Here is a 227,585-nt window from a genome sequence, read left to right as displayed (position 1 = left end):
TGAGGCCAGCAGCCAGCGTTCCGTGATCGACGTCGCCGACAGCATCATCAGCACGCCGCCACTGACCGGCTGGAGGATCACGGCAGACAGCGTGAAGATCCCGTCCGCGATGACGACGACCGAAGCGGTGCGCGCGATGAATTCCGGATCCTGCGTGCGATGTGCCATCAGCATGAAGAAGGCGATGCCGGTTCCGGTGCCGAGGATGACGATGGCGCCGAGGACGTGAACAAATTTGACCAGGAAATACACCGTCATGGCTTCTTGGTCGTCATGGGCCTGGCCGGGTTCAGCGCCCGCGCGAGCTCGGCGCTGGCGGCTCTGACGCCGGCTTCGGTTTCGATCATCCAATGGCCTTCGCTGCCGACGGCCGGCAGCGGGCGAAGCTCGGCCTTGCCGCCGGTACCGCGAAACGCATCGACGAGTTTCTGCGAGAATGCGGGCGCGAAATAGCTGTCATTGGGCGCAACAAGCCAGGTGACAGGAATGCGCGCGGTCTTGCCGAATTCCGCTGCGGCGGCGAGCAGGGTGTGCGGCGCGCAGATTCGGTTCGGCTCGTCATTGGCATGGCCGCCGCGTCCCGGTGCAAACACGACGATGGCGGAGATCACCTTCGGATCGGCACCGGCGAGCGCCAGCGCACCCCATCCGCCGGCGGAATGGCCGATCACGATCGCGCCATCCTTACGGATGAAATCCTGCTTTTGCAGATGGACCAGAGCCAGCTTGATTGCGTCGGCCGTTGCGCGACCAGAGCGTGCGTAATCGGCCTCGTCGCAGCCGCCCTGATCCTCGAGGTAGCGGCCGCCGGTCGCGCCATGGCCGGGCCGCTCCGGCACCAGCACCGCAAAGCCGCGCGCGACGAGATAGCCGGCGAGCGGGCGGTATTCCGGCTGCGGCATTTGCGCCCGCCGCAGCGTGTTCTGCGTCGAGGCGTGTGCGATCACCGCGAGGGGGAACGGACCTGGACCCGAGGGACGAAACAGCAGGGCATGTGCAGCAAGATCGGTATCCGGCGAGGGTACGCGCCATTCCTGCCGACGAAACGGCTCGCCCTCCTCTCCCGATGGACCGAACCTGACCTGCGCGCACAGAGGCGGCGCGGTCAGCAAGGCCAGCAGAGGCAGGAGCGCGATGGTGTTGAGGAGCCGCATGAATTGCCAAGGGCGAACAAGATCAGCGACAGCCACACTAGTAGGAACGAATCACCATGGGCGGACTTTCTGCGGTGCCCATTGCCGCTCCTTCGTTGCCGCAACAGGAGTTTTGCACCGACGCACGGCACGCCGGTGCCCTCGGAGTCAGGACCCTGTCTTTTTTCGGCACAACATGGGTAAAATACTGATGCAGAAAGTCCACAGGTTAACCGATAATTAACGATAGGTCTTGCCGCCGGCGCGGCGACTTGGTTTGATCGCGTCCATGAGCACAACCCTGATCGAGGTCCGGCCGGCCAAAGCCGCAGATGCAACTGCGGTGGCGTCGACCCATGACGAAGCCTGGCGCTCGGCCTATCAGGGCATCATTCCCGGTGCCGAGCTGGAGAAGCTGATCAACCGCCGCGGACCGCAATGGTGGGACAGCGCGATCCGCAAGGGCAGCCGCGTCAGCGTGCTGGTGTTCGGTGACAAGATCGCCGGCTATGCCAATTACGGCCGCAACCGGGCCCGCAGCCTGCATTTCGACGGCGAGATCTACGAGCTTTATCTGCGGCCCGAATTTCAGGGCCTCGGCTTCGGCCGCCGCCTGTTTGCCGCCGCCCGCCGCGACCTGATGCAGAGCGGGCTGAAGAGCATGGTGGTGTGGGCGCTCTCGGACAACGACCCGGCCACCGAGTTCTACCGCGCCCTGGGTGGTCGCATGGTGGCGCGCTCGTCGGAGCGGTTCGGGCCGAAGGCGCTCGACAAGGTTGCCTTCGCTTGGACCAATTGAGCTGCTGAAACCCTAACCGGGCAGCGTTCCCATCCGTCGATACCGCAGGCCGCTTGCGCCCGTGATCGCCGGATTCATTATTTCACAAGAACGCGATGGATCAGCGGGCCAAGCCCGCGTATGACAGCGCCAAAATCGCTGCCGGGCGCGATTTATCCTCGGCAACAACGGAGCCTTGAATGCGTATCGATGCGGTCTCGATCGGAAAGAACGTTCCCCACGACGTCAACGTCATCATCGAGGTCCCCGTGGGCGGCGAACCGATCAAGTACGAGATGGACAAGGAGGCCGGCACGCTGGTGGTCGACCGCTTCCTCTACACGCCGATGCGTTACCCCGGCAATTACGGCTTCATCCCGCATACGCTGTCGGATGACGGCGACCCCTGCGACGTGCTGATCATCAACACCCGCGCCATCATCCCCGGCGCCGTCATGAGCGTGCGCCCGGTCGGCGTGCTGTTCATGGAGGACGAAGCCGGCGGCGACGAGAAGATCCTTGCGGTGCCGTCGTCCAAGCTGACGCAGCGCTACGACAAGGTGAAATCGTACTCCGATCTGCCCGACATCACGCTGCAGCAGATCCAGCACTTCTTCGAGCACTACAAGGATCTCGAAAAGGGTAAGTGGGTGAAGATCCTGCGCTGGGGCGGCCCGGAGGAAGCGCACAAGCTGATCCAGGAAGGCATCGAACGCGAGAAGAAGAAAAAGGGCTGAGCCCCCGCCGTCATTCCGGGGCGCGCGAAGCGCGAACCCGGAATCCAGATGTTTGTGGCTCGAGATTCCGGCATCGGCTCTGCGAGCCGCCCGGAATGACATTCACTTACACCGCCGGCTTCGGCAGGCCGGCGATGGCACAGGCCGCGCGGAGCGTGTTCACCAACAGGCACGCCACCGTCATCTGGCCGACACCTCCCGGCACCGGCGTGATCGCACCGGCAATTGCAAGCGCTTCCTGATAGGCGACGTCGCCGACGAGACGCGTCTTGCCGTCCTCCTTCGGGATGCGGTTGATGCCGACATCGATCACGGTCGCACCCGGCTTCAGCCAATCGCCGCGCACCATCTCTGGCCGACCCACCGCGGCATAAACGAGATCCGCCTTCTTCACGAGAGCCGGCAGGTCGCGCGAGCGCGAATGCGCGATCGTCACCGTGGCGTTCTCGTTCAGCAGCAATTGCACGAGCGGGCGGCCGACCAGGTTGGAGCGGCCGATGACGATGGCGTTCATGCCTTCGAGCGAGGCATGCACGCTTTTCGTCAGGATGATGCAGCCGAGCGGCGTGCAGGGCGACAGCGCCTCGAAGCCGCCGGCGAGCCGGCCGGCATTGTTCGGATGCAGCCCGTCGACATCCTTGGCGGGATCGATGGCGTTGATGACGGCCTCGGTATTCACCCCCTTCGGCAACGGCAATTGCACGAGAATGCCGTGCACGGCGGGATCGCGGTTGAGCTTTGCGACCAGCGCCAGCAGATCTGCCTGCGAGACGTCGGCCGGCAGCTTGTGCTCGAACGAGGCCATGCCCGCGGCCTGGGTCTGGGTGTGTTTCGAGCGGACATAGACTTCGCTGGCGGGGTCGTTGCCGACCAGGATCACCGCAAGGCCCGGCACCAGATTGCGCTCGCGCTTGACGCGGGCGACCTCTTCGGTGACGCGGCCACGGAGTTCCGCCGCAATGACTTTTCCATCGATGATCTCAGCGGTCATGTCAGTTCCCTCAGTCCTTCGATTTGGCCGATACAAGCTGGCGCAGGGCTTCGCCGAGCCGCACCGGATCGCCGTCGACAGCGATCTGCTTCAGCCGCGAGGTGGCTCCGGAGAGCAATTTTACGCTGGCCTTGGGCACGCCGAGCGATTTCGCCAGCAGCACCAGAACGGCCTTGTTGGCCTCGCCACCATCGGCAATGGCGCGCACACGCACCTTGAGCACGCTGCGGCCATCCGAAAGCTGCTCGATCCCGTCGATGTCGTCGCGGCCGCCGCGCGGCGTCACCCGCAGCGCGATACTGATTCCCGCGGCTGAGTAACGCCAAGGCTCCTTGCGGGAAGGCTCCTTACGGGAAGGCTCCTTACGGGAAGGCTCCTGACAACAAGGCTCCTTGTTGGCAACCAAGGCGCCTCCGTCCGCTCAGACCACGTTCGGGTAGATGTAGTACAGGATCACCCGCTCGATGAACATGATGATCAGGATCAGGATAATCGGCGAGATGTCGAGACCGCCGAGGCTGGGCAGGAAATTGCGAATCGGCGCCAGCAGAGGCTCGGTGATCCGGTACAGGAACTCCGCCACGGCCGAGACGAACTGGTTGCGGGTGTTGACCACGTTGAAGGCGATCAGCCAGGACAGGATCGCTGAGGCGATCAGCAGCCAGACGTAGAGGTCGAGCACGATGATGACGATGTCGAGAACGGCACGCATGATTTTTGACGACTCTGGCTTTTGAAGCTCTGGCTCCGGTCGGGATTGACGCCTGTTGCTAGATATCGGTTCCATCCGGCCCAAACAAGGGAAGTCGGTGCCCGGACAGCTAAAACCGGGTTACACGCGTCCTTGACTTGACCTTGGCGGGGACTTAAATGGCGCCCGGTTGTCGGCCGCGTTCACCAGAGCGGCCAGCAAAGGGGCCATAGCTCAGCTGGGAGAGCGCGTCGTTCGCAATGACGAGGTCGGCGGTTCGATCCCGCCTGGCTCCACCAGCCTTCGCGAGCTACGGCTCGGCAAGCCAACCGTGCTCTTTCGTAGCGAAGTGAGCGAAGGCTGCCTCGCCGAAGCCCACAGGGCGAAGGCGGGCTCCCGCCGTAATCCTCCCTACCTCCCCGTAAACCGCGGCGGCCGCTTCTCCATGAAGCTCGCCACACCCTCCCGGAAATCACTCCCGTTCAGCGCGACCATCATCTCCCGGTTCGCCTCGATCGTCGCCTCGGCCAGCGTCTGGAACGGCACCTCGTAGAGCTGGCGCTTGATCACGGCCATCGCGCTCGGCGAGACGAAATCGGCGAGATCGCGCGCATAGGCATAGGTCTCCTCGCGCAGCATCGAAGGCGAACAGAGCCGGTTGACCAGCCCGATCCGGAGCGCCTCCTCGCTTCCCACGCGCCGGGCCGAAAGCAACAGATCCAGCGCATTGGCATGGCCGACGATGCGCGGCAGCATCCAGCTAATGCCGTGCTCGGCAATCAGGCCGCGCCGCGCGAAAGCCGTGGTGAACACGGTGTTGTCGGCGGCAAAGCGCAGGTCGCAATAGAGTGCATGCACCAGTCCGATACCTGCCGTCGCGCCGTTGAGCATGGCAATCACGGGCTTCTTGATCGAAGGATAATAGCCGTAGCGCGTCTGCCAGTCCGGCCGGCGATTCATGTCGAACGGCGGCAGGTTCGAGGCACGCCCGACGTCGTTGGGATCGAGACCCTTCAGCGCATCCATGTCGGCGCCGGCACAGAAGGCGCGGCCCGCGCCGGTGAGGACGATGACGCGGACATTGTCGTCGGCGTTCGACGCTTCCATGGCGTGACGCACGTCGCGCTCCATGATCGGCGTCCATGCATTCATGCGATCGGGACGGTTGAGCGTGATGGTCGCGATCTTGTCGCTCACCTCATAGAGAATGTGTTCGTAGGCCATGACACTCTCCCTTGTTTGCCGGCACGCGTTCGCACGTGCTCGTTGGAAACGAGCCTAGCATATCCAGGGATGGGAGAAGGACTTGCGCCAAGGACTTGCGCCAAGGACCTGCGAAGACGCGATCACTCGGCGGCTTGCGCCAGCACCGGCCGGCGCTCCAGCCAGCCGTCGAGGAAATGATCGAGCCAGGCGCGTTCGGCGACGTCGTAGACGGCGCGATCCGCGAAATGATGATGACGCTGGCGCGCACCGGGCGCGCTGAATCCGTCGTAGCCGCGCGTGGTCCAGCGGCACATCATCGCGTAGGTCACGTCCGGGTGGAACTGAACGCCGAAAGCATTGCCGGTGCGGAACGCCTGCACCGGGAAATCATCGCCTTCGGCGAGCAAGTCGGCGCCTTCAGGCAGCTCAAAACCCTCGCGGTGCCAATGATAAACCTGCGCCGGCCAGTCCGGGCAAAGCGCGCGGCCGGCGGCGGTCGGCCTGATCGGGTAGTACCCGATCTGCGTCAGCGCCTGCGCATGCGGTGCGACACGAGCCCCGAGCTGCATCGCAAGCATCTGCGCACCCAGGCAAATTCCGAGCAACGGGCGCTGCTCGCGGAGCGGAATTTCGATCCAGTCGATCTCGCGGCGGATGTAGTCATCGGAATCATTGGCGCTCATCGGCCCGCCGAAGATCACGGCGCCGGCATGCTGATCGAGCGTCTCGGGCAGGGGATCGCCGAAGCGCGGACGGCGGATGTCGAGGCGATGGCCGAGCGCGCGCAACGCATTGCCGACGCGGCCGGGTGTCGAGCATTCCTGATGCAGGACGATCAGAACCGGCAGCCGGGTGTCCGCGGCGGCGGCGCTCGTCGCCCTCTGTGGGAAGGCGACCACCTCTGCGCCACCAAACCTGTCCGTCCGGAACGACATGGCCTCTGCGAGTGCTATCGGTTCAGACCGCCAGCATAACTAAGCGACGGTTAACATCGTGTGAGTTTGCGCACACACGCCCTCGTGCTTGAAGCAAGCTCCGGGCCACTACGGACGCGGGCGGCGGCGTTCAGCGCCGCTGCCGCTGGAACCGGCTGGTGGCGGCCAGAATAAAGCCGCGTGGGAAGAAGCGCAGCGCGAACGGCACAATCTTGATGCCGAGACCCGGCAGCACTGCCCGTTTGTTGGCCTTCAGACCGCGATACGCCTCCCGCGCAACTTGGTCGGCTGAGACATGGAGAGCGGCCGTGTCGTGTTGCGATCCAACGCCGGCGCGGGCCTGGAATTCCGTGGGCACCGGGCCCGGGCAAAGTACGGTGACGCGGACGCCGCGGGGCGCGAGCTCCGCCCGCAATGCTTCGGTAAAGGAGATCACATAGGCCTTTGACGCGTAGTACACGGCCATGCCGGGGCCGGGCAGGAAGCCTGCGACCGAGCCGACATTGAGAAGACCGCCCTTGTTCCGGATGAGCTGATCGGCGAAGCGCAGCGACAGATCCGTCAGGGCCCGGACGTTGACGTCGACGATGCCGAGCTGCGCGTCGCGATCGCGCTCGATGGCATCGCCGAACACGCCGAAGCCGGCATTGTTGACGAGATGATCGAGCTCGACGCCTTCGGCGGCAAGTGCTGCTGCGATCCTCTCGCCGGCCTGCGGGTCCTCGAGATCGCAGGCGATCACGATCGGCTTCTTGCCACCCTTGGCGGCGAGCTCGTTCGCGAGCACCTCGAGCCGATCCGCCCGCCTCGCCGTCAGTGCGAGGCGATGTCCATTGGCGGCGAACACACGCGCCAGCTCCATGCCGATGCCCGCCGAGGCACCGGTGATCAACGTTACCCGCTCAGTCACGATCGAAGTCTCTTGAATTGAACTCTGTGGCCCCGGCAATATCAGAACGAGAGCATAAGCCGTGCGCGGCAGGCAAGCGGCGCCGGCGGCATGGCTGCTTGTGAGGGCGACAGGGGAAGCAGGAAAGACCGGTATTTGCAGTCGAATCGGCAAAAGCGCGGAACCGCCGGGCTTATATTAAAGTTTCGTCATGTGGCGCGCAGGCCAGGCAATCCGCCGGGGACCGGCTCGACGGCGCGATCCTTGACCTGGCCACCGGCACGCTCCGCAACTGCGTGCTTCAGCTCGATCCGGTCGCGCTGGGCGATGCCGAGCAGGTCGGACGCGCGCCAGACCACATTGTCCTCGAACTCGCTGACCTCTCCGTCGGCATAGACCAGCTCCCACATCATCTGCACGATCCGCTTGCGACCCGCTTCGTCGAGCGAGCGCATGATGACGCTGGTGAAGTGATAGAGGTCGACGGCCTCGCCCTCGACCTGGGTGGCGTCGGCGATGAGACGGTCGGCGGTGCCGCGGTCGAGCCCGAAATGGCTTTCGATCAGGCTGTGCAGCTTGCGCTGCTCGGCCGCGCTCGGCTGGCCGTCCAGTGAGACCACATGGACCAGCAGCGCGGTCGCGGCCAGCCGATAATCGCTGTCGCCGAAGGCGCGGTCCTGGGCTTGGGGACCGACGATGTCGGCGATGAATTGGCGCAAGCCGTCGAGCATGGGTCCTACCGGGATCGATGACGCCGCAAGGAGCGCGGCCGTTACAAGCACTATATGAGCAGGAAACCCAACCGGCGCAACGTGCGTCAGTTCCGCGCGCGTATTACGTTTCGGCAATATGGTCGTTCAGTCATTCCGGGGCGCGCGCAGCGCGAACCCGGAATGACCGTTCGAAGCTCACGGTATCTCGTACACCACCATCTTGTCGGCGATGCCGCGGAGCGCAGCCTGCTTCTGGATCGGCTTGATGGCGCGCTGCTCGAGCACTTCGGCGACTGCGGGCGCATCCAGCACCGGACCGGTGATGTGAATCTCCTGCGCGGTCGACAGGCTCTGCACGCGGGCGGCGATGTTGACGGTCTGCCCGAAATAATCCTGCCGCTCGTTGAGCATGACCGCGAGACAGGGGCCTTCATGGATGCCGATCTTGACGATGAGGTCCCTCGTGCCGCGCGTCTTGTTGAGCTCGTCCATGGCCGCGCGCATCCGCAAGCCCGCGACGATGGCGTGCTCGGGACGGACGAAGGTCGCCATCACGGCATCGCCGATGGTCTTCACCACCGCACCCCTTTCGGAGGAGATGATCTCGAGCAGCGCGTGGAAATGCGCGCGCACGAGATCGAACGCGGCGAGGTCGCCGACGCGCTCGTAGAGCGCGGTCGAGCCCTTGAGATCGGTGAACAGGAAGGTCAGCGAGGTGATCTGAAGCCGCTGATCGAGGCTGAGATTGTCCGCCTTGAAGACGTCGCGAAAGGTCTGGTTCGACAGCATGCGCTTGGCGGTGAGGAACGGCTTGCGCTTGCCGATGAGATGGTGAAGCGCCTCGGACGCGATGAAGACCGAGGGCAGCACGCGCACGCCGGCCTGGTTCTCCAGCGACAGACGCAGCGGGCCCGGCCGCATCGTCGTGGTCCCCGTCGGGGCCTGCACCTTGTTGTACATGATGGCGAGCTGCTGGCGATCCCTGGTCGGCTCGCCCTGGACGTCGATGAAATGCGCGGCGTGGGTGACAGGCTCGAAGATGATGACGAAGTCGCTCGGCAGCTGCAGTGACATGGTCGCCTTCTCGCCCGCCGGCAGCTCCATCGTGTCGAGCGTCACCTCGTTCGCGAGCGTCGCAAAGGAGTCCTTGTTGAAGTCGACGCCGGAGCTCCAGAACACCTGCTTGAAATAGTCCCAGACCGGAAGCGTGTCGGGGTCATGCGCCGCAATGCGCCGAACGCGCGGGTTCACGGTGAAGGAGACCTCGACCTGGTCGTCGACCGAGGCCTTGTAGCCACAGGCGCAGAGCGCGCAGTGATAATCGTCCGGCTTGAGCGCCTTCAGCGTCGAATGCGCGCCCAATACGCCGCCGCAGCCCGGGCACAGCACGTTCCAGCCGAGGTCGAACAGGCCGAGCCGCGCCGAATGCAGGAAGGCCGAGATCACGCGCTCCTCGTCGAGGCCATTCTGCGTGGAGAAATCGAGCACGTTGACGCGGTTGAGCTCGTGATCCTCGCCATCCTCGATGAGACGCGCAATCGCATCGACCACCTTGGGATCGGCGGTCTGCTTCAAAACGGAGAACTGGGCCTGGATGTCGCTCATGGCGAAACTCTATCTAGCGTGGGTCACGGCAGCGGCCAGACGCACGCCTGTCACCGACGCGTGATGCGGAACAAGGGTGAGTGGTCCGGCTGTGTCGTGACGACGCCGAGCGGGAACACGGGGGTCGCGGGGTCGGCGAGCTCGATGCGGAACGCTCCGATCAGCCGCGCCAGCGCCAGCACGGATTCGGCCTGGGCAAACGGCGCGCCGATGCAGACGCGCGGACCTGCGCCGAACGGCAGGTAGGCAAAACGGTCCGGCGCCTCCTTCGACATGAAGCGTTTTGGAATGAATGCGTTCGGCTGATCCCACAGCTTCTCGTGCCGGTGCAAGAGCCAGGGCGCGATCATGATGATGTCGCCCTTGCCGATCTCGACGCCCGCGGCGTTGTCCTTGTCGCGCGCGGCACGCGCGACCAGGAAGGCCGGCGGATAGAGCCGCATGGTCTCGTCGATCACCGCGCGCGTGAATTTCTGGCGATCGATGTCGGCCATGCTGTCGAGGTGCTCGCCGCGGGTTTCGGACGCCACCTCCTCCTGCGTATCAGGATCGAGCGCGAGCAGGTAGAGCGCCCAGAACAGCGCCGTCGCGGTGGTCTCGTGACCGGCGAGGATCATGGTCGCGACCTCGTCGACGAGCTGCTCGTCCGAGAAGCCCTGGCCGGTTTCAGGATCGCGCGCCTCGTCCATGAGATCGAACAAATCGCGCGGCGGCGCGCCGTCCTTCTTGCCCGCCTTACGCCGCTCGGCGATCAGCATCGCCACGAACTCGGTCCAGCGCTTGCGGAAACGGGCGCGAGCAAAATCCATCGGGCTCGGCCAGGACACCGGCAGCACCATGTCGAGGAAATAGGGACGCCCCAACCGCGCGGCATATTCCATGATGAAGTTCCGCAGGGTCGCGCCGTGCTGGTCCATGCCGAACGAGAACATCGTGCGCCCGGCGATCTCGAGCGTCATACGCTGCATGATCGCGCGCAGGTCGACCGGCTCGCCGGTTTGCGCGTCCAGCTTGATGATGGTCTCGTCGAGCAACGCCGTCATATGCGGAACGAGGTTCGCAGTTGCACGCGGCGTGAAGGCCGGCGCCAGCGTGCGGCGCTGGAACGTCCAGGAATGACCTTCCGCGATCAGAAGGCCGTCGCCGAGCACGGGACGCAGCATGCGGATGCCGGCCGGCGTGCGCGTGTAGTTCTCGTAATTGCTGAGCAACACGTGCCGGATCGCGTCCGGCTGGTTCAGGATGAAGCTGTTGCGGAAGATGAAGCGGCCCGGGATGACCTCTTCCTCATAGGCGCGTTGTCCCCAGGTCGCGATCATGTTCTGCCTGATGACCGCGAGCCGGGCGAAGAACGACATATCGTCAGGCGCTCGCGGGGGAGCCGGAGGGATGATGGGCCGACGCACGCTGGCGATATTCATGGCTCTCTCCCGCAAGATGGGACCCAGGCAAATAGCTAGTAAGTCAGCTCGGCGATGGCAATCCGATTCTCGGACGCAGGCCAGGCGCGTGCCACAATCCGTTCTTCGCCGAATTGGGCCACGATGTTACGTCCAACCTCGTTGGCCGGAAGCCGCAGGGTTGCTGCCGCATCCGTGGGCACGCCCGGCTTGACGTCGGCCGGCTCCTTGCCGTCGAGCAACACCACATCGCGCGGCAGGCCGAAATAGCCGCGCGGGCGCGACATGATCACGACGGCGCCGGCGTCCTTGTCGGCAGGCCCGAGCGGGCGCGCGGGCCGCAGATGCACGACCTCGGACGAGCGCGGGAAGGGCGAGCGATAAATGTGCGTCGTCGGCGCATCCGGCGAGGTCAGCACGAATTCGAGCGACCAGGCGGGATCGACCTGCGCCGGTCCCCAGCGGCCATCGGAGCCCGTCTTCGAGCTGTGCAGCGCACCGCCCTTGCGCTCCCCGGTATCAGGATCGACACGGAAGACATCGACGGTTGCACCCGCGACCGGGCGATTGGTCGGCGCACCTCCGGGCGTGCCGGTGACCAGGCCGCTCAATGCGACGCTGGTCTCCGTCACGATCGCGATGCGCACAGGTTCGCGCCCTGCGATGAACTTGTAGATCTCGCGGAACGCGCGCGGGTGGAACGCCACCTCGCGATGGTCGAGCGCGCCGAGCACGAGATTGGTGGCACCCTTCAGCTCCGGCCCTTCGGCGGTGACATTGGTCGGGGTGCCGGGCTTGCCGATGAAGCGGCCGTCGGGTTGGGCAAATTTGTCCATGCCATCGCTGCGCAGCGTGAGGAAGGCCACGCCCGGCGTCACCTCGCTCTCGCCTTCGTTCAGGCTGCGCAGGAACGTGCCGCGGCCGTTGAATTCGTTGTTGGGCTGGTCGTCGGTCGCGAACACACCGTGATTGGGCGTACCGCACAGCACGGCATGGCTGACATCGCCGGCGCCACCGTTCTTGATGACGTTGCGGATCGCGTTGCCGCCGCGCGAGCTGCCGACCAGCGCCACGCGAGGCGCGCCGGTGCGGCGCTTCAGTTCGGCGATGGCGGCAGCAAGCTCGCGGCGCTGGTCCTCGGTCGAGGAGCGGCCCGCCTGCTCGACCTTGTCGTCGCTGCGCGCCAGCGGATCGGTGAAATTGATCGCCATCATGCGATCGCGCGCAACGCCATTGGACTCCATCCGCCACAAGGTGGTCATCCAGAGCGCGCCGTAATCGCCATTGCCATGGACGAACAGAATCGGCGGCAGCTCCGTGCCGGGCGCGGCGGCGGGCGCTGTCTGGGCCAGCGCGCCCGTCCGTAAGCTCGCAAGTGCGAAAGGCACGCTCGCCGCCCCTTGCAAGATCGTCCGCCGCGACAGCTTCATCTGTTCCTCCCCGGCAAGCCTGCCTCTTTGCACTGCTTATACCGGCCTAAGCACTGGACAGCGAAGGACTTTCGCGGGCATCACTGAATTGGCCGGAATCACCACGACCACTTCTGCCATCCGATATGGAAGGGGATATGACCGAGCAGCCGAACCGCCCGAAAATGGCCGCCGACGGCATCACTGTGCCCCTGCGGTACACCGTGTTCCGGCGGATCTGGCTCGCCAGCCTGCTCTCCAATCTCGGCCTCCTGATCCAGGGCGTGGGCGCGGCCTGGGCGATGACGCAGATGGCGGCCTCGGCGGACAAGGTGGCCCTGGTGCAGACCGCCTTGATGCTGCCGATCATGCTGATCTCGATGCCGGCCGGCGCCATCGCCGACATGTATGATCGCCGCATTGTCAGCGTGATTTCGCTGTCGATCGCGCTGATCGGCGCGAGCGCGCTCACCGTGCTGGCAGGCTTCAACCTGATCACCCCGGAATTGCTGCTCGCCTTCTGCTTCATCGTCGGCAGCGGCAATGCGCTGTTCGGCCCGGCCTGGCAGTCCTCGGTCAGCGAACAGGTGCCGCCCGAGGCATTGGCGTCCGCGGTGGCGCTGAACGGCATCAGCTACAACATCGCGCGCAGCTTCGGCCCGGCGGTCGGCGGCGTCATCGTCGCCGCGCTCGGCGCGGTGGCCGCATTCGCCTGCAATGCGATCCTCTATCTGCCGCTGCTGGTGGTGCTGCTGCTCTGGCGCCGCAACACCGAGGCGTCGCGCCTGCCGCGGGAGAAGCTCAACCGCGCCATGGTTTCGGGCGTGCGCTACATCACGAATTCGCCGCCGATCAAGATCGTGCTGTTGCGCACGCTGGTGATGGGCCTGATCGGCGGCGCCGTGATGGCGCTGATGCCGCTGATCGCGCGCGACCTTTTGCATGGCGGCGCGCAGATGTATGGCATCATGCTTGGCGCCTTTGGCATGGGCGCGGTGATCGGCGCACTCAACATCCACGAATTGCGCAAGCGCATGAGCGGCGAGGCCGCGATCCGCGCCTGCACCATCTCGATGGCCTTCGCGATGGCCGCCCTCGCCCTGAGCACGGAGCCGGTGCTGACGGCGACCGCGCTGGTGCTGGGCGGCGCGGTCTGGATGGCTGCGATCGCGCTATTCAACATCGGCGTGCAGCTCTCGGCGCCGCGCTGGGTCGCGGGTCGCTCGCTCGCGGCGTTCCAGGCCGCGATCGCCGGCGGCATCGCGATTGGCGCCTGGGGCTGGGGTCATCTGACCGACTATGCCGGCGTCGAGATCGCATTGCTGACGGCGGCGGGCCTGATGCTGATCTCGCCGCTGCTCGGCATCTGGCTCACGATGCCGCGCGTCGGTGCCCGCAACGAGGATGCGGACATGCTGGCCGATCCCGAGGTGAAGCTGTCGCTGACCGGACGCAGCGGACCCCTCGTGGTCGAGATCGAATACCGGGTCGCGCAAGAGAATGCGCGCGCGTTCCACAACGTGATGCAGGACGTGCAGCTCTCGCGCCAGCGCAACGGCGCCTATGGCTGGTCGATCGCGCGCGACATCGCCGACCCCGAGCTGTGGACCGAGCGCTATCACTGCCCGACCTGGTTCGATTATCTGCGTCAGCGCAACCGCTCGACCCAGTCCGAACGCGCGCTGCATCAGCAGGCGATCGATTTCCACATCGGTCCCGAGCCGGTGCGGATCCGCCGCATGCTGGAGCGTCCCTTCGGTTCGGTGCGCTGGAAGGACGAGACGCCGGACCGCGCCGATGGCGAAGTGCTGCCGGTGGTGGCGACCGCGGCGGGGAGCAGTACGTAGGTTTTGCTTGGTCATTCCCGGGTTGGCGCCGAACGGCGCGCCCGGAATGACGATCACTGCCCGTGATCCGTCAGCACCTTGTCGCAGCCCTTGCTGAGGCGGGTGCGGTTCTGCTTCAGGCAGGCGAGCACGGCGCCGTCACCATTGTTCATCACGGCGCGGCAGAAGCGGGTGACGTCGCGCGCACAGGCATCATGGCCGGGCTGCTGTTGCGCGGATGCAGCCGAAGCGCACAGGAGCAAGGGAATGATGAAAAGAAATCTGGTCATCGCGGAACGCCTCTTACCCGGAATAATGTGCGGGCGAAGCTAGTGCGACGATCCCAGGGCTGCAACGGCTTTGTTGCTGGCTGCCACGTGGCGCCTGGCCCCGGCTTTGGTGCCGGGGCACTCGCGGAGGAGCTCACTGACGCAACGATCGCGACGTTGCCGCCCGTCTCTTACTGCTTGTCCTGAGCGTCAGCGACCTTGCGCGAGGCGCCCTTGGCAAGGTCCTTGTCCATCACCGCGCGACAGCCGGCGCTCAGGTCCGAGCGATGCTTGATCATGCACGCGGTGATCTTCGGGATATTGGGGATCTCCGCCGAGCAGAGACGGAAGGCATCGCCCGTGCACATCTGCTGCGCCTCGGCTGTGAAGGCGAGGCTCGCACCGGTCGAGGCGATCGAGACGATGGCGGCAAAGCCGAGGGCCAGGCTGGTGTCGCGGATCTTGCTGGTAAACGAGTTGGTCATTTGAAGCTCCCATTGGCGCCGCCGCAGCGGGCCCGTTGTCGATGGGAGCTACGATGCTCCGGCAAAACCGTTTCCACTGTGACGACGCTCACGGGAGACCCACCCTCTGTGATCTCGGTCACTTTGCGCAGCACGCTGAAATTCCTGCGCTACCGCCGTCGTGTTGGTGTCACGTTAACTCTTACTTCGCATTAATGGCTCGTCGCGTGGGAAATTCCGCCGGTTTGGTTGCGTAATTGGAAAGAGTAGCGATGCGTAATGCGTTGGGCCTGATGCTGGCCAGTGTAGTTGCGGCGGTCGTGATCGCCGCCGGCGGTTGGTTTTATTATTCCGCGCGCGCCGACCAGGGCGCTCCCAAGACAGTTGCCGCCCGTGCCGCCGACCCATTGCCGGCACAGGCGAAGCTCGCCGCCAAGGACGACGTCGAGACCACCGCGGCCGTCGCGGCCAAGCCGGCCGCAGCAGCTCCAGCACCTGCCGCCATGCCGGTCATGCCGATGCAGCCGAAGCAGGCCTGCGCCAATCCGAACGCGCTGGGTGTGTCCCGCGTCGTCGAGATCGACACGACGGGTGGCCCCGGCTTCGGCTTCGAGCATTTCAAGCAGTTCGACTTCCTGACCGAGAAGGAGGTCGTGCTGACGTTCGACGACGGTCCGTGGCCGGTCAACACGCCGACGGTGCTGAAGGCGCTCGCGGAAGAATGCACCAAGGGCCTGTTCTTCTCGGTCGGCAAGCACGCGACCTACCATCCGGAGATCCTGAAGCAGGTGCTGGCCCAGGGCCACACGGTGGGCACGCACACCTGGTCGCATGTCAATCTGAACAGCAAGAAGCTGACCGAGCAGCAGGTCAAGGACGAGGTCGAGAAGGGCTTCAGCGCGGTGAAATTCGCGCTCGGCACCAATCCGGCGCCGTTCTTCCGCTTTCCGCAGCTTCAGCACAATCCCGCGATGGTGAGCTATTTCGGCACCCGCAACGTCGCGATGTTCTCGACCGAGATCGACTCCTTCGACTTCAGGAAGGGCGCGACGCCGGAGAAGATCGTCGAGACCGTGATGACAAGGCTGGACAAGCTCGGCAAGGGCATCATCCTGATGCACGACTTCCAGAAGAACACGGGCCTCGCCCTGCCGACGCTGCTCGCGCGGCTCAAGGCCGGCGGCTACAAGGTCGTGCAGATGAAGGCCAAGACGAGCCTCCAGACGCTGCCGGAATATGACGAGGCGCTGATGAAGGACATGAAGGTGCCGACCGCAGGCACGAACACGCGCCCGATCGCGAGTGTCGTGCAGACGATCTCGCAGTAAGCGCCACCATCGCTTCAAACGAATCATGGCCGGGCTCTCGCCCGGCCATTTGCTTTTGAAGCAGAGGAAGTGCCTACCAGTAGATGCCGTGCCGATGCAGCTCGCTGATGATGCGGCGCTCGGTCCAGCTGCGCTTGGGCTTCGGCTTCTCCGCCCTTGCAGTGGTCTTGGCGGCGGGCTTGGTGGTCGCGACCGGCGCGGAGGTCGTCGCCGGTGTGGTCACCGCCGGAGTGGTCGCCGTAGCGGGTGCGGAGAGTGACACTGCCGGCGGACGATCGGAATATTTCGGAGCCTCGGTGGCCGGCGCGGCTTCGCTCACCTGCATCGTCACCGCGCTCGCCGGCGTCGTGGTTTGTGAAGCGACGGCCTGTTCTCCCGCCGCGGCCAGCGACAGACCGCGCGACCCGCCCGCCTGGGCGGAGGCAGAAGCCAGGAGCATCGCGGCAATCAGAATGATCTTGCGCATGTGAAGTCTCCCCGTGTTGGCGTGACAGGACGTTAGGGGAGCCATGTCTGCGATTATGTGATCGCGATCACGCAGCCGAGCGAGCCCTGATGCAGGCTGATGCCTGGTCGATCGGAGCGCTTGGGGATCGGATGATCGGATGAACCGGGGCGCTGGTGCCGCAAGAGGGATTCGAACCCCCGACCCCGTCATTACGAATGACGTGCTCTACCGACTGAGCTATTGCGGCCAACCTGCCGGGACCAAAGCAATGCCGGCCCCGATACGCGCGCTCCTGATATCGGGCATGGCCCGAATTGGCAAGGACAAGCCGGGGGCGAAATGCGGCTCACGCGCCCCAGCGGGACCAGAAGCCGCGCCAGCCGCCCGCCTGGGCCTTTGCATGGGCTTTGGGCGTGCCGATTTGTTCCGCAAATTCATCGTTCGGGCCATCGTCGTCGATCCCGGGATCATCGGGTGCACGGACGATCGGGATGACGGTCTGGATCGGCGCCGAGGCGGGCCTACCGAGGTCAGCCCGGGTTCGGAAGACCGGCGTTGCGGCCGGCGGCGATGATTCGGCAGGCGCCGGAGCCGGATTTGCCGGTTCGGCGGACGCCACGGCCGGCTCGTCGGCCTTCGCAGTTTGCTCCCCAGCGTCCTTGGCAACTTCCTTCGCGGCGTCCTTGGTGGCGTCCTTGACCTGAGGCGGTGAATTGTCCTGCGCGGCCGGGGCCGCTGGGGCCACCTCCGACGGTTCCACCGCGGCTTCGCTGGGAGCCGCCGTCACCCGCTTCGGCGGCGGGGCGGCCAGCATGGCTTCCTCGAAGGCCGAAGATTCGAGCGTGGGGCCCTTGTCCGAGGGCAGGCTCGCGACCGGTGTCTGCCATTGGAACGCATCGAGGCGGCCGGTGACCGGGGAGACCGGACGCCAGCGGTCGCTGACATAGCCGTCCGCGGTCCAGGCGGGATCAAGGCGGGCGCGCACCGCGCGCAAGGTCCAGGCGCGAGCGCGGCCGCCGTCACCATGCTCGGTGCGCTCGAGCTCAGCCATCATCAGCGCGACGCGCTGGGTCGGATCCTTGAGATAAGGCGCGAGCACCTCGCGCGCGCGGGCGAACTCCGAGGCCTCGATCGCAGCGCGCGCGATCGCGAGCTGCCCTTCGACATAACCGGGCTTGTCGGCGGGGGTCTTCGCGGCGAGGGTCTCCACCCGCTGCAAGCGGTGCCATGCGGAATCGCCGAGCTTCACATGCGCATAGGCATCCGCGAGATCCGGATGCGGATTGGCGAGCCAGGCGGCTTCCACCAGCTTCATGGCGCGGCGCACCTGATGCGCCTCGCTCTCGAATTTTGCCGCCAGCACCGCCGCCGGCACCAGGGTCGGCGCGAGCTTGACCGCCTCCATCACGCTCTCGCGCGCGACGTCGCGGTCCATCGTTTCCAGCTCCAGCGCACGCGCGGCGAGCAGCACACCGCGTTGCCGTCGATAGGTCTGCTTGTCGATCAGGCCCGCGGACAGATTTGAATCGAGGATCGCGAGCGCGCCGCTCCAGTCGCCGCGCGCGCAGCGGAAGCCGAGCACCGCGTGCGAGGCCCAGGTCGCAGACGGCGACAGCTTGACCGCTTCCTCCGCGATCATCACGGCACCGACCGCATCGTCGGCGCGCTGCGCCTCGATGAAGAGACCGCGCAGGCCGAGCAGCCGCGTATCCTCGCGCTCGGCCATGCTGCGGAAGACGCGCTGCGCCTCGTCGCGGTTGCCTTCGAGCTGCGCCGACTGCGCGTGCAGAAGCAGCGCGAGCGGATCGTTCGGTGCATGCCGCCGCGCCGCCTCGGCGTGCCGGCGCGCGAGCGCGGAATCGCCGTGGCCGATCGCGAGCAGGCCATGGGTGATGGCATGACGGCCGCGGGCATGGCGCTTGTCATGACGGCGGCGGCGCATGCGCCCTGGCATGCGCCAGATCGTCGTCAGGATGCTCCAGACCAGCACGACCGACGCGGCGAAGAGGCCGAGCAAGAAAACGAACCTCGGCAGCGTCGTCGAGATGCGGAAACTGCCCGCGGTCAGGACGAGATCGCCGGGCTGGTCGGCAACCCAGGCCGCGCCGGCCGCCGCCAGTGCGATCAAGACGAGAAAGAGGATGATGCGAAGCATGGCGATCCCTATACGCGCCGATTGTTGCGCGAATCTTATTGAGTAGATTTGGCGAGATCCGCCATGGCGTCGTCAGCGAATTTGCGCGACGCGGCGAGCGCGGCGTCGCGGGCATCGGCCTTGGCGAGCCAGACCTGCGCCGCGGCGCGATCAGCCTCGGGCAGCGTCTTCAGCTCGCGCCGCGCCTCGGCGAAGTCGTTGCGCAGCGCCGCCGCCGCCACCCGCGCCACGATGGCACCGCGATCGTTGCCGACGCCGTCGGTGCGCTCGATCCGCACCAGCTTCGACGCGCCCGCCTGGAGCCGCTCGACGATGCCGGCCTCGCTCGACGGAGCTTCAGCCGGCGGCGACAGCTTCGGCACGATATTGAGGAGCTCGCGGCTCAGCGCCGCTGCCGTCGGGATGCCGGAAGATGCAAACGCCTCGAGCGGCTTGAGCATGTCGGACTTCGCCGTCAGCGACCGCGCCGCCGCCAGTTGCGATTGATAGGGATCGCCGTGACGAACGGCGACGTCGAGCAGGGACGCCGCCACCACATAGCGGAGCGGCTTGTCGTCCATCGTCTTGGCTTCGATCTTGGCCTCGGCGATCTTCTCGCTTTGCTGCGCAAGCTCGGCCCGCTCGGACTTGCTGGCGCGCTCGAGCTGAGCGATGCGGTCGGTGAGCGCGGCAAGATCGGGCGCGGCACTCGGGGCTGCGGATTTCGCATCGTTCAGCGCGCTCGAGGTCTTGTCGAATTGTGCGCGCAAGTTGGCGATGTCGCCGCGCAGCGCGCTCGCCGCTTTCTCCAATGCATCGATTCTCGCGACCTGGGCCGGATCGGCCGCGGGCCTCGCGGCCCTGGCTTCGACCGCGGCAACGCGTCCGCTCAGCGCATCGACGGTCGCACTGGTGACCTGCGGCGCGGCCGGCGGGTCCTGCACCGCGGGCCAGCCCAGCATCCAGCCGACCGCGATCACGACCGCAGCCGCGGCAGCGCCCGAGAACGGCGCAATGACCCAGGGGGAAATCGGCGCCGATACAGGCGCCGCCGCGGAGGCCTGCTGCTCTGCCGGTTCGGACTGAGGCTCGGCCTTGACCTGTTCCGACCCGGGCTCTTCCACCCTGGCCTGCTCCAGCGCGACATGCTCGGACGCCTCGGGCTCGCCGGCGACCTGCTGCGGCTGGGTCGAGACTGCCGTCGCCTCGAGGTCGATGGTGGGCGGGGTGCGCTTGGCACGACCCGGATCGGGCGCCAATCCAGCGTCTTCAGGCTTGTCGTCGGCCATCGTGACGGTTCCTCACACTTCCATACCAGGGTGGATAAGATTGCGTCGGATTCGGCCCGACCTTTACGCCAAACGGGTGCGCAACGCACGCTCCAAGGTGTCGAACAAGGTAGTTTCGTCCGGCGTTGCGGCCACCAGAACCTGTGACGCGCCGGCATCGCGCAGCACGCCCGCAACGGTCTCGGACAGGCAGCAATGCGGGATCGCCAGCGCCGAAATTTCGACACCTTCGTCCCGCGCCGCATCGAGGAACGCACGTGCGCTACGCCGGGAGTAGTGCAGCACCGCCTCGATCCCATGGGCGACAAAGCCTTCGCAGACCTCGCGCGGCAGATGCTTCACCGGCGCCATGCGGTAGGTCGTCCGCGTCACCACGCGGAAACCTTCCGCACCGAGCTCGCCGCCGAGGTCGCGCGACAGATCCGCGCCGACGAGATACAGCAGCGTGCTGCTTTTCTTCAGCACCTTGGCGCGCGCGCTCTGCATCACCTTGTCGCGCAAGGACGCGGCGTCGCCCCCGGCGACGATCACCTCGGCAAAGCCGGCCTCGCGCGCCGTTGCAGCCGTATGCTCGCCGACCGCGAACAAAGGCAGCTCCAGCAGACCTTGGTCCGGCAATTGCGACGCTATAGCGCGGATCGCATTGGCCGAGGTGACGAGAACGGCATCATAAGAAACTTCGCTCTCGCCTTGGAAGGCGACCGGCTCGAGCTTGAGCGCCGGCGCAAGCAGTACCGCATGCCCGCGCGTGCGCAGCTTGTCCGCCGTCGCCGCATTGTCTGGATGCGGCCGTGTGACAAGAATGGACATCGCTGCTGTTCCCGGACCATTTGGCGGTGACGCATCGACCAGAACGGCTGCGCGTGACGATTGCGCAAGCCGACCCCGGGATGCTACCGGACGTACCAGAACTCTGCTTTATGGATGAGCGCAAGGGCGCAAATTGGATAACAATTCGCCAATGCTGGTGCTGGGCATCGAAACCACCTGCGACGAGACCGCCGCGGCCGTGATCGAACGCGCGGCCGACGGTAGCGGCAAGATCCTGTCCAACATCGTGCGGTCGCAGATCGCCGAGCATGCCCGCTTCGGCGGCGTGGTGCCGGAGATCGCCGCGCGCGCGCATGTCGACGTGCTCGACGGGATCATCGGCCGCGCCATGAACGAGGCGGGCATCGATTATGCCCAGCTCGCCGGCGTCGCGGCGGCCGCGGGGCCCGGGCTGATCGGCGGCGTCATCGTCGGACTCACCACCGCGAAGGCAATCGCGATGGTGCACGACACGCCGCTGGTCGCGGTGAACCATCTCGAAGCGCATGCGCTGACGCCGCGCCTCACCGACGGCATCGAATTTCCCTATTGCCTGTTCCTCGCCTCGGGCGGCCATACCCAGATCGTCGCGGTCACCGGCGTCGGCCAATATGTGCGGCTCGGCACTACGGTCGACGACGCCATCGGCGAGGCCTTCGACAAGGTCGCGAAGATGCTGGGCCTGCCCTATCCCGGCGGCCCGCAGGTCGAACGCGCGGCGGCAGGCGGCGACGCCGCGCGCTTTGCGCTTCCGCGGCCGATGCAGGGACGCCCCGATGCCAATTTCTCGCTGTCGGGATTGAAAACGGCCGTGCGCACCGAAGCGAGCCGGCTGGCCGAGCTCATGCCGCAGGACATCAGCGATCTCTGCGCCAGCTTCCAGGCCGCCGTTCTCGATTCGACGGCCGACCGGCTGAGCGTCGGCCTCAGGCTGTTCCGCGAACAGTTCGGCGCACCGCGCGCGCTCGTGGCTGCCGGCGGCGTCGCCGCCAATCAGGCAATCCGCGGCGCGCTCGACGATGTCGCGAGGCGGGCCGGGACGCAGCTGATCATGCCGCCACCCGCGCTGTGCACCGACAACGGCGCCATGATCGCCTGGGCCGGCGCCGAGCGCCTCGCGCTCGGCCTGACCGACACGATGGACGCGCAGCCGCGCGCACGCTGGCTGCTCGACGCCAGCGCGACGGCGCCCGCGGGCTACGGCAAGACGCGGGCGGGATATTAGCGATGACTGCGCCGCAATCCGTCGCAGTGATCGGCGCGGGCGCCTGGGGTACGGCGCTGGCGACGGTGGCGGCGCGAGCCGGGCGAAACGTGACGCTGTGGGCGCGCAATGCCGAGCATGCCGCGCGGATCGCGTCGACGCGCGACAATCCGCGGCTGCCCGGGTTTCGGATCGCGCCTGAAATCGTCGTGATGAGCGATCTGGCGCTCGCCGCGCGTGCGGACGTGCTGTTGATCGCGACGCCGGCGCAACATTTGCGCAGCGCCGTCAACATGCTGGCCTCGCACATCACGACGCCGGTACCGATCGTCGCCTGCGCCAAGGGCATCGAGCACGGCACCCACAAGTTCATGACCGACGTGATCGCCGAAGCCGCGCCGCACGCGCGGCCGGCGATCCTGTCCGGGCCGAGCTTTGCCGACGACGTCGCACGCGGCCTGCCGACGGCAGTGACCCTGGCCGCAAGCGATGAGGCGCTGGCCAGCAGCCTGGTGCAGGCGCTGGGCTCGCCGACATTCCGCCCCTATCACTCCACCGACATCCGCGGCGTCGAGATCGGCGGCGCCGCCAAGAACGTGCTGGCGATCGCGGTCGGCATCGCGGTCGGGCGCAAGCTTGGCGCCTCCGCGCAGGCGGCGCTCACGACCCGCGGCTTTGCCGAGCTGACGCGCCTCGGCCGCGCGCTCGGCGCACGCAGCGAGACGCTCACCGGCCTGTCGGGCCTCGGTGATCTCATTCTGACCTGCTCGAGCCCGCAATCACGCAATTTCGCGCTCGGCCTCGCGCTCGGGCGCGGCGAGCAGCCTCCCGCCGGCAAGCTCGCCGAGGGCGAGTTCACCGCCCCCGTGCTGATCGAGCTCGCCGCTTCGCAGAACATCGAGTTGCCGGTATCGGAGGCGGTCGCATCGATCCTGAGCGGCCGAAGCACGATCGATGCCGCGATCTCGGCGCTGATGACGCGCCCCTTCAAGGCAGAGGAATGACGTCTTCTCGTCATGCCCGCGCTTGTCGCGGGCATCCACGTCTTGATATTGAACCGGTGACAAAGACGTGGATGGCCGGGACAAGCCCGGCCATGACGAATGGATAGGGCGCGTTGTCATGAACTACTGGCTCGTGAAATCCGAACCGTCGGTGTGGTCCTGGGACCAGCAGGTTGCGAAGGGCGCCAAGGGCGAGGCCTGGACCGGCGTGCGCAATTTCACCGCGCGCCAGAACCTCGTGAACATGAAGAAGGGCGACAAGGCGTTCTTCTATCATTCCAACGAGGGCAAGGAGATCGTCGGCATCGCCGAGATCATCAAGGAGGCCTATCCCGATCCGACCGACAAGACCGGCAAGTTCGTCTGCGTCGACCTCAAGGCCGACAAGCCCCTGAAGACACCGGTGACGATGGCCGCGATCAAGGCGGATAAGAAGCTCGCGGATATGGCGCTGGTGAAATATTCGCGTCTGTCGGTGCAGCCGGTGACGGCGGAGGAGTGGAAGCTCGTCTGCAAGATGGGTGGGATGTAAGCGTTGCCGACTGCCCTCACGTCTCCGGCAATGTGAACACCTCGCACGGCGCGGCGATGCCGCGCAGCTCATGCGTCCCGAGCGCAACCAGCGGCATCTCCGTCTCGGCGGCGAGTGCGCCCGACACCAGCACCGTCCGGCCCAGCTGCTTGCACAATCCCTCCAGCCGGCTGGCGAGGTTGACGGCGGGACCGATCGCGGTGAAGTCGAGGCGGTTAGCGGCGCCGATGTTGCCCCAGAGCATCTCGCCGAGATGAAGCGCGGCGCCGAACGACAGCGTCGGCAGCCCTTGCGCGCGGCGCTCCTTGTTGAGGTACGCCATGCCGGCTTCGGCGGCGCTTGCCGCGCGCAGAGCAGCGTCACAGGCTCGGCGCGGGGATGCCTCGAGCACCGGAAAGATCGCGAGCACGCCGTCGCCGATGAATTTCAGCACCTCGCCGCCGAAGGCGTGAACCGCGCCGGCAATACGATCGAACCAGGCGTCGAGCGCCGCGATGACGTCAGCCGGCGGTGTGGTCTCCGACAGGGTCGTGAAATTGCGCAGGTCCGCATAGAGCAGTGCAGCCTGGATGGTCTCGCCGAGATCGCGGCGCAAAGGCGCGGCGAGCACCCGCTCCGCGCTACGCGTGCCGAGGTAAGCATCGAGCGTTGCCCGCAAGGTGGCGCGCGCGACGAGCAGGGCGAGCGGCGTCGCGGCGAAACGCGCGGCTTGATGCAATTGCGCGATCTCATCCGCCGTGAACGGACGCGGCCCGATCCAGCCCAGCAGCGGCCCATCGGGCCGTCCGGCGACATCTTCATGCACCTCGCCGCCGACAATATCGCGCAGCCAGCGGCGGCCGGCATCGTCGGGTGGATCGGGCGCGAGGCCGCCCGGCGCGAAGCCGAGCGCTTCGATCACCTGGCCGCTATCGGCACGCCACAGCCAGGTCCGCTTCGCGATCAGCGGATGCGGCACCTCCAGCGTCAGGGCGCCCGCCGCGAGTGGAACGCCGTCGGCGGCCAGATGCGCGCCGAGCTCCGCAAGCAGGCGGTCGGCCCCGCGACAATCCGAAGCGGCGTCGAGGAGCCAGGCGAGGGTCGGGGACAGCTGCATGAGGCGATCATGGCGAAACAGGGCCGTCTTTGCCACGGGCAATCCTTGACGGAGCGCAGGGCCGCCGCCATGTCCCAAGATCAGACCAGGGATGATCGCCGATGCCCGAGCCGTTCATAGTGCGACGCGAGACCCAGATCGCGGCCCCGCGCGCCACCGTCTTCGCTTATCTCACCGACCCCGAAAAGATCATGAGCTGGATGGGCTCCGACGCAACCACCGAGCCGTATCCCGGCGGGCTCTACCTGCTCAAGGGCGTCAGCCCGCGCGGCGGCATCGCCCGCGGCGCGTTCCGCGAGGTCGTGCCGGTGCATCGTCTTGCCTACACGTTCGGCTGGGAGGGCGGTCAGGAAGTGCCGCCCGGCTCGAGCCTGATCGAGATCGACCTGATCGAGCAGGACGGCGGCACGCTGCTGCGCATGACCCATAGCGGCCTGCCGAGCGAAACGCAGGCGGCCGCCCATGCAACGGGTTGGGCGCACTATCTGGCGCGGCTCACGATCGCAGCCGCAGGCGGCGATCCCGGACCGGACGTGGGCGTTTCAGGCAAAACATAGCGCGGTGAGGTCAGACCGCCGCGGTCGCCACCACCTGCGCCAGCAGCTGCTCGCGCCTGGCCTGCGAGCGCTGGCCCGTCATGGTCGCGGCGAAGCGCTCGAGGATGCCCTCCTCGAAGGCGGTGACGATGGTGTCGTGGACGTAGCTCTTGCGGCAGATCGCCGGCGTGTTGGAGAGCTGATCGGCGGCGGCGCGGATCGCATCCAGCACCTGCTTCTTGCGGCCGCGCTGGCTGCTCGCCGGCGTGATCCGCGACAGCGATTCCACCACGACGGCGGAGGCCATCAGCGTGCGGAAATCCTTCAGGGAAATCTTGATGCCGGCGATCTCGCGCAGAAACGCGTTCACCTGGGTGGTATTGACCGCGCGCACGATGCCGGAGGCGTCGCGATATTGGAACATGCGCTTGCCGGGAACGCTCTGCAAAATGCCGATGGCGCGCACCAGCTTGGCGGCGTCGCACTCTTTGCGCACCGCCTTGCCGCCCTTGGCCTTGAAGGTCAGCACGAAACAATCGTCTTCCAGCGTGACGTTGGACTTCAGCAGCGTGGTCGCGCCGCGGGTGCCGTTGAGGCGGGCGTAGGATTCATTACCGGGGCGGATCGCGGTGCGCGCGATCAGCTCGATCACGGCCGAGAGCGCGAACTCGCGCGTCGGCTCGTCGCCCGACAGGAACGCCGAGACCTTGCGCCGGATCTTCGGCAGCGCGCCGACGAGCTTTGCCAGGCGATGCGCCTTGCGCTGCTCGCGGACCTTCTCCCAGTCGGCGTGATAGCGATATTGCAGCCGGCCTGCGGCATCGCGGCCCACCGCCTGGAGGTGTAAGTTGGGATCGGCGGAGTAGCGCACCTCGCGATAGGCCGGCGGCACCGCCATGGCGTGCAGCCGCCGGATGGTGCGGGCGTCGCGGATATGGGCGCCGTTGGGACGGACGAAGGAATAGCCCTTGCCGCGCTTGATCCGGCGGATGGTCAGCTCGTTCTGGTCGCCGAGCCGCAAGCCCAGCTCCTTGGCGAGGGCCTCGACCGTCGCCGCAGGCGCCGTGTCGTAGGTCTTCTTGGGGCTCGCGCGCCTGAAACCGCCCGGTTTCGGCCATTGTCCGAGTGCCTTGGCCAAGGCAATGGCCGCAGGATCGGCTGAAGCGGGCCGTATCGTCCCGAGATTCTGCTGATCCATCATGGTCTTACGCCTTAGCCCTGTCTGTTATCGTTCAATGCCGCTGTTCTGATTTTTGTTCCGAGGGGGTCTCTTTGGACCCGGGTTGGCCATTTAGGGTGTTCCGAACACGATTGCGAGTCCCGAATCAGTGAGAAGAGGTTGCTAAATACCTCTCATCCGCGCATGGGGCTCTGCGGCGTCCCTTCTGGCGGTTCGGGCAAAGAGCCGAAAGGCGTCCGTCGGCCCTGTTTCAGATTTGCGACGGCGGGCCTTCGCGACCTTGATCCTCCGCATGGCCGGCTGCCCGTCGAAGGTCCAGCTTGTGCTCCTTGTCGGGTCCGGTTAGCCCGACGCATAATCCATCGAATGATGCTGTCGGCATTGCCTGAGCTTGCCGCATGTGGAGGGAAGCATGTCCGAGAAGATCTACGACGTCCCCGCGGAGTGGGCGAAGCGCGCCTGGGTCGACCAGGCCAAGTACAAGGAGATGTACGCCCGCTCGATCTCGGACCCGAACGGTTTCTGGGCGGAGCAGGCCAAGCGCATCGACTGGATGCACGCGCCGACGAAAATCGAGAACGTCTCGTTCGCACCCGGCAACATCTCGATCAAATGGTTCGAGGACGGCATCCTCAACGTCGCCTACAATTGCATCGACCGGCATCTCGCCAAACGCGCCAACCAGACCGCGATCATCTGGGAGGGCGACGATCCCTCGCAGTCCAAGCATATCACCTACAAGGAGCTGCATGACGAGGTCTGCCGGATGGCAAACATCCTGCGTACCCGCAACGTCGGGAAGGGCGATCGCGTCACCATCTACCTGCCGATGATCCCCGAGGCCGCCTACGCGATGCTGGCCTGCGCGCGGATCGGCGCGATCCACTCCGTGGTGTTCGCGGGTTTCTCACCTGATAGCCTCGCCCAGCGCATCAACGACTGTAAATCCAAGGTCATCATCACCGCGGACGAAGGCCTGCGCGGCGGCAAGAAGGTGCCGCTGAAGGCCAATGTCGATGCCGCGCTCGCCAAGGCCGATGGCGTCGACTGGGTCGTCGTGGTCAAGCGCACCGGCGCCAAGGTCGACATGAACCCGACGCGCGACCTCTGGTACCACGAGGCGGCGGCGATGGTGACCACGGAATGCCCGGTCGAGCACATGCACGCCGAGGACCCGCTGTTCATCCTCTACACATCGGGTTCGACCGGCCAGCCCAAGGGCGTACTGCACACGTCCGGCGGCTATCTCGTGTTCGCCTCGATGACGCATCAATACGTCTTCGACTATCACGACGGCGACATCTACTGGTGCACCGCCGACGTCGGCTGGGTCACCGGCCACAGCTACATCCTTTACGGGCCACTGGCGAACGGGGCGACAACGCTGATGTTCGAGGGCGTGCCGAACTATCCGGATAATTCGCGGTTCTGGAACGTCATCGACAAGCACAAGGTCAACATCTTCTACACCGCGCCGACCGCGATCCGCGCGCTGATGCAGTCCGGCGACGAGCCGGTGAAGAAGACCTCGCGCGCCTCGCTCCGCCTGCTCGGCTCGGTCGGGGAGCCCATCAATCCCGAAGCCTGGGAGTGGTATCACCGCGTCGTCGGCGACGACCGCTGCCCGATCGTCGACACCTGGTGGCAGACCGAGACCGGCGGCATCCTGATCACGCCGCTGCCGGGCGCGACCAAGCTGAAGCCCGGCTCGGCGACACAGCCGTTCTTCGGCGTGGTGCCCGAGATCGTCGATGCCGACGGCAAGGTGCTCGAAGGCGAGACATCAGGCAATCTCTGCCTGACGCGCTCGTGGCCCGGCCAGATGCGCACGGTCTATGGCGACCACGCCCGCTTCGAACAAACTTACTTCTCGACCTACAAAGGCAAGTACTTCACCGGCGACGGCTGCCGCCGCGACGCCGACGGCTATTACTGGATCACCGGCCGCGTCGACGACGTCATCAACGTCTCCGGCCACCGCATGGGCACCGCCGAAGTCGAGAGCGCGTTGGTGGCGCACGAGAAAGTGTCGGAAGCAGCGGTCGTCGGCTTCCCGCACGACATCAAGGGCCAGGGCATCTACGCCTATGTCACCCTGATGGCCGGCGTGCAGCCGAGCGACGAGCTGCGCAAGGAGCTCGTGACCTGGGTGCGCAAGGAGATCGGCCCGATCGCCTCGCCCGACCAGATCCAGTTCGCCCCGGGCCTGCCCAAGACCCGCTCCGGCAAGATCATGCGCCGCATCCTGCGCAAGATCGCCGAGGACGAGCCGGGCAGCCTCGGCGACACCTCGACCCTCGCCGATCCCGCCGTGGTCGATGATCTCGTCAAGAACCGGCAGAACAAGAAGTCGGCGTAAGGATCCGGTCTCGCGCCCCGGACGCAGCGCAGCGCTACTTCAGCGCTACGCTGCTGAGCCGGGTCCAGCGATCGACTGAAAGAAAGAACTGGGTCCCGGATCGCCGCTCTGCTTCGCTGCGCTTTGTCCGGGACACGAGAGCGCGTGCCGCCCCTCTCAACCAACGGCCATTCACACCCTCACTATGTTGTCAGGCGGCGCGGCAGCGCGCCTGCAACTTTCCGGCCGAGTGTTGTTTTCAGGTCATTTACTTTATTTCGAACATTTCCTTTGTTCCCCTGCTGGCCGGCCCTCGGCAGCCGCGCGTGGAAACCATTGGGTTAACGGGCGCGGTTAAGAATGAGCATCGACGAGGGCTTGGTGCGGCGGCGATTGCCGGTTCCGCGTCATTTGGACGATCCGTTTTGGGCAAGGGGAAGCATCGATGTCGATGAGGATTGCGGTGGCGCTGGCCGCCACCATCGCGGCTGGAGTCTTGACGTCGACGGCTGCGCAGGCGCGGCCGGAAATGGTGGGGGCCCACCTGGCCGATTATTCGCCGGGCACCATCGTGGTCAAGACCAGCGAGCGGCGGCTTTATCTCATCCTCGGGAACGGCCACGCGGTGCGCTATCCGGTCGGCGTCGGCAGGGCGGGCAAGCAGTGGGCCGGCACGACGAGGATCGACGGCAAATATCTCAATCCGGCCTGGGCGCCGCCCGCCGAGGTGAAGCGCGACAAGCCGAACATGCCCGACGTCATTCCAGGCGGCTCGCCGCGCAACCCGATGGGCGTTGCGGCGATGACCCTTGCCGGCGGCGAATATGCCATCCACGGCACCAACGTGCCGGGCTCGATCGGCGGCTTCGTCTCCTATGGCTGCATCCGCATGCTCAACGACGACATCACCGATCTCTACGGCCGCGTCTCCGTCGGCACGACGGTGGTCGTGACGCGCTGATCGCTCAGGGGAGAGGACAATCAAAGCCGCGTCGTGCGACGCGCCTTTCTCGTTACCAGAAGCGCCAGCCCCGCGCGCACCAGCCGTCGCGGTGGCCGCCATTGTAGCTGCGCACATAGCCGCCCGCGAGCAGGGCGGCTGCGACGTCGGCGGTGCGTCTGGTCGCGACATCGGCGAGAACGCGCCCGTACTTGTCGGCGCCGAGATTGGTGACCGTGACACCGCCCTGGCCGAGCAGCCCGCGCAGTGCCTCGGCCGCGGCTTCCGCTTTGTTCAATTCCTCCTGACAGGACGCCTTCAGCTCCGGTGCATCGATGCCGCGTAGCCGAACGCGTGCGACGAGATCGCGGCCGCCCTGCTGATGCACCCGTGCGAGAAAGGTGTCGCCATCGACAGTGCGGATGACCTCGACCGGCTGTCGGCCCTGTCCATTGCCGGATTGCCGCAAGATGATCGCGGCATCCAGCGAGCGATCGTCGGTTTCACGCGGGACCAGCCAGCTCGTGCCGTGCCGAAAGCCCAGCACGACCGCCGCCACGACACCAACCACGAACATCCACGCCAGCAGTCCGGAGAAGCGTGGGCTGAACGGCGAGCCGCCGAATTGCGGCCGACGAGAATGAGGTCGATCCCGGTATTGCATTGGCTCACGCTAGGACTGAGTCGGGGAAACCGGCAAGGCTTGCGCGCTCGCGGCCCGTCATCATTGAGCAAGCCGTTCGCGCCGTATCGCCGCGACGGACGATCGTACCTATGCGCCGCACGCTGTTCCAAGCGCTCTCCGTTCGTTACCTCCTGTAGTTGTACGGAGTTTGATGTTCACGCAGAATTCAGTATTAAGACGGCGTACTCGTGTTGCGTGTGGGGGGCGGTAAACATGGCATCGTTCAAGTTTCGCATCGGTACAAAGCTGGGGCTGACCGCGACTGCGGGGGTTCTTCTCGTCGGAGGCATGCTCACCAACCAGCTCATTCGCAACGAGCAGATCGCGGAACTGAGCCGGATGGTGGTCATCAACACCGCCAACAAGGCCAACGCCCAGGGCGCCGAGCTCGCAATGACCCGCGCACGGCTCGCCGTGGCGGAAATCGGATCCGCAGCCACGGCCGAAAGCCTCGCCAAACATCTCGACACGCTGCGCCGCTCCATCGCGAGTGCCACGACCGAGATCGACGCCGCACTGGAGCGGTCCCGGCGCGCCGAAGCCAAACAGCTCTGCCGCGAGGTGAAGGCCCTACTCGAGACGTCCCTGAAGGCGGCCAACGAGCTGGGCGAGGCGCGCGGCTCTGTCGTCGCCGAGTTCACCGCCGCGAACCAGATCGAGGAGGCCTGGAGCAAGGCGCTCGAGAAGCTGCTCGCTTCGCCCGCGATCGCAGCATCGCAGAATCGTCTCAACATCGAGATCGGGCTGCGGGAAGCCGACGCCTTGTTCAAGGCGGTCAGCGCTGCGAACTGGCACTTCACGGCAACGGGCGAGCTCGACCAGAAGGACCGTGTGTCCGGACGCGCGGACGCCATGATCCGTGTGCTGAGACAGGTCCGCCAGATCGCCACCGACAAGGATGTGGCCGACGTCATCGACGCGCTCGCCGCACTCGCCGGGCGCTACAAGTCGGCCACCGGCGCCGCAGCGAAGGCGGAGGAGACCAAGAATCGCATCTTCAAGGAGCAAGTGCTTCCGGCCGCCGCGGAAATCACCACGCGCGTCGACAAGCTGGTCTCCGCCAACAACGAATTCATGGCTCTCCGGCAAAGCCAGCTGGTGGCCGCGCTCGAGCAGACCGCCACGGTCAGCCTCGCCGTCGGTGTGCTCGTGATCCTGGTCCTTGCCGGCTCGGCGCTGTTTTCGGTGCTGACCATCGCTCGCCCGATCCGCCGCATCGGCGACGTGCTGCTGCAGCTGGCAGGCGGCAACAAGGCCGTCGATATTCCCTATACGGCCCGCGGCGACGAGGTCGGCGACAATGCCCGCGCGGCCCGCACCTTCCGGGACAATCTGATCCGCATCGAGCAGATGGAAGCCGAGCAGAAGGACCAGGAGGCCGCAGCCGTCGCGCGGCGCAAGCAGGAGATGATCCGGCTGGCCGGCGCGTTCGAGGATGCTGTCGGCGGCATCGTCAACTCGGTTTCCGTCGCCTCGCAACAACTCGAATCCGCCGCCGGCACGTTGTCGGGGACTGCGGAAGAGACCGAGGCGCTCTCCGGAATGGTGGCCGCGGCCTCCGAGGAAGCCTCCACCAATGTCGGAGCCGTGGCATCCGCCGCCGAGGAAATGAGCGCATCGGTGGTCGAGATCGGCCGTCAGGTCCACGACGCCAGCCGGATCGCCGGCGAAGCCGTGAAGCAGGCGGAACGCACGGATATCAGGATCAATGAATTGCTCAAGGCCGCAGGCCGGATCGGCGACGTCGTCAAGCTGATCACCGCCATCGCTGAGCAGACCAATCTGCTGGCCCTCAACGCCACCATCGAGGCGGCCCGCGCCGGCGAGTCCGGTCGCGGCTTTGCCGTGGTGGCGAGCGAGGTCAAGGCGCTGGCGGCCCAGACCGCGCGGGCCACCGACGAGATCGGTACACAGATCGCCGGGATGCAGTCGGCGACCGAAGATTCGGTCAGCGCCATCAAGGAGATCGGCGCGACGATCTCCAGGATTTCGGACATCTCGACCACCATCGCGGCCACCATCGAGGAGCAGAGCGCCGCGACGGCCGAGATCGCACGCAACGTCAGCGAAGCCGCCAAGGGCACGGTCGAAGTTGCAGACAAGATCGGCCAGGTCAGCCATGGCGCAAGCGCCACCGGCTCGGCTTCGACGCAGGTTCTGGCATCGGCGCGCTCACTCTCGACCGAGAGTGGCCGCCTCAAGAGCGAGGTCGCAAAGTTCCTCGACACGGTGCGGGCCGCCTGAGGTCCCGCACGTCCTGCAGCCGACCTGAGGCCGGCCGCAACTCGACTTTCTGACGCTTCGAACAACCAACGGCTTTGGGAGGCCCCCACGCCGAGCCCCCGCTCGCGCCTGGGTCAAACATGGTGAACAGGGGGATTGAGCGATGATCATCAGCATTGTCGGCGGCGGCGCAACCGGCATCACGATCCTGCGTCATCTGGCGGAGCTCGCCGCTTCGGGACGGGACAAGGGTGCCGTCAGCGGCATCCAGCTCTTCGACAAATCGGGCTTCGACGGCGGCGTAGCGTACCGTACGGAGAGCGACCGCCATCTCCTCAACATGAAGGCGGGGAAGATGTCGATCCGACCCGGCGACGCCGAGGAGTTCTTGCGCTGGGCCCAGGCGTACGGCCTCGACTGCGGCCACAACGATCATCTGCCTCGGATGGTCTATCGCGACTATCTGGACACGGTCCGCAACGCGGCGATCGAGCAATGCCGCAGTGCCGGCGTGCCGGTACACATCGAGCAGGCGGAAATCATCCGCATGCGGCTCTCGCCGGATGGCGCCGTCCTGCTGACCACCGACCGCAACATCACGCACATCTCTTCCGTCATGATACTTTGCACGGGTCACAACGCGCCCGAGGATCATTACGGTCTCGGAGAGCACCCGAACTACATTCGCGACCCCTACGCCCAGTTCAGTTTCACCGACCGCGACGACACCGAGATCGGCATCCTCGGAAGCGGCCTGAGCGCGGTCGACACCGCGATGGCGCTGGCGAAGACGCATGATCATGTCAGGATGGTCTGCTTCTCGCGAAGCGGCCTGTTCCCCACGGTCCAGCCGGTCGCGATGCCAGCAATCACGAGCGATTTCCACGACGCTCTGCATCGCTACGTGGTCGGCCGCAAACGGATCCAGGCGGATGCGTTCGCCCACCGCCTTTCCGACCTGCTGGTCGAGATCACCGGCCTCGATTGCGACCTGTCGTGCCGCGATATCTCCAGTGATGCGCTCGCCGACCTCGAGCGCAATATCGCGGAGGCGGAGACCAGCCAGCCGAACGTCCACTGCTACCTCGCCAGCATCGCCAACGTTGTCTGCGAAGCCTGGAGCAGGATGGACGAGGCCGAGAAGGCACGGTTCATGGAGGTGTACAATTCCGGCTGGCTCCGCAACCGGTCGGCAATGCCGATGGAGAACGCGATCCGGATCCGCGATCTGATGCGGTCGGGACGGCTATCGGCATACGCCCGGCTCCGCAATGTGACTGAGTTCGGCGACCGCTTTCGCGCACATCTCGGCGGCGGCGAACATCGCGACGTCGATTGCATCATCGACGCGACGGGTCCGTCCTATCGGCTGGACACCAGCCCGCTCTATTCGGACCTGCAGCGGCAGGGCCTCGTCACGCTCGATCCGCTCGGCGGCGTTCGCTGCAGCTACGACGACAGTCGCGTCCTCGACCGCCACGGCAATCCCTATCCGAACGTTTACGCCGTCGGTGGTCCGACCAAGGGCGCGCACTTCTTCGCCGGCGCCGTCGACATCAACATGCATCGCGCCGAGGCCGTGGTCGATTCGATCCTCAACCCGAAAGGCTCGCAGATGAGCACCATCCCGACGTCCCTCGAAGAAACCGATCGCCTGGCCGATCTCGTGCGCCGTGACCATCCCTCGCTCGACACGATGGTTCTGGTGCCGGACGGCAAGTTCCAGAACAGGCCGGCGGCGCTCGATGAGCTGATGTGGGAGGTGAGGGACTGCCTCGGCCGGGCGTTCCGGAGCTGGTCGCCTGAGGACTTCCCGACACTCTACTGCGCATGGGGGCGCTGCCGTGTGGGTTCGACCGCGCTCACCAATCTCTTCGGCCTGGCGGGCATGCCCTCATACTTCCAACCAGTGAAGGTCGTACTGCGCCACCGGCTCCTTGGAAACGCGGGCGAGCCCTGGGCCGTGCCGCAGGCCTCCGAGCAGCCGCATATCTTCAGCAAGGAGATGGCCGGGCCCTACGTGCTGGCCGAAAGCCTGTTCCTGCCGCTCCAGCCGCTGATCGAGGCCGGCTGGCCGGCCGAGAAGCTCCACATGATCATGCTCGACCGCGACCCCGCGAGCTCGCTCGCCTCCTGGCTCGAGAAATGGTCGGACCGCGTTCCGGAAGATCGCCTGATCCAGAACTACGTGATCGCGTCGTTGAACGCGCTTCGCGTCGAGAGTTATGCGAGGCGGCACGGCGTGCCGGTCACGCATTACGTTTATGAAGCCAGCAAGGACGCCACCGGATCGGTACGAAAGCTGTTCGACCGGCTCGGCCTCGGCCTCCGCTACACCGAGAGCGCGGTCACCGACTGGCGCGACCGCGGGCAGATCGAATCGAAGGGCTCGGGCGTCACCTTCCTCAGCGAGCCCAAGGTCTACACGGTGTCCGGCCTGCACGGATCCGACACCGCCTATCGCTACCGCAGCCGCAAGACGACCTCGCTGAACGAGGCCCAGCTCGAGCTGATCGGGCGTTATGGCATCGACGACATGTATCGCGCCTCGGTCGCGGCCTGCATCAGCGACCTCTCGCTGGACGTCGACACCGCCGTCCGCCTGTTCGGCGACCGCCTGGGTACAGCCGCATGACCGGACAGACCGATTCCGTCACGATCGACACGCCGGTGCGCATCGTCTCCAGCGAGGCGCTCGTCCCCCGCAGCCCCACCAACCATCTTCGACGGCTGGAGGCGGAAAGCATCCACATCCTGCGAGAGACGGCGGCCGAGTTCCGCAAGCCGGTCATGCTGTATTCCATCGGGAAGGACTCCTCGGTGCTGCTGCATCTGGCGATGAAGGCCTTCGATCCCGGCAAGCCGCCGTTTCCGCTGCTGCATGTCGATACGACCTGGAAGTTTCGCGAGATGATCGCGTTTCGGGACCGCCGTGCGCGCGAGCTCGGCCTCGAGCTGATCGTCCATACCAACAATGACGGATTGAGCCAGGGCATCGACCCTTTTAGCCACGGCTCGGCCCGCTACACCGACATCATGAAGACGCAAGCGCTGCGACAGGCGCTGGACTTCCACGGCTTCGACGCCGCGATCGGAGGGGCGCGGCGCGACGAGGAGAAGTCGCGCGCCAAGGAGCGCGTGTTCTCGCACCGCAGCGCGGCGCATCGCTGGGATCCGAAGAACCAGCGGCCGGAGCTGTGGGGCTTGTACAATACGAGGCTCGCGCCCGGCGAGAGCATGCGGGTGTTTCCGCTGTCGAATTGGACCGAGCTCGACGTGTGGGACTACATCCTGCTCGAGGACATCCCGATCGTTCCGCTCTATCTCGCAGCGTCGCGCCCCGTGGTCGAGCGCGACGGAGCATTGATCATGGTGGACGACGAGCGGATGCCGCTGCAGCCAGGCGAAGCGCCGCAATGGCGCTCCGTCAGGTTCCGCACCCTCGGCTGCTATCCTCTCACCGGCGCAACGAGCTCGACGGCGGCAACCCTGCCCGAGATCGTGCAGGAGATGATGGCATCGCGCAGCTCCGAACGACAGGGACGCATGATCGACCGGGACAGCCCCGCATCGATGGAGCGCAAGAAGGCGGAAGGTTATTTCTGATGTCCTATCACGAGGCACCGACGATCACCGCGGCCGATGCGCCGCGGCTCGAACAGGACGATCGCCCGACGCTGCGTTTCGTCACCTGCGGCAGCGTCGACGACGGCAAGAGCACGCTGGTCGGCCGGCTGCTCTACGATTCGAAGACGCTGCTCGACGATCAGCTCGACGCCCTCGCTTCGGAGAGCAAGACCGCCGGCACCACCGGCGGCGACCTCGATTTCGCGCTGCTCGTCGACGGGTTGCAGGCGGAACGCGAGCAAGGCATCACCATCGACGTAGCCTACCGCTTCTTCGCCACGAAGCTGCGCCGCTTCATCGTCGCGGACACGCCGGGACATACGCAGTACACGCGCAACATGGCGACCGGCGCCTCCAATGCCGATCTTGCCGTGGTGCTGGTCGATGCGCGCAAGGGCGTGATCACGCAGACGCGCCGCCACAGCCACATCCTGTCGCTGCTCGGCATCCGCCACGTCGTGCTCGCCGTGAACAAGATGGACCTGATCGGATTCGACGGCGATCGCTTCGCTTCCATCACGGCCGAATACCTGACTCTGGCCGGCCAGCTCGGGATCTCCCAGGTCCAATGCATCCCGGTCGTGGCGCCCGACGGCGACAACATCGTCGCTGCGAGCACGCGCATGTCCTGGTACACGGGGCCGACCATTGCGGCCTATCTGGAAGCCGTGGACGTCGCCGGCGACGCCTCGCAGCAACCGTTCCGGCTGCCGGTGCAATGGGTGAGCCGGCCGCATGCGGATTTTCGCGGCTTCTGCGGACGGATCGCGAGTGGAACGATCGCAGTGGGCGATGCCGTTCGCGCGCAGCCGTCGGGACACCAGACCCGCATCGCGCGCATTCTCACGCCCACCGGCGAACGCGATCACGCAAGGTCGGGTGAGTCCGTCACCCTCACGCTCGCCGACGAGATCGACGTCAGCCGCGGCGACGTGCTGACCGCCGGAGCTGCAGCGCCGGTGTCGGATCATCTCGCGGCTCATCTCGTCTGGTTCGATGGCGAGGCCATGGCCGCCGGCCGCCGCTATCTGCTCCGGTGCGGCACCGCCTCGACGGGCGCGGTGATCACGACGCTCGAGCACCGGATCGCCATCGACACCATGGCGCGGGAAAGCGCCACCACGCTCGGCGTCAACGAGATCGGCTATGTCCATCTCGATCTCGACCGCCCGCTGGTGTTCGAGGCCTATCGCGATAACCGCGAGATGGGCAGCTTCATCCTGATCGACCCGATCAGCCATCGCACCGCCGCGGCGGGAATGATCGACATGTCGCTCCGCCGCGCCACCAACGTTCACTGGCAGCGGCTTGCGGTCGACAAATCCGTACGGGCCCGGCTGAAGCAGCAACGGCCCTGCGTGCTCTGGTTCACGGGGCTGAGCGGCGCCGGCAAATCGACCATCGCCAATCTCGTCGACAGCCGGCTTGCCGAGCTCGGGCGCCATGCCGCGTTGCTCGACGGCGACAATCTCCGTCACGGCATCAACCGCGACCTCGGCTTTTCCAATGCGGAGAGAACGGAGAACGTCCGGCGCGTCGCTGAAATCGCGGGGCTGTTCGTCGATGCCGGCTTGATCGCGCTGGTGGCGCTGATCTCGCCGTTCCGCAGCGAGCGCGAGCTGGCGCGTCAGCGGCTCGAAGCGGGCGAGTTTATCGAGATCCATGTCGCGACGCCGCTTGCCGAATGCGAGCGCCGCGATCCCAAGGGGCTCTATCGCAAGGCTAGGTCGGGCCAGCTGCCGGCATTCACCGGCATCGACGCCCCCTACGAAGCACCGTTGGCGCCCGACATCACCATCGACACCTCGGAACTGACGAGCGAGGCGGCCTGCGAACGCATCATCCGCTACTTGCGAGAGCACAATTACCTGTGACGACCGGGACGAGTTCTGCCGGCGTTATCCAGCCGCTCCGACTGCAAGCTCAGAAGTCGGAAGCGATGCCCTTGCGCTCCCAATCGCCGTAGCGGGTGGGCTCGGGCCCCTGCGGCCCCTGCAGCTCCTTCGTCTTGGTCTCGGCCTTGGCCTCATCCTTGGCCTTGGCGGCCTGCCGGCGCGCCTCGGCCTCGGCCAGCGCACGCTGGGCGGCCGGCGACAGCGGCTTGCGATCGGGAACGGGAGATTGGTCGCTCATCGCCCGGCTTTCTAGCTCAGGACCGGACGCAATGCGATGCCCAATAGCGCATTCCTGAAATCGGCTCGGGGCGCTGAAAAATCCGCAAGCGATTCTTACATTTGGCATATTCGCGTGTCAGAGATCGCCTTCTCAAGGCATGCGCCCATCGCGGCGGAACTGCCGCTCGTTCAGAACCTTGCTTCCGCATGCCATCTCAACGTTTCGTCCCTCCATCCGAAGTGCCTGGTCTTGCGGCACGGCGGATTGCCGCCGACATCGTCGACGGTGTTCTGCACAAGCACCGCACGCTCGACGACCAGCTCGACGGCAGCGGCGCCCATCCCGGGCTGAAGACGCTGGCCGACCGCGACCGCGCGCTGATGCGGCGCCTGGTCGCCACCGTCCTGCGCCGGCTCGGCACGCTCGGCCATGTGCTGTCCCGTTTGCTCGACAAGGGTGTTCCCTCCGACGCGCCACGCGCACAGAGTGCATTGCTGATCGGCGCCGCGCAGATCCTTTGGATGGACGTGCCGGATCACGCCGCGGTCGATCTCTCCGTCCGCCTCGTGCAATCCGACCGCCGCGCCGCGCGCTATGCCGGGCTCGTCAATGCCGTGCTGCGCCGCTGTGCGCGCGAGGGCAAGGCGCTGGTCGAGGAAGTCGCGACGCAATCGCTGGATCTGCCGCCATGGCTGCTCGCGCGCTGGAGCGCGCATTATGGCGAGGCGACCGCACGGGACATGGCATCGGCGCTCGGCCACGAGCCCTCGCTCGATCTCACGGTGAAATCGGATCCCGCCCAATGGGCGAGCCGCCTGCATGGCGAGACGTTGCCGACGGAAACGGTGCGGATGCTGCTGCACGGGTCGGTGACCATGCTGCCCGGCTTCGCCGAAGGACAATGGTGGGTGCAGGATGCTGCCGCCGCGTTGCCCGCCCGGCTGTTCGGCGACGTCAAAGGCAAGTCGATTGCCGATCTCTGCGCCGCCCCCGGGGGCAAGACCGCGCAGCTGGCGCTATCGGGCGCGCATGTCACGGCGATCGACCGCTCGCCCGCACGGGTGGCGCGGTTGCGCGAAAACCTGGCGCGGCTGTCGCTCCAGGCCGAGACCGTCGTCGCTGACGCCGTCGAATGGGCCGGCCCGGCCGAGGCGTTCGATGGTATTCTGATCGATGCGCCCTGCACCTCCACCGGCACGATCCGCCGTCATCCCGACGTCGCATGGCTGCGGCAGGAGTCCGACATCGCGCCCCTGGCCGCGCTCCAGCAGCGGCTGCTGCGCAAATCGGTGTCGCTGCTCAAGCCGGGGGGGACGCTGGTCTATTGCACCTGTTCGCTGGAACCCGAGGAGGGCGAGCAGGCGGTAGCGGCACTGCTCGCCGCCGAGCCCGCGCTTCGCCGCGCTCCGATCGTGGCATCGGAGGTTGCGGGCCTCGACGAAATCCTCAACCGGGACGGCGACCTGCGCACCCTGCCCTGCCATCTGCCGAACGCCGATCCCAAGCTCGGCGGGCTCGACGGATTTTTCGCGGCCCGGCTCGTTAAATCCTGATTTTGCACTGGATTTTGCGACCGCGGCGCCGATTTGCACCGTTCAAGGTGGTGTCAGGCGTCCGATTTTGGGATTAATAAGGATTCGTCACTGATCCTCTCCCCCATCAAGGCAAGGCGTGTCGGTCGCTCAACGCAGACGTATCTCGACGCTGGTCATGAACCGCTTCGCGCGGAACGTGCTCGCGCGCGCGAGCGGCGGTTCCGTTGTGCTGTCGCGGGTCTGGCCGGGCCGCACCGATCGGCTGATCATCGCGCCGCACGACCTGCGGACCGCGGATGCGACCCGCGCCGCCGAGATCTATGCCGGCCGCTTCGTCTTCGCCGGCAAGATCGTCAATTGCCACGGCCGCTCGATCTTCGATCTCGAGCCGCCGTCGGAGGATTGGGAGGTTGCGCTGCTCGGCTTCGGCTGGTTGCGGCACTTGCGCGCCGCCGATACCGCGCTGACGCGGGCGAATGCGCGCGCGCTCATCGAGGACTGGATCGCCAACCCCGCCAACAAGCGCCGCCCCGTCGCGCGACGTGCCGACGTGCTGGCGCGGCGCGTGATCTCGCTGCTGTCGCAGGCGCCGCTGGTGCTGAGCGAGACCGACAACAAGTTCTACCGCCGTTACTTGCGCGCCCTGGCGCGCGAGATCCGCTTCCTGCGCTACACCATGGTCGACATTCCGGACGGGGTGCCGAAGCTGCAGGTGCTGATCGCGCTGTGCTATGCGTCGCTGTGCCTCGCCAACCAGACGCGTCACATCCGCACCGCCTCGAAGAAGCTGTCCGACGAATTGCAGCGGCAGATCCTGCCCGATGGCGGCCACATCTCGCGCAATCCGGGCGCGCTGATCGAGCTCTTGATCGACCTCTTGCCGCTGCGGCAGACCTTTGCCGCGCGTAATATCGCGCCGCCGCCGGCCCTGCTCAATGCGATCGATCGCATGATGCCGATGCTGCGTTTCTTCCGGCACGGCGACGGCAATTTCGCCCTGTTCAACGGCATGAGCGCGACCTCGTCCGACCTGCTCGCCACGCTGCTCGCCTATGACGACGCCCACGGCGCGCCGATGGCGAACATGCCGCATACCGGCTTCCAGCGCCTCGACGCCGGCCCGACCACCGTGATCATCGACACCGGCCCGCCGCCGCCGGCCGGCGTCAGTCACGACGCCCATGCCGGCTGCCTGTCGTTCGAACTGTCCTCCGGCATCAGCCGTATCGTCACCAATTGCGGCATGCCGACCACCGGCCGCGACAATTGGCGGCCGTTCGCACGCAGCACGGCGGCGCATTCGACGCTGACCTATCACGAGACGTCGTCATGCCAGTTCGTCGAGATGTCGGCGATGAAGCGGCTCCTGCACGGCGCGCCCGTCACCAGCGGCCCCGTCGAGGTCGAGAGCTATCGCGAAATCGTGCAGAACGGCACGCTGCTCACGACCTCGCATGACGGCTATCTCGCCAAGTTCGGCGCGATCCACCGCCGCGTGCTGATGATCGCCAATGACGGCGCGCGCATCGACGGCGAGGACACGCTGTCGCCGCCGCAGGGCGGGCGCTTCAAGGGTGCCGATGCCGATTTCGCGCTGCGCTTCCATCTGCATCCTGCGGTGAAGGCGAGCCGGCTGTCCGATGCGCGCGGCGTCATGCTGGTGCTGCCGAACCGCGACGTCTGGACCTTCGAGGCATTGGACGACAAGGTCGATCTCGAGGACAGCGTATTCCTGGCCGGCAATGACGGCCCGCGCCGCACCGCCCAGATCGTGATCCGTCAGAACGCCCGTCAGGCCCCCTCGATCCGCTGGAGCTTTGTCCGCTCCACCGCCTCGCCAGCGGTGACGAATGCCCGCCGCAACGCCCGGCGCGAGCCGGAACTTCCGTTGTAAACAGGCGCGAGCCGGCCCTATCTCGTCGTTGTGAAAAGCGGCGAAAGCTGCTATCGAGCGCTCGCTCGCGCGACTGGCGACCTTGGATGGAGCACCATCGGGAAGCGCGGGGCATAGTAGCCGCGCGCCTGGGCATAGACACTCCCTGAACAGAGGATCTTGCTCATGACTGACCAACCCCGCCGCGTCACCCGCGCCCTTCTCTCCGTCTCCGACAAGACCGGCCTGATCGAGTTCGCCAAGGCGCTCGCCGCGCACGATGTCGAGCTGGTTTCCACCGGCGGCACCGCGAAAGCGATCGCCGCGGCCGGCCTCAAGGTGAAGGACGTCTCCGACCTCACCGGCTTCCCCGAGATGATGGACGGCCGCGTCAAGACGCTGCATCCGAAGGTGCATGGCGGCTTGCTCGCGATCCGCGACAACAAGGACCATGCGGAGGCGATGAAGGCGCATGGCATCGCGCCGATCGACCTGTTGGTCGTCAATCTCTATCCGTTCGAGGCCACCGTCGACAAAGGCGCTGGCTTCGAGGATTGCATCGAGAACATCGACATCGGCGGCCCCGCGATGATCCGTGCCGCTGCCAAGAACCACGACGATGTCGCCGTCGTCGTCGAGGCACAGGACTATCAGGCCGTGCTCGACGAGCTCGCCGCCAACAAGGGCGCGACCACGCTGAAGCTGCGCCGGCGGCTCGCCGCAAAGGCCTATGCCCGCACTGCGGCCTATGACGCCGCTATCTCGAACTGGTTCAGCCGCCAGCTCGAGATCGACGCGCCCGACTTCCGCGCTTTCGGCGGCCGGCTGATCCAGTCGCTGCGCTACGGCGAGAACCCGCACCAGACCGCCGCGTTCTATGCGACGCCGGACAAGCGCCCCGGCGTCTCCACCGCGCGGCAGCTCCAGGGCAAGGAGCTCTCCTACAACAACATCAACGACACCGATGCGGCCTATGAATGCATCGGCGAGTTCGACGCCAAGCGCACCGCGGCGTGCGTCATCGTCAAGCATGCCAATCCCTGCGGCGTCGCCGAAGGGCCGAACCTCGTCGAGGCCTATCGCAGGGCGCTGGCCTGCGATTCGACGTCCGCGTTCGGCGGCATCATCGCGATGAACCGCGCCCTCGACGCCGATACCGCGCGCGAGATCACCAAGATCTTCACCGAGGTGATCATTGCGCCCGATGCCAGCGAGGAGGCGATCGCCATCATCGGCGGCAAGAAGAACCTGCGCCTGCTGCTCGCCGGCAGCCTGCCCGATCCGCGCGCGCCGGGCCTCACCGCCAAGACCGTTGCCGGCGGCCTGCTCGTGCAGAGCCGCGACAATGCCGTGGTCGATGACATGACCTTCAAGGTCGTGACCAAGCGTGCACCGACCGATGCCGAAATGCGCGACCTGAAGTTTGCATTCCGCGTCGCCAAGCACGTCAAGTCCAACACCATCATCTACGCCAGGGATCTCGCCACCGTCGGTATCGGCGCGGGCCAGATGAGCCGGGTGGATTCAGCGCGGATCGCGGCGCGCAAGGCGCAGGATGCGGCAGCCGAGCTGAAGCTCGCCGAGCCGCTCACCAAGGGGTCGGTCGTGGCCTCGGATGCGTTCTTCCCGTTCGCCGACGGCATGCTCGCCTGCATCGAGGCCGGCGCCACCGCCGTGGTTCAGCCCGGCGGCTCCATGCGCGACGACGAGGTCATCAAGGCCGCCGACGAGCACGGCATCGCCATGGTGTTCACGGGCACGCGGCACTTCAGGCATTGAGATCATCGACTCGTCATTGCGAGCGAAGCGAAGCAATCCAGTCTGTCTCTGCAGGAAAGGTCGGGAATGCTTCGTCGCAAGTGCTCCTCGCAATGACGAGGATAGAGCTGCGTGGTGCAGCTACTCCCGCACCCGCATCAACAGCCCCAGCCCCGCGACGAAGAACACGACGAGCACGGCCATGCCGGCCTTCTGGCTGGCGGTCAGCGCGGTGACCAGGCCGATCAGGAGCGGGCCGATGAAGGACGTCACCTTTCCCGTCAGCGCGAACAGGCCGAAATATTGCGCGATGCGATCCTTCGGCGCGAGATGGATCAGCAGCGTGCGGGAGGCGGCCTGGAGCGGGCCGCCGGCTGCGCCGATCAGGCAGCCCAGCACGAGATAGGCGCGCTCGGCCGCACTCGAGAACAGGGCAGCGCCGGCTTGCGCCGGCGCGGTCTTGACGAACAGGACGCTGTCCTTGTCGACCAGAAGAATTGCGGCCACCGACAGCAGCAGCACCAGCAGGCTGCCGGCGATGACGCGCTTCGGCCCGAGGCGGTCATCCAGCTTGCCACCGAGCCAGGCGCCGAGCGCGCCGGCAATCGCGAGCATGATGCCGAACGTCCCGATCTGGATGGTGTGCCAGCCGAACGTGCCGGCGGCATAGATGCCGCCGAAGGCGAACAGCGACACCAGACCATCGGTATAGATCATGTTGGCGAGCAGGAATGCCGCGAGCGATTTTTGTCGCGGCAGACTCTTGATCGACTGCTTCAGCTCCGACAGACCCTCGCGCAGCGCCTCGCGCAGCGGGCGCTTCGCCGGATAATCCGGCGTGAACAGGAACATCGGCGCCACGAAGATGATGAACCACAGCGCCGTGAGCGGGCCGGCGGCACGGTCGCCCTGACGCGTCGCGGGATCGAGCCCGAACAACGGCGGGAAGCCGAGCAGCGTGCGGCCGGTCTCGGGATTGGCCGCGAGGAAGCCGAGCACGATGATCAGACTGACGATGCCGCCGATGTAGCCCGTGGCCCAGCCGGTGCCGGAAAGCCGTCCGATCCGTTCCGGCGGCACCAGGGTCGGCATCATCGCGTTGTTGAAGAGCGTGGCAAATTCCGCACCAACGCTGGCGAGCGCAACTGCGGTGAGCACCAGCGGAATGACGGCATGATCGCCGGGCTTGCCGATCCAGAGCGTGCAGGACGCCAGCACCAGCACCGTACCGAAACCTGCGATCCACGGTTTCCTGCGGCCCGAAGCGTCGGCGATGGCGCCGAGCACCGGCGACAACAGCGCGATCGCAAGGCCCGCGGCCGCCATCGCAAAGCCCCACAAGGATTGACCGGCGGCGGGATTTGGCGCAATGGCCGTCGCGAAATAGGGCGCGAACACGAAGGTCGTGATCAGCGTGAAATAAGGCTGCGCAGCCCAGTCGAAGAAGATCCAGCTGACGACGGCAGCGCGGGGCGGATAGGACCGCTGCGCGCCGGCCATACGCACATCCGGGGCGATCGTCGTCATCAGGCGGTCCTCATCACGAACAGTTTTGCCTCTCTTCGAGCAAACGGTATAGCATTGCCGCGAGGCGTGTGAACTGGCCCGAGGCCGCGGCGGAAAATTTGACGATGTCATATTCGACACGGCGGACATTCTTCGCCTTCACAGCCATTCTGGCGTTCGCTCCCGCGACCGCTCAGGATGCGCGGCAGGGCTATGTTCCGCCGGCACGCGAAGCGGTGCGCGCCGTCGCCGCCGAGCACGGCATGGTGGTGGCGCAGGAGAAGATCTCCGCGCAGATCGGCGCCGACATCCTGCGGCGCGGCGGCAATGCCATCGACGCTGCGGTCGCGACCGGCTTTGCGATGGCGGTGACCTATCCGCGCGCCGGCAACATCGGCGGCGGCGGCTTCATGGTGATCCATTCCGCCGATCGCAATGAAGACATCACGATCGACTATCGCGAGACCGCGCCGGCCGCCACCACGCCGCAGATCTTCCTCGGCGCCGACGGCAAGCCTGACGCGGCGAAGTCACGGGATTCCGCGCTGGGCATCGGCGTGCCCGGCACCGTCGCCGGCCTCGCGCTCGCGCTCGAGAAATACGGCTCGGGTCAGTTCACGCTGGCGCAACTGCTGGCGCCCGCGATTGGGCTTGCACGCGATGGCTTCATCGTCAGCGACGACATGGCCGATACGCTGCCGAGCTGGCACCGGCGGCTGGCGCGCTGGCCGTCCTCGGCCAAGATCTTCTCGCGTCCGGACGGCACGCCGCTGGGGGAAGGCGATCGGCTGGTGCAGAACGATCTCGCCGAAACGCTGGCGGCGGTCGCCGCACAGGGACCGCGTGGCTTCTACGAGGGTCCGGTCGCCGAGAAGCTCGCCAAGGCCGTGACCGATGCCGGCGGCATCATGACGCCGGCCGACCTCAAGGCCTACCAGCCGGCCGTCCGCACGCCGGTGCGCGGTAGCTACCGCGGCTATGACATCGTCTCGATGCCACTGCCCTCATCCGGCGGCGTCGTGCTGATGGAGACGCTCAATATCCTCGAGGGCTTTCCTCTTGCCGATCTGAAGCAGGGATCGGCGGCATCGCTGCATCTCTTGATCGAAGCCATGAAGCGCGCTTATGCCGACCGCGCCCGCTATCTCGGCGATCCCGCCTTCGTCAACGCTCCGATCGAGACCCTCGTCGCGAAGGACTATGCCGCGAAGCTGCGCGCGAACATTTCCCCGGAACGCGCCACGCCCTCGAAGGAGCTCGTGTCGGCTCCTGCCGCGCCGCGCGAGGGCAGCAACACCACGCATTTTTCCGTCGTCGACGCCCGCGGCAACGCCGTCAGCAACACTTACACGCTGAACTTCAGCTACGGCGTCGGCCTCGTCGCCGACGGCACCGGTGTGCTGCTCAACAACGAGCTCGACGATTTCACCGCGGCAATCGGCGCCTCCAACGCCTATGGCCTCGTCGGCTTCGAAGCGAACCTTCCCGGACCCGGTAAGCGGCCGCTGTCGTCGATGTCGCCGACCATCGTGCTGAGGGACGGCAAGCCGGTGCTGATAACGGGCTCGCCCGGTGGCAGCCGCATCATCTCGACCGTGCTTCAGGTGATCGTGAACGTGCTCGACTACAAGATGGATGTTGCGGCCGCCGTCGCAACGCCGCGGCTGCACCACCAATGGCTGCCGGATGAAGTACGCGTCGAGCGCGGCTTTCCCGAGGGCGTGCTGCTCGAGCTGAAGGCGATGGGGCACCTCGTCGTCGAGCCGATGGGGCAGACATCGGCGAATTCGATTCTGGTGACGCCGAACGGAACGCTGGGCGCAGCCGATCCGCGCACGCGCGGCGCGGAGGCGGCGGGGCAGTAACGTGCTCCCGGAATGTCGGGGTAGAAACTTTACCGTCCGACCTGATACGGCCCGCCCTTCTCCAGTGCGCGCGCATATGCAGGCCGCGCGTGGATACGCTCCAGGAACGCCATCGCCTTGGGATGGCCCTGCTCGAGCCCACCGCGGGCTTGCGCCGCTTCGAGCGGAAAGCTCATCTGGATGTCGCACGCGGTGAACTCGCTGCCGGCGAACCACTCGCTCTTCGCAAGCTCGCCCTCCCAATAATCCATGTGCTGCTTGATCTGCGGATTGACCAGCGCGGTCAGCGCCTGGTTGGAGACCTTGCGCACCAGCGGGCGCAGCAGGGCCGGCGCGCGCTTCGGCATCAACGTGAACAGCAGCTTGAGCAGCAGCGGCTGCATCGCGGATCCTTCGGCATAGTGCAGCCAATAGGTGTAGCGCAGACGCTCCGGCGTGTTCGGCGGGGGGATCAGCCGTCCGTTCCCGTAGGTGGCGATGAGATATTCGATGATCGCGCCTGATTCGGCGATGGTGTTGCCGTTGTCGGTGATGACCGGCGATTTGCCGAGCGGATGGATGGCGCGCAGTTCCTTCGGAGCGCGCATGTCCGGCTGGCGCTGATAGCGCACGATCTCGTAGGGAACGCCCAGCTCCTCGAGCAGCCACAGCACGCGCTGCGAGCGGGAATTGTTGAGGTGGTGAACGGTCAGCATCGCGGGTCCCCGGGGCTAGGCGTGATCGGCCGTTCGTGCCAGCCCGGGGACACAATGTCGAGCCATCGGGATGGGTATTTTCACCCGGGTATATTGACGTCCGGAATTTACCCGGGTATTAAGCTCGCCAACGATACTCAATATGGCAATGATTCCAATGCAGAAGATTTTCACCGCATTCCAGGGACAACGCCGCCTGGTATCCGGCCCGGCAGGAGAGGTCGCGCTGGTCGTCAAGCGGGTGGCGCCACAGCCGGACGAGCCCATCATCATTTTCGAGGATGCCACAGGCCGATCGATCGACTTCGATCTGCGCGGTGGAGATCGCGAGGTGCTGGCGCGCCTGGCGAAGCTTGTCCCGCCGCAATCAACCGAAGTGACCGAACACCCGACGGAGCCGCGCGGGCGTGGCCGGCCGAAGCTCGGCGTGGTCGCGCGCGAGGTGACGTTGCTGCCGCGGCACTGGGAGTGGCTCAACGCACAGGCCGGCGGCGCTTCGGTCGCGCTGCGCAAGCTCGTCGACGAGGCCAGGCGCGCCAGCGGCGACAAGGACCGCGAGCGGCAGGCGCGCGATGCGGCCTACCACTTCATGTCGACCATGGCCGGCGACCTGCCGCAGTTCGAGGAAGCCTCGCGCGCCCTGTTCGCGGATGACCGGCGACGCTTCACCGGCCTGATCGCCGACTGGCCGACTGACATCCGCGACCACGTCGTCAAGCTCGCCTACAGCGACCGCGCTTAAACCGCGCGCCGCTTCTCACGACCCATCGACGGCCGAGCCGCGCATTGCGCGGCAACGGCTTCGCACGCCCTGATGAAAGGCCAATGCCATGTCTTCCGCAAAGCCGCTCTGGACCACATTCCTCCGCTTTCTCGCACCCCTGATGCTGAGCAACGCGCTGCAATCGCTGTTCGGCACCGTCAGCAACGTCTATCTCGGCCAGATGATCGGCGTCGATGCGCTCGCGGCGGTCTCGGCGTTCTTCCCCGTGATGTTCTTCCTGTTCGCCTTCGTCATGGGACTGAGCACCGGCGCCACCGTGCTGATCGGCCAGGCCTTCGGCGCCGGCGAGCATGGCCAGATCAAGATCATCGTCGGCACGACACTCGCCGTAGGCCTGCTGCTCTCGATTGCGATTGCACTCGTTGGCGGGATCTTCAGCCGGCCCTTGATGGTCATGCTCGCCACGCCCGCGGACATTCTCGATGAAGCCAGCGCCTATGCGCGCATCATGCTGTTGACCATGCCGCTCGGCTTCATCTTCCTGCTGACGACGGCGATGATCCGCGGCGTCGGCGATGGACTGACGCCGCTGCTGGCGCTGGCCTTGTCGACGGCGATCGGCCTGATCCTGACGCCGATGCTGATCCGCGGCACGCTCGGATTGCCGGCCGTCGGCATCACCAGTCCGGCCTGGGCGGCTGCGATCGCGAACACGCTCACGCTGATCGTACTGGCCGCCTATCTGCTGCGGAGAAAGCACGCGCTCGCACCGGACGCGATACTGCTGCGTCACCTGCGGCCGAACGGCGCCGTGCTCGGCAAAGTCCTCGGCATCGGCCTGCCCAGCGCGATCGGCATGGTGGTGATGGCGATCGCCGAGCTCGTGCTGCTCGGCCTCGTCAACGGCTTCGGCTCGAATGCCACCGCGGCCTATGGCGCCGTCAACCAGGTGATGGGCTACACCCAGTTCACCGCGATGTCGATCTCGATCGCGGTCTCGATCCTCGGCGCCCAGGCCGTCGGCAGCGGCGACCGGGCCCGGCTCGACGGCATCGTGCGGATGGGCCTTGCGTTCAATATCGGCCTGACCGGCGGGTTGGTGGCGCTGATCTACCTCGCGCCGCGCGCGGTGCTCGGCGTCTTCATCACTGACGGCGCCGTGCTGGATCTGGCGAAGGGATTGCTCAACATCGCCTTGTGGAGCTCGGTGCCGTTCGGGCTCGCCACGGTGTTCTCTGGCGCGATGCGCGGCGCCGGCGTCGCATTGACGCCGATGCTGCTGTCGATCTTTGCGATCGCCGCAATCGAGCTGCCGGCCGCAATCATCCTCAGCCGCACCGTCGGCCTGACCGGCGTGTGGGCTGCCTATCCCATCGTATTCTGCGCCATGTTGATTCTGCAGATGGGCTATTACCATCTGGTGTGGCGCAAGCGGGCGATCCAGCGCCTGATCTGATGGTCAAAGTATTATGACCATCATTAAACGATGGACCTGTGGCGCGCGCTGCGCCACAATGGAGGAAAAGCCAACTCAGAAAGCCAAACTCAGAGTGCCAAGTCAGGGAGAATGATTTTGACCCGCACCGCCCCGCAATTCCTGTTCGATTTCGGCAGCCCCAACGCCTATCTCAGCCATCTGGCGATTCCGGCCATCGAACAGCGGATCGGCGTCAAGTTCGAATATGTGCCGATCCTGCTCGGCGGCATCTTCAAGTCGACCAACAACAGGTCGCCGGCCGAGACGCTCGCCGGCATCAAGAACAAGCGGGAGTTCCAGCAGATCGAGACCGAGCGCTTCATCAAGCGCTTCCATGTCCAGCCTTATGTCTGGAATCCGCACTTTCCCGTCAACACGCTGAACCTGATGCGCGCGGCGATCGCGGCGCAGCTCGAGGGCGTGTTCGAGCAGTATGTCGAGGCCGCCTTCCACCACATGTGGCGCGAGCCGAAGAAGATGGATGATCCTGAAATTGCGGCGAAGGCGCTGGGGTCGTCCGGGCTCGACGCCCAGAAGCTGCTTGCCCGCAGCCAGGAACCCGAGGTGAAGGCCAAGCTGATCAAAAACACCGAGGAGGCGGTCGCCCGCGGCGCGTTCGGTTCGCCGACTTTCTTCGTCGGCAACGAGATGTTCTTCGGCAAGGAGCAGCTGCGCGAGGTCGAGGAGATGGTGAAGGGAAAGTGAAGTGCGCGAATGGCGAGTAGCGAATAGCGAGTGGAAATCGCGCCCACTATTCGCTACTCCCTATTCGCCATTCGCCAATAACAAAAGCGGAGTTCTCCCATGCGCATCCTCGTGGTCGGCGCCGGCGCCATCGGCGGCTATTTCGGTGGCAGGCTGTTGCAGGCCGGCCGCGACGTGACCTTCCTGGTCCGGCCGCGCCGCGCCGGCGAGCTCGCGAGCGCCGGTCTCGTCATCAAGAGCCCGAACGGCGATGTGACCTTGAAGAACCCGCCGACGGTTCAGGCCGAGGCGCTCAAGGACAAGTTCGACGCGGTGCTGCTCAGTTGCAAGGCGTTCGACCTCGACGATGCCATCACGTCGTTCGCCCCGGCGGTGGGGCCGGACACCGCGATCATCCCGATGCTCAACGGCATGAAGCATCTCGACACGCTGGATACGAGGTTCGGCAAGGAGCGCGTGCTCGGCGGCCTCTGCGCCATCGCCGCGACGTTGAACGAGAAGCGCGAGGTGGTGCAGCTCCAGCCGATGCAGTCGATCAGCTACGGCGAGCGCGACGGCACGATGTCGGACCGGGTGAAGGCGATCGACGAGGCCTTCAGGAGCGGCATCAATGGCGCCAGCGCCAGCCAGAACATCATGCAGGACATGTGGGAGAAGTGGGTGTTCCTGTCCTCGCTCGCGGCAAGCACCAGCCTGATGCGGACGTCTGTCGGCAACATCCTCGCCGCGCCCGGCGGCCGGGATTTCCTGCTCGGCATGCTGGATGAGACCAGCGCGGTCGCCACCGCGTCTGGCTATCCGCCAGGCGGCCCGTTCTTCGAGCGCGTGAAGGGCAACCTCACCACTGAGGGCTCGCCGATGACGGCCTCGATGTTCCGCGACATCAAGGCCGGCCAGCCTGTCGAGGCCGACCATGTCATCGGCGATCTCATCGCACGCGCAGATGCGGCCAAGGTGCCGGTGCCGAAGCTGCGCATCGCCTATACGCATCTGAAGGCGTATGAGAGGCAGCGGGCGGGGTAGGGCGCAGCCACACATTCGGTGCCGTCCCGGGGCGGGCGGAGCGCGAGCCCGGGATGACGGCTGCGCTTGCCGCAACACCCCGCGCTATTTCAAATGCGCGAGATAGTGCGAGACGGCGGTGATCTCCTCGTCGCTCATGTGATAGGCGACGTCGGCCATCGCGGCGACGCCGCCGCCGACACGCTGGCCGGCCTTGTAATCGTGCAGCGCCTTGACGAGATATTCCTCGCGCTGGCCGGCGAGCCGCGCCACCGCCTTGGTGCCGGCATAGCTGTCGGTATGGCATGAGGCGCAGCGGCGGCCGGCGGCAACCTGCGCGCCCTTCTTCGACAGGTCGGGATCGTTGTCCTCGGGTCCCTTCGGCGGCGTCAGCGAGGCGAAGTAAGCGCCGAAATTGCGGATGTCCTCGTTGGTGATCCCTTCGACGATCGGCTGCATCTGATCGTTCTTGCGCGCGCCGGCGCGGAAGAACACCAGCTGCCATTGCAGGAATTGATCGGGCTGGCCGGCGAGCGAGGGGATGTTCTCGGTCTGCGAAATGCCGTTCTCGCCGTGGCAGCCGGAGCAGGCGGCGGCCTTCTCCTTGATCGCGGCATTGTCGGCGGCCTCGGCTGGCGCGAGCAGGAGCGCCGCAGACAGAATTCCAAACCGAACGACCCGCATGTCTCAATCTCTCCGGCCGTCATTGCCGGGCTTGACCCGGCAATCCATCCCTTTTGCAAAAAGTTTCTCGTTGATGGATGCCCGGATCAAGTCCGGGCATGACGAGCGTGTTCCATCGCAAGTCCGTCACAAGCAAAAGAGGCTGCGGCCGTCACCCGGTCGCAGCCTCTGCGTTACGTCGCGCTACTTCTTGCTGTAGCTGATGCGATAGATCGCGCCGGCCCAGTCGTCGGCGATGAGGATCGATCCGTCCTTGGCGATGACGATGTCGTTGGGACGGCCGAGATAGCCCTGGTCGCCCTCGAGCCAGCCGGAGGCGAAGACCTCCCGCTTCGGGTTCTTGCCGTCAGGTCCGACGATCACCCGCACGATCCGCGCGCCCTGGTACTTGTGGCGATTCCAGGAGCCGTGCTCCGCGATCAGGATGTTGTTCTTGTAGTCGGCGGGGAACTGGTCGCCGGTGTAGAACTTCATGCCGAGCGGGGCGACATGGGCACCGAGGTTCAGCACGGGCGGCGTGAACTCGGAGCATTTGTGGCCCATCGCAAACTTGTCGTCAGGCAGATTGCCCTGATGGCAATAGGGATAGCCGAAATGTTCGCCGATCCGGTTGATCATGTTCAGCTTGTCCGAGGGCAGATCATCGCTGATCCAATCGCGGGCATTCTCGGTGAACCAGAGCTTGCCGGTGCGCGGATCGACGTCGCCGCCGACCGAGTTGCGGACGCCAAGCGCCCAGATTTCGGCGTTGCCGGTCTTGGGATCGACGCGCCGGATCTGCGACACGCTGGTCGGCGGAATGCCGATGTTGAAGGGCGGGCCGAACGGCAGGAAGAACCAGCCTTCCTTGTCGACCGCAATGTATTTCCAGCCATGCGCGGCATAGGACGGCATGTCGTCATAGACGACCTTGCCCTGGCCGAGATTGTCGAGATTGGCTTCGGCGTTGTCGTAGCGGATCAGCTTGTCGACGGCGATGACGTAGAGCGCGCCGTCCTTGAAGGCGAGGCCGGTGGGCATGTTCAGGCCCTTGAGGACGGTCTTGACCTCTTTCTTTCCATTGTTGTCCTTGATGGCATAGACGTTGCCGAGGCCGAACGAGCCGACGAACAACGTGCCCTTGTCACCCCAGGCCATCTGCCGCGCGGCCAGCACGCCGGAGGCGTAGACCTCGATCTTGAACCCCGGCGGCAGCTTGATCTTCTTGACGATATTGGCGAGCTCGGCGTCGGAGGCCCCGGTCGGCGGGCCCGACGGCGGCGCGAGGCCCTTCTGCGCCTCGGTCTCGTCGCCGAGGAACCAGTCGTCCGGCGGATGGGTCCAGAACTCCTTGGTGCCGGAATCGTATTTCTTCAGCGGCTTGCTCTTGTCCTGTTGCTGCGCGTTGCCGGCGCCGGTCCCCGCGAGAAGGGCCACGGCTGCAAGCGCCAACACGGATCGATGGAACATCGATGTCATCGCATCACTCCCTAAGGCAGCCGTCAGGGCTGCGCGTTATTTTGTTTTGCTAGTCGAGAGGCGAAGTTTGAGCCCGTCGGGACGACAGACGCAAAAAGGTAGCACATCTGCCCACCGTGAGAAGCGCGCCGGATGCAGCGCGGCTGTGCTCATCAAAAATTGAGACGGAATGTCAATGAACGGATGAATGCTGCGACGACCGCGCTCTCGCTGCAACGCGGAATCAGAGGTGGGCATACAAAAAGTGCGAAAACAACCCCATGCACAGTAGAACGGCGCGAATTGGTCCGCTCGCGGTGACGCCGGACAGCCATTTGAAGCGTCGAGTAAAATAACGATTACGACGCGACGGGGTAGGGTCCGTCGTCGAACAGCGTGTCGTGGTAGCCTTTCGATCCGACCTCACGCGCCAGCGTGCTGCGGACATCGCGGCCATCTCGCAGGCTGCGCAGCACATGTGCGAAGTCGAATTCGGGTCGCCAGCCGAGCTCACGCCGCGCGCGCTCGTTGACATAGACCCGGTCGATCGCCGGGAAGAGCCGCCAGCCCCGCGCCGCATAGAGCTGCGCGCACTCCGGATAGAGCTCGCACACGACACCGACGGCATCGCGCGCAAGTGCGGCGAGATGGCGTTGCTCGAACGGACTCGTCGCCGAGACGATGTAGCGGGCGAAGCCGATCCCGGGCGCGCGATCGACGGCCAGCAAATGCGCGCTCACCGCGTCCGCGATGTCGAGCCGGCGGTAGAGCAGCTCGTTGGCCTGCGCGTTCTCCAGCGTGTAGGCCGACCGCACCGAGGGATCGTCGTCGTCCTCCGGAAAGAAGCGCGAGGTCCGCAAGGTAACGACCGGCAAGGCGCGCTCGCGAAAGAACAGCTCGCAGAGGTTCTCGGCCATCAGCTTGGTCGTGCCGTAGATGTTCTTCGGCACCGACGGCAGCTCCTCGGTGACCCACACTGCCGCCTGCCCCGCCTCGGGCCGCAGCTGCGCGCCGAACGCGCTGGTGGTGCTGGTGAAGACAAAACTCTTCACGCCGGCCGTCGCGGCCGCCTCGAGCAGGTTCAGCGTGCCGGTGACATTGGTGTCGACAAAGTCCTGCTTGGAGTGCGTCGCCACATGCGGCTTGTGCAGCGTCGCGGTGTGGATCACGGCGGTGATGCCGGCCATTTGGCGCCGCACGAAGCCGGAATCGACGATGGAGCCGACGGCATCGGTGAAGGGGGAGGGTTTGAGGTCAAGCCCGCGCACGGGCGAACCGCGCCCGCGGAGCGTCCGCAAGAGGGCCTCGCCGAGATGGCCTGCGCTGCCGGTGACCAGGATTGTCATATGAGAACCGAATGCACCAGCGGAAAACCTCCGTCCGTTCCGAAGCGTTTAGCCGACGTTTGCCGCGAAACTATCCCCTGGATGGAACAAGAAGCAAACAATTGACCGCGAAGACTGTTGGGGGGAATGTAGGTGCTCCCATGTCAATCCTGTATTGACCGGGTATCGAGATAGTGACGCAGATGAAGAGTCCCATCCTCGTTCTGACGACCGTAAATGCCCCGTACAGCAAAAAGCTGGACGCGCAGGAGCTTGTCCATTGTCTGCTGGATCCCTCTTCGGCGAAGGCGGCCTGCGGCCCGATGTCGTCGTTCTTTGGGGACGTTGATCCCGAATTGCAAATCGCATTCGCTGAGATGCACGGCATCAGCCACGATCAATTGGTTGCCGCGGCGAAAGCGTTTGCCGAGTTTTCGGGACAATCCTTGCCGCTGGCGGCATAGCAGATGAACGCTCAGTCAGATTGAAACATAGCCAAGCATCGCTCCTGCTGTATGTGTCCTACTCGAAGCGAGCGTTGCGCTGTCGGTCTTCTTCTGCTTCCTTTTGGCGCGATTCTTCGATCTGGATTCTTAACCGCGCAAGCGCTTCCGACTTTGCCTTTTGGCTGTCAGTGTTGCCGCCAACGTCAAGTTGCTCCAGAAGCCTGAAACGGCTCTCCATCTCCGTAGCCCACGATCGATAGCTATTTGGATACAACCGCTGGATGAGGATCGGGAGCAGGGCGGGGGGGTCTGGTGCGCCTTGAAGGAGTAACGGAGCAAGCGTAGTCCAGTGCAGGGGTGCGTCGTTATTGTCCTTCTTGAAGAGAGTCCCAACAGTGGCTGCTATCAAATACCGATCCTCAGGACCGGTTTCACACCAGGCGATCAAGATGGGTGGCGGCACGCCATCGAGCGGGCTTTTCCGCCGCCGTGTGAGCGTTTCGACAAAGCGAACGGCCGTCTTTGTGGACTCTTGGTCGCCCGCAAACATCTCATCGAGGGCGGCGACTGGCTGCGCGGTAAACAAGCCCTGCACCAAGTCACTGTAGCCGAGAGCATTCAGTCTATAGTCGACGGACGCTTCCTTGAGCATCCGGATGAGCCGCCGAGCAACATCCTCCCCTTCCGTACCAATAAGGCAGACTCTCGCAAGCAAGCCGAGTTCGTGATCCTCACGCTGCACTTGGCGCTTTGAGGCGCCAAGTTCGAAGGCGGCCAGCACACTGCGGCCCGCTTCAAGCGTTTCAGGCAGGGGTGCGCGCTTCTGCATTTTGTCAGAGCCGAGGCGCATCGAAACCATGTGCAGCGCTGAATCGGTGCCACCCTTGGCACAGATAGCCATGACCAGATCGCGGAATGCTGGGCCCGGAATGGGGTCGGATGCGCGGCCCCATGCGAGATGCGAATATCGTTCGATTGGCGAGAGGCCGAGCTCCAGGGAGCGATGAATTCGCGCAAGTCCCTTATCGTCAATCACGACCGACGCTTGCAGGTAGGGGAACCAAGTAATAAGGGCCGGATTCGTCGCCGCATCATCCAGCATTGCATCAACTTCGGCAGGGTTGGAGGTCTGCAAGCCGCTCAGAAACCCGCCCATGATAACCGGATTGCTGTCCGTATTGGTCGCAAGTTGTCGGACGAGCGCATCCCAGACGGTGCGGGGTTGCTCGCCTCCTTGCGCAAGCGCCGCGCCAAAGGGAAAGAGGCGGCCGCCGCCGCTGCTGAGTAGCTCGGGCAGCATCTCCTGAAAGGAGTCGGCGTCGGCAGCCATATCCCTGCCAAGCTGCTCAATCGACGCGGCCGTTCGCTTTTCGGCGGCCTCGAAATCGTAAGTATCGAGATCTTCCGCGTCATCCATCTCGTCGTAACCGAAACCGCCCCCCTTAGCCTCCAGCACGATGCCGCGCACTTTGGCAACAAGGTCTTTGGGGCGCAGGAATTCCTCGACCGCCCTGAGCTTCGCAAGGGACTCGGGCGATAGGGTTTTCGCCTCGTAGGCCCGTGTTTGACGAGCAGCGATCCAGCCGTCTCGCCAGAAGCCGTTGCCCGCAAAGGCGCGAGCCATCCTATCGAGTTCTTCGCTGAGTTGTGCGTTGGCCCATAAGCCCCGAAACCCGCTTGCAACGACCTTCTTTACCTGTTCAGCGATGGGTAAGTCGGTGGCTGCGATAGCTTCAGAGAGCTTCAGGGCGGAGCCAAACCAATCGACGATGTCTGCGTCGCTCTTAGGGTAGTAGCCGTGATCCCGCGACCGCGCGCCAAATTCAAAGAGATAGCTCGACGTAAAATGATCGGTCTGGAACACTGCCTCCAATGCTTGCGCGCCTAGGGCTTGCTGCTTTGGCTCAGATGAGCGCAGAAGCTTTTCGATGAGAGCCAAGCGCTGTTGAACGGTGGCGTGGGTGCCAGACAGATAGATATGGCAAAACGATACGATGACCCTGCCTGCCTCCTCGTCCACATTGCGATCGGCTTCGATGGCATGGAAGCGAAGCAGAAGCGCAGTGGCGCGCTCGAAAAATTCCGGCTCGAAGGCAAGTGAGCGGATCAGGCTGATGAAATGCTTGGAACGCTCCAACGTTGAATCATCCGCCTCGGCTATTGCGCACTCAAGCGCAGCGAGTACGGCCTCCGGCATCACAGGCGCGACATTGTGGAAGATGGCGTTGCCGAGATCGGAAAGATTCAAAACGTCGTACAGAAGACCTCCCGGCGCGAGCCACGCTGCCACAATGGCACGTGCTTCCTTGCTAGTGTCGAGATAACCAAGCCTCCGGGAGAAGGAGCGCAACAATCGGTAGGATTTGCCGTTGATAATCGCCGTTTCGATCCTTTGAGGCGGTATGTTTTGGAGCGCCATTGGCGCCAGCCGATTGGCGATTGCATGGGGCAATACGGCCCGCCATAAGTCGCGTTGTTGAACCAGATCCCGGCGGCGCAATTCGGCGACGCCCATATACATCTGGTCGGCCGTCTTGCCGATGAGCGCGCCCAGAATTGGCAACTCCGCGTTCTCGCCCTCCAGATCATGGCCCTGAAAAGAATAGACCAGCGAGCATGCCTGGGCGATTAGGAGCAGGGATTCATCTGGCGGGTGACGCTGTTGAATCAGCCGGACCAACAGGTTCGCATCGCTTAGCCCCGCTATCGTCTCGTCTTTCTCGACGGTACCGGCTAGTGCGATTGCGATCCGCGCGTTGCCGCCGGAAAACTCCGCGATGGTTTGGCCATCGACCTGCGACAATTGAGGGAAGCGGCGAGCAATGAGCTTTTCAATGAGGCCGTTGGAAGAGGCCTCCAGCGAGAAAACGTCGGTCCCTTCCGGTTGGTCCTCGCGAATATCGTACTCGACTGTAATCACGCTCAGCGTGCTACCGGGAACGCGGACAATCTCGGACAGCTTCCGGTGCAGGTCGGCCGGGCAGTTGTCGATCACGAGGATCATCCGCCGGTGTTCGGCCAGCAGGGTGGCCGCGAGGCCCGGCGGTTGCGGGTCGGGAGTATCGGCAACGTCCGCATAAGCGGCAAGGGCCGGATCGAGCGCATTTGCTCCAATTTTTTGGTCGAATAACGCTTCCAACAGCCGGGTCTTACCAACGCCCGACAGGCCAACTAGGCGGACGACCTGGCCGGGAGTTCGAAGAGCATTGCGAATGCGATTGATGCCGTCGATGGCTGAGAACCCGTCGCCCTCGTCCTGGGTTCCGGTTCTTATCCTTGCCGCATCGTCCGCGAGATAGTCCGGATTGTTGGCGTCGGGCGCGTGGGACCAAGGACCATAAAGATGCCATCCCGGGATGGCTTTTCCGATCTTCTTGCGAACCCACGGTATGATGCCGGGGTGATCACGGACCCACGTGGCGAGCCGCCCCCGGTCCAGAAAGTCCAAAGCAAGCTTGTCCGCATGCGGAACGCCTTGCATCGCCTCTGCCATCGCCTGGCGGCGGTCGGTCAAGGCAGAGTCCGAGGTCGAACCATCGGCGCTTACCATGACGTAGGCACCGGACTCTTGGGCCAGCGCGGCGATAGATGGCCGTATCACGCCCTTGGGTCGCATCTCCTCGATGACGGCACCCCTCGGCATGTCCGATTTCTTGACCTGGAAGCCCGTCGAAGGTCGCGGGATAAATCCGTCGATGACGGTGATGGCAGGAAGCGAGACGCGCACGTCGAGCCCACCGTCCTTTGCGTTCTGGTCACCGCCCCACGTGACAGCAGAAACTGGAAGCCCCCGGCGGCGCATTTCGGCTTCGCAAAGCATGCCGATAAGGCCGCGCACGTCCTCGTCGCTCAATTCAGCAATATGGGTGCCGGTGATTTCAAACATGCGATCAAGGAATCAATCCGCCAGAACGCGAGCATAGAAGAAATAACAACCTTCGAAGATTATTGCGCAGCAGGGATCGTCCTGTCGACGCTCATTGAAAAATTTGAGAATTCCATGCTCCTCTCATAGGAGCACTTCTCCGCAGGCAGCGGTCAATCTCGCTTGGGGAAAAACTGGAGCGGGCGAAGGGGCTCGAACCCTCGACCCCGACCTTGGCAAGGTCGTGCTCTACCACTGAGCTACACCCGCATCCTGTGTCGGTCGCGTGACGCGCCGGCAACGGCTGTCGTATGCCAAAAGCGGGAGGGGAATGCAACAGCTACGGGCGGCATCAATTCGCAATTCGGGCCCCATATGGACCCCGAAGTCGGCCAAATCGGGCGGAAACGCCCCGGAACCAGCGAATCGGCGGGCCTGGATTGAAATTCGGCCCATTCGGCCCAATTTAGGAGCCGACAACGAGCATATGACGCGGCGGCATGCTAAAGAGCCGCCATTCCAGACATGACGAGGGAATCCCGTGACGATCATCGACCAGGGTAACGGAGCGGCGGGCCCGGCTGCGGCCGACCTGATCAAGGACACCACCACCCAGACCTTCGTGAAGGACGTCATCGAGGAATCGAAGCGCCAGCCCGTGCTGATCGATTTCTGGGCGGAATGGTGCGGCCCCTGCAAGCAGCTCACCCCGGTCCTGGAGAGGGCGGTGAAGGCGGCCAAGGGCAAGGTCAAGCTGGTCAAGATGAACATCGACCACCATCCGGCGATCCCGGGCCAGATGGGCATCCAATCGATCCCGGCCGTGATCGCCTTCGTCAACGGCCAGCCGGCCGACGGCTTCATGGGCGCGGTGCCTGAGAGCCAGGTCAACGCCTTCATCGAGCGGCTGACCAAGGGCGTCACCGCGCCGGGCGAGGTCAACGTCGCCGAGATCGTGCAGGAGGCCGAGGCGGTGCTCGCCGAGGGCGACGCCGCGGCGGCGGCGCAGATCTATGCCGAGGCGCTGCAGCATGATTCCACCAACATCGCGGCGCTCGCGGGCCTTGCGAAGTGCTACGCCGTTTCCGGCGCGATGGAGCAGGCCAAGCAGACGCTGGCCATGGTGCCGGAATCCAAGCGCAACGATCCGGCCGTGAAGGCGGTGCAGACCGCGATCGATCTCGCCGAGCAGGCGAAATCGCTCGGACCGGTTGCAGAGCTGGAACAGAAAGTCGCCGCAAACCCGCTCGATCATCAGGCTAGATTCGACCTCGCCACCGCGCTCAACGCCCAGGGCAACCGCGCGGCGGCGACCCAGCAGCTGCTCGAGATCATCAAGCGCGACCGCAAATGGAACGACGACGGCGCCCGCAAGCAGCTCGTGCAGTTCTTCGAGGCCTGGGGCGGCACGGATGATGCAACCGTCGAAGGACGCAAGCGTTTGTCGACGATCCTGTTTTCGTAACCGGCGTGCTGGCAACGCCAGGGGGGACCGGGCAGATGCCGATCAACATCGAATATCGCGGGCCCGCCGACCTGCCGGAGATCGTCCCGGTCTTCCCGCTGCCGGGCGCGCTGCTGCTGCCGCGCGGCCAGATGCCGCTCAACATCTTCGAGCCGCGCTACCTCGCGATGGTCGACGATTCCTTCCGCGACGGCCATCGCCTGATCGGCATGATCCAGCCCGACATCGCGCACTCGCGGAAGGATTCCGACAAGCCGGCGCTGTTCAGCGTCGGCTGCGTCGGCCGCATCACCCAGCTCGCCGAGTCCGGCGACGGCCGCTACATCCTCGAGCTCACCGGCGTTTCGCGCTTCAAGGTGGTCGAAGAGCTCGAGGTGCTCACCCCCTATCGACAGTGCAAGGTGGACTTCTTCGCTTTCGTCGACGACTTCACCGCGCGCATGGGCGAGGAGGAGGTCGACCGCGAGGCGCTGCTGGCCGTGCTGGCGGATTTCCTGAAGGCCAACAATCTCAAGGTCGACTGGGAGGGCGTCGAGAGCGCGCCCAATGAGGCGCTCGTCAACGCGCTCGCGATGATGTCGCCCTATGGCCCCGCTGAGAAGCAGGCGATGCTGGAGGCGCCCGACCTGAAGACCCGCGCCGAGATCCTGATCGCCGTCACCGAAATGGACCTCGCCAAGAAGCGCACCAGCGGCGATCCGCCGCTGCAGTGATCGTCGCGCCCTATGCGGCAAACTCGTCGGCCTCGGCCTTTCGGTCCGCAAGCCGTGCGATCATCGAGGCCCGCATCGGCGGGCTGAGGTAGAAGCCCTGCGCCTCGACGCAGCCCTCCCGGCGCAGAATGTCCAGCTGTTCGGCGGTTTCGACACCTTCGGCGGTGGACGTCTTGCCGAGACTCGTGGCGAACTGGACCACGGCCCGCGCGATCCGATGGGGCTCCTGCATCGGACTGGACAGCTCGCTGACGAAGCTGCGATCGATCTTGATCTTGTCGAATGGAAACTTCTGCAGAAAGCTGAGCGACGAATAGCCGGTGCCGAAATCGTCGAGGGCAATTCGCACACCGAGCTCGCGCAGCTGGCGCAGGGCTGCGAACACGGTCCCGCTGTCATGCATGATGACGGTTTCGGTGACCTCGAGCTCGAGCCGGTCTGAAGCAATCCCCGAAGCGGCCAATGCCCCAACGATCGTCGACACCAGCTCCCTGCTCCTGAATTGCGCGGGAGACAGGTTGATCGCGATCTTCAGGTCGGACCGCCACTTGGCCGCTTCGGCGCAGGCGGTCCTCAAGACCCATTCGCCGAGCGGCAGGATCAAGCCGGTTTCCTCGGCGACGGGAATGAACTCGCCGGGCGAGACCAGGCCCCGCTCGGGATGATGCCAACGCAGCAACGCCTCGAAGCCACAGGTCTCGCCGCTCTTCAAATTGACGAAGGGTTGGTAGTGGAGTTCGAATTCGCCCCTCGCAAGCGCCTTCCGCAGGTCCTGTTCCAGGTTGCGGCGCGCGCGCAGCAGCTGGTCGAGCTCGGGCTCGAAGAAGCGGAATGCACCACGTCCACCGCTCTTCGCCGCGTAGAGGGCAAGATCTGCGCTCCTGAGGATGGTGTCGGAATCGGCGCCGTCCTGAGGCGCAAGGGCGATCCCGATGCTGGTGCCGACGATGACCTGATGATCGCCGAGATCGAACGGCTCGCTGAGCGCGCCATGGATCGCCTCGGCGAGAGAGGCCGCGTCCACAGCCGGATTGGTCACGTAATCGACGATTGCGAACTCGTCGCCGCCCAGCCGGGCGACGAACGTCGTCTCCCTGATGCAACCCAGCAGGCGCGCAGCGACCGAGCGCAGCAGCAGGTCGCCCGCCGGATGTCCGAGCGTGTCGTTGATCTCCTTGAAGCGGTCGAGGTCGAGCAGGAGAACCGCCAAATGGAGGTTTCCTCCACGCGTATCGGCAAGAGCGGGCTCCAGGCGCGCCTTGAGCAGCACGCGGTTCGGCAGCTCGGTCAGCGCGTCGTGTTGCGCCATGTAGGTGATCTTCGCTTCGGACCGGCGTTGCTCGGTGACATCCAGGTGCGTGGCCACCCAGCCGCCGCCGGCCATCGGCTGCCGCGTCACGCAGATCAGCCGGCCATCGGCGAACGCGTCGATGCGGCTCGAGACGGCATGGATCGGCAGCGCATCGAGCTTGGCGATCTGCCGTTCGGCGGCGAAATCGCTGGCCTCGCCTTCGAGTATGCCGCTCGTGACGCGATGTCGGATGATGTCGCGGTGCGGAGTTCCCGCACGCAGCAATTCCGGCGGCAGCCGGTACAACCGGGCGTAACGCTCGTTGCAGATGACGAGCCGCTTCTCGGCGTCGAACATGCACAGGCCCTCGACCATGTGGTTGATGGCCGTGTCCAGCCTCAGCTTCTGTTCCCTAAGCTCGTTCTGCGACCCTTCGAGCTGCTGCCGGGCGATGGAGAGCTGACTGATGATCTCCTCGAACCTGGCGGTTCTGGTCGCCAGACGACGATCGGCCAGCACGCCGATCAGGCTCATCCCCAGCACGGACAACGCAACGCCGGCGATGGCGAGCGCGAGGACGGCCGGAGACAGCGCAAGCGTACCGGTCGCGAGCGCCGGATCCGGTGCGATCTGCACGGCTCCCATGGCCGTGAAGTGATGCGACACGATGGCGAGCGTCAGCAGGGTGGCGGCTGCCAGCATGCCGCGATAACCCTGACGGGTGAGCGCTGCCGCCAACGCAGCGTAGCCGAAACACATGCCCAGAACGATGGAGAGGAGCACGAGGTCCACGGACCAGGAGACTCGGCCCGGCACTTCGAGCGCCCACATTCCGAGATAGTGCATGCTGGCAATGCCGCCGCCGATGATGATGCCGCCAGCCGCCGCGCGCCAGCGGCCGGACGCGACGACCGCGACGCCGAAGCCGACCGAGGTCAGCAGCATTGCCGCCGCGAGAGAGGACGCCGTCAACACGATGCCGTAACCCGTGGTGACCCCGGGCTCGTAGGCGAGCATCGCGACGAAATGCGTCGCCCAGATGCCGTATCCGATGGCCGCGCCGGCAATGGCGATCCAGATCCATCGGGTTCTCGCGGCTGTCGCGATCGCGCGGTGAAAGATGCTGACCGCGACGATGCTGGCAACGAAGCAAACCAGGACAGCGAGGACGACGAGCCGCCAATCGTGCTCGGCCGTAAGGCAGGAGAAAACGCGGAACATCCAGTCTCGCCTCATCGTCGATATTCTCGATGCGGACCGACTAATCGCCCTTCGCGTTCATTTTGTGCCGCGCCTGATCGCATGCTTAGCGGCATGCCAACGCCGTCCGTAAAATTTGATCTGTCGGGCTAACGCGCCGCGTTGGTCGCATCGGAAACCGGATTTGCGCCGCCGCTGCGGCCTTCCGCATTGCAGGTGGAAGCGAAGCTAGTACCCGGCAACCGACATCACGACGACTGCACTGAGCGCCATCCAGCCGAAATGCCGGCCGCGTGTCGCCCACGCGTTGGCGAGCGCGGAGCAGCCGAACACGCAGGCCATGGTGGCGACGATCCAGTGGCGAGCCGGCTCCGATTGCAGCGACGGCGCCGCAATCAGCAGCACGCCACCGCCGATCCAGGCCACGGTCGAGGCCTGCCAGACCAGCCGGATCAAGGTGCGAAGCCGTTCCGGCTCGATGCGCGCGCGGGAGAAAACCTTGGCCTCGCCGAGGTAGCCGTGAACGAGGGCAACGGCGATCGTCACGGCGCCGGCGCACTGGAGCAGCAGGTCACGCATCGACACCTCCATACATCTATGTATGGTCCGATAACGTCTGGCCACGCGCCTGTCAATACACTAGTGTATGGTGCACCTCCGGGAAACGACATGAACCAGCAGCTCTCCGCCGACGACTGGACTGGCCAGGGCCTCAAGGCCCTCGCCAAAAGCGGCTTCACGGCTTTGAAGGCCGATCCGCTCGCCAAGATCATGGGCGTGTCGCGCGGCAGCTTCTATTGGCATTTCGCCGATCTGGCCGCGTTTCACGCCGCAGTGCTGAAGCGCTGGCGCGAGATCGCGGCCGAGCGGATCATCGCCGACGTCGAAGCCGCCGGCGACGAGCCGCTCGAGATGCTGCTGCGGAGATCGTTCGGCGCGCGGCTCGACCTCGAGCGCGCCGTGCGCAATTGGGCGGCGTTCGATGCGAGCGCGCAAGCGGCGGTGCGTGCAATCGACCGCCGCAGGCTCGACTATATCGAGGAGCTGCTGCAAAAGCGTGGGCTCGCCCCGGCAACGGCGCAGGCCCGCGCGCAGATCCTGTACTGGACATTTCTCGGCTTCGCGCTGTCAGGCCCGTCAATCACGGCGGCGCGGCTGCGGACCATGCTCGACGAGCTCCTGGCGATGGTCTCCGCCTGAAGCATGATCCTTGGAAAGTTGCGAACCGGTTTCCGGATCGTGCTCCAGGCCGTGCTGGCGGGCGCGGATTTCTATGCTAAAGGCAAGCGAGTGCCGGAGACTTCCATGAACGCGCCCACCGAACGTCCCGAAGCCAGCGTCGATCCAAAATTGCTGGAGATCCTAGTCTGCCCGCTGACCAAGGGTCCGCTGGAATTCGATTCCGAGCGGCAGGAGCTGATCTCGCGCAGCGCCAAGCTCGCCTATCCCATCCGCGACGGCATCCCGATCATGCTGCCGGAAGAGGCGCGCAAGATCGATTGAGGACGGCCGTATTGCACGACGGCCATGCAACACTCTCGTTGTCGTCCCGAGGCGCGAAGCGAGCCCGGGACCCGTAACCACAGGGAGTGGTTATGACGCGAGCTGGTAACTCCGGGTGTTCGCCAAACGACATCCTGTGGCTATGGATTCCGGGCTCGCGCTACGCGCGCCCCGGGACGACAGGAGAGGTTGCCCCCTTACAACGCCTCACCCTTCAACAGCCGCGGCACCTCGCCGGTGAGGCCTGCGGCCTGGCGGATGAAGAGGTTCTTCAGCGGCGGGGCGCGATCGACGAGGCCGAGGCCGATGTCGCGCACCGTGCGCAGCAGCGTCGACTGGTTGGAGAACAGGAAGTTCAGCGAGTTGGTGGCAACGCCCATCGCCATGGTGTCGAAGCGGCGCCAGCGCTGGTAGCGTTCGAGCACGTCCGCCCCGCCGATATCCAGGCCGAGCCGCGCCGCATCGACGACCACTTCCGCCAGCGCAGCGACGTCCTTCACGCCCATGTTGAGCCCCTGGCCCGCGATGGGGTGGATGACATGGGCGGCGTCGCCGACCAGCGCGAGGCGCTCGGCGATGAAGGACCGCGCGACGAAATAAGACAGCGGAAACGCCCGCGGCTTGTCGAGCACCTTGACCTCGCCGAGATGCAGGCCGAAGCGCTGCTCGAGCTCGGCGTGGAATTCCTCGTCACTGAGGGCGATGATGCGCGCGGCCTCCGTGCGGCGCTCGGTCCACACCAGCGAGGAGCGTTTGCCGGTGAGCGGCAGGATCGCGAACGGGCCGGCCGGCAGAAAGTGTTCCTCGGCGCGGCCCTCATGATCGCGCTCATGGCCGACGGTGACGACGATGCCGGACTGGTCGTACTCCCAGCCATGGGTGACGATGCCCGCGCGCTCGCGTAATTTCGACCGCGCGCCATCGGCGGCGACCAAGAGGCTAGCGGCGATCACGCTGCCGTCGCCGAGCGTCACGTCGATGCCGTCCGAGCGCGCATCGTAGGACGCGACCGGGGTGGTGCGGAGATCGATGCCCTCGGCCTCGGCGCGCAGCACCAGCGCATCGATCAGGCGGCGGTTCTCGATCATATGCGCAAAGGGCTCGCCCGGCGCGACGTCGCCGGCAAAGTTCAGGAACACCGGGCGGGTGGCGTCCTCCAGCTTGGAATCGGTGACGACCATGTCGAGGATCGGCTGGGCCTCGCCGCGCACGTCGTCCCAGGCGCCGATCGTCTCGAACAGGCGGCGGCAGGCGGCGACGATCGCGGTGGCGCGGGGGTCGCGGCTCGGCCGCGTGCCGAGCGCGGGATCGGCGACGACGATCGGGATTTCGGGCCCGAGCCCCTGGCGCAGCGCCAAGGCCAGCGCAAGCCCCGCGAACGCGCCGCCACCGATGACAATGCTACCCTGTACCGACATACCAAAGCTTCCCGGTCAATTCTCGGTCTTGCTAGCAGACTTGAGCTGGGCGAAACAGTGCGGTGAAACGAGGGCGGTGAGCTCTTCGTTCCGTCATTCCGGGGCGCGCAACACGCGAACCCGGAGTTTCGAGGTTATCAGCTCGAGATTCCGGGTTCATCGCTGAGGTGCGATGCCCCGGAATGACGAGACAACTGAAAGCACCATCATGTCCAAAGGCCTGATCGATCTGATCGCGATCCTCGACCTCGAGCAGCTCGAGGTGAACCTGTTCCGCGGCAACAGCCCGAAGACGAGCTGGCAGCGGGTGTTCGGCGGCCAGGTGATCGGGCAGGCGATGGTCGCGGCCTGCCGCACCGTCGAGGGCCGGCTGCCGCATTCGCTGCATTGCTATTTCATCCTGCCGGGCGATCCGCAGATCCCGATCATCTACCAGGTCGAGCGCCTGCGCGACGGCAAGAGCTACTCGACCCGCCGCGTCACCGCGATCCAGCACGGCAACGCGATCTTCTCGATCATGGTGTCGTTCCACGCCGAGGAGGAGACCGCGTTCGACCATCAGGACAAGATGCCGGACGTGCCGCCGCCGGAAAAGCTCACGGCGGAGGAGGTGGCGAAGCAGCCGATGTTCAAGGAGATGCCGGACTTCATCCGCCGCTATTACGAATCCGATCGGCCGATCGAGCTGCGCCCGGTCGAGCTCGGCCGTTACTTCGGCCAGAAGATCGACGACGGCCGCATCCACGTCTGGATCAAGACCGCCGCCAAGCTACCCGACGATCCGGCGCTGCACATGTGCGCGCTCGCTTACGCCTCGGACTTCTCACTGCTCGACGCGATCATGGCGCGCTATGGCCGCACGCTGTTCGACAAGCGCATGATGCCGGCGAGCCTCGACCACGCGATGTGGTTTCATCGCCCATTCCGCGCCGATGAATGGCTGCTCTACGCGCAGGATTCGCCAAGCGCGCAATCGGGCCGGGGTCTGACCCGCGGCTCGATCTTCAAACCGGACGGCACGCTGGTCGCCTCCGTCACGCAGGAAGGCTCGGTGCGCGAGCGGAAGGCCTGATCGCTTCGAGCGCGACGAGCAGCGCCTGAGGCCGTTCAGATCATGCCCCGCGCGAGCCGCGCGGCGCGAGCTCGGTCTGCGAGGCGAACCAGTTCATGATCCAGCGGTACACCCACGGGATCGGAATGATCAAGGCGCACAGGATGGCGGCCACGATGCCGCGCCAGAGAATGTCGAGACCCGAGCCCTTGAAGACGATCTCGCGCCGCGTGCCCTCGATGTTGCGGCAGACCCAGCGCATCTGGGCCGCGGCCACCCAGGCCCAGCCGATGATGGTGATGATGGAGATCGCGAACAGCAGATTCCAGCCGATATAGGCCCAGACCGAACCGGTGAAGCTGAGGCCCAGCGGCTGCCCGTTGGAGGCGAGGTTCGCGACCATCCATTTGATCAGGAGCCAGTAGAGCACGATCTGCACGATGAACAGCAGATTGCTCAGGATCTCGCTGCCGACGAAGCCGAGCGCGATGGCGAGAACGATGAAGCCGAAATACCACGGCACCAACGTCATCGCATTGCCGGTGAAGCTGAGGTTCGGGCGTCCGGGGACATTCACGCAGGAGACGATCCATCTGGTGTACCAGACGAAGGCCCAGGGCGCCGGGATGACGAAGATCATGCCGATCAGCAGGACGATCGTGCGCCATGTGAATTCGAGGATGCCGAAATCGACCGAGAGCGATCCGCCGCTGGCGTAGCCCGCAGCGCCGCCATAGCCACTTCCGCTCATCATCGGCGGGCCGCCCCCCGGGACCATCGGTGGCGCACCGCCGCCGATCAGGCCGGGAATTTCGGCGGCCTTCTGCCAGCCGGCCATGCCCTCGGTCCAGACCAAGGTGTCGGGACGCACGACGCCCTGTGCAACGAGGTCGCGGAATTGCCCCTCCGGAAAGGGGCCCTGCTGCTTACCCTCGGATGCGTAGAACCAACTCGCCATGGAACGTCCCCCTCGAACTTACGTATGTGCCGGCCGGGACGCTTCGGTTCACGCCTGGGTTCACCGCATCCATGCCAAAAATGCATTGTGAATGATGAACGGCTGCCCTGTACAGAGGCGGCCGTTCACATGACCTCCCTTGGCCAAACGTTTTTCCGCTTCAATCTGCAACTTTTTTGTGCCATTTGCCCGGAAAGATGCCAGATTGACGCAGCGCCGGGGACATACGGCGCGGCGCATCCCAGCGAATAGGCCTGACCATGAAACTCGTTGTCGCGATCATCAAACCGTTCAAGCTCGATGAGGTCCGCCAGGCCCTGACGGCGATCGGCGTGCACGGCATGACCGTGACCGAGGTGAAGGGTTATGGCCGGCAGAAGGGCCACACCGAGATCTATCGCGGCGCCGAATATGTCGTGAACTTCCTGCCGAAGCTGCGCATCGAGATCGCGGTCGCATCCGACGTCGCCGACAAGGCGGTCGCCGTGATCACCGCGACGGCGCGCACCGGCCAGATCGGCGACGGCAAGATCTTCGTCACGCCGATCGACCACGCGCTGCGCATCCGCACCGGCGAGACCGACAGCGACGCGCTCTGACTTTTGTTTCGACGCGTTTTCGTCACGCGAACCGGTATCCACTTCGCTCGAAAACGCTTTGACACGACTGCTTCGATCGCACCGGGCAACGACGCCACGATGTGCGACGCAAATTGATGCCGGGGGGGAACGATATGGCGGGATTGTCGCGCCGCGCAGCTGTCATGGCTGCGCCAATCGGATTTGTGTCCGCCATGGCTGCGCCGGCGCACGCGGCGGCTAACGAGATCAACAGCGCCGACACGGCCTGGATGATCGTCGCGACGGCGCTGGTGCTGATGATGACGATCCCGGGGCTCGCGCTGTTCTATTCCGGCATGGTGCGCAAGAAGAACGTGCTCGCCACCATGGCGCAGAGCCTGGCCGCGGTGATGCTGATCTCCATTCTCTGGGTTGCGTTCGGCTATTCGCTGTGCTTCGTCGGCGACGGCCCGTGGATCGGCACGCTCGATCGCTGGTTCCTCGCCGGCATGACCATGGATAGCGTCAACCCCGCGGCGAAGACGATCCCGGAATCGCTGTTCATGCTGTACCAGATGACGTTTGCCATCATCACGGTGGCGCTGGTCGCGGGCTCGGTCGCCGACCGCATGCGCTTCTCGGCCTATCTGTTGTTCTCGGTCGCCTGGTTCATCTTCGTCTACATTCCGCTGGCGCATTGGGTGTGGGGCGGCGGCTTCCTCGCCCGCATGGGCGTGCTCGACTTCGCCGGCGGTCTCGTCGTGCATCTGTCGGCCGGCACTGGCGGCCTCGTTGCAGCCAAGGTGATGGGACGCCGTCACGGCTACGGCACCGAGAATCTTTCGCCGTTCGATCTGTCGCTCGCGGTGATGGGCACCGGCCTGTTGTGGGTCGGCTGGTTCGGCTTCAACGGCGGCTCGGCGCTCGGAGCGAATTCACGCGCGGTGATGGCGATCATCGCGACCCATCTTGCCGCCTGCGCCGGCGCGCTGACCTGGGGCGCGATCGAATGGTCGACGCGGCGCAAACCCTCGGTGCTCGGCATGATCTCCGGCGCGGTCGCAGGTCTCGGCACCATCACCCCGGCCTCGGGCTTCGTCGCGCCCTGGCACGGCATCGTCATCGGCATCATCGCCGGTGCGGTCTGCTATTGGGCCTGTACCTGGCTGAAGCACCGCTTCGACTACGACGATTCGCTCGATGTCTTCGGCGTCCACGGCATCGGCGGCCTGACCGGCACCCTGCTCGGCGGCGTGTTCGCGACCAGCGCCATCGGCGGCACCGCCGGCCTGCTGGAGGGCCATCCGCAGCAGCTCCTGATCCAGTTCTACGGGGTCGCCGTCACCTTCGTCTGGTCTGCGGGCGTCAGCTTCATCCTGCTCAAGCTGGTCGGCCTGTTCGTGCCCTTGCGCGTATCCCGCGAGCACGAGCTCGAAGGACTCGATATCTCGCAGCACGGTGAAGCGCTTCAGTAGGCGATCGGGCGTCCGAGCTTTGATTCCGGGCTTGCACAACACATAAGTAAATGCTTATGTGTCGTCATGATCGAAGCTGACATCTTCAAGGCGCTCGCTGACCCCACACGCCGCAAGGTCTTCGAGAAGCTCGCTGGCGGAAGCCTGAATGCCAGCGCGTTGCGCGATGGGTTGGAGATCAGCCAGCCGGCGATGTCCCAGCATCTTTCGGTGCTGCGCGCGGCCGGCCTTGTGCGCGAGCAGCGGCAGGGGCGCTTTGTCAATTACGAAGTCGACCCGGACGGAATTGTCGCCATCGGGGCATGGCTCGCGCGCTACCGCGCCTATTGGCCGAAGCGCATGGAGGCACTCGCCGATCTCTTGAAGGACATGGACCAATAAGGACCTGGATCAATGAGCGACGCAGCGAAACCTGATCCCTCGAACGCAGAACTGGTGCTCGAATATGAATTCGACGCGCCGCCGGCAAAGGTCTGGCGCGCAGTCACCATTCCGGCGCTGCGCGAACGCTGGTTGCCGGATTACGACCTTGCCGGTGCCGAGCCGGAATCGGCCATCACGGGCGAAGAGGTGCGCTACCGGCTTCGCGATTCCGAACCGCCGTTTCGCGAAAGCCACGTGATCTTCCGGATCGAGCCGAACGCGGACGGCGGCACCCGCTTTCGCATCATCCAGCAAGCCTGCGACGTCAGCGCAAAGCTGCCGCAAGCCGCCAACAGCAATCGCTGCGTGATGCGCGCGGCGGCTTAAGCCCAAACAGACTTCATCACCTTGAAGATATGGAGGTCGCCGATGCGCGACATGCTTCAGCTCGTCCCTATGGTCGTCGAACAATCCGCCCGCGGCGAGCGATCCTTCGACATCTACTCGCGGCTTTTGCGCGAGCGGATCATCTTCCTCAACGGCGAGGTCAATGACGCGATATCAGGATTGGTCTGCGCGCAATTGCTGTTCCTCGAGGCCGAGAATCCGAACAGGCCGATCAACCTCTACATCAATTCCTACGGTGGCGTGGTTACCTCTGGTCTCGCAATGTACGACACCATGCAGTTCATCAAGGCGCCGGTTCATACGCTATGCATGGGCACCGCGCGTTCGATGGGCTCGTTCCTGCTGATGGCCGGCGAGCCCGGGCACCGCGCCGCCTTGCCCAACGCCAGCCTTCACGTCCATCAGCCACTCGGCGGCTTTCAGGGCCAGGCATCCGACATCCTGATCCACGCCAACGAGATGCAGGAAACCAAGCGGCGCCTCATCCGGCTCTATGCGCGGCATTGCGGGCGCTCCGAGGCGGAGGTGGAGCGGACGCTGGATCGCGATCACTTCATGACCGCGCAGCAAGGGGTCGAATGGGGATTGATCGACCGGGTTTTTGCTGCGCGCGACCCCGCCTGACCGGCCCAACCGTGGCCTTAATACCAGCTTGGTCTTGATCAGGATGCCCGCCTTGCGGCGCGCATCGCGTGAGCAGGAACTTGAGAGGTGAATGGTTTGCAGCAGGACGCAGCCCTCCGATGGGCACGGTCGCTACTGAAATACCTTCATGCTGCCCGACACGTGAGCAACATTGTGTCGGGAGGCTGTCCTGCCCTCGTTTTGAGCAGCCGTGACCACGTTTTAAGCGCGACGTAATAGCGCACTGCATTGCAACACCCTCCAAAGGCGAAAACCCCCGTCTTCATAGTCTGTTAGGCAATCCGCCTGATCTGGCACGGCATTTGATTCTAGGGGTCCGGCTGTGCCCGCGTAGTGAAACTTCTCCCTCGTGGCGAACCAGTCGAGAACGCCCGGGCCACGTCCGGACCGGGCCCAAGCGGGGATAGGACCCATGAAAATTGTTATGGCGATCATCAAGCCATTCAAGCTTGAAGAAGTCCGTGACGCCCTGACCGCCATCGGCGTTCACGGTCTCACGGTGACGGAAGTCAAGGGGTATGGCCGCCAGAAGGGCCATACGGAAATCTATCGCGGCGCCGAATATGCCGTGAGCTTCCTGCCCAAGATCAAGATCGAGGTCGCTGTCGCCTCCGACCAGGTCGACAAGACCATCGACGCCATCACGTCCGCGGCGAAAACCGGACAGATCGGCGACGGCAAGATCTTCGTCATCAACCTCGACCACGCGGTGCGCATCCGTACCGGCGAGGCCGATGCCGCGGCCCTCTGATTTCGCGCTCAACCTTATCCAAGCAGGAGTAAACAATATGACGTTCAAGCGTCCCTATGGCGCGGGACTGGCGGCTCTCGCAGTCGGCCTGTTCGCTGCGACCGCAGCCTACGCCGAGCCAACGGTCAACAAGGGAGACAACGCCTGGATGCTGACATCGACAGTGCTGGTGCTGTTGATGACGATCCCCGGCCTCGCGCTGTTCTACGGCGGCCTGGTCCGTTCCAAGAACATGCTCTCGGTCCTGATGCAGGTGTTCTACAGCGTCTGCGTCGTCACCGTGATCTGGGCCGTGTACGGCTACAGCCTCGCCTTCACCGGCGGCTCCGACTTCATCGGCGGCTTCTCCAAGGCCTTCATGATGGGCGTCACCACCGAGACGAAGGCAGCGACCTTCTCGGTCGACGCCAACATCACGGAGCTCATCTACATGTGCTTCCAGATGACCTTCGCGGCGATCACGCCGGCCCTCATCGTCGGCGCCTTCGCCGAGCGCATGAAGTTCTCGGCCATCGCGCTCTTCATTCCGCTCTGGGTCACGCTGATCTACTTCCCGATCGCGCACATGGTCTGGTACTGGCCCGGCCCGGATCTGATCCAGGACGCGGCCAAGGCGCTCGCTGCAGCGGGTGACGCGGCGGCGAAGACCGCGGCGCAAGCCAAGCTCGACGAGATCAACGCCGACGCCGGCTGGATCTTCAAGATGGGCGCGATCGACTTCGCAGGCGGCACCGTGGTGCACATCAACGCCGGCATCGCAGGCCTCGTCGGCGCTCTCCTGATCGGCAAGCGCGTCGGCTACGGCAAGGAGCTGATGGCTCCGCACTCGCTGACGATGTCGATGATCGGCGCCTCGCTGCTCTGGGTCGGCTGGTTCGGCTTCAACGCCGGCTCCAACCTCGAGGCGAGCGGCGGCGCTGCACTCGCCATGACCAACTCCTTCGTCGCCACCGCGGCCGCTGCGCTGTCGTGGATGTTCGCGGAGTGGATCATCAAGGGCCATCCCTCCGTGCTCGGCGTCATCTCCGGCGCGATCGCGGGTCTCGTGGCGGTCACGCCTGCGGCCGGCTTCGCCGGCGTCATGGGCGCGATCGTCCTCGGCCTCGTGGTCGGCGTGGTCTGCCTGTTCTTCTGCACCGTCGTGAAGAACGCGCTCGGCTACGACGACTCGCTCGACGTGTTCGGCGTACACTGCATCGGCGGCATCGTCGGCGCCATCGGCACCGGCATTCTCGTCAACCCCGCGCTGGGCGGCGCCGGCATCATCGACTACACGGCGATTCCGCCGAAGGTCGCCGATTACGACTTCGCCACGCAGATGCTCGCCCAGATCAAGGCCGTCCTCACCACGCTGGTGTGGTCGGGCGTCGGTTCGGCGATCATCTTCAAGGTCGTCGATGTGATCGTTGGCCTGCGCGCCAATGTCGAGAGCGAGCGTGAAGGCCTCGACATCACCGAGCACACCGAGCGCGCCTACAACATGTAACCCTCTCCTCCCGGGCGCGGTCTCCTAGGGGGCCGCGTCCACAACTACGGTTCGGGCACATACCCGGCAATGCCCTGACCGTTGAGGGGCTCCAGCGCAAGCTGGAGCCCCTTTCTTTTGATGGCTCCGGCTGTACGCGCCGACAGGGGGAGCGCAGACCGTGCATGCACCGCCGCTATCCCCATTATTCCCGCTCTGGACGCGGGCGGCGGCCGATGGTTAATCGCGTCTTAACCTCGCCCTATCTATGGTGGACTGAACCGCTTCCCGCCGGCGCCTTTGGTAGTGACCGGCCGTTCCAAGAGTACTGGCGCCCAACGAATGGCTCTGACCGCTTCATCCCGTGCGCCGCAGGGCGGTAATGGCTCCGATTCCGAACGCTCGCCCTTCGTCCGGCTGAACGAGCTTTTGGCCCCGCATCAGCCGGGCAAGCCCTTGATTTCGCTTGCGGTCGGCGAACCTCAGCACCCCGTGCCCGACTTCGTCGGCCCGGTGCTGGCCAAGCACATCGCCGATTTCGGCCGTTATCCCGCGAACAAGGGTACCGACCCGTTCCGGAACGCCGCCGGGGCCTGGCTGTCGACGCGGTTCAAGCTGCCGCGGCCGCTCGATCCCGAGAGCGAGATTCTCGTCCTCAATGGCAGCCGCGAGGGGCTGTTCCTCGCCGCGATCGCGGCTGCGCGTTATGTCGGCCCGCGTCCGGGCAAGCCCGCAATCCTGATGCCGAACCCGTTCTATCCGGTCTACGGCGCCGGCGCGCTTGCGGCCGCTTGCGAGCCGGTGCATCTGCCGACCACGGTCGAGAACGGCTTCCTGCCCGACCTCGACGCCATCAATGAGGCGACGCTGGCGCGCACGGTGGCGTTCTACCTGGCTTCGCCTGCCAATCCGCAGGGATCGGTCGCGAAGCCCGATTATTTCAAGCGCTTGAAGCAGCTCGCCGACCGCTATGGCTTCGTGATCCTCAGCGACGAGTGCTATTCCGAGATCTACACCCGCGAGGCTCCCGGCAGCGCGCTGGAATGCGCCGGCCCCGACTTCACGCGCGTGGTCGCGTTCCAGTCGCTGTCGAAGCGCTCCAACCTGCCGGGCCTGCGCGTCGGCTTTGCCGCCGGAGACAAGAAGTTCATCGGCATGTTCCTCGAGCTGCGCAACATCGCAGCGCCCCAGGTGCCGGTACCGCTGCAGCATGTGGCGACGGTCGCCTATGGCGACGAGGCGCATGTCGAGGAGAATCGCCGGCTGTACCGGATCAAGTTCGATCTCGCCGACCAGATCATCGGCAACCGTTACGGCTATCGCCGCCCCGATGCCGGCTTCTGCGTCTGGCTCGACACCTCCGAGATCGGCGACGACGTGTCGGTGACGCTCAAGCTGTTCAGGGAAGCCGGCGTGCGCGTGGTACCCGGCAGTTTCCTGGCGCGACAGCAGCCTGACGGATTCAATCCCGGCGCAGGCTATATCCGCCTGGCGCTGGTGCAGGACGGCGAGACCACGGCGCAGGCGCTGCACCGGCTGGTCGAGACTCTGGGTTAGGCGGGCCCATGAGCATGTCGGCAATCGAACGCGTCATTCCTCTGGTCGGCCATCTGCCGCCCTCGATCCGCGAGGGGCTGGCGCGGCGCATGCGCGAGCTCGCCGGTCTCGGCCTGATCGCGCTGGCGGGCATCGCCTCCACGGCGCTGATGACGTGGTCGGTGCAGGATCCCAGTCTCAGCCACGCGACCTCGCGGCCGATCCGCAACATCCTCGGCTATGCCGGCGCGATCGGCGCCGATCTCGCCATGCAGATCCTGGGGCTCGGGGCGATCATGCTGGTGCTGACCGTTGCGGTCTGGGGCTGGCGCATGATGACGCATCGGCCGTTCGATCGCGAGGCGCTGCGGCTCGGCTCCTGGATTCTCTGCACGGTGATCGCGGCAGGCTTCGTCAGTTGCTTTCAGCATGGCGGGGCCTGGCCGCTGCCGACCGGCCTCGGCGGCGTGGTCGGCGATGCGCTGGTGCGCGCCCCCGCGGTGATCTTCGGGCCGGCCGGCACGATCTATCGCATCGTGCTGGGCACGATCCTGTTCGCCGCGATGACAGCGACCTTCCTGATCGCCTGCGGCCTCGGCGCGCGCGAGCAGGACGACGAGCTCGCTGAGGCCGCCGATGACGACAAGCCGCTCGACGAGGACGAGGAGAGCGATCGGGGCTCGGTCTCGCTGGGCTGGCTGTTCCATGCCCTGATGAGCACCAAGGCGCGGCTGATCTGGCTGTGTGGTGCTGCCTACCGCTCGCTGGTCTCGAGCGGGCCGAAGACCAAGGCCGCCCAGTTCAGCCGGCAGGAGCCGAATCTCGGCGGCGGCCGCTCAGCGCCGCCGATCTCGCCGCAGTCTCAAGCCGAGGATTACGAGGACGAGCACGACGACGAATTGGATGACGAGGAGGAGGAAGAGGAGGAGCCCGCCGCGCGCGCCCCGAAGAAGAAGGCCGCGCCGAAGCCCGCTTCCAAGAAATCCTCCGACAAGTTCGATCTTCCCTCCGTCTCCATGCTGGCCGCACCGAAGGCCGGCGATCGCCAGCCGCTCAGCAAGGCCGAGCTGGAGAACAATTCCCGTTCGCTCGAAGGCGTGCTGCAGGATTTCGGCGTCCGCGGCGAGATCGTGAAGGCCAATCCGGGTCCGGTGGTCACGCTGTACGAGCTGGAGCCGGCGCCCGGCATCAAGTCCTCGCGCGTGATCGGGCTCGCCGACGATATCGCCCGCTCGATGAGCGCGCTGTCGGCGCGCGTCGCCGTCGTGCCCGGGCGCAACGCGATCGGCATCGAGCTGCCGAACGCTCATCGCGAGAAAGTCTATTTGCGCGAATTGCTGGTGGCGAAGGAGGCGACCGACACGGTGGCAAAGCTGCCGCTCTGCCTCGGCAAGACCATCGGCGGCGACCCCGTCATCATCGACCTCGCGCGCACGCCGCACATGCTGATTGCCGGTACCACCGGCTCGGGCAAGTCGGTCGCGATCAACACCATGATCCTCAGCCTGGTCTACCGGCTGCGGCCGGACCAGTGCCGCCTGATCATGGTCGATCCGAAGATGCTCGAGCTCTCCGTCTATGACGGCATTCCCCATCTGCTCACGCCCGTCGTGACCGACCCGAAGAAGGCGGTGGTCGCGCTGAAATGGGCCGTGCGCGAGATGGAGGAGCGCTACAAGAACATGGCCAAGCTCGGCGTGCGCAACATCGACGGCTACAACACGCGCCTGCTCGAACTGAAAGCCAAGGGCGAGGAGCCGACGCGCACGGTGCATACCGGTTTCGACAAGGAGACCGGCAAGGCGATCTACGAGGAAGAGAAGCTCTCGCTCGACCCGCTGCCCTACATCGTCATCATCGTCGACGAAATGGCCGACCTGATGATGGTCGCCGGCAAGGACATCGAAGGCGCGGTGCAGCGCCTCGCGCAGATGGCGCGTGCCGCAGGCCTGCACGTGATCCTGGCGACGCAGCGTCCGTCGGTCGACGTCATCACCGGCACCATCAAGGCGAACTTCCCGACCCGCATCGCCTTCCAGGTCACGTCCAAGATCGACAGCCGCACCATTCTGGGCGAGATGGGCGCCGAGCAGCTGCTCGGTCAGGGCGACATGCTCTACATGGCGGGCGGCGGCCGCATCAGCCGCGTGCACGGACCGTTCGCCTCCGACGAGGAAGTCGAGAAGGTGGTGCGTCACCTCAAGACGCAGGGACAGCCGGAATATCTCGAAGCCGTCACCGCCGAAGAGCCGGCCGAGGACGAGGACGGCGCGGTGTTCGACGCGACCGGCATGGGCGGCGATGGCGGCGGCGATCTGTTCCAGCAGGCGGTCGCGATCGTCAAACGCGATCGCAAGGCGTCGACCAGCTACATCCAGCGCCGTCTGCAAATCGGCTACAACCGCGCCGCATCGCTGATGGAGCGCATGGAACTGGAGGGCATCGTCGGTCCCGCCAACCATGCTGGCAAGCGCGAGATTCTGGTCGAGGAAGAAGACAGCCATATGTGAGGCGAGGAGCCTCTGAGCAACATTTCACGCAAATTCGATATCTGCTTTTGCCCGAAATCACGGTAAAAGGGCGCCCAGCCACACAGGACGACGCGTTGATCAGACATCCGGACATTCGATTCGCTGCCACGATCGCCGCGCGAAGCGCGCGCATGGCCGGCGTGCTTCTCGTCACCGCCGCGATGGTGACCGCTGCCTCGTTCGCGCAGACCGTGCCGGTGCCGAAGCCCGCGCCGAAGGGGCGTGACGGCGGCGCGTCCGGCGGCGGGCCGGCCGTCACCGGCGCGACGCAGACGCCGCCCAATCCGGTGATCCCGGATCCGCGGCGCAACGTGCCGAGCAGCATCTTCCAGACCTTCGACGCCAACCAGAAGGCGCAGGCGGCCAAGGTCAGCGCGTACCTGTCGTCGCTGCAGACGTTGGTCGGGAATTTCGTCCAGGTCGGTCCCGACGGTAGCAAGACGCAGGGCGATTTCTACATCCAGAAACCCGGCAAGGTTCGCTTCGAATATGACGCGCCGAGCCCGATCGACATCGTCGCCGACGGATCCTCGCTCGTGGTGCGCGACCGCAAGCTCGCGACCCAGGACGTCTATCCGCTGTCGCAGACGCCGCTGCGCTTTCTGTTGTCCGACCGCATCGATCTGATGAAGGACACCAATGTCGTTGGTGTCTCGGCCGACGACGTCTTCGTCAGCGTCACCATCGAGGAGAAGCAGGCCCTGGTCGGCACCAGCCGCCTGCTGCTGATGTTCGGCGCCAAGGACGGCCAGCTCAAGCAGTGGACCGTCACCGATCCGCAGGGCTACGACACGACGATCGCGGTGTACAATCTGGACTCGAGCAAGAAGCTCGACCCCAACATGTTCAAGATCGATTTCACCAATTACAACACGCCCTCGCGGGGTTGAACGCTTGACGTCCGCTCGGATGACCGTCATGCCCGGGCTTGTCCCGCCTGCGCGGCCGAAGCCGCTTCGGCGAGGCGAAGGCCCGGGCATCCCCGTTTCGGGTCTGACAAAAAGGCGTGGATGGCCGGGTCAAGCCCGGCCATGACGAATGGAGTTTGTTAGACGACTTCCATGCGTCTTTCCCTAACAACCTGGAACATCAATTCGGTGCGCCTGCGCATCGACCTGGTCGCGAAGTTTCTCAAGAGCGCGCGGCCGGAGGTGCTGTGCCTGCAGGAGACCAAGTGCATCGACGATGCCTTTCCGCTGAAGCGCTTCAAGCGGCTCGGCTACGAGCACGTCGCACTGAACGGGCAGAAGGGCTATCACGGCGTCGCCATCGTCTCGAAGATCCCGTTCGAATCGAAGGACGTCCGCACCTTCTGCGACAAGGTGGATTCGCGCCACATCTCGGTGTCGTTCGGGGAAAAGGCGGGCATCGCAAAACCGCTGGTGCTGCATAATTTCTACGTACCCGCGGGCGGCGACATTCCCGATCCCGCGCTGAACGAGAAATTCGATCACAAGCTCCGCTTCCTCGACGAGATGACGGCCTGCGAGCCGCTGCATCCGCGCGGTGAGGACCGCCACATCCTGGTCGGCGATCTCAACGTCGCCCCGCACGAGAACGACGTGTGGTCGCACAAGCAGCTGCTGAAAGTGGTCTCGCACACGCCGATCGAAACCGAGAAGCTGAAGGCGGCGCTCGAAGCCGGCGAATGGGTCGACGTCGCGCGCGATCGCATTCCGATGTCGGAGAAGGTCTATACGTGGTGGAGCTACCGCTCCGCCGACTGGACCGTCGGCGATCGCGGCCGCAGGCTCGACCACATCTGGGTCTCGCGCGCGCTGAAGGATGCAGTCAGCGATTTCAAGATTCTCCGCGATGCGCGCAGCTGGGAGCGCCCGTCGGACCACGTGCCCGTCACGGTGACACTGGAGGTGTAGCTCTGCGGTCATTCCGGGGCGCGGCACTTGGCGCGAGCTATGGTGCGCAATTGCGCACCTGAGAATCCATCGTGCGTCAGCGACAGTGGAGAAGTGAATTCCGGGTTCGCGACTTCGTCGCGCCCCGGAATGACGAGGGTTCAGCTCGTCAGCTTCGCACCCGCCATCAGGATATCACTGGCGATCTGGCTGGAGCGCACCGCGAACTCGTCGCGCAGGCGCACCGCCGCGGCGGGATCGCTTTCGAGCACGCGCTGGAACAGGCTGCGGGCGACGCGGATGACGGAGGAATGCTCCAGCGCGATCGCGCTCGACGGCCGCTTCATCGGCACCACCAGCGCGAGCTCGCCGATCAGCGCGCCGGGGCCGGCGATCATTTCGGCACCGGCGCCGTCCTCGACCCGGAAGGCGCCGCGCTGGACCACGAAGCCGGCATCGGCATCGTCGCCGAGATTGAACAGGACGTCGCCGCGGACGAAGTCACGCTGCTCCGAGCCGATCGCCAGCATGCGCAACGAGGCGTCTCCCAACAGGCGCAGTGTCGGGACACGCTCGAGAAGCGCTACATCATCGTCGATTGACATTCAGGTCCGAGGCTCGAAGGCGTGCGATCTAAAACGATTCGCACGCCATCGAAGCGTATCACGGCACCAGCTTGTAGCCACCGGCTTCCGTGACCAGGATCTCCGGGTTGGCGGCGTCCTTCTCGATCTTCTGGCGGAGGCGGTAGATGTGGGTTTCCAGCGTGTGGGTGGTGACGCCGGAATTATAGCCCCAGACCTCCTGGAGCAGGGTCTCGCGCGACACCGGCATCTGGCCGGCCCGGTAGAGGAAGCGGAGAATCGCGGTTTCCTTCTCGGTGAGGCGGACCTTGCGGGCATTGGCCGCAGTCAGCATCTTCGAGCCGGGACGGAAGGAATAGGGTCCGACCGAGAACACCGCGTCCTCGCTGGCTTCGTGCTGACGGAGCTGGGCGCGGATGCGGGCCAGCAGCACCGCGAAGCGGAAGGGCTTTGCCACATAGTCGTTGGCGCCGGATTCCAGGCCCAGGATCGTGTCGGAATCGGTGTCGTGCCCGGTCAGCATGATGATCGGGGCCTTGAAGCCGCCCTTCCGCAGCGAGCGGACAACCTCGCGGCCGTCTGTGTCGGGCAGACCGACATCCATCAGAACCAGATCGGGGGAATTGGCCTTCGCGGCGCTGGCGCCCTTGGCGCCGGTATCGACCGCAGAGGCTTCGAATTCTTCGTGTAGCGATAATTGCTCCACCAACGTATCGCGCAGATCGGTATCGTCATCCACGATCAGGATCTTGCGGGCATTGGCCATGGGGGGTCATCCTTTTAGGGTCCGGCTCGGCGGCACATCCATGCCGCACCCAGCCGCGAGGGGAAGTTTAAGGTCGTTCGTCATTATTATTGTTGTTCGTGTTGAAGTAGTGGGCTGTTACCGATTCACAAGCCGGAAGCACTCTAACCCAAGATAGCAGGACGTTTGGATGAATGTCCTGTAATGAATTCGACATTGCATATTCACATGAAAAATAAAGCAGCTTCAGTCGGTTACGCCAGGAATCGAGGCGCCGGTCCGCTCTCGGCGATCCGCGTTAAGCCTGCTGCCGGCAATCCGCGCCGGGGCTGGCTGACGGCGGGAGCGCTGACCATTCCGGTTGCGCTGGGGCGAGGCGGCATTCTCGCCAACAAGCGCGAGGGCGATGGCGGCACCCCCAGAGGCAGCTTCCGGCCCAGGCAATTGTGGTGGCGGGGCGACCGGCACAGCCGTCCCCGGACGTTCCTGCCGGCTCGGGTGATCACCGGCGTGGACGCCTGGTGCGAAGATCCGCGGGACCGCCGCTACAATCAGCGCATCCGGCTCGGAGAGGGGCAGGGCGGCGACCGGCTCCAGCGCGCCGACCATCTCTACGACTTCATCATCGAGATCGACCACAACACGCGGCCCCGCATCGCCGGCCGCGGCAGCGCTGTGTTCCTGCACCTCGCCCGTGACAATTTCGGCCCGACCGCCGGCTGCGTCTCCATGACGAAATCCGCGATGCTGCAATTGCTGCGGCGCTTGGGCCCGCGCACGAAGATCATCATCGGGTGAGGGGCACCGCCGTCATCGCGAGGAGCGCCAACGGCAACTACCGATGCCCGAAGATCGCGCTGCCGACGCGCACGTGGGTGGCGCCGAGCATGATCGCGGTCGCGAAATCGGCGCTCATGCCCATCGAGAGATTCGTCAAGCCATTGCGCGCGGCGATCTTGGCGGTGAGCGCAAAGTGCGCGGCGGGCGGCTCGTCGACCGGCGGGATGCACATCAATCCGGAGATCGTCAGCCCGTAGGTGTCGCGGCAGCTTGCAATGAAGGCATCGGCCTCGCCGGGGGCAATCCCGGCCTTCTGCGGCTCCTCGCCGGTGTTGATCTGAACGAACAGCTGCGGGTGCCTGTTCTGGGATTCGATTTCCTTGGCTAACGCCTGGCAAATGCTCGGACGGTCGACCGAATGGATGGCGTCGAACAGCGCGACCGCCTCTTTCGCCTTGTTGGATTGCAGCGGCCCGATCAGATGCAGCGCGATATCGGGGTAAGCAGACGTTAACGCCGGCCACTTGGCTTTGGCCTCCTGCACCCGATTCTCGCCAAATACGCGCTGTCCGGCGGCGATTACCGGGATAATTGCATCCGCCGCGAAGGTCTTGGACACGGCGATCAGCGTGACCGAGGCGCGGTCACGCTGCGCGTCCCTGCAGGCGCGTGCAATTTCGTCTTCGACCGCGGCGAGCGCGTTTGGTGAATGGCCGGTTACCGGCGCGACGTTGGCTTCCGTCATGACGTCTCTTGGTTGTGACCCGAACCCGGGTTAGGTCCAATTTTACCGAGTTCAAGAAACAGTTTTTGAACCCTTCGCTTTACCTTAGCCCGCGGGGTGGGTAGCGAAAATGGCAAGCGTCAGTCTCAACCGCAAGCGCGCGAAACTCAAGCAGGTTCTCGGTATCCGGGCGCGGCTTGCGTTGCTCGCGGTGATTCTCGTGACGCCCTTGATGATCGAGCGCATCCGTTCTCTCGAAGACACGCGCGCGCGGCAAGTTGCGCAGGCCGCGGCTGAATTCACCACGGTGGCGAGGCACAGCGCCGATGCGCAGCGCCAGGTAATCTCGTCGGTCGAGACCATTCTGAAATCGGAAGCCTTCATCCGCGCCTCCGCCGGCGGCATCAGCAAGAGCTGCGACGTGCTGCGCGCGAGCCTGCCGTCGAGCCTGCCCTGGATCCGCACGCTTCTGATCGCCGGCCAGGACGGCCGCATCCAATGCGCCACCAACAACATGTATGTCGGCCTCGATCTCAGTGACCGGCCGTACTTCCAGCAGGCCCAGGAAACCGGCCGCTTCGTGCTGAGCGACTTCATCATGTCGCGGCCGGTGCCTTCGCCGACGGTGATGGCGGTCTATCCGGTCTCCGCCTTCAGCGGCGTGGCTGATGCCGTCGTGCTCGCCACCGTCAATCTCGACTGGATGTCGAAGGTCATGAACAATCTGGGCGGTCGCGCCGGCATCACTGCGGTGCTGGTCGACAGCGCAGGCATCGTGCTGGCGGCCCCGGCCGATCAGCACAGCGCGGTCGGCCGTCCACTCGACAACATGCCCCTGATGTCCGCGATCGCCGACAAGGCGCTGCGCTCCGATCAGGATGAGGGTTCGCTGTCCTTCATCGCCGCCGACGGCTCCCACCGCGCGGTCAGCTATATCCGCATCGCCGGCACCAATGCCCGCCTGATCGCCAGCATCGACGAAGACAAGGTGTCCGCAGCGGTCAGCCGCGACATCCGCACCGCCTATCTGCAGCTCGCCTTCGTGCTCATGTTCGTCCTGCTCGGCGCGCTGATCGCAGCCGAAAAGCTCGTGATTAAGCCGATCGAAATGCTCGCCGACATGGCCAAGCGGCTCGGCGAGGGCGACCTGTCGGCGCGTGCCGCGCGCAATCGCCTGCCCGCCGAGTTCGTGCCGCTGGCCCGCGCGTTCAACGCGATGGCCGCGCAGCTGAGCCAACGCGAGCGCGAGCTGATCGCAAGCAACGACCGCCTGACGGTGATGGCTTCGATCGACATGCTGTCCGGTCTCGCCAACCGCCGCGGCTTCCAGAGCCGGCTGGATTTCGAATGGATGCGCGCGCAGCAATATGGCAGCGAGCTGGCGCTGCTGATGATAGACGTCGACCATTTCAAGCTGTTCAACGACACCTATGGCCATCTCGAAGGCGATTCCTGCCTGACGCGGCTCGGCGAATCGCTTTCCGGCATCGCCGCCGATACGATGGGCTTCGCGGCCCGCTACGGCGGCGAGGAGTTCTGCCTGCTGCTGCCGAACACCGACGTGACGCGCGCCGTCGAGATCGGCGAGCAGGTGCGTTCGACCGTGCTGAGGCTCTGTCTTCCGCACATCACCTCGAACCACATGATCGTTACGGTCTCGATCGGCGTCGCCGCGACCAAGCCGAACGAGACCCTGCGCCCGGGCGATCTGATCGAAGCCGCCGACGCCGCGCTCTACGCCGCCAAGCACCGCGGCCGCAACAACGTCGTCGAGCACGGCGTGCAGACGATCGAGATCGGCGCGGCCGAGATGATGATGCGGGCGAGTGCCTAGTCAGCTATTGCTTCACCTCGCCCGCTTGCGGCATCTGAACTGTGCACTTCCGGACACGACAGATTCCACATCGTCATGCCGGGCTATCGTCTCATCCGAAGCTACCCCGCAGCCCCGGCCCGCTCGAGCTCGATCTCCGTCACCACGCGATTGCGGCCGCCGCCCTTGGCCAGATAGAGCGCGCGGTCGCAGCGTTCGATCAGATCCGTGATCGCCTCGCCGGTCCGGTATTGCGCCACGCCGATCGACACGCTGATGCCGGGCAGGGTCTCTCCGGTCGAACGACGCGTGATCGTGGCTTCGGCAATCGCGCGCCTGATCCGTTCGGCGATCTCGGCGCAGGCGGCGAGATCGGCGTCCGGCAGCACCGCGATCAGCTCCTCGCCACCATAGCGGGCCGGCAGATCCTGCGCGCGAACCTTCTCGCGCAGCACCTTGGCCATCAGGCGCAGCACCTGGTCGCCGACGCCGTGGCCGAAATTGTCGTTGAAGGACTTGAAGTGGTCGATGTCCAGCATCAGCACGCTGAGCGGCTCGCCCCATTCCGCGGTCGTCTGCGCCTTGCGCAGGAATTCGTCGAGGGCACGCCGGTTTGCAAGGCCGGTCAGCGTGTCGGTCCGGGCGCGCTGCTCGGATCGCGACAGCGAATCGCGGATCACGTCGAGTTCGCGGGTCTTTTCCGCAAAGCCTGCCTCCAGCCGCGTCGCCCGCGTCGCCGCCCGCGCCAGCTCGTTCATGAGCTGGGCAACCAGCAGCTTTGGATCGACGCCGGCCTTGCCCTGGTCGGCCACCTGGCTGATGACCTGCATCTGCGAATGATTGTCGGCGATCGCCGTCGCCAGAAACTCCTTCGCCGTCCCCATCAACGCCTGCAGCCGCTCTGAGGTGTCGACCACGACGGCACTCACCTGGGGCGCGACGTAGGTCTCGAACAGATCCTGATTGGTTTGGGCGTCGAAGGGACGATTGTGGTCGATCAGGAGATCGACCGCATTGCGCAGATCGTCATGGCTGCCCGCGAAATACTGGAACCAGACGGCAAAGTTGGCCGGGGTCGGTGCAACCCGCTGTTCGGCCATGCTCCGCATCGCCCGCCCGGCGATGGACGCGGCATAGTCGTAATCGGGATCGTCGAAGCGGGAATCCATCTGCGGTAACGCGACCTTGTCGGGCTGCAACTTGGCATCGACGCCTTAATCACGCCCCAACGCGGACCCTCGTAGTTATGCGGAGGGGGTCGTCAAGGTTCCAGAACGCGGCAACCCATTGACCCCTTAAGGGCTTCTATGGCCTAGTCCGCCGTCTTGAGCCGGCCGAACCACGAAAACCCAACGATTCCATGACCTCCGAACGCTATAACGCCCGCGACGCCGAACCGCGCTGGCAACGCCTCTGGGACGAGCAAGCGATCTTCGTCTCCAAGAACGACGATGCGCGGCCGAAATATTACGTGCTCGAGATGTTCCCCTACCCGTCCGGGCGCATCCATATCGGCCATGTCCGGAATTACACGCTCGGCGACGTGCTGGCCCGCTTCATGCGCGCCAAGGGGTTCAACGTGCTGCATCCGATGGGGTGGGACGCTTTCGGCCTGCCGGCCGAGAACGCCGCGATTGAGCGCAAGGTCGCCCCGAAGGCCTGGACCTACGACAACATCGCCGCGATGAAGAAGCAGCTCCGCTCGATCGGGCTGTCGCTGGACTGGTCCAGGGAGATCGCGACCTGCGATCCCTCCTATTACAAGCACCAGCAGAAGATGTTTCTGGACTTCCTGCGCGCAGGGCTTGCCGAGCGCGAGAAGCGTAAGGTGAACTGGGACCCCGTCGACATGACCGTGCTCGCCAACGAGCAGGTGATCGACGGCCGCGGCTGGCGTTCCGGCGCCGTCGTCGAGCAGCGCGAGATGAACCAGTGGGTCTTCAAGATCACGAAGTACTCGCAGGAGCTGCTGTCGGCGCTCGACGGGCTGGACCGCTGGCCCGACAAGGTGCGGCTGATGCAGCGCAACTGGATCGGCCGCTCGGAGGGCCTGCTGATTCGCTTCGCGCTGGATGCGGCGACGACGCCGGAAGGCGAGAGCGAGCTGAAGATTTTCACGACGCGCCCGGACACGCTGTTCGGCGCCAAGTTCATGGCGATCTCGGCGGATCATCCGCTGGCGCAGGCCGCTGCAGCGAAGAACCCTGAGCTTGCGGCGTTCATCGCCGAGATCAAGAAGATCGGCACCGCGCAGGAGATCATCGACACCGCGGAGAAGCAGGGTTTCGACACCGGCATCCGCGCGGTGCACCCGTTCGATCCCAGCTGGAAGCTGCCGGTCTATGTCGCCAATTTCGTGCTGATGGAATACGGCACCGGCGCCATCTTCGGCTGCCCGGCGCACGATCAGCGCGACCTCGATTTCGTCAACAAATACGCTCTCGGCAACACGCCCGTCGTGTGCCCGGAAGGCCAGGACCCGAACAGCTTCGTCATCACCGACACCGCCTATGACGGCGACGGCCGCATGATCAATTCGCGCTTCCTCGACGGCATGACCATCGAGCAGGCGAAGGAAGAGGTGGCGAAGCGGCTCGAGACTGAGCTGCGTGGCAATGCGCCGGTGGGCGAGCGGCAGGTCAATTTCCGCCTGCGCGACTGGGGCATTTCGCGCCAGCGCTATTGGGGCTGCCCGATTCCCGTCATTCACTGTCCGACGTGCGATGTGGTGCCGGTGCCGGATGCCGACTTGCCCGTCAAGCTGCCCGACGATGCGACCTTCGACAGACCGGGCAACGCACTCGATCATCATCCGACCTGGAAGCACGTCACCTGCCCCAAATGCGGCGGCAAGGCCCAGCGTGAGACCGACACCATGGACACCTTCGTGGATTCGTCCTGGTATTTCGCGCGCTTCACCGATCCCTGGAACGAGGCGTCGCCGACGACGCCTGCGGTCGCCAACCGGATGCTGCCGGTCGACCAATATATCGGCGGCGTCGAGCACGCGATCCTGCATCTGCTCTACAGCCGCTTCTTCACCCGCGCGATGAAGGCAACCGGGCACATCGCGCTGGACGAGCCGTTCGCCGGCATGTTCACGCAAGGCATGGTGGTGCACGAGACCTACCAGAAGGCCGACGGCAGCTATGTGCAGCCGGCCGAGGTGAAGGTCGAGGTCGGCGGCAACGGACGCCGTGCCACGCTGCTGACGACGGGCGAAGACATCGCGATCGGCCCGATCGAGAAGATGTCCAAGTCGAAGAAGAACACGGTCGACCCCGACGACATCATCGAGACCTATGGCGCGGACGTCGCCCGCTGGTTCATGCTGTCGGACTCCCCGCCCGACCGCGACGTGATCTGGAGCGACGAGCGCGTCCAGGGCGCCTCGCGCTTCGTGCAGCGGCTGTGGCGGCTGGTGAACGATGCCGTCGAGCTGGGCAAGGCTGCGCCGGCGGCCCGCCCGGCCAGCTTCGGCCCCGACGCCACGGCGTTACGCAAGGCCGCCCACGGCGCGCTGGACAAGGTCACATCAGGCATCGAACGGTTGCACTTCAACGTTTGCCTGGCCCATATCCGCGAGTTCACCAATGCCTTCTCGGAGGTGCTCCAGCGCCCCGGCCAGCCCGCCCCGGATCTCGCTCCAGATTTGGCTTGGGCGATCCAGGAGGCCAGCCGGATCCTGGTGCAGCTGTTCTCGCCGATGATGCCGCATCTGGCCGAGGAGTGCTGGCAGGTGCTGGGTCAGAAGGGACTGGTTTCGGAGGCCGATTGGCCGCAAATCGAACGCGATTTGCTGGTTGAAGACAGCGTGACCCTGGTGGTGCAGGTCAACGGCAAGAAGCGGGGTGAGGTCACAGTTGCAACAGCGGCCCAGAATCCGGAAATCGAGGCTGCCGTTTTGGCCCTCGATGCGGTAAAGCTGGCCCTGGACGGCAAGCCCGTCCGCAAGGTGATCATCGTCCCCAAGAGGATCGTGAATGTTGTCGGCTAGGATCCGTATCGCAGCCCGCTTGCTGGCAGTCGCCGCATTGGCGGCGATGACGGCCGGCTGCTTCCAGCCGATGTATGCCGAGCGCTCAGACGGCACCCCGGGCCTGCGCGAGAAGCTGATGGGGGTCGAGCTGCCCCCGATCGCCAAGCCCAATGCGTCCCGCGAGGCCCGCGTCGGCGTCGAAATCCGCAACGCGCTGGCCTTCAAGCTTTACGGCACGGCGACGGGCATGCCGCCGACCCACCGGCTCGACATCCGCTTCACCACCAGCCGCTCCTCCCTGATCGTCAGCGCTACGACGGGATTGCCGACCAGCGAAAATCTCGGCATCGACGCCCAGTACAATCTGGTCGAGGTCGCGACCGGCCGGTCGGTGATGACCGGGTCAACCTTCTCGCGCGTGTCCTATGACATGCCGGGGTCCTATCAGCGCTTCTCGCGCACCCGCGCCGTGCGCGATGCCGAAGATCGCGCCGCCAACGAGATCGCCGAGAACATCACAACCCGGCTCGCCTCGTTCTTCACCGCGGGGACCTGATTCATTCCCGTCATTCCGGGGCACGCGCAGCGTGAACCCGGGATCTCGATCACAATCTCTGGATTCCGGGTTCGCGCTACGCGCGCCCCGGAATGACAATTAGGCCCGATGGTCGCACTGCGCGGAAAAGAGATCGATGCCTTCCTCGCCCGTCCCGATGCGGGCCGTCCGATCATCCTGCTCTACGGTCCCGATGCCGGCCTGGTACGCGAGCGCGCTGACGCGCTGATCGCGTCCGGCGTCGATGATCCCAACGATCCGTTCTCCCTGGTCAAGCTCGACGGCGACGAGCTCTCCGCCGAGCCTTCGCGCCTCGTCGACGAAGCCATGACCGTGCCGCTGTTCGGCGGCCGCCGCGCCATCCGCGTTCGCGCCGGCTCGCGCAGCTTTGCCTCCGGCATCGAGACGCTGACCGAGATGAACGTGAAGGATTGCCGCATCGTGATCGAGGCCGGCGAGCTCCGTCCGGAATCGCCGCTGCGCAAGACCTGCGAGAAAGCCAAGACCGCCGTGGCGATCGGCTGTTATCCCGACACCGAGCGCGATCTTGCCAAGCTGATGGACGACGAGCTGCGCATCGCGAATTTGCGGATCGCGCAGGATGCCCGCGCGGCGCTGATGTCGTTCCTCGGCGGCGACCGCCAGGCCTCGCGCAACGAGCTGCGCAAGCTGACGCTCTACGCCCACGGCAAGGGCGAGGTCACGCTGGATGACGTCATGGCCGTGGTCGCCGATGCCTCGGAGCTGAAGCTCGATCCGATCGTCGACGGCGCCTTCGCCGGGCGGCCCGACATCGTCGAGACCGAGTTTGCAAAGGCGATGATCGCCGGGACCTATCCCGGCGTGATCATCTCGGCCGCGCAGCGCCAGGCCGCCTGGCTGCACAAATCCGCGCTGGCGATTGCCGACGGCACGCCTGCCTCCGCCGTGCTCGACGGCGGCTTTCCGCGCCTGCATTTTTCACGAAAACCCGCGGTCGAAACCGCGCTGCGCAATTTCAGCCCGGAGCGGCTCGCCGCCATCATCGAGCAGTTGGCGACCGCCGCGCTCGACACCCGCAAGCACGCCACCCTCGCCGCCGCCATCGCCCAGCGCGCGCTGATGGCGATCGCCGCGAATGCGAAGCGGCGGGGATAGGCCCCGGCTCTCTCCTCGTCATTGCGAGGAGCCCTTGCGACGAAGCAATCCAGAATCTCCCCGCGGAAAGATTCTGGATTGCGTCGCGGAGCCTGTCATCGGGCCGCGCTGTGCGCGGACCCGCTGGCTCGCAATGACGTGGAAGATGCAAGTGAGCGCCAAACACCTGGTCTCATTCCGGGGCACGCGCAGCGTGAACCCGGAATCTCGCGCCACAACCTCTGGATTCCGGGTTCGCGCTGCGCGCGCCCCGGAATGACAGCGGTGACCTACAGCGCGCCCTTGGCCAGCCGCTTCATCACCTCGTCGAGCTGATCGAGGTTGCGGTAGTTGATCTGCACCGAGCCGCCGGGGTCGCGGTGATTGACGGTGACCTTGAGGCCAAGCGCGTCGCTGACGCGCTTCTCCAGATCGATCGTGTCGGGGTCCTTCTCCTTGCCCCCGCTGGCGCGCGCCTTCTGCGGCTTGCGCTCCGGCACGCCCTCTTCATGCGCGAGCGCCTCGGCCTGGCGGACGTTGAGACCTTCCTCGACGATGCGCTTGGCGGCGGCGAGTGGATCGGGCACGCCGATCAACGCGCGGGCGTGGCCGGCCGTCAGCTCGCCGGTCGCGATGAAGGCCTGCACTTCCGCTGGCAGCTTGGTCAGCCGCATCATGTTGGCGACGTGGCTGCGGCTCTTGCCGACGACCTTGGCGATGTCCTCCTGGCTGCGTTTGAACTCGTTGGCGAGCGCATGATAGCCCTGCGCCTCTTCCATCGGATTGAGGTCCTCGCGCTGCACGTTCTCGACGATCGCGAACTCCAGCGCATCGCTGTCGCTGATGTCGACCGGCACGATCGGCACCTCGTGCAGGCCGGCCATCTGCGAGGCGCGCCAGCGTCGTTCGCCGGCGATGATCTCGAAGCGGTCCTGCGCGCCCTTCACCGGACGCACCACGATCGGCTGGATCACGCCATGCTGCTTGATGGACTCCGAGAGCTCCTTCAGCTCGGTGTCCGAAAAGGTGCGGCGGGGGTTGCGCGGATTGGCCTTGATGAATTCGATCGGCACCTTGCGCTGCGCGCGCGGACGATCGACATGCTGGGCCTCGCCGCCGACGTCGCCGATCAGACTTGCAAGACCCCGGCCCAGTCGCGAACGCGCTTCGTCGGCCATCGCCAGCTCCCTTGGATTCACGGTGCAGCACTCCAGAACTGAATTATCGTAGGGTGGGCAAAGCGAAGCGTGCCCACCGATTGTGTGCGGAAGACGGTGGGCACGGCGAAGACGCCTTTGCCCACTCTACGGCAGCGTTAATGCGTCGTGCGCAACTCGCGCTCGCGCTGGATCACTTCGGTGGCGAGGCGTAAGTAAGCTTCGCTGCCGACGCATTTGAGGTCGTAGACCAGCACCGGCTTGCCGTAGGACGGCGCTTCCGAGATGCGCACGTTGCGCGGGATCATGGTCTTGTAGACCTTCTCGCCCATGAACTGGCGGACGTCGGCGACGACCTGATTGGAGAGGTTGTTGCGCGAGTCAAACATGGTCAGCACGATGCCGTGGATCGACAGGTTCGGATTGAGCGTCGAGCGCACCTGCTCCACCGTCTGCAACAATTGCGACAGACCTTCGAGCGCAAAGAACTCGCATTGCAGCGGCACCAGGATCGCATCGGAGGCCGCCATCGCGTTGACCGTGAGCAGGTTGAGAGAGGGCGGGCAGTCGATCAGCACGTAGGTGTAGTCGGCGTCCGGCGAAACGTTGTTGTTGAGCGCGCCGATCGCATCGCGCAGCTTGAAGGCGCGGCCGGGCGTGGTGCCGAGCTCGAGCTCGAGGCCGGAGAGATCCATGGTCGATGGTGCGATGTGCAGCCGCGGCACCGCGGTCGAGACCACCGCCTCGCGCAAGGCGGCTTCGCCGATCAGCACGTCATAGGTCGAGCAGGAGCGGTTGCGGCGATCGATGCCGAGGCCGGTCGAGGCGTTGCCCTGGGGATCGAGATCGACGATCAGGACGCGCTCGCCGATCGCCGCGAGCGCTGTGCCGAGGTTGATCGCTGTGGTTGTTTTCCCCACGCCGCCCTTTTGATTGGCCAAGGCGAGGATGCGGGGATGGCCATGGGGGACCTCGTCGGTCTTTGGGGCCGTCTGTTCTTGCTGCGGTTCGTCAATCACGCTCATCGTAATTCCCCACTCGCCCCTCAACCTCAGCTGCGCCGTTCGGCGCCGTTGAGCTCCACAATCCAACCGTCGCCCGTGCGGCTTTGGTGGAGCTGCGGCCGAACATTCCAATATTTAGCGGCTTCGGTCAATTCAGCCTCTACATCTTGACCCTTCAGAAACAACGCCTTTGCGCCCTGGCGCATCAGCGGCTCCGCAAAGCCGATGAGTTGATGTAGCGGAGCCAGCGCACGCGCGGTGACGCAATCGACGGGGCCGGTGATTCTATCCACATTATCCCCGATCTCAGCGAGATGTACGACTCCCGGAGATGTGGTGACGCGGATCGCTTCGCGCAAAAAGGCGGCCTTCTTGGCGATTCGCTCGAGGAGATGGACGCTCGCGCCAGGCGTGCCGGCCATGGCGCAGGCGAGCACGACGCCCGGAAATCCTCCGCCGCTCCCGAGATCGGCCCAGCGCTTTGCGGCCGGTGCGAGATCGATCAGCTGGAGCGAGTCGGCGATGTGCCGGGTCCAGAGCTGCGGCAAGGTGGAGGGCGAGATCAGATTGGTCTTGGCCTGCCACTCCCGGAGCAGTGCGATGTAGCGATCAAGCCGCTCCTCGGTTTCACGTGAAACGGGAGCGAGCTTGAGGGCGGCGGTCTTGTCGGCGGCGATGATGGAATCGAGCGCCTTGTCGTTGGCCTCAGCTTTGCTGATCTTTGGGCCGGCCGCTCCAGGTTCAGTTCGCCGCCCGGCACCCTCGCCCGCCCCGGGTCGTCGCGATGGCGGCCGATCCCCGCCCGATCCGCGCTGTTTCACGTGAAACGCCTATGATTGGCTTATGCGATTGCTTTGGAAGTCTTCCGTGCCTCACGGCGGAGATAGGCCGCGAGAATGCCGAGCGCCGCCGGAGTCATCCCGTCGATCCGGCCGGCCTGGCCGACGGTGAACGGTCGTGCCTTCTCCAGCTTGGCGCGCACTTCATTGGAGAGACCGGGAACGAGCTGGTAATCGACATCCGCCAGCACCAAGCCCTCATCGCGCCGGAAGGCTTCGACATCGGCGCTCTGGCGCTCCAGGTAGACGTCGTATTTGGCGTCGATCTCGAGATGGGTGGCGATGACGGGATCGATGGCCGACAGCTCCGGCCAGATCGCACGGACCTGGCTCCAGCCGATCTCCGGATAGGCCATCAGCTCGAAGGCCGAGCGGCGTTGGCCGTCCCGGTTCAACGACAGCCCGTGCTTGATGGCTTCGTTCGGGGTGATGGTCAGGGACTTCGACAACGTCCGGGCAGCATTCAGGGCGTCCATCTTGGCGCGATGATGCCTGATCCGGGCGCTGCCGACACATCCCAGAGCGACCCCTTTCTCGGTCAGACGCTGGTCGGCATTGTCGGCCCGCAGGGTCAGCCGGTACTCGGCCCTGGAGGTGAACATGCGATAGGGCTCGCTGATCCCGCGGGTGACGAGGTCGTCGATCATCACACCGAGATAGCCATCGGCACGGTCGAACACCGTCAGCGCGGCGCCGCTGGCCGAGAGCGCCGCGTTCAGGCCGGCAACGATGCCCTGCCCGGCGGCTTCCTCATATCCGGTGGTGCCGTTGATCTGCCCGGCCAGGAAGAGACCACGCAGACGCTTGGTCTGGAGGGTCGGATCGAGTTCGCGAGGATCGATGTGGTCGTATTCGATGGCGTAGCCGGGGCGGACCATCCTCACCCGCTCCAGGCCGGGGATGCTGGCGAGGATCGCGAGCTGGACCTCTTCGGGCAGCGAGGTCGAGATGCCATTGGGATAGACCGTCGTGTCGTCGAGCCCTTCCGGCTCCAGGAAGATCTGGTGGCCGTCGCGGTCGCCGAAGCGGACGATCTTGTCTTCGATCGAGGGGCAATAGCGCGGTCCGGAGCTCCTGATCTGGCCGGAGTACATCGGGGAACGATGGACATTGGCCCGGATCACCTCATGGGTGGCCGGCGTGGTCCGGGTGATCCCGCACTGGATCTGCGGCGTCGTGATCCGCTCGGTCATCACCGAGAACGGCTCCGGCGGATCGTCGCCGGGCTGCATCTCGACGGCGGACCAGTCGATCGTGGTGCCGTCAAGGCGCGGGGGCGTCCCGGTCTTGAGGCGACCAAGAGTGAAGCCGGCGCGCTCGAAGGAGCTGGAAAGGCCCATCGCAGGTGCCTCGCCGACGCGACCGGCAGGCCAGTTCTTCTCGCCGAGATGGATGAGACCGCGGAGGAAGGTGCCGGTGGTCACGACAACAGCCCCTGCCCGGAGTTCCCGGCCATCGGCCAAGCGTAGCGCGGTCACCCGGCCATCGCTTACGACCAGTTCGTCTGCCTCACCCTCGATGACGGAAAGGCCTTCGGTCTGGCGGATCGCCGCCTGCATCGCCGCCGCATAGAGCTTGCGGTCGGCTTGGGCCCGCGGACCACGGACCGCAGGACCTTTCCGGCGATTGAGGACGCGAAACTGGATGCCGCCGGCATCCCCCACACGGCCCATCAGACCGTCCAGCGCATCGACCTCGCGCACCAGATGGCCCTTGCCGAGCCCGCCGATGGCGGGATTGCAGGACATCGCTCCGACGGTGGAGAAACGGTGCGTCACCAGAGCGGTCGTCGCACCCATCCGGGCAGCGGCAGCCGCAGCCTCACAACCAGCGTGGCCGCCGCCGATGACGATGACGTCGAAGCTCTCTCGCTCTGTTCGCATGGAGGGACTTCTAGCTCAGAGGCGGACGGGTCGGAAGTGGAAACTCGGGGTGCGGGTGTTTCACGTGAAACAGGCGGCCCCAGGTCGAAAGCACTTTCGCTAAAACAACCCCATGCACAGTAGGAGGCGATTCGACCCATATGGTGTTTCACGTGAAACAAGGGGGTTCACGGCGGCGAGACGGCGAAGCACACAAGCCCTATCACGTGCCCTTGCCTGGTACCCCGAGCTGCCAGTCGAACGGGGGGCAACCGCCTCATTCTCCGTCATTGCGCGCACAGCGCAGCAGCCCCGAGATGGAGCGGCCGACCGACACCGGCCCGGTGCTGTTTCGAAACACCGCGCGGTACCGGCGTCCCCTGTTCCACGTGAAACAGAAGAACTGGAACAAGCGCTAGTTCTACAATCAAAACTAGTGCTACTTTCCGATGCAGAATTTCTGGAAGATCGCTCCGAGGACGTCCTCGACGTCCACTCGGCCCAAGAGCCGGCCTAGGGCATAGGCGGCGGCCCGTAGCTCTTCGGCCGCGAGCTCCTCGCCGTGTTCTACAAGGTCCAGACTCCGGCGCAAGCTGTCTGAGGCTCGGCTCAACAATTCGCGCTGGCGGGCCCGGGTTACCATGGCGCCCTCGGTGGTTCCGAAGAACCCCGACGCGAACTTTACCAGCGCCTCGACCAGTTCGGGGATGCCGTCGCCCCGGCTTGCCGAGATCCCGAACTCGCTCGGCCTGGCTCCTCCGCCCCCGCCGAGATCGATCTTGTTGCGCACGATCCAAACTGAGCCGCCCGGCGAAGCAGCACCGTCCGCCGATGTCCAGCGCGAGCGCATTGTATCCGGATCGACGGCTTGCCTGCCCTCCACCAGCCACAGCACCAGATCGGCGCCCTCGGCGCGCGCGCGGGCGCGGCGCACGCCTTCCTGCTCGACCGGATCGTCGGTCTCGCGGATGCCGGCGGTGTCGATCACCGTGACGGGATAACCGTCGAGATCGAGCTGCACCTCGATCACGTCTCGCGTGGTGCCGGCATGCGGCGAGACGATCGCGACCTCGCGGCGCGCGAGCTGGTTGATCAGCGTCGACTTGCCGACATTCGGCTCGCCGGCGATGGCCACCACGAGGCCCTCGCGCAGGCGTTCAGAATGCCCCTGTGTCGCAAGCACCTTTGTGATTTCGTCGTGCAGCGCTCCGATCGCTTTCACCGCCGGTGCCCGCAGCTCCGCCGGCACGTCGCCTTCATCGGAAAAATCGATGCCGGCCTCGATCAGGGCCGAGGCTTCGATGATGCGCTCGCGCCAGTCGCGCGCGCGGTCGCCGAGCAGGCCCTGTAATTGGCGCAGCGCCTGGCGGCGCTGACGGTCGGTGTCGGCGTGGATGAGATCGTCGAGACCCTCGGCCTCGGTCAGGTCGATCTTGCCGTTCTCGAAGCCGCGCCGGGTGAACTCGCCGGGCTCGGCTGTGCGTGTATTCGGGATATCGGAAATTGCCGAGAAGAGCGCCGCCAACACCGCCCGGCCGCCATGGACGTGAAATTCGGCGATGTCCTCACCGGTCGCGCTGGCCGGCCCTGGAAACCAGAGCACGACCGCATCGTCGATCGGCTGGCCCGCGCCGTCCCGGAGCAGCCGGCGGCTCGCCTGTCGCGGCGCCGGCAGCGGGCCCGCAAGCGCCGTCAGCACGAGGCCGGCTTGCGGGCCGGAGACGCGGACCACGGCGATCGCGCTGGGCGCCCGGCCGGAGGACAGCGCAAAAATGGTCTGGTCTCGCGGATGCATGGCCTATTTGTCCGGCTGCCACCGAAAACGCAAACATCCGATTGCTGCGATCAAGCCAATGGTACTTTGCTGCACCAAGTTCCGCAGCCGTATATTGCACTGCAATATAGGATCGTTTTGCTGCAGATTCCCGGAGCACGAGGGGGAGAGATCGCCTAAACCTCAAGGATAAACATTAGATATCAACGAGTTAAGGCGAAACGAAGATCGGAGATTCGACAGCTAATCATGCTGCACGTTCCCTGCAGCAAAGCCGCAACAAAAAGGGCGCTCGAAGGCGCCCTAGATTCTTTGTTGCACCGCACTCAGGTGTTCATGGAGTCGAAGAACTCCGAATTGCTCTTGGTGGAGCGCAGCTTGTCGAGCAGGAAGTCGATGGCGTCCATCGTCCCCATCGGATTGAGGATGCGGCGGAGCACGTACATCTTCTTGAGCACCTGCGGATCGGTGATGAGCTCTTCCTTGCGGGTGCCGGAGCGGGAGATATCGATCGCCGGGAAGGTGCGCTTGTCCGAGACCTTGCGGTCCAGGATCAGCTCGGAGTTACCGGTGCCCTTGAACTCTTCGAAGATGACTTCGTCCATGCGGCTGCCGGTATCGACCAGCGCGGTCGCGATGATCGTCAGCGAGCCGCCCTCCTCGATGTTGCGGGCCGCGCCGAAGAAGCGCTTCGGACGCTGCAGCGCGTTGGCGTCGACACCGCCGGTCAGCACCTTGCCGGACGACGGCACCACGGTGTTGTAGGCGCGACCGAGCCGCGTGATCGAATCGAGCAGGATCACGACGTCGCGGCCGTGCTCGACCAGACGTTTTGCCTTCTCGATCACCATCTCGGCGACCTGGACGTGGCGCACCGCCGGCTCGTCGAAGGTCGAGGACACGACCTCGCCCTTCACCGAGCGCTGCATGTCCGTGACTTCTTCCGGACGCTCGTCGATCAAGAGCACGATCAGATAGCATTCGGGGTGATTGTGCGTGATCGAGTGCGCGATGTTCTGCATCAGCACGGTTTTACCGGTGCGCGGCGGCGCCACGATCAAGGCGCGCTGGCCCTTGCCGATGGGTGCGACGATGTCGATCACGCGTGCAGACAGGTCTTTCCGCGTCGGATCGTCGATCTCCATGCGGAAACGCTGATTCGGAAACAGCGGCGTGAGGTTGTCGAAATTGACCTTGTGCTTGGCCTTTTCCGGATCCTCGAAATTGAGCGTGTTGACCTTCAGCAGCGCGAAATAGCGCTCGCCCTCCTTCGGGCTGCGGATATGGCCTTCGATGGTGTCGCCGGTGCGCAGGCCGAAACGACGGATCTGCGACGGTGAAACGTAGATGTCATCCGGGCCCGGCAGATAATTCGCATCGGGCGAGCGGAGGAAGCCGAAGCCGTCGGAGAGAACCTCGACGACACCCTGCCCGACAATATCGGTCTCGGCGAGGGCGAGCTGCTTGAGGATGGCGAACAGCAGCTCCTGCTTACGCATGGTGCTGGCGTTCTCGACCCCATTCTCCTCGGCGAACGAGACGAGCTCGGCCGGCGTTTTGGACTTGAGGTCTTCGAGTTTAATTTCCCGCATTGGGGTGGTCCTGTGGGGTAACCTGAAAAGATGGGGGTGCGAGGAGGCTCTGAAATGCGGACGCGAGCAGGTGCAGGTAAGGTCCGCAGGTCTGGCAAGGTGAGCGCCGGTGAGGCTTCAAACCTGATGCGGTGTCCGGCCTCTGGAAGGCTCGGACACAACCACATCCGCCTGCGTTGGGTGGGATATCGCTAATATAGAAAATCGTTCAGCGCTCCGCAAGCCGAAGCGCTGAGCTAATCGCCGCGCGGTGTGCCTAGAACGGTTTCACGATCACCATGATGACGATGACAATCATCAGGACAGTCGGCACCTCGTTGATTATGCGATAGAATTTCTGGCTTCGCGGGCGCCGATCAGCGGCGAAATCTTTGACCCAGCGGGAAAAAAAGCCGTGGACCGCCGAGAGCGCCAGGACCAGTGCCAGTTTTACGTGCAGCCAGCCGAATGAGAACCAATGGCCGGACCAGGCGAGATAGAGCCCGGCGAGCCAGGTGACCATCATCGCAGGGTTGATGATCGCCTTGAGCAGCCGGCGTTCCATGACCTTGAACGTCTCCGACTGCTTCGAGCCGATTTCGGCCTCGCAGTGATAGACGAACAGCCGCGGCAGATAGAGCATGCCGGCCATCCAGGAGATGACGGCGATCACGTGCAGCGCCTTGATCCAGAGGTAGACGTCTTCGAACATTTCGGGGGTCCGGCTTGCTGCCCAGTTCGGGGAACGCTGGGGATAGTAAGAACTCGTTAAGGTCTTACCCCGCACACATATCCCTCGGTAGCGCCTTCCTCAAATCTAGAATCTTAGATTCTTAAGGTTTGAGTCTATGTGACCGTGGATTGGACTCACGCAATTCCGTCCGCGTGTTCGCGCGCGCTTGTTCACATCCATCCACATATTCCAGACAGCATCCGGTGACTTCCGATAAGTCAGCCGGCTTCAAAGGCTTGCGCGTTTGTATCGGCAACTTATCAAGGGAGTTGTCCGCGCAATCCCGCTTCCCTCTCGGCGGGCCGCGGGATTTGTCCTGACCGGCAGCTTTGTGAAGAAAATCACGCCTTATCCCGCCCCTGGTGTCGCGCATCCCTTTCCGAGAGGTTAAGCTCCACAGAAATCCACAAACCACCCCAACGAAATTCAAAGGGTTTTTGTGCCGACCTCGAACAATTATTTCCATCTCCACCTGGTCTCGGATTCCACGGGTGAGACGCTCATCACCGTGGCGCGCGCGGTCGCGGCCCAATACGCCAACGTGACGCCGGTCGAGCACGTCTATCCGCTGGTGCGCAGCCAGAAGCAGCTCGACCGCGTGCTCGACGAGATCGAGGAAGCGCCGGGGATCGTGCTGTTCACGCTGCTCGAAAAGGATCTGGTCGCCAGACTCGAGGACAAGTGCAAGCAGATCAATGTTCCGAGCCTGTCGATCATCGGGCCGGTGATGCAGCTGTTCGAAGCCTATCTGGGTGCAGCGACCACCGGCCGTGTCGGCGCCCAGCACGTGCTCAATGCCGAATATTTCAAGCGCATCGACGCACTTAACTACACGATGATCCATGACGACGGTCAGCACGTCGAAGGTCTCGACGAGGCCGACGTGGTCCTGGTCGGTGTGTCCCGGACGTCGAAGACGCCGACATCGATCTATCTCGCCAACCGTGGCATCCGTACCGCCAACGTGCCGTTGGTGCCGGGCATTCCGGTGCCGCCGCAACTGGAGACGCTGACGCGGCCGCTGGTGGTCAGCCTGCACGCGACGCCGGAACGCCTGATCCAGATCCGGCAGAACCGCCTGCTGTCCATGGGCGCCGAGTCCGGCAGCGGCAGCGATACCTACACCGACAAGCAGTCGGTCACCGAGGAGGTCGCGTTCGCGCGCAAGCTGAGCGCCAAGCATGACTGGCCGCTGCTGGACGTCACGCGCCGCTCCATCGAGGAAACCGCGGCGGCGATCATGAAGCTCTATAGCGATCGCCAGCGCAACCGGCCGTCCCAGTAAGTGTCGCCGATGAGCCTGTGGCGCGGCAAAAGTCCTCTGATCCTGGCCTCGCAAAGCAGCGCGCGCAAAATGCTGCTGGCCAATGCCGGGCTCGCATTCGAGGCTGTCGCCGCTGATATCGACGAGCGCAGCATCCAGGCCGCGTCAAAGCTCTCCAACCCGCGCGAGATCGCCCTGCTCCTGGCCCGAGAAAAGGCCAAGGCTGTTTCTGCCTGTTATCCCGGACATTATGTGATCGGCGCCGACCAGACGCTGGCGCTCGGGAGCCGTCTTTTCAACAAGCCGGCGGGCCGCGCCCAGGCGCTGGCGCAATTGCGCGATCTCGCCGGTCAGACGCACGAGCTGAATTCCGCCCTCGCCGTGGCGCAGGATGGCAGGATTCTCTTCGAGGACGTTTCCCTGGCGTGCATGACCATGCGGAACATGAGCGAAGCCGAGCTTTCGGCCTATCTCGACGCCGCGGGCGATGCCGTGACCAGAAGCGTCGGCGCCTATCAGCTCGAGGGCCTCGGCATCCATCTGTTCGAGCGCATCGAGGGCGACCATTTCACCATTCTCGGCCTGCCGCTGCTGCCGCTATTTGCGTATCTGCGCAGCGAGCAGCTAATTGCGGTGTAGACGCGAATGAAGGTTGGGTGCTGATGCGGATTCTCGGACTGACCGGCTCGATCGGAATGGGCAAATCCACCACGGCGAAATTGTTCGCGGAGGCCGGCGTTCCCGTCTACGACGCCGATGCCGCCGTGCATCAGCTCTATGAGGGCGAGGCTGCCCCTGCGATCGAGGCCGCCTTCCCCGGGACCACCGCGAGCGGCAAGGTCGACCGGCAAAAACTGTCGGCGCGCGTCGTGCACGATCCCGCCGCCATCAAGCAGCTCGAGCAGATCGTTCATCCCATGCTCGGCGCTTCCCGGCAGAAATTCTTTGCCGACGCCGAGTCCGCCAAGGCGCCAGTCGTGGTGCTGGACATTCCGCTCCTGTTCGAGACCGGCGGCGAAAAGCGGGTCGATGCCGTGGTGGTGGTCTCCACCTCGCCGGAGCTGCAGCGCCAGCGGGTGCTGGCGCGCGGCACGATGGACGAGGCCAAGCTCGATGCCATCATCGCCAAGCAGATGCCGGATGCCGAGAAGCGCAAGCGGGCCGATTTCGTGGTGGATACCTCACATGGACTTGACCCGGTGCGCGCCCAAATCGCGCACATCCTGGCCGAGGTCGTTAAGATGCCGCAGCGGCGGGCCTGATTCGCCGCCTCACACGGCAATCAATAGACATGCGCGAAATCGTCCTCGACACCGAAACCACCGGCCTCGATCCGCTGCGCGGCGATCGGTTGGTCGAGATCGGCTGCGTCGAGATCTTCAACCGCATGCCGACCGGACAGACCTATCACGTCTATATCAACCCCGAGCGGGACATGCCGGCGGAAGCGTTTGCGGTGCACGGATTGTCGTCCGAATTCCTGGCGACCAAGCCATTGTTCCACGAGGTCGCCGACGACTTTCTCGCGTTCATCGGCGACGCCCCGCTGGTGATCCACAACGCCTCGTTCGACATCGGCTTCATCAATGCCGAGCTCGACCGCATCAAGCGCGCAGCGATCCCGCGCGAGCGCCTGGTCGATACGCTCTTGCTGGCGCGTCGCAAGCATCCCGGCGTGTCCAACCGGCTCGACGATCTCTGCTCGCGCTATTCGATCGATAATTCACACCGCACCAAGCACGGCGCGCTGCTGGACGCCGAGCTGCTGGCCGAAGTCTATGTCGATCTGGTCGGAGCGCGGCAGTCGCAGCTGCTGCTGGCCTCGGACACCGAGGAGATCAGGGTCAATAGCGCCGGCGATGCGCCGCGGCGGCAACGTCCGGTGCCGCTCGCGCCGCGGATTTCCGAGGCTGAGCGCGAGGTCCATCGGGCCTTCATCGCAACGCTCGGCGACAAGGCGATCTGGAACGAGTATCTGCCCGCTCCAGCCGCGCTGGCGGCGGCTCAGGCCTGACCGGCCTGTCCGCCCTGAGCGGCCATTTGCCGCTCCATGTTCTGGCGGTACAGACCAACGAAATCGACCGGGTCCAGCATCAGCGGCGGGAACCCGCCGTCGCGCACCGCCGTCGCGATGATCTCGCGCGCGAACGGGAACAACAGCCGCGGGCACTCGATCATGACCACCGGATGCAGTTGCTCCTTCGGCACGTTGGCGATCCGGAACACGCCGGCATAGGCGAGCTCGAACGAGAACATCACTTTACCTCCGGTTTCGGCCTTGCCATCGACCGACAACGTCACCTCGAACTCGTGTTCGCTGAGATTGTTGGCGCTGACGTTGATCTGGATGTTGATCTGCGGCGGCTGGCTCTGCTGCTGCAGCGAGCTCGGCGCGTTGGGATTTTCGAACGAGAGGTCCTTGGTGTATTGCGCCAGCACGTTGAGCTGGGGAGCCTGGGCCGCCTCGGGAGGGGTGCCGTTACCGTTGGTCATGAAAGTGTCTCCTTACCCGATTGGGGCTGAATTTCGCGGCGGTTGGCTAACATAGGGCCGGCTCGTTCCACAAGGACGAACGGTCCCGGATCGGGAATTCGGGCCGCAATCGCGCTTTGGACGTTCCTCCTGCCTTTTCCGCGAAATTTCGCCTTAAACGATTGAAGATGCGCCATTTCCAGGCAGGATCGGGTTTCCCCTTAAGCATAAAACGCGCTACACTTGGCGCTGTGCCAAAAGGCGCCATTGGCCGGGCCAGAATTCGTGCCTACATCCCACGGACCTGACGTGGACCCAAAATGGTGATGTAGACTTGCCGTTTCCGTAAGGAACGGTCTACTGGCCGGATTGATTTTCCCGGCAACGAGCCCTGAAAAGACCAGAAAGCGAATACGACGTGGACATCTACACCATCATATTCCTGGCGCTGGCCGTCTTCATCTTCTTGCGGCTGCGTAGCGTGTTGGGTCAGCGCACGGGGAACGAGCGGCCGCCGTTCGATCGCACCGCCGCCCGCAACGCGCTCGGAGGCGCCCAGGACAACAACGTCGTGACCATGCCGGGCAAGGTGATCGACCAGGCGCCGCTGGCGCCGACGGCCGAGCCGACCGCGCCGGCTGATCGCTGGAAGGGACTGGCCGAGCCGGGCACGCCGCTGGCGCAGGGTCTCGACGCCATCGTCGAGAAGGATTCCAGCTTCGACCCGCGCCATTTCCTCTCGGGCGCGCGCGGCGCCTACGAGATGATCGTGCTCGCTTTCGCCAATGGCGACCGCCGCGCGCTGCGCGATCTGTTGTCGTCGGACGTCTACGACAGCTTCGACGCCGCGATCAAGGAACGGGAGAAGAACGAGCAGAAGACCGAGACGCGCTTCGTGTCGATCGACAAGGCCGAGCTCGTCGGTGCCGAGCTGCGAGATCGCAGTGCGCAGCTCACCGTGCGCTTCGTCTCGCAGATGATCTCGGCCACCCGCGACAAGGCCGGCAACATCGTCGACGGCAGCGCCGACACGGTCGCCGACATCACCGATATCTGGACTTTCGCCCGCGACATCTCCTCTCGCGATCCGAACTGGAAGCTGGTTGGCACCGGAAGCGCGAATTAAGATCTTCCTGAAGAACGGCGCGACGGCGCTTTGCGCAGGCGCCGTCGTGCTGTCGTCGTTTTCGCTCGGTGCCGAGGCGGCGCGGCGTCACCATCGCAGCCACCATCATCATCTGCCGCGAATGCCTGCCGCACCGCCGCGGCCCTTGCCCTATCCGCAGCTGTCCCTGCCGTTCGAAATTCCCGGCGCGCAATACCTGCCGGTGGCCTGGGCGGACGTGAAGGGGTGGGGCGACGACAATCATCTCGCGGCGTACAAGACCTTCCGCGCCAGCTGCAAGCCGATTAATGCGCAGAACGGCGAAGCCAAGGCCGAGCCCAAAGCTTTGGGCACCTCGCTGAGTGAGCCCTGCCGCGTCGCCAAGACGCTCGATCTCGCCGACGACGGCAAAGCGAAAGCCTTCTTCGAGGAGAATTTCACGCCGCTGCGGATCTCGCGGCTCGGCGAGCCCGAGGGCTTCGTCACAGGCTATTACGAGCCGGTGCTGGAGGGATCGCGCACGCAGACCGATGTCTACAACGTGCCGGTCTATCGCCGTCCCTCGAACCTGTTCGTGCGCGGCTACAAGCAGGATTCGCTCAGCCTGCCCAACAAGGGCCCGGTCTATCGCAAGATCGGCCGCCGCAAGCTGGTGCCCTATTACGACCGCGGCGAGATCGAGGACGGCAAGATCGCCGGCCGCGGTCTCGAGATCGCGTGGCTGAAGGATCCGACCGATCTGTTGTTCGCCCAGATCCAGGGCTCGGCGCGGATCAAGTTCGACGACGGCAGCTCCGTTCGGCTCAATTACGACGCCTATAACGGCTATCCCTACACGGCGGTCGGTCGCATCCTGATCGAGCGCGGCATCATCCCGAGAGAGGAGATGTCGATGCAGAAGATCAGGGAGTGGATGGCGCAGAACCCCGACGGCGCCAAGGAGCTGCGCCGCGCGAACCGCGCCTACATCTTCTTCCGCGAGGTCAACCTCTCCGACAAGGAGGAGGCGGTCGGCGCGCAAGGCATTCCCTTGACCGCGGGACGCTCGATCGCGGTCGACAAATCGCTGCACGTCTACGGCACGCCGTTCTTCATCGAGGGCGAGCTGCCGATCGAAACCGAACGCGCCAGGACGCCGTTTCGCCGGCTGATGATCGCGCAGGATACCGGCTCGGCCATCATCGGTCCTGCGCGCGCCGACCTGTTTTTCGGTGCCGGCGCGGAGGCCGGCCGCGTCTCCGGGCGGCTGCGCCACCCCATGCAATTTGTGATGCTGGTGCCGAAGAGCCTCGATCCCGCCCCGCGCGCCGCGAAGCTGCCGGTCCCGGATCCGAGGCCCTCGGAGAAGATCGCAAAGCTGTTTCCGCAGACCAATCCTGCCAGGACCGGCGCGCCTGTCGCCGCGGCAACGCAAGGCAAGACCGAAACGGTTGCCGTCGCCGGACCGGTTCCGCTGCCGGTGCCGCGTCCCGCGATAGAGCCTGCCCCTGAGCCGCGCCGTCCGGCGAAGAATCGTCCTCATCGCCCGCAATGAAACGGCCGTCCCGTCCGCCCGTGCTGGAGCCTCGCCCCTCGCCGCGCCGTCGCGCGCTGAGCGAGGAGGAGCGCGAGCTGTGGGATCTCGTCGCAAAGCATGTCAAGCCGCTGCGAAAGCATCGCGCGGCGAAGGCACATGCCGCCCCGCGCGCCGAGTCGTTGCCCGCGGCCCAGCCGACCAGGCCATCGCCGCCGCCAAGGCCGGTTGCCACTGCACCGGTGCCGCGCGCCGCAAAGCCGGCGATTCCGCCGCTTGCGCCGCTCGGCAAGCGCGAGCGCACGAAGCTGTCGCGCGGCCGCAGCGAGATCGAGGCGCGGCTCGATTTGCACGGCATGACCCAGATGCGCGCCCATCGCGCGCTGGCCGGCTTCCTGCACCGCGCCCATCAGGACGGCCTCACCTTCGTGCTCGTCATCACCGGCAAGGGCCGCAGCGGCGGCGAAAGCGGCGTGCTTCGCCGCCAGGTCCCGGAATGGCTGAGCCTGCCCGAATTTCGCGCCTTCGTCGTCGGCTTCGAGGAAGCCGCGATCGGCCATGGCGGCGAGGGTGCGTTGTATGTGCGGATCAGGCGCCCCAGGGGTTAGCGGTTCTACACCTCTCCCGCTTGCGGGAGAGGGAGCGCACCTCCGATGCCGCGCAAGCAGAGCTCTAAAACGGCCGGATGATTCCGACGCGTGGGATCAGCGTGAGGATCAAACCGAAGGTGTTGGTCTTCCGATCCTCGGCCGGAATCAGCGCAACCTCCTGCTTGGCCGGCAGCATCTTCACCGCATGCAGGATCAGGAACAGGCAGACCGCCCAGTTGGAGATCCAGCGCGAATAGTCGAACACCATCGCGAACATCACGAGATAGGCGACGCTGATGCCGAACAGGGCGGCGACGACGAGCCGCTTGTGCAGATCGCTGGCGAGCGCACCGATCAGGCGCGCGAAGAAGCGCCACAGCGGCGTGTGCAGCCAGATCAGAGCTGCAAACACCGGCACGCCGAGGATGTTGTGCGGCAGGCGGCCCCACGTATCCGCAACCTCCTTCGCCAGCGGCTGGTACCAGATGTAGGCGAATTGCAAGAGGTCGGTGCGCGCAGGATCGACCATTCGGCTCCTGAGATAGGCGACGAAGTCAGCCTCGGGGATCGGCATCGTTCCCAGAAACTGCGCGGCGAAGAACAGCGCGGAGACGACGGCAAGGGAGATCACACCGAAGGCGACATTGCCGCGATGGCAACCGCAAGCGAGGTAGTGCCGGATCACGACGATGGTGATGATCGTCGGCACATACATCAGGAGATGAATGTGATGGATCAGCACGAGAATGCTCGAGAACAAAGCAGCCGTCGCCACGAAGACCAGCGAGCCCGCCGGCATCAGCAAGAGGATGATCGCCAGCGCGCAGCCATAGATGTCGAAATGGCCGAGCGTGTGCATGAAGTTCTTCAGGAAGAACGGCGAGCCCGCGGTGAAGACGAACAGCGGCAGCATTCTCGCCGAAAAGCCGAACGTCTTCTGGAACAGCCTGGCATAGAGGCCCAGCGTTGCAAGCCACGTCGCGCCCCCGAGCGCAAATACCAGCGACACCGGCACCTTGTCGGTGAACAGCGCGACGATCGCTCCGATCAGCGCGCGCTTGATGAAGCCGAAATGATAATCGACCAGGAGATGGATGTAGGGGACGTAAGGCGGCAGCTGGATCTTGTGGATGAGCACGCCGACGATGATTGCCGCGTTGATCGCGAGCAGGAGGCGCCAGGGATTTTGCAGGATGCGTACGGTCACGCCGCATCAATAGCGTGACCGCCCCGAATTACAAAATGAACCGGCTCAGATCCGCGTTCTTGGCGAGGTCGCCGATGTGCTTTTGCACGTAATCCGCGTCGAGCCGTACCGTCTCGCCGTTGCGGTCGGGGGCGGTGAAGGAGATCTCATCCAGCACCCGCTCCATCACGGTCTGCAGCCGCCGGGCGCCGATGTTCTCGACCGTTGAATTGACGGCAACCGCAATGTCGGCCAGCGCGTCGATGGCGCCGTCGGTGATGTCGAGGGTCACGCCCTCGGTCTGCATCAGGGCGACATATTGCTTGATCAGCGAGGCCTCGGGCTCGGTGAGGATGCGGCGCATGTCGTCGCGGGTCAGCGCCTGCAATTCGACGCGGATCGGCAGGCGGCCCTGCAATTCCGGCAACAGGTCGGACGGCTTGGCGACGTGGAAGGCGCCCGAGGCGATGAACAGGATGTGGTCGGTCTTGACCGCGCCGTGCTTGGTCGAGACCGTGGTGCCTTCGATCAGCGGCAGCAGATCGCGCTGCACGCCCTCGCGCGAGACGTCGCCGCCGACGCGGCCGTCGCGGGCGCAGATCTTGTCGATCTCGTCGAGGAACACGATGCCGTTGTTCTCGACCGCGCTGATCGCCTCCAGCGTCAGCTGCTCGGTGTCCAAGAGCTTGTCGGATTCCTCGTTGACGAGGATCTCGTGCGAGCTCTCCACCGTCAGCCGCCGCGTCTTGCTGCGGCCCCCTAACTTGCCGAAGATGTCGCCGATCGAGATCGCGCCCATCTGGGCGCCCGGCATGCCCGGGATCTCGAACATCGGCATGCCGCCGCCCGACGACTGCGTCTCGATCTCGATCTCCTTGTCGTTCAGTTCGCCGGCGCGCAGCTTCTTGCGGAAGGATTCCCGCGTCGCCGAGCTCGCATTGGCGCCGACCAGCGCATCGAGCACGCGCTCCTCGGCGGCAAGCTGTGCGCGCGCCTGCACGTCCTTGCGCTTCCTCTCGCGCACCTGCGCGATTGCGACCTCGACGAGATCGCGGATGATCTGCTCGACGTCGCGGCCGACATAGCCGACCTCGGTGAACTTGGTCGCTTCCACCTTCAGGAACGGCGCATTCGCGAGCTTGGCGAGCCGCCGCGCGATTTCCGTCTTGCCGACGCCGGTGGGGCCGATCATCAGGATGTTCTTCGGCAGCACCTCCTCGCGCAAGGAGCCGGTGAGCTGCTGCCTGCGCCAGCGGTTGCGCAGCGCGATCGAGACGGCGCGCTTGGCGTCGCCCTGGCCGACGATGAAACGGTCGAGTTCGGAAACGATTTCGCGGGGGGAGAAGTCTGTCATGTCTGATTAGCTAGGGCGGGAGACGGCCAAGGACAAGCCGCATTTTGGGTCAGATGATCGGCGGGCCGGATTGCCATTGCTTCACGGCCTCGATCGGATGGATCAGCATCAGGATGTTGAGCGTCAGATTGTCGCGAATGTGGAGCGCCAGCACGATCTCGAAGGCGATGCCGAGCAGCACGGTCGCGGTGACGGGCAGCGCGCGTGCGGCCAGGAACCCCAAGATCATGGCCAGATTGTCCGAGACCGAATTGAGGATGCTGTCGCCGTAATAATCCAGCGAGATCGTGCCGGCGCGGTAGCGCTCAATGATGAAGGGCGAGTTCTCGACGATCTCCCAGGCGCCTTCGATCAGCATCGCGACGATCAACCGTGCGGGCCAGGAGAGAGGCAGGAAGGGTAACCGCGCGAACAGCAGCCAGGTCAGGCCGTAGAACAGGAAGCCGTGCAGCACGTGCGAGAACGTGTACCAGTCGGCGATCTGCTGGGAATTCTCCGAGCTGTTCACCACGCCGTGCCACAGCTTGATGGTGCCGCAGGCGCAGATCGGTACCCGCCCCATCGCAAGCAGGATCGCGGCCTGCAGCGCCAGCAGCAGCAGCGCGATGCCGACCCAGGCGAGCGGCGGGAATGCGGTCTTGGCGGCGGGAGTTGCGGCGAGCGTCATGGGTCTCGGATCATCAGGAGTGCGGGACCATCGGGCGTGACGATCTCGCGCTGCGGCACGAATCCAGCTTTCTCATAGGCACGAATCGCGCGCGCATTGGAAGGACTCGGGTCTATCACGATGCGCGGCACACCGCGCGCGAAGAGCTGGTCGATGAAGGCGCGGATGAAAGCGGAGCCGTGGCCGCATCCGAGCATGTCAGCCTCGCCGATGAACTGATCGAGACCGCGAGTGCCCACGGGCTGCGGGCCGAAGCTGACATGCCAATCGCCGAGCCGGTAGCACTGCAGGTAGGCCAAGGGCCGATCGTCGTGGTCAACGATGAACTGCGCCAGGTCAGGGTGATCGAGGTCGCCGCCGACGAATTCAAGCGTCTCCGGATCATGCCACCATTCGGCGACATGCGGTGCGGCGAGCCAGCGCCGGATCAGCGGCATGTCGGCCGGACTCATCGGGCGGAAGGTGTAGGCGGGCGCCATCACCTACCCCGTGGCCAGGCTCTCGATCGTCACATTCCGGTTGGTGTAGACGCAGATATCCGCGGCGATGTCCAGCGAGCGGCGGACGATGGTCTCGGCGTCCTTGTCGGTGTCGAGCAGGGCCCGGGCCGCCGCCAGCGCGTAATTGCCGCCGGAGCCGATCGCCATCACGCCGGCCTCGGGTTCGAGCACGTCGCCGGTGCCTGTCAGCACCAGGGAGACGTCCTTGTCGGCCACGATCATCATGGCCTCCAGCCGCCGCAGATAGCGGTCGGTGCGCCAGTCCTTGGCGAGCTCCACCGCCGCGCGGGTCAGCTGTCCCGGATATTGCTCGAGCTTGGATTCGAGCCGCTCGAACAGCGTGAAGGCGTCAGCCGTGGCGCCGGCGAAGCCGCCGATCACGTCGCCCTTGCCGAGCTTGCGGACCTTCTTGGCATTGGACTTGATGACGGTCTGGCCGATCGAGACCTGGCCGTCGCCGCCGACCACCACCTTGCCGGCCTTGCGGACGGTCAGAATGGTGGTGCCGTGCCAGCGTGGGAAGCTGTTCTGGGAGTCCTGCATGAATGATCCTCGTTGTCCGGCCTGATTTAGGCGGTCGGGACCAAGGGGACAACCTGCGCACAACGGGCCGTTCCGGGCCGAATTCGCTCACCATAGGCAGAAGTAGAGGCCCGGCCAGCCGTTCCCGCAGTAGCGAAGGTGTCATTTGGCTGTTAAGAGACTGGCGTTTTCGGGCCCCGAGCATGATCCGGAAAAGCGGGCACCGGTTTTCCAAGATCATGCTCAAAAAGAAGCGAAAGCCAGCTTTCAATGCGCACCGCGACGATCAAGCGCAAGACCAAGGAAACCGACATCGAGGTCTCCGTGAACCTCGATGGATCAGGCGCGGCCAATATCGCGACCGGCATCGGCTTTTTCGACCATATGCTCGATCTCCTCGCCCGCCATTCCCGCATCGACCTCACGGTCAAGGCGGTGGGCGACCTGCACATTGATTATCACCATACCACCGAAGACACCGGCATCGCGCTTGGCCAGGCGGTCAAGCAGGCGCTCGGCAACATGGCGGGCATCACCCGCTATGCCGGCGTGCACATGCCCATGGACGAGACGCTGACGCGCGTGGTGATCGACATCTCGGGCCGCCCGTTCCTGGTGTTCAAGGCCGACTTCCCCCGGCACAAGATCGGCGAGTTCGACACCGAGCTGGTGCGCGAGTGGTTCCAGGCTTTCGCCATCAACGCCGGCGTGACTCTCCACGTCGAGACCCTATATGGCGATAACAGCCATCATATCGCCGAGTCCTGCTTCAAGGGTCTGGCGCGGGCGCTGCGCATGGCCGTGGCGATCGATCCGAAGGCGGCGGGCGAGATCCCGTCCACCAAGGGCTCGCTCGGCGGCTGACATCTTCCGGCTTGCGGCGGACGCTGCTGGCGGCATCACTGAATTTTTAAGAACGGGGCATCACCATGCCTGTCTACACAGTCCACGCTCCCTCACCCGCCGGAGCCGACCCGCGCGCGACCGACAAGTTCGTGTTCGTGCGCGACGGCTTCCATTTCTGGGCGATGATCTTCGGTCCGTTCTGGCTGTTGTGGAATCGGCTGTGGCTGGCGCTGATCGGCTATCTGATCGTCCTGGTTGCGTTCAACGTGGGGCTGTCGAGCCTCGGCGTCGGGCGCTCCTCGATCTTCTTCGCCGATTGCATCGTCGCGCTGCTGATGGGCTTTGAAGCCTCGAGCCTGCGCCGCTGGACCTTGTCGCGCGGCAAATGGCGCCAGCTCGACATCGTGGTCGCCGACGACAGCGATACCGCGGAGCGCCGCTTCTTCGAGCGCTGGAGCCAGAAGCAGAACGGTGCGGTCAATGATCAATGGGCCGTCGATCGCGGCGGCCCGCCGCCGACCCGGAATGTGCCGGGTCAGCCATTCTCGAACCCGCCGCCGCTTCCGGCCGGCGGCATCATTGGATTGTTTCCAGAACCGGGAGGGTCAAGATGAGCGTCGCCATCATCGATTACGGTTCCGGCAATCTGCATTCCGCCGCGAAAGCTTTCGAGCGCGCCGCGCGCAGCCTGGACAGCCCGCAAAAGGTCTTTGTTACCAGTGATCCGGATCAGGCTTACGAGGCTGACCGCCTGGTGCTCCCGGGCGTCGGTGCCTTCGCCGATTGCCGGCGCGGGCTGGACGCCGTCAACGGCATGGTCGAGGCCATCACCGAAGCGGTGCGCGTCAAGGCGCGGCCGTTCTTCGGCATCTGCGTCGGCATGCAGCTGATGGCGAGCCGCGGCAAGGAACACGTCATCACCGAAGGCCTGAACTGGATCGGCGGCGACGTCGAGAAGATCACGCCGCGCGATGAAAGCCTGAAGATCCCGCACATGGGCTGGAATACGCTGGAGGTGCTCAGGGAGCATCCGGTGCTGGACAAGCTGCCGCTCGGGCCGAAGGGCCAGCACGCCTATTTCGTGCACTCCTATCACCTCAACCCCGCCAGCGAGGCGGACGTGCTCGCGCGCGCCGATTACGGCGGGCCCCTCACCGCGATCGTCGCGAAGGACACCGCCATCGGCACGCAGTTTCACCCCGAGAAGAGCCAGCGTTTTGGTTTGGCCCTGATCTCGAACTTCTTGCGATGGAAACCGTGATTCTCTTTCCCGCGATCGACCTCAAGAACGGCCAGTGCGTGCGCCTCGAGCAAGGCGACATGGCGCGCGCGACCGTGTTCAACCTCAATCCGGCGGCGCAGGCGCAGAGCTTTGTCGCGCAAGGTTTTGAGTATCTCCACGTCGTCGACCTCGACGGTGCCTTTGCCGGCAAGCCGGTGAATGCCGAGGCTGTCGAGGCGATGCTGAAGACGATCAAGATTCCGGTGCAGCTCGGCGGCGGCATTCGCGATCTCGCGACCGTCGAAGCCTGGCTCGACAAGGGCATCACGCGCGTCATCATCGGCACCGCTGCAGTGCGCGACCCGGAGCTGGTGAAATCCGCCGCGAGAAAATTCCCCGGCCGCGTGGCCGTGGGCCTCGATGCGCGCGACGGCAAGGTCGCGGTCGAAGGCTGGGCGGAGACCTCGCAGGTCACGGTGCTCGAGATCGCCAAGCGATTCGAGGATGCCGGCGTCGCCGCCATCATCTTCACCGATATCGCGCGCGATGGGCTGCTCAAAGGCTTGAATCTCGATGCGACCATCGCGCTCGCCGACGCCATCTCGATCCCCGTGATCGCCTCCGGCGGCCTCGCCTCGATCGAGGACGTGAAAGCCATGCTGATGCCGCGCGCCAACAAGCTCGCCGGCGCGATCGCCGGCCGTGCGCTCTATGACGGCCGGCTCGATCCCGCCGCCGCCCTCACCTTGATCCGCGACGCGCGCAGGAGCTGACCCATGTTCAAGGTGCGCGTGATCCCCTGCCTCGACGTCAAGGACGGCCGCGTCGTCAAGGGCGTCAACTTCGTCGATCTCAGGGATGCCGGCGATCCCGTCGAGGCCGCGATCGCCTATGACGCCGCCGGTGCCGACGAGCTCACCTTCCTCGACATCACCGCGACCCACGAGAACCGCGGCATCATGCTGGACGTGGTCCGGCGCACGGCGGAAGCCTGCTTCATGCCCGTCACCGTCGGCGGCGGCGTGCGCGAGGTCAACGACATCAAGACGCTGCTGCGCGCCGGCGCCGACAAGGTCTCGATCAACAGCGCCGCGGTATCCCGCCGCGAATTCGTCAAGGAAGCTGCCGAAAAATTCGGCGAGCAGTGCGTGGTGGTCGCGATCGACGCCAAGCGCGTCAAGCGTTCGGGCGGCGACCGCTGGGAGATCTTCACCCATGGCGGGCGCAACTCGACCGGCATCGACGCGATCGAATACGCCCAGGAGGTGGTTTCACTCGGCGCCGGGGAGATCCTGCTCACCTCGATGGACCGCGACGGCACGCGGCAGGGGTTCGACATTCCGCTGACCCGCGCGATCGCCGACAGCGTTCCCGTTCCCGTGATCGCCTCGGGCGGCGTCGGCAATCTCGACCATCTCGTCGACGGTATCCGCGACGGGCACGCCACCGCGGTGCTGGCGGCCTCGATCTTCCATTTCGGGGAATTCACCATTCGCGAGGCCAAGGAGCACATGGCGCGGCGTGGGCTGCCGATGCGCCTGGATGCCTGACGACTCCGGTCCGTAACGATGCTACATTGGCGGATGGGGATGGCCGCCGCGGCCAAATCTGTTGCCAAGCGTGCTTTCAAGCGTGTTTCCGAGTGAGTCCGATGCCGCGTTTCACGATCCATGATCTGGCCGACACCATCGACGCCCGCGCAGCGTCCGGCGGCGAAGCATCCTATACCCGCAAGCTGCTCGACAAAGGCCCCGAGCATTGCGCCAAGAAGTTCGGCGAGGAAGCAGTCGAAACCGTAATCGCTGCAGTCGAAAACGATCGCGCGCATCTGATCGCTGAAAGTGCCGACCTGCTCTATCATTTCCTTGTGCTGCTGAAGGCACGCGGCATAAAGCTGGAAGAGGTCGAGGCCGCGCTGGACAAGCGGACCTCGATGTCGGGGCTGGAAGAGAAGGCGTCGCGCAAGGGCGGCAGCTAGCCGAGGTGGAGAGGTCGCGTCATGGATATCCGCGCACCGGAGCAGCAGTATAATCCGTACCGCGTCTACACGCGCGAGCAGTGGGCGCGGCTGCGCGACGATACGCCGATGACGCTGGAGCCGGGCGAGTTCGACCGGCTGCGCTCGCTGCATGATCGCCTCGACCTACAGGAGGTCGAGGACATCTATCTGCCGCTCTCGCGCCTGTTGTCGATCTACGTCGATGCGATGCAGCGGCTGTATTACGCCGAGCGCCAGTTCCTCAACATCAGGGACCGCAAGGTGCCCTACATCATCGGCGTCGCCGGCTCCGTTGCGGTCGGCAAGTCCACCACCGCCCGCGTGCTCCAGGCGCTGCTGGCGCGCTGGTCGCCGCGACCGAAGGTCGAGCTGATCACCACTGACGGATTTCTCTACCCCAACGCGGTGCTCGAGCGGCACGGCATGATGCAGAAGAAGGGATTTCCGGAGAGTTACGACCTGCCGCTGCTGCTCAGCTTCCTCTCCGACATCAAGGCCGGCCGCCGCCACGTGCGCGCGCCGGTCTATTCGCATCTGACCTACGACATCGTGCCGAATCAATGGGCCGAGATCGACCAGCCCGACATCCTGATTGTCGAAGGCGTCAACGTCCTGCAAACCGGCAAGCTGCCCCGTGACGGCAAGGCGGTGCCGGTGGTTTCCGACTTCTTCGATTTCTCGGTCTATATCGACGCCGACGAGGCAGCGCTGCGGCAATGGTACATCAAGCGCTTCCTGGCGCTGCGCGACACCGCATTTACCAATCCAAAATCATACTTCAACCGCTATGCGCTGCTGTCGGACGAGGAAGCGACCGCGACAGCGATCGCGATCTGGGAGCGTACCAACCTCGCCAATCTCGAGGACAACATCCTGCCGACCCGGCCCCGTGCGACGTTGATCCTCAAGAAGGGCGCCGACCACACGGTGGAGAGCGTGGCGCTCAGGCGGCTGTAGCCAAGCCGGAACAGCCCAGCCGGTTGCAATTTTCCCGCTGAGTATCTTTTGATGCAGAGCGGCAAAGGGTATTGGGTTATGGCCTTCGAAAACGTGAGGGGCCATGGTTGATCGTCTCAGAAGCGCTGCAGAGCATCTGGAAGCGCCGACATGTCCGGACTGCCACGTCGAGATGAGATGGTATCGCTCCGAATTGCTCGCGGACGAGCCGGTCCCGATCATCGCGCATCTCTTCGTTTGCCCGCATTGCAAGCGCGCAGCTCAGACCGACACGGTCTTCAAGGGCACTCAGGGGCCGCCCGATCGACTTGCGGCCCCCGATTTCTCACTCATGCGGCACGCAGTCGGTTCGCCAGAAGCGGTCGGGTGGGCTCGTTCGGTCGTTCCCGCACAGCCTTAGTCGAGCGTGCGGACCCATCAGCGTAAATATATCTAAGTGCCGGGAACTTTGTTGCTGCCTATTCGTTGAGCAACCCCGCCCGTTGCTCGCGTCTCGAGGACCCGCATGAGTCAAACGCCGCTCGACGAGCTCGAGGACGGACGCCGCCTCGAGCTGTTGGTCAACGCGATCGTCGACTATGCGATCTTCATGCTCGATACCGATGGGATCGTACGGACCTGGAATGTGGGGGCCGAGCGTCTCAAGGGTTATTCCGCAGGCGAAATCGTCGGCAAGTCGTTCTCGGCGTTCTACACGCCCGAGGATCGCACCGCGGGCCTGCCCGACAGGGCGCTGACGACAGCGCGTGAGACAGGGCGCTTCCATTCCGAGGGCTGGCGGGTGCGCAAGGACGGCAGCCGGTTCTGGGCCCTCGTCGTCCTCGACGCGATTAGGGACGAGCAGGGCCGCCTGATCGGCTTTGCCAAGGTGACGCGGGATATCACCGAGCGGCAGCAGGCGCACGCCGAGCTGCTCGAGAGTGAGCGACGCTACCGTCGTTTGATCGAGGCCGTGATCGACTATGCCATTTTCCAGCTCGACCCGCAGGGCAACGTCGCGACCTGGAATCCAGGGGCTCAGCGCATCAAAGGCTATGCTCCGGATGAGATCATCGGGCAGCATTTCAGCCGGTTCTACACGCCGGAAGATATCGCAAGCGGAGTCCCCAAGCGCGCGTTGGCAGAGGCTCGCGAGCACGGCCGCTTCGAGGCCGAAGGCTGGCGGTTACGAAGGGATGGAACGCGCTTCTGGGCGTCCGTCATCATCGATCGAATCGTCGGCGAGACAGGCGAGGTCATCGGTTTCGCCAAGGTCACGCGCGATCTCACCGAACGCAAGCGCGCACAGGACGAGCTCAAGCAGGTTCAGGAGCAACTGCTCGCCTCGCAGAAGCTCGAGGCCGTCGGACAGCTCAGCGGCGGCATCGCGCACGATTTCAACAACCTGCTCATGATCGTGCTGGGCAACATCGAGACTGCGGAGCGCAATGCCCGCCAATTGGCCGGCAGCGGCAATCTCCAGCGCGCTCTCGGCCACGCCAAGCGTGGTGCCCAGAGAGCTGCGGCGCTGACCAGCCGTTTGCTTGCCTTCTCGCGCCGCCAGGCGCTCGATCCGAAGCCGATCAACGTCAACAACTTCCTGAACGGCGTGCAGGATTTCCTGCAGCGTACGCTCGGCGAACGGATCGAAGTCGAGACTGTCGGCAGCGCGGGCCTGTGGCAGATCGAAGCCGACGCAAACCATCTGGAGTCGGCGATCATCAATCTCGCCATTAACGCGCGCGACGCCATGCCAGACGGCGGCAAGCTCACCGTCGAGGCCGTGAATGTCTCGGCCGATGATGACTACAGCCGCATCAATCCCGAGCTGTCGCCAGGTCAGTACGTCGTAATTTGTGTGACCGACACCGGAAGCGGAATGTCGAGCGAGGTGCTCGATCATGCCTTCGAGCCTTTTTTCACGACGAAAGAGCCGGGGCACGGCACGGGGCTCGGTCTCAGCCAGGTCTATGGCTTCGTCAAGCAATCCGGCGGGCACGTGAAGATCTACAGCGAGGTCGGCCACGGCACGAGCATCAAGATGTACTTCCCTCGTTATCTCGGCACGAGCCGGGCGCCTGCCAACGAGCCGGAAGACGTGTTGCCCGAAGGCGAGAAGATTGAGACCCTTCTCGTTGTCGAGGATGATGCCGACCTCAGGGCCTATGTGTGCGATGTCCTGCGCGACCTCAATTATCGCGTCCTCTCCGCGCCGAGCGCTCAAGGCGCTCTGACGATTCTGCTCCAGGAGGAGCCGAGAGTGGATCTGCTTCTAACCGATGTCGTCATGCCCGGAATCAACGGTCGCGAGCTCGGCAGACGAGCGCAGCAGATTCGGCCGGGACTCAAGACTCTTTACATGACCGGGTATTCCAGGAACGCCGTCGTCCACCAGGGCCGCCTGGATGAAGGGGTCGATGTTCTCGAGAAGCCCGTCTCGCAAGCGAAGCTGGCGCTGCGTGTGCGCGAGATCCTAGACCGGCCGGCCAAGGAATGAAGGTCACTTTCGGACGTCATCTCGCGCTTTTCCGACGACGAAGATGTGCCAAGTCGTCAGAAACATCGTAGCAACGAGCGGGCCGATGACGAAGCCGTTCGCCCCGAACGACGCAAGGCCCCCGAGCGTGGCGAGCAGCACGACATAGCTCGGCATCTGGATCGACTGGCCGACCAGGATCGGGCGGAGAAAATTGTCCGCAAGGCCGATCACGAAGGTGCCGAAAGCGAGCAGGATGAGGCCCTTCGTGACCGAACCTGCAACAAGCAGGTAAAGCGCAACCGGAACCCAGACCAGCGCGGAGCCGAGCACCGGCAGCAGTGAGACCATCGCCATGAGCGCGCCCGCCAGCAGCGGTGCCGTCAGGCCGAGCAGCCAGAAGATGAGCCCGCCGAGCGCCCCCTGAATCAGGGCGACGAGAACGATCCCCTTGATCGTTCCACGAACCGCCAGGATGAAGACATCGAGAATCTGGGCGGTATGGCTCGGGCTCAGCGGGAGCGCCTCGCGAATGCGGGCATTGAGCTCGTCACCGTCGCGCAGCAGGAAGAACAGCAGGTACAACATCACCAGCAGGCTTGCCACGAACTCCAGCGTCACCTGACCGATGTTGATCGCGTGCCCCGCCAGCTGCTGTCCGGCAGGGACGACCAGACCCGACAGGCGTTCCCTCAGGGCCGAGAGATCGATGCCGGCCAGACGGTCCCCGAGCGACGCAGCCCAGGCGGGCAACGCGGATTTCAGCTGCTGCAGGGGATCAGCGAGGCTGATTTCCCCGCTCTGAATGCGCTGGTACAGCTCCCCACCCTGGTCGATCAGCGAAGCGATGATGATCGCCACGGGGATCAGGACCATGACGATCACGACGACGACGGTGACGAGTGCGGCAAGATTGTGCTTTTCCGGCACGGATTTCAACACCCGCCGATAGAACGGGGCGAAGATGATGGCCAGCAGCGTGGCCCACAACACGGCACCGGAGAACGGCCAGAGCACCCAGGCGAACGCAACGGAGATCGCGCCGAGCAGGATGAGGAATGAACGGTTCTCCGATGTTCTCACGTGTTCGCCAGCTCTTCGCTCGTTCGCCAGATGATGTCCGTAGCACAACATCGTGGCGGAGCGGCAGGTCCTCACTTGCCTGCTTTCGCGATCCAATCCGCAAGTGTAATGCGCCCTGCGAAGGTGGCGGGGCCGGAGCTGCCGGCCTTGTAGACGAAGGCCTCGCCTTCCCCGACGTTTCCGGCCTCCTTGCCGAAGGCATCGGCGATGTTGGTCTTGTGGGTCACCAGGACCGTGTTGGTGCCGGCCTGCGGCGGCGCATCGACGAGCTGGCGCACGGCCTGCCCGGCCTTGGTATTGGCGCCGGTCGGGTTTGCCATTCCCGATGCGCTGGCGTTGCTGCTGTCGGTCAGGGCATCGACCGGCTTGACCTCGCGGCCGGAGATCAGCTTGCCGGCCTCGACCGCGCGGTTCAGGCGGCTGGTGTAGACGTCGCCGATGGGGACCGCGAGGTCCTTGATCGCCGTCCCGATCTGGCGCGCCATGTCCCTGCCCTTCTCGCTGAGCTGACGCTGGGCGCTCATGTCGTCGAACTTGAAGGGGTAGACATCCTTCTGGCTGTCGTCGGTCGCGGTGTGTCGGAAGATCAGGACGTAGCCGCCCTGCTTGAGGGACGAGATGAGGTCCGGTGTGTCGGCGGCTGCGTGGCGGGAGATTCCAGCGAGGAGAACAATCAGGGCGAGGCGGCAAAGCACGTTCATGCGCAAAATCCTTTGGTTGCAAAAGCCCCCTTTGGGATCGTGACGCGCAACGCGCTCGATTTCAATTGCGATCGCCGGACGAGATCAGGTTCCCGTGAGATCTGGAACCGTCAGGTACCGGGACGCGGCGAGGCCCGCCAGCGCCTCCTCGAGCTTTTCGCGGTCGAGCGGCTTGATCAGAAATCCGTTCATGCCCGCCTCGAAGCAGGCATAACGATCCTCCACCAGCGTGTTGGCGGTGAGCGCCAGGATCGGCGTGCGGGAACCGCCCAGCGCGGCCTCGTGCGCGCGGATGCGCTTTGTCGCCTCGATGCCGTCGAGCTGCGGCATCTGGATGTCCATCAGCACGAGATCGTAGGGCGTGCCGGCCGATGAGGCGGCGAGCCAGGATTCCAGCGCGGCCTCGCCATGGACGGCGATGACGACGCGGTGGCCGAGCTTGGTCAGCAGCGAGCGCATCAGGAGGGCGTTGATCTCGTTGTCCTCGGCGACGAGGATCGACAGGCCTTTCGCCCGCGCGGGGCCGGCGGAGGCCGGCGGCGGCTCCGGCGCGAGATCGGGCGAAGCGACCTCCGGCGTCAAGGCGAGGCGTGCGGCAAGCGAGGCCGCGCGCAGCGGCTTCACCAGAAAGCCGGTGAAGGCCGGCGACAGCTTCTCGTGCCGCGAGCTCGACGTCAGCAGTACGAGGCGCTGCAAGGCATGCGTGCGGGCGGCCTCACCGAGATGATCGGCCGCGGCAGGACCGATCGCGCGATCGATCAGCACGGCGTGCCAGGAGCGTTCGGGCAGCAATGCTTCGGCGACTGCCGCATCCGCAACCAGGCAGGTCTGGCCGCCCCAACGTTCGAGGCGCCGCGCGATGAGCGAGGCTTCGATGCCGTCGGCGACGAGGAGCATCGACTTGCCGGTGAGGTCGGGGCTGGGAAATGCGGTTTGTCCGGCGCCGCCTTGCGACGGCGGAAGCGGCACCGCGACCTCGAAGGTCGAGCCCTTGCCCGGCTCGCTCGTCAGCGCGATCCGGCCGCCCATGCGCTTGACGATGCGCTCGCTGATGGAAAGGCCGAGCCCGGTGCCGCCATAGGTGCGGGCGACGCGCTCGTCGGCCTGCTCGAATTCGCGGAAGATGCGCTGCTGGGCTTCGGCTGCGATGCCGATGCCGGTGTCGCGAACCAGGAAGCTGATCTCGTTCGGCCAGATGCCAGGCTCGACGATGAGCGCCACGCCGCCGTGGCTCGTGAACTTGATGGCGTTGCCGGCGAGGTTGAGCAGCACCTGGCGTAGCCGCGCGGCGTCGCCGACCACTTCGAGCGGCAGGCGCTCGTCGATATAGGCGGCGATCTCGAGCGTCTTCGCCTGCGCGCGCGGCGCGAGCAGTTCGGTGATCTCCTCGACCAGGGTCGAGAGTGCGAAGGGACGCTGATCGAGGTCGAGCTTGCCGGCCTCGATCTTGGAATAGTCGAGCAGCTCCTCGATCAGTGCCATCAAGGCTTCGCCCGAGGTCTTCACCGCCCTGGCATAGGTCGCCTGCTCCGGCGTCAGATCGGTGTCGAGCAACAGGCCGCCCATGCCGATGATGCCGTTCAAGGGCGTGCGGATCTCGTGCGAGGCCATCGCCAGGAAGCGCGACTTGGCGCGGTTGGCGGCGTCGGCCTGGTCGCGCGCGTCCGACAATGCACGCTCGGTCTCGGTGCGGTCGGTGACGTCGCGTCCGACGCTCTGCAACTCGGCGGGCTGGCCGGCATCGAGGCGGACATAGCCCTCGCGCCAGGCGATCCAGCGCGCGCCGAGCGGGGTTGCGATCCTCTGGTCGTGAATGCGCGTGCCGCTGCTCTCGCGGGCACTGTCGCCCTGCTCCAGCACGTCGAAATCGAAGCGCGTGCCGACCAGCGCGCTGCGCGCCTGTCCTGCGAGCGCGCAATAGGCCTCGTTGGCAAAGGTGATGCGGCCGCTCGTGTCGCGCAGCACGATGAGGTCGCCCTGCTGCTCGAACAGGCTGCGGGCGCGCTCTTCCGCTTCCTTCAGCTCCCAATTGCGGTCGATCAACGCCTCATTGTGGGCGGCGAGCGTCCGCAGCCGCTTGTTGACGAAGCGCAGGCGCATGCTCAGCGTCGCAAGTCCGAGGCAGGCGAGCGCGAACAGGAAGCTGGCGCCGATCGCAAAGGCGTGGGGATCGTAGCCGGAATTGTCGGAACGGCTGCCGGAGACAAAGCCATAGGCGCCGCCGAACGTCGCCGAGAAGATCATGAAGGAGCGGATCGCGAAGGCGAGCCTCGGATGCCGCCGCCTGAAGCGGCGCATGCGCACCTTGATCCGGAACGTCCCACCCATCGCAACCGACCCTTGGCAACCGGCCCTTGCCTGTAACCCCCGCCGCCGCGTGCGACGATGGCCCGCCGACCTTGCGAACAGCTTGCAGCGGTAGCGCCGCCTCCGAACAGGGTTGACGAGATGTTAACGGGTCAGAGCGAGGCCGCCTGGAAGCGGCCATGGCCGCCGCGGGCGCCAACGATCAGCGCCGCCGCCTCGCGCGGCGAGAACGTCTTCGAGCGCACATAGATGCGGTAATCCGCCGGTCCGTCGCTGGAGAGATAGATCACCTGGCCGCCGTCGACCGGCTGCGCGGCGATCGAGACGAGACGCGTCGAGGGGCTCGCCTGGCAGGTATCAGGCTCGGAGCCGAGGCCGTCGTCGACCACAGCGAAATCCGCAGTGTCGGCATCCTCGGTGATCTGGACCCGCACCGTCGCCCGCGCGGGATCGTCGGTGAAGGCGGCATGCACGCCGGCGGTCCAGAACAGCGAGGTGAGCTCGACCGATGTGTCGCCCAGCGCGATGCAGGGATGCGACACCGAACCGATCTCGGCGCGGGCGAACACTGCAGCCGCGAGCAGGGGAACAGCTGAGGCCAGGACCTTGAAACGCAACATGACGCTTGACTCGCTAGGCCCCGGGGAACTCACAACCGAAACGCGTCGGGCCTTATGGTTTGCAGAGCGTAAAGGAAAGTCGTTACCGCCGGGTTGATGCGCGAGGCGCTTACGCCAATTGGCGCACATCCTCCGCGAGTGCGCGGTAAGACAGGGCTTCGGCGAGGTGCAGCCGGCCGATCTTGTCGGCATGGTCGAGGTCGGCCAGCGTGCGCGCCACCCGCAGCACGCGGTGATAGCCGCGCGCCGACAGGCGCATGGTCTCGGCGGCGTCGCGCAGGAGCTTCTGACCCTGCGCATCCGGCTTTGCGATCTCCTCCAGCACGGAGGCGGGCGCTTCGGCATTGGTGCGGACATGGGGCAGGCCTGCATCCGCATAGCGCGCCAGCTGGATGTCGCGCGCCGCCGCGACGCGGGCGGCGACCTCGGCCGATCCTTCCGACGGCGGCGGCAGGATCAGGTCGGCGGCGGTCACCGCCGGCACCTCGATGCGCAGATCGATGCGGTCCATCAGAGGACCAGAGATGCGCGCCTGATAATCGCCGGTGCAGCGGTCGATGCGGCCGCGCTTGCAGGCATAGCCGGGCTCGAACGCATTGCCGCAACGGCAGGGATTCATCGCCGCGACCAGCATGAAGCGGGCAGGGTAGGTGACGCGATGATTGGCGCGCGACACCGCGACCTCGCCGTTCTCCAGCGGCTGGCGCAGCGAATCCAGTACGCGCGGATCGAACTCCGGCAATTCGTCGAGGAACAGCACGCCCTGATGAGCCAGCGAGATCTCGCCGGGCTTGGCGCGCGCGCCGCCGCCGGTGAGCGCGGCCATGCTGGCGGAATGATGTGGCGAGCGGAACGGGCGCCGCGCCGTCAGCGCGCCGCCTTCGATCTCGCCGGCGACGGAGGCGATCATCGAGACCTCAAGCAGCTCGCTCGGCGACAGCGGCGGCAGGATCGAGGGCAGGCGCGCGGCCAGCATCGATTTGCCCGCGCCCGGCGCGCCGATCATCAGCAAATGATGCCCGCCGGCGGCCGCGATCTCCAGCGCGCGCTTGGCGCTTTCCTGGCCCTTGATGTCGCGCAGGTCGAGCGTCGAGGCGGCGGCCTCGTGCACCTTTGGCGTCGGCCGCGACAGCACCTGCGTGCCCTTGAAGTGGTTGGCGATCTGGATCAGCGAGTGTGCGGCAATGATCTGGATGTCCGGGCTCGCCCACGCCGCCTCGGATCCGCAGGACGCCGGGCAGATCAGCCCTTCCTCGCGCATATTGGCGCCGATCGCGGCGGGAAGGACGCCGGCCACGGGCGCGATCGAGCCGTCGAGGCCGAGCTCGCCGAGCACCGTGAAGCCGGTCAGCGCATCCGGCGGGATCGCACCGATCGCCGCCATCAGCCCGAGCGCGATCGGCAGATCGTAATGGCTGCCCTCCTTCGGGAGGTCGGCCGGGGCCAGATTGACGATGATCCGCCGTGCCGGCAGCGCCAGCCCCGAGGCGATCAGCGCCGAGCGCACCCGCTCGCGCGCCTCCGACACCGCCTTGTCCGGCAGGCCGACGATGGCAAAGGCCGGCAGGCCGGGCGCGACCTGCACCTGCACGTCGACCGCGCGGGCCTCGATTCCCTCAAAGGCGACGGTAGAAACCCGCTGAACCATGCCGAACCAGCCTGCCTATTGCTGCAATTAGGGGTAGCAGAGCGCGGCCGGCTTCGCAAGAACAATACGGGAACAATCCCCGGGCGCCGGTCCGAATCCTAACCGGACGTAAACGCGGCCCCGACACTACGCTTCGAATGCCACCTTCTCTCCTCAGCACATTCCAACGAATGTCCGCTACTCCTAGGGCTGCGGGATGGGCCGTGGTCTAACGGGTGAACAGTTCAAATGCTTGCAAATCGCCGGAGAAGCGAACGTCGGGTGTGCAGCCGCCTCGCCAAGATCCATTTTGGCGCGGGCTCGCTGCCGCGGGATTGCACGATCACGGACATTTCGGATGGCGGCGTGAAAGTGGTGGCGGAATTCCTGGAAGTGCCGCCGCAATTCACCATCATCTTCGCGCCCGATTATTCCCGCCAATGCCGCCTGCGCTGGCGCATCGGCTGCGAATTCGGCGCCGAGTTCGTCGACTGAACCTCAATACGCGCGCCCTCCTTAACGGGACTTTAGCGTTAATCGGTCAGCATCTCTGATCAGTTGCCGAGTGATCAGAGTATGTCCAAGCGTTCGTTCCTCGCCTTTGCCCCGGCGGGATATCTGTGCTCCGCCGTCCTGATCCTCGCCCTCGGGGGCTGTCAAACCGCCGGCATCGAGGACGTCACCGGGGCGCTCGGCGGCAAGCAGTTCTCCGCCAAGGCAGACACGAAGTCAGACAGCAAGGGCGACGCCACGCCGGAGATGGACGCACTGCGCGAGCGCTACCGCGCCAAGCCTGGCGATCCGACAATCGCTCTCGAATACGGCAAGGCGCTGCGCGGCAGCGGCCAGCGCGCGCAGGCGGTCGCGGTGCTGGAGCAGGCCGTTCTCGCCCGTCCCGGCAACAAGGCGCTGCTTGCCGGCTATGGCCGCGCGCTAGCCGACAACGGCAATTTCCAGCAGGCCTTCGACGTGCTCGGCCGCGCACACAGCCCTGAGGATCCCGATTGGCGCATCCTGTCGGCGCAGGGCGCGGCGCTCGATCAGCTCGGCCGCAACGAGGAAGCGCAGCAATATTACGCCGCGGCGTTGAAGATCGTGCCGAACGAGCCGACCGTGCTGTCCAATCTCGGCCTGTCCTACATGCTGCAAAACAATCTGTCGAAGGCCGAACAGGTGCTCGGCCGCGCCTATCAGCGCAATCAGAACGATGCGCGGGTCCGCGCCAATCTGGCGCTCGTGCTGGGATTGCAGGGTCGCGAGGCCGAGGCCGAAATCCTCGTCAAGGCAGATCTGCCGCCGGACCAGGCCGCGGCCAAGGTCGCGGCGCTGAAGCAGCTGCTGGCGAAGAAGCAGCAGCGGGCGGACAGGTAGCTCACCCTTCCGGTGGAGGCTTACGACGCCTTGCGATGCGGGGCCGAGCTGCGTCCCGACCTGCCCTTCAGCTTCTTCAAGAGCGGCTCGAGCAGCGAGCGCCTCGGCTTCTTCACCTCGCCGCGGCCGGCGAGGCGGTTCGCCATATTCTGGAACAGAACGGTGGTGCGGTGGGTCCTGGAGACCTCCGCGATCATCTGGCCGTTGTTGGCCGCGGTCGAGAACAGTTTCGAATCGAACGGGATCACCGCGATCGGCTGGCTCTCCATGGTCTTGGCGAACGCCTTGACCTCGATCTCCGCGCGCTTGGGCATGCCGACCTGGTTGATGCAGTACAGCGGCGGCCGGTCGTTCGGGCGCGCCGCCTTCAGCACGGTCAGCATGTTCTTGGTGTTGCGCAGATTGGCGAGATCGGGCTCGGCCACGATCACGATGTCGTCGGCGTTCACCAGCGCACGCCGGGTCCAGCCGGACCATTGATGGGGAACGTCGAGCACGATGCAGGGCGTCGTCATGCGCAGCGTGTCGAACACCGCGTCAAAAGCTTCGGCACCGAAATCGTAGACGCGGTCGAGCGTGGCGGGCGCCGCCAGGAGGCTGAGGCGATCGGTGCATTTGGCGAGCAGGCGCTCCATCAGCGCCGTGTCCGGCCGGTCCTGCGACAGCACCGCATTGGCGATGCCCTGCACCGGATCCTGGTTGTAGTCGAGGCCTGCGGTACCGAAGGCGAGGTCGAGATCGATCACGACGGAATCGAGCGAGAGATCGCGGGCGATGGTCCAGGCCAGATTATGCGCGACCGTAGACGCGCCGACGCCGCCCTTGGCGCCGACCACGGCGATGACGCGGCCGGTGATGATGGCCTCGGAGGCCGAGAACAGGCTGCAGATCGAGCGGACAACGTCGAGGGTCTCGACCGGTCCGACCACGTAATCGTTGACGCCGCGGCGCACCAGCTCGCGATAGGGCGCGGTGTCGTTGGGACTGCCGATCACGACCACGCGGGTGCCGGGATCGCAGACGCCGGCGAGGTCGTCCAGTCCCTCGAGGATGTCGCGCGTGCCGTCGGACTCGATGACGATCACGTTCGGCGTCGGCATCGATTCATAGGCTTCGATCGCCGCGGCGAGGCCGCCGTCCTTGGCGGAGAGGTGGGCCTTGGCGAGCCGGCGATCCTGGCCGGCCGCCGTCACCGCCTTGAGCGTCTGCTCGGTCTCGCAGAAGGCTTGCACGGAAATGCGAGGAACCGGCGCGATGTGTTCCTCGGGGTGCCCTGCGTCGTCCGCGCCTTCGTCGTGGATGGCTGTCATCTGCCGGTGTCGCTGAGTTTGGCCTTGTCGGCTTCGGGATAGGTGGTGGTCGTCGTCGTGCCCTTGCGATAGCGCTCGAACGCGATCTCGCGCCGTGCGGTGTAGGCGGGGGTCTCGGCGCGCGGCTGTTCGAGGTCGGCCGGGTTGTCGATCATCGCGGCGAGATTGCGCTGGCTGGCGCAGCCCAGATTGAAATAGGGCCGGTTCTCGTTGTAGCCGGGGTTGACGATGTTGGGTCCGACATCTTCCGGCCACAGCCCGCAGGGGCCGGCGACCGCGGTGATCTTGGAATAGCTCAGGCGGATGGTGGGCAAAAGTCCCGGATCCTCAGGACGATAGGGCCGCTGGACGACGGCGCGCGACGGCACGCCGCCGGAGGTGAGCACCGAGCGGATCTCCTGATAGGTCGCAGCAGCCGCGCGCGAATTGGCGGTGTCGACCGGCACGTCGACGACGACGGAGCCGGTGCCTTCGCGCATCCAGTCCCGCGCGATGCCCGCGACGTCCGCATGCTGCGCAGCCGACAGGCCGCCTCTCGACTTGCCGACGAAGATCACGATCGACTTCTTGCCTTCCTGCACCGCAATCGGATGGCGCTGGCGATAATCGGTCGGCACCGTCTGGGTGACGATCTCGGTGGTGTTGCAGGCGCCGAGCATGACGGAGACACCCGTCAGTGCCAGTGCAAGCCGCAAATTGCGACGTCGATCGGCTGATGTTGTCGTCATCCCCTGATCCTTCCTGCCCCTGCCTTGCCCGGTCCCCAAACCGTTCGCCTCAGTCGATGATGAAGCCGAAATCGCCCGGCGTGCCGGCGACCGGATCGACACGGCTCGCGATGCCGTAGAGGCGGTTGACCCGGCCGAGCAGCGCCCTCTGCGCGTCCGAGGCCGGCGCGAAGCCGTCGTCGGGCCGCGACAATTCCTTCTGGGCGACCGCGCGCACCACATAGGGGGTCACGATCACCATCAGCTCGGTCTCGTTGTTGACGAAGTCCTGGCTGCGGAACAGCGCGCCGATGATCGGTACCTGGTCGACACCAGGCAGTCCGTTGATCGCCTGCTTGGTCTGCTGCTGAATCAGCCCGGCCATCGCCATCGAGCCGCCCGAGGGAATTTCCAGGGTGGTTTCGGCGCGGCGGGTCTGGATCGATGGAATGGTGATCGAGTTGCTGCTGGTCGCGGACACCGACTGCGTCAACGTGATCGAGTTGGTGTTCGACAGCTCCGAGACCTCGGTCATCACGCGCAGGCTGATGCGGCCTTCGCTGAGCACGACCGGGGTGAAGTTCAGGGAGATGCCGAACTTCTTGTAGGTGACCTGGGTGGTGCAGACGTGAGTGACGGGATCGCAGGCATAGCCCCCGGGAATCGGGAATTCGCCGCCAGCGACGAAAGTGGCGGATTCGCCCGAGATCGCGGTCAGGCTCGGCTCAGCGAGCGTGCGCATGACACCGGCGCTCTCCATCGCCCGCATCGTGGCGTTGACGGTGGCGACGCCCTTGGCGAGGCCGGTGACGCCGAGCCCGTTGCTGCCGACGATCGGTCCGCCGGAAACCGAGAACGGGTTCGAATTGTTGAAATTCACCACCGCCGTGCCGGCGTTCAGGCTGGCGCTGAGATCGACGCCGAGCTGCTTGACGATGTCGCGGCGGACTTCGCCGACCACGACCTTGAGCATGACTTGGTCGCGACCGCGCACGACGATGTTGTTGACCACCTTGTCCGCGCCGCCGACCAGCTTTGCGGCGACGTCGCCGGCCTGCTGGGCCTCGACCGGGCTCGACACCGAGCCGGTCAGCATCACGCTGTCGCCGACGCCTTCGATCTGCACGCCCGGCAGCGACTGGCGCAGCGCCGCACGCATGCCGTTGAGGTCGCGCTTCACCGCGATGTCATAGGAGGCGACTTGCTGGCCGTCCGCCGCGAAGAATACCACGTTGGTCTGGCCGACCTGGCCGCCGATGATATAGGCGCGCTGGGCCGAGCGGATCACCGCATTGGCGATCTTGGGATCGGCCACCAGCACGTCCTTGACCTCGCGCGGCAGGTCGATGACGACGGACTTGCCGATACCGAGCGACAGAAAGCGCGACCGCGCCGGTGCGATCGTCCCAACCGACGATAAGCCGAGATCCGACGCCTGCATCGGCGCCTGGTCGCCGACCGGCGACTCCGCGGCACCGACGACGACGGGAGCCGCGAGCAGCCCCAGCATCAAGATCGTCCCCGCCAGGACCGAGCGCGCGCGCTTTCCCCGAATGCGCAAGCCCGTCCGATAACCCCCATAGTTCATGCTGTCCCCATCACTTCTGTGACGTCAGTTGCCGGGCCTGGACCCCGTAACGGATCACGTTCACGCCGCCCGGGCGCTTGATCGCCTGGTCCTCGGGCGTGCCGTCGACTGCGTTGGCGTCGACGATGCTGCGCAGAGCGAGTGTCAGAGTGCCGCCCTGGCGTGCGGCCGAAAGCGTGGCGACCTGGTCGGGCCGGAGCTCGAGCGTGACGGTCTTGCCGACCACCGCGTTCTGGCCCTCCTTTTCCTTCGGGGCCTGGTCGATCGCGAGCACGCGGATGTTGGTGAGAATCACCTCCGACAGGACGAGGTCGTTGCCGCCGGTCGGGCCGTTGGTGTTGCCGGCGTCCGGATTCTTCAGCCGGCGGGTCAGGACGATGTCGACGCGATCGTTCGGCAGGATGAAGCCGCCGGCGCCGGTTTCGGCAGAAATCTCGGTGGAGACCGCGCGCATCCCGGACGGCAGGATCGCGGCCATGAAGCCGGAGCCTTCGGCCTTGACCAGCTTCTGCTCGCGGATCGGTTCGCCCTGCATCAACGGCACGCGCGCGATCGAGCCTGCGATCTGAGTCGGGGCCTCGGGCCTGCTGTCGCGGCGGATGAAGGCGCTGCTGGCGGTCGCCGCGGGCCAGGCCTGCCATTGCAGGTCCTCGGGCTTCACGGCCTGGCCGAGCTGGATGTCGTTCCTGGCGATGAGGATCTCGACCGTCGGCAGCTTCTCGGCGACGGGCAGGACGGGCGCGGGCGGATTCTGATAGCCGCTCGCCAGATACGCAGCGACGCCGCCGGCGCCGAGAGCGATGACGAGAACGACAATGCGTGCGGTATTCATACGCTTCTACTCTTACGCGGGGCACTCGAACCGCACCTGGCGTGTTCCCCCGCATCGATGAGTAGGGAGCAAAAGTATAAGGGGTGTTGCGAGGCCGGGCATGACGACCGGCCGCGCTGCCGGTTCTCGGCAGATGGTGAACGCGGCGTTATTGGGTCGGCGGGCGGCCCCGTAGTTTCACGTAGGCGGGCGCCCACGTTCGCGCGACGCACGCGGCGGCATGGTGAATGGGTGGTTAGGGGTGCGTGATGTCAGGCGCGCGACGGTGTTATCGCCCGCGAAGGCGGGCGATCCAGTATCCCAGAAACGGCAGTGAATGAACCGAGAGGCCGCGGCGTACTGGATGCCCCGCCTTTGCGGGGCACGACAGCGGAGCTGGAGGCAGCTGCCTCCGCATCACGAAGCTACTTCTTCCGCTTCGCTTCGATCGCGTCCCAGATCTTCGCAGCGACATCCGGCCCGCCGAGCCGTGCGATGGCGCGGATGCCGGTGGGTGAGGTCACGTTGATCTCGGTGAGATTGCCGTTGATGACGTCGATGCCGACGAACAACAGGCCGCGCTCGCGCAGCGCAGGTCCAACGGTGGCGCAGATCTCGCGCTCGCGCGGGGTCAGCTCGGTCTCCTGCGCCGCGCCGCCGCGCACCATGTTGGAGCGGAGGTCGTCGGCGGCCGGCACGCGGTTCACCGCGCCGGCGAACTCGCCGTCGACCAGGATGATGCGCTTGTCGCCGTGCTTCACCTCGGGGATGAATTGCTGGATCACCCAGGGCTCCCGGAACGTCACCGAGAACATGTCGAACAGCGAGCCGAAATTCATGTCCTGCGGCATCACGCGGAACACCGCCGCGCCGCCATGGCCGTGCAGCGGCTTCATGACGACTGCGCCATGCCTGTCGCGGAACGCGTTGATCTCGTCGAGGTCGCGCGAGATCAGCGTCGGCGGCATCAGCTGCGGAAAATTCATCACGAACAGCTTTTCCGGCGCGTTGCGCACCGAGGCGGGATCGTTGACGACCAGCGTCTTCGGATGGATGCGCTCCAGGAAATGCGTCGAGGTGATGTAGGCGAGGTCGAACGGCGGATCCTGGCGCAGCAGCACCACGTCGAAGCCGTTCAGCGCCTCGCGCTTGGGCTCGCCGAGGGTGAAATGGTCGCCGGGCTCGTCCCGCACGGTCAGGAGCTGAACCGGCGCGACCAGCTCCTCGCCGACCATCGAGAGCTTGTCGGGCGTGTAATAGGACAGGCCATGGCCGCGCTTCTGCGCCTCCAGGAGCAGCGCGAAGGTGGAATCGCCCTTGATGTTGATGCGGGCGATGGGGTCCATCTGGACGGCGACGTTCAGTTTCATGGGCTGCCTTTCAGGTCGAGGCGTCGAATGCCGCCAACACATGGCGCGGAAGCGAGCGCGGCGCAATCAGCATGGCGTCGAATCGCAATTCGAATTCGGCATGCTCGGGATGCGCTGCGAGCCAGCCTTGCGCAGCGTCGATGATGCGCTGCTGCTGGCGCGGCGTCACGGCGAATGCGGCCTCGTCCAGCGTGGCGCGTGCCTTGACCTCGACGAAGGCGATCAGGTTGCGGCGCCGCGCCACGATATCGATCTCGCCATGCGGCGTGCGGTAACGTTTGGCGAGAATGCGGTAGCCCTTGGCCATGAGATAGGCGGCGGCGCGGCTCTCCGCGGAAATACCGGTCTGGAACGCCGCCACGCGCTCCGGCGATGCGACCTTCGGTTCCGCAGGAAGCTCACTCTTCGCCATCGCCGCCCCGCGAATCCTTTGCGAGCGCGAGCGCGCGGGCATAGACCTCGCGGCGCGGCCGGCCCGACAATGCGACCGCATGCGCCACGGCATCCTTGACGCTGTGCGCGGCAAGCTGCTCGCGGAGCAGACCATCGAGTGCGTCCGACGTCAGAACCTCGGCGTCGGCCGCCGGCGGCGCGATCACCAGCACGAATTCGCCGCGCGTTTCCAGCGTTGCAGCCTCGCGCGCCAGCTCGCTCAGCGTGGCGCGCGAAATCTCCTCGTGCAGCTTGGTCAGCTCGCGGCAGATCGCGGCCTCGCGCGGTCCCATGATCTCGGCGAGATCGGCCAGCGTATCCTGCACGCGGTTGCCGGATTCGAACATCACCAGCGTCGCGTCGATGCGGGCGAGCTCGGCGAGACGGCTGCGCCGCGCGGCTGATTTCGCCGGCAAGAAGCCTTCGAAGAAAAAGCGGTCGGTCGGCAGCGCGGCGACCGACAGCGCGGCCAGCACCGAGGACGGGCCCGGCAGCGCATACACGGCATGGCCGGCAGCGCAGACCTCGCGCACCAGCTTGAAGCCGGGATCGGAGATCAGCGGCGTGCCGGCGTCCGATACCAGCGCGACCGAGCCGCCCTGTCCGAGGGCCTCGAGGATTTTTGGACGCGCGGCCTCCGCATTGTGCTCGTGATATGGCTTGAGCTGCGCCGTGATCGCATAGCGCTCGGTCAGGCGGCGCGTGATGCGGGTGTCCTCGCAGGCGATGACGTCGACCCCGGCGAGCGTCTGCAGCGCTCGCAGGGTGATGTCGCCGAGATTGCCGATCGGGGTCGCGACCAGATGCAGGCCCGGCGCGGCCTTCGGCGCCGCGAGTCGATGGGCATCGATGGAGAAACCGCGCGAGGCGGCGTCTTGAGCTTCAGGCGTATTTATCGGGGCCGGCTTTGCGCGCATAATGGAGCCAACTTAGGCACGATCGCTAAGGCTGGGAACCGGCTCGCCGAAAAAGATCGTGCCCAAAGATCGTATCCAGGTGAGGGGCGAGGAACGGACGGGAATGTGATCGGTCGAGATCGCGTCGGGAGGGCGTGAGGGCCCTCGCGCCATATTCGCGACGGAAACGCCGCCTTGATGAGTGAATGAGTGACGGCGAAGAGCTGCCAGGACGGGATTGCGACCGCGTTAAGCGGTTGTTATCCTTTTGTTTTGGTTAACTATTTGCCGACACACTGCCTGAATCCGCGGCCCTCGTCGCGGACGCAATGTCGTGATCGGCCGGCGAACGGCGGGTCGGAAGAGAAGCTGCCATGGTCGGCCCGCGTCATCCAAAGTCTCACCTTCCGGGGCCCCGATCGCCAGGGGCGACCCGGCGGACGGCGCTCGGCCTGTTGCTCGGCGCGCCCGTGCTGTCGGCCTGCGCCGGCGTGCAGCAAAGCCTCAGCCAGTTCTCCAACCCGTTCTCGAGCTCCGCACCGCCGGCCCAGCCGGCAGGCCCGCAGCAGCAGGCGACGACCGCCGGCACCGGCGGCGTGAAGGTCGGTTTGATCCTGCCACTCTCGGCGGCCGGCAATGCCGGGCTCGCCGCGCAATCGATGCGCAATGCCGCCGAGATGGCGCTGGCCGAGTTCCAGAACCCCAACATCCAGCTCCTGATCAAGGACGACAATGGCAGCCCGCAAGGCGCGCAGGCCGGCGCGCAGCAGGCGGTCGACGAGGGCGCCGAGATCATCCTCGGGCCGCTGTTTGCGCAATCGGTGCCGGCGGTGGCGCAGGTCGCGCGCACGCGCGGCATCCCGGTGATCGCGTTCTCGACCGATTCCAGCATCGCCGGCCGCGGCGTCTATCTGCTCTCGTTCCTGCCGGAGTCCGACGTCAACCGCATCGTCGAATACTCCGCCGGCATCGGAAAGCGCTCCGTCGCCGTGCTGGTGCCCGACAACGCCTACGGCAATGTCGTCGAGGCCGCGGTGAAGGCGGCGGTGCCGCGGCGGGGCGGGCGCATCGTCGCGTTCGAGAAATACGGCGCCGATCGCGCCACGCCGGCGCGCACCGTGGCGCAGCAGCTCGGCAGTGCGGACGCGCTGTTCATTGCCGATGACGGCGATGCCGTCGTCTCGGTGGCGGATGCCTTGACGGCCGCGGGCGCGAACCTGCGCAACATCCAGCTCCTCGGCACCGGCCTGTGGGACAATCCGCGCGTCTATGCCAGCGCCGCGCTGCAGGGCGGCCTCTACGCCGCACCCGACCCGGCCGGCTTCCGCGCCTTCTCCGGCCGCTACCGCACCAAATACGGCGCCGAGCCGATCCGCACCGCAACCCTTTCCTACGACGCGGTCGCGCTCGTCGCCGCGTTGGCGCGCACGCAAGGCGGCCAGCGCTTCTCCTCCGATGTGCTCACCAACCCCTCCGGCTTCGCCGGCATCGACGGCCTGTTCCGCTTCCGCGCGGATGGCACCAATGAACGTGGCCTTGCCGTGATGAAGGTGACGCAAGGCGGCGGCGTTGCGGTGGCGGGCTCGCCGAAGAGCTTTGGGGCGTAGTGGTTTCGTAGCCCGGATGGAGTCCTGTAGGGTAGGCAAAGCGAAGCGTGCCCACGCGTCTGTTGCCATATGAAAAGAGCGTGGGCACGGCGTAAGTGCGCCTTTGCCCACCCTACAACATCTCGCTACGCCGCCAGATCCGCGACCACGGCATCCAGCACCGGAAAGCCGCTGCTGGTCACGCGCAGGCGTCCCGTGCCATCCACACTGATCGCGCCTTCCTCGCGCAGCAGCGCGATGCGCTTGGGGTCGAGCGGGCGGCCGGCGAGGGCCTTGTAGCGCTCGGGATCGATGCCCTCCGCCAAACGCAAACCCATCAGCAGGAATTCGTCGGCGCGCTCCTCGCTGTTGAGGAGCTCGTCGGTGACGATACCGTCGCCGTTGGTCTCGACCCGCATCAGCCAGGCCTCGGGACGCTTCTCGGTGGCGGTGGCGTGCCTGATCCCGTCGATGTCGAGGCGGCCATGTGCGCCGGGCCCGATGCCGGCATATTCCTCGCCGCGCCAGTACACCAGATTGTGCCGGCACTCGGCGCCGCGCCGCGCGTGATTGGAGATCTCGTAAGCCGGCAGCCCGAGCTTGTCGCAGGTCTCCTGCGTGACGTCGTAGAGCGCGCGGGCGACCGCTTCGTCCGGCGTCTTCAGCTTGCCGGCCTGGTGCAGGCCGAAGAAGGGCGTGCCTTCCTCGATCGTCAATTGATAGAGCGACAGATGCTCGGCCGCTTCATCGATGGCGTGCCGCAGCTCGCCCGCCCACATTGCCGGCGTCTGGTCGGGGCGGGCGTAGATCAGGTCGAACGAATAGCGGTCGAACGCGCGGCGGGCGATGGCGACGGCATCAAGCGCTTCGCGCGCGCTGTGCATGCGGCCGAGCGCCTTGAGCGAGACGTCGTCGAGGGCCTGCACGCCGAGCGAGACGCGGTTGACGCCGGCGCTGCGATAGCCGGCAAAGCGCGTGGCTTCGACGCTGGTCGGGTTCGCCTCCAGCGTCACCTCGACATCAGCTGCAACGGTCCAGTGCTTGCCGATCGCGTCTAACACCGCGCCGACGGTTGAGGGCTGCATCAGGGACGGTGTGCCGCCGCCGAGAAAGATCGAGGTGACCTCGCGGCCTGGCGCGCGCTCGGCGGTCGTTGCGATCTCGCGTGCGAAGGCGGCGGCGAAGCGCGCCTCGTCGATCGCGGCGTGGCGGACGTGGCTGTTGAAGTCGCAATAGGGGCACTTCGACAGGCAGAACGGCCAGTGCACGTAGACGCCGAACGCATCCTTGTTAGCGCGGCTCAAGGCAGATCTCCGCCAGTTTCCGAAAGGCGCGGGCGCGGTGCGACAGGCCGAGGCCCAGCGGCGGCAGGCCGTGCTTCTCGATGCTGGTCATCTCGCCGAAGGTGCGGCTGTGGCCGTCCGGCAGGAACATCGGGTCGTAGCCGAAGCCGGCCGTGCCGCGCGGCGGCCAGATCAGCGTGCCGTCGACGCGCGCCTCGACCTCCTCGCGATGATCGTCAGGCCAGGCCACGCAGAGCGCGGAGACGAAGTGTGCCTTGCGTTTCTCGGGCGTGGTGGCGCCGCGCTCCTGCAACAGGCGCTCGATCTGCGCCATCGCCGCGTTGAAATCCTTGGATGGACCAGCCCAGCGCGCGCTGTAGATTCCGGGCGCGCCATCAAGCGCATCGACGACGATGCCGGAATCGTCGGCGAAGGCGGGGAGCCCGGCCGCCTGCGCCGCGGCGATCGCCTTGATCGCGGCGTTGCTGCGGAAATCGTTGCCGGTTTCCTCGGGCTCGGAGAGGCCGAGCTCGCCGGCCGACACCGCCTCGATGCCGTACGGCGCGAGCAGCTCCCGCATCTCGGCGAGTTTGCCGGGATTGTGGGTGGCGATGACGAGCTTGTCGGTGATTCGGCGGTGCATGGTCCTATTGACTACGCCACGGCCAGTTTCTGCAAGTCCACCAGGCGCGCAATGCCTTTTTGCGCAAGGGCGATCAGCTTCAGGAACTCGTCCTGCGTGAACGGCTCGCGTTCCGCGGTGCCCTGCACCTCGATGATGCGGCCATCGCCCGTCATGACGAAATTGGCGTCGGTCTCGGCTTCCGAATCCTCGGCATAATCGAGGTCGAGCACCGGCGTGCCGTTGTAGATGCCACACGAGATCGCGGCGACGTTGTCGCGCATCACGTTGGCCTTCACCATGTTGCGCGCCTTCATCCAGTTGATGCAATCGGCGAGCGCGACCCAGGCGCCGGTGATCGAGGCCGTGCGCGTGCCGCCGTCGGCCTGGAGCACGTCGCAATCGACCGTGATCTGGCGCTCGCCGAGCGCTTCGAGATCGACGATGGTGCGAAGCGAGCGGCCGATCAGGCGCTGGATCTCGACGGTGCGCCCGCTCTGCTTGCCGGCGGAGGCCTCGCGGCGGGTGCGTTCGGAGGTCGCGCGCGGCAGCATGCCGTATTCGGCAGTGACCCAGCCGCGGCCCTGGCCCTTCAGCCACGGCGGCAGGCGATCCTCCAGCGTGGCGGTAACAAGCACATGGGTGTCGCCGAATTTCACCAGGCAGGAGCCTTCCGCATATTTGACCACGCCGCGCTCCAGCGTCACGGGGCGCAATTCGTCGGGCGCACGGCGGCTTGGCCGCATGGGAAATCTCCAAAACTCACGGGAATAGGCTGTTCGCGGTGCTTGTAGGTGGGGCGGGGGTGGGCGGCAAGGGCTTATTCACCCCCAGATATCGAGGCCGCGAACGCGACGCTTGTCAGACGGGGCCCGGATGGACAAATTATAAGCATCCGAGAGGAGTTACCGTCTGTGGCCCATCACGATCCGATCCATCTGATCGCGCCGCGCGCAGGCCTTGCCCAGCTCAACGAGCGTTCCCGCGACATCTTTCGTCAAATTGTCGAAAGCTATCTCGCGACCGGTGAGCCGGTCGGCTCGCGCAACATTTCCCGCCTGATCGCCATGCCGCTGTCGCCGGCCTCGGTCCGCAACGTCATGGCCGATCTGGAACAGCTCGGCCTGATCTATGCCCCGCACACCTCCGCCGGCCGGCTGCCGACGGAACTGGGGCTGCGCTTCTTCGTCGACGCCCTGATGCAGGTCGGAGACCTCAACGAGGCCGAGCGACAGGCGATCCAGAGCCAGCTCTCCTCCGTCGGCGAGGCGCAATCGGTCGAGGCGGCGCTGGACCAGGCCTTGATGCGGCTCTCCGGCCTGACCCGGGCCGCCGCCGTGGTGCTGACGCCGAAATCCAATGCGCGGCTGAAGCACATCGAATTCGTCCGCCTGGAACCGGAGAAAGCGCTGGTGATCCTGGTCGGCGAGGACGGCCAGGTCGAAAACCGCGTGCTGGCGCTGCCGCCGGGAGTTCCCTCTTCGGCGCTGACGGAGGCGGGCAATTTCCTCAATGCGCGGATCCGTGGCCGCACGCTCGCCGAGGCGCGGCTCGAGCTCGAGACCGCACTCGGCGAGGCCCGTGCCGAGCTCGATCAGCTGACACAGAAAGTGATCTCGACCGGCATCGCCAGCTGGTCGGGCGGCGAGAGCGAGGACCGCCAGCTGATCGTCCGCGGCCATGCCAATCTGCTCGAAGATCTGCACGCGCTGGAGGATCTTGAGCGGGTGCGGCTGTTGTTCGACGATCTCGAGACCAAGCGCGGCGTGATCGACCTGCTCGGCCGGGCCGAGACCGCCGAAGGGGTGCGCATCTTCATCGGCAGTGAGAACAAGCTGTTCTCGCTGTCGGGGTCCTCCACCATCATCTCGCCCTATCGGGATGCCGCCGGCCACATCGTCGGCGTCCTCGGCGTGATCGGCCCGACGCGGCTGAATTATGCCCGCGTGATCCCCACCGTGGACTACGCCGCCCGCATCGTCAGCCGCCTGTTGGGGGGCTGACCGGCCTTTCTGCCGATCACGGGCGCTTGATTTTCGCGGGCTTAAGCACGATATCCGGGCCAACATCCCTGAAACGAGTTCGAGATCAGAGCCGATGACCGAGCAAGACCGGCAACCCCAAGACACGACTGCAGCGACCGGCGAGCCCGTGGTGTCGAAACCCTACATCATGCCGGATGATCCCGAGCCCGGCTCGGTGGAGACGTTGCAGAAGGAAGCCGCCGAGGCGCGCGACCGCATGCTGCGGACGCTGGCCGAGATGGAGAATTTGCGCAAGCGCACCAGCAAGGAGGTCGCCGACGCCCGCCTCTATGGCATCACCGGCTTTGCCCGCGACGTGCTCGACATCGCCGACAATCTCCAGCGTGCGCTCGATGCCGTTCCGGCCGAGGCGCGTGCCGCGGCCGATCCCGGTCTGATCGCGCTGATCGAGGGCGTCGAGCTCACCGAGCGTTCGCTGCTCAACGCGCTGGAAAAGCACGGCGTGAAGAAGCTCGATCCGCAGGGCCAGAAGTTCGACCCGAACTTCCATCAGGCGATGTACGAAGTGCCCGATGCGTCGGTGCCGTCGGGCACCGTGGTGCAGATCATGCAGGCCGGCTACACGATCGGCGATCGCGTGCTGCGTCCCGCGCTGGTCGGTGTCGCCAAGGGCGGCGCCAAGGCTGCGCCCGCGGCGAACAACAACGAGTCGAGCAGCGCTGCGAACTGAACTTGCCGTCATTCCGGCGATGCGCAGCATCGAACCCGGAATCTCGAGATTCCGGGTTCGGCTCTTCGAGCCGCCCCGGAATGACAGCGCAAAGCACCTACGCGCTCACCGCGATATCCGCGGACTGAATCCGCTTCACGCCGGCCTTGGCCATGTCGGCCCAGGCCTTGGCGAGCGAGCCCTGCGTGTCGATGCCGCGGCAGGCGTCTTCCACCACATAGACCTCGAAGCCCGCCTTGCGCGCGTCGAGCGCGGTCCAGGCGACGCAGAAGTCCGTCGCGAGACCCGCGACGAAGACGCGCTTGATCTTGCGGCCCCTCAGGTAGCCGGCGAGCCCGGTCGAGGTCTTGCCGTCGGCTTCGAGGAAGGCCGAATAGCTGTCGACGTTCTTGTGAAAACCCTTGCGGATGATGAGCTCGGCGTGCGGGATCGACAGGTCCTTGGACAGCGCCGCGCCATCGGTCCCCTGCACGCAATGGTCGGCCACAGCACCTGCTTGCCGTAGGGCAGGTCGACCGTCTCGAACGGCTTCTTGCCGGCATGAACCGATGCAAATGAAACGTGGCCCGGCGTGTGCCAGTCCTGCGTCAGTACCACGTTCGCAAATGCCTTCGAGATCTTGTTGATGACCGGAACCACCTGCTCGCCTTCCTTCACCGCGAGGCTGCCGCCGGGCAGGAAGCAGTTCTGCACGTCGATCACGAGCAGCGCGGACGCTTCGTCCGGCTTGATCGGTGCGGCCGCGAACAGCGCGGTTGGCGCGAGAGCTACGAGGGCGCTCGTCCGAAGCGCCGCAAGGATTTGTCGTCGGTCCAGCATCGTCTGTCTCCCCCTTGGGATGAACCCGATGGATCGAGCGTAGCGCCTGCCGCGATTGAACAGAAGCCGGAAAATGCGACGCGGAGTTTCACCCGGGCAGGATCGAGCGGTAGATGCACCGCTCGAACTGTCGATAGACGGTGAGCGCACGCTGGTCGGCGAACGGTAGTATCTGCATCATGATCACGCCTGCGATCCCGGAGGCTGGATCGATCCAGTAGTAGGTGTTGTAGAGCCCGGCCCAGGTCAGGCTGCCGGCTCTGCGGCCCTGCTCCACGGGATCGAGGTTGATCATGTGGCCCAGTCCCCAGCGCAGCCGGTTTCCCGGAAAGAAGTCGACATCGCTGGAGAGGGCCGGGTTCGTCGTCTTCATGATTCCGGCCTGGAGATCCCCGATCTGGTTCTGGGCCATCATCTGCACCGTCTCGGCGCGGAGAATGGTCGTGCCATTACCGCGGCCGTCATTGAGCATGGCCTGGAGCAGCCTGAGATAGTCTGGCGCGGTGGAATTGATGTTGCCGCCGCCTGAGACCTTCTTCTTCGGCTTGCCCTCGAGCGGTTGCGCCACGAGCGATCCGTTGGCTGCGCGAAGATGCAAATTAGCCCGTCGCGTGCACTGGGCCTCCGTTAATGCGAAGGCGGTATCGGCCATGCCGAGCGGGCCGAGAATATGGTCCTGAAAATAGTGATCGAGCTTCTTCCCCGAGGCGATCTCGACCAACCGCCCGACACGATCGAGGCTGCTGCCGTAAGACCATCCCGAGCCCGGATCGAACGCCAGCGGCATGCGGGGCAGCTCGGGCTTGGTGCGAGCGAGCTTAAGATAGCGGGCGATGTTGTTGTCCCAGAGCTGGTAGCTGAGCCCGGATGTGTGCGAGAGCAGGTTGCGCAGCGTGACCGGTTTCCTCGCGCCCCGCAGGATCGGGACGCCATGTGGATCAAATCCGGTCAGAACCCTCGGCGAGGCGAGCGTGGGATCGAGCTTCGCGGTCGGTTCGTCCAGCTTGAGCTTGCCGGCCTCGACGAGCTGAAGCGCAGCAATCGAGGTCACCAGCTTGACCATCGAGGCGATCTTGAAGATGGTGTCCGTAGACATGTCGACGGCCACGCCGATGTCACGACGGCCGAAGGCGCCTTCGTAGATGACCGAATCCTTGTTTGCGGCCATGGCGACGATGCCCGGCACTTCCGCGGCATCGATGCTGGCCTGGAGGTCGGCGTCGAGACCGCGAGCCCGTCCCAATCCACGCAAGGGCGCAGCTGCGCTGATGCGGCACGCAGGCGATGCAGCGCCGGCTGCGGCCAGCGCGATGGCCTGTAGCAGGGTCTGGCGCCGGCTCAGTTTCACTTTCATTTGCCGTCGTTCGAATCTTGGGCTGAAGCGAGGCTGGCTTTGGCAGAGCTGATCTTCTGCCGGATACCCGAGAGCACGGCGTTCCAGCCGCCATTCTTCGGATCGCTGTCGACCAGCGCCTGCATGATCTCGCGGGACGATTCGAAATTCGCCCTCGCCTCGTCGATATTTTCGCGGAGCATGGCGATATCCCCCAGCTCAATGTATGATAATGCGAGGTCCTTGCGCCACCTCATGTTGCTCGGGTCGGCCAGAGTGAGCTGCCTCCTGATCTCGAAAGCAGACTTCTGAAAGTGCGCTGCGCTGTTCAGATCGGCCTGCGATCCCTTGGAATAGTACCCGCCGAGCAGATGATAGGCCCAGGCAAGATCGTATTGATAGGTCCAGTTTTCGGGATCGCTCTTGGCCAATTCCTCGCGTATCGCCAGACAGGCCTTGTATTGCTCCAGAGCCTCGCTCTTGTTCTGCCGCTCGAGATAGCCTCCCATGGCCTGATGAGCCCAGGTCAGGTAGCGGGTGAACTCTGCGTCATTGGGAAAATCGGCATGGAGTCCCTTGAGCAAATTGAGGCTCTTGACGAGGCTGTCCCGCCATTCTTCACGCTTTCCGAGCGCTTGGTAGGCATCGGCGAGGCTGCCGTAGATCAGCGAGACATGCTTGTCGAGCTCGGGCTTCTTACCCCCGAGATTCGCGGCCGTCTGCATCATGATCCGCGCCGTCTGCTGCATGTCCACGGCGGCCTGCGCATTGCGGGTCATGAGCTTGATAAGGTCCGCGCGTTGATAGAGTGAAAGACCGACATCCCTGAATGAGACAGGATCCCAGTCGTCGCGCTGGAGAACCAGGCTCCTGAGCGCGAAGGCCCGGTCGCTGTATTCCGCAGCCTTGTCGAGATTTCCCCACATCTGCGCCACGCTGGCGAATTCGTAAAACTGGTCCGCGATTCCACGTAGAGTCGCATTCCGATTGTATCCGTCGGGATCGGACTCGAGAATCTTCAGAGATTTTTCAAAGGAGCCCTGGGCCTTGCCGAGATCGCCGGCCTTCAGATAGAGCCGTCCGAACTGGCTCATCATGTTGGCGTAGTTGGTCTTGAATTTCGGCTCCTTCGAAAGTTGCTCGGTGGCGTCCTCGAACGACCGCTCCGAGTCTTTGAGAATGTGCTGGAAGGTCGAGATCCGGATACCTTGTGCCTTCTGGAGATTGTCGGCGAGACCGGAAACGAGTTGCCCTACGAGCTTGAGAGTATCCTCGGCCTTGTTCCTCTGCTCTTCGGCTTCGTTCTTCTGTGCTTCGGCAAACTGTCTCTGCGCCTCGACCTGTACGTTCTTTGCCTCGACCTGATGTCTTTGCTCCTCTGCCTCATGTCGCTTCACGAACGCATAGCCGAAATTGTAGAGGGCCAGGGCCCCGAGGAGCGAGGCGATCACGAAATATCGCTTGAACTTGGTCCGCGCCTGTTCGGCTGCCTCACGGGCCGCCCGCTCGACGTCAGCCATCTCGCGGGCTTCCTCGAGCTTTTCGAGCTGTTCCCGGTCGATCCTGGCCTGCTCGAATTCGATGGACCGCGAAATATAATCCTGGAGGTCGTCGATCGTGATGTCGCCGGGGTTTTCCAGCAGGGTGCGGGCGCGTTCGAGCTGGAAACCGCTGGGCAGCAGCAGATCGTCGCGACGCTTGTGGTGCTCCCATTCGGCCTGAGCCTGGAGGATCGCAGCGCGGGCCCGCAGCATGTCGCGGTTGGCATCGACCCATTCGCGCAGACGTGGCCAGGTTCGGATCAGCGCCTCGTGCGCGACTTCTACGGTCGGCCTGCCGGCGCGATCGCGGCCGGTTACCAGCAGCCTCGTCTTGGCCCCGGCAAAGTTCTGCACGATCTTTTGCAGCCCCAGCGCCGTCGGCATCGAGGCGCGGGCACGCGTGTCCTCCTGACCCTCACCGGGTGTGACGAGTCTCAAAAAGAGCTGGCGCGCGGCGACCTTGTCTTCGTTCGACAGGCGCTCGAAATTCCGCTCCGCCGTGGTCCTGATGGCACGCTGGACGCCGCCGGATCGTTCATAGGACACGGCGGTCATGGTGTTGCCGATGCGATAGGCGAAGGTCTCCTTCAGCGCATATTGCAGCAAGGGCAGCATGCCCTCGTCTTCACCAGCGTCGTCCAGAATCCTGTCGACGAGACTTGGCGGATCGAAGGTCAGGCCGGCAATCCTCGCGGGCTGGGTGATCGACAGGTGCAATTCGGAGCGGGGGATCGAGGTAAGATTGACCTGTTGCGCCGGCAGCACCGACCGCAACTGGGGATGGCGCACCAGTGAGTCATAGAAATCGGCGCGAACGGTCGCCACGATCGTGACGGGTGCGGCCTTGGTCGCGCCGAGCAGGAGGTCGACGAAGCGATCTACGTCCTTGCGCTGCTGGATCGCATAGTCGTCGGATCCGGAGCTGGCTTGCGCATAGAGCTCTTCCCACTGATCGACATAGAGCAGTAGCCGGTCCGGCGTCGCTTCGGTTCGGGACAGGTACTCGCGGATGACATGACCGAGCAGATCCGGCGTTCCGGATCGGAGGCGGTCGACCTCCTCGCTGATCTTGGTGGCATAGCTCGCCATCCCTTCATTGTCGCCCCGGACGTTGAAGGCCTCCGCGAGAGCACGAAGCGGATCAGGGCCGGGGCGAAGCGAGAGGACGTGCCAGAAGGTGTCGCGGTCTTGCCGGAGGGCGGGCAGGAGGCCCGCATAGATCAGGGATGATTTTCCGCTTCCGGAGCGCCCCACCACCATGACGAAGGAGTTGCGGCGCGCCTTGGCGACGAGTTCGCCAAGCGGCGTCGAGGTGTCGTCGACCGAGCCTCTTCCGAAATAGAAAAGGGAATCCTCCTCGCGGAAGGCGTCCAGGCCACGGTAGGGACAGAGTTCCTGCTGCGGCAGGGGAGGTTCGGTTTCGCTCCCGCGAATCGTGGCGAGAAGTCGCGCGATCTCGTCAGGCGCATCGGCGATGCGCGTTGCGGCCGAAAGGTCGATCCAGGTCAGGAGATGAAGGAAGCCGGCCGGTGGATCGTTGGTGCCGGGCAGCAGCACCGGGACGATGCGGAAGCTCGGATCCTGCGTCTGACGATAGAGTGCGAACTCGCGCTCGTATTGCTGGGTATTTCCGAAGCCCCTCGGACCGATCAGGATCAGGACGGACTTGGATTTTCCCATCGCGTCTTCGAGCGCCCTGACCCAGGGAAGCCCGGGTGCCAGCTCGCGCCTGTCGAAGAAGGGGCGCAGTTCCGCGCCGCGCAAAAGTCGCTCGATATCTGCTGCGTGCGATGAATCCGCTCGGGAATAGCTAATAAATACGTCAAAATGATCGGCGCGCATCTTGGCCCGCCCAATTAAAAAAACCAACAAACTGTATTCCGGAGCCGTTCCAACTACAAGGCGTAATGCGCGCTACCCTTCCCGCCACGGGAGCGGCAGAAGCGGGGCCCCTCCGTCGATCGGTCGGGCCAGGAGCCTCGGGCCTTACCCCTTCGGCTGAATCCCGTCGCGCACGGCGCGGAAGCGGGTGAAGGCGGCTTGCCACTGGTCGCGCGGGGCGCTGGCGATGATGCGCAACGATGTGCCGCCGCTCGAGAAGCGGATCCACTGCACCACCGTCACAGGGACCTTGTCCTTGCCGCTGACGCCGTCGATCCGGGTCTCGAAGCCCTGCTGGCCGTTGATGCGGATCGGCTCGGACATGGTGATGCGCGACTCGCGCACGCCGGGAATCTGGAGCGCCGCCTCCTGGGCGAAGCGGGCGCGGTCGTCGGCGGCTTGCGGGGTGGCGCCGATCAGGCCGACGATCATGAACGGCCTCGATTCGTAGCCAACGCTCTCATCGCCGTCGGCGAGGATGATGCTCGAGCCCGGTGCCAGGGTCCGGATGTCCTTGAAGTCGGCGAGATCGGAGATCTTGAACGGCAGCAGCGCGATCTGCTCTTCGGCCGAGACCTGCCTGCGGGTGGTGGCGCTCGCGAACATCTGCCGCACCGCCTCGTCCGTGTAGATCTTGGTCGCATTCTCCGGGATCTGCACCGCGACATAGCCGGAGAAGCCGGCGCCGGGCACGATCATCGAATAGCGCTTCACCGGCGTATCCGCGGCCTTGCCGCTTTCGGTGGTGAAATAGGCAAGTCCTGCGGGGGTCTCGACCTTGTCCTGCTTGACGCCGCCCGTCCCGCCGGGATTGGAATTGAAGGCGCTCACGACCTCGCCATAGGCGGCCGGCGGCAGCTCGGTGACCAGCACCTTGACGTTGCCGTCCTCGCTCTCGAAGCCCGGAAAGGTCTTGGCCGTGTTGAGGCCGATCAGCGGCACCATGCCGAGACGCAAGCCGGGTGGGAAAACGACGTCGGCGGCGAAGGTCGGAAGCGCTGTTACGGCGAGGAGGGCGAGCGCGGCGAAGGGGCGGATCAGCTTCATGGCCACTCTGATTGGTTCACATTGAGGCCGTTCGATGGTCGGCCACCGGTCCGCTTTGTCGCGCGAAGCAGCTGCGCCGGCCGTGCGGTCGGTCCGCCTTTTAGCCGGTTTGGCCTCGCTGCAACAGGCCGGGCGGGGCTCGCGGGTGCGGGGGCTTGCCGAAGCCCGGACCTGTTAATAATTCCTCACCCGCAAGGGCGGTTGAGCCCGGATATCACCCTCCAAAACCCGATGTTTTAGCGGCAGAAACCTAGCTTCGGTCCTTGCGGGCCCCTCCCCCCCTCCTATATGAGCCTCAATCATCGCAATATCGCGGATGTTTGATCTTAGGGGGTTTCGGTTCGGGTGCCTCTTGGGCCCAGCCAACCTGCCGCAAAAAGAAGGATATCAGGACCATGGGAAAGGTCATTGGGATCGACCTCGGCACCACGAATTCGTGCGTCGCCGTGATGGATGGCAAGAACGCCAAAGTCATCGAGAATTCCGAAGGCATGCGCACGACGCCTTCGATCGTCGCCGTCACGGATGACGGCGAGCGCCTCGTCGGCCAGCCGGCCAAGCGCCAGGCCGTCACCAATCCCGAGCGCACCTTCTTCGCAGTGAAGCGCCTCATCGGCCGCCGCTACGACGACCCGATGGTCGAGAAGGACAAGAAGCTCGTCCCGTACAAGATCGTGAAGGCTTCCAACGGCGACGCCTGGGTCGAGGCCGACGGCCAGACCTATTCGCCCTCGCAGGTCTCGGCCTTCATCCTGCAGAAGATGAAGGAGACCGCGGAAGCCCATCTCGGCCAGAAGGTCGACCAGGCCGTCATCACCGTTCCCGCCTACTTCAACGACGCCCAGCGCCAGGCAACCAAGGACGCCGGCAAGATCGCGGGCCTCGAAGTGCTGCGCATCATCAACGAGCCGACCGCGGCCGCGCTCGCCTATGGCCTCGACAAGACCAAGGCCGGGACCATCGCGGTGTACGACCTCGGCGGCGGCACGTTCGATATCTCCATTCTCGAAATCGGCGACGGCGTGTTCGAGGTGAAGTCGACCAACGGCGACACCTTCCTCGGCGGCGAAGACTTCGACATGCGCCTCGTGGGTTATCTCGCCGACGAATTCCAGAAGGAGCAGGGCATCAACCTGCGCAACGACAAGCTCGCCCTGCAGCGCCTGAAGGAAGCCGCTGAAAAGGCCAAGATCGAGCTGTCCTCGACGACGCAGACCGAGATCAACCTGCCCTTCATCACCGCGGACCAGACCGGCCCGAAGCATCTGACGATGAAGCTCACCCGCGCCAAGTTCGAGGCGCTGGTCGACGACCTCATCCAGAAGACCGTCGAGCCCTGCCGCAAGGCGTTGAAGGACGCCGGCGTGACCGCCGGTGAGATCGGCGAGGTCGTGCTGGTCGGCGGCATGTCGCGCATGCCGAAGGTCCAGGAAGTCGTGAAGCAGCTGTTCGGCAAGGAGCCGCACAAGGGCGTCAACCCGGACGAAGTCGTGGCGATCGGCGCTGCGATCCAGGCCGGCGTGCTCCAGGGCGACGTCAAGGACGTGCTGCTGCTCGACGTCACCCCGCTGTCGCTGGGCATCGAGACGCTGGGCGGCGTGTTCACCCGCATCATCGACCGCAACACCACGATCCCGACCAAGAAGAGCCAGGTGTTCTCGACGGCTGAAGACAACCAGAATGCCGTCACCATCCGCGTCTTCCAGGGCGAGCGTGAAATGGCGGCCGACAACAAGATGCTCGGCCAGTTCGACCTGATGGGCATTCCGCCGGCGCCGCGCGGCATGCCGCAGATCGAGGTGACCTTCGACATCGACGCCAACGGCATCGTCAACGTCTCGGCCAAGGACAAGGCCACCGGCAAGGAGCAGCAGATCCGCATCCAGGCCTCCGGCGGCCTGTCGGAAGCCGACATCGAGAAGATGGTCAAGGACGCCGAGGCCAATGCCGAGGCGGACAAGAAGCGCCGTGAGGCCGTCACCGCCAAGAACGAGGCGGATGGCCTGGTGCATTCGACCGAGAAGGCTTTGGCCGAGCACGGCTCGAAGGTTGCCGAGAGCGAGCGCCGCGCCATCGAGGATGCCGTCAGCGACCTCAAGGAAGCGCTGAAGGGCGACGATGCCGAGGCGATCAAGGCCAAGACCCAGACGCTGGCGCAGGCTTCGATGAAGCTCGGCGAGGCCATGTACAAGCAGCAGGCCGAGGCCGACGCCAAGAAGGATGCGGCCAAGGACGACGTCGTCGACGCGGAATTCACCGAGGTCGACGACGACAAGAACAACAAGAAGTCCGCTTAAGCCCCGAGAGGGTGACGATGCGGACGGCTTGGACCCCACACACGCTACCGGCCTCCTCCCTCGCGGGGGAGGCCGTCGTGTCGTCGGGACGGGCGGGCCAGGACCCCTTTAAGGTCGGCCCCGTTACGATCGATCAATTCCCAGCCGTTATTCTCAGCGCTGCCAGGCTGCCCTCTGCCGCAAGGCCGAAGGGCGCTCATTCCGCCGCATGCCAGCGTTGTTCCGCGCCAACTTGAATCGCGATTGGATAGACCGAGCTCATCATGTCCACGTCCACCAAGCGCTGCTATTACGAGACCCTCGAAGTCGAACGCGACGCCGACGAAGGCAAGCTGAAATCGTCGTTCCGCAAGCTGGCGATGAAATTCCATCCCGACCGCAATCCCGGGGATGAGACCAGCGAAGTCAAGTTCAAGGAAATCAACGAGGCTTACGAGGTCCTGAAGGACAAGGACAAGCGCGCCGCCTATGATCGTTACGGCCACGCGGCGTTCGAGCAGGGCGGCGGCTTCGGCGGCGGCGCCGGTTTTGGCGCGGGCTTCGCCTCCTCTTTCTCCGACATCTTCGAGGATCTGTTCGGCATGGCCGGACAGCGCGGCCGCGGCGGCCGCGAGCGCGGCGCCGACCTGCGCTACAATATGGAAATCACGCTCGAGGAAGCCTTTGGCGGCAAGACCGCGCAGATCGAGATACCGGTCTCGGTCACCTGCGAGGCCTGCTCGGGCATCGGTGCCAAGGCCGGCACCAAGCCGAAGACCTGCTCGACCTGCGGCGGGCAGGGGCGCGTGCGGCAGTCGCAGGGCTTCTTCACGCTGGAGCGGACCTGTCCCGGCTGTCAGGGTCGCGGCCAGATGATCGAAGACGCCTGCCCATCCTGCTCGGGACAAGGGCGGGTGACCCGCGAGCGGACGCTCTCGGTCAACATTCCGCAAGGTGTCGAGGACGGCACTCGGATCAGGCTCGCAGGCGAGGGCGAGGCCGGCGTCCGCGGCGGGCCGCCGGGCGACCTCTACATCTTCCTCTCGCTGGCCCAGCACCAGTTCTTCCAGCGCGACGGCGCGGACCTGCATTGCCGCGTGCCGATCTCGATGGTGACCGCCGCGCTCGGCGGGGAATTCGAGGTGCCGACCATCGACAAGGGCAAGACCAAGGTGAAGGTGCCCGCCGGCACGCAGTCGGGCCGCCGATTCCGCATTGCATCAAAGGGTATGCCGGTGCTGCGGTCGCGCCAGATGGGCGACATGTACGTTCAGGTCATGGTCGAAACCCCGCAGAACCTCACCAAGAAGCAGCAGGAATTGCTGGCCGAGTTCGAGAAGCTCTCTTCCGGCAACACCCAGCCGGAAGCCGACGGTTTCTTCGCCAAGGTCAAGGACTTCTTCGGCAATCGGGCGAATTGACTCGTCTTGACCGTATCGCCTCCGGCCTATACGTCTTTATGACCATTTTCTGACACGCCGCGGTCCCGCGGTTCCGTCCGGTCCCGACATGCCCTTGCCATCGTCCGCGCGTGCGTTGAAGAAGCCTCGTCTCGACGACGAGGTGCGCTTTCTCAGATCGTGGATCGAAAAGCCTCTGCACATGGGCGCGGTGATGCCGTCCGGCAAGCTGCTGGCACGGACCATGGCTCACTATGTCGATCCCGATTCCGACGCACCGGTGGTCGAGCTCGGACCCGGCACCGGCGCCATCACGTCCGCGCTGATCGAGCGCGGGGTCGACCAGAAGCGTCTCGTTCTCGTCGAATACAATCCCGGCTTCTGCGCGCTGCTGCGCGACCGCTACCCGCAAGCCAAGGTGGTGCAGGGCGATGCCTACCGCCTGCGCGACACGCTCTGGAACGTGCTGAGCGCGCCTGCTTCTGCGGTGGTCTCGGGCCTGCCGCTGGTGACGAAACCGATGCTGACGCGGCTGCGGCTCGTCCGCGACGCCTTCACCGCGCTCGCGCCCGGTGCGCCCTTCATCCAGTTCACCTATGCGGTGGTGCCGCCGATCCCGAAATCGCTGCCCGGCGTGTCCACAGAGGCCTCGGAACGGATCTGGATGAACCTTCCGCCGGCCCGCGTCTGGGTGTATCGCAAGCATTAATTCCGCCGGCTCCTCTTTGCGCGGCGGGCTCGTTTCGCCGAACGCGTGGAATTGGATGCCAGCGCCCAAGATCCTGATCATTCCCGGCTCGCTGCGCACCGGCTCGCATAATGCGAAGCTGGCGGCGGTGGCGGCCTACGAATTTGTTCAGGCCGGCGTCGACGTCACCCGCATCTCGCTCGCTGATTTTCCGCTGCCGATCTATGACGGCGATCTCCAGGCCAAGTCCGGCGTCCCCAAGCACGCGATCAATCTGAAGCGCATGATCGGCGCGCATCACGGGGTCCTCATCGTCTCGCCGGAATACAACGCCTCGGTGCCGCCGCTGCTGAAGAACGCGATCGACTGGGTCAGCCGCGTGCACGAGCTGCACGAGGCGCGCGGCGAGGTGTTCCGCAACCGCGTCTTCGCGCTTGCCGGCGCGTCCCAGAGCCGGTTAGGTGCCGCCCGCGCGTTGCAGGCCCTGCGGCTGATCCTCTCCGCCTGCCACGCCAACGTGATTGCCAGCCAGCTCACGCTCGCCTTTGCCGGCGAGGCCTATGACGACAGGGACAGGCTGAAGAACGAGGGCGATATCGCCGCGCTGAAGGAGCTGGTGGCGCAGTTGATCGACGTTTCCCAACGCATGATGTGAGGTGACATGACGCCAGCCGAGATCGCCCCGAAGGACCGCCTGATCGTTGCGCTCGATCTGCCGAGCGTTGATGCCGCGGAGGCGATGATCGCGAAGCTCGGCGACAGCGTCACGTTCTACAAGATCGGCTATCAGCTCGCTTATGCCGGCGGCCTGCGGCTGATCGGCAAGCTCGCAGATAGCGGCAAGAAGGTGTTCGCCGATCTCAAGATGCACGACATCGGCAACACGGTCGCGCGCGGCACCGAGAGTGTTGCGAAGCTCGGCGCGACCTTCGTCACCGTGCACGCCTATCCGCAGACCATGAAGGCCGCCGTCGAAGGCCGCGGCAGCGCCAGTCTGAAGATCCTCGCCGTCACGGTGCTGACGTCCTACAACGACGACGATCTGCATGCGGCGGGTTATCGGCTCAGCGTGTCGGAGCTGGTCGAGGCGCGTGCGCAGCAGGCGCAGGTGCTCGGTGTCGACGGCCTCGTATCCTCGCCGGAGGAGGTAGGGGCCTTGCGCAAGATCGTCGGCCACCAGATGAGCCTCGTCACCCCCGGCATCCGTCCGGCGGGCGCGGCCAGCGGCGACCAGAAGCGAATCATGACGCCTAGCCGTGCGATCGCCGCCGGCGCGGATTATCTGGTCGTCGGGCGTCCGATCGTGGAAGCTGCCGATCCGAAGGCCGTCGCAGAGGCCATTCAGGCTGAGATCGCGCAGGCGCTTGGCTAATCAACAACAGGGAGAAGAACAATGGCAAAGGGTTACTGGATCGGGCGTGTCGACGTCAGCAATGACGAGGGCTACAAGCCCTACGCGATCGCCAACGGCCCGATCTTCAAGAAATGGGGCGGCCGCTTCGTCGTCCGCGCCGGCAAGTTCACCGCCGTCGAAGGCGCCAGCCGCAACCGCAACGTCGTGATCGAATTCCCCGATTACGAGACCGCGCTCGCCTGCTACAACTCGCCGGAATACCAGGCCAACATCAAGGTGCGCCAGCCGCACTCGATCGCCGACCTCATCGTCATCGAGGGTTATGACGGTCCGCAGCCGTCTTAGACGGCGGCGCGCGCCGTCATTCTTCACGCGACGGGCTGATCAGCGAACGCCCTTCGCCTGTCCGTCGGCTCGCCAAATTGTGGCGAGATCGGCGCCCAGGTACATACAAGCGGATGCAGTGGGGCCGGTTCCAGCACTTTTCCTGAAGGGGAAAGTCACCGCGTCACCTGCTCCCGTCGCGCTCTTCACTCAGCTTTGTTCCAAGGATTCTTTTGTCCCCAAATGGGGATTGCGACCCTGCCCAATTTTCATTCAAGGTTGCTTTGCTCGAACTGTACAACAGGGACGATGAGAGGTCAGCCCAAGCAAGGCATACGTCCCTGACCGGAGGCAAGCCTACCCGCATCACGAAAACCTTGAATCAAGGAGCGGAAGTCATGGCACTCATCAACGGAACGGCAGGCGACGATATCATTCCTGGAACGGCAGCTGACGACCAGATCAACGGGTTGGCAGGCAACGATACGATCACCGGGTTGGACGGCGCCGACCTCGTCAACGGAGGCGCGGGCGATGACAACATCGATGGCGGCGCCGGCGACGATACGCTGAATGGCAATGCCGGTGTCGATACGATCGCGGGTGGCGACGGCGACGATACCGTCAGCGGCGGTGCGGGAGACGACGATCTTTCGGGCAATGCCGGCCTCGACACGATCCACGGCAACGCAGGCAATGACACGATCGACGGCGGCCTGGGGAGCGATCAGCTCTATGGTGATGCAGGCGCCGACTCCGTCCACGGTGGAGATGACGATGACGCCGTTTACGGCGGCGCCGGGGCCGACACCCTTTGGGGAGACGCTGGCAACGACACGCTGAATGGCGATGCCGGCAATGACACGCTGCATGGCGGCCTCGGAGACGACACGGCGAACGGAGGCCTCGGCGACGATGTCATCAACGGCGACGAGGGCAATGACACGCTGAACGGCGGTCTCGGAAACGACACGTTGAATGGCGGTGCCGACGACGACGTCCTGAACGGAGGCGCCGGCAATGACACGCTCAACGGCGACGATGGCAACGATACCATGAATGGAAACGCCGGAGCCGACCTCATGGAGGGCGGCGCCGGGACCGACACGATGTCAGGCGACGCCGGAGACGACACCATGTCGGGCGGCGCCGGCGATGACACCATGAACGGCGGTGACGGCGACGACGAACTCAGTGGCGGCACCGGCAATGATACGCTGAACGGCGACGCGGGCGATGATACTCTTGCCGGCGGCGACAACAACGATACGTTGAACGGCAGTGACGGCGCCGACACGCTCGCGGGCGGAAATGGCAACGATACGCTCGCCGGCGGCGCAGGCGATGACGAGCTGGACGGCGGTAACGGCAACGACGTGCTCGACGGAGGCACGGGAGACGACGTGGTGACGGGTGGTGCGGGCGCCGACACCTATCATTTCGGCGACGACACCGCCACCAACTTCGGTGATGACGAGATAACGGACTTCAGTCTCACCGATGGTGATCTGATCCAGGTCGATGCTGCACCGGGCTTCGACCCGACCACGGTCGTCGTCAGCGATGATGGCACCAACACTGTGCTCGACTTCGGCTTCGGAACGATCCAACTCGACGGCGTGACCGGAGGCGCAACGCCATTCACGACGATCGATGACATCAATGTGGCCGCGGGCTCCACGGTCATTGAAGTCGTGTGAGGTAAGTTCGGCGGGGCGGCTACCGATCCGCCCCGCCACTGCATTTCCGTAGTCTGTAAGAGTCAGTCGGTGACATTGCCTGCCGGTCATGTATTTGCGTCCGCCTGAGGGCCCAGCGCCTGGTAAGAGATCGCTGCTCGGATTGATTCCGGGGCGGTCCGCAGTCGTGTGGGTCGTAGCCTTCAGCATCTCGGTGAATCTGCTGCTCCTGGTCGTTCCCCTCTATTCGATCGAGGTGTTCGACCGGGTGATCAGCAGCGGCAGCGTTGAAACGCTTGTTGGTCTCACGATGATCGCCGCAACGGCTCTCGTCTTCAGCGCCGCTTTCGATATCCTGCGCAGCCGCCTCCTCAGCCGGTTCGCCGTTGGCTTCGAGCGGTGCGTCGCGCCGATCGTTCTCGAAGGCACCATCGTGGACGCGGCAAGTCGCGGCGATGGAGGGACGCACGATCTCGTCAAGGTCCGCGAACTGAGAACCTTCCTGGCGAGCGGCACCGTTACGACGCTCATCGATGCGCCGTTTCTTCCTGCCTTCATTCTCATTCTATTCCTTCTCCACGTTTGGTATGGGGCCATTGCCCTGGTGGGGACGGCAATTCTGCTGGTGATGGGCATCATCAGCCGGCGGATCGCGCGCACCGAAACGGCCGAGGCGTCGGGAGCCGCACTGCGGACGCAGGCTGCCCTGGACGGGATCGTCCGGCACGCCAGCCTCGTGCGCGCGATGGGGTGGACCCGCGGCGCAGTTCGCGAATTCATGCGGCTCAACGATCAGGCGCTGTCGCCCGTCGTTCGAGCCAGTGAACGTGTCTATGCGATCGGCGCTGCCGCGCGCATGATCAGGACGATCCTGCAGATTGCGGCGATCGGAGCAGGCGCCTGGCTGGTTCTTCAAAATGAGGTGTTGTCGGGCAGCCTGATCGCGAGTTCGCTGCTGATCGCGCGCACGCTCCAGCCGATGGAAAGCCTGATCTCAGCCTGGCGCGCGCTCACATCCGCGCAGGAGGCCTGGGCACAGGTCCAGGCCGCCGCTGCGCCGGTGTTGGCGCGAAAGAGGAAGACATTGCTTCCGATGCCGTCCGGCAGGCTGGTCGTCGATCGCGTGGCCTACAGGCCCGCTGGAGCCAAACGCCCCATTCTCGCGGGCATAAATTTCGAGTGCCGCGCCTCGCAAATCGTCGTCGTCATCGGTCCAACGGGCGCCGGAAAATCGACCCTGCTGCGGCTGATGGCGGCCCTCGAGCTGCCGAGCAGCGGCACGATCCGGCTGGATCATGCCGCTCTTCATAATTGGGATCCGGATCAGCTCGGCAGGTACGTCGGATATCTTCCCCAGGACGTGCAGCTCGTCGGCGGCACCGTCGCGGACGCGATCGCCGGATTCGACGAAAGCGCGCGCGACGAAGACATCACCGCGGCAGCGATGCTCGCGCACGCGCATGACATGATCCTCTCCCTGCCATCTGGCTATCAGACGGAGATCGGTCGCGACGGCAGCAAGCTCTCAGGTGGTCAGCGCCAGCGGATTGGCCTCGCGCGAGCGTTCTTCGGCCACCGCAAGCTGATGCTGCTGGACGAACCAAATGCCAACCTTGACCCGGAAGGCGAGGAAGCGCTCTGCTCTGCGGCTTTGCAGGTCAAGGCGCGCGGCGCAACGCTGGTCATCGTGACGCACAGGCCCCGCCTCCTGACGATCGCGGATGCCGTACTGCTGCTGAGAGATGGCATGCAGCTCGCCTTTGGCCCGCCCGGCAAGGTTCTGCCCCTCCGTCTATCCGAGGTCACGCCAATATCGAAGTCGACCGACGGCCAACGCGAACAAGAGCCCCGCGTGCTCAGGACCGGAGGAGCGAGTCGATGACGTCGCAAGGCCATGCTCGCAACATCGTCATTCCTCGCCATGCCGTGACCGGCGAGCGGTGGGCGACATTCAATGAACCCCGCTCCGACATGCGGCGCATCGTGGTGTGGGGATGCGTGTTGCTCGTTCTGCAGTTCTGCTGCATCGGCGTCTGGGTGACCACCGTTCCGCTCCGCAGCGCCGTTGTGGCGTCCGGCTTCATCAAAGTGCATTCAAAGCGCAAGGCCGTGCAGCACCTCGAGGGAGGCATCATCAAGTCGATCCTGGTCAGGGAGAATGATCGTGTCCAGGCCGGTCAAGTGATTGCGCAGCTCGATACCACGCAGATCGAGGCGATGCTCGGTTCGCTCGAGACGAAATTGTTTGCTGACCTTGCGATGGAAGCGCGATTGGCCGCCGAACAGGCCGGCGAGAAAGAGATACGACTTCCGGATGAGCTGCGGAACAGTTCTGCTGCGGCCGCGCGGGTTGCCGCGCTGACCCAGCGGGCCGAGTTTGCGGCGCGGTTGACCGCGATCGACGGTGAACGAAAGCAGATTGATCAGCAGATGCTGCAACTGGAGGATACTATCCGCGGCCTGGAGGGCGACACCAAGGGGGCAGAGCAGCAACTTGCCCTTTTGAAGGAAGAAATCGCGGATACGAGTTCCCTGCTCGCCAAGGGGCTCGCGCGGAAGCCACGTTTACTGGCGCTGCAGCGGAGCCAGGCTGAAACGGAAGGGCAGATCGCCCGCAATGCAGCATCAATCTCGCAGGCACGAACAAAGATCGCCGAACTGGACGACAGGCGTCGACAGCTGGAGTTGAACCAGAATCGGGACATCGCAAAGCAGCTGCACGCCACCAGCCAGGAGATTGGCGATCTTCGACATCGAATTGCCGCGTTGCGTGATCAGCTTGTTCGATCCGAACTGCGTGCACCTGAAAGTGGGAAGGTCGTCGGCCTCAACAGCAGGGATCTCAGTGCCGTGCTTGCGCCCAGGGAAACTCTTCTGGAAATCGTTCCTCTTCAAGATCGGCTCGTCATCGAGGCGACGCTGAAGCCGACGGACAGGCAGGAGGTTTACGTCGGACAGGCGGCGCGCGTGCGCGTCCTCGCATTGAACATCCGCCGGATACCGATGCTTGATGCGAAGGTCGTTGCAGTTGCCGCGGATGCACTGAATGACCCGAAGACGGGCGTTGCCTCCTACATGGCGGAACTCGAGCTAGGGACCACCACGCAGACAGCATATTACCTTTCGTCATTATTGCCCGGAATGCCCGTCGAGGTGTTCGTCGAGACGGGAGAAAGAACCTTTGCGGAGTATTTGCTGCAGCCCATGGTGCTGCGGATCCACCGCGCTTTCAGGGAGAGTTAGGCCGCTGGCGCAATGCCGGCGGCATCGATATTGCGGGAGGAGCGCTTGCACGAGAATGGCAAGGTACTGCCCCACTGGCAGAATGGAATCGGGTTCTATCCAACGGAGAGCGCGCGCTCGACGATCGATACCGAGGGCCTGGTAGAACAATTTGCGAGCCCTGCTGACGAGAGTATCGGCCAGAGGGCGATGGAGCACTTCGGGAGGGGGATTGCGGAGCTGCTTGAATGCCGCAGCTGCTATATTGCGGCGGCGATGCGTCGAGCTTCCGGCCAACGATTGCTGCAGGCGCGGATCGGGCAGGCAACCATCGATCCTTCCTGCACGGCCATGGTGGCTCGAATTGCCCGCAAGGGCGCCAGTACAGGCTGTACGTTGCTCGAACCGGTCCATCTGCGCACGACTTTCGTGCGAAAGCTGATTGGGCCCGAGCCGGATATCAAAGGTCATTCCGTGATAGGACGGTTCGCCGCTTGCGAGGGCGTAACCGTCGTCTTCGTCGCGGGATGGCGTCAATCGGGACTTACGCGGGCCGAGGTTCCATGCCTCGTGCGCGCGGTGCGTGCGATCTGGGAGACCGCCCACGATCTGGTGCGATTGCAGCAGCGCCAGGAAGATGCGGCGACCTGGCTTGGCGTTTTGGCATTTCCTGCCCTGATCGTCGATGAAGATCTTCGCATTCATGAAATCAACGGCAACGCGCAATCGCTGTTGGCCAAGCGCGATCTCCTCAAGACGAATGGAGACAGGCTGGCCGGGCATAACAGTTCGGTGACGGCTGCCTTGAGGGAGGCGGTTCGCGAATCATTGGGTTCGCGGGCCGATCGGGAGTGGCTGGATACAACCGTGCCTCTTTCAACCGAGCGCGAGCGATTTGCCTTTGCCAGAATCGGGGCTGCGCCGCCGCCTTGTGATACCGGAAAGGCGCTTGTCATCGTGCCGCAGTTCGATGAGGTTTCGGGAGCGCACCGTATTGCCGCGGCTTTCGGCTTGAACTTCGCGGAAGAGCGGATCGTCACTCGGATCCTTCAAGGCAAGTGTCCACGAAAGATCGGTGCTGAACTGCGGCTAACCGAAGCAACGGTGAGAACCTACACCAAGCGCATAATGCTCAAACTGGGAATCAACCGGCAATCCGAGTTCTTTGTACTTCATCATCTCACCCAATCGCCGTTCGGTTCTGGCCTGCGTGAGAAGTCGGTCCGCCAGTTTGCATCCGTCTCTCGGTTGATCGGATAGGTGCAATATTTACCGGATAGGTACAATACTTGGAGAGACCTGATCGACGACTTCAGGATCGATGTTCGAAGCGTTCATGATGACACCAACCCATCCGCCCGCAACAACCGCCTTCATCCTTTCGACCGTGATTGTGGTCCTTGTGCTCGCAACCCCCGGACATGGCCTTGCCGAGCGCATCCAGCTGGGAATCCCGATCGCCTGCGAGCCGGGGAAGACCTGCTACATCCAAAACTATACGGATCGGGACCCATCACCAGGCGCAAGGGACTTCAAATGTGGCACGCTGACGTATGATGGGCACAACGGAACTGACTTTCGGCTCCCCTCGCTGCAGGCGCAACGGGCTGGCGTTGACGTTCTCGCGTCCGCAAGCGGACGCGTCCTTCGAACTCGGGGAAATCTGCCGGACGGAGCGTTCCACAAAGGCGCGCGCGAGGCTGTTCGTGACGTCGAATGCGGCAATGGCGTTCTGGTCCAACACGACGAGCATTGGGAAACGCAATACTGTCATCTGGCAACGGGCAGTCTTCGGGTGAAGCCGGGCGACTCCGTAACACGAGGGCAGCCGCTGGGCCGGGTAGGTCTATCGGGTTTGACCGAGTATCCTCACCTCCACTTCACGGTCCGGCACGACGGTTCGATCACGGATCCTTTCGCCCACGGCGCGAGCCCGGAATCCTGCGGCGGAGGAGAGATGCTGTGGGAACCCGCACTGCAGGCGCGGCTTCGCTACCAGGAGCGGACCGTTCTGAACACGGGTTTTGCGACGACCCCGGTGACGATGGAATTCATCGAGGACGGAAGGACGGACGCGGAATTGCCTTCGGCGGCGTCGGCGGCAATCGTCGCCTTTGTGCGTATCATCGGTTTGAAATCGGGCGACGTTCAGCGTCTTGTCCTCAGCGGGCCCTCCGGCAAGGTGATTGCCGAGAACAACGCTGCGCCCGTCGAGAACAATAAAGCGCAAGCATTTCTATCCACGGGTCGGAAGCGCCCCGCCAATGGCTGGGAGCAGGGCACCTACAAGGCCGAGTATACTGTCGAGCACGCCGGCCAGGTCGTGCTGAGAGAGCGCTGGGAACTTCCGGTTCAATCGCATTGATCCGATGATTTCTCCTTTGGTCTGCCAGAGCCCGTAATACCCGCCCGCGGTTACCCCCGTCAGCCATCCCCCTGGTTCCATCGGTTGCCCAAACGGCCCGCGACCGGTAATAGGGCCATTGAAAGGATCGCACGATGTCCGACATGCGCTTGATTGTTGCGGGAGCCGGCGGCCGGATGGGCCGGGCGCTGGTGCGGGCGATTGCCGAAAGCGATGGCGCGGTGCTGGCGGGCGCGCTGGAGGCGCCGGGCTCCGAGCTGCTCGGCAAGGATGCCGGCGTGCTCGCCGGCCTGCCGGCCAACGGTATCAAGCTGTCCGCCGATCTCTGGGCGATGTCGAGGGATGCCGACGGCATCCTCGACTTCACCGTGCCGGCGGCGACCATCGCCAATGTCGCGATCGCCGCCGAGCGCGGCATCGTCCATGTCATCGGCACGACAGGGCTGTCGGGCTCCGACAACGCCGTGATCAAGAGCGTCACCAATCGCGCGGTCGTGGTGCAGTCAGGCAATATGAGCCTGGGCGTCAACCTGCTCGCTGCCGTGGTCAAGCGCGTTGCCAAGGCGCTCGACCAGAGCTTCGATATCGAGATCGTCGAGACCCATCACCGCATGAAGGTCGATGCGCCCTCGGGCACCGCGCTGATGCTCGGCCAGGCCGCAGCGAGCGGCCGCGGCGTCACCCTCGATGATCATTCCGAGCGTGGGCGTGACGGCATCACCGGTGCGCGCCGGCGCGGCAATATCGGTTTCGCTTCGTTACGCGGCGGCACCGTGGCCGGCGACCACAGCGTGACCTTCCTCGGCCCGTTCGAGCGCTTGACGCTATCGCATCAGGCCGAGGACCGCATGCTGTTCGCCCATGGTGCGCTCAAGGCGGCGCTGTGGGCGCACGGCAAGAAGCCGGGGCACTACACCATGGCCGACGTGCTCGGCCTGTCCGACATCTGAACTGAACAACACGGAAAGCAGTTGATGAGCGAACGTCTTCTCGTGCTCGTGCGCCACGGCCAGAGCGAATGGAATCTGAAGAACCTGTTCACGGGTTGGAAGGACCCCGACCTCACCGAGCTCGGCGTGAACGAAGCCAGGGAAGCCGGCCGCAAGCTGAAGGCACAGGGCCTGGTGTTCGACGTCGCCTACACCTCGGTGCTGACGCGCGCGCAGCACACGCTCGATCTCATCCTCTCTGAGCTCGGCCAGGAGGGTCTGCCGACTTCGAAGAACCTCGCGCTGAACGAGCGCGACTATGGCGATCTCTCCGGTCTCAACAAGGACGACGCCCGCAAGAAATGGGGCGAGGACCAGGTGCTGATCTGGCGCCGCTCCTACGACGTGCCGCCGCCCGGCGGCGAAAGCCTGAAGGACACGCTCGCGCGCGCGCTGCCGTATTACGTGCAGGAGATCCTGCCCGGCGTGCTCAACGGCAAGCGCACGCTGGTTGCCGCCCACGGCAATTCGCTGCGCGCGCTGATCATGGTGCTGGAAAAGCTCTCGCCCGAAGGCATTTTGAAGCGCGAGCTCGCCACCGGCGTGCCGATCATCTACCGCCTCAACGCGGATTCGACGGTGGCCTCGAAGCTGGACCTGGCGGGGTAGGCTTTCGCCGCACGCGCGGTGCCGTAGGGTGGGCAAAGCGCAGCGTGCCCACGCAGCGTCAGCGATTTGAGAAAGATGGTGGGGCACGGCGCGATGCGCCCTTGTCCACCCTACGGCAGTGTGCTTGTTGCGCCTACTGCAGCCCCAGCTGCCCGGCCTCCCAGCCCAGCATCGCCTGCTTGCGGGTGATGCCCCAATGATAGCCGGTGAGCGTGCCGCTCTTGCCGAGCGCGCGGTGGCAGGGCACGACGAACGAGACCGGGTTCTTGCCGACCGCGGCACCGACGGCGCGCGACGCCTTCGGATTGCTGATGTTGCAGGCGATGTCGGAATAGGACACCGCGCGCCCCATCGGAATTCGCAAGAGCGTCTCCCACACCCGCACCTCGAAATCGGTGCCGATCAGCACCACGCGCAGCGGCTGATCCGGCCGCCACAGTTTTGGATCGAAGACGCGCGCGGCGAGCGGCGCAGTGCCTTCGTGATCTTCCACATAGGTGGCGTTCGGCCAGCGCCGCGTCATGTCGGCGAGCGCGATCTTCTCTTCGCCGTGGTCGGCGAAGGCGAGGCCCGACAGGCCGCGATCGGTGGCGATCACGATCGCGGTGCCAAAGGGCGAAGGGTGGAAGCCGTAGCGCAGGGTGAGGCCGGCGCCGCCGTTCTTCCATTCGCCCGGCGACATCGCTTCATGGGTGACGAAGAGATCGTGCAGCCGGCCCGGCCCGGACAGGCCGGAGTCGAGCGCCGCGTCAAGGATGCTGGCGGAATCCCTGAGCAGGTTCTTGGCGTGGTCGAGGGTGAGCGCCTGCATGAAGGCCTTCGGCGTGATCGAAGCCCAGCGGCGGAACAGATGGTGCAGCTCATCCGGCGTCACCCCGGCGGCATCCGCCATCGCCTCGATGGTCGGTTGCGCGCGCCAGTTCGCCGAGATGAAGGCGATCGCCCGCCGCACCGAATCATAGTCGCGCAAGGCGGCGTTCTGGGTGCCTGGCCTCGCCAGGCGCTGGTCATGTATCGCAAGGGTCATCATAGCAGGAAATGTAGGGGAGGCGCTGGCGCCAAACCACCCGATTTCCGACTGTGCTCAGGTCGCCGGATGATAGGTCGGGCCACGCCGCGCGGCGTTGAGAGCGCCCACCAAGGCATTGTAAAAGCTCGCTTTTTCTTCAGGCCCGAGAAAGCCTGCGATGAGCAGGCGGCGACCGCGGGAGATCAGATAGAGGTGCTCGATGCCGTATTCCTCATCGACCTCCTGGTCGAGCCGGACCCAGAGCGGATTGAAGGTCCATTCGGCAACCCGGCCACGATGGCTGACGCGTCGCACCCGCAATTCCGACGGCGTCACCACGATCTCCTCGCTGGCCCGTGCCGCGCGAAAATTGACCTTGAAGGCCCACCAGATCACGAGCACGTCGAGACCGAAGAAACCGAGCACCGGCCAGGCGCCCATCATCAGGAATGCGAGACCCGTGACGAAGCTGACGGCGCTCAGGAACAGCATCACGGCGAGGAAGCCGGTGCGGTTCAGCGAGCGGTGCGGCGTCAGCAGCGCGGCGAAGATTTGAGGCTCGTCCTCGCTCTCGGATCCCGACCGCGCAATTTCGTTGCCTGTGCTCATCGTCCATCAGTATATCCCGATCATGGCGAAAATCACCCGCAAGCCGGTCCCGCGCAAAGCGGCGGTGCCGAAGAAAAAGGCTAAACCGGTCGCGACCAAGCCGAGAGCACCCGCGAAGAAATCACTCAAAGCCACAAAGCCGTGGACGCCGGCCGAGGTCCACGAGGTCTTCAGCCGCTTCCGCAAGGCCAATCCGGAGCCCAAGGGCGAGCTCGAGCACGTCAACCCGTTCACGCTGCTGGTCGCCGTCGTGCTGTCGGCGCAGGCGACCGATGCCGGCGTCAACAAGGCGACGCGCGCGCTGTTCGAGGTTGCCGACACCCCGCAGAAGATGCTCGATCTCGGCGAGGAGCGCTTGCGCGACTACATCAAGACGATCGGCCTCTATCGCACCAAGGCCAGGAACGTGATCGCGCTGTCGGCCAAGCTGCTCAATGAATTCGGCGGCGAGGTGCCGCGCACGCGCGCCGAGATCGAGTCGTTGCCCGGCGCAGGTCGCAAGACCGCCAACGTCGTGCTCAACATGGCCTTCGGTGAGCATACGATGGCGGTCGACACCCATGTCTTCCGCGTCGGCAATCGCACGGAGCTTGCGCCCGGCAAGACGCCGCTGGAGGTCGAGCTTGGCCTCGAAAAGGTGATCCCAGCCGAGTTCATGCTGCACGCTCATCATTGGCTGATCCTGCACGGCCGCTATACCTGCCTCGCGCGCAAGCCGCGCTGCGAGGTCTGCCTGATCAACGATCTCTGTCGCTGGCCGGAGAAGACGGTGTGAGCAGGCCGCGCCCGGCGCGGCTATCGCACCTGCCGCGCCGGCTCGATCAGCTCGGGCCGCGGGCCCGACAGGCGCTTGTGCATGTGGACCATGAAGGCCATGCCGAAGATCGGCGTCGCCAGATTGACGATCGGGATCGAGACGAAGGCGGCGATGAACAGGCCGGCGGTGAAGATGGTTGCGGCATTGTCGCGCCGCATCGCCTTGGCTTCCTCCGGAGGGCGGAAGCGCATCGCGGCGAGCTCGAAATATTCGCGGCCGAGCAGCCATGCCGCGGCAACAAAGAAGATCAGGAAACCGGCGCCGGCGAACAGCACCAGCGGCAGTGCGATCAGATAGACCAGGATCGTCAGCAGCGCGGTCTTGACGCCCTCGAAGATCGCCTGGCTGAACGGCAGCGCCACGCCGGGCCGCTCGGCGGGATAGTGCTCGCGCTCGACGATGTCGGCGACGTCGTCGACGAACAGGCTCGCCACCAGCGAGGTGATCGCCGGCATCAGGAAGATGCCGCCGAATACGACGCCGAGGCCCGCCGCGATCGAGACGATCCAGGAGAGAACCCCGATCGAGGAATGCCAGCCCGGCCCGAGCAGGCCTTCCAGCCAGACCTCGCCCGAGGTCGCAAACCAGCTGAGCAGCCGCTGCAAGCCGATCGCCAGCACGGTGATCAGCACCAGCGCGAGCCCGATCGACCGCCACAGGATCGAGCGCATCGGCGGCGAGATCAATTGCGACAGCGCCTTGATGGCGGCATCCAGCATGGGGGATCCTCTGAGGTAAACGACGCGTGAGAGGTAGACACCCAATGCGGCTTCGGCAAGGGCGGGGGGCGCGGTGCGGTCGGCCTCGATCGTGGCTGTTGCTTACCCGCCAGGGGAGGGTAAGAGCCGCGACTCGTTCCCAGAGCAGCCTACCCGTGCCTATGCCCGTGCTTGCGCGCCTTCGCCGGCTTGCCGTCGCCGGTCGGGATCATCACGACGCGGCCGTAGCGCACGCCGCGTTCGGCGATGATGTGATCGGCGAAATGCCTGACCTCGGAGGCTGCGCCGCGCAGCGCCGTCATTTCCATGCAATTGTTGTCGTCGAGGTGGACATGCAGCGTCGCCAGCGCGAGGTCGTGGTGGCCGTGGAATTCCTGCACCAGCCGTTTCGACAGATCACGCGCCGCGTGGTCATAGACGTAGACGAGACCGGCAACGCATTGGCCGGTCTGCGCGGTGTCCTCGGCGCTCTGCTGCAGGCCGGCGCGCGCAAGGTCGCGGATGATCTCGGAGCGGTTCTGGTAGCCGCGCGCTTCGGCTGCGGCATCGATCTCCGCCAGGAGATCGTCCTCGATCGTGATGGTAATCCGCTGCATCAGGTCCTCTCCGCAGGCGCCGAACGAACCCCGTTTTACACGGATTTTGCGACGCTCACAGCCGCGTCGCACGCAGCCGCAGCGCGTTGCCGACCACGCTCACCGAGGACAGCGCCATCGCCGCCGCGGCGATGATCGGGGAAAGCAGCAGACCAAACGCCGGGTAGAGGACGCCGGCGGCGATCGGAATTCCGGCGGCGTTGTAGATGAAGGCGAAGAACAGGTTCTGCCGGATATTGCTCATCGTTGCCTGCGACAGCTTTCGCGCCCGCACGATGCCGACGAGGTCGCCCTTGAGCAGCGTCACGCCGGCGCTCTCCATCGCAACGTCGGTGCCGGTGCCCATGGCGATGCCGACCTCGGCCGCCGCCAGCGCCGGCGCGTCGTTGACGCCGTCGCCGGCCATGGCGACGCTGCGGCCTGCCTTCTGCAGCTTGGTGACCACCGCGCTCTTCTGGTCCGGCAGCACTTCGGCCTCGACCTCGGCGATGCCGAGCCGGCGCGCCACGGCCTCCGCCGTGGTGCGGTTGTCGCCGGTCAGCATGATCACCTTGATGCCTTCCGCCGCGAGCGCCTTCAGCGCCTCCGGCGTCGAGGCCTTGACCGGATCTGCGATCGCGAACAGGCCGGCGAGACGGCCGTCGACGGCCATGTTGATCACGGTGGCGCCGTCGCCGCGCAGGCGTTCGGCTTGGGTGGCGAGCGATTCGGTGTCGACGCCGATCGACGACAGATATCTGGCATTGCCGAGCACGATGGTCTTGCCGCCGACCTTGCCGGTCGCGCCCTTGCCCGTCGGCGAATCGAACTGCTCGACCTGGCCGAGGGTGAGCTGCTTCTCCTTGGCCGCGCGCACGATGGCGTCGGCCAGCGGATGCTCGCTGGCGCGCTCGACGGTGGCCGCCATCCGGAGGATATCGTCCTCCGCAAAGCCGGACGCCGGCACGATCGAGACCACCTTGGGCTTGCCCTCGGTTAGCGTGCCGGTCTTGTCGACCACCAGCGTGTCGATCTTCTCCATCCGCTCCAGCGCCTCGGCGTTCTTGATCAGGACGCCGCCCTGCGCGCCGCGGCCGACGCCGACCATGATCGACATCGGAGTTGCGAGACCCAGCGCGCAGGGGCAGGCGATGATCAGCACGCTCACCGCGGCGACGAGGCCGAAGGCGAGCCGCGGCTCCGGGCCGAACCAGGCCCAGGCCGCAAAGGCGGCGATGGCGGCGACGATCACCAACGGCACGAACCAGCCGGCGACCTGGTCGGCCAACCGCTGGATCGGCGCGCGCGAGCGCTGCGCATCCGCGACCATCTGCACGATCTGCGATAGCAGCGTCTCGCGCCCGACCTTGTCGGCGCGCATGATGAAGCTGCCGGACTGGTTCAGCGTGCCGGCGATGACCTTTGCGCCGGTCTCCTTGGTGACCGGCATGGATTCGCCCGTCACCAGCGATTCATCGAGCGATGAGCGGCCTTCGAGGATGATGCCGTCGACCGGCACCTTCTCGCCGGGACGGACGCGCAGGCGATCGCCGGCGTGCAGCGTGTCGATCTCGACCTCGTGCTCGCTGCCATCAGGCTCGACGCGGCGCGCGGTCTTCGGCGCGAGCTGCAGCAGCGCCTTGATCGCGCCCGAGGTCGCATCGCGGGCGCGCAGCTCCAGCACCTGGCCGAGCAGCACCAAGACGGTGATGACCGCGGCCGCCTCGAAATAGACTGCGACCGCGCCCTCATGGCCGCGGAAGGTGGCGGGGAAGATCTGCGGCGTGACCGTGCCGAGCACGCTGTAGACATAGGCAACGCCCGTGCCCATTGCGATCAGCGTGAACATGTTGAGATTGCGCGTCAGCAGCGACTGCCAGCCGCGGACGAAGAACGGCCAGCCGGCCCACAGCACCACGGGGGTCGCAAAGACGAGCTGGATCCAGTTCGACAGGGTCGGATCGATCCAGCTGTGCGGGCCAGCGAGATGGCCGCCCATCTCCAGCGCGATCGGCGGCAGCGACAGCACGCCGCCGATCCAGAACCGCCGCGTCATGTCGGCGAGCTCGGGATTGGGGCCGGTCTCCAGGCTCGCGACCTCGGGCTCCAGGGCCATGCCGCAGATCGGGCACGTGCCCGGCCCGACCTGGCGGATCTGCGGGTGCATCGGGCAGGTGTAGATCGTGCCCGCGGGCATCTCCGGTTCGGGCGCCCCGTCCTTGGCGAGATATTTGGCGGGATCGGCTGCGAACTTGGTGCGGCAGCCGGCCGAGCAGAAATGGAAGGTCTCGCCGTGATGCTCGAAGCGATGCTTCGAGGTCGCGGGATCGACGCTCATGCCGCAGACGGGATCTTTGACCTTGGTTGCAGCGCCATGATCATGGCCGTGATGATGGTCGTGGCCGGCATGGCCGCCGCAGCACGAGGAGGCCTCGGGCTTGGCCGCGGGCACTGTCGCTTTCGAGGAACAGCCGCACCCGGAATGCGTTTCCGCGCTGTGAGAGGGCTCGTGCTCGTTGTTGTTCATTGCCATGTTCGGCCTTCGCGACTGGTCTTGAAACCCATACCCGGTAGGGGTATATAGACGCCATGCGCAAGGACATCAAGACATCCGTCGGAAAACGCCTCGGCCGGATCGAGGGCCAGGTTCGTGGCCTCTCGAAAATGGTGGAGGAAGACCGCTATTGCATCGACATCGTGACGCAAATCGCGGCGGTGCGCGCCGCGTTGCGCCGGGTCGAGGAAGAGGTCTTGAAGGATCATGTCGCCCATTGCGTCGAGCACGCCATCGCGAGCGGCGACAAGACCGATCAGCGCGCGAAGATCGCGGAGCTGATGGCGGTGATCGGACGGGCGGAGCGGTAGCGCGCTCGCTCCACCGTCGTCGCAAGAGCTCCTCGCAATGACGGTGGAGAAGTCTCGTAGGGTGGGCAAAGCGCAGCGTGCCCACCACGATCAGTGGTCGCAGAAGAACGTGGGCACGGCGCTTCGCGCCTTTGCCCACCCTACGAGACGGCGAACCTAAGCCGCCATCTCTCGCGCCCGCGCGCGATACATCGCGAGCTCGCTGAGCTGCACGAAATGTTCGGAGAACGCCACGCTGGCTTGTGCGCTCACTTCTTCAGCCGGAATTTCACCCGGCGTCGCTTCGTCAGTCGCTTCAGGAACGAGCGGCGGCGCCACGAACGTTTCTGGAAACACACTGAACGAGCCCGCCACCTCCTCGAGCGGCTTTTGCTTGTCGGCCCAGTGCAGGGCCGTGTAGTCGAATCCGTGCACGATGGTGGGTTTGACGACTTCGAAATAGGGCGAGATGTCGAAGTCGCGGGGCATGTAGAGCGAGGAATCGCGGATGTGCAGGATCTCGCGCCGTGCGGCGCGGCTGCCGGCCTTGGTGATCTTCGGCAGGATCGGGTAGCGCACGGCGTCGAAGGCCTGCGCGATCAGTGCCGAGCAAATGATCTTGGTCGGGTCGCCCGAGCCGATCGCGATCATGCGCCGGCGCCAGCGCTGCGGTATCGGCAGCGGGAACAGGTAGCGCATGAGGTCGACGATGTTCTTGGTGTCGTAGCCGAAGCCGATGCGATTGATCGCATAGCGGCAGACCGTGGTGCGGTCCTCATAGGACAGCCCGACCGGGCGGCAGAGGCGGGTGTGATAGGGGAAATATTTCGACAGCGGCGCCGAGGTGACGCCTTCGCCGATATTGGCCTCGATCAGAACATGCGGCTCGCCGTCCTCCTCCGCCGCCCCGTCGATGGGGCCGACATAGAGCGCGGCATGCGACCAGGTCGACTGCGTCAGGTACTTGATGATGCCGGAGATGCGGTTGTTGCCCTCGACCAGCAGCACGTCGCCGGGCTCGATGACGCCGCGCAGATGCTCCGGGTCGCTCGGCGTAAACGGCTCATAGCCCGGCACCTCCTTCGAGAGGTACGCGGCAATCAGCTTGCCGACAGAATCCAGGACCGTCCCCATCTCGAACCCCCCACGGCCTTTTCCGGCCGTCTTTTTCCCTTCTCTATCATGGTCGAAACGTGTTGCAATTCGGTTCATCACTCTGTGAGATCAAGCATGATTGATTCACCATGATGGTTGCTGCGCAACATCGGATACGGCAAGGTTCGCGGGCTGTTCACGTTCGCCGCAAGTCCCCGGAAACCATGACATGACAATCACGCGCCGCGGCTTTCTTTCGGCGTCGGCGGCCATTGCGGCAATGCCGGTGCTGCGCGCGTCCGCCGCGCCCCTGCCGCGCGAGGCCGACATCGTCGTGATCGGTGCGGGGGCGGCGGGAATTGCCGCGGCGCGGCGCATCATGGCAACGGGCCGCAAGGTCATCGTGGTGGAAGCGGCCCGGCAGGTCGGCGGCCGTTGCATCACCGACAACACGACCTTCGACACGCCGTTCGACCGCGGCGCCCGCTGGATGCACAATCCCGACACAAACCCGATGATCCGGCTGGCGCGCAGCGCCGGGCTGGACGTGCTGCCGGCGCCCTCGGGCCAGAAGATGCGCATCGGCCGCCGCAATGCACGCGCGGGCGAGACCGAGCAATTCCTGGCCGCCCTGGTGCGCGCCAACCGTGCCATCGACGAGGCCGGGCGAGGTAAGCTCGATACCTCCTGCGCATCGGTGCTGCCAAAGGATCTCGGCGACTGGGCCGGCGCGGCCGAGTTCATGCTGGGCGCGAGCTTCGCCGGCAAGGACCTCAAGGAGCTGTCCGCGATCGACAAGGGCCGCGCGCAGGACCGCAATGCGGCGATCGCCTGCCGCCAGGGCCTGGGCACGCTGATCGCCAAGCTCGCCGAGCAGGCGCCGGTGGTGCTGTCGACGCCGGCGAGCCGCATTGCCTGGAGCAATCGCGACGTCAGCGTCGAGACGCAAGCCGGCAAGATCGCGGCGCGCGCCGCCATCGTCACGGTCTCGACCAACGTGCTGACATCGGGCGCGATCAAATTCGCGCCCGACATTCCCAAGCGGACGCTGGATGCGGCATCGAAGCTCAGCCTCGGCAGCTACGATCGCATCGTGCTGCAGCTGCCGGGCAATCCGCTCGGCCTGTCGCGCGACGACATCCTCATCGAGCAGAGCAATTCGACCCGCACGGCGCTGATGTTCGCCAATATCGGCGGCTCCTCGCTGTGCTCGATCGATGTCGGCGGCTCGTTCGGCCGCGATCTCGCCGATCAGGGCGAGAAGGCGATGGCTGCCTTTGCCCGGGAGTGGATCACAAAGCTGTTCGGCAGCGAGGCCGCTTCCGTGGTGCAAAAGACCAGCGCCACGCGCTGGAACGCCTCGCCTTACGTGATGGGCGCAATGTCGGCGTCTGCGCCCGGCGGCCAGCTCTCGCGAAGAACTCTGGCCGAGCCGATCGGCAATGTGTTCCTCGCCGGCGAAGCCACCCACGAGACGTTGTGGGGCACCGTCGACGGCGCCTGGGAAAGCGGCGAACGCGCCGCCGATGCAGCCCTGCGCAAGATCGGCGCACTCAAGGACGAGCCTGCGGAGGTGCCCACGCAGTCGACCAAGAAGCGGCGGACGCCGCGGCAGTAGTTACCGCAGCACGCCATCCAATGCCGGCAATCCAAAGATCACCGCCATCGCAATCAGCGCGTAGCAGATGCCGCGAAACACCTTCTCGCTCGCACGCCCGAACAGCGAGGCTCCGAGCGCCACGCCTGTCGCATAGGCCGGGCCGACGATCAGCGACAGCACCAGCGATTCGCGGCTGATCAGGCCGGTCGCCGCGTAGCTGACCATCGAGAAGAAATCCGAGGCGCCGAAGAACAGCAGGATGTTGGCGCGCGCGACGATCGGCGCGATCGGGCGGCCGAGCCAGTAGCCGACGATCGGCGGGCCGCCGGTCTGCGCGAGCCCGCTACAGAAGCCGGAGAGGCCGCCGATGCCCACCGACAGAAAGGCGTGGTCCTTGCCGCGATAACGCCAGCCCGACAGCAGCAGAAGGAGCAGCGCCGCGACGAAGCAGGAGATGATCCAGCGCGTGGTGACCGGCTCGAGCACGCTGAGGAAATAGGTGCCGATGGGGACGCCGATCAGCGCGCCCAGCACGATCACCCCGGTGGCCCTGCGGTCGGCCTTTCGCCAGGCATCCGGCAGCAGCGGCGCGGCTGCGACGAAATCGATGACGAGCAACAGGGCAGCAACGAGCCGCGGCGCCGCGATGCTGCTCGCCAGCGGCATGAAGATCAGCGCCGAGCCGAAGCCGGAGAAGCCGCGCGCAGTGCCGGAAATGAAAGCGACGGCGCAGAGCGCCGCCGCAATCGAGAGGCTGACGTCCTTCGGAAGGAAGTCCGCAGGACTCATCCGCGCAACGTGCCGCCGGTCTTCTTGGTGACCTCGGCCACGATCTTCGTGGCGACGGCCTCGATCTCCTGATCGGTCAGGGTTTTCTCGCGCGGCTGCAGCGTGACGGCGATCGCGATCGACTTCTTAGCCTCATCGATGCCCTTGCCTTCGTAGATGTCGAAGACATTGACGCCGGTGATCAGCTTCTTGTCGACGCCCTGCGCGGCGCGAACGATGTCGCCGGCCTTCACGCTGCGGTCGACAATGAACGCGAAGTCACGCGACACCGGCTGGAACGCCGAGAGCTCGATCAAGGGCTTGGCGCGCGTCGGCTTCTTCTTCGCCTCGGGGATGCGGTCGAGGATCACCTCGAACACGACGAGCGGCCCGTCGGCGCCGAGCGCCTCGAGCGCTCTGGGGTGCACTTCGCCGAAATATCCGAGCACGTTCTGCGGTCCGATCTGGATCGTGCCGGAGCGGCCCGGATGCAGCCAGCCGGGGCCACCCGCCACGATCTGCAGCGCCTGCATCGGCGCGCCGGCGGCCGCCAGCACCGCCAGCGCATCGGCCTTGGCGTCGAACAGATCGGCCTGCGCCGAGCCGGTCCAGTGCCGTCCCAGCCCTTCGGACGACGCAAGGCCGCGGCGCACGCCGCTCGCCGCCATGAACTGGTCCTGCGGGCGATCGCCCTTGAACACCTGGCCGACCTCGAACAGCGCGACATCGCCGAAGCCGCGATCGGCATTGGCCTGCGCCGCCGCGATCAGGCCGGCGAGCAGGGTCGGGCGCATGTCGGAGAGATCCGCAGCGATCGGGTTCGCCACTTCGAGCTCGCGCTGTCCGCCGCCGAACAATTCGGCCGCAGGTTTTGCGATGAACGACCAGGTCACGGCTTCGACCATGCCGCGGCTCGCGAGCGCCCGCCGCGCGCGGCGGGTGCGCAGCTGCAGCGGCGTCAGCACCGGCTTGCGTGGCTCGTCGCCGCGTTCGAACGGCGTCATCGGCACCTTGTCGACGCCGAAGATGCGGACGATCTCCTCGACGATGTCGGCTTTGCCGTGCACGTCGGAGCGCCACGAGGGCACCGCGACCTTCACCACCGGGCCGGGACCCGCCATCATGAAGCCGAGATGGGTCAGGATGCGCTTCATCTCGACCTGCGGCACCTCAATGCCGGACAGGCGCTTGACCTCGGTGATCGGGAATTCGATCAGGCGGTCGTCGCCGAAGGCCTTGCCGACCACGACGGTCTCGGACGGCGTGCCGCCGCACATCTCCATCACCAGCTTGGTCGCGAGCTCGAGGCCGGGCACCATGAAGGCCGGATCGACGCCGCGCTCGAAGCGGTAGCGCGCGTCCGAATTGATGCCGAGCTTGCGGCCGGTCTGGGCGATGTTGATCTCGTTCCACAGCGCCGATTCGATCAGCACGTCAGTCGTGTTCTCGTCGCAGCCCGAGGCTTCGCCGCCCATGATGCCGGCGAGCGATTCGACGCCGTGCTCGTCCGCGATCACGCAAATGGCGGGATCGAGATCGTAGGTGCGGCCGTCGAGCGCCAGCAGGCTCTCGCCCTCGCGCGCGCGGCGCACGACGAGATTGCCCTTCACCTTCCCGGCGTCGAACACGTGCAGCGGGCGCGCGCGGTCGTAGGTGATGAAGTTGGTGATGTCGACCAGCGCATTGATCGGACGCAGCCCGATCGCGGTCAGCCGCTTCTGCAGCCATTCCGGCGACGGCCCGTTCTTGACGCCGCGCACGAGGCGGAGCGCAAAGCCCGGGCAGAGCGTGGCATCCTCGACCGTGACCTTCACGGGACAAGGGAATTCGCCCTTGATCGGCTTGATCGTGGGGTCCTTGAACTTGCCCATGTCGGCGGCGGCGAGATCGCGCGCGATGCCGTGCACGCCGGTGCAGTCCTGCCGGTTCGGCGTCAAATTGATCTCGATTACGGGATCGCCGAGGCCGGCCCACTCGGCGTAGGCCGCGCCGATGGGCGCGTCAGCCGGCAATTCCATGATGCCGTCATGGTCGTTGGAGATCTGAAGCTCGGCCGCCGAGCACAGCATGCCGCGGCTCTCGACGCCGCGGATGGTGCCAACGCCGAGCGTGATGTCCTTGCCGGGAATGTAGGTGCCGGGCGGCGAAAACACGCTGACGAGCCCGGCGCGCGCATTCGGCGCGCCGCACACCACCTGCACCGGCGCGCTGCCGTCGCCGGTGTCGACCATGCAGACGCGCAGGCGATCCGCATTCGGATGCTGCTCGGCCGAGATCACCTTCGCGATAGTGAAGGGCTTGAGCGCCTTCGCCTTGTCCTCGATGTTCTCGACCTCGAGCCCGATCATGGTGAGCTTCTCGGCGAGCTTTTCCAGCGGCTCGTCGGTGTCGAGATGGTCCTTCAGCCAGGAGAGGGTGAATTTCACGAGCTCAGCCCTCCCGCCAACGTCGGCACCTCCAGCGGCTTGAAGCCGTAATGGGACAGCCAGCGGACGTCGCTGTCGAACAGCTGGCGCAAATCGGCGATGCCGTATTTCAGCATGGCGATGCGGTCGATGCCCATGCCCCAGGCAAAGCCCTGGTACTCGTCGGGATCGATGCCGCAGGCGCGCAGCACGTTGGGATGCACCATGCCGCAGCCGAGGATCTCGAGCCAGTCCTCGCCCTCGCCGAAGCGGATCTCGCCCTTGTCGCGGCGGCACTGGATGTCGACTTCCAGCGACGGCTCGGTGAACGGGAAGAACGAGGGCCGGAAGCGCATGTTGATGTGATCGACCTCGAAGAACGCCTTGCAGAACTCGTGCAGGATCCATTTGAGGTGGCCGAGATGCGAGCTCTTGTCGATGACGAGGCCCTCGACCTGATGGAATTGCGGCGTATGGGTCGCGTCCGAATCGATGCGGTAGGTGCGGCCCGGGCAGATCACGCGGATCGGCGGCTTCTGGCTCAGCATGGTGCGCACCTGCACCGGCGAGGTGTGGGTTCTGAGCAGCATGCGCGAGCCGTCCTGCCTCGGATGGAAGAAGAACGTGTCGTGCATCTCGCGCGCCGGATGGCCTTCCGGGAAATTCAGCTTGGTGAAGTTGTAGTCGTCGGTCTCGATGTCGGGGCCTTCGGCCACCGAGAATCCCATGTCGGCGAAGATCGTAGTCAGCTCGTCCCAGACCTGGCTCAGCGGATGGATGCGGCCGGCGTCAGCCGGCGCATCGCGCAGCGGCAGGGTGACGTCGACGGTCTCGGACGCCAGCCGCGCATCGAGCGCCGCCGACTTCAGCACGTCGCGCCGGACCGCGAGCGCCTGCGTGACCTTGTCCTTGGCGAGGTTGATCGCGGCGCCTTGCGTCTTGCGTTCCTCCGGCGACATCTTGCCGAGCGTGGCGAGCAGCGCGGAGATCGAGCCCTTCTTGCCGAGGGCTGCGACGCGCACGGCTTCGAGCGCGGCTTCATCGCCGGCGGCGGCGATCTGGTCGAGGATGGATGTTTCGAGCGTTGCGAGGTCGGACACAGTCAAATCCTTGGCTCTAAATTCGGCTGGGTTGTCGCCGCCCGAAGGCCGTAACGTCAAGCAAAAAGCCGGTCGTTCGGGCTTGCGGCCGGCAGGGTTGAACGCCGCCCCCGGGACCCGGCACTAACGGGCGTACGAGGAGAGTTTTGCGATGCTTTCGAGATCCTGGCTGGTCGGCCTGGCCCTGCTTGTTTTGCAAGGTGGCTTGGGTGGCACGGCCGACGCCGAGGAATGCCCGGCCAAATCGACGTCGATGGACGACGTCGTCGAAGTCCTCAATGCGGCGCCTGGCTGCGGCCGTGCCATGAAGCTGTTCGAGGCCTGCGCATATGGCGCCAGCGGCGACGTGCAGTTCGGCGAAGTTGTCGAGAAGAAATGCGAAGCTGATTTCGGCGACCAGCTGAAGCCGCCGCAGAAGCTCAGCTATCAGCGCGAGTTGCAGGCGTGCGATCGCAAGTACCGGAACAAGTCCGGCACCATGTATCTTTCGTTCACAGCCTTTTGCCGGGCGCAGGTCGCCGAGCGTTACTCGCAGCGCGCGTTGAAGGCTGCGGGCCAAAAGGCCCGCTAGCGCTGGCCTCAGGCGGCGAGCGCAGCCTTGGCCTTCTCGGCGATCGCCTGGAACGCGGCGGGCTCGCTGATCGCGAGATCCGACAGCACCTTGCGGTCCACGGTGATCCCGGACTTGGCCATGCCGTCGATAAACTTGCTGTAGGTCAGGCCGAACGGACGGACCGCGGCGTTGATGCGCTGGATCCAGAGCGCGCGGAACGTCCGCTTCTTACGCTTGCGGTCGCGGAAGGCATATTGCATCGCCTTCTCGACCGCCGGCTTGGCGGCGCGGATGGTGTTCTTGCGGCGGCCGTAGAAGCCCTTGGCGGCCTTGTAGACCTTCTTGTGCTTGGCGTGGGCGGTCACACCGCGTTTGACGCGAGACATGACGAAATCCTTCAGAGATGACTTTGGTTATCGGATCGCCGCGGGATGCGCGGCAGAGGTGGCAATGATCGTGGACGCGATCAGGCGTTCGGCAAGAAGTACTTCTTGACGTTGTCGCCGTCGGTCTTGAACAGCACGCGGGTGCCGCGGAGCTGACGGATCTGCTTCTTCGTCCGCTTGATCATGCCGTGACGCTTGCCACGCTGGGCGTGCATCACTTTGCCGGTGGCAGTCACCTTGAAGCGCTTTTTAGCGCCCGATTTGGTCTTCAGCTTGGGCATTTGGCTCTCCTAATGGCCACAGAGATTCGCCCGCGAAGGCGGCTGGACCGTCAAAAATGCTCGTTAGAGCGTTGATTGTGCTCAAGTTTCACGAACAAGCGCGAAACCCGCACGGACACCGCCACGGCAGCCCGTAAATCAGCCGGGCGATGAAGGCTGGGCTTATGACAGAGGACAGGCCAATTGGCAACGATGAACCGGCGGAACCTGCTCGCCGACTATTGGACGCTGCCACCCCTCATGTCCAAGCCTTCTCGCCTGAAGCAGGTCCAAAATGGCTCATTTTCCGCAATTTTTGGTTTCACTGGCCGATTTCGCTCGCCCGCGCCGTCTGGCGCTGCTCGCCGTGTTTTTCGCGGCTGCGCTGCCACAGGCTGCCGACGCCCGCGCCGGCGGCTATGACGGCGTCTGGAACGTCACCTTCGCCACCACCCGCGGCAATTGCAGCTCGGGCTACAGCGTTCCCTTTACCGTGACGGGCACCCGCGTGTCGTCCGCCGGCGGCGGCCGGGTCTCGGGCCGGGTCAAGCGCTCCGGCGCTGTCGCCGTCTACGTCTCAGTCGGCGCCTCTCACGCCAGCGGCGGTGGCCGGCTCGCCGGAGTGAACGGCGCCGGGTCGTGGAAGGGCCTCATTTCCGGCGACCGGTGCAGCGGCACCTGGCAGGCGACGAGGACTTGAGTTCGACGGACCGCAAAGACAGCGGTGCGCTCCCCCACCCACCCGCCCGCGGGAGAGGTGAACAACAAAACGGCCCGCCGGGGATCCGGACGGGCCGTTGAACTCTCGAGTCCCAAAGCGTTGCGCGTCAGCGCGGCGCCAGCACCATCACCACCTGCCGACCTTCGAACCGCGCGTCCTGCTCGACCTTGGCGAGCTCGGCGACATCGGTCTTGATCTTGTCGAGCAGCTTGGTGCCGATCTCCTGGTGCGCCATTTCGCGGCCGCGATAGCGCAGCGTGATCTTGACCTTGTCGCCCTCTTCGAAGAAGCGCTGCATCGCGCGCATCTTCACGTCGTAATCGTGGTCGTCGATCATCGGGCGGAGCTTGATCTCCTTGATCTCGACGGTCTTCTGCCGCTTGCGGGCTTCCGCGGCTTTCTTCTGGGCGGAATACTTGTACTTCCCGTAATCCATGATCTTGCAGACGGGAGGGCTGGTATTCGGCGAAATCTCGACCAGATCCATCCCGGCTTCCTGCGCCATGCGGATGGCGACGACGGTCTCGACCGTGCCTTTGTTGTCACCGGTCTGGTCGATCAGCTGGATCTGCGCATTGCGGATATCATCATTGATGCGCGGCCCGTCTTTGCTGGCAGCGGGCGGAGCTTTATTAGGACGGCGAATGGGTGGTTCTCCAAAGTTGTGAAAGAAGCGGCTATTTTGAAGGAAGATGCGTTTGCCGGCAAGCAAGTCGCTGGTGCGAGGTGCGAAAACCCTCAAATGCGAGGCATTTTGGTCACGGCCCTCGGCACGCTGACCGACATAGACACCTTGCCTCTGTTCCGCAAGCGTCCCAAAGGACCAATAGCGATGCCGGTCGTGCTTTCGGAACAGGTCCGGACAGCTGAAACCGCACAGCCAGAGTAAACGTTCCATGACTGACGCAATTCCCGATGCCGTGCTTGAGTTCATCGATGTGGGCGAGGGGCCGTCCGCTCGCAGGATCGCGGTGCGCCGCCGCCCCGGGAAAGGCCCCGGCCTGGTCTGGCTCGGCGGATTCAAGTCGGACATGCAGGGTGGCAAGGCCGTGGCGCTGGATGCCTGGGCCTACGAGCGCGGCCGCGCAATCGTCCGGTTCGACTATTCCGGCCACGGCGAATCCAGCGGCGATTTTGCCAAAGGAACCATCGGCAGCTGGCTCGAGGACAGTGTTGCGGTGCTCGATCGCTTCTGCGACGGCCCGCAAATCCTGATCGGCTCCTCCATGGGCGGCTGGATGGCGCTGCTGCTCGCGCGCGAGATCAAGAAGCGTGCCGGCAAAGCGTCGCTCGCAGGGCTCGTGCTGATCGCGCCAGCGCCCGATTTCACCGAAGAGCTGATGTGGAAGAATTTCTCGCCCGCGGTGAAGAAGGAGATCGAGACCAAGGGCTTCTGGCTGCGCCCGTCGGAATACGGCGACGGCTCGCCCTATCCGATCACGCGGAACCTGATCGAGGAGGGACGCAACCACCTCGTGCTCGGCAGCGCCATCGATCTCGGCTGCCCCGTCCGCATCCTGCAAGGCGCGAAAGACCCTGATGTGCCCTGGCAGCACGCGTTTGCGCTGACCCATCGCCTGCCGGCCGACGACGTCGTGCTGACCATGATCCAGGACGGCGATCACCGCCTGTCACGCCCGCAGGACATCGCGCGCCTTCTTGCGGCGGTGGCGGAGATCGGGTGAAACTGCGCGCCAAAACTTTGGTGTCATCGTCCGCGAAGGCGGACGATCCAGTATTCCAGAGACGGCTGTGGTTGAACCGCAAAACCGCGGCGTACTGGATGCCCCGCCTTCGCGGGGCATGACGGAGAACGGGGAAGGAGCAACGCCAATGACCACCACCGCCATGCTGCGCGCCTTCTGCGACGCCGTCGAGCAGCGCAACGGCAAAGCCTTTGCCGAGCTGTTCACCGAGGACGGTGTCTATCACGATGTCTTCTACGGCGCCTTCGCCGGCCGTGCGAAGATCGCCGCGATGATCGACGACTGGTTCTACCGCACGGCGACCGATTTCCGCTGGGACATGCACGATCCCGTCACCGACGGCACCACGCTCTATGCGCGCTACACGTTCAGCTACAAATCGACGCTGCCGGAAGCGAATGGCGCGCGGGCGATGTTCGAGGGCGTGGCGATCATGACGCTGAAGGACGGCAGCATTGCGAGCTATCACGAGGTCGCCAACACCGCGCCGGCGTTCGTGGATTTGAACTTTGCCCCGGAGCGGATCGCGAAGATCGCGGCCAAGCAGGGTGCCGAGCTGAAGGCGCGGCCGGAAATGCAACGGCATCTCACCTAGCCTCCCGGGCACCGTTCTCTCTCCTCGTCATTTCCGGGGCGCGCGCAGCGCGAACCCGGAATCCATCTAGCCGCAGAAATCGTGGAGGAATGGATTCCGGGCTCGCGCCAAGTGGCGCGCCCCGGAATGACGACCGAGAGAGGCGCGCGCTCCTACCGCTTCGACGGATTCGCCATCGGCTTGCGCTGGGCCAGCGCGGCCACGGTCGCGGTGCCGATCGGACCCTGTTCGTCATAGAGCCAGCATTCGCCGATCGCGACGCCGTCGGTGGCGTGGTGGTTCACCACCTCGAAGCCGATCCAGTTCGTCACCGGCAGACGGTGCAGATAGATCGTCACGTCGCTGTTGATGTAGCCGAGCCCCTGGTCGCCGGCATTCGCGAACGGGCTCGCAAAATCGGCGCCGGTGGCGACATGGACGAACGGCGTCATCGGGGCGCCCGCGACGAGCTCGCGCACCTCGCTCATCCACAATCTCCGCGGCCCGAGCGAGCCCATATGGCCGACGATCGGGCGTGTCGCCCATTTGCCGTTCATGCCGAGCCTGGGATCGGTCGGCTTGGGGATCTCGGCCGGCTTCGGTGCGTCCCAGTTCGGCGGCGACCAGACATTGCCATCGGGATTTTGCGTCTTGCGCAGCAGCTGGCACGAGGCGCGCGCCATGCTGACCCCGCCGGACAAGAACTCCGCTTCCACCACGCGGATGCGCATGCCGTCGCGCACCAGCCGCGTCGTCACGTGGATCGGCTTGTCGATGGTCGGCAGCCGAAACATGTCGACCGTGAGCCGCGCCGGCACGAATTCGGGCCCGGAATGGCGCTCCTCGATGACGAAGCCGAGCAGGCCGACGATCACGCGCCCGTGCAGCGATTTCGGATCCCACGGGCCGCTCGCGACTTCCGTCGGATGGAATGTGTCACCGTCGCGGGTGAAAAAAGGCATGTTTGTCATGTGCGCGAGATTGCGGGAATGGATGGGGAAATCAAGTCAGGAGGCAGCCCGCCACTCCTGGCGCACGCTATTGTCGTGCTCGTTGCTCTCAGCGGCGGATCTTATCGCCTCAAACTCGTCCCGCTCCAGCAACTGCCCCAGCGCCCACACCGCCGCGCCGCGCACCAGCGGGCTTGCGTCATCCAGCAATCGCCGCGCCTCCGCAGCCAGCGCGATCTCGCCCGAATTGCCGATCGCGATCAGCACATTGCGCAAGAAGCGGTCGCGGCCAATGCGCTTGACGGGCGACTTCGTGAACAGTGCACGGAATGCCGCATCGTCCAGCCGCGCCAGCTCAGCCAGCGAAGGCGCGCGCAATTCGTCACGCGCCGCGAGCTTTGCCTCACGCCCTTCTTGCGCGAACTTGTTCCAGGGGCAGGCGGCAAGGCAATCATCGCAGCCATAGATGCGGTTGCCGATGCTTTTGCGAAACTCGTGCGGGATCGGGCCCTTGTTCTCGATGGTGAGATAGGAGATGCAGCGTCGCGCATCGAGCTTGTAGGGCGCGGGGAACGCCGCGGTCGGGCAGATGTCGAGACAGGCGCGGCACGAGCCGCAATGATCGATCTCGGCATCATCGCGCGGCAGATCGAGCGTGGTGTAGATCGCGCCGAGAAACAGCCACGAGCCGAACTCGCGCGAGACGAGGTTGGTGTGCTTGCCCTGCCAGCCCAGATGCGCGGCCTGCGCCAAGGGCTTCTCCATCACCGCCGCGGTATCGACGAACACCTTCACCTCGCCCGGCGCGGTCGCGACCAGCCAGCGCGCCAGCGCCTTCAGCCGCTTCTTGATCAGGTCGTGATAGTCGTCGCCTTGCGCATAGACCGAGATTGCCGCGCGCGTGCGCTGTTTCAGCACCGCGAACGGATCGGAATCGGGGCCGTAATTGACGCCGAGCATGATCACGCTGCGCACGTCGGCCCACAGCCCGCGCGGATCGACGCGCCGCTCCGGCTGGTTCGCGAGCCAATCCATGTCGCCATGGCCGCCCGAGGCGATGAATTCGAGGAAGTATTTTCCGGCCGCATCGATCGTGCCCGGCGCGGTGACGCCGATGCAGTCGAAGCCGAGCGCGTGCGCCTGCTCCTCAAGTGCAGCACGCAGCCGATTCACGTCGGCGGGAGATTTGATCGCTGTTGTATCCACGCTCGTCATGGCCGGGCCTGTCCCGGCCATCCACGTCTTTGCGTCGCGCTCACAAGAAGAGAAAGAACGTGGATGCCCGCGACAAGCGCGGGCATGACGATCTTCATCAGAAATCCAGGTCCACATAGGTCCGCGACGCCGGCACGCCGGCCAGCCATTCGCTCAAGAGCGGACGGAACGACGGGCGGGATTTCACCCGCGCGTACCACGCCTTTGCTGCGTCGTCCTCGCTCCATGGCACGTCGCCCAGATAGTCGATCGCCGAAAGATGCGCCGCGGCGGCGAGATCCGCGTAGGTGAGCCGGTCGCCGGCGAGGAAATTGCGGGTCTGCGCCAGCCAGCCGATATAGGCCAGATGATAGCGCACATTGGCCTTTGCTGCGCGCATCACGTCGGCCGAAGGCGGCCCGCCGCCGTTCTCCTCGCTCATGAAGCGCTTGTAGATGCGCTCGGTGACGAGCGGGTGCGAGACCTCCTCGAAGAATTTTTCGTTGAACCATGCCATCAGGCGCCGCACCTCGACGCGCTCGAAGGCCGTCTCCGGCATCAGGCGCTTGATCCCCATCCCAGCGCCATAGGCCTCGTCGACATATTCGGCGATGATGGCCGCGCCCGGAATTGGCGGCTGCTCCTCGTCCACCAGCACGGGCGTGGTGCCGGCCGCATTGAGCAGCAGAAACGCCTCGCGCCGCTCCCAGCTGCGCTCTTCGATCAGCTTCAGGTCGAGCCCGTATTCGCCCGCGATCAGGCGGATGAAGCGCGAATGCGGACAGAACGGATGATGAAACAGCGTAAACATGAAGCCTTTGACTATTTGATGGTGCTTAAGAATCCATCAATGTTTGTGCGGCGCCACACTAGCCCTTCAAAACCGCGAAGCAAGGGCGTGATGTCGCATTTTGCGATTGCGGCATGGGGTCGAATAGGCGAGAAGAGCCCCGCTTTTCCAGCCGAAATGGACCGTAAATATGTCAGACGCAATACGGGCAGTGATCCTCGGCATTATCGAGGGCGTGACCGAGTTCCTTCCCGTATCCTCAACCGGCCATCTCCTGCTCGCGGAGCGCTTCTTCCATCTCGGCGAAGGCGCGTTCTGGGATTCGTTTACGGTTCTGATCCAGCTGGGCGCGATTCTCGCGATCGTCGGGCTGTATTTCAGGAAGCTCTGGGACGTCGCGATCGGCCTGTTCACGGGCGATGCCTATGCGCGCCGTTTCGTGATCGGCGTGCTGGTGGCGTTCCTGCCGGCCGTGATCGTCGGCCTCGTCGCCGGCAAATACATCAAGCTCATGCTGTTCAATCCGTGGGTCATCTGCTTCACGCTGATCGTCGGCGGCGCCATCCTGCTCTGGGTGGACAAGCTCGAGCTCAAGCCGCGCGAGCACGACGCCACCAAGTTTCCGCTCCTGATGTATCTCTATATCGGCATCGCGCAGTGCGTGGCGATGATTCCGGGCGTGTCGCGCTCCGGCGCCAGCATCGTCGCCGCGATGCTGCTCGGAGCCGACAAGCGCGCGGCGGCTGAATTCTCGTTCTTTCTGGCGATTCCCACCATGATCGGCGCGTTCGCCTATGATTTCTACAAGAGCCGCGCCGAGATGACGATGGACCACATCAATATCGTCGCGATCGGCTTCGTGGTGTCGTTCATCACCGCGATCATCGTGGTGAAGACGTTCCTGACCTACGTCACCCGTCACGGCTTTGTGCTGTTCGCCTGGTGGCGCGTCATCGTCGGCACCCTCGGCCTGATCGCGCTGGCGTTGGGACGGTAGGCATCTCCGATCGGATAATGCTGACCTAGGTTCTCGGTTCACCTCTTCCCGTTGGGGAGAGGTGGGCATCGAGACCCCGGATGGCTCACGCTTTCAACGCAATATAAGCTTTTGCTCGGTACTCAGTTTCCCATGCCGGGCGGCGTGCCCGGCGCTGGAGCTGAGCCATGACCCTCGTCAGCGGCTGGGGGCGCTTCCCGGTCGTCGATACCGAGATGCTGCGTCCGCGCGCGTTCGCGGCGGTTGCCGACGCCGTCGTGCCCGGCTCTGTCGCGCGCGGCAATGGCCGTGCCTATGGCGATGCCGCGATCGGCGCCGTCAGGACCGTGACGATGACCGGCTTCGACCGCATCAGGTCGTTCGATCCGGCGACCGGCCGCATCCGCCTCGAGGCCGGCGTGCTGCTCTCGGACCTGATCGACACGTTCGGTCCGCGCGGCTTCCTGCCCGTCGTGCTGCCCGGCACGCGCTTCGTATCGATCGGCGGCGCCATCGCCGCCGACGTGCACGGCAAGAACCATCATTGTGAAGGCGGCTTCGGCCGTTACGTCGAAAGCATCCTGCTGCACACGGGCGCCGGCGAATTGATCGAAGCCTCGCGCGAGCAGAACTCCGATGCGTTCCTTGCGACGATCGGCGGCATGGGCCTGACCGGGGTCATCCTCGAAGCGACCTTGCGGCTGCGCAAGGTCGATACGGGCTGGATCCGCGAGCGCGTGATCTCGGCATCCGATCTCGATGCGGCGATGCGCGCGCTCGATGCAGGCGATACCGCGACCTATTCGGTGGCGTGGATCGATTGCGCCGCGCGCGGCAATGATCTCGGCCGCTCGCTGATCTATCTCGGCGAGCACGCCGGCAAGGACGAGTTCCCTGCCGGCGCCGCTGCGTTTCCCGTCGGGAAAGATCCCGGTCTAGGCGTGCCCATCGATTTGCCCTCGATGACGCTGAACCGCTTCGGCATCCGCGCCTTCAACGAGCTGTACTACCGCATGGGCGCGCGCCGCGCCGGCGGCAGCCATGTGGTCTCGCTCTATCCCTATTTCTTTCCGCTCGACAGCGTTGCCGACTGGAATCGCATCTATGGCAAACGCGGCTTCCTGCAGCATCAATGCGTGATCCCCGAGAACGGCGCGCGCGACGTGCTCGGCGAGATCCTGGGTCGCGTCGCACGGCGCGGCGATGCCTCCTTCCTCGCGGTGCTGAAGAAGCTCGGCCAGGGCGAGGGCATCCTGTCGTTTCCGTTGCCCGGCTACACGCTGGCGCTGGATTTCCCCGTGCGCGGCGACATCCTGAATTTTCTCGACGAGATCGACCGTCTCGTTGTCGCGGCCGGTGGCCGGCTTTATCTCGCCAAGGATGCGCGCCAGTCGCGGGAGACGCTCGAAGCCGGCTATCCCGCGCTGCCGCGCTTCAACGCGATCCGCAAAGCGCTCGACCCTGCCGGCAACATCCGCTCCAAGCTGTCACAACGTCTGTTCGATGAGGTCTAAGCCGTGACGTCGCGCAAGTCTGTACTGGTGCTGGGCGGCTCATCCGACATCGGCCGCGCCGCGGCGCGCGCCTTTGCCAAAGCCGGATACGATGTGGGGCTCGCCGGCCGCGACGTCGCCGCGCTGGAGCCTGACGCCGCCGATCTTCGCGCGCGCTACGATGTCGAGGTCGGTCTCCACGAATTCGACGTGCTCGACACCGCCTCGTTCGAGGGCTTCGTCGCCGGCCTGCCCGCGCTGCCCGATGTCGTGATCTCCATCGTCGGCCTGCTCGGCGTGCAAGAGAGCGCGCAGAGCGATCTCGCTCACGCCACCGCGATCATGCGCTCCAATTACGAGGGCCCGGCGCTGATCCTCGGCCTGTTCGCGGAGGGGTTCTTGAGCCGCGGCAGCGGCACGCTGGTCGGCGTGTCCTCGGTCGCCGGCGATCGCGGCCGTGCCTCCAACTATGTCTATGGCTCGGCCAAGGCCGGTTTCTCCGCCTTCCTGTCCGGCCTGCGCGCCCGCGCCAGCCGGGGCGGCGTCCACGTCGTCACGGTCAAGCCCGGCTTCGTCCGGACCAGGATGACCGAAGGCATGAAGCTGATCGGCCCGCTCACCGTCGATGCCCCCGTCGTCGGCGCTGCGATCCTTCGCGCCGTCGAGAACAAGACCGACATCGTCTATGTCAGCGGCAAATGGCGCCTCGTGATGCTGATCATCAAGACGCTGCCGGAAGCGGTGTTCAAGAAGCTGAGGTTTTGAGGTCTCACCGTGCTGTCGGTGTGCCTCGCGCCGTTCGTCCCACCGGCTCGTCATGGCCGGGCTTGACCCGGCCATCCACGCGCATCCGAGACTGCAGCGAGACGTGGATGCCCGGGTCAAGCCCGGGCATGACGACGGATACAGAGGCGCTTCACACGCTCATGCGCTGGAACTGGCCCTGGGGGCGGAAGCGCCAGAGATATTGCGGGGCGATCGCTTCCAGCGAGTCGGCGGTGATGCCGAGGCCTTCCAGCGTCAGCCCGGCGGCCTTCGCCGCCTCCGACACGACATTGTCGCGCTCGAGCAGCGTGACCTGGTCCGGCGTCAGCTTGAACGCGCCCGGCGCGAATTGCAGGAAGTTGGCCTTGAAGCGGGCGAGGCCGAACGACAGCGGCACCAGCATCCGCTTGCGGTCGGTGATTTCGAGGATCGCCTCGATGATCTCGCGCATGGTCAGCACTTCCGGCCCGCCGAGCTCGTAAGTGGCGCCCGCCTTGGCCTTGCCGTCGGCCGCATCCGCGATCGCGGTGGCGACGTCGCCGACATAGACCGGCTGCATCTTCGTCTCGCCGCCGACCAGGGGCAGCACCGGCGACATCCGGGCCAGCGCGGCAAAGCGGTTGGTGAACTGGTCCTCGGGGCCGAACATCACGGAGGGGCGGAAGATCGTGGCGGAGGGAATTGCGGCCAGGACCGCGGCTTCGCCGGCCGCCTTGGCCCTGGCATAGCTCGAAGGCGACTGCGCATCGGCCCCGATCGCCGAGACATGCACCAGCTCAGCTCCGGCGGCGGCCGCCGCCTTGGCGACGGTCTCGGCGCCCCTGGCCTGGACGGCGTCGAAAGTCTGCCCGCCGCTCTCGGTGAGCACGCCCACGAGGTTGATCACGACATGCGAATCACGCAGCGCCGCCTCGACCGAGGCCGGATAGCGCAGATTCGCCTGCACAGTGTGGACCTGCCCGACCCGGCCGAGCGGCTGGAGGTATCCGGCGAGTTCCGGCCGCCGCACCGCGACCCGGATACGGTAATCCCGCTTGCACAGGGCGCGGACGACGCTGCGGCCCAAAAACCCCGATCCGCCGAAAACCGTGACGAGCGTGTCCAGATTCGATGCCATGGGAGCCGTTCCTGCGGAAAAGAGTGCGTCTTGTCAGGCTTGTATCGGGCCGGTTTGCGATGCGCAATCGGCATCCCGACCCCGGCCTCACGCACGAATTGACAACGGCGTCACCGAACCGTAGTAACCGCCTCCGTGCCCCAAACGGCATGCCCAGGTGGTGGAATTGGTAGACGCGCTGGCTTCAGGTGCCAGTGGCTTAACGGCCGTGAAGGTTCGAGTCCTTTCCTGGGCACCATCTTTTCTCTTTGAATGCTCCCTTGAGACGCAGAGCCGAAGATCCGCGGGCGGTCGGCCCAGCGTCGGCTTCTGCGCAACAATATTGCGGAATCGGTCGAGAAACCTCGATTCAAGAACGGTTCGGGATCGTTGGCACCACACTTTCCAATGGTCCATTCGACGGTGATATTGGTCTCGATGCTCCGTTCGGATGGATCGGCATCAGTCGCTTGATGTGAGCGCCCTTTTTTTCTGGCATGCTGGACTCGTTCCGATCCCCTTGGAAGGAGCTGTTCGTGACGGGGAGCCTAGAACGACCTGCACGATCTTTCGGCTTTGGGCCCTTTCTCCTTTTTCCCGAACGCCAATTGCTGCTCAACGGCGAAGTACCGGTCCGGATCGGGGGCCGCGCGCTGGACATCCTGACGGCATTGGTCGAGCGGCCAGGCGAGATCGTGAGCAAGCAGGAGCTGTTCGCGCGTGTCTGGCCGAACACAATCGTCGAAGAGGCAAATCTCAAGGTCAACATGAATGCCCTGCGACGGGCACTCGGCGATGGGCCCGAGTCGGCCAAGTACATCGCGACCGTCACCGGGCGTGGCTATCGATTTATCGCGCAGGTCCAAGCAGCCGAAGAACGCATCTCAGCTGGAGCGGCGACGGGTGGTCAAGGTCTTCCGACGGCAACAGCGCGCATCTTCGGCAGGACGGATGTCATCGATGCAATCCTGCACGATATGGATGCATCGAAGATCGTATCGGTTGTGGGGACCGGCGGTGTCGGCAAGACGACGGTCGCTGTCGCGGCAGCTCACGAAGCGGCGCGTCGGCGCGCCCACGGCGCTACGTTCGTGGACCTTGCGAAAATCAGCGACCCGCAGTTCGTGCCTACGGCGATCGCCTACGCGCTCGGGCTTGGCGTAACGGGCGGGGACCCGCTGTCGAGCGTCCTGCATGCGTTGAAGCTGCAGCAAAAGGTCCTCCTGTTCGACAATTGCGAGCACCTGCTTCCTTCCGTCGCTGCTGCAGTCGATCGAATCGCGCGCTACCTCGATGGTGTTCGCATTCTCACGACGAGTCGCGAGCCCCTCGGGCTGAGCGGCGCGGAGCGGATACATCGCATCCGCGGACTGGAATGCGATCCCAGCGAAAGTCCCGCGGCGGAAGAGGCTTGCAAGTTTCCCGCGGTCGAGTTGTTTGCCACGCGCGCAACCGAGCGGTCGGGATATCGGCTAAGCGATGCCGACGCCCCGGCGGTGGCGGAAATCTGCCGTCGGCTTGATGGCAACGCGCTCGCCATCGAGCTCGCCGCAACACAAACCGCCGCCTTCCCGCCGGCGCGCATCCTGCAGATGCTGGATGAGAGTTTCCGCCTCCTCAATCTCGGCCCCCCTGGCGCGCCTCAGAGACAGCAGTCGCTCCTGGCGACGCTCGACTGGAGCTACAGCCTCCTTTCCGAGCGTGAGGCCACGTTGCTGTGTGAAATCTCCGTGTTCGCGGGTGTTTTTAGTGTCGATGGGGCAGCCGCTGTGTCGAACGGAAGGCCCGGTGAGGCGAGGGATACACTCGCCAAGCTTGCCGCGAAGTCGCTGCTGGCTATGGATACGAATGCCGAATTGATCACCTACCGCCTCTTGGAAACAACCCGCGCCTATTGCGCGGAGCGCCTGCGGGTCAGCGGTGAGGATCAGGCGGTCCGCAGCCGTCATGCGGAATATGTATGTGCGGTGCTGGAGCAGGCCGCAAGCGAGTGGTCGCAGCGTCCAGCCCACGAATGGGGCGCCGCCTACCGCCACGTTGTCGACGATCTGCGTGTTGCGCTGGCCTGGGCCGGTCGGGACGAGGCAAATCGGTCGCTGCGAATTCGGCTGACCGTTGCAGGCCTTCTGCTCTGGAATCATTTTTCGCTCATCCAGGAATGCCACGTCCATGTTTCACGGGCGGTCGAGGAGCTCGATGCCGCGGGACTCGCCGGAACGGCATTCGAGATGAAGTTCAAACTATGGCTCGGCGCCTCGACGATGATCACGCATGGCCTGAAGCCCGCGGCCATGGCTGCCTTGGGACGAGCATCGGAGATCGCCAACCGGATTGGTGACACCGACTATCGTCATCGTTGCCTGATGCTGATTGCGGCATTTGAACTCTTTACGGGTGAGTACGACTCTGCAATACGCACGATCAAGACATTCGCCTCGGCAGCCGCAGCGGATGATCCTTCGATCCTTCCCGAGGGCGAAGTTCACTTGGGCATAGCCGACCTCTTTCTCGGGCGTCTTCGAGACGCCCAGCAGCGGCTCGAAACCCTCCAGCAGCGCGATCTCCGATACTTTAACCGTTCGTATAGCGTTCGGTACCTGGCCGATATCGTCATTCTGCTGGAATGCGCGCTGTCTCAGGTCCTGTGGTTGAGGGGCTTGCCGGACTCTGCCAGCCGTACGGCGGCCGCCGCGTTTGAGCGTGCCCGTCCGGGCCACCATCACCTCTCGCTGAACAACGCGCTCACATACTCATGTCCGGTTTTCTATTGGTGCGGGCGTTACGAGGAATGTGACCAATACGTCGAACTGCTCGCCGAGCATGTCCAGAGGCAGGGACTGATCACAAGACGGCCGATTGCCAGTTTCTATCGCGCTGCTTTGGCGTACGAGAAAGGCGGCGCTTCATCGGACACGATTGATTCCCTCAAGGAAGCGATCGAGGAGTTCCGCAATGTCAATTACCTGGTGCGGATTCCCTATTACCTGAGTGTTCTGGCAGGCGCTCTTGCCCGTGGCGGACGGCTCGACGAAGCCGAAACGGTCATCCTGACCGCAGTAAATACTGCCCGCGCGCGGAACGAAGGCTGGTGCCTTCCAGAAGTCATTCGCGTCCACGCGTCTATTCTCGAGGCGAAGGGCCGGACAAGTGAAGCCGAGGCAAGCCTCATGGAATCGATCGCGCTTGCCCGGGACATCGGTGCGTTGTCGTGGCGTTTGCGCGCAGCGAATGATCTCGCGAAGCTCTGGTGCGCCCGGTCGCGCAGGGACGATGCCCGCAAGGTACTGCTGCCGATCTACCAGGAATTTACCGAAGGATTCCAGACGAGGGATCTACGCGTCGCAAGCGACTTGCTTGCTGAGCTTGCAAGCTCCGGAGACGGTAGAGCGGCCTAAAAGACCGCTTCGATCCGACGTTCAGTTGCTCCCCGCGCCCCAGCCGGTGAACACATCGAACGCGGCCCTTGACCTCTCATTGTCTGCGTCCGGTTTCAGATCGACCAGCCGTGATTGCCTTTTGCGGCTGCCTTCAACGCAGCGATTTTAACCTCTTTTAACCAGCGATCGAGCGCCTTCGGTGCTCAAATGGAAGAAAGGAGCAGCGAAAGGGCACCTTACAAGTCCCGTCGGAGTGATCTGACAGATAAGTGGGGCAATGAGCCGGAAGGCGCACAGAACGATACGTCATCGTTCTCGCAAAATTAGAGCTGCAGGGATTAGGTACATGGCAATCAAGTCGATCGTTCTCGTCCATGGCGCTTTTGCGGATGGTTCTTGCTGGGCAAAAATTATCCCATTGCTCAATTCTCGTGGTCTGAAGGCAATCGCGGTTCAAAATCCGCTAAGCTCGTTGGCGGACGATGTCACGGCCACTCACCGGGTCATCGGAATGCAGGAAGGTCCCGTTCTCCTGGTGGGCCACTCATGGGGCGGCGCCGTCATCACGGAGGCCGGCAACCATCCTCAGGTCAAGGGACTTGTTTACATCGCGGCTGGCGCGCCGGACAGCGGTCAGTCGTTTTCCGATTGGTGGAAGGACTATCCGCCAGCGCCAGGCGCGGCCGAGATCAAGCCGTATGGCGATGGTTATGTCGCGTTGACTCCCGAGGGTGTTCGTAGGCATTTCGTGCAGGATGTCCCGTCAGACGAGGCGAGCATCGTGTACGCGACGCAGGGCCCGCTTGCGGTGAGGTGCTTCGGTGACAAGATCAGCACGGCCGCATGGCACTCCAAGCCGAACTGGTACATTGTCGCAGCGAAGGACGAGACAATTCCTCCCGCTGTGGAGCGCGACTCCGCAAAGCGGATGAAGGCCGAGACTCTCGTGTTGGAAAGTTCGCACGTCCCCATGCTTTCTCAGCCGGACGTCGTGGCGGACTTCATTGCGCGGGCCGCATCGTCTCTCTAGACCGCAAGACGTCCGGGCGGCTGCTGCATCGTTCGCTCAATTCGCAGTTGCTGCCGATTACATCGTCAGTAAACGGGGCCAACTGCCATCCGGTGGCCCGGATCGGTCCTCTCTCCCCTCACACCATCTTCTTCCCCCGCCCGCTCCGCCACCGCCTTCTGCACGAAATACATCATCACCAGCGTGACGATCGTCGTGGTCACGACGACGTAGCCGATCCGGTCGAAATGGAGCAGCGCGCCGTCCGCGCCTTGCGCGATGGTCGCGGCCGCGAGCACCGAGCCGAGGCCGCCGGAGAGTTGCTGCAGCGAGGCGCTGACCGCGCTGAACGAGCCGCGCTGGCTTCAGGTGCCGTGGCTTTCGGCCGTGAAGGTTCGAGTCCTTTCCTGGGCACCATCCTCCGCTCAAGCGATTGAAATCGCTCATCCGCAGGACATCGAGTTGCTGACCGGTCCACGACACCGAAGCGCAGCTCATGGCGCGCCGCATGGCCGTCGTCGCGACGTCGGAAGATGCCGGCAAGGCCGGTACCCGAGTCCCCCTAGAAGCCCTCAGTGCTCGCTCACCGCAGCGCCGAGCTTGATCAGGCTCAGCGCGTGGTTCGCAGTCTCGCGCAGGCGGCAGTAACTCGCGCCGCCCTTGTACATGCCGGGATCGACTTTGTCGAAGGCCGCGCAGAAGCGATCACGTGAGGCGGCGAAAGTTTTCTGGGATTCCTCGGCGGCCTTGATCACATCGGTGAACCCGCCGGCCTTGACCTTCTTGAGCGCCTCACTGGTTTTCTGCGTCCAGACGGCGAGTTCGCGTGCCGCACAGGCCTTCCATCTGGCGACATCGTCATTCGCGCCCTCTGCCGCCTTGATGCAGGGGTCGGCGACGAGCCCGACGCAGGTGCCGCCGAAACCACCGGTTTTCTCCGCCTTCTTCAGGCAGGCATCGATCACGGCAAGGTCGGCTGGCGCGGTGCTTTGGGTGCTGTCTTGAGTGGTGCCTTGGGCGAAAGCCATCGATGCCAGCGGGAAGCCTGCGGCGAGGATCGCGGCGGCAAGTTTGAATTTCACTTTAAGATCTCCGTTCGGCGCATCGATGCAACCTTGGTCACCCAAGGCCCGGCGTGGGTTCACCACGAATGTGGAGCAGGAGCCGCTCCCTCACACCATCTTCTTCCCCGTCCGCTCCGCTACTGCCTTCTGCACGAAATACATCATCACCAGCGTGACGATCGTCGTGGTCACGACGACGTAGCCGATCCGGTCGAAATGGAGCAGCGCGCCGTCCGCGCCTTGCGCGATGATCGCGGCCGCGAGCACCGAGCCGAGGCCGCCGGAGAGCTGCTGCAGCGAGGCACTGACCGCGCTGAACGAGCCGCGCTGGCCGGGCTCCGGGATCGCCGACATCAGCGCCTGCGACGGAATCATGCGCGAGAAGATGCCGACGAACATCAGCACGTTGACGATGATTGCGGTCGTAAGCGAGACTTGTCCGAGATGGGTGTAGATCAGCACCATGAGGACGGTCATGGCGCAGCCGAACACGAAGGTCGGGTATTTGCCGAACGCGTCGCTGGCGCGGCCGACCAGCGGCCCCGTGACGATGCTGAACAGGCCGGAGACGAGATAGATCGTCGGCAGATGCGTGATGTCGATGCCGAGATTGTGCACGGTGTAGGCGCTGGAGAACGGCATCAGCATGTAGCCGCCGGTCGCCAGCAGTGTCGTAACGGCGAAGGCCAGCGTGTAGCGTGGTTCGGCGATCGTCGCGACCAGATGGCGGAACGGGTTTCTGTCCTGCTTCAGCTTCAGATGTGCGTCGACCGGCTCCATGGCGAAGGCGATGATGGCGATCGTCACGATCGACAGCACGACGATCGCGATGAAGCAGACATGCCAGCTCCAGTGATTGGCCAGAAACAGGCCGGCGGGAATGCCGAGCACCTGGCTGGCGGCGAACGCCGTCTGGATGATGCCCATCACGCGGCCGCGCATCTGCAGCGGAAACAGGTCGGTGATGATGGCGAGCACGACCGCGCCGATCACGCCGCCGAACAATCCGGTCACGATCCGGCCGAGCAGCAGCACATGGTAGTTCGGCGCCGCCGCACACAGCAGCGTGCCCAACGTGAAGCCGACATAGAAGAACAGCAAAAGGCGCTTGCGATCGAAACGATCGGCGAAGCCGGCGGCGAGGATGCCCGATAGTCCCGCGCTGAAGGCGTAGGCCGACACCGCGATGCCGAACTGCCCCGCCGTGATGCCGAGTGACGGCATCAGGATGGCCCCGAGCGGCGACATGATGATGAAGTCGAGGATGATCGTGAACTGCGTCAGCGCCAGCAACGCGATGAGGAGCGCCTGGTAGCGCGAGAAGCCGCGCGGGCGCTGGTCGTCGATCGGCGCAGCGAGCGTTGGTTCGGTCATGGCACCTGATTCAGGAGTGGGCCCAGGGAGGGAAACTGGCAGATAGGGTGGGCCGGAACGATGTCCACGGCGCACAAAGCAAAAGTTCTGCCGGAACAGGAAGCTCGCGCTGGATTGTGGGACCCGGGCAACAGCGCGTGGGCGGAAGCCGTCCTCCCCTTCCGACCGAATTAAGCCGCCTTTAGCGAATGATCCCATAGGGTTGGCCGTCCATTTCCTGCTCCCCGGCCGAGATGCCGGTCATGTCGCGGCAAGTCAGAGCGTTTTTCGATGGAGCAGCGTGCCCCGCAGTACGATCCTAGCGTGTCCGAGCCGTCGGCAACCTCGTCGACGGCCCGGACCCTCGTCGTCGACCTCGAGGGCGCGCTGCTGCGTTCCGAACTGCTCATGGAGGCGTTGTTCTCCAGCCCCGGCCGCATGCTGGCGCGCTTCGGCGCGGGCGGACGGGCGGGGATGGCGGCGCTCACGGCGATCCTGGCGCGGGCCGAGATCGACTACGCCCACCTGCCCTATGATTCCCTTGTGATGAACCGGGCGCTGGCGGCACGGGCGCGCGGCGAGCAGGTCTATCTCGTCGCGGATCGGTTCGCCGCTCATGCCGCGGCGATCTCAGCGCATCTCGGCTTCGATGGCGTCGTCACGGCAGCCGATCTCGCGGCGGACCGCGTTCCGTTCGATGCTGCCTCCATCGCGCGCATCGAAAATCGAAAGGTCCGCAGAGCCGGCCTCGCCACCTGGATGAAGGCGCTACGGGTTCATCAATATGCCAAGAACACGCTGGTGTTCGTGCCCGCGCTCACGGCGCATCAGCTGAGCCTTTCGGCGCTGGGCTATGCGCTGCTCGCGTTCCTGGCGTTCTCGGCCTGCGCCTCGGGCGCCTATTTGATGAACGATCTGCTCGACCTCGCCGCCGACCGCCAACATCCGACCAAGCGTCACCGCGCGCTCGCGGCGGGCGATCTGCCGATCTCGTCGGCGTTGTCGGCGATCCCTGCGTTGTGGTTGCTCGCGCTCGCCGCCAGCCTGTGCATCTCGCCGCTGTTTCTCGGCGTGCTCGGCCTCTATCTCGTCACCACCATCGCCTATTCGCTCGTGCTCAAGCGCAAGATGCTGGTCGACATCGTCACGCTCGCCGGCCTCTACACGCTTCGCATCGTCGCCGGCGCGGTCGGCGTCGGCGTGGTGCTGTCGGAATGGCTGTTGATCTTCTCGCTGTTCGTGTTCACCTCGCTCGCCCTGATCAAGCGCTTCAGCGAGCTCAGCATGCGCGAGAGCGAGGGCCTCGCCGATCCCTCCAACCGCGACTATCGCGTCACCGACCTCAACGTCATCGCCGCGATGGCGGCGGCGAGCGCCATGAACGCGGTGACCGTGTTCTCGCTCTACGTCTCGTCCTCGGCGGTGACGCCGCTCTACAGCCGCCCCTGGATGCTGTGGCTGCTCACGCCGCTGCTGCTGTACTGGTTCGGCCGTGCCCTGATGATGGCACATCGCCGCGAGATGCCGGACGATCCGATCCTGTACGCTTTCCGGGACGGACCGAGCCGCATCGCGGTCGCGGCGATGATCTGCATCATGCTCGCCGCGATCTGACCGGCCCGTAAGGTCACGGCCGCCGCTTGCGTGACCTGTCGCGACTGGCTACATCGCGATCCATTCGACTAGCCTATGATATCGACGCTACCGATTCGACCCGAGGTTTTCATGACCGTACGCCTGCACCGCGGCGACCTGCCCGACCTGTCCCGCTACACCGGAGCGGTCGCGATCGACACCGAGACCATGGGGCTGAACCCGCACCGCGACCGGCTCTGCGTGGTGCAGCTCTCGCCCGGCGACGGCAGCGCCGACGTGGTGCAGATCCCCAAGGGCCACACCGACGCGCCGAACCTGAAGGCGCTGCTGGCCAATCCGGCGGTCACGAAGATCTTCCATTTCGCGCGGTTCGATATCGCGGTGCTGTACCAGACCTTCGGCGTCATGACCGGGCCGATTTATTGCACCAAGATTGCCTCGCGCCTGACCCGCACCTATACCGACCGCCACGGCCTCAAGGACCTCGTGCGCGAGGTGCTCAATGTCGATCTCTCCAAGCAGCAGCAGTCCAGCGACTGGGGTTCCGACAGCCTGACCGAGCCGCAGCTCGCTTACGCCGCCTCCGACGTGCTGCATCTGCATGGCTTGCGCGAGCGGCTGGACGCCATGCTGGTGCGGGAAGGCCGCAGCCAGCTCGCACAGGCCTGTTTCGACTTCCTGCCGACCCGCGCCCTGCTGGACCTCCAGGGCTGGGCGGAAGAGGACATTTTCGCGCACTCCTGAAGGCCCCGCGCGGCGGTTCGCCCCGGGGTTGCCGCCCCGTTTCGGTCACTTTCGTAACGGCCTGTCGCCGGCTGCATATTCGCCCGGCACCGGATAGAATGGGGTGCCCTCGACCCGACAAGGCGAGCAAGACGTCAGGAGCCAGGTAAGTAGGAACCCCGGTGAACTCGGCCCAGAACCCCACCTACGACGCCGCGCTTGCGGCGAAGTTTGCCAGCGCGGCGCGCCACAGCCGCCTGGTGCGGATTCTGCGAGTCGCAGTGCCGGCGACGGTGGCTGCATCCATGGCCCTGATCATCGGCATCTCCATCTGGGGCAATCCCTACTTGGTCCCCCTGAAGCTCGACTCCGGAAATCTCGTGGTGACGGGCACCAAGATCACGATGGAATCGCCGCACCTCGCCGGCTACACGCCCGACCAGCGGCCCTACGAGCTCTGGGCCAAGACCGCGACGCAGGACATCACCGATCCCGATCATGTCGATCTCAATGATCTCCGTGCGAAAGTGCTGATGGAGGATAAGTCGACGCTGTTCCTTGATGCCCGCACCGGCCGCTTTGACAACAAGCAGCAGCAGCTCGATCTGCGCAAGGACATCTTCCTGCGCACCTCGACCGGCTATGAGGCGCGGCTGAACTCGGCCTTTGTCGACATGGGCAAGGGCACGGTCGCCTCGGACGAGCGCGTCGACGTCAAGCTGACCAACGGCACGCTGAGCGCGGATCGCCTGCGCATCACCGAAGGCGGTGACGTCATCCGCTTCGAGGGCAATGTCGTGATGCATCTGGACAAGCTGGACGAGCCTGCCGCCGCACAGCCTGCGCCCCCCGAGCCCGCGCCGACGAAGACACGCACGCCTCAGAACAAGTCTGCCTATTCGAAGTGATTTTCATGATGAGATGTTTTCCGCGTGACGTTTTTGTCAGCAAGGCCGCGCTCGCTATCGGCCTCGCGCTGCTCGTCACGGGTGCGGCCCTTGCTCAGAGCACGATGCAGGGCGTGCCCAATGCGATGCAGGGCTTTTCGCAGAACCGCGATCAGCCGATCCAGATCGAGGCCGCCTCGCTCGAGATGCGCGACAAGAAGAAGGAGGCGACCTTCGCCGGCAATGTGAAGGTCGTGCAGGGCGACACCACCATGACCTCGAAGACACTGGTGGTGTTCTACGAATCGGGCGGCGGCGACAAGCCGGCCGCGCCGCAGCCCGCGGCGAAAGGCGCGAAATCGGCGCCGATGCAGTCGGCGCAGCCGGGTCCGGGCGGCAGCTCCTCGATCAAGCGGCTCGAGGCGCGCGGCAATGTCGTGGTCACCCAGAAAGACCAGGTGGTGACGGGCGAGACCGCCGTGTTCGACACCAAGACCAACCTCATCACCATGCTCGGCGGCGCGGGCGGCCAGGTGGTCCTGACGCAGTGCAAGAACGTGCTGCGCGGTGATCGCTTGATGGTCGACATGACCACCGGCGTGTCCCGCGTGGAATCCGACAATGGGCGGGTGCAGGCGCTCCTGCCGCAGGGCGGCAGCAATGATTGCGGCCAGGGGAGCAAACCTGGCGCGGCGCCGCCCTTGCAATTGCCCGGCGCAAGCAAACAAAAGTGAATTCAACAACTTGGATCGGGCGCTCCCGATCCGAGGTTGAAGCTTGGCGAGCGAGCCTGTATCTAGCGCGCAGGGCTTTCGAAGCGGGGTCCGCCGCTTTTCGGGCGTGTTTCACTGGGCATGAGACATTCCTTCACCCATGCTGCGTCGGCCGATCGCTTAGGGCTGGCGCGACAGATCGCGCGGATTTCGCGCAAGACGACGCCAAAGGCTGGAAGGCGGGGATGGTCGATCTCTTCAGCATGTTCCGTCGGCGCCCCGCCAAGCGCGGCCGGCCAGGATTTGCGCGTCAGGACATCACCGCGCTCGGTGACAGCGTCGGCGGCCTCGTGCCCAGTCCCGTCAGGGACGCGCCGATTGCCCGCGACCAGCCCCGCGCGCCCGACCAGTTCCAAGGTGACTACACGGGCGACTACGAGGCCGACTATCAGGCCGCGCCGCGTCCGCAGGCGGTTCATCCCGTCCGGACGGCCGCCAGGTCCAACGGTGCCGGCGGGCCGCAGCTCCTGAATCGGCCCGGCTTCCTGGCTGTGCATAGCGTGGAAAAGGCCTTCGGCAGCCGCCAGGTGGTGCGCGGCGTCAGCATCTATGTGCGCCGCGGCGAGGCCGTCGGTCTGCTCGGCCCGAACGGCGCCGGCAAGACCACCGTGTTCTACATGATCACCGGCCTGATCAAGGCCGATCGCGGCGCGATCGAGCTCGACGGCCACGACGTCACCAAGCTGCCGATGTATCAGCGCGCGCGGCTCGGCATCGGCTATCTGCCGCAGGAAGCCTCGATCTTCCGCGGCCTCACCGTCGAGCAGAACATCCGCGCCGTGCTCGAAGTGGTCGAGCCCTCGCGCAAGAAGCGCGAGCAGCAGCTCGATTCATTGCTCGACGAGTTCAACATCACGCGCTTGCGGAAATCACCGTCGATCGCGCTGTCCGGCGGCGAGCGCCGCCGCGTCGAGATCGCGCGCGCGCTGGCGACGCGGCCGAACTACATGCTGCTCGACGAGCCCTTCGCCGGCATCGACCCGATCGCGGTCGGCGACATCCAGGATCTCGTCCGCCACCTCACCAATCGCGGCATCGGCGTGCTGATCACCGACCACAATGTCCGCGAGACGCTCGGCCTCACCGACCGTGCCTATATCGTCTATGCCGGGGAAATCTTGACCGAGGGAACTCCGGATGAGATCGTTGCCGATCCGGACGTCCGCCGCCTTTACCTTGGCGAGGAATTCCGCCTCTAGCCCTTTTTTCCAATTCGTCAAGCCGTGTACATCGGGCTGAGACTAGGATAAGCAAAAATCGGACCAACTTTTGGGATCGGTTCTTGCTTCATGGCGCTTACGCAGAGATTAGAGTTCCGGCAATCGCAGTCGCTGGTCATGACGCCGCAGCTGATGCAGGCGATCAAGCTGCTGCAATTGTCCAATCTCGATCTCACGACCTTCGTGGAAGAGGAACTCGAGCGGAACCCGCTGCTGGAACGGGCCAGTGACGAGGCCCCCGCGGGCGAAGCTCCAGCCGAGGCGGCCAATTACGGCGATTCCGACGGCCAGAACGACGGTCACGGCGAGGACGGCTTCGGCGGCAGCGCGGAAGGCTTCGAGCCGGGCCAGGAAGAATGGATGAGCAAGGATCTCGGCACCCGCGCCGAGATCGAGCAGACCCTGGACACCGGCCTCGACAACGTCTTCTCCGAGGAGCCGGCCGAGGCGGCCGCGCGCAACGCCCAGGATGCCGCGCCGACCACCTATACCGAATGGGGCGGCGGCGCCTCCGGTGACGAAGACTACAATCTCGAAGCTTTCGTCGCGGCCGAGACGACGTTGTCGGACCATCTCGCCGAGCAGCTCTCGGTCGCCTTCACCGCGCCCGCGCAACGCATGATCGGCCAGTACCTGATCGACCTCGTCGACGAGGCCGGCTATCTGCCGCCCGATCTCGGCCAGGCCGCCGAGCGTCTTGGCGCGTCGCAGGCCGAGGTCGAAAACGTCCTCGCGGTGCTGCAAAAATTCGACCCGCCCGGCGTCTTTGCGCGCTCTCTCAGCGAATGCCTGGCGATCCAGCTCCGCGAGCTCGACCGCTACGACCCCGCGATGCAGGCGCTGGTCGAGCATCTCGATCTGCTCGCCAAGCGCGACATCGCTTCCTTGCGCAAGCTCTGCGGCGTCGACGACGAGGACATCGCCGATATGATCGGCGAGATCCGCCGCCTCAATCCCAAGCCCGGCATGAAGTTCGGCTCGGCGCGCCTGCAGACCATGGTGCCCGACGTCTATGTCCGTCCGGGTCCCGACGGCGGCTGGCACGTCGAGCTCAACAGCGACACCTTGCCGCGCGTGCTGGTCAACCAGACCTATTATTCCGAGCTGTCGAAGAAGATCGGCAAGGACGGCGACAAGTCCTATTTCACCGATGCGTTGCAGAACGCGACCTGGCTCGTGCGCGCGCTCGACCAGCGCGCCCGCACCATCCTGAAAGTGGCGACCGAAATCGTGCGCCAGCAGGACGGGTTCTTCACCCATGGCGTCGCGCATTTGCGGCCGCTCAATCTGAAGGCCGTCGCCGACGCCATTCAGATGCACGAATCCACGGTGTCGCGCGTCACCGCCAACAAATACATGGCGACCAACCGCGGCACGTTCGAGCTGAAATATTTCTTCACGGCCTCGATCGCCTCGGCCGACGGGGGCGAAGCGCATTCGGCGGAAGCGGTGCGTCACCACATCAAGCAGTTGATCGATTCGGAGGAGCCCTCCGCGATCCTGTCGGACGACACCATCGTGGAACGCTTGCGCGCCTCGGGCATTGATATTGCCCGCCGCACGGTCGCGAAGTACCGCGAAGCCATGCGCATACCTTCCTCGGTGCAACGCCGCCGCGACAAGCAGAGCGCCCTTGGTAACGTCCTCTCTACCGCATTGTCCGATCGCTCCCGGAATCCCGAACCGGCCTGATTGCGCTGGCGTCAAATCGCGCTACTCTCGATGCCCCATCGAGACCGATCCAAGCTGGTCACCAACCAAGCGAGGCATCACATGACTCTCAGAATTTCGGGAAAGAGCATCAGCGTCGGCGAGGCCCTGCGCGGCCGCGTTGCCGAGCGCACCGACGAGGTGCTGCGCAAATATTTCGACGGCAATTATTCGGGCCACATCACGCTGAGCAAGGACGGCTTCGGCTTTCGCACCGATTGCGCCCTGCATCTCGATTCGGGAATTACGCTCGAGGCCGATTCGAACGCGCCGGATGCCTATGCCAGCGCCGACCAGGCGCTGGTGATGATCGAGAAGCGGCTGCGGCGCTACAAGAACCGGCTCAAGGACCGCTCCGCGCGCAAGGCCCATGCCGCCTCCGAGGCGATGGCTGCGCTCGACGCCACCAGCTATGTGCTGGAAGCGCCCGGAGAGGGCGAAGAGGACGTCACCGGCTACAGCCCCGTCATCATCGCCGAGCAAACCACGTCGCTGAAGCGGCTCTCGGTCAGCGAAGCCGTCATGGAACTCGACCTCAGCGGGGCACCCTGCCTGGTATTCCAGCATGGCTCGTCCGGCCGGGTGAACATCATTTACCGCCGGGCGGACGGCAATGTGGGCTGGATCGACCCGCCGGGGGCCAAGGTTGACGGCCAGGCCGGCGGCTAGGCCCCGCCAGCCGGCGCACGTCCCATCCGGCCCTTAACAATGACGGGGGCAAAGCCGCACGCGGGAGTTGGCACCGGGATTGCGTTGGAGTAGAAGCCCCCCACATCTCGATCGGGGCTAAGTCCGCCTCCTGCTTCATGTTATTGACGCCGGCCGAGCTTGGTCTATCAAGCTGGCCAAATCGGAACCTGACGGTTTAATTCACCTCGGAAAGCTTCCATGCCGATTACCGATCTGGTCGCACCCGAGGCGATTCTCCCGGCATTGAAAGTCAACAGCAAGAAGCAGGCGCTGCAGGAGCTGGCGGCCAAGGCCGCCGAGCTGACCGGGCAGAACGAGCGCTCGGTGTTCGAGGTGCTGCTGCAGCGTGAGAAGCTCGGCACCACCGCGGTCGGCTATGGCGTCGCCATTCCCCACGGCAAGCTGCCCAAGCTGGAGAAGATCTTCGGCCTATTCGCGCGGCTCGATCGCCCGATCGACTTCGAGGCGATGGACGGCCAGCCGGTCGATCTCGTCTTCCTGCTGCTGGCGCCCGAAGGCGCCGGCGCCGATCACCTCAAGGCGCTCGCCCGCATCGCCCGCATCGCCCGCTTGCTGCGCGACCAGGACATCGCCAAGAAGCTCCGCGCCTCGCGCGATGCGCAGGCGATCTATTCCGTGCTGGCGCTGCCGCCGGCAACGGCGGCGTAACCTTCCGTCCTTCTCGCCTGGTCAGAGCCTGATCGTGCCCGACACCTGATTGTGAGGGCAGCGTCCGGGCATGCCACCTTGATCTCAAAGGTAGAAGGGACGACAATCTTCCCGCCTGAGACGCACGGCACATTGGGCGGCGCCAACATCCGCTGAGAGCCGTTCGAAGCCGTGGACTGAGCGGACGTGACTGGGAATGGAATGACGCCGTTGCGCCTCGCCGCCGCGGCGGGACAGCGGCCCTGGGAATCAGGCCTCGACCGGCCGATGCCCGCGGCAGGCGCGCGTGCGAAGGCGCTCGCGATGCGCGATGTGGAAAGATCCGCCGCGCTTCAGGCGGTCAGCTCATGACCAGCCTGCACGATTCCGGGGAAAACGACAGCGCGATCTGGCAGGCGCCCGGCGTCGGCGTGGAAAAGCTCGCCAAAATCGTGATGCGTGGCTCGATCACCGTCAATGTGATCGCGTCGATGGGTGTCCTGCAGCCCGCGCTGCTTCCCGCAGAATGGAGCTTCGTGCAACAGGCCGTTGCGCTCCTGATGTGGGTCATCCTGATCTATGCCAGTGCCTTCGTGCGTCCCTGCGTGCGCGTGCAGCCCAATCCCGATTTCATCGCGCTGGTCGCATTCTATGCGCTCGCCGCTGTGTCCGTGCTCTGGACCGGCCTCGCCGCTGCGGCGATCATGAAGAGCGCGGCCCTCGTGGTGACGACCTTCGGTGCGTACTGCCTGATCACGCGGATCGACGTCGACGAGATCGTCGGAGCGACGGCGCTGGGACTCTTCATCTTGGTCGCCGCCTCGGCCTTGTGTGCGGTTTTCGTGCCCGAGATCGGGGTCGATCAGAGCTGGATGCACAACGGCCAGTGGCAGGGAATCTATGAATCGAAGCAGACGCTCGGCTTCATCAGCGCTTATCTGATGTTCTTTGCCTGCTATCAGAAGATGACGGGCCAGGGCTGGACGGTCTTTCTCCTGACGTTTCTGTTGGCAGCGACATGCGTCATCGCCTCGGAATCCCGCGGTGCCGGCGCCGTCGCGATTGCCGCGAGTGCACTGCTCGTGACCTCGCTATGGTCGGTCCGCTGCATGAGGATTTACGCGGTGCTGCCGGTCGTCATGTGCATCCTTGCTGCGCTGCTGATCCTGTATTTCTACGCCACGGGGTACGATTCCATCCATCTCGGCGAATCGACCATCAACTTGACCGAGCGGACGTTCATTTGGCAGTACGCCATCGGCCATTTCAACGATGCGCCGCTGCTGGGCTTCGGCATCAACGGGTTCTGGACGCGCCCTGCGATTTACGACTATTTCAACCAGAACCACGGCTGGGTGCTGGACAATTATCATAGCGGCTACGTCGCGGTGGCGATGGAAACCGGATTCCTGGGATACGTGCTGTTCGTGGCGAGCGTCTATCTGTTCTCGGAAAAGGTCCTGTACCTGATCGCGACGCGATCGATCGACCGTCGCCACTGCGCGCTCATCATCGGATTCGTCGTCCTCAGCTTTCAATCGAATTTCACGGAGACGATGTTCCTTCGTTCGACGATGTTCACCTCGGTGCTGCTCGTCGCATTCTTCTTCGCAGTGTGCCGGCCGGTGCCGCAGCACGGCTTGCAGCAATGATGGGATAGCCAGGATGAATGCCTTCTGCGTCCGCTGGCCGATAGCTTTCGGCCTCGCCTTGGCGCTGTCGGTGCTTGGGATCTGCTTTCCGGCCGCGGCCGCCGCGCAGGCCCACGCGCCCCCAAAATTGGGACGCGGCATCAACATCCTCGGCTACGACGGCATCTGGGAGGGAGGCCGGAACGCGCCGTTTCGCCTGGACAACCTCACCGCGATCAGGCGCGCCGGGTTCTCGCATGTCCGGATCAATTTCTTCGGCTTCAAGTTCATGAACCCGGGCAATTCGCTGGATGAAGTCGTCTTGAGGCGGCTCGATGCCGTGATCGAGGAGGTGCTCGCCCGAAATCTCATCCCCATCCTGGACGAGCACGACACCCATCTCTGTCAGCGCGACGTTTCCGAGTGCGCCGAGAAGCTGAAAGCCTTCTGGACGCAAATCGCCGCGCGCTATGCCGGAAAATATCCGACGCTCCTCTTCGAGGTGCTCAACGAGCCGGGCGGGCAGATGACCTCCGCCGCCTGGAACGCCCTTCTGAACGATTGTCTCCGCATCATCCGCGCCACCAATCCCCGGCGGCCGGTGATCGCTGCGGTCCTCAACGTCGATGAGATGCCCGTCGAGGACCTGGCCCTGCCGTCAGATGACCGAAACCTCATCGTCACGTTTCACTATTACGCACCGATCCGCTTCACCCATCAGGGCGCACCGTGGTCGCCGACATTTTCGCAAATCGGCCCGCTCGATTGGGGCACGCCGGAGGACGAACGGAAGCCGCGCGCCGATTTCGAGAAGATCCGGTCCTGGTCAGAAAAGGAAAAGCGTCCGATCTATCTCGGCGAGTTTGGCGTGTACGAAGCCGCGCCCGCCGCAGCACGGTCGCGATATCTGTCGTTCGTGGCACGACACGCGGAGCGTCTCGGCTGGGATTGGGCCTATTGGCAGTTCGACCACGATTTCGCGGCGTTCGACAGCGCGAGCCAAAGCTGGAAGCCTGATATCATCCGGGCACTGATCCCGGCGGGACGCTGAGGCGGGAGCGTTCGCACTCCGTCATTGCGAGCACAGCGAAGCAATCCAGACTTCCTCCGCGGAAGCAGCCTGGATTGCTTCGTCGCAAGTGCTCCCCGCAATCACGCAGCGGAACGTCATCGCTCAAATATGAACGGGCACGCCTCCCGCTTCCCCGACCAGCTAATCTGCAAGCCGCTCCAGCACGTCGCGCACCAGCCCTTGCAGAAGATCGAGCTTGTAGGCCGTCATCGGTAATGGTTTGGCACCCGAGCTCGCCGCTGTCGCCGCTTCTGCGATCGATGCGGCATTGGCAACCTTGCCGCTGAGCTGGACTTCCACGGCGGTGAGGCGAAGCGGCACGGGCGCGACGCCGCCTGCAGCGAGACGCACGAGCTGGAACTTGCCGCCGGCGATCACGACGCGGGCGCAGAGTTCCACCAGCGGCCATTCCGCATGGGTCCGGCTGATCGCCCGCTTGTAGGAAGCGCGCTCGCCTTGAAGCGGAGCAGGAAGCGTAATGCTCTTGATCATCTCGCCTGCCGCGAGTGTATGGTCGGCGTGCGAGACCGAGCCGTCGCCGAGCAGGCCGGCAATCGAGAGTCCGCTGCGTCGGTCCGTGGTGATGGTCGCATCATAGGCGAGCAAAGCCGCCGCCATGGTCGAAGGATGCGGCGCGACGCACGGGCCGAGATCGAAGGCGACGCCATAGAGATGATTGCCGGAACGGGCCGGGCAGGTGCTGCCGCCTTTCTTCAGGCAATCGATGTCGGCGCGGCGGAAATACCAGCAGCGCGAACGCTGCGCGAGATTGCCGCCGAGCGTTGCAACCTGGCGCACCTGTGGCGTGGCGAGCCCTTGCGCGCTCGCCGCAATGCCGGGATAGGCCGCGGCGATGCGCGCGTCGGTCGCGATCGTGGCGATGGTGGTGAGCGCGCCGATCTGGGCTGCTCCGTCGGCGCCCCAGCTGATCGTCTTGTCGCCGGTGGCCGAGATATCGATCAGGATTCCCTGCGACACGCCGCTGCGGCGGCGTTCGCTGAAGTCGGTGCCTCCGGCGCGGAATTCAGGCGTGGGGTTGGCGGTCATGACGGCGACACTCATGCTGCATCCCTCCCTTTCAGCGCGGCCACAAGACGATCGGGCCGGAACGGAATTTCGGTCAGTCTCACCCCGATCGCATCGCGGATGGCGTTGGCGATCGCGGGCGAGGTCGGCACGGTGGCGACTTCGCCGATGCCGACGCTGCCGCCCGGCACATGCTCGAAACCGGCCTCGTCGAAATGCACCTCCAGTTTCGGCATGTCGGCCATACCCGGAATGCGGTAATCCTCCATGCTGCCGCTCAGGACGTGGCCGCTCGAAGGATCGGTCTCCCGCGACTCATAGAGGGCGTAGCCGATGCCCTGGATCACCGCGCCCGCGGCCTGGCTCCGCGCCAGCGCCGGCGCGGCGAGCTTGCCGATCGCAAGACCCGTATAGGCGTTGAGCACGCGCACATGGCCGAGCCAGGTATCGACCTCGACTTCCATCACCTGCACCGAGCTCGGCACGCCGGCGCCGACCACCATGTGGTTCATCAGACGCAGCACCCAACCGAACACCCGGCCCATGATGCCCGCCTCGTGCAGCGCGGGCCTGACGCCGGGCGGCGGCTTGCCGTCCTCCTGGCGTTTCGCCGACACGGCGATATCAGGGGAGGCCGCGATCATCTCGCGCCACGGCGCGTTCGAGCCCGGAGCAGGCGTGCGAGACGCGGTGCGCCTGATTTCCGCTTTCAGCTTGTCGATGGCGAGCAAGGTCGGCGGCACCACCGAGGCGGTGACGCGGCTGCCGCCGGAGCCCGGTCCGCGCGGCAGGTTGGAGCGGCCGATGCGAACGTCCACATCCTGCGGCTCGAGATCGAACGCCTTCGCGACGGTGCTCGCGATCACGCTGCGCGTGCCGGTGCCGATATCCTGGACCGCGCAGCTTGCGACGATGCGGCCGCCCTTGATCGCGAGTTCGACCGAGGAGCCGGTCTGCCAGAGATAGAGCCAGTAGCCGGTGGCGACGCCGACGCCGCGCCGGTAGCGGCCGGTCTGCGACGCGGCCGGCTTGCGGCTCTTCCAGACGTCGAGGCCGGCAGCCCAGTCGTACAGTCGCTGGCGGTTGGGATCGGGGTCCCAGAGTTTGCGCAGGGCAATCGGATCGATCTTCATGCGTAGCGCGGCTTCGTCGACCGCCTGCTCCAGCGCAAACGACATCGGCGGACCGCCGGGGCCGCGGAACGGCGCGCCGGGCGGCAAATTGCTGAGCACGTCGAAGTCGACGAGCTCCTTTGCTTCGGCCGGATAGATCAGTCGCGCGAGGCCCGCGATCAGCGAGTTCACGGCGGCGCCGGTATCGGCATGGGCCGTGAGCGACAGCGCCTTGAGGCGGCCTTCCGCCGAGGGCAGCAAGGACAGCTTCAGCTCGGCGGCCGGACGATAGCCGGCGACGGAAAGCTCCTCTTCACGATCGAAGGCGACACGCACCGGCGCCTTCGCTGCACGCGCAAGCTCGATCGCGGCGATGGTCTCCAGCCCAAGGCTGCCCTTGGAGCCGAACCCGCCGCCGACATGATCAGCGATCACGCGCACCTTGTCGTGCGGCAGGCCATAACGCTTGGCGATCTTCTCCATGCTCTCGTGAATGGCCTGGGTCGAGATGTGCACAATGAGCTGATCGCCCTCGAACCTGGCCACGGCGGCATGTGGTTCGAGGCTCGCGTGCTGCTGCGTCGAGACGCGGAAGGTTTCCTCGACCAGCAGCGGATTGCCTTGCTGGCGCGCCTCGTCGAGCCAGCTCCTGGCCTGCTTGGCTTTCTGCGAGAACGGCGCCGAAGGCCCGCGCACATTGCCCTTCCACGACACCGGGGCGCCGCCGGCGCCCTCGGACACGTTGCCGGCACGCTTGCGGTCCTTCTTTTCGAACACGATCGGCGCACCGTCGCGTCGGGCGGCATCGAGCCCGATCACTGCGGGCAAAGGCTCGGCCTTGAAGCGGATCGCGGCGATCGCCTGCAATGCGGTGCGGCGATCCCTCGCCGCGACGGCTGCAATCGGCGCGCCGACGAAGCGGACCATGTTGTCATCGTCGAGCAGCGGAACGACCGCGGCAACACCGGCCATGGCGCGCGCCGGCGCCAGATCGAGCCCGGTGATCCTCGCATGCGCGACGTGCGCGCGCAGGATGACGCCTTCGAGCTGGCCGTCATGGTGGATGTCGACGGTGTAATGGGCGAGGCCCGTCACCTTGTCGCGGGCTTCCAGCCGCGGCGCGATGGGCTCAATGCCGTCGAAGCGGCCTGAACAAGCCTCCGCCACCGCGCGAAAAATGCCTTCATAGGCACCGCAGCGGCAGAGATGTCCCGATAGCGCGGCGGCGATCTCCTCGCGCGAGGGTGTCGCCGCGCCCTTGGTCGCGCGCCAGCCGTCGTGGAAGGCGGCGGCTTCGACGACGAAGCCGGGCGTGCAGAAGCCGCATTGCAGGGCGTCGTGCGCCATGAACGCCTTCTGCACCGGGTGCAATCCGGCGCTACCTATGCCCTCGATGGTCGTCAGCGATTTGCCGGCGGCTGCCTGCGCCGGCAACAGGCAGCTCACGACCGGCGTGCCGTCGAGCAGCACGGTGCAGGCGCCGCAGACGCCGGAGCCGCAGACGAGCTTGGTGCCGGTGAGGCCGCCATCGCGGATCACGTCGATCAGAAGCGCATCCGGATCGTCGGGCAGCACCAGAGGCCGTCCATTGATGGTCGTGGTGGTCATTTTCGAACTCCCGTTTTGCGGTGGGACTTCTTTGCGGACGGCGCCATCGCGCCGGCAATCAGCATGCGCAGCATGGTCTCGAGCTGTTTCAGGAACGCGTCGACCGGCTGCATGGAGGGGAAGGCGGATTTGGTGCCGTGGACCGCCATCTCGACGCAACGCGCGAGCTCGCGCACGCTGACGCCGCTTTCGAGCTTGAGCTTTCGCTTGCGGCACACCCGCGCGATCGTGGTTGCGATCTCCTCAGTGAAACGGTTGGAATAGCTCTGGTAGAGGTCGCGCGCCTGCGCGAGGTGCTCGGAAAACAGCTCCTCGGTATGGGGCGAGTCCTTGAGCGACGCGAGCAGCGACTGCATTCGCGCGCCGATCTCGGCGACCAGGATGTCGGCAAGATCGAGGCCCGCCTCTTCCGCCGCCTTCGCGGCCGCGATTTCGGCAGCGAGCCCCTGCGCGTAGATCCGCTCGAGCACGGCGCGAAACAGCGCCTCCTTGGAGGCGAAGTGATGATAGAGCGCCTGCCGCGTCAGTCCGGCTTCCTCCGCCGCCTGCTCGATCGAGGAGCGGCGGAAGCCGTAGCGCCGGAACACGCGCAAGGCGGCGTCGAGGATCCGGTCCTGGGGCGGGGCCTTGGCCTGCATTTTGTCAGATTTGACAAACACGAATGAAATGTCAAATCACGGATTGATGACGGTCTCGTGCGCGGCAAAAGGCAATGCTCCCCGCACATCGCATTTGAATTTCGAAAGGCCGTCATGCCCGGGCTTGTCCCGGGCATCCACGTTCTTTGCGCTACGTGGAAAGGCGTGGATGGCCGGGACAAGCCCGGCCATGACGCTGTGGACACAGTCGGTGTCCCAGCCACGTCTAACATGCGATTGCCCTGCCGCACGCGGGCGGGGACGTCGCCGAATCCCGGTTGACTGCCGATGGCGACGCGAACACCTCGCCGCCCAAATGAAAACGGGCACGCCTTCTTGCGAAGGCATGCCCGCTTGAAAACCTATTCGTGCGACGCGCGCTTTAGTGCACGCTCACCGCTTGCAGCTCGTTGCTCCAGGCGTTGGCGACCGCGGCTTCGCGGCTGTCGGTCAGCATGATCGGCGTGCCGTCGGCGGCGTGGAGCGCGAACAGCTTGAGGCCCGGCGCGATCTTGGGCGCCTCGGGGAACAGGCCCGGCACGTCTTCGGAGCGGATCTGCTTCACATAGGCGATATGGCCTTCGCCCAGGGTTGCCAGCGTCTCCGGAGAGACGTTCTTGGCTTCGTATTCGAACGCAACGTGACCTTCACTCATGGTCTCGACTCCTCTGGAACACTAAGCGGTCGAGTCCGCTACTCGTTCCATTATTCGTGCTCATTGATAGCGATTGTCTTAACGATCCGCTCCGGTTCAGGCCGGGCCAGATCGATCGACAACAGCCCGTTCTTCAGATCCGCACCCAGCACCAGCATCCCCTCCGCCAGCACGAAGGTGCGCTGGAAGTGGCGCGCGGCGATGCCGCGATGGATGTATTGCCGGGTCTTGTCGTCCTGCTGCCGCCCGCGGATCACGAGCTGGTTTTCCTCAATGGTTACATCGAGTTGGTCGCGCGTAAATCCGGCGACCGCCAGCGTGATCCGCAAACGCTCGGGCTGGCCGTCCGCGCCGCCGCACCTCTCGATATTGTAGGGAGGGTAGCCGTCGGCACCTTTGACGACGCGGTCGAGCACGCGCTCGATCTCGTCGAAGCCCAGCAGGAAGGGACTGGAGAGCGTTGGAACACGAGACATAGTTTACAAAGTCCTCGCAGAAGCGACTTTGGTGTGTCGGGGCCCGTCGTGGCACCCCTTGAACAGCAATATGGGCATGTTCCCCTGTGGGTTCAAGGATGTAGCAGGAGAGGCTGTGGACGGGCCACTTTCCGCCATCGCTCGAATGCCTGATTCGTCATGGTTGGCATGACGCGTCGTGCGAGGCGATTTATCCCAACAAAAACAAGCCCCCTTCTACTGTGCATGGGGTTGTTTTCGACACTTTTGTCGTCTGGCCCCGGAGCCGATCAGCCCTTAAGCCGCGTCCGCCCGTCGTCACTGAACAGGTGCAGCTTGGCCCGCACCGCCGCGACACGGATTCTCGCGCCGATCGCAGGCGCCCCCGTTCCGGGAATGCGGACGATGACCTCGCCGGGCGGCAGCTCGCCGGGCGTGGCGGCGACGCGCTGGTCCTCCTGCTCGCGGGAGCCGTAGATGAAGGTTTCGGCGCCGACGCGCTCGATCGCTTCGACGGTGAGCGGCAAGGCGACGCCGCCGGCCGGCGTCTCGTCGGTGATGACGAAATCTTCCGGACGGATGCCAAGAATGCCGGCATCAGCCGCCGCGCTACCGGCGAGCTGCGAGCGGGTCTCCTCGGGCCGCGTCGACATCAGGTTCATCGGCGGTGCGCCGATGAAGGAGGCGACGAAGGTCGTCGCCGGTTTCTCGTAGATATCAAGGGGATTGCCGACCTGCTCGACCTGGCCGCCGTTCATCACGACGAGAATGTCGGCGAGCGTCATTGCTTCCAGCTGGTCGTGGGTGACGTAGATCGACGTCGTGTTGAGCCGGCGCTGCAATTTGCGGATCTCGACCCGCATCGCGATGCGCAGCTTCGCATCGAGGTTGGACAGCGGCTCGTCGAACAGGAACACCTTGGGCTGGCGCACGATGGCGCGGCCCATGGCGACGCGTTGGCGCTGGCCGCCGGAGAGCTGGCGCGGCTTGCGCTCCAACATGGCGGAGAGCTCGAGCACCCGCGCGGCTTCCTCGACCCGGGTCTTGATCTCCGCCTCGGCCATGCCGCGGTTGCGCAGGCCATAGGCCATGTTGTTGTAGACGCTCATATGCGGATAGAGCGCGTAGTTCTGGAACACCATCGCGATGTCGCGGTCGGCGGGCTCGATTCCGTTGACGACGCGACCGCCGATGTCGATCTCGCCGCCGGTGACCGTCTCGAGCCCCGCGACCATGCGCAGCAGCGTGGACTTGCCGCAGCCGGAGGGGCCGACCAGCACGCAGAACTGTCCGTCGCCGACATCGACGTCGACGCCCTTGATGGCCTCGAAGCCGCCGGGATAGGTCTTGCGGACGCTGCGCAGGGTCACGTTGGCCATAAGTCTCTACTTCTCCGTCTCGACCAGGCCGCGCACGAACAGCTTCTGCATCACGACGACGACGAACACCGGCGGCAGCATGGCCAGCACGGCGGTTGCCATCACGAGCGGCCATTCGGTCAGCGCGTCGCTGGTGGTGATCATCTTGCGGATGCCGATCTGGATGGTCTGCATGTCGTCGCGCGTCGTGATCAGAAGCGGCCAGAGATATTGATTCCAGCCGAGGATGAACAGGATCACGAACAACGCCGCCATGTTGGTGCGCGACAGCGGCAGCAGCGTGTCCCAGAAGAAGCGGAACGGGCCGGCGCCGTCGATGCGCGAGGCTTCCAGCAATTCGTCCGGCACGGTCATGAAGAACTGGCGGAACAGCAGCGTCGCGGTGGCCGATGCGATCAGCGGCAGCGCCAGGCCGGCATAGCTGTCGAGCATGTGCAGATCAGCGACGATCTTGTAGGTCGGATAGATGCGCACCTCGACCGGCAGCATCAAGGTGATGAAGATGATCCAGAAGATCGCCATCCGGAACGGAAAGCGGAAATAGACGATCGCATAGGCCGAGATGATCGAGACCGTGATCTTGCCCACCGCGATCAAGAGCGCCATCACCAGCGAGTTCAACATCATGTTGCCGACCGGCTCGCGGGTCGAGCCGCTCGTGCCGACGAAGATGGTCTGGTAGTAGGTTTGCAGAAACTGGCCGCCCGGCAGCAGGGACATCTGTCCGTTCGCGATCACCGCGTTGTCCTGGGTCGAGGCGATGATCGCGATGTAGACCGGGAAGGCGACGATCGCGATTCCGATCCACAGGATGATGTGGGCGATGTAGCGCCGAAAGCCCTCTTCCTCCACCATCAGTAGGTCACCTTCCGTTCGACGAAGCGGAACTGGATTCCCGTCAGCACGATGACCATGATCATCAGGATCACCGATTGCGCCGCGGAGCTGCCGAGGTTTCCGCCGAGCAGGCCGTCGGTATAGACCTTGTAGACCAGCGTCTCCGTCGATTTGCCGGGGCCGCCCCGGGTCATGGTGTCGATGATGCCGAACGTGTCGAAGAAGGCGTAGACGATGTTGACGACCAGCAGGAAGAAGATGGTCGGCGACAGCAGCGGGAAGGTCACCGTCCAGAACCTGCGCATCGGCCGCGCGCCGTCGATCGCGGCGGCCTCGAGCACGCTCTTGGGGATGCTCTGCAGGCCGGCGAGGAAGAACAGGAAGTTGTAGGAAATCTGCTTCCACGCGGCGGCGAGGATGATCAGCGCGGCGGCCTGGTCGCCGTCGAGCAGCGGATTCCAGTCGACGCCGGCGGCGCGCAGGTAGCGCGAGAGCACACCGAGCGAGGGATGCAGCATGAAGATCCAGAGCACGCCGACGACCGGCGGCGCCACCGCGTAGGGCCAGATCAGCAGCGTCCGGTAGAGCATCGAGCCGCGCAGCGGCTTGTCCGCCATCACGGCCAGCAGCAGCGCGAACGACAGCGACGACACCGCGATCGCGAACGAGAAGAAGAAGGTGCGCAGGATCGCCTCGAAATAGGCGCGCTCCTTGAACAGCTCGAGATAATTCTCGAACCAGACGAAGCTGGTCGACAGGCCGAAGGCGTCCTGGAGCAGGAAGGACTGGATCACCGCCTGCAAGGCCGGCCAGTAGAAGAAAATCAGGACGATCGCGAGCTGCGGCGCAACCAGCGCATAGGGCAATAGCTTCGATTGGAAAATGGCTTGCTTCTGCATGATGCCCCGAGGGCGGCAGGCCGGCTGACCGGCCTGCCGCTTGTCGCCTTACTTCACGGCGGTCTTTTCGAACTGGCGCAGCATGGTGTTGCCGCGCTCGACGGCCGCGTCCAGCGCCTGCTTGGCCGTCTTCTTGCCGGCCAGCGCCTGCTCGATCTCTTCCGCCCAGACGTCGCGGAGCTGCACCATGTTGCCGAGGCGCAGACCGCGCGAATTCTCGGTCGGCTCCTTGTTGGTCAGCTCGAGCAGCGGAGTCTCCAGATACGGCTGGTCCTTGTAGAAGCCATCCGCCTTGGCCCTGTCATAGGCCGCCTTGGTGATCGGCAGATAACCCGAGGCCTTGTGGATGTAGACCTGGCGATCGGTGTCCGAGAGGAAGCCGAAGAACTTGGCGATGCCCTTGTACTCGTCGGCCGACTTGCCGCCCATCACCCACAGCGAGGCACCGCCGATGATCGAGTTCTGCGGCGCGCCCTTGGCGTCCGGGTAGTAGGGCATCGGCACCGCGGTGAAGGCGAACTTGGCCTGCGCCTTGACGTTGCCGAAGAACGCCGACGAGGTCAGGTAGAGCGGGCATTCGCCTGACGTGAAGCGGCCTTCGCCGGTGTTGGTGCGGCCGGCATAGTCGTAGGTCTTGTCTTTCTGGAGCTCGACCAGGTTTTCGAGATGCTTGACCTGGAGCGGCCCGTTGAAGGAGAGCACGGTGTCGAAGCCGTCGAGGCCGTTGGCCTTGGTCGACAGCGGCACGTTGTGCCAGGCGGACAGCTGCTCGAGATTGACCCAGGTGACCCAGGAATTGGAGAAGCCGCAGGTGGCATGCCCGGCCGCCTTCAGCTTCTTGGCGGCGTCGAACACTTCGGGCCAGGTCTTCGGGATCTCGACGTTCGCCTTCTTCAGCGCGTCGAGGTTGACCCACATCACCGTCGAGGACGAGTTGAAGGGGAAGGACAGCATCTCGCCCTTCGAGGTCGAGTAGTAGCCGGTGATCGCGGGCAGATAGGCCTTGGGATCGAACTTCTCGCCGGTCTCGGCCATCAGCTTGTAGACCGGCTTCACGGCGCCGGTCGCGGCCATCATGGTGGCGGTGCCGACCTCGAACACCTGCATGATGTGCGGCGCGTTGCCGGCGCGGAACGCGGCGATGCCGGCGTTCATCGTGTCGGCATAGTTGCCCTTGTAGGTCGGAATCACCTTGTAGTCGCTCTGCGTGGCATTGAAGTCGTTGGCGAGCCTGACGATGACGTCGTTGTTGGCGCCGGTCATCGCGTGCCACCACTGGATTTCAGTCACGGCAAATGCCGGCGAGGCGCCGAGACCAATTGTGAGTGCGACGGCCGCCGCCGCGCCAAAATGTCGAAGAGCCATCAAGAAAACCTCCCTTGCCCGTCACTAAGAAGCGCTTGCGCTAGCAGCGCCATATGACGTTCACATGACTGTGTAAGCGGGAGAAACGAAAGCAGCAAGCGCGGCCGAATGGGAAGTCGTCAAATAGGCCAAGACGGAGCGGTCAGCCGACTCCGTTCGCGCTGCACATGCGTGCGCGCGCCGCAGTGCGGCATTGCTTGATGTGGCGGGTGAGGCCCTAGCGTTTCCGCTCGGGACCGCAGACCGTGCCTTTTTCGACCATCGCGTCGATCTCGGCCTTGGAGTAGCCGAACTCGCCAAGCACCTCGGCCGCGTGCTGGCTGAATTTCGGCGGTACGCGGCGCAGGCTCGGCTTGCTGCGGTCGAGCCGGATCGGCGAGGCCACGCCCTTGTACCAGTCCTTCTCGATAATATCGCCACGCGCGATCGTGTGCGGGTTGGTCAACGCCTGGTCGATCTTCTGCACGGGGCCAGCGGGCAGGCCGGCCGCGAGCAGGCGGTTGCACAGCGGCTCGGCCTCGTGCTGGCTGAACACGGCGGCAAGCTCGGCACGCAGCGCCTCGCGATTGGCGATGCGGTCCTTGTTGCGGGCAAAGCGCGGATCGGTGCCGAGCTCGGGCTTGCCGATCTCCTTGGCCAGCTTGCGGAAGGTGCCGTCATTGCCGACGCCGATGAAGATATTGTCGGTCTTGGTCGGGAAGATCGCGTAAGGCACGAGGTTCGGATGCTCGTTGCCGGTGAGACCAGGCGGCTTGCCATGCATGAAATAATTCGCGGTATGCGGATGCATGATCGCAAGGCCGGTCTCGTACAGCGTCGTCTCCAGGAACTGGCCCTTGCCCGACCGCTGCCGCTCCGACAGCGCCATCAGGATGCCGATCGCCGCGTAAAGTCCGGTGGTGATGTCGACCAGGGGCACGCCGATCCGCATCGGCCCGCTCTCGGGCGAGCCGGTTGCCGCGATCATGCCGGTCATGGCCTGGATGATGGCGTCATAGCCGGGGTTGCCGCCGCGCGGGCCGTCGGCGCCGAAGCCGCAGATCCGGCAATGCACGAGGCGCGGGAATTTCTTGCTGAGGATTTCGTTGCCGATGCCCCATTTCTCCAGCGTGCCCGGCTTGAAATTCTCGATCAGGACGTCGGCGGTCTCCAGCATCTTGAGCAGCACGACGCGCCCGCCCTCGGAGGCGAGGTCGAGGCCGATCGAGCGCTTGTTGCGGTTGATGCCGACGAAATAGGCCGCGTCCTCCTCGTGGAACGGAGGGCCCCATTCGCGCACCTCGTCGCCCGCGGGCGGCTCGACCTTGATCACGTCGGCGCCGTGGTCGGCGAGGATCTGGGTGCAGTAGGGACCGCCGAGCACGCGCGTGAGATCGATGACGCGCAGTCCGCTCATGGCACCCGTTGCGGCTTCAGAACTCATACCTTCGCTTCCCCTGTGTCGGTCGGTCGATCACAGGCCTAGCGAGGTTTGTTTGCGCCAGCAATGGCGCCTGGCGTGGAGCCGTATGCGCCCCCGTGCAGCCATGCCGCGGGGTGGCAAATTCAGTCGCAGGCGGCCGGCCCGAGGGGGATCCCGGGGCCAGCCGATCCGCGCTGTCGATCAGACCACCGTCAGGCGAACGTCGACATTGCCGCGCGTGGCATTGGAGTACGGGCACACCTGGTGTGCCTTCGCGACCAGCGCCTCGGCCTCCGCGCGGGCAAGACCCGGCAGCGAGACCGCAAGGTCGATGTCGAGGCCGAAGCCGCCCTCGGAGCGCGGACCGATGCCGACGGTCGAGGTGACCGACGCATCGGCGGGCACCTTCGGGCCGCCCTGCGATGCCACGAACTTCATCGCGCCGATGAAGCAGGCGGCATAACCGGCCGCGAACAGCTGCTCGGGATTGTTGCCGGCACCGCCGCCGCCGCCGAGCTCCTTCGGCGTGGTGAGCTTGACGTCGAGCGCGCCGTCGAGGGTCGCAGCATGGCCGTCGCGGCCGCCGGTGGCCTTGGCGCTGGTCTTGTAGAGGACGTTTACAGACATTGTCGTCTCCTCGGGTCTTTCGGGGTTGGGGTGTAAGCTTTATCGCAGACAATTAGATTGCGCGCAATCTAATTCGTGGCGTTTCACATTTAATTGTTCGCAATTGAATGTGGCGCCGGCCGGGCCCAGAATGGGAGAAACGCGCAGGATTCGTCATGGCCCGGAAATCAACGGCGGTAGACCCGCTTCGTCTCGACAACCAGATCTGCTTCGCGGTCTATTCCGCTACGCACGCCTTCAACCGCGTCTACAAGCCACTGCTCGATCGGCTCGGCCTGACCTATCCGCAATATCTGGTCATGCTGGTGCTGTGGGAGCGCGACGACGTGCCGGTCAAGGAGATCGGCGAGAAGCTGTTCCTGGATTCGGGCACGCTGACGCCGCTGCTGAAGCGCCTCGAGGCCGCCCATCTCGTCAGGCGCACCCGCTCGCGTGAGGACGAGCGCCAGGTTCTGATCGCCCTGACGCTGCAGGGCCATGCGCTGAAGGAAAAGGCCCGCAGCGTGCCGCAATCGATCCTGGCGGCATCGGACTGCTCGGTGTCGGAACTGGTCGCGATGAAGGACGAGATCGTCGCGCTGAGGGACCGGCTGAATGCGGTGATCGGGGAGTAGGGGGCTTACAGGCGTTTCTTGGCGAAGGCGCGGCCGGACGCTGACTTCAGGTACTTCTCGAATGCGACGGCCTGCCTCTCGTTGTTGAACGCAATGTAGGTCTTGAGACGCCAGGGTCCGTATTTCGAGGTGTGAGGGACCTCACCAGCATTGTGCTTTGTGAGTCGGGCTGGCAGGTCGTCGGTGATCCCGACATAGAAGTGGAGGGAATCGAGGCTCTCAAGGATGTAGACGTACTTCATGGCACGCTCCCCAGTTGTCGAGGAGAGCTTACACCCGCGTTCTATCTGATGGAGCCCGGCTTCGCCCTTCGGGCTACGCCGCGGCAGCCTTCGCTCACTTCGCTACGATGGAGCGGGGCTGGCTTGCCGAGCCGTAGCTCGCGAAGCGAGCGAAGGCTGGTGGAGCCAGGCGGGATCGAACCGCCGACCTCTTGCATGCCATGCAAGCGCTCTCCCAGCTGAGCTATGGCCCCTTAGTCCAGATGGGAGGATCCTGGGGGACCCGTCCCGGCCGGCGAGCGCTCTAGGCGACTCGCGCGGTGCACCCTTTTTCACAGATCAGGGCTGATCTCAAGTCTCTTCATCACCGCCGACATCACCAATGATGTCGGTCACGTCCTCGTCGCCCTCTTCCTCGTCGGCAATGAAGGTCGAATCGTCGTCATCATCGTCGTCGAGGGTCTCGTCGACCTCGATATCGTCCTCCGATTCGGGCACGACGGCCTTGACCTTGCCGGTGTTTTCCTCGGCGTCGGCTTCCTCGAGCGAGACCAGTTCTTCGGCTTCCGCCGGCTCCGGCGCGTTGTCCTGGGCCATGTTGCGGGCCTCGGCCGCACGGGGGCCGCGGGCAGGAGCGACCGGAGCGATGGGCACCACTTCGCCGGTATAGGGCGAGATCACCGGATTCTTGTTGAGGTCATAGAACTTCTTGCCCGTGGTCGGGCAAATACGTTTGGTTCCGAGTTCGGACTTGGCCACGGCAGGAATCCTGGGAATGTCTGAAAAGCGGTGCTTCACTTGGCTAGTTGGCGGCCCGCTGTCAATAGCGCATTGCGGGAGAACGACATGCCCGTGACGGGGCGCAGACCATGTGGTACCTGCCCGCCAGCCCAATGGGCCTATTCAAGGACACAATCTTGACCCATTCCGACCAACCGAGGCCGCTCCAGTCTCGCGCCAGCGGTCCCCTGACCGGGAAAGTACGGGTGCCCGGAGACAAGTCGATCTCCCATCGCGCCCTGATCCTGGGCGCGCTCGCAGTCGGCGAGACCAGGATTTCGGGCCTGCTCGAGGGCGAGGACGTCCTCAACACCGCCAAATCCATGCAGGCGCTGGGCGCCAGGGTCGAGCGCACCGGTGATTTCGCCTGGACCGTCAACGGCGTCGGGGTCGGGGGGTTCGATCAGCCCAAGGCGCCGCTGGATTTCGGCAATTCCGGCACCGGCTGCCGGCTGGTGATGGGCGCCGTCGCCGGCTGCCCGATTTCGGCGGTGTTCGATGGCGACGCCTCGTTGCGCAGCCGCCCGATGCGCCGGATCCTCGATCCGCTGGGAAAGATGGGTGCCAGGGTCAGCGCCGGCGGCGAGGGCGGGCGCCTGCCGCTGACGCTCCAAGGCGCGCGCGACCCTCTGCCGATCACCTACAAGACCCCGGTCGCCTCGGCCCAGATCAAATCGGCCGTGCTGCTGGCCGGTCTCGCGGCGCCCGGCACCACCACAGTCATCGAGACCGAGGCCAGCCGCGACCACACCGAGCTGATGCTGAGGCATTTCGGTGCCGACATCACCTCGGTCCAGGAAGGCCGCCACGGCCGCCGCATCACGCTGGTGGGCCAGCCCGAGCTTCATGGCGCCAATGTCGTGGTGCCCGCCGATCCCTCCTCGGCCGCCTTCCCGATCGTCGCGGCGCTGATCGTCGAGGGCTCCGACCTCGTGCTGTCCGACGTCATGACCAATCCGCTGCGCACCGGCCTGTTCACCACGCTGCGCGAAATGGGCGCCTCCATCGAGGAGAGCGAGGTGCGCGGCGATGCTGGCGAGCCGATGGCCCGCTTGCGCGTGCGCGCGTCGAAGCTGCGCGGCATCGAGGTGCCGCCGGAGCGCGCGCCGTCGATGATCGACGAATATCTGGTGCTGGCGGTGGCGGCCTCGTTCGCCGAAGGCACCACGATCATGCGCGGCCTGCAGGAGCTGCGCGTCAAGGAATCCGACCGGCTTGAAGCCACCGCCGCCATGCTGCGCGTCAACGGCGTCAAGGTCGAGGTCTCCGGCGATGATCTGATCGTCGAGGGCCGCGGCCACGTCCCGGGCGGCGGCACTGTCGCCACCCACATGGACCATCGCATTGCGATGTCCGCCCTCGTGATGGGCTGCGCCTCCGATCAGCCGGTGACCGTCGACGACACCGCCTTCATCGCCACCAGCTTTCCGGACTTCATTCCGATGATGCGTTCGCTAGGGGCCGAGTTTTCATGAGGCCGCGGCTATGAGCACAGCTTTCGACCGCGACGCCTTGCTGTGAGGAGGCGGAATGCGCCCAAGAACCCTCGCTGAAGCCGTAGCTCTCATACGCGCAGGCGCGCCACAAGATTCCACTCTGGCCAAGTTTATCGATACATTTGACTTGGCCGCCACGAGCCAGGCTCAATACGAGACGATCGCAGACGAGCCCGACTTGACCCGAAACGATCGGCTCGATGCCCTGATCGGCGCGATAGCCGAGTATCTGGCCAAGCAACGTCGTCTCGGTCGGGTGCCAGCGTGGGTCTGCGATCCGGCGCGGCGCCTTGCCGAACCATGGTTCACGGCGTCATCGCCGTCCGACGCGATGCGCGAATATCTCACTTTTGCGAGCCCCGCGGAGTTCGCGTCTCGCAACATTTTCACGGAAGAGCGGCCATTGCGACGAGCGCGCGGGCCACAGACAGCCAAGGTTTGAGTGACATGATCATCGCCATCGACGGGCCCGCGGCTTCGGGCAAGGGGACGCTCGGCAAGCGTCTCGCCCACCATTACGGCTATCGTCATCTCGATACCGGCGTGATCTATCGCGCGGTGGCCTATGCCTTGATGCAGTCCGGGCACGATCTCAACGACGAGGCGGCCGCGGTGCAGGCCGCGCTGGAGCTCGATCCGGAAAAGTTCGGCAATCCTGCGCTGAAGACCCAGAAGGCCGGCGAGGGCGCCTCGATCGTCTCGGCCATCCCCAGGGTTCGCGAGGTTCTGGTCAATTTCCAGCGCCAGTTTGCCGCCGATCCGCCCGGCGCCGTGCTCGACGGCCGGGATATTGGAACCGTGATCTGCCCCCATGCCGACGTGAAAATCTTCGTGGTCGCCGACCCCAAGGTCCGCGCCCGCCGCCGCACCATGGAGGCCAAAGCGAGGGGCGAGGAGGCGGACGAGGCGGCCGTGCTTGCCGACATCCTCCAGCGTGACGAACGCGACAAGAATCGGGCGATTGCGCCTTTGAAACCGGCCCCGGATGCTTACTTGCTAGATAACTCCCAACTGGATATAGAAGGCGGCGTCCGGGCCGCCATCGACATTATCGAGGCTGTCCGAGCGGGCCGGTCGCGGGGTTAAGCCGCCGCCGTCATTGGAGGAAGTGCCCGCTCCCGCTCTTTGAGGTCGATACGCTTCGTCCCGGTTTCGGGACCGGCGCGATCCAGGTTCCGGACAAAGCTTTCAACGTATCGAACGCGCGGGCCTCAGCCGGCCCGCTTCCGCTGTTCTGGTCGCAAGATCGGGGCAACGAGCGGTCGCTCGAAGGTCTTGCGGACCTTCCGACACTGCGCGCGCGATGCGCCCATGAACCCAACGGCCGGCAAGACATCCGCAACTGGAGAACAAATGGCTTCGACTTCTGCTGATACCTATAGCCCGTCGCGCGACGATTTCGCCGCGATGCTCGACGAGTCCTTCGCAGGCGGCAACCTGCAGGAAAGCTCCGTCGTCAAGGGCAAGGTGGTTGCAATTGAAAAGGACATGGCCGTCATCGACGTCGGCCTGAAGACCGAGGGCCGCGTCGCGCTGCGCGAATTTTCCGGCCCCGGCCGTGAGAGCGACATCAAGGTCGGCGACGAGGTGGAAGTGTTCCTCGATCGCATCGAAAACGCCCTCGGCGAAGCCGTGCTGTCGCGCGACAAGGCGCGCCGCGAAGAGAGCTGGGGCAAGCTGGAGAAGGCGTTCCAGAACAACGAGAAGGTCAACGGCGTCATCTTCAACCAGGTCAAGGGCGGCTTCACCGTCGACCTCGACGGTGCCGTGGCCTTCCTGCCGCGCTCGCAAGTCGACATCCGTCCGATCCGCGACGTTGCGCCGTTGATGAACAACTCGCAGCCGTTCCAGATCCTGAAGATGGACCGCCGCCGCGGCAACATCGTCGTGTCCCGCCGCACGGTTCTCGAAGAGACCCGCGCCGAGCAGCGCCAGGAGCTGGTGCAGAACCTCGAAGAGGGTCAGGTCATCGACGGCGTGGTCAAGAACATCACCGATTACGGTGCGTTCGTAGACCTCGGCGGCATCGACGGCCTGCTGCACGTCACCGACATCGCGTGGCGCCGCGTCAACCACCCGACCGAGGTGCTCTCGATCGGCCAGACCGTGAAGGTCAAGATCATCAAGATCAACCACGAGACGCACCGCATCTCGCTGGGCATGAAGCAGCTGCTGGACGATCCGTGGCAGGGCATCGAAGCCAAGTACCCGCTGGGTGCCCGCTTCACCGGCCGCGTCACCAACATCACCGACTACGGTGCGTTCGTCGAGCTCGAGCCGGGCATCGAAGGCCTGATCCACGTCTCCGAGATGTCGTGGACCAAGAAGAACATGCACCCCGGCAAGATCGTGTCGACCTCGCAGGAAGTCGACGTGCAGGTGCTGGAAGTGGATTCCGTCAAGCGCCGCATCTCGCTCGGCCTCAAGCAGACCATGCGCAACCCCTGGGAGGTCTTCGTCGAGAAGCACCCGACCGGTTCGGTGGTCGAGGGCGAGGTCAAGAACAAGACCGAGTTCGGTCTGTTCCTGGGCCTCGAGGGCGACGTCGACGGCATGGTCCACCTGTCCGATCTCGACTGGAAGCTCCCGGGCGAGCAGGTGATCGACAACTACAAGAAGGGCGACATGGTGAAGGCCGTGGTGCTCGATGTGGACGTCGAGAAGGAGCGCATCTCGCTCGGCATCAAGCAGCTCGAAGGCGACCCCTTCGCCGAGCCGGGCGATGTCAAGAAGGGCGCGGTCGTGACCTGCGAAGTGCTCGAAGTGAAGGAGAGCGGTATCGAGGTGAAGATCGCCGGTACCGACTTCACCACCTTCATCAAGCGCTCGGAGCTCGCCCGTGACCGCAACGACCAGCGCGCCGAACGCTTCGCCGTCGGCGAGAAGGTCGATGCCCGCGTGATCCAGTTCGACAAGAAGGCCCGCAAGGTCCAGGTGTCGATCAAGGCGCTCGAAGTCGCCGAAGAGAAGGAAGCCATCGCGCAGTACGGCTCTTCGGATTCGGGTGCGACGCTCGGCGACATCCTCGGCACCGCGCTCAAGAACCGCGACAGCAAGTAAGCGAAACGTACATTTCGCTGCATCAAGGCCCCGGCGCAAGCCGGGGCTTTTTTCTTGCGGCATGCTCGATTGTCGTCCCGGGGCGCGCGAGGCGCGAGCCCGGGACCCATAACCGCAGGATAAGTTTGACGGAGACTCGGAGTTGCCAGCTCGCTCGACGACTCCTCCTTGGGGTTATGGATCCCCGCCCCCGTGCGCTTTGCGCACTAGGCGGGGATGACGACTGAGTTTGCGGCGACTTTCTCGCCCCGCTCACAGCCTTGTTTTCTTCAAATTGCGCCGCAATTGATGTATCGAGATAAGCCAATGGTCACGCCGTGACGGCAGAACGCGCCTGGTCTTTCATTTGGAGATATTCCGATGTCGCTCGATTCGGACATCATCGTCGATCGCCGCAGGATCCGCCGCAAGCTGACGTTCTGGCGTGTGATGGCGGCATTGATCGCGGTCGCGGCGATTGCAAGCTTCGCGCTGATTGCGACGCCCGGTGCAGGCGGCTCCCTCGCAGCCGCCGGCTCGATCGCGCGCGTCCAGATCGAGGGATTGATCCGCAGCGATTCCGACCGCACGCAGGCACTGGAGCGGCTCGAGAATTCGCAGGCGGCTGCCGTCATCGTTCACATCAACTCGCCGGGCGGCACCACCGCCGGCTCCGAGCAGCTCTATGACTCGCTGGTCCGTCTCAAGGCGAAAAAGCCGCTGGTCGTGGTGGTCGAGGGGCTGGCTGCCTCCGGGGGCTACATCACCGCGATTGCGAGCGACCACATCGTTGCCCAGCAAAGCTCGCTGGTCGGCTCCATCGGCGTGCTGTTCCAGTACCCCAACGTCTCCGAGCTCATGAAGACCATCGGCGTCAAGGTCGAGGAGGTGAAGTCCTCGCCGCTGAAGGCCGCGCCCAACGGTTTCGAGCCGACCAGTCCCGAGGCGCGCGCCGCGCTCGACGCGCTGGTGAAGGATTCCTATGCCTGGTTCAAGGGAATGGTGAAGGAGCGGCGTGGCATGGATGACACGCAGCTCGAAAAAGTCGCCGATGGGCGCGTCTTCACCGGGCGCCAGGCGATCGATCTCAAGCTGATCGATCAGATCGGCGACGAGAAGACGGCCGTGACCTGGCTGGTTGAGCAGAAAGGCGTCAAGAAGGGCCTTCCCGTGCGCGATTACAAGCTTCAGCCGCGCTTCGGCGATCTGCCGTTCCTGAAGACCGCGGTCGCATTGACGCTGGAAGCGCTCGGTTTGGGCTCGATCGCGCACCAGATCGGGCAAACCGGGGTCGTGCAGGCGGTGGACCGGCTCGGAATGGATGGAATGCTGGCCCTGTGGCAGCCGGCTGCGTCCAACTGACCGTCAGCAGGCGAGTTTCAGAGCTTTTTCCCGTCCGACGCGTGTCGGCGCAGCCTGCTTTTTCGGCATTTGTCACGCATTTTCGCGACGCCCATTCTTGATTTAGCGTCTTGACAGATCACGGTATTTTCACGGAAATGGTCATCCGCACGCTTCCGGGTCCTATCTCTCGATGATCAAATCCGAACTTGTTCAGCGTATCGCCGAGCACAACCCGCATCTGTACCAGCGGGATGTCGAGAACATTGTGAATGCGATTCTCGAAGAGATCGTAGCGGCGCTTGCACGCGGTGATCGCGTCGAGCTGCGCGGCTTCGGTGCCTTCTCGGTCAAGCATCGTCCTGCGCGGGCAGGGCGCAATCCACGCACCGGCGCCCATGTGCCCGTCGATCAGAAGAGTGTTCCGTTCTTCAAGACCGGCAAGGAAATGCGCGAGCGGCTGAACCGCGACCATCCGGATCCCGGCGGCGCAGACTGAAGCGCGATGTGAGCGCGCTTTAGGGTTTTTCGCGGTCGCACAGGATGCGGCCGCAGGCTTGATTCAAAGCGAGCGAAGCGAGATGCGAAAGTTCCTGACCGCGCTGATCGTGCTTCCGCTGGGCCTGATCCTGGCGGCGTTCGCCGTCGCCAACAGGCATTTCGTTACCGTCTCCTTCGACCCCTTCATTGCGGACGACCCCGCGCTGTCGATCACCCTGCCGCTGTTCCTGCTGCTGATCCTGATGGCGGCCTTGGGCGTTGTTGCGGGCGGCTCTGCCGTCTGGTTCGGCCAGCGGCGCTGGCGGCGCGCGGCGCGCCGGAACGATGCGGAGGCCCGGGCCGTCAGGGCCGAACTGGCCGATCTGCGCGCCCAGGCGGCCGCAGCGAAAGCGGAGCCCCAGCGCCTTCCCGTTCCCTCCGGGATGGGCCTGTACGGGCCCGTCGGGCGAGACAAGCAGCGCGCGACGTTGTAGAAGCGGCCCCGACCGAAAAGCCCCGTTTTCCGGCCGCGGACCCGCGGCCTCTACCCGCTTTGAGACCATGTCCCTGCTCGTCAAGATCTGCGGCCTGTCCACGCCCGAGACGCTTGAAACGGCGCTCGAGGCGGGTGCCGACATGGTCGGGTTCGTGTTCTTTCCGCCGTCGCCCCGGCACCTGTCCCTGGAGCTCGGCCGTGACCTCGGCCGTCAGGTCAAGCGGCGCGCGCTCAAGGTGGCGCTCACGGTCGATGCCGATGACGCGACGCTCGACAACATCACGGACGCGCTGTCGCCGGACATCTTTCAGCTCCACGGCAAAGAGAGCGTAGCGCGGCTGCGCGACATCAAGCAACGCTTCGGCCGCCCGGTGATGAAGGCCGTGCCGGTCGCGACGTCAGCCGATCTCGCGGTGCTGCCCGGCTACGCGGCGGTCGCCGACCGCATCCTGTTCGATGCGCGTGCGCCGAAGCACGCCACGCGGCCCGGCGGACTCGGAGAACCTTTCGACTGGCACCTGCTCGAAAACCTCGATCTGAAACTGCCCTACATGGTCTCGGGCGGGCTGCACGCCGACAATTTGGCCGAAGCCCTCCGCGTCACCCGCGCCGGCGGCGTCGACGTGTCCTCGGGGGTCGAGAGCGCGCCCGGTGTCAAGGACCCCGACATGATCAAGGCCTTCATCCGCGCCGCGCGCGCCAGCAAAGATGCCAGTCAAGAGTTGAGCGTCAGATGAACATCGCCAAGCCAAACTCCTATCGCAGCGGGCCCGACGAGCGCGGCCATTTCGGCATTTTCGGCGGGCGCTTCGTCGCCGAAACGCTGATGCCGCTGATCCTCGATCTGGAAAAGGCCTACACCGCGGCCAAGGCCGATCCGGCGTTTCAGGCCGAGATGAACGGCTACCTCAAGAACTATGTCGGCCGGCCCTCGCCGCTCTATTTCGCCGAGCGCCTGACCGAACATCTCCGCGGCGCCAAGATCTATCTCAAGCGTGAAGAGCTCAACCACACCGGCTCGCACAAGGTGAACAACGTGCTCGGCCAGATCATGCTGGCACGGCGCATGGGCAAGAAGCGCATCATCGCCGAGACCGGCGCGGGCCAGCATGGCGTCGCCACCGCGACGCTGTGCGCGCGCTTTGGCCTCGAATGCGTGGTCTATATGGGCGCCGTCGACGTCGAGCGGCAGCAGCCCAACGTCATCCGCATGGAGATGCTGGGCGCCAAGGTGATACCGGTGCAGTCGGGCACGCGCACGCTGAAGGACGCCATGAACGAGGCGCTGCGCGACTGGGTCACCAACGTGCACAACACCTTCTATTGCATCGGCACGGTGGCCGGTCCGCATCCCTATCCGACCTTGGTGCGCGATTTCCAGTCGGTCATCGGCAACGAGACCAAGGCGCAGATGCAGGAGATCGAGGGACGCCTGCCGGATTCGCTGGTGGCCTGCATCGGCGGCGGCTCCAACGCGATGGGCCTGTTCCATCCGTTCCTCGATGATCCCTCCGTCGAGATCTTCGGCGTCGAAGCCGCCGGCCATGGCCTGACGCAGCTGCATGCGGCCTCGATCGCAGGCGGCCGTCCGGGCGTGCTCCACGGCAACCGCACCTATCTCTTGATGGACGCCGACGGCCAGATCCAGGACGCGCATTCGATCTCGGCCGGTCTCGATTATCCCGGCATCGGCCCCGAGCATTCCTGGCTGCACGAGGTCGGCCGCGTGAACTATCTCTCCGCGACCGATGACGAGGCGCTCGCCGCGTTCCAGCTGCTGTCAAAGCTCGAAGGCATCATCCCCGCGCTCGAACCCGCGCATGCCATCGCCAAGGTGATGGAGCTCGCGCCGCAGCGGCCGAGGGACCACCTGATGGTCGTCAATCTCTCCGGCCGCGGCGACAAGGACGTCCCGCAGGTCGGCGACATCCTGAGGGGCAAGAAGTGACCACGCGTATCGACACCCGTTTTGCCGCGTTGAAAAGCCAGGGACGTGCGGCCTTCGTCACCTATGTGATGGCCGGCGATCCCGATCCCGCGACCTCGCTCGCGATCGTCAAGGCGCTGCCGAAGTCCGGCGCCGACGTGATCGAACTCGGCATTCCCTTCACCGATCCGATGGCGGACGGTCCTTCGATCCAGGCTGCCGGCCTGCGTGCGCTCAAGGTCGGCATGACCTTGAAGAAGACGCTGGAGCTGGTGCGCGACTTCCGCAAGGACGACAATGTCACGCCGCTGGTGCTGATGGGCTATTACAATCCGATCTACATCTATGGCGTCGACAAGTTTCTGGCTGACGCCAAGACATCAGGCGTCGATGGCCTGATCATCGTCGATTTGCCGCCGGAGGAAGACGACGAGCTCTGCATTCCCGCGCTGAAGGCGGGGCTGAACTTCATTCGCCTGGCGACGCCGACCACTGACGACAAGCGCCTGCCGGCGGTGCTCGCGAACACGTCAGGCTTTGTCTATTACGTCTCGATCGCCGGCATCACCGGTGCGGCGGCGGCGGACGCCAATGCCGTCGGTGAAGCTGTCGCGCGTATCAAGCGGCATACCAAGCTGCCGATCTGCGTCGGTTTCGGCATCCGCACGCCGGAGGCGGCGCGCGCCATTGCCGAGAAGGCCGATGGTTCGGTGGTCGGCACCGCGCTGGTCGATGCGCTCAGGAACAGTCTCGATGCCGAGGGGCGGGCGACCGCCAAAACCGTTGATGCCGTCGCCGAATTGACGGCCGCCCTGGCCCAGGGCGTCAAGGGCGCGCAGCAGGCGGCCGAATAGGCCCGACACGGCGGCTTGCCGGGCCGATGTCCGGCGGCCATATATCCATCAGGCGATTCCCAGCGGGATCGCACATCGGAGCAAACCATGAACTGGCTTACCAACGTGGTCCGGCCGAAGATCCGCAACATGCTGCGGCGAGAGACGCCGGAGAACCTGTGGATCAAGTGCCCGGATTCCGGACAGCTCGTGTTCTACAAGGACGTCGAGGCCAACCAGTTCGTCATCCCCGGCTCGAACTATCACATGCGCATGGGCGCGGTGGCGCGTCTCAAGTCGATCTTCGACAACGAGACCTGGTTCGACGTCGCGCTGCCGGAGGTCACGCCTGACCCGCTCAAGTTCCGCGACGAGAAGAAATATGTCGACCGCATCAAGGATGCGCGGGCGCGGACCAATCTGAACGATGCGGTCAAGGTCGGCTACGGCAAGCTCGAAGGCGCCGCCGTCGTCGTCGCCGTGCAGGATTTCGACTTCATGGGCGGCTCGCTCGGCATGGCCGCGGGTGAA

At 65.0% G+C, this 227,585-nt stretch carries 211 protein-coding genes, 5 tRNA genes, 1 pseudogene and 1 riboswitch (2 of these 218 running past the window's edge); of the genes and pseudogenes, 114 read left to right on the top strand and 103 right to left on the bottom strand.

The window, feature by feature from the left end; translation table 11 throughout:
• Together AC24YW_RS23615 and AC24YW_RS23610 are read right to left on the bottom strand one after the other, a co-directional pair.
• On the bottom strand, positions 1–258 hold the 5' portion of the coding sequence (locus tag AC24YW_RS23615; RefSeq protein ID WP_487484938.1) for a DUF2269 family protein. It extends 210 nt beyond the left edge of the window; 258 of the gene's 468 nt are visible here — the first part of the coding sequence; it begins with the start codon at positions 256–258; its stop codon lies beyond the left edge, outside the window.
• Positions 255–1,154 (bottom strand): alpha/beta hydrolase family protein, encoded by a 900-nt coding sequence (locus AC24YW_RS23610; protein ID WP_487484937.1) that lies wholly within the window; start codon positions 1,152–1,154, stop codon positions 255–257. The genes AC24YW_RS23615 and AC24YW_RS23610 overlap by 4 nt, the downstream gene beginning before the upstream one ends.
• 268 nt (positions 1,155–1,422) lie before the next feature.
• On the opposite strand from AC24YW_RS23610, the gene AC24YW_RS23605 reads away from it, so the two are divergent.
• Together AC24YW_RS23605 and ppa are read left to right on the top strand one after the other, a co-directional pair.
• Entirely contained in the window at positions 1,423–1,932 is a 510-nt protein-coding gene (locus AC24YW_RS23605; protein ID WP_024338772.1) for a GNAT family N-acetyltransferase, read from the top strand.
• A gap of 179 nt (positions 1,933–2,111) precedes the next feature.
• Positions 2,112–2,648 carry an inorganic diphosphatase gene (gene ppa / locus AC24YW_RS23600; RefSeq protein ID WP_172787893.1) on the top strand — a complete coding sequence of 179 codons (537 nt, stop codon included), beginning with the start codon at positions 2,112–2,114 and terminating at the stop codon, positions 2,646–2,648.
• A gap of 106 nt (positions 2,649–2,754) precedes the next feature.
• Here the strand turns inward: ppa and folD are convergent, their stop codons facing one another.
• From folD to AC24YW_RS23585, 3 genes are read right to left on the bottom strand one after another with little or no spacing between them, the layout of a single operon-like run.
• Positions 2,755–3,639, bottom strand: a complete 885-nt coding sequence (gene folD, locus AC24YW_RS23595) for a bifunctional methylenetetrahydrofolate dehydrogenase/methenyltetrahydrofolate cyclohydrolase FolD (protein ID WP_487484936.1) — start codon at positions 3,637–3,639, stop codon at positions 2,755–2,757.
• A gap of 10 nt (positions 3,640–3,649) precedes the next feature.
• A complete protein-coding gene (locus AC24YW_RS23590) occupies positions 3,650–4,045 on the bottom strand; it encodes a DUF167 domain-containing protein (RefSeq protein WP_487484935.1) in 396 nt (131 codons plus the stop codon).
• A gap of 15 nt (positions 4,046–4,060) precedes the next feature.
• Positions 4,061–4,351 carry a YggT family protein gene (locus tag AC24YW_RS23585; protein WP_036002872.1) on the bottom strand — a complete coding sequence of 97 codons (291 nt, stop codon included), beginning with the start codon at positions 4,349–4,351 and terminating at the stop codon, positions 4,061–4,063.
• Positions 4,352–4,553: 202 nt separating this feature from the next.
• On the opposite strand from AC24YW_RS23585, the gene AC24YW_RS23580 reads away from it, so the two are divergent.
• Positions 4,554–4,629: transfer RNA gene (locus tag AC24YW_RS23580), tRNA-Ala, on the top strand.
• Positions 4,630–4,741: 112 nt separating this feature from the next.
• Here AC24YW_RS23580 and AC24YW_RS23575 read toward each other — a convergent pair.
• From AC24YW_RS23575 to AC24YW_RS23545, 7 genes are all read right to left on the bottom strand, one after another.
• On the bottom strand, positions 4,742–5,554 hold the full coding sequence (locus AC24YW_RS23575) for an enoyl-CoA hydratase (protein WP_487484934.1): 813 nt from the start codon (positions 5,552–5,554) through the stop codon (positions 4,742–4,744).
• Positions 5,555–5,676: 122 nt separating this feature from the next.
• Entirely contained in the window at positions 5,677–6,471 is a 795-nt protein-coding gene (locus tag AC24YW_RS23570) for a glutamine amidotransferase (RefSeq protein ID WP_487484933.1), read from the bottom strand.
• Between the two features lie 130 nt (positions 6,472–6,601).
• A complete protein-coding gene (locus AC24YW_RS23565; RefSeq protein WP_487484932.1) occupies positions 6,602–7,381 on the bottom strand; it encodes an SDR family NAD(P)-dependent oxidoreductase in 780 nt (259 codons plus the stop codon).
• 188 nt (positions 7,382–7,569) lie between these two features.
• Positions 7,570–8,091, bottom strand: coding sequence for a tellurite resistance TerB family protein (locus AC24YW_RS23560; protein ID WP_487484931.1), 522 nt, complete (start codon positions 8,089–8,091; stop codon positions 7,570–7,572).
• A gap of 177 nt (positions 8,092–8,268) precedes the next feature.
• Positions 8,269–9,678 (bottom strand): DUF5939 domain-containing protein, encoded by a 1,410-nt coding sequence (locus AC24YW_RS23555; protein ID WP_487484930.1) that lies wholly within the window; start codon positions 9,676–9,678, stop codon positions 8,269–8,271.
• A gap of 50 nt (positions 9,679–9,728) precedes the next feature.
• Positions 9,729–11,099 (bottom strand): cytochrome P450, encoded by a 1,371-nt coding sequence (locus tag AC24YW_RS23550; protein ID WP_487484929.1) that lies wholly within the window; start codon positions 11,097–11,099, stop codon positions 9,729–9,731.
• Between the two features lie 35 nt (positions 11,100–11,134).
• Positions 11,135–12,508: a hydrolase gene (locus tag AC24YW_RS23545; RefSeq protein ID WP_487484928.1), complete on the bottom strand. Its 1,374-nt coding sequence runs from the start codon at positions 12,506–12,508 to the stop codon at positions 11,135–11,137.
• 137 nt (positions 12,509–12,645) lie between these two features.
• On the opposite strand from AC24YW_RS23545, the gene AC24YW_RS23540 reads away from it, so the two are divergent.
• On the top strand, positions 12,646–14,334 hold the full coding sequence (locus AC24YW_RS23540) for an MFS transporter (RefSeq protein ID WP_487484927.1): 1,689 nt from the start codon (positions 12,646–12,648) through the stop codon (positions 14,332–14,334).
• A 53-nt stretch (positions 14,335–14,387) separates the two neighbouring features.
• On the opposite strand, the gene AC24YW_RS23535 is transcribed toward AC24YW_RS23540, so the two are convergent.
• Together AC24YW_RS23535 and AC24YW_RS23530 are read right to left on the bottom strand one after the other, a co-directional pair.
• Positions 14,388–14,603 (bottom strand): hypothetical protein, encoded by a 216-nt coding sequence (locus tag AC24YW_RS23535; RefSeq protein WP_487484926.1) that lies wholly within the window; start codon positions 14,601–14,603, stop codon positions 14,388–14,390.
• A gap of 170 nt (positions 14,604–14,773) precedes the next feature.
• Positions 14,774–15,067, bottom strand: a complete 294-nt coding sequence (locus AC24YW_RS23530) for a hypothetical protein (RefSeq protein WP_487484925.1) — start codon at positions 15,065–15,067, stop codon at positions 14,774–14,776.
• 251 nt (positions 15,068–15,318) lie between these two features.
• Here AC24YW_RS23530 and AC24YW_RS23525 point away from each other — a divergent pair, with 251 nt between their 5' ends.
• Complete coding sequence (locus AC24YW_RS23525; RefSeq protein WP_487484924.1) at positions 15,319–16,374, top strand: polysaccharide deacetylase family protein; 1,056 nt, start codon at positions 15,319–15,321, stop codon at positions 16,372–16,374.
• A 73-nt stretch (positions 16,375–16,447) separates the two neighbouring features.
• On the opposite strand, the gene AC24YW_RS23520 is transcribed toward AC24YW_RS23525, so the two are convergent.
• The 5 genes from AC24YW_RS23520 to AC24YW_RS23500 all read right to left on the bottom strand — a co-directional run bounded on the left by AC24YW_RS23520 (position 16,448) and on the right by AC24YW_RS23500 (position 21,055).
• Positions 16,448–16,840, bottom strand: coding sequence for a hypothetical protein (locus AC24YW_RS23520; protein WP_487484923.1), 393 nt, complete (start codon positions 16,838–16,840; stop codon positions 16,448–16,450).
• A 153-nt stretch (positions 16,841–16,993) separates the two neighbouring features.
• A tRNA-Thr gene (locus AC24YW_RS23515) sits at positions 16,994–17,069 on the bottom strand.
• 99 nt (positions 17,070–17,168) lie between these two features.
• Positions 17,169–18,977 (bottom strand): heme biosynthesis HemY N-terminal domain-containing protein, encoded by a 1,809-nt coding sequence (locus AC24YW_RS23510; protein ID WP_487484922.1) that lies wholly within the window; start codon positions 18,975–18,977, stop codon positions 17,169–17,171.
• A gap of 35 nt (positions 18,978–19,012) precedes the next feature.
• Positions 19,013–20,245, bottom strand: a complete 1,233-nt coding sequence (locus tag AC24YW_RS23505) for a COG4223 family protein (protein WP_487484921.1) — start codon at positions 20,243–20,245, stop codon at positions 19,013–19,015.
• A 63-nt stretch (positions 20,246–20,308) separates the two neighbouring features.
• Positions 20,309–21,055, bottom strand: a complete 747-nt coding sequence (locus tag AC24YW_RS23500) for a uroporphyrinogen-III synthase (protein WP_487484920.1) — start codon at positions 21,053–21,055, stop codon at positions 20,309–20,311.
• Positions 21,056–21,206: 151 nt separating this feature from the next.
• Between AC24YW_RS23500 and tsaD the strand changes: the two genes are divergently transcribed.
• From tsaD to AC24YW_RS23485, 3 genes are all read left to right on the top strand, one after another.
• Positions 21,207–22,280, top strand: a complete 1,074-nt coding sequence (gene tsaD / locus AC24YW_RS23495; protein ID WP_487484919.1) for a tRNA (adenosine(37)-N6)-threonylcarbamoyltransferase complex transferase subunit TsaD — start codon at positions 21,207–21,209, stop codon at positions 22,278–22,280.
• Positions 22,281–22,282: 2 nt separating this feature from the next.
• Positions 22,283–23,263 (top strand): NAD(P)H-dependent glycerol-3-phosphate dehydrogenase, encoded by a 981-nt coding sequence (locus AC24YW_RS23490; protein WP_487484918.1) that lies wholly within the window; start codon positions 22,283–22,285, stop codon positions 23,261–23,263.
• 118 nt (positions 23,264–23,381) lie between these two features.
• A complete protein-coding gene (locus AC24YW_RS23485) occupies positions 23,382–23,795 on the top strand; it encodes an EVE domain-containing protein (protein ID WP_487484917.1) in 414 nt (137 codons plus the stop codon).
• 16 nt (positions 23,796–23,811) lie between these two features.
• On the opposite strand, the gene AC24YW_RS23480 is transcribed toward AC24YW_RS23485, so the two are convergent.
• A complete protein-coding gene (locus AC24YW_RS23480) occupies positions 23,812–24,891 on the bottom strand; it encodes an adenylate/guanylate cyclase domain-containing protein (protein WP_487484977.1) in 1,080 nt (359 codons plus the stop codon).
• Positions 24,892–24,992: 101 nt separating this feature from the next.
• On the opposite strand from AC24YW_RS23480, the gene AC24YW_RS23475 reads away from it, so the two are divergent.
• On the top strand, positions 24,993–25,448 hold the full coding sequence (locus AC24YW_RS23475) for an SRPBCC family protein (RefSeq protein WP_487484916.1): 456 nt from the start codon (positions 24,993–24,995) through the stop codon (positions 25,446–25,448).
• Positions 25,449–25,458: 10 nt separating this feature from the next.
• Here AC24YW_RS23475 and AC24YW_RS23470 read toward each other — a convergent pair whose 3' ends face one another.
• Positions 25,459–26,628 carry a DNA topoisomerase IB gene (locus AC24YW_RS23470; protein ID WP_487484915.1) on the bottom strand — a complete coding sequence of 390 codons (1,170 nt, stop codon included), beginning with the start codon at positions 26,626–26,628 and terminating at the stop codon, positions 25,459–25,461.
• A 391-nt stretch (positions 26,629–27,019) separates the two neighbouring features.
• Here AC24YW_RS23470 and acs point away from each other — a divergent pair, with 391 nt between their 5' ends.
• Both acs and AC24YW_RS23460 read left to right on the top strand, forming a co-directional pair.
• Positions 27,020–28,966 carry an acetate--CoA ligase gene (acs, locus tag AC24YW_RS23465; RefSeq protein WP_487484914.1) on the top strand — a complete coding sequence of 649 codons (1,947 nt, stop codon included), beginning with the start codon at positions 27,020–27,022 and terminating at the stop codon, positions 28,964–28,966.
• A 424-nt stretch (positions 28,967–29,390) separates the two neighbouring features.
• Positions 29,391–29,906 (top strand): L,D-transpeptidase, encoded by a 516-nt coding sequence (locus tag AC24YW_RS23460; RefSeq protein WP_487484913.1) that lies wholly within the window; start codon positions 29,391–29,393, stop codon positions 29,904–29,906.
• Between the two features lie 52 nt (positions 29,907–29,958).
• On the opposite strand, the gene AC24YW_RS23455 is transcribed toward AC24YW_RS23460, so the two are convergent.
• Positions 29,959–30,549, bottom strand: coding sequence for a thermonuclease family protein (locus AC24YW_RS23455; protein ID WP_487484912.1), 591 nt, complete (start codon positions 30,547–30,549; stop codon positions 29,959–29,961).
• Positions 30,550–30,783: 234 nt separating this feature from the next.
• On the opposite strand from AC24YW_RS23455, the gene AC24YW_RS23450 reads away from it, so the two are divergent.
• The 4 genes from AC24YW_RS23450 to cysN all read left to right on the top strand — a co-directional run bounded on the left by AC24YW_RS23450 (position 30,784) and on the right by cysN (position 38,294).
• Positions 30,784–32,814 (top strand): methyl-accepting chemotaxis protein, encoded by a 2,031-nt coding sequence (locus tag AC24YW_RS23450; RefSeq protein ID WP_487484911.1) that lies wholly within the window; start codon positions 30,784–30,786, stop codon positions 32,812–32,814.
• A gap of 142 nt (positions 32,815–32,956) precedes the next feature.
• The gene (locus tag AC24YW_RS23445; RefSeq protein ID WP_487484910.1) at positions 32,957–35,428 is read left to right on the top strand and encodes an FAD/NAD(P)-binding protein; all 2,472 of its coding nucleotides are present in this window, start codon (positions 32,957–32,959) and stop codon (positions 35,426–35,428) included.
• A complete protein-coding gene (gene cysD, locus AC24YW_RS23440) occupies positions 35,425–36,399 on the top strand; it encodes a sulfate adenylyltransferase subunit CysD (protein ID WP_487484909.1) in 975 nt (324 codons plus the stop codon). Before AC24YW_RS23445 ends, cysD begins: the two co-directional genes overlap by 4 nt.
• On the top strand, positions 36,399–38,294 hold the full coding sequence (gene cysN / locus AC24YW_RS23435) for a sulfate adenylyltransferase subunit CysN (protein ID WP_487484908.1): 1,896 nt from the start codon (positions 36,399–36,401) through the stop codon (positions 38,292–38,294). Before cysD ends, cysN begins: the two co-directional genes overlap by 1 nt.
• A gap of 49 nt (positions 38,295–38,343) precedes the next feature.
• Here the strand turns inward: cysN and AC24YW_RS23430 are convergent, their stop codons facing one another.
• Positions 38,344–38,553, bottom strand: a complete 210-nt coding sequence (locus tag AC24YW_RS23430; RefSeq protein ID WP_487484907.1) for a DUF1674 domain-containing protein — start codon at positions 38,551–38,553, stop codon at positions 38,344–38,346.
• Positions 38,554–38,741: 188 nt separating this feature from the next.
• Between AC24YW_RS23430 and AC24YW_RS23425 the strand changes: the two genes are divergently transcribed.
• From AC24YW_RS23425 to purH, 3 genes are all read left to right on the top strand, one after another.
• Positions 38,742–40,088, top strand: coding sequence for an RsmB/NOP family class I SAM-dependent RNA methyltransferase (locus tag AC24YW_RS23425; protein ID WP_487484906.1), 1,347 nt, complete (start codon positions 38,742–38,744; stop codon positions 40,086–40,088).
• A 157-nt stretch (positions 40,089–40,245) separates the two neighbouring features.
• Entirely contained in the window at positions 40,246–41,964 is a 1,719-nt protein-coding gene (locus tag AC24YW_RS23420; protein ID WP_487484905.1) for a heparinase II/III family protein, read from the top strand.
• A 59-nt stretch (positions 41,965–42,023) separates the two neighbouring features.
• Positions 42,024–42,105: riboswitch (ZMP/ZTP riboswitch) on the top strand.
• A gap of 24 nt (positions 42,106–42,129) precedes the next feature.
• Positions 42,130–43,722, top strand: coding sequence for a bifunctional phosphoribosylaminoimidazolecarboxamide formyltransferase/IMP cyclohydrolase (gene purH / locus AC24YW_RS23415; protein WP_487484904.1), 1,593 nt, complete (start codon positions 42,130–42,132; stop codon positions 43,720–43,722).
• A 120-nt stretch (positions 43,723–43,842) separates the two neighbouring features.
• On the opposite strand, the gene AC24YW_RS23410 is transcribed toward purH, so the two are convergent.
• On the bottom strand, positions 43,843–45,228 hold the full coding sequence (locus AC24YW_RS23410) for an MFS transporter (RefSeq protein ID WP_487484903.1): 1,386 nt from the start codon (positions 45,226–45,228) through the stop codon (positions 43,843–43,845).
• 104 nt (positions 45,229–45,332) lie between these two features.
• Between AC24YW_RS23410 and ggt the strand changes: the two genes are divergently transcribed.
• A complete protein-coding gene (ggt, locus tag AC24YW_RS23405) occupies positions 45,333–47,072 on the top strand; it encodes a gamma-glutamyltransferase (protein ID WP_487484902.1) in 1,740 nt (579 codons plus the stop codon).
• Positions 47,073–47,101: 29 nt separating this feature from the next.
• On the opposite strand, the gene AC24YW_RS23400 is transcribed toward ggt, so the two are convergent.
• Complete coding sequence (locus AC24YW_RS23400; RefSeq protein WP_487484901.1) at positions 47,102–47,767, bottom strand: glutathione S-transferase family protein; 666 nt, start codon at positions 47,765–47,767, stop codon at positions 47,102–47,104.
• A gap of 142 nt (positions 47,768–47,909) precedes the next feature.
• Here AC24YW_RS23400 and AC24YW_RS23395 point away from each other — a divergent pair, with 142 nt between their 5' ends.
• The 4 genes from AC24YW_RS23395 (at position 47,910) to panE (ending at position 51,696) form a co-directional block, all read left to right on the top strand.
• Positions 47,910–48,509 (top strand): DUF2239 family protein, encoded by a 600-nt coding sequence (locus AC24YW_RS23395; RefSeq protein ID WP_487484900.1) that lies wholly within the window; start codon positions 47,910–47,912, stop codon positions 48,507–48,509.
• 88 nt (positions 48,510–48,597) lie between these two features.
• Complete coding sequence (locus AC24YW_RS23390; protein ID WP_487484899.1) at positions 48,598–49,947, top strand: MATE family efflux transporter; 1,350 nt, start codon at positions 48,598–48,600, stop codon at positions 49,945–49,947.
• Between the two features lie 117 nt (positions 49,948–50,064).
• Positions 50,065–50,673, top strand: a complete 609-nt coding sequence (locus AC24YW_RS23385) for a 2-hydroxychromene-2-carboxylate isomerase (RefSeq protein ID WP_487484898.1) — start codon at positions 50,065–50,067, stop codon at positions 50,671–50,673.
• 99 nt (positions 50,674–50,772) lie between these two features.
• A complete protein-coding gene (gene panE, locus AC24YW_RS23380; RefSeq protein ID WP_487484897.1) occupies positions 50,773–51,696 on the top strand; it encodes a 2-dehydropantoate 2-reductase in 924 nt (307 codons plus the stop codon).
• A gap of 84 nt (positions 51,697–51,780) precedes the next feature.
• Here panE and AC24YW_RS23375 read toward each other — a convergent pair whose 3' ends face one another.
• The 3 genes from AC24YW_RS23375 to AC24YW_RS23365 form a co-directional block, all read right to left on the bottom strand.
• Complete coding sequence (locus AC24YW_RS23375; RefSeq protein ID WP_487484896.1) at positions 51,781–52,359, bottom strand: c-type cytochrome; 579 nt, start codon at positions 52,357–52,359, stop codon at positions 51,781–51,783.
• A gap of 183 nt (positions 52,360–52,542) precedes the next feature.
• Positions 52,543–53,817, bottom strand: coding sequence for a PQQ-dependent sugar dehydrogenase (locus AC24YW_RS23370; protein ID WP_487484895.1), 1,275 nt, complete (start codon positions 53,815–53,817; stop codon positions 52,543–52,545).
• A 338-nt stretch (positions 53,818–54,155) separates the two neighbouring features.
• Positions 54,156–55,142, bottom strand: a complete 987-nt coding sequence (locus AC24YW_RS23365; protein WP_487484894.1) for an NAD-dependent epimerase/dehydratase family protein — start codon at positions 55,140–55,142, stop codon at positions 54,156–54,158.
• Positions 55,143–55,324: 182 nt separating this feature from the next.
• Here AC24YW_RS23365 and AC24YW_RS23360 point away from each other — a divergent pair, with 182 nt between their 5' ends.
• Positions 55,325–55,585, top strand: a complete 261-nt coding sequence (locus tag AC24YW_RS23360) for a hypothetical protein (RefSeq protein WP_487484893.1) — start codon at positions 55,325–55,327, stop codon at positions 55,583–55,585.
• Between the two features lie 58 nt (positions 55,586–55,643).
• Here AC24YW_RS23360 and AC24YW_RS23355 read toward each other — a convergent pair whose 3' ends face one another.
• Both AC24YW_RS23355 and AC24YW_RS23350 read right to left on the bottom strand, forming a co-directional pair.
• The gene (locus tag AC24YW_RS23355; RefSeq protein ID WP_487484892.1) at positions 55,644–59,453 is read right to left on the bottom strand and encodes a hypothetical protein; all 3,810 of its coding nucleotides are present in this window, start codon (positions 59,451–59,453) and stop codon (positions 55,644–55,646) included.
• A 174-nt stretch (positions 59,454–59,627) separates the two neighbouring features.
• A tRNA-Gly gene (locus tag AC24YW_RS23350) sits at positions 59,628–59,702 on the bottom strand.
• Positions 59,703–59,973: 271 nt separating this feature from the next.
• On the opposite strand from AC24YW_RS23350, the gene trxA reads away from it, so the two are divergent.
• Positions 59,974–60,897, top strand: a complete 924-nt coding sequence (gene trxA / locus AC24YW_RS23345; protein WP_487484891.1) for a thioredoxin — start codon at positions 59,974–59,976, stop codon at positions 60,895–60,897.
• 35 nt (positions 60,898–60,932) lie between these two features.
• Positions 60,933–61,610 carry an LON peptidase substrate-binding domain-containing protein gene (locus tag AC24YW_RS23340; protein ID WP_487484890.1) on the top strand — a complete coding sequence of 226 codons (678 nt, stop codon included), beginning with the start codon at positions 60,933–60,935 and terminating at the stop codon, positions 61,608–61,610.
• A 10-nt stretch (positions 61,611–61,620) separates the two neighbouring features.
• On the opposite strand, the gene AC24YW_RS23335 is transcribed toward AC24YW_RS23340, so the two are convergent.
• Both AC24YW_RS23335 and AC24YW_RS23330 read right to left on the bottom strand, forming a co-directional pair.
• Positions 61,621–64,122 (bottom strand): EAL domain-containing protein, encoded by a 2,502-nt coding sequence (locus AC24YW_RS23335; RefSeq protein WP_487484889.1) that lies wholly within the window; start codon positions 64,120–64,122, stop codon positions 61,621–61,623.
• A gap of 207 nt (positions 64,123–64,329) precedes the next feature.
• Positions 64,330–64,680 carry a hypothetical protein gene (locus AC24YW_RS23330; RefSeq protein ID WP_487484888.1) on the bottom strand — a complete coding sequence of 117 codons (351 nt, stop codon included), beginning with the start codon at positions 64,678–64,680 and terminating at the stop codon, positions 64,330–64,332.
• 90 nt (positions 64,681–64,770) lie between these two features.
• Between AC24YW_RS23330 and AC24YW_RS23325 the strand changes: the two genes are divergently transcribed.
• Both AC24YW_RS23325 and AC24YW_RS23320 read left to right on the top strand, forming a co-directional pair.
• Positions 64,771–65,301: a TetR/AcrR family transcriptional regulator gene (locus AC24YW_RS23325; RefSeq protein ID WP_487484887.1), complete on the top strand. Its 531-nt coding sequence runs from the start codon at positions 64,771–64,773 to the stop codon at positions 65,299–65,301.
• Positions 65,302–65,406: 105 nt separating this feature from the next.
• Complete coding sequence (locus tag AC24YW_RS23320) at positions 65,407–65,604, top strand: Trm112 family protein (protein ID WP_225135539.1); 198 nt, start codon at positions 65,407–65,409, stop codon at positions 65,602–65,604.
• 197 nt (positions 65,605–65,801) lie between these two features.
• On the opposite strand, the gene AC24YW_RS23315 is transcribed toward AC24YW_RS23320, so the two are convergent.
• Positions 65,802–67,022, bottom strand: a complete 1,221-nt coding sequence (locus AC24YW_RS23315) for a ubiquinone biosynthesis hydroxylase (protein WP_487484886.1) — start codon at positions 67,020–67,022, stop codon at positions 65,802–65,804.
• 208 nt (positions 67,023–67,230) lie between these two features.
• Here AC24YW_RS23315 and tesB point away from each other — a divergent pair, with 208 nt between their 5' ends.
• Positions 67,231–68,094, top strand: a complete 864-nt coding sequence (gene tesB, locus AC24YW_RS23310; protein ID WP_487484885.1) for an acyl-CoA thioesterase II — start codon at positions 67,231–67,233, stop codon at positions 68,092–68,094.
• Positions 68,095–68,134: 40 nt separating this feature from the next.
• Here tesB and AC24YW_RS23305 read toward each other — a convergent pair whose 3' ends face one another.
• A complete protein-coding gene (locus AC24YW_RS23305; protein ID WP_487484884.1) occupies positions 68,135–69,031 on the bottom strand; it encodes a DUF4339 domain-containing protein in 897 nt (298 codons plus the stop codon).
• A gap of 260 nt (positions 69,032–69,291) precedes the next feature.
• Between AC24YW_RS23305 and AC24YW_RS23300 the strand changes: the two genes are divergently transcribed.
• The 11 genes from AC24YW_RS23300 to AC24YW_RS23250 all read left to right on the top strand — a co-directional run bounded on the left by AC24YW_RS23300 (position 69,292) and on the right by AC24YW_RS23250 (position 80,642).
• Positions 69,292–69,630 carry a P-II family nitrogen regulator gene (locus AC24YW_RS23300; protein WP_008142802.1) on the top strand — a complete coding sequence of 113 codons (339 nt, stop codon included), beginning with the start codon at positions 69,292–69,294 and terminating at the stop codon, positions 69,628–69,630.
• A gap of 134 nt (positions 69,631–69,764) precedes the next feature.
• Complete coding sequence (locus tag AC24YW_RS23295) at positions 69,765–71,066, top strand: ammonium transporter (RefSeq protein WP_487484883.1); 1,302 nt, start codon at positions 69,765–69,767, stop codon at positions 71,064–71,066.
• Positions 71,067–71,132: 66 nt separating this feature from the next.
• The gene (locus AC24YW_RS23290; RefSeq protein ID WP_018646000.1) at positions 71,133–71,447 is read left to right on the top strand and encodes an ArsR/SmtB family transcription factor; all 315 of its coding nucleotides are present in this window, start codon (positions 71,133–71,135) and stop codon (positions 71,445–71,447) included.
• Between the two features lie 12 nt (positions 71,448–71,459).
• Entirely contained in the window at positions 71,460–71,816 is a 357-nt protein-coding gene (locus AC24YW_RS23285; protein ID WP_487484882.1) for an SRPBCC family protein, read from the top strand.
• A gap of 42 nt (positions 71,817–71,858) precedes the next feature.
• Entirely contained in the window at positions 71,859–72,461 is a 603-nt protein-coding gene (locus AC24YW_RS23280; RefSeq protein WP_487484881.1) for an ATP-dependent Clp protease proteolytic subunit, read from the top strand.
• Between the two features lie 433 nt (positions 72,462–72,894).
• Positions 72,895–73,233 (top strand): P-II family nitrogen regulator, encoded by a 339-nt coding sequence (locus tag AC24YW_RS23275; protein WP_008142813.1) that lies wholly within the window; start codon positions 72,895–72,897, stop codon positions 73,231–73,233.
• A 37-nt stretch (positions 73,234–73,270) separates the two neighbouring features.
• Positions 73,271–74,719, top strand: coding sequence for an ammonium transporter (locus tag AC24YW_RS23270; RefSeq protein WP_487484880.1), 1,449 nt, complete (start codon positions 73,271–73,273; stop codon positions 74,717–74,719).
• Between the two features lie 321 nt (positions 74,720–75,040).
• Positions 75,041–76,255, top strand: coding sequence for an aminotransferase class I/II-fold pyridoxal phosphate-dependent enzyme (locus AC24YW_RS23265; protein WP_487484879.1), 1,215 nt, complete (start codon positions 75,041–75,043; stop codon positions 76,253–76,255).
• Positions 76,256–76,263: 8 nt separating this feature from the next.
• Positions 76,264–78,744, top strand: a complete 2,481-nt coding sequence (locus AC24YW_RS23260; RefSeq protein ID WP_487484878.1) for a DNA translocase FtsK — start codon at positions 76,264–76,266, stop codon at positions 78,742–78,744.
• Positions 78,745–78,896: 152 nt separating this feature from the next.
• The gene (locus AC24YW_RS23255) at positions 78,897–79,655 is read left to right on the top strand and encodes an outer membrane lipoprotein carrier protein LolA (RefSeq protein WP_487484877.1); all 759 of its coding nucleotides are present in this window, start codon (positions 78,897–78,899) and stop codon (positions 79,653–79,655) included.
• 171 nt (positions 79,656–79,826) lie between these two features.
• The gene (locus AC24YW_RS23250; protein ID WP_487484876.1) at positions 79,827–80,642 is read left to right on the top strand and encodes an exodeoxyribonuclease III; all 816 of its coding nucleotides are present in this window, start codon (positions 79,827–79,829) and stop codon (positions 80,640–80,642) included.
• A gap of 140 nt (positions 80,643–80,782) precedes the next feature.
• On the opposite strand, the gene AC24YW_RS23245 is transcribed toward AC24YW_RS23250, so the two are convergent.
• Both AC24YW_RS23245 and AC24YW_RS23240 read right to left on the bottom strand, forming a co-directional pair.
• Positions 80,783–81,226 carry a cyclic nucleotide-binding domain-containing protein gene (locus AC24YW_RS23245; RefSeq protein WP_018646009.1) on the bottom strand — a complete coding sequence of 148 codons (444 nt, stop codon included), beginning with the start codon at positions 81,224–81,226 and terminating at the stop codon, positions 80,783–80,785.
• 58 nt (positions 81,227–81,284) lie between these two features.
• The gene (locus tag AC24YW_RS23240; RefSeq protein ID WP_008142830.1) at positions 81,285–81,971 is read right to left on the bottom strand and encodes a response regulator transcription factor; all 687 of its coding nucleotides are present in this window, start codon (positions 81,969–81,971) and stop codon (positions 81,285–81,287) included.
• A 207-nt stretch (positions 81,972–82,178) separates the two neighbouring features.
• Between AC24YW_RS23240 and AC24YW_RS23235 the strand changes: the two genes are divergently transcribed.
• Positions 82,179–82,748 (top strand): L,D-transpeptidase family protein, encoded by a 570-nt coding sequence (locus AC24YW_RS23235; RefSeq protein ID WP_487484875.1) that lies wholly within the window; start codon positions 82,179–82,181, stop codon positions 82,746–82,748.
• Positions 82,749–82,785: 37 nt separating this feature from the next.
• On the opposite strand, the gene AC24YW_RS23230 is transcribed toward AC24YW_RS23235, so the two are convergent.
• Complete coding sequence (locus AC24YW_RS23230; protein WP_487484874.1) at positions 82,786–83,475, bottom strand: YggS family pyridoxal phosphate-dependent enzyme; 690 nt, start codon at positions 83,473–83,475, stop codon at positions 82,786–82,788.
• A gap of 109 nt (positions 83,476–83,584) precedes the next feature.
• On the opposite strand from AC24YW_RS23230, the gene AC24YW_RS23225 reads away from it, so the two are divergent.
• Complete coding sequence (locus tag AC24YW_RS23225; RefSeq protein ID WP_487484873.1) at positions 83,585–85,288, top strand: diguanylate cyclase domain-containing protein; 1,704 nt, start codon at positions 83,585–83,587, stop codon at positions 85,286–85,288.
• 101 nt (positions 85,289–85,389) lie between these two features.
• On the opposite strand, the gene AC24YW_RS23220 is transcribed toward AC24YW_RS23225, so the two are convergent.
• Positions 85,390–86,436 carry a GGDEF domain-containing protein gene (locus tag AC24YW_RS23220; RefSeq protein ID WP_487484976.1) on the bottom strand — a complete coding sequence of 349 codons (1,047 nt, stop codon included), beginning with the start codon at positions 86,434–86,436 and terminating at the stop codon, positions 85,390–85,392.
• A gap of 191 nt (positions 86,437–86,627) precedes the next feature.
• Between AC24YW_RS23220 and leuS the strand changes: the two genes are divergently transcribed.
• The 3 genes from leuS to holA all read left to right on the top strand — a co-directional run bounded on the left by leuS (position 86,628) and on the right by holA (position 90,939).
• On the top strand, positions 86,628–89,264 hold the full coding sequence (leuS, locus tag AC24YW_RS23215) for a leucine--tRNA ligase (RefSeq protein ID WP_487484872.1): 2,637 nt from the start codon (positions 86,628–86,630) through the stop codon (positions 89,262–89,264).
• Positions 89,251–89,802 carry an LPS assembly lipoprotein LptE gene (lptE, locus tag AC24YW_RS23210; protein WP_487484871.1) on the top strand — a complete coding sequence of 184 codons (552 nt, stop codon included), beginning with the start codon at positions 89,251–89,253 and terminating at the stop codon, positions 89,800–89,802. Before leuS ends, lptE begins: the two co-directional genes overlap by 14 nt.
• A gap of 108 nt (positions 89,803–89,910) precedes the next feature.
• Positions 89,911–90,939 carry a DNA polymerase III subunit delta gene (gene holA / locus AC24YW_RS23205; protein WP_487484870.1) on the top strand — a complete coding sequence of 343 codons (1,029 nt, stop codon included), beginning with the start codon at positions 89,911–89,913 and terminating at the stop codon, positions 90,937–90,939.
• 269 nt (positions 90,940–91,208) lie between these two features.
• Here holA and AC24YW_RS23200 read toward each other — a convergent pair whose 3' ends face one another.
• The 7 genes from AC24YW_RS23200 to hemJ all read right to left on the bottom strand — a co-directional run bounded on the left by AC24YW_RS23200 (position 91,209) and on the right by hemJ (position 99,837).
• On the bottom strand, positions 91,209–92,096 hold the full coding sequence (locus tag AC24YW_RS23200) for a ParB/RepB/Spo0J family partition protein (RefSeq protein WP_036024286.1): 888 nt from the start codon (positions 92,094–92,096) through the stop codon (positions 91,209–91,211).
• 137 nt (positions 92,097–92,233) lie between these two features.
• A complete protein-coding gene (locus tag AC24YW_RS23195) occupies positions 92,234–93,100 on the bottom strand; it encodes a ParA family protein (protein ID WP_487484869.1) in 867 nt (288 codons plus the stop codon).
• A gap of 26 nt (positions 93,101–93,126) precedes the next feature.
• A complete protein-coding gene (gene rsmG, locus AC24YW_RS23190; RefSeq protein ID WP_487484975.1) occupies positions 93,127–93,798 on the bottom strand; it encodes a 16S rRNA (guanine(527)-N(7))-methyltransferase RsmG in 672 nt (223 codons plus the stop codon).
• 122 nt (positions 93,799–93,920) lie between these two features.
• Positions 93,921–95,801 (bottom strand): tRNA uridine-5-carboxymethylaminomethyl(34) synthesis enzyme MnmG, encoded by a 1,881-nt coding sequence (gene mnmG / locus AC24YW_RS23185; RefSeq protein WP_487484868.1) that lies wholly within the window; start codon positions 95,799–95,801, stop codon positions 93,921–93,923.
• A 418-nt stretch (positions 95,802–96,219) separates the two neighbouring features.
• On the bottom strand, positions 96,220–97,575 hold the full coding sequence (gene mnmE, locus AC24YW_RS23180) for a tRNA uridine-5-carboxymethylaminomethyl(34) synthesis GTPase MnmE (RefSeq protein WP_487484867.1): 1,356 nt from the start codon (positions 97,573–97,575) through the stop codon (positions 96,220–96,222).
• A 305-nt stretch (positions 97,576–97,880) separates the two neighbouring features.
• On the bottom strand, positions 97,881–99,146 hold the full coding sequence (gene rho, locus AC24YW_RS23175; RefSeq protein ID WP_008133567.1) for a transcription termination factor Rho: 1,266 nt from the start codon (positions 99,144–99,146) through the stop codon (positions 97,881–97,883).
• A 256-nt stretch (positions 99,147–99,402) separates the two neighbouring features.
• Positions 99,403–99,837: a protoporphyrinogen oxidase HemJ gene (hemJ, locus tag AC24YW_RS23170; RefSeq protein ID WP_275513709.1), complete on the bottom strand. Its 435-nt coding sequence runs from the start codon at positions 99,835–99,837 to the stop codon at positions 99,403–99,405.
• A 460-nt stretch (positions 99,838–100,297) separates the two neighbouring features.
• On the opposite strand from hemJ, the gene AC24YW_RS23165 reads away from it, so the two are divergent.
• Genes AC24YW_RS23165 through dnaQ form a run of 4 tightly spaced genes read left to right on the top strand, consistent with a single transcriptional unit; the run spans position 100,298 to position 103,136 of the window.
• On the top strand, positions 100,298–101,143 hold the full coding sequence (locus AC24YW_RS23165) for a pyruvate, water dikinase regulatory protein (RefSeq protein ID WP_487484866.1): 846 nt from the start codon (positions 100,298–100,300) through the stop codon (positions 101,141–101,143).
• A 9-nt stretch (positions 101,144–101,152) separates the two neighbouring features.
• On the top strand, positions 101,153–101,761 hold the full coding sequence (locus tag AC24YW_RS23160) for a Maf family nucleotide pyrophosphatase (protein WP_487484865.1): 609 nt from the start codon (positions 101,153–101,155) through the stop codon (positions 101,759–101,761).
• 23 nt (positions 101,762–101,784) lie between these two features.
• On the top strand, positions 101,785–102,384 hold the full coding sequence (gene coaE / locus AC24YW_RS23155; protein WP_487484864.1) for a dephospho-CoA kinase: 600 nt from the start codon (positions 101,785–101,787) through the stop codon (positions 102,382–102,384).
• Between the two features lie 29 nt (positions 102,385–102,413).
• Positions 102,414–103,136, top strand: coding sequence for a DNA polymerase III subunit epsilon (gene dnaQ, locus AC24YW_RS23150; protein WP_487484863.1), 723 nt, complete (start codon positions 102,414–102,416; stop codon positions 103,134–103,136).
• On the opposite strand, the gene secB is transcribed toward dnaQ, so the two are convergent.
• A complete protein-coding gene (gene secB / locus AC24YW_RS23145; RefSeq protein ID WP_487484862.1) occupies positions 103,127–103,615 on the bottom strand; it encodes a protein-export chaperone SecB in 489 nt (162 codons plus the stop codon). The two genes, dnaQ and secB, sit on opposite strands and share 10 nt — an antisense overlap.
• A gap of 397 nt (positions 103,616–104,012) precedes the next feature.
• Here secB and AC24YW_RS23140 point away from each other — a divergent pair, with 397 nt between their 5' ends.
• Genes AC24YW_RS23140 through AC24YW_RS23130 form a run of 3 tightly spaced genes read left to right on the top strand, consistent with a single transcriptional unit; the run spans position 104,013 to position 106,820 of the window.
• Positions 104,013–104,720 carry a Tim44/TimA family putative adaptor protein gene (locus AC24YW_RS23140; RefSeq protein ID WP_487484861.1) on the top strand — a complete coding sequence of 236 codons (708 nt, stop codon included), beginning with the start codon at positions 104,013–104,015 and terminating at the stop codon, positions 104,718–104,720.
• Entirely contained in the window at positions 104,698–106,233 is a 1,536-nt protein-coding gene (gene mltA / locus AC24YW_RS23135; protein WP_487484860.1) for a murein transglycosylase A, read from the top strand. Before AC24YW_RS23140 ends, mltA begins: the two co-directional genes overlap by 23 nt.
• Positions 106,230–106,820: a Smr/MutS family protein gene (locus AC24YW_RS23130; protein ID WP_487484859.1), complete on the top strand. Its 591-nt coding sequence runs from the start codon at positions 106,230–106,232 to the stop codon at positions 106,818–106,820. The genes mltA and AC24YW_RS23130 overlap by 4 nt, the downstream gene beginning before the upstream one ends.
• A gap of 64 nt (positions 106,821–106,884) precedes the next feature.
• Here the strand turns inward: AC24YW_RS23130 and AC24YW_RS23125 are convergent, their stop codons facing one another.
• The 5 genes from AC24YW_RS23125 to hslV are packed head-to-tail and all read right to left on the bottom strand — an operon-like array spanning position 106,885 to position 111,052.
• On the bottom strand, positions 106,885–108,009 hold the full coding sequence (locus tag AC24YW_RS23125; RefSeq protein WP_487484858.1) for a hypothetical protein: 1,125 nt from the start codon (positions 108,007–108,009) through the stop codon (positions 106,885–106,887).
• 28 nt (positions 108,010–108,037) lie between these two features.
• On the bottom strand, positions 108,038–109,342 hold the full coding sequence (gene hslU / locus AC24YW_RS23120; protein ID WP_487484857.1) for an ATP-dependent protease ATPase subunit HslU: 1,305 nt from the start codon (positions 109,340–109,342) through the stop codon (positions 108,038–108,040).
• 49 nt (positions 109,343–109,391) lie between these two features.
• Complete coding sequence (locus tag AC24YW_RS23115) at positions 109,392–110,009, bottom strand: DUF2585 domain-containing protein (RefSeq protein ID WP_487484856.1); 618 nt, start codon at positions 110,007–110,009, stop codon at positions 109,392–109,394.
• Complete coding sequence (locus AC24YW_RS23110; protein WP_487484855.1) at positions 110,006–110,488, bottom strand: GNAT family N-acetyltransferase; 483 nt, start codon at positions 110,486–110,488, stop codon at positions 110,006–110,008. Before AC24YW_RS23110 ends, AC24YW_RS23115 begins: the two co-directional genes overlap by 4 nt.
• Before the next feature lie 3 nt (positions 110,489–110,491).
• Positions 110,492–111,052, bottom strand: a complete 561-nt coding sequence (gene hslV / locus AC24YW_RS23105; RefSeq protein WP_487484854.1) for an ATP-dependent protease subunit HslV — start codon at positions 111,050–111,052, stop codon at positions 110,492–110,494.
• Between the two features lie 249 nt (positions 111,053–111,301).
• Here hslV and hisB point away from each other — a divergent pair, with 249 nt between their 5' ends.
• From hisB to AC24YW_RS23065, 8 genes are all read left to right on the top strand, one after another.
• A complete protein-coding gene (gene hisB, locus AC24YW_RS23100; protein ID WP_487484853.1) occupies positions 111,302–111,895 on the top strand; it encodes an imidazoleglycerol-phosphate dehydratase HisB in 594 nt (197 codons plus the stop codon).
• 65 nt (positions 111,896–111,960) lie between these two features.
• Positions 111,961–112,491: a DUF2628 domain-containing protein gene (locus AC24YW_RS23095; RefSeq protein WP_487484852.1), complete on the top strand. Its 531-nt coding sequence runs from the start codon at positions 111,961–111,963 to the stop codon at positions 112,489–112,491.
• Positions 112,488–113,138: an imidazole glycerol phosphate synthase subunit HisH gene (gene hisH / locus AC24YW_RS23090; RefSeq protein ID WP_487484851.1), complete on the top strand. Its 651-nt coding sequence runs from the start codon at positions 112,488–112,490 to the stop codon at positions 113,136–113,138. The genes AC24YW_RS23095 and hisH overlap by 4 nt, the downstream gene beginning before the upstream one ends.
• Positions 113,126–113,872, top strand: coding sequence for a 1-(5-phosphoribosyl)-5-[(5-phosphoribosylamino)methylideneamino]imidazole-4-carboxamide isomerase (gene hisA / locus AC24YW_RS23085; RefSeq protein WP_487484850.1), 747 nt, complete (start codon positions 113,126–113,128; stop codon positions 113,870–113,872). Before hisH ends, hisA begins: the two co-directional genes overlap by 13 nt.
• A gap of 3 nt (positions 113,873–113,875) precedes the next feature.
• A complete protein-coding gene (gene hisF, locus AC24YW_RS23080) occupies positions 113,876–114,649 on the top strand; it encodes an imidazole glycerol phosphate synthase subunit HisF (protein WP_487484849.1) in 774 nt (257 codons plus the stop codon).
• A gap of 101 nt (positions 114,650–114,750) precedes the next feature.
• Entirely contained in the window at positions 114,751–115,077 is a 327-nt protein-coding gene (locus AC24YW_RS23075; protein ID WP_487484848.1) for a phosphoribosyl-ATP diphosphatase, read from the top strand.
• 21 nt (positions 115,078–115,098) lie between these two features.
• Complete coding sequence (gene coaA / locus AC24YW_RS23070) at positions 115,099–116,055, top strand: type I pantothenate kinase (protein ID WP_028180741.1); 957 nt, start codon at positions 115,099–115,101, stop codon at positions 116,053–116,055.
• 505 nt (positions 116,056–116,560) lie between these two features.
• On the top strand, positions 116,561–118,531 hold the full coding sequence (locus tag AC24YW_RS23065; RefSeq protein WP_487484847.1) for a hybrid sensor histidine kinase/response regulator: 1,971 nt from the start codon (positions 116,561–116,563) through the stop codon (positions 118,529–118,531).
• A gap of 3 nt (positions 118,532–118,534) precedes the next feature.
• Here AC24YW_RS23065 and AC24YW_RS23060 read toward each other — a convergent pair whose 3' ends face one another.
• The 5 genes from AC24YW_RS23060 to AC24YW_RS23040 all read right to left on the bottom strand — a co-directional run bounded on the left by AC24YW_RS23060 (position 118,535) and on the right by AC24YW_RS23040 (position 124,869).
• Positions 118,535–119,593: an AI-2E family transporter gene (locus AC24YW_RS23060; RefSeq protein ID WP_487484846.1), complete on the bottom strand. Its 1,059-nt coding sequence runs from the start codon at positions 119,591–119,593 to the stop codon at positions 118,535–118,537.
• 71 nt (positions 119,594–119,664) lie between these two features.
• Positions 119,665–120,294 carry a histidine phosphatase family protein gene (locus AC24YW_RS23055; protein ID WP_487484845.1) on the bottom strand — a complete coding sequence of 210 codons (630 nt, stop codon included), beginning with the start codon at positions 120,292–120,294 and terminating at the stop codon, positions 119,665–119,667.
• 84 nt (positions 120,295–120,378) lie between these two features.
• Positions 120,379–122,622, bottom strand: a complete 2,244-nt coding sequence (locus tag AC24YW_RS23050) for a PAS domain-containing hybrid sensor histidine kinase/response regulator (RefSeq protein WP_487484844.1) — start codon at positions 122,620–122,622, stop codon at positions 120,379–120,381.
• Positions 122,623–122,753: 131 nt separating this feature from the next.
• Positions 122,754–123,221, bottom strand: a complete 468-nt coding sequence (locus AC24YW_RS23045; RefSeq protein ID WP_487484843.1) for a hypothetical protein — start codon at positions 123,219–123,221, stop codon at positions 122,754–122,756.
• A gap of 109 nt (positions 123,222–123,330) precedes the next feature.
• Positions 123,331–124,869, bottom strand: a complete 1,539-nt coding sequence (locus AC24YW_RS23040) for a YifB family Mg chelatase-like AAA ATPase (protein WP_036003197.1) — start codon at positions 124,867–124,869, stop codon at positions 123,331–123,333.
• A gap of 228 nt (positions 124,870–125,097) precedes the next feature.
• Here AC24YW_RS23040 and AC24YW_RS23035 point away from each other — a divergent pair, with 228 nt between their 5' ends.
• Positions 125,098–125,343, top strand: coding sequence for a PilZ domain-containing protein (locus AC24YW_RS23035; protein ID WP_018644993.1), 246 nt, complete (start codon positions 125,098–125,100; stop codon positions 125,341–125,343).
• A gap of 81 nt (positions 125,344–125,424) precedes the next feature.
• Entirely contained in the window at positions 125,425–126,219 is a 795-nt protein-coding gene (locus AC24YW_RS23030) for a tetratricopeptide repeat protein (protein WP_487484842.1), read from the top strand.
• Between the two features lie 20 nt (positions 126,220–126,239).
• Here the strand turns inward: AC24YW_RS23030 and AC24YW_RS23025 are convergent, their stop codons facing one another.
• From AC24YW_RS23025 to rsmI, 7 genes are all read right to left on the bottom strand, one after another.
• On the bottom strand, positions 126,240–127,529 hold the full coding sequence (locus AC24YW_RS23025) for a CpaE/TadZ family protein (protein WP_487484841.1): 1,290 nt from the start codon (positions 127,527–127,529) through the stop codon (positions 126,240–126,242).
• The gene (locus tag AC24YW_RS23020; RefSeq protein WP_487484840.1) at positions 127,526–128,257 is read right to left on the bottom strand and encodes a CpaD family pilus assembly protein; all 732 of its coding nucleotides are present in this window, start codon (positions 128,255–128,257) and stop codon (positions 127,526–127,528) included. Before AC24YW_RS23020 ends, AC24YW_RS23025 begins: the two co-directional genes overlap by 4 nt.
• Positions 128,258–128,306: 49 nt before the next feature.
• On the bottom strand, positions 128,307–129,824 hold the full coding sequence (locus tag AC24YW_RS23015) for a type II and III secretion system protein family protein (RefSeq protein ID WP_487484839.1): 1,518 nt from the start codon (positions 129,822–129,824) through the stop codon (positions 128,307–128,309).
• A 10-nt stretch (positions 129,825–129,834) separates the two neighbouring features.
• Positions 129,835–130,656 (bottom strand): Flp pilus assembly protein CpaB, encoded by an 822-nt coding sequence (gene cpaB, locus AC24YW_RS23010; RefSeq protein WP_487484838.1) that lies wholly within the window; start codon positions 130,654–130,656, stop codon positions 129,835–129,837.
• A 404-nt stretch (positions 130,657–131,060) separates the two neighbouring features.
• Positions 131,061–132,005 (bottom strand): glutathione synthase, encoded by a 945-nt coding sequence (gshB, locus tag AC24YW_RS23005; protein WP_439365091.1) that lies wholly within the window; start codon positions 132,003–132,005, stop codon positions 131,061–131,063.
• A gap of 10 nt (positions 132,006–132,015) precedes the next feature.
• Complete coding sequence (locus AC24YW_RS23000; protein WP_487484837.1) at positions 132,016–132,417, bottom strand: YraN family protein; 402 nt, start codon at positions 132,415–132,417, stop codon at positions 132,016–132,018.
• Complete coding sequence (rsmI, locus tag AC24YW_RS22995) at positions 132,404–133,354, bottom strand: 16S rRNA (cytidine(1402)-2'-O)-methyltransferase (protein WP_487484836.1); 951 nt, start codon at positions 133,352–133,354, stop codon at positions 132,404–132,406. Before rsmI ends, AC24YW_RS23000 begins: the two co-directional genes overlap by 14 nt.
• A gap of 353 nt (positions 133,355–133,707) precedes the next feature.
• On the opposite strand from rsmI, the gene AC24YW_RS22990 reads away from it, so the two are divergent.
• Positions 133,708–134,940: a penicillin-binding protein activator gene (locus tag AC24YW_RS22990; protein ID WP_487484835.1), complete on the top strand. Its 1,233-nt coding sequence runs from the start codon at positions 133,708–133,710 to the stop codon at positions 134,938–134,940.
• A 125-nt stretch (positions 134,941–135,065) separates the two neighbouring features.
• Here AC24YW_RS22990 and hemW read toward each other — a convergent pair whose 3' ends face one another.
• The 3 genes from hemW to rph are packed head-to-tail and all read right to left on the bottom strand — an operon-like array spanning position 135,066 to position 137,570.
• Complete coding sequence (gene hemW / locus AC24YW_RS22985) at positions 135,066–136,223, bottom strand: radical SAM family heme chaperone HemW (RefSeq protein ID WP_487484834.1); 1,158 nt, start codon at positions 136,221–136,223, stop codon at positions 135,066–135,068.
• Positions 136,210–136,845, bottom strand: coding sequence for an RdgB/HAM1 family non-canonical purine NTP pyrophosphatase (gene rdgB, locus AC24YW_RS22980; RefSeq protein ID WP_487484833.1), 636 nt, complete (start codon positions 136,843–136,845; stop codon positions 136,210–136,212). Before rdgB ends, hemW begins: the two co-directional genes overlap by 14 nt.
• A gap of 11 nt (positions 136,846–136,856) precedes the next feature.
• Positions 136,857–137,570 carry a ribonuclease PH gene (rph, locus tag AC24YW_RS22975; RefSeq protein ID WP_220003677.1) on the bottom strand — a complete coding sequence of 238 codons (714 nt, stop codon included), beginning with the start codon at positions 137,568–137,570 and terminating at the stop codon, positions 136,857–136,859.
• A 168-nt stretch (positions 137,571–137,738) separates the two neighbouring features.
• Between rph and hrcA the strand changes: the two genes are divergently transcribed.
• Both hrcA and grpE read left to right on the top strand, forming a co-directional pair.
• Complete coding sequence (gene hrcA / locus AC24YW_RS22970; RefSeq protein WP_487484832.1) at positions 137,739–138,827, top strand: heat-inducible transcriptional repressor HrcA; 1,089 nt, start codon at positions 137,739–137,741, stop codon at positions 138,825–138,827.
• Between the two features lie 94 nt (positions 138,828–138,921).
• The gene (grpE, locus tag AC24YW_RS22965) at positions 138,922–139,539 is read left to right on the top strand and encodes a nucleotide exchange factor GrpE (protein ID WP_487484831.1); all 618 of its coding nucleotides are present in this window, start codon (positions 138,922–138,924) and stop codon (positions 139,537–139,539) included.
• 97 nt (positions 139,540–139,636) lie between these two features.
• Here grpE and AC24YW_RS22960 read toward each other — a convergent pair whose 3' ends face one another.
• From AC24YW_RS22960 to AC24YW_RS22945, 4 genes are all read right to left on the bottom strand, one after another.
• A complete protein-coding gene (locus tag AC24YW_RS22960; protein WP_487484830.1) occupies positions 139,637–140,026 on the bottom strand; it encodes an isochorismatase family protein in 390 nt (129 codons plus the stop codon).
• A 420-nt stretch (positions 140,027–140,446) separates the two neighbouring features.
• Positions 140,447–141,712, bottom strand: a complete 1,266-nt coding sequence (locus AC24YW_RS22955) for a serine hydrolase domain-containing protein (protein WP_487484829.1) — start codon at positions 141,710–141,712, stop codon at positions 140,447–140,449.
• Positions 141,709–145,074: an nSTAND1 domain-containing NTPase gene (locus AC24YW_RS22950; protein WP_487484828.1), complete on the bottom strand. Its 3,366-nt coding sequence runs from the start codon at positions 145,072–145,074 to the stop codon at positions 141,709–141,711. The genes AC24YW_RS22955 and AC24YW_RS22950 overlap by 4 nt, the downstream gene beginning before the upstream one ends.
• A 144-nt stretch (positions 145,075–145,218) precedes the next feature.
• Positions 145,219–146,160, bottom strand: coding sequence for a hypothetical protein (locus tag AC24YW_RS22945; protein WP_487484827.1), 942 nt, complete (start codon positions 146,158–146,160; stop codon positions 145,219–145,221).
• A gap of 395 nt (positions 146,161–146,555) precedes the next feature.
• Between AC24YW_RS22945 and dnaK the strand changes: the two genes are divergently transcribed.
• The 13 genes from dnaK (at position 146,556) to AC24YW_RS22880 (ending at position 161,066) form a co-directional block, all read left to right on the top strand.
• Positions 146,556–148,457, top strand: coding sequence for a molecular chaperone DnaK (dnaK, locus tag AC24YW_RS22940; RefSeq protein ID WP_025033017.1), 1,902 nt, complete (start codon positions 146,556–146,558; stop codon positions 148,455–148,457).
• A gap of 263 nt (positions 148,458–148,720) precedes the next feature.
• Positions 148,721–149,857: a molecular chaperone DnaJ gene (dnaJ, locus tag AC24YW_RS22935; protein ID WP_487484826.1), complete on the top strand. Its 1,137-nt coding sequence runs from the start codon at positions 148,721–148,723 to the stop codon at positions 149,855–149,857.
• An 88-nt stretch (positions 149,858–149,945) separates the two neighbouring features.
• On the top strand, positions 149,946–150,545 hold the full coding sequence (locus AC24YW_RS22930) for a class I SAM-dependent methyltransferase (protein WP_172787786.1): 600 nt from the start codon (positions 149,946–149,948) through the stop codon (positions 150,543–150,545).
• A gap of 55 nt (positions 150,546–150,600) precedes the next feature.
• Positions 150,601–151,179, top strand: a complete 579-nt coding sequence (locus tag AC24YW_RS22925; RefSeq protein ID WP_487484825.1) for an NADPH-dependent FMN reductase — start codon at positions 150,601–150,603, stop codon at positions 151,177–151,179.
• Positions 151,180–151,185: 6 nt separating this feature from the next.
• Entirely contained in the window at positions 151,186–151,896 is a 711-nt protein-coding gene (gene pyrF / locus AC24YW_RS22920) for an orotidine-5'-phosphate decarboxylase (protein WP_487484824.1), read from the top strand.
• 21 nt (positions 151,897–151,917) lie between these two features.
• Complete coding sequence (locus AC24YW_RS22915) at positions 151,918–152,223, top strand: DUF1330 domain-containing protein (protein WP_487484823.1); 306 nt, start codon at positions 151,918–151,920, stop codon at positions 152,221–152,223.
• Between the two features lie 377 nt (positions 152,224–152,600).
• Positions 152,601–153,902: a calcium-binding protein gene (locus AC24YW_RS22910; RefSeq protein ID WP_487484822.1), complete on the top strand. Its 1,302-nt coding sequence runs from the start codon at positions 152,601–152,603 to the stop codon at positions 153,900–153,902.
• A 193-nt stretch (positions 153,903–154,095) separates the two neighbouring features.
• On the top strand, positions 154,096–155,763 hold the full coding sequence (locus AC24YW_RS22905) for a type I secretion system permease/ATPase (protein WP_487484821.1): 1,668 nt from the start codon (positions 154,096–154,098) through the stop codon (positions 155,761–155,763).
• On the top strand, positions 155,760–157,124 hold the full coding sequence (locus AC24YW_RS22900; RefSeq protein ID WP_487484820.1) for an HlyD family type I secretion periplasmic adaptor subunit: 1,365 nt from the start codon (positions 155,760–155,762) through the stop codon (positions 157,122–157,124). Before AC24YW_RS22905 ends, AC24YW_RS22900 begins: the two co-directional genes overlap by 4 nt.
• A gap of 45 nt (positions 157,125–157,169) precedes the next feature.
• Complete coding sequence (locus AC24YW_RS22895) at positions 157,170–158,363, top strand: helix-turn-helix transcriptional regulator (protein WP_487484819.1); 1,194 nt, start codon at positions 157,170–157,172, stop codon at positions 158,361–158,363.
• A gap of 61 nt (positions 158,364–158,424) precedes the next feature.
• Positions 158,425–159,468, top strand: a complete 1,044-nt coding sequence (locus tag AC24YW_RS22890; protein ID WP_487484818.1) for a M23 family metallopeptidase — start codon at positions 158,425–158,427, stop codon at positions 159,466–159,468.
• Between the two features lie 134 nt (positions 159,469–159,602).
• Entirely contained in the window at positions 159,603–160,418 is an 816-nt protein-coding gene (gene dapB / locus AC24YW_RS22885) for a 4-hydroxy-tetrahydrodipicolinate reductase (protein WP_487484817.1), read from the top strand.
• A 24-nt stretch (positions 160,419–160,442) separates the two neighbouring features.
• Positions 160,443–161,066, top strand: coding sequence for a 2,3-bisphosphoglycerate-dependent phosphoglycerate mutase (locus tag AC24YW_RS22880; RefSeq protein ID WP_487484816.1), 624 nt, complete (start codon positions 160,443–160,445; stop codon positions 161,064–161,066).
• Between the two features lie 133 nt (positions 161,067–161,199).
• On the opposite strand, the gene AC24YW_RS22875 is transcribed toward AC24YW_RS22880, so the two are convergent.
• Entirely contained in the window at positions 161,200–162,096 is an 897-nt protein-coding gene (locus AC24YW_RS22875) for a methylated-DNA--[protein]-cysteine S-methyltransferase (protein WP_487484815.1), read from the bottom strand.
• Between the two features lie 54 nt (positions 162,097–162,150).
• A complete protein-coding gene (locus AC24YW_RS22870) occupies positions 162,151–162,684 on the bottom strand; it encodes a DUF2244 domain-containing protein (RefSeq protein ID WP_487484814.1) in 534 nt (177 codons plus the stop codon).
• A gap of 22 nt (positions 162,685–162,706) precedes the next feature.
• On the opposite strand from AC24YW_RS22870, the gene nth reads away from it, so the two are divergent.
• The gene (gene nth / locus AC24YW_RS22865; protein WP_487484813.1) at positions 162,707–163,459 is read left to right on the top strand and encodes an endonuclease III; all 753 of its coding nucleotides are present in this window, start codon (positions 162,707–162,709) and stop codon (positions 163,457–163,459) included.
• A gap of 20 nt (positions 163,460–163,479) precedes the next feature.
• Here the strand turns inward: nth and AC24YW_RS22860 are convergent, their stop codons facing one another.
• The 3 genes from AC24YW_RS22860 to AC24YW_RS22850 all read right to left on the bottom strand — a co-directional run bounded on the left by AC24YW_RS22860 (position 163,480) and on the right by AC24YW_RS22850 (position 167,322).
• Entirely contained in the window at positions 163,480–164,220 is a 741-nt protein-coding gene (locus AC24YW_RS22860; protein ID WP_487484812.1) for a sulfate transporter family protein, read from the bottom strand.
• 149 nt (positions 164,221–164,369) lie between these two features.
• Positions 164,370–164,816: a nickel-responsive transcriptional regulator NikR gene (gene nikR, locus AC24YW_RS22855; protein ID WP_487484811.1), complete on the bottom strand. Its 447-nt coding sequence runs from the start codon at positions 164,814–164,816 to the stop codon at positions 164,370–164,372.
• A 55-nt stretch (positions 164,817–164,871) separates the two neighbouring features.
• Positions 164,872–167,322, bottom strand: a complete 2,451-nt coding sequence (locus AC24YW_RS22850; protein WP_487484974.1) for a heavy metal translocating P-type ATPase — start codon at positions 167,320–167,322, stop codon at positions 164,872–164,874.
• 62 nt (positions 167,323–167,384) lie between these two features.
• Between AC24YW_RS22850 and AC24YW_RS22845 the strand changes: the two genes are divergently transcribed.
• Complete coding sequence (locus tag AC24YW_RS22845) at positions 167,385–167,660, top strand: metal-sensitive transcriptional regulator (RefSeq protein ID WP_487484810.1); 276 nt, start codon at positions 167,385–167,387, stop codon at positions 167,658–167,660.
• A gap of 156 nt (positions 167,661–167,816) precedes the next feature.
• Here AC24YW_RS22845 and AC24YW_RS22840 read toward each other — a convergent pair whose 3' ends face one another.
• Positions 167,817–168,773, bottom strand: a complete 957-nt coding sequence (locus AC24YW_RS22840) for a YiiX/YebB-like N1pC/P60 family cysteine hydrolase (RefSeq protein WP_487484809.1) — start codon at positions 168,771–168,773, stop codon at positions 167,817–167,819.
• Between the two features lie 190 nt (positions 168,774–168,963).
• On the opposite strand from AC24YW_RS22840, the gene AC24YW_RS22835 reads away from it, so the two are divergent.
• Positions 168,964–170,352: a flavin monoamine oxidase family protein gene (locus AC24YW_RS22835; RefSeq protein WP_487484808.1), complete on the top strand. Its 1,389-nt coding sequence runs from the start codon at positions 168,964–168,966 to the stop codon at positions 170,350–170,352.
• Here the strand turns inward: AC24YW_RS22835 and AC24YW_RS22830 are convergent, their stop codons facing one another.
• From AC24YW_RS22830 to pheS, 3 genes are read right to left on the bottom strand one after another with little or no spacing between them, the layout of a single operon-like run.
• Positions 170,353–171,123 (bottom strand): sulfite exporter TauE/SafE family protein, encoded by a 771-nt coding sequence (locus AC24YW_RS22830; protein ID WP_487484807.1) that lies wholly within the window; start codon positions 171,121–171,123, stop codon positions 170,353–170,355.
• Positions 171,120–173,528 (bottom strand): phenylalanine--tRNA ligase subunit beta, encoded by a 2,409-nt coding sequence (pheT, locus tag AC24YW_RS22825; protein WP_487484806.1) that lies wholly within the window; start codon positions 173,526–173,528, stop codon positions 171,120–171,122. The genes AC24YW_RS22830 and pheT overlap by 4 nt, the downstream gene beginning before the upstream one ends.
• A complete protein-coding gene (gene pheS / locus AC24YW_RS22820; protein WP_487484805.1) occupies positions 173,525–174,607 on the bottom strand; it encodes a phenylalanine--tRNA ligase subunit alpha in 1,083 nt (360 codons plus the stop codon). The genes pheT and pheS overlap by 4 nt, the downstream gene beginning before the upstream one ends.
• A gap of 151 nt (positions 174,608–174,758) precedes the next feature.
• Between pheS and AC24YW_RS22815 the strand changes: the two genes are divergently transcribed.
• On the top strand, positions 174,759–175,178 hold the full coding sequence (locus AC24YW_RS22815) for a hypothetical protein (RefSeq protein WP_487484804.1): 420 nt from the start codon (positions 174,759–174,761) through the stop codon (positions 175,176–175,178).
• A gap of 8 nt (positions 175,179–175,186) precedes the next feature.
• Here the strand turns inward: AC24YW_RS22815 and rplT are convergent, their stop codons facing one another.
• Together rplT and rpmI are read right to left on the bottom strand one after the other, a co-directional pair.
• Positions 175,187–175,546, bottom strand: coding sequence for a 50S ribosomal protein L20 (rplT, locus tag AC24YW_RS22810; protein WP_487484803.1), 360 nt, complete (start codon positions 175,544–175,546; stop codon positions 175,187–175,189).
• 80 nt (positions 175,547–175,626) lie between these two features.
• Entirely contained in the window at positions 175,627–175,827 is a 201-nt protein-coding gene (gene rpmI / locus AC24YW_RS22805; RefSeq protein WP_008539890.1) for a 50S ribosomal protein L35, read from the bottom strand.
• A 274-nt stretch (positions 175,828–176,101) separates the two neighbouring features.
• On the opposite strand from rpmI, the gene AC24YW_RS22800 reads away from it, so the two are divergent.
• Positions 176,102–176,506 carry a hypothetical protein gene (locus tag AC24YW_RS22800; protein ID WP_487484802.1) on the top strand — a complete coding sequence of 135 codons (405 nt, stop codon included), beginning with the start codon at positions 176,102–176,104 and terminating at the stop codon, positions 176,504–176,506.
• Between the two features lie 127 nt (positions 176,507–176,633).
• On the opposite strand, the gene infC is transcribed toward AC24YW_RS22800, so the two are convergent.
• Positions 176,634–177,173, bottom strand: a complete 540-nt coding sequence (gene infC, locus AC24YW_RS22795) for a translation initiation factor IF-3 (protein ID WP_080134054.1) — start codon at positions 177,171–177,173, stop codon at positions 176,634–176,636.
• Between the two features lie 250 nt (positions 177,174–177,423).
• On the opposite strand from infC, the gene AC24YW_RS22790 reads away from it, so the two are divergent.
• A complete protein-coding gene (locus AC24YW_RS22790) occupies positions 177,424–178,212 on the top strand; it encodes an alpha/beta hydrolase (RefSeq protein ID WP_487484801.1) in 789 nt (262 codons plus the stop codon).
• Positions 178,213–178,360: 148 nt separating this feature from the next.
• Positions 178,361–178,828 carry a nuclear transport factor 2 family protein gene (locus AC24YW_RS22785; protein WP_487484800.1) on the top strand — a complete coding sequence of 156 codons (468 nt, stop codon included), beginning with the start codon at positions 178,361–178,363 and terminating at the stop codon, positions 178,826–178,828.
• A 152-nt stretch (positions 178,829–178,980) separates the two neighbouring features.
• Here AC24YW_RS22785 and AC24YW_RS22780 read toward each other — a convergent pair whose 3' ends face one another.
• The 3 genes from AC24YW_RS22780 to AC24YW_RS22770 form a co-directional block, all read right to left on the bottom strand.
• A complete protein-coding gene (locus AC24YW_RS22780) occupies positions 178,981–179,778 on the bottom strand; it encodes an acyl-CoA thioesterase domain-containing protein (protein WP_487484799.1) in 798 nt (265 codons plus the stop codon).
• A gap of 36 nt (positions 179,779–179,814) precedes the next feature.
• On the bottom strand, positions 179,815–180,972 hold the full coding sequence (queG, locus tag AC24YW_RS22775; RefSeq protein ID WP_487484798.1) for a tRNA epoxyqueuosine(34) reductase QueG: 1,158 nt from the start codon (positions 180,970–180,972) through the stop codon (positions 179,815–179,817).
• Positions 180,973–181,069: 97 nt separating this feature from the next.
• Positions 181,070–181,762 (bottom strand): glutathione S-transferase family protein, encoded by a 693-nt coding sequence (locus AC24YW_RS22770; RefSeq protein WP_487484797.1) that lies wholly within the window; start codon positions 181,760–181,762, stop codon positions 181,070–181,072.
• A 169-nt stretch (positions 181,763–181,931) separates the two neighbouring features.
• Here AC24YW_RS22770 and AC24YW_RS22765 point away from each other — a divergent pair, with 169 nt between their 5' ends.
• From AC24YW_RS22765 to AC24YW_RS22755, 3 genes are all read left to right on the top strand, one after another.
• A complete protein-coding gene (locus AC24YW_RS22765) occupies positions 181,932–182,738 on the top strand; it encodes an undecaprenyl-diphosphate phosphatase (RefSeq protein ID WP_487484796.1) in 807 nt (268 codons plus the stop codon).
• Between the two features lie 167 nt (positions 182,739–182,905).
• On the top strand, positions 182,906–184,231 hold the full coding sequence (locus tag AC24YW_RS22760) for an FAD-binding protein (RefSeq protein WP_487484795.1): 1,326 nt from the start codon (positions 182,906–182,908) through the stop codon (positions 184,229–184,231).
• Positions 184,232–184,234: 3 nt separating this feature from the next.
• Entirely contained in the window at positions 184,235–184,975 is a 741-nt protein-coding gene (locus AC24YW_RS22755) for an SDR family oxidoreductase (protein ID WP_487484794.1), read from the top strand.
• Positions 184,976–185,126: 151 nt separating this feature from the next.
• On the opposite strand, the gene AC24YW_RS22750 is transcribed toward AC24YW_RS22755, so the two are convergent.
• A complete protein-coding gene (locus AC24YW_RS22750) occupies positions 185,127–186,092 on the bottom strand; it encodes a complex I NDUFA9 subunit family protein (protein ID WP_487484793.1) in 966 nt (321 codons plus the stop codon).
• 151 nt (positions 186,093–186,243) lie between these two features.
• On the opposite strand from AC24YW_RS22750, the gene AC24YW_RS22745 reads away from it, so the two are divergent.
• From AC24YW_RS22745 to AC24YW_RS22735, 3 genes are all read left to right on the top strand, one after another.
• Positions 186,244–186,330: transfer RNA gene (locus AC24YW_RS22745), tRNA-Leu, on the top strand.
• A gap of 349 nt (positions 186,331–186,679) precedes the next feature.
• On the top strand, positions 186,680–189,466 hold the full coding sequence (locus AC24YW_RS22740; protein ID WP_487484792.1) for an ATP-binding protein: 2,787 nt from the start codon (positions 186,680–186,682) through the stop codon (positions 189,464–189,466).
• A gap of 328 nt (positions 189,467–189,794) precedes the next feature.
• On the top strand, positions 189,795–190,478 hold the full coding sequence (locus tag AC24YW_RS22735) for an alpha/beta fold hydrolase (RefSeq protein ID WP_487484791.1): 684 nt from the start codon (positions 189,795–189,797) through the stop codon (positions 190,476–190,478).
• 65 nt (positions 190,479–190,543) lie between these two features.
• On the opposite strand, the pseudogene AC24YW_RS22730 reads toward AC24YW_RS22735, so the two are convergent.
• The 3 genes and pseudogenes from AC24YW_RS22730 to AC24YW_RS22720 form a co-directional block, all read right to left on the bottom strand.
• Positions 190,544–190,822: pseudogene (locus AC24YW_RS22730) on the bottom strand (hypothetical protein); the annotation flags it as partial.
• 207 nt (positions 190,823–191,029) lie between these two features.
• Positions 191,030–191,584 carry a lysozyme inhibitor LprI family protein gene (locus AC24YW_RS22725; RefSeq protein WP_487484790.1) on the bottom strand — a complete coding sequence of 185 codons (555 nt, stop codon included), beginning with the start codon at positions 191,582–191,584 and terminating at the stop codon, positions 191,030–191,032.
• A 45-nt stretch (positions 191,585–191,629) separates the two neighbouring features.
• Positions 191,630–192,895, bottom strand: a complete 1,266-nt coding sequence (locus tag AC24YW_RS22720; RefSeq protein ID WP_487484789.1) for an MFS transporter — start codon at positions 192,893–192,895, stop codon at positions 191,630–191,632.
• Between the two features lie 303 nt (positions 192,896–193,198).
• Here AC24YW_RS22720 and AC24YW_RS22715 point away from each other — a divergent pair, with 303 nt between their 5' ends.
• The 11 genes from AC24YW_RS22715 (at position 193,199) to AC24YW_RS22665 (ending at position 203,803) form a co-directional block, all read left to right on the top strand.
• Positions 193,199–194,488: a UbiA family prenyltransferase gene (locus tag AC24YW_RS22715; protein ID WP_487484788.1), complete on the top strand. Its 1,290-nt coding sequence runs from the start codon at positions 193,199–193,201 to the stop codon at positions 194,486–194,488.
• Positions 194,489–194,599: 111 nt separating this feature from the next.
• On the top strand, positions 194,600–195,214 hold the full coding sequence (locus AC24YW_RS22710; RefSeq protein ID WP_487484787.1) for a ribonuclease D: 615 nt from the start codon (positions 194,600–194,602) through the stop codon (positions 195,212–195,214).
• Between the two features lie 161 nt (positions 195,215–195,375).
• The gene (lptC, locus tag AC24YW_RS22705) at positions 195,376–196,101 is read left to right on the top strand and encodes an LPS export ABC transporter periplasmic protein LptC (RefSeq protein ID WP_487484786.1); all 726 of its coding nucleotides are present in this window, start codon (positions 195,376–195,378) and stop codon (positions 196,099–196,101) included.
• A gap of 5 nt (positions 196,102–196,106) precedes the next feature.
• The gene (locus tag AC24YW_RS22700; protein ID WP_487484785.1) at positions 196,107–196,814 is read left to right on the top strand and encodes an LptA/OstA family protein; all 708 of its coding nucleotides are present in this window, start codon (positions 196,107–196,109) and stop codon (positions 196,812–196,814) included.
• A 224-nt stretch (positions 196,815–197,038) separates the two neighbouring features.
• Positions 197,039–198,052: an LPS export ABC transporter ATP-binding protein gene (lptB, locus tag AC24YW_RS22695; RefSeq protein WP_487484784.1), complete on the top strand. Its 1,014-nt coding sequence runs from the start codon at positions 197,039–197,041 to the stop codon at positions 198,050–198,052.
• Between the two features lie 90 nt (positions 198,053–198,142).
• Complete coding sequence (gene rpoN / locus AC24YW_RS22690) at positions 198,143–199,765, top strand: RNA polymerase factor sigma-54 (RefSeq protein ID WP_487484783.1); 1,623 nt, start codon at positions 198,143–198,145, stop codon at positions 199,763–199,765.
• An 81-nt stretch (positions 199,766–199,846) separates the two neighbouring features.
• Entirely contained in the window at positions 199,847–200,452 is a 606-nt protein-coding gene (gene hpf, locus AC24YW_RS22685) for a ribosome hibernation-promoting factor, HPF/YfiA family (protein WP_487484782.1), read from the top strand.
• 219 nt (positions 200,453–200,671) lie between these two features.
• Complete coding sequence (gene ptsN, locus AC24YW_RS22680; protein ID WP_487484781.1) at positions 200,672–201,142, top strand: PTS IIA-like nitrogen regulatory protein PtsN; 471 nt, start codon at positions 200,672–200,674, stop codon at positions 201,140–201,142.
• A gap of 201 nt (positions 201,143–201,343) precedes the next feature.
• Positions 201,344–201,493 (top strand): hypothetical protein, encoded by a 150-nt coding sequence (locus tag AC24YW_RS22675; protein WP_487484780.1) that lies wholly within the window; start codon positions 201,344–201,346, stop codon positions 201,491–201,493.
• Entirely contained in the window at positions 201,490–202,773 is a 1,284-nt protein-coding gene (locus AC24YW_RS22670; protein WP_487484779.1) for an O-antigen ligase family protein, read from the top strand. Before AC24YW_RS22675 ends, AC24YW_RS22670 begins: the two co-directional genes overlap by 4 nt.
• Before the next feature lie 13 nt (positions 202,774–202,786).
• A complete protein-coding gene (locus AC24YW_RS22665; RefSeq protein ID WP_487484778.1) occupies positions 202,787–203,803 on the top strand; it encodes a glycoside hydrolase family 5 protein in 1,017 nt (338 codons plus the stop codon).
• 162 nt (positions 203,804–203,965) lie between these two features.
• On the opposite strand, the gene AC24YW_RS22660 is transcribed toward AC24YW_RS22665, so the two are convergent.
• From AC24YW_RS22660 to AC24YW_RS22610, 11 genes are all read right to left on the bottom strand, one after another.
• Positions 203,966–204,886, bottom strand: coding sequence for an FAD binding domain-containing protein (locus AC24YW_RS22660; protein ID WP_487484777.1), 921 nt, complete (start codon positions 204,884–204,886; stop codon positions 203,966–203,968).
• Positions 204,883–207,570, bottom strand: a complete 2,688-nt coding sequence (locus AC24YW_RS22655) for a molybdopterin-dependent oxidoreductase (protein ID WP_487484776.1) — start codon at positions 207,568–207,570, stop codon at positions 204,883–204,885. Before AC24YW_RS22655 ends, AC24YW_RS22660 begins: the two co-directional genes overlap by 4 nt.
• A complete protein-coding gene (locus AC24YW_RS22650) occupies positions 207,567–208,229 on the bottom strand; it encodes a TetR/AcrR family transcriptional regulator (protein ID WP_487484775.1) in 663 nt (220 codons plus the stop codon). Before AC24YW_RS22650 ends, AC24YW_RS22655 begins: the two co-directional genes overlap by 4 nt.
• A gap of 361 nt (positions 208,230–208,590) precedes the next feature.
• On the bottom strand, positions 208,591–208,863 hold the full coding sequence (locus AC24YW_RS22645; RefSeq protein WP_011083553.1) for a BQ00720 family protein: 273 nt from the start codon (positions 208,861–208,863) through the stop codon (positions 208,591–208,593).
• A 50-nt stretch (positions 208,864–208,913) separates the two neighbouring features.
• The gene (locus tag AC24YW_RS22640; protein ID WP_028139463.1) at positions 208,914–209,339 is read right to left on the bottom strand and encodes an Hsp20 family protein; all 426 of its coding nucleotides are present in this window, start codon (positions 209,337–209,339) and stop codon (positions 208,914–208,916) included.
• Between the two features lie 269 nt (positions 209,340–209,608).
• The gene (locus AC24YW_RS22635) at positions 209,609–210,697 is read right to left on the bottom strand and encodes a sn-glycerol-3-phosphate import ATP-binding protein UgpC (RefSeq protein WP_487484774.1); all 1,089 of its coding nucleotides are present in this window, start codon (positions 210,695–210,697) and stop codon (positions 209,609–209,611) included.
• 6 nt (positions 210,698–210,703) lie between these two features.
• On the bottom strand, positions 210,704–211,552 hold the full coding sequence (gene ugpE, locus AC24YW_RS22630) for a sn-glycerol-3-phosphate ABC transporter permease UgpE (protein WP_487484773.1): 849 nt from the start codon (positions 211,550–211,552) through the stop codon (positions 210,704–210,706).
• Positions 211,552–212,433, bottom strand: coding sequence for a sn-glycerol-3-phosphate ABC transporter permease UgpA (ugpA, locus tag AC24YW_RS22625; RefSeq protein WP_487484772.1), 882 nt, complete (start codon positions 212,431–212,433; stop codon positions 211,552–211,554). The genes ugpE and ugpA overlap by 1 nt, the downstream gene beginning before the upstream one ends.
• 48 nt (positions 212,434–212,481) lie before the next feature.
• Complete coding sequence (ugpB, locus tag AC24YW_RS22620; RefSeq protein ID WP_487484771.1) at positions 212,482–213,798, bottom strand: sn-glycerol-3-phosphate ABC transporter substrate-binding protein UgpB; 1,317 nt, start codon at positions 213,796–213,798, stop codon at positions 212,482–212,484.
• Positions 213,799–214,015: 217 nt separating this feature from the next.
• Positions 214,016–215,221, bottom strand: coding sequence for a CaiB/BaiF CoA transferase family protein (locus AC24YW_RS22615; protein WP_487484770.1), 1,206 nt, complete (start codon positions 215,219–215,221; stop codon positions 214,016–214,018).
• A 180-nt stretch (positions 215,222–215,401) separates the two neighbouring features.
• The gene (locus AC24YW_RS22610) at positions 215,402–215,827 is read right to left on the bottom strand and encodes an organic hydroperoxide resistance protein (protein WP_018645071.1); all 426 of its coding nucleotides are present in this window, start codon (positions 215,825–215,827) and stop codon (positions 215,402–215,404) included.
• A 155-nt stretch (positions 215,828–215,982) separates the two neighbouring features.
• Here AC24YW_RS22610 and AC24YW_RS22605 point away from each other — a divergent pair, with 155 nt between their 5' ends.
• Positions 215,983–216,441 carry a MarR family winged helix-turn-helix transcriptional regulator gene (locus AC24YW_RS22605; RefSeq protein ID WP_487484769.1) on the top strand — a complete coding sequence of 153 codons (459 nt, stop codon included), beginning with the start codon at positions 215,983–215,985 and terminating at the stop codon, positions 216,439–216,441.
• A gap of 5 nt (positions 216,442–216,446) precedes the next feature.
• Here AC24YW_RS22605 and AC24YW_RS22600 read toward each other — a convergent pair whose 3' ends face one another.
• The 3 genes from AC24YW_RS22600 to AC24YW_RS22590 form a co-directional block, all read right to left on the bottom strand.
• Positions 216,447–216,683 carry a GIY-YIG nuclease family protein gene (locus tag AC24YW_RS22600; protein ID WP_487484768.1) on the bottom strand — a complete coding sequence of 79 codons (237 nt, stop codon included), beginning with the start codon at positions 216,681–216,683 and terminating at the stop codon, positions 216,447–216,449.
• A gap of 157 nt (positions 216,684–216,840) precedes the next feature.
• A tRNA-Ala gene (locus AC24YW_RS22595) sits at positions 216,841–216,916 on the bottom strand.
• A gap of 97 nt (positions 216,917–217,013) precedes the next feature.
• Positions 217,014–217,421, bottom strand: a complete 408-nt coding sequence (locus AC24YW_RS22590) for a TIGR02300 family protein (protein WP_036024433.1) — start codon at positions 217,419–217,421, stop codon at positions 217,014–217,016.
• Between the two features lie 134 nt (positions 217,422–217,555).
• Here AC24YW_RS22590 and aroA point away from each other — a divergent pair, with 134 nt between their 5' ends.
• The 11 genes from aroA to accD form a co-directional block, all read left to right on the top strand.
• A complete protein-coding gene (aroA, locus tag AC24YW_RS22585) occupies positions 217,556–218,917 on the top strand; it encodes a 3-phosphoshikimate 1-carboxyvinyltransferase (protein ID WP_487484973.1) in 1,362 nt (453 codons plus the stop codon).
• Positions 218,918–218,972: 55 nt separating this feature from the next.
• A complete protein-coding gene (locus tag AC24YW_RS22580; RefSeq protein ID WP_487484767.1) occupies positions 218,973–219,380 on the top strand; it encodes a hypothetical protein in 408 nt (135 codons plus the stop codon).
• Between the two features lie 5 nt (positions 219,381–219,385).
• Complete coding sequence (gene cmk / locus AC24YW_RS22575) at positions 219,386–220,024, top strand: (d)CMP kinase (RefSeq protein ID WP_487484766.1); 639 nt, start codon at positions 219,386–219,388, stop codon at positions 220,022–220,024.
• Positions 220,025–220,291: 267 nt separating this feature from the next.
• On the top strand, positions 220,292–221,998 hold the full coding sequence (gene rpsA, locus AC24YW_RS22570; protein WP_487484765.1) for a 30S ribosomal protein S1: 1,707 nt from the start codon (positions 220,292–220,294) through the stop codon (positions 221,996–221,998).
• A gap of 360 nt (positions 221,999–222,358) precedes the next feature.
• Positions 222,359–223,339, top strand: coding sequence for a signal peptide peptidase SppA (gene sppA / locus AC24YW_RS22565; RefSeq protein WP_487484764.1), 981 nt, complete (start codon positions 222,359–222,361; stop codon positions 223,337–223,339).
• A gap of 172 nt (positions 223,340–223,511) precedes the next feature.
• Positions 223,512–223,817 (top strand): integration host factor subunit beta, encoded by a 306-nt coding sequence (locus AC24YW_RS22560; RefSeq protein WP_124162406.1) that lies wholly within the window; start codon positions 223,512–223,514, stop codon positions 223,815–223,817.
• An 82-nt stretch (positions 223,818–223,899) separates the two neighbouring features.
• The gene (locus AC24YW_RS22555; protein ID WP_487484763.1) at positions 223,900–224,292 is read left to right on the top strand and encodes a lipopolysaccharide assembly protein LapA domain-containing protein; all 393 of its coding nucleotides are present in this window, start codon (positions 223,900–223,902) and stop codon (positions 224,290–224,292) included.
• A 67-nt stretch (positions 224,293–224,359) separates the two neighbouring features.
• The gene (locus AC24YW_RS22550) at positions 224,360–225,031 is read left to right on the top strand and encodes a phosphoribosylanthranilate isomerase (RefSeq protein ID WP_487484762.1); all 672 of its coding nucleotides are present in this window, start codon (positions 224,360–224,362) and stop codon (positions 225,029–225,031) included.
• Positions 225,028–226,242, top strand: coding sequence for a tryptophan synthase subunit beta (gene trpB, locus AC24YW_RS22545; RefSeq protein WP_487484761.1), 1,215 nt, complete (start codon positions 225,028–225,030; stop codon positions 226,240–226,242). The genes AC24YW_RS22550 and trpB overlap by 4 nt, the downstream gene beginning before the upstream one ends.
• Positions 226,239–227,075 carry a tryptophan synthase subunit alpha gene (trpA, locus tag AC24YW_RS22540; protein ID WP_487484760.1) on the top strand — a complete coding sequence of 279 codons (837 nt, stop codon included), beginning with the start codon at positions 226,239–226,241 and terminating at the stop codon, positions 227,073–227,075. The genes trpB and trpA overlap by 4 nt, the downstream gene beginning before the upstream one ends.
• A gap of 87 nt (positions 227,076–227,162) precedes the next feature.
• A protein-coding gene (gene accD, locus AC24YW_RS22535; RefSeq protein ID WP_225144105.1) for an acetyl-CoA carboxylase, carboxyltransferase subunit beta crosses the window boundary here: on the top strand, positions 227,163–227,585 show its beginning. Its footprint extends 519 nt past the window's final position; only the first 423 of its 942 coding nucleotides appear in the window; the start codon lies at positions 227,163–227,165; the stop codon falls past the right edge of the window.

The organism is Bradyrhizobium sp. USDA3516 (assembly GCF_057651995.1).
The sequence above is the reverse complement of the archived record's forward strand: the minus strand, read 5'-3'. Positions and strand labels throughout refer to the sequence as shown.

Coding starts and splice junctions, on each gene's coding strand:
- AC24YW_RS23540 (WP_487484927.1), top strand. CDS start 12,646: ATGACCGAGCAGCCGAACCGCCCGAAAATGGCCGCCGACGGCATCACT.
- AC24YW_RS23570 (WP_487484933.1), bottom strand. CDS start 6,471: ATGTCGTTCCGGACGGACAGGTTTGGTGGCGCAGAGGTGGTCGCCTTC.
- AC24YW_RS23065 (WP_487484847.1), top strand. CDS start 116,561: ATGAGTCAAACGCCGCTCGACGAGCTCGAGGACGGACGCCGCCTCGAG.
- AC24YW_RS22925 (WP_487484825.1), top strand. CDS start 150,601: ATGCCAGCGCCCAAGATCCTGATCATTCCCGGCTCGCTGCGCACCGGC.
- AC24YW_RS22700 (WP_487484785.1), top strand. CDS start 196,107: ATGATGAGATGTTTTCCGCGTGACGTTTTTGTCAGCAAGGCCGCGCTC.
- grpE (WP_487484831.1), top strand. CDS start 138,922: ATGACCGAGCAAGACCGGCAACCCCAAGACACGACTGCAGCGACCGGC.
- AC24YW_RS22665 (WP_487484778.1), top strand. CDS start 202,787: ATGAATGCCTTCTGCGTCCGCTGGCCGATAGCTTTCGGCCTCGCCTTG.
- AC24YW_RS23445 (WP_487484910.1), top strand. CDS start 32,957: ATGATCATCAGCATTGTCGGCGGCGGCGCAACCGGCATCACGATCCTG.
- tesB (WP_487484885.1), top strand. CDS start 67,231: ATGTCCAAAGGCCTGATCGATCTGATCGCGATCCTCGACCTCGAGCAG.
- AC24YW_RS23030 (WP_487484842.1), top strand. CDS start 125,425: ATGTCCAAGCGTTCGTTCCTCGCCTTTGCCCCGGCGGGATATCTGTGC.
- AC24YW_RS23195 (WP_487484869.1), bottom strand. CDS start 93,100: ATGAGCGTGATTGACGAACCGCAGCAAGAACAGACGGCCCCAAAGACC.
- ugpB (WP_487484771.1), bottom strand. CDS start 213,798: ATGGCTCTTCGACATTTTGGCGCGGCGGCGGCCGTCGCACTCACAATT.
- ptsN (WP_487484781.1), top strand. CDS start 200,672: ATGCCGATTACCGATCTGGTCGCACCCGAGGCGATTCTCCCGGCATTG.
- ugpA (WP_487484772.1), bottom strand. CDS start 212,433: ATGCAGAAGCAAGCCATTTTCCAATCGAAGCTATTGCCCTATGCGCTG.
- AC24YW_RS23035 (WP_018644993.1), top strand. CDS start 125,098: ATGCTTGCAAATCGCCGGAGAAGCGAACGTCGGGTGTGCAGCCGCCTC.
- cysD (WP_487484909.1), top strand. CDS start 35,425: ATGACCGGACAGACCGATTCCGTCACGATCGACACGCCGGTGCGCATC.
- AC24YW_RS22655 (WP_487484776.1), bottom strand. CDS start 207,570: ATGACCACCACGACCATCAATGGACGGCCTCTGGTGCTGCCCGACGAT.
- AC24YW_RS22785 (WP_487484800.1), top strand. CDS start 178,361: ATGACCACCACCGCCATGCTGCGCGCCTTCTGCGACGCCGTCGAGCAG.
- AC24YW_RS23250 (WP_487484876.1), top strand. CDS start 79,827: ATGCGTCTTTCCCTAACAACCTGGAACATCAATTCGGTGCGCCTGCGC.
- AC24YW_RS23230 (WP_487484874.1), bottom strand. CDS start 83,475: ATGACGGAAGCCAACGTCGCGCCGGTAACCGGCCATTCACCAAACGCG.
- AC24YW_RS23305 (WP_487484884.1), bottom strand. CDS start 69,031: ATGGCGAGTTGGTTCTACGCATCCGAGGGTAAGCAGCAGGGCCCCTTT.
- AC24YW_RS23270 (WP_487484880.1), top strand. CDS start 73,271: ATGACGTTCAAGCGTCCCTATGGCGCGGGACTGGCGGCTCTCGCAGTC.
- AC24YW_RS23040 (WP_036003197.1), bottom strand. CDS start 124,869: ATGGTTCAGCGGGTTTCTACCGTCGCCTTTGAGGGAATCGAGGCCCGC.
- AC24YW_RS22660 (WP_487484777.1), bottom strand. CDS start 204,886: ATGAGTGTCGCCGTCATGACCGCCAACCCCACGCCTGAATTCCGCGCC.
- tsaD (WP_487484919.1), top strand. CDS start 21,207: ATGCTGGTGCTGGGCATCGAAACCACCTGCGACGAGACCGCCGCGGCC.
- AC24YW_RS22645 (WP_011083553.1), bottom strand. CDS start 208,863: ATGAGTGAAGGTCACGTTGCGTTCGAATACGAAGCCAAGAACGTCTCT.
- AC24YW_RS22635 (WP_487484774.1), bottom strand. CDS start 210,697: ATGGCCAACGTGACCCTGCGCAGCGTCCGCAAGACCTATCCCGGCGGC.
- secB (WP_487484862.1), bottom strand. CDS start 103,615: ATGACCAACGGTAACGGCACCCCTCCCGAGGCGGCCCAGGCTCCCCAG.
- AC24YW_RS22560 (WP_124162406.1), top strand. CDS start 223,512: ATGATCAAATCCGAACTTGTTCAGCGTATCGCCGAGCACAACCCGCAT.
- hisB (WP_487484853.1), top strand. CDS start 111,302: ATGCGCACCGCGACGATCAAGCGCAAGACCAAGGAAACCGACATCGAG.
- AC24YW_RS23395 (WP_487484900.1), top strand. CDS start 47,910: ATGGCAATGATTCCAATGCAGAAGATTTTCACCGCATTCCAGGGACAA.
- hslV (WP_487484854.1), bottom strand. CDS start 111,052: ATGCAGGACTCCCAGAACAGCTTCCCACGCTGGCACGGCACCACCATT.
- AC24YW_RS22670 (WP_487484779.1), top strand. CDS start 201,490: ATGACCAGCCTGCACGATTCCGGGGAAAACGACAGCGCGATCTGGCAG.
- dnaQ (WP_487484863.1), top strand. CDS start 102,414: ATGCGCGAAATCGTCCTCGACACCGAAACCACCGGCCTCGATCCGCTG.
- AC24YW_RS23430 (WP_487484907.1), bottom strand. CDS start 38,553: ATGAGCGACCAATCTCCCGTTCCCGATCGCAAGCCGCTGTCGCCGGCC.
- AC24YW_RS23240 (WP_008142830.1), bottom strand. CDS start 81,971: ATGGCCAATGCCCGCAAGATCCTGATCGTGGATGACGATACCGATCTG.
- AC24YW_RS22850 (WP_487484974.1), bottom strand. CDS start 167,322: ATGAACAACAACGAGCACGAGCCCTCTCACAGCGCGGAAACGCATTCC.
- rho (WP_008133567.1), bottom strand. CDS start 99,146: ATGCGGGAAATTAAACTCGAAGACCTCAAGTCCAAAACGCCGGCCGAG.
- AC24YW_RS23095 (WP_487484852.1), top strand. CDS start 111,961: ATGCCTGTCTACACAGTCCACGCTCCCTCACCCGCCGGAGCCGACCCG.
- AC24YW_RS23225 (WP_487484873.1), top strand. CDS start 83,585: ATGGCAAGCGTCAGTCTCAACCGCAAGCGCGCGAAACTCAAGCAGGTT.
- AC24YW_RS23260 (WP_487484878.1), top strand. CDS start 76,264: ATGAGCATGTCGGCAATCGAACGCGTCATTCCTCTGGTCGGCCATCTG.
- nth (WP_487484813.1), top strand. CDS start 162,707: ATGGCGAAAATCACCCGCAAGCCGGTCCCGCGCAAAGCGGCGGTGCCG.
- AC24YW_RS22765 (WP_487484796.1), top strand. CDS start 181,932: ATGTCAGACGCAATACGGGCAGTGATCCTCGGCATTATCGAGGGCGTG.
- AC24YW_RS22875 (WP_487484815.1), bottom strand. CDS start 162,096: ATGATGACCCTTGCGATACATGACCAGCGCCTGGCGAGGCCAGGCACC.
- AC24YW_RS22735 (WP_487484791.1), top strand. CDS start 189,795: ATGGCAATCAAGTCGATCGTTCTCGTCCATGGCGCTTTTGCGGATGGT.
- AC24YW_RS23460 (WP_487484913.1), top strand. CDS start 29,391: ATGTCGATGAGGATTGCGGTGGCGCTGGCCGCCACCATCGCGGCTGGA.
- AC24YW_RS22815 (WP_487484804.1), top strand. CDS start 174,759: ATGCTTTCGAGATCCTGGCTGGTCGGCCTGGCCCTGCTTGTTTTGCAA.
- AC24YW_RS23325 (WP_487484887.1), top strand. CDS start 64,771: ATGAACCAGCAGCTCTCCGCCGACGACTGGACTGGCCAGGGCCTCAAG.
- hpf (WP_487484782.1), top strand. CDS start 199,847: ATGACTCTCAGAATTTCGGGAAAGAGCATCAGCGTCGGCGAGGCCCTG.
- dnaJ (WP_487484826.1), top strand. CDS start 148,721: ATGTCCACGTCCACCAAGCGCTGCTATTACGAGACCCTCGAAGTCGAA.
- AC24YW_RS23575 (WP_487484934.1), bottom strand. CDS start 5,554: ATGGCCTACGAACACATTCTCTATGAGGTGAGCGACAAGATCGCGACC.
- AC24YW_RS23280 (WP_487484881.1), top strand. CDS start 71,859: ATGCGCGACATGCTTCAGCTCGTCCCTATGGTCGTCGAACAATCCGCC.
- AC24YW_RS23050 (WP_487484844.1), bottom strand. CDS start 122,622: ATGGGTGGGACGTTCCGGATCAAGGTGCGCATGCGCCGCTTCAGGCGG.
- AC24YW_RS23340 (WP_487484890.1), top strand. CDS start 60,933: ATGCCGATCAACATCGAATATCGCGGGCCCGCCGACCTGCCGGAGATC.
- AC24YW_RS23605 (WP_024338772.1), top strand. CDS start 1,423: ATGAGCACAACCCTGATCGAGGTCCGGCCGGCCAAAGCCGCAGATGCA.
- dapB (WP_487484817.1), top strand. CDS start 159,603: ATGTCCGACATGCGCTTGATTGTTGCGGGAGCCGGCGGCCGGATGGGC.
- hemJ (WP_275513709.1), bottom strand. CDS start 99,837: ATGTTCGAAGACGTCTACCTCTGGATCAAGGCGCTGCACGTGATCGCC.
- hslU (WP_487484857.1), bottom strand. CDS start 109,342: ATGACAGACTTCTCCCCCCGCGAAATCGTTTCCGAACTCGACCGTTTC.
- AC24YW_RS22580 (WP_487484767.1), top strand. CDS start 218,973: ATGCGCCCAAGAACCCTCGCTGAAGCCGTAGCTCTCATACGCGCAGGC.
- AC24YW_RS23535 (WP_487484926.1), bottom strand. CDS start 14,603: ATGACCAGATTTCTTTTCATCATTCCCTTGCTCCTGTGCGCTTCGGCT.
- AC24YW_RS22720 (WP_487484789.1), bottom strand. CDS start 192,895: ATGACCGAACCAACGCTCGCTGCGCCGATCGACGACCAGCGCCCGCGC.
- AC24YW_RS22910 (WP_487484822.1), top strand. CDS start 152,601: ATGGCACTCATCAACGGAACGGCAGGCGACGATATCATTCCTGGAACG.
- cmk (WP_487484766.1), top strand. CDS start 219,386: ATGATCATCGCCATCGACGGGCCCGCGGCTTCGGGCAAGGGGACGCTC.
- AC24YW_RS22770 (WP_487484797.1), bottom strand. CDS start 181,762: ATGTTTACGCTGTTTCATCATCCGTTCTGTCCGCATTCGCGCTTCATC.
- AC24YW_RS23025 (WP_487484841.1), bottom strand. CDS start 127,529: ATGACAGCCATCCACGACGAAGGCGCGGACGACGCAGGGCACCCCGAG.
- AC24YW_RS22840 (WP_487484809.1), bottom strand. CDS start 168,773: ATGGGGACGGTCCTGGATTCTGTCGGCAAGCTGATTGCCGCGTACCTC.
- AC24YW_RS22610 (WP_018645071.1), bottom strand. CDS start 215,827: ATGTCTGTAAACGTCCTCTACAAGACCAGCGCCAAGGCCACCGGCGGC.
- AC24YW_RS22605 (WP_487484769.1), top strand. CDS start 215,983: ATGGCCCGGAAATCAACGGCGGTAGACCCGCTTCGTCTCGACAACCAG.
- cpaB (WP_487484838.1), bottom strand. CDS start 130,656: ATGAATACCGCACGCATTGTCGTTCTCGTCATCGCTCTCGGCGCCGGC.
- AC24YW_RS23470 (WP_487484915.1), bottom strand. CDS start 26,628: ATGATGGATCAGCAGAATCTCGGGACGATACGGCCCGCTTCAGCCGAT.
- leuS (WP_487484872.1), top strand. CDS start 86,628: ATGACCTCCGAACGCTATAACGCCCGCGACGCCGAACCGCGCTGGCAA.
- AC24YW_RS23505 (WP_487484921.1), bottom strand. CDS start 20,245: ATGGCCGACGACAAGCCTGAAGACGCTGGATTGGCGCCCGATCCGGGT.
- AC24YW_RS23520 (WP_487484923.1), bottom strand. CDS start 16,840: ATGCGCAAGATCATTCTGATTGCCGCGATGCTCCTGGCTTCTGCCTCC.
- AC24YW_RS22830 (WP_487484807.1), bottom strand. CDS start 171,123: ATGAGTCCTGCGGACTTCCTTCCGAAGGACGTCAGCCTCTCGATTGCG.
- purH (WP_487484904.1), top strand. CDS start 42,130: ATGACTGACCAACCCCGCCGCGTCACCCGCGCCCTTCTCTCCGTCTCC.
- mnmE (WP_487484867.1), bottom strand. CDS start 97,575: ATGCATCCGCGAGACCAGACCATTTTTGCGCTGTCCTCCGGCCGGGCG.
- AC24YW_RS23300 (WP_008142802.1), top strand. CDS start 69,292: ATGAAACTCGTTGTCGCGATCATCAAACCGTTCAAGCTCGATGAGGTC.
- rplT (WP_487484803.1), bottom strand. CDS start 175,546: ATGTCTCGCGTCAAACGCGGTGTGACCGCCCACGCCAAGCACAAGAAG.
- AC24YW_RS22950 (WP_487484828.1), bottom strand. CDS start 145,074: ATGCGCGCCGATCATTTTGACGTATTTATTAGCTATTCCCGAGCGGAT.
- AC24YW_RS23425 (WP_487484906.1), top strand. CDS start 38,742: ATGCCATCTCAACGTTTCGTCCCTCCATCCGAAGTGCCTGGTCTTGCG.
- acs (WP_487484914.1), top strand. CDS start 27,020: ATGTCCGAGAAGATCTACGACGTCCCCGCGGAGTGGGCGAAGCGCGCC.
- AC24YW_RS23075 (WP_487484848.1), top strand. CDS start 114,751: ATGCCGCGTTTCACGATCCATGATCTGGCCGACACCATCGACGCCCGC.
- AC24YW_RS23610 (WP_487484937.1), bottom strand. CDS start 1,154: ATGCGGCTCCTCAACACCATCGCGCTCCTGCCTCTGCTGGCCTTGCTG.
- queG (WP_487484798.1), bottom strand. CDS start 180,972: ATGACGAGCGTGGATACAACAGCGATCAAATCTCCCGCCGACGTGAAT.
- hisF (WP_487484849.1), top strand. CDS start 113,876: ATGTTCAAGGTGCGCGTGATCCCCTGCCTCGACGTCAAGGACGGCCGC.
- AC24YW_RS23290 (WP_018646000.1), top strand. CDS start 71,133: ATGATCGAAGCTGACATCTTCAAGGCGCTCGCTGACCCCACACGCCGC.
- AC24YW_RS23375 (WP_487484896.1), bottom strand. CDS start 52,359: ATGCGGGTCGTTCGGTTTGGAATTCTGTCTGCGGCGCTCCTGCTCGCG.
- AC24YW_RS23055 (WP_487484845.1), bottom strand. CDS start 120,294: ATGAACGTGCTTTGCCGCCTCGCCCTGATTGTTCTCCTCGCTGGAATC.
- AC24YW_RS23045 (WP_487484843.1), bottom strand. CDS start 123,221: ATGTTGCGTTTCAAGGTCCTGGCCTCAGCTGTTCCCCTGCTCGCGGCT.
- AC24YW_RS23275 (WP_008142813.1), top strand. CDS start 72,895: ATGAAAATTGTTATGGCGATCATCAAGCCATTCAAGCTTGAAGAAGTC.
- AC24YW_RS22860 (WP_487484812.1), bottom strand. CDS start 164,220: ATGCTGGATGCCGCCATCAAGGCGCTGTCGCAATTGATCTCGCCGCCG.
- AC24YW_RS22790 (WP_487484801.1), top strand. CDS start 177,424: ATGACTGACGCAATTCCCGATGCCGTGCTTGAGTTCATCGATGTGGGC.
- AC24YW_RS22870 (WP_487484814.1), bottom strand. CDS start 162,684: ATGAGCACAGGCAACGAAATTGCGCGGTCGGGATCCGAGAGCGAGGAC.
- AC24YW_RS23365 (WP_487484894.1), bottom strand. CDS start 55,142: ATGACAATCCTGGTCACCGGCAGCGCAGGCCATCTCGGCGAGGCCCTC.
- rsmI (WP_487484836.1), bottom strand. CDS start 133,354: ATGCGCGCAAAGCCGGCCCCGATAAATACGCCTGAAGCTCAAGACGCC.
- AC24YW_RS23020 (WP_487484840.1), bottom strand. CDS start 128,257: ATGACGACAACATCAGCCGATCGACGTCGCAATTTGCGGCTTGCACTG.
- AC24YW_RS22550 (WP_487484762.1), top strand. CDS start 224,360: ATGTCCCTGCTCGTCAAGATCTGCGGCCTGTCCACGCCCGAGACGCTT.
- rph (WP_220003677.1), bottom strand. CDS start 137,570: ATGCGGCCAAGCCGCCGTGCGCCCGACGAATTGCGCCCCGTGACGCTG.
- AC24YW_RS23220 (WP_487484976.1), bottom strand. CDS start 86,436: ATGGATTCCCGCTTCGACGATCCCGATTACGACTATGCCGCGTCCATC.
- coaA (WP_028180741.1), top strand. CDS start 115,099: ATGGATATCCGCGCACCGGAGCAGCAGTATAATCCGTACCGCGTCTAC.
- gshB (WP_439365091.1), bottom strand. CDS start 132,005: ATGAAACTGAACGTCGCCGTCCAGATGGACCCCATCGCCCGCATCAAC.
- AC24YW_RS23355 (WP_487484892.1), bottom strand. CDS start 59,453: ATGTTTGAAATCACCGGCACCCATATTGCTGAATTGAGCGACGAGGAC.
- lptE (WP_487484871.1), top strand. CDS start 89,251: ATGTTGTCGGCTAGGATCCGTATCGCAGCCCGCTTGCTGGCAGTCGCC.
- AC24YW_RS22915 (WP_487484823.1), top strand. CDS start 151,918: ATGGCAAAGGGTTACTGGATCGGGCGTGTCGACGTCAGCAATGACGAG.
- rpsA (WP_487484765.1), top strand. CDS start 220,292: ATGGCTTCGACTTCTGCTGATACCTATAGCCCGTCGCGCGACGATTTC.
- coaE (WP_487484864.1), top strand. CDS start 101,785: ATGCGGATTCTCGGACTGACCGGCTCGATCGGAATGGGCAAATCCACC.
- AC24YW_RS23295 (WP_487484883.1), top strand. CDS start 69,765: ATGGCGGGATTGTCGCGCCGCGCAGCTGTCATGGCTGCGCCAATCGGA.
- mnmG (WP_487484868.1), bottom strand. CDS start 95,801: ATGCGAACAGAGCGAGAGAGCTTCGACGTCATCGTCATCGGCGGCGGC.
- AC24YW_RS23115 (WP_487484856.1), bottom strand. CDS start 110,009: ATGACGCTCGCCGCAACTCCCGCCGCCAAGACCGCATTCCCGCCGCTC.
- trpB (WP_487484761.1), top strand. CDS start 225,028: ATGAACATCGCCAAGCCAAACTCCTATCGCAGCGGGCCCGACGAGCGC.
- AC24YW_RS23475 (WP_487484916.1), top strand. CDS start 24,993: ATGCCCGAGCCGTTCATAGTGCGACGCGAGACCCAGATCGCGGCCCCG.
- lptB (WP_487484784.1), top strand. CDS start 197,039: ATGGTCGATCTCTTCAGCATGTTCCGTCGGCGCCCCGCCAAGCGCGGC.
- AC24YW_RS23235 (WP_487484875.1), top strand. CDS start 82,179: ATGAAAAATAAAGCAGCTTCAGTCGGTTACGCCAGGAATCGAGGCGCC.
- AC24YW_RS23130 (WP_487484859.1), top strand. CDS start 106,230: ATGAAACGGCCGTCCCGTCCGCCCGTGCTGGAGCCTCGCCCCTCGCCG.
- rdgB (WP_487484833.1), bottom strand. CDS start 136,845: ATGCACCGCCGAATCACCGACAAGCTCGTCATCGCCACCCACAATCCC.
- AC24YW_RS23410 (WP_487484903.1), bottom strand. CDS start 45,228: ATGACGACGATCGCCCCGGATGTGCGTATGGCCGGCGCGCAGCGGTCC.
- nikR (WP_487484811.1), bottom strand. CDS start 164,816: ATGCAGCGGATTACCATCACGATCGAGGACGATCTCCTGGCGGAGATC.
- AC24YW_RS22845 (WP_487484810.1), top strand. CDS start 167,385: ATGCGCAAGGACATCAAGACATCCGTCGGAAAACGCCTCGGCCGGATC.
- AC24YW_RS22990 (WP_487484835.1), top strand. CDS start 133,708: ATGGTCGGCCCGCGTCATCCAAAGTCTCACCTTCCGGGGCCCCGATCG.
- AC24YW_RS23330 (WP_487484888.1), bottom strand. CDS start 64,680: ATGCGTGACCTGCTGCTCCAGTGCGCCGGCGCCGTGACGATCGCCGTT.
- AC24YW_RS23360 (WP_487484893.1), top strand. CDS start 55,325: ATGAAGAGTCCCATCCTCGTTCTGACGACCGTAAATGCCCCGTACAGC.
- AC24YW_RS22835 (WP_487484808.1), top strand. CDS start 168,964: ATGACAATCACGCGCCGCGGCTTTCTTTCGGCGTCGGCGGCCATTGCG.
- AC24YW_RS23530 (WP_487484925.1), bottom strand. CDS start 15,067: ATGACCAACTCGTTTACCAGCAAGATCCGCGACACCAGCCTGGCCCTC.
- AC24YW_RS23550 (WP_487484929.1), bottom strand. CDS start 11,099: ATGAATATCGCCAGCGTGCGTCGGCCCATCATCCCTCCGGCTCCCCCG.
- AC24YW_RS22615 (WP_487484770.1), bottom strand. CDS start 215,221: ATGAGTTCTGAAGCCGCAACGGGTGCCATGAGCGGACTGCGCGTCATC.
- ppa (WP_172787893.1), top strand. CDS start 2,112: ATGCGTATCGATGCGGTCTCGATCGGAAAGAACGTTCCCCACGACGTC.
- AC24YW_RS23455 (WP_487484912.1), bottom strand. CDS start 30,549: ATGCAATACCGGGATCGACCTCATTCTCGTCGGCCGCAATTCGGCGGC.
- AC24YW_RS22675 (WP_487484780.1), top strand. CDS start 201,344: ATGACGCCGTTGCGCCTCGCCGCCGCGGCGGGACAGCGGCCCTGGGAA.
- AC24YW_RS23265 (WP_487484879.1), top strand. CDS start 75,041: ATGGCTCTGACCGCTTCATCCCGTGCGCCGCAGGGCGGTAATGGCTCC.
- AC24YW_RS23015 (WP_487484839.1), bottom strand. CDS start 129,824: ATGAACTATGGGGGTTATCGGACGGGCTTGCGCATTCGGGGAAAGCGC.
- AC24YW_RS23450 (WP_487484911.1), top strand. CDS start 30,784: ATGGCATCGTTCAAGTTTCGCATCGGTACAAAGCTGGGGCTGACCGCG.
- AC24YW_RS22780 (WP_487484799.1), bottom strand. CDS start 179,778: ATGACAAACATGCCTTTTTTCACCCGCGACGGTGACACATTCCATCCG.
- AC24YW_RS23370 (WP_487484895.1), bottom strand. CDS start 53,817: ATGACATCGATGTTCCATCGATCCGTGTTGGCGCTTGCAGCCGTGGCC.
- ugpE (WP_487484773.1), bottom strand. CDS start 211,552: ATGGTGGAGGAAGAGGGCTTTCGGCGCTACATCGCCCACATCATCCTG.
- AC24YW_RS22800 (WP_487484802.1), top strand. CDS start 176,102: ATGGCTCATTTTCCGCAATTTTTGGTTTCACTGGCCGATTTCGCTCGC.
- hisA (WP_487484850.1), top strand. CDS start 113,126: ATGGAAACCGTGATTCTCTTTCCCGCGATCGACCTCAAGAACGGCCAG.
- AC24YW_RS23510 (WP_487484922.1), bottom strand. CDS start 18,977: ATGCTTCGCATCATCCTCTTTCTCGTCTTGATCGCACTGGCGGCGGCC.
- AC24YW_RS23255 (WP_487484877.1), top strand. CDS start 78,897: ATGGCCGGCGTGCTTCTCGTCACCGCCGCGATGGTGACCGCTGCCTCG.
- AC24YW_RS23400 (WP_487484901.1), bottom strand. CDS start 47,767: ATGCTGACCGTTCACCACCTCAACAATTCCCGCTCGCAGCGCGTGCTG.
- AC24YW_RS22880 (WP_487484816.1), top strand. CDS start 160,443: ATGAGCGAACGTCTTCTCGTGCTCGTGCGCCACGGCCAGAGCGAATGG.
- AC24YW_RS23490 (WP_487484918.1), top strand. CDS start 22,283: ATGACTGCGCCGCAATCCGTCGCAGTGATCGGCGCGGGCGCCTGGGGT.
- AC24YW_RS23315 (WP_487484886.1), bottom strand. CDS start 67,022: ATGTCGGTACAGGGTAGCATTGTCATCGGTGGCGGCGCGTTCGCGGGG.
- AC24YW_RS23335 (WP_487484889.1), bottom strand. CDS start 64,122: ATGTTCCGCGTTTTCTCCTGCCTTACGGCCGAGCACGATTGGCGGCTC.
- AC24YW_RS22945 (WP_487484827.1), bottom strand. CDS start 146,160: ATGAAGCTGATCCGCCCCTTCGCCGCGCTCGCCCTCCTCGCCGTAACA.
- AC24YW_RS22900 (WP_487484820.1), top strand. CDS start 155,760: ATGACGTCGCAAGGCCATGCTCGCAACATCGTCATTCCTCGCCATGCC.
- AC24YW_RS22955 (WP_487484829.1), bottom strand. CDS start 141,712: ATGAAAGTGAAACTGAGCCGGCGCCAGACCCTGCTACAGGCCATCGCG.
- folD (WP_487484936.1), bottom strand. CDS start 3,639: ATGACCGCTGAGATCATCGATGGAAAAGTCATTGCGGCGGAACTCCGT.
- aroA (WP_487484973.1), top strand. CDS start 217,556: ATGGGCCTATTCAAGGACACAATCTTGACCCATTCCGACCAACCGAGG.
- pyrF (WP_487484824.1), top strand. CDS start 151,186: ATGACGCCAGCCGAGATCGCCCCGAAGGACCGCCTGATCGTTGCGCTC.
- AC24YW_RS23585 (WP_036002872.1), bottom strand. CDS start 4,351: ATGCGTGCCGTTCTCGACATCGTCATCATCGTGCTCGACCTCTACGTC.
- AC24YW_RS23420 (WP_487484905.1), top strand. CDS start 40,246: ATGAACCGCTTCGCGCGGAACGTGCTCGCGCGCGCGAGCGGCGGTTCC.
- AC24YW_RS23480 (WP_487484977.1), bottom strand. CDS start 24,891: ATGCAGCTGTCCCCGACCCTCGCCTGGCTCCTCGACGCCGCTTCGGAT.
- AC24YW_RS23160 (WP_487484865.1), top strand. CDS start 101,153: ATGAGCCTGTGGCGCGGCAAAAGTCCTCTGATCCTGGCCTCGCAAAGC.
- AC24YW_RS23555 (WP_487484930.1), bottom strand. CDS start 9,678: ATGAGCGACATCCAGGCCCAGTTCTCCGTTTTGAAGCAGACCGCCGAT.
- dnaK (WP_025033017.1), top strand. CDS start 146,556: ATGGGAAAGGTCATTGGGATCGACCTCGGCACCACGAATTCGTGCGTC.
- AC24YW_RS22600 (WP_487484768.1), bottom strand. CDS start 216,683: ATGAAGTACGTCTACATCCTTGAGAGCCTCGATTCCCTCCACTTCTAT.
- AC24YW_RS22760 (WP_487484795.1), top strand. CDS start 182,906: ATGACCCTCGTCAGCGGCTGGGGGCGCTTCCCGGTCGTCGATACCGAG.
- AC24YW_RS23560 (WP_487484931.1), bottom strand. CDS start 8,091: ATGCTCGACGGCTTGCGCCAATTCATCGCCGACATCGTCGGTCCCCAA.
- hisH (WP_487484851.1), top strand. CDS start 112,488: ATGAGCGTCGCCATCATCGATTACGGTTCCGGCAATCTGCATTCCGCC.
- ggt (WP_487484902.1), top strand. CDS start 45,333: ATGTCATATTCGACACGGCGGACATTCTTCGCCTTCACAGCCATTCTG.
- AC24YW_RS23245 (WP_018646009.1), bottom strand. CDS start 81,226: ATGTCAATCGACGATGATGTAGCGCTTCTCGAGCGTGTCCCGACACTG.
- AC24YW_RS23285 (WP_487484882.1), top strand. CDS start 71,460: ATGAGCGACGCAGCGAAACCTGATCCCTCGAACGCAGAACTGGTGCTC.
- AC24YW_RS22890 (WP_487484818.1), top strand. CDS start 158,425: ATGTTCGAAGCGTTCATGATGACACCAACCCATCCGCCCGCAACAACC.
- AC24YW_RS23110 (WP_487484855.1), bottom strand. CDS start 110,488: ATGGCGCCCGCCTACACCTTCCGCCCGATGAGTCCGGCCGACATGCCG.
- AC24YW_RS23000 (WP_487484837.1), bottom strand. CDS start 132,417: ATGGCGAAGAGTGAGCTTCCTGCGGAACCGAAGGTCGCATCGCCGGAG.
- holA (WP_487484870.1), top strand. CDS start 89,911: ATGGTCGCACTGCGCGGAAAAGAGATCGATGCCTTCCTCGCCCGTCCC.
- panE (WP_487484897.1), top strand. CDS start 50,773: ATGCGCATCCTCGTGGTCGGCGCCGGCGCCATCGGCGGCTATTTCGGT.
- AC24YW_RS23200 (WP_036024286.1), bottom strand. CDS start 92,096: ATGGCCGACGAAGCGCGTTCGCGACTGGGCCGGGGTCTTGCAAGTCTG.
- rpoN (WP_487484783.1), top strand. CDS start 198,143: ATGGCGCTTACGCAGAGATTAGAGTTCCGGCAATCGCAGTCGCTGGTC.
- AC24YW_RS23390 (WP_487484899.1), top strand. CDS start 48,598: ATGTCTTCCGCAAAGCCGCTCTGGACCACATTCCTCCGCTTTCTCGCA.
- AC24YW_RS22640 (WP_028139463.1), bottom strand. CDS start 209,339: ATGTCTCGTGTTCCAACGCTCTCCAGTCCCTTCCTGCTGGGCTTCGAC.
- AC24YW_RS23545 (WP_487484928.1), bottom strand. CDS start 12,508: ATGAAGCTGTCGCGGCGGACGATCTTGCAAGGGGCGGCGAGCGTGCCT.
- AC24YW_RS22750 (WP_487484793.1), bottom strand. CDS start 186,092: ATGGCATCGAATCTGGACACGCTCGTCACGGTTTTCGGCGGATCGGGG.
- cysN (WP_487484908.1), top strand. CDS start 36,399: ATGTCCTATCACGAGGCACCGACGATCACCGCGGCCGATGCGCCGCGG.
- AC24YW_RS23500 (WP_487484920.1), bottom strand. CDS start 21,055: ATGTCCATTCTTGTCACACGGCCGCATCCAGACAATGCGGCGACGGCG.
- AC24YW_RS22710 (WP_487484787.1), top strand. CDS start 194,600: ATGACCGTACGCCTGCACCGCGGCGACCTGCCCGACCTGTCCCGCTAC.
- sppA (WP_487484764.1), top strand. CDS start 222,359: ATGTCGCTCGATTCGGACATCATCGTCGATCGCCGCAGGATCCGCCGC.
- rpmI (WP_008539890.1), bottom strand. CDS start 175,827: ATGCCCAAGCTGAAGACCAAATCGGGCGCTAAAAAGCGCTTCAAGGTG.
- AC24YW_RS23525 (WP_487484924.1), top strand. CDS start 15,319: ATGCGTAATGCGTTGGGCCTGATGCTGGCCAGTGTAGTTGCGGCGGTC.
- AC24YW_RS23485 (WP_487484917.1), top strand. CDS start 23,382: ATGAACTACTGGCTCGTGAAATCCGAACCGTCGGTGTGGTCCTGGGAC.
- AC24YW_RS23320 (WP_225135539.1), top strand. CDS start 65,407: ATGAACGCGCCCACCGAACGTCCCGAAGCCAGCGTCGATCCAAAATTG.
- AC24YW_RS22930 (WP_172787786.1), top strand. CDS start 149,946: ATGCCCTTGCCATCGTCCGCGCGTGCGTTGAAGAAGCCTCGTCTCGAC.
- AC24YW_RS22555 (WP_487484763.1), top strand. CDS start 223,900: ATGCGAAAGTTCCTGACCGCGCTGATCGTGCTTCCGCTGGGCCTGATC.